This is a genomic window from Methylocapsa acidiphila B2, assembly GCF_000427445.1.
GTDB lineage: Bacteria > Pseudomonadota > Alphaproteobacteria > Rhizobiales > Beijerinckiaceae > Methylocapsa > Methylocapsa acidiphila.
Window position 1 is genome coordinate 3,024,146 of sequence record NZ_KE386496.1, and the last position, 230,686, is coordinate 3,254,831.

General features: G+C 61.3%; 178 protein-coding genes, 3 tRNA genes and 12 pseudogenes (1 of these 193 only partly in view). 85 read left to right on the top strand and 108 right to left on the bottom strand.

Annotated elements, in window-relative coordinates; translation table 11 throughout:
• Nucleotides 1-38 precede the first annotated feature (38 nt).
• Nucleotides 39-383 (top strand): hypothetical protein, encoded by a 345-nt coding sequence (locus METAC_RS0116865; protein WP_026607941.1) that lies wholly within the window; start codon nucleotides 39-41, stop codon nucleotides 381-383.
• 207 nt (nucleotides 384-590) lie between these two features.
• Here METAC_RS0116865 and METAC_RS0116875 read toward each other — a convergent pair whose 3' ends face one another.
• The 6 genes from METAC_RS0116875 to METAC_RS0116905 form a co-directional block, all read right to left on the bottom strand.
• On the bottom strand, nucleotides 591-1,736 hold the full coding sequence (locus tag METAC_RS0116875; RefSeq protein WP_026607942.1) for an alpha/beta fold hydrolase: 1,146 nt from the start codon (nucleotides 1,734-1,736) through the stop codon (nucleotides 591-593).
• 464 nt (nucleotides 1,737-2,200) lie between these two features.
• Entirely contained in the window at nucleotides 2,201-3,202 is a 1,002-nt protein-coding gene (locus METAC_RS0116885) for a hypothetical protein (protein WP_036255688.1), read from the bottom strand.
• A gap of 2 nt (nucleotides 3,203-3,204) precedes the next feature.
• Entirely contained in the window at nucleotides 3,205-4,137 is a 933-nt protein-coding gene (locus METAC_RS0116890; RefSeq protein WP_198017241.1) for a DUF6734 family protein, read from the bottom strand.
• Nucleotides 4,107-4,439, bottom strand: a complete 333-nt coding sequence (locus METAC_RS0116895; protein WP_026607945.1) for a hypothetical protein — start codon at nucleotides 4,437-4,439, stop codon at nucleotides 4,107-4,109. The genes METAC_RS0116890 and METAC_RS0116895 overlap by 31 nt, the downstream gene beginning before the upstream one ends.
• An 86-nt stretch (nucleotides 4,440-4,525) precedes the next feature.
• A complete protein-coding gene (locus METAC_RS0116900; RefSeq protein WP_026607946.1) occupies nucleotides 4,526-5,059 on the bottom strand; it encodes an adenine phosphoribosyltransferase in 534 nt (177 codons plus the stop codon).
• Nucleotides 5,056-5,931 carry an S-methyl-5'-thioadenosine phosphorylase gene (locus METAC_RS0116905; RefSeq protein ID WP_026607947.1) on the bottom strand — a complete coding sequence of 292 codons (876 nt, stop codon included), beginning with the start codon at nucleotides 5,929-5,931 and terminating at the stop codon, nucleotides 5,056-5,058. The genes METAC_RS0116900 and METAC_RS0116905 overlap by 4 nt, the downstream gene beginning before the upstream one ends.
• A gap of 221 nt (nucleotides 5,932-6,152) precedes the next feature.
• Between METAC_RS0116905 and msrP the strand changes: the two genes are divergently transcribed.
• Complete coding sequence (gene msrP / locus METAC_RS0116910) at nucleotides 6,153-7,109, top strand: protein-methionine-sulfoxide reductase catalytic subunit MsrP (protein WP_026607948.1); 957 nt, start codon at nucleotides 6,153-6,155, stop codon at nucleotides 7,107-7,109.
• A gap of 25 nt (nucleotides 7,110-7,134) precedes the next feature.
• Here the strand turns inward: msrP and METAC_RS24155 are convergent, their stop codons facing one another.
• Entirely contained in the window at nucleotides 7,135-7,626 is a 492-nt protein-coding gene (locus tag METAC_RS24155) for a DUF3455 domain-containing protein (protein WP_036255689.1), read from the bottom strand.
• A gap of 189 nt (nucleotides 7,627-7,815) precedes the next feature.
• On the opposite strand from METAC_RS24155, the gene METAC_RS0116920 reads away from it, so the two are divergent.
• Nucleotides 7,816-8,907, top strand: a complete 1,092-nt coding sequence (locus METAC_RS0116920) for an ATP-dependent DNA helicase (RefSeq protein WP_026607949.1) — start codon at nucleotides 7,816-7,818, stop codon at nucleotides 8,905-8,907.
• A 110-nt stretch (nucleotides 8,908-9,017) separates the two neighbouring features.
• A complete protein-coding gene (locus tag METAC_RS0116925) occupies nucleotides 9,018-9,653 on the top strand; it encodes a hypothetical protein (RefSeq protein ID WP_026607950.1) in 636 nt (211 codons plus the stop codon).
• A gap of 11 nt (nucleotides 9,654-9,664) precedes the next feature.
• On the opposite strand, the gene nth is transcribed toward METAC_RS0116925, so the two are convergent.
• Nucleotides 9,665-10,411 carry an endonuclease III gene (nth, locus tag METAC_RS24160; RefSeq protein ID WP_051335644.1) on the bottom strand — a complete coding sequence of 249 codons (747 nt, stop codon included), beginning with the start codon at nucleotides 10,409-10,411 and terminating at the stop codon, nucleotides 9,665-9,667.
• A gap of 47 nt (nucleotides 10,412-10,458) precedes the next feature.
• Here nth and METAC_RS0116935 point away from each other — a divergent pair, with 47 nt between their 5' ends.
• Nucleotides 10,459-10,971, top strand: coding sequence for a DUF2244 domain-containing protein (locus tag METAC_RS0116935; protein ID WP_026607951.1), 513 nt, complete (start codon nucleotides 10,459-10,461; stop codon nucleotides 10,969-10,971).
• 33 nt (nucleotides 10,972-11,004) lie between these two features.
• Here the strand turns inward: METAC_RS0116935 and METAC_RS0116940 are convergent, their stop codons facing one another.
• Together METAC_RS0116940 and METAC_RS24165 are read right to left on the bottom strand one after the other, a co-directional pair.
• The gene (locus METAC_RS0116940; protein ID WP_026607952.1) at nucleotides 11,005-11,928 is read right to left on the bottom strand and encodes a DUF937 domain-containing protein; all 924 of its coding nucleotides are present in this window, start codon (nucleotides 11,926-11,928) and stop codon (nucleotides 11,005-11,007) included.
• Nucleotides 11,929-11,996: 68 nt separating this feature from the next.
• Entirely contained in the window at nucleotides 11,997-13,352 is a 1,356-nt protein-coding gene (locus METAC_RS24165) for an MATE family efflux transporter (protein WP_245257509.1), read from the bottom strand.
• 251 nt (nucleotides 13,353-13,603) lie between these two features.
• Between METAC_RS24165 and METAC_RS0116955 the strand changes: the two genes are divergently transcribed.
• A complete protein-coding gene (locus METAC_RS0116955; protein ID WP_026607953.1) occupies nucleotides 13,604-14,539 on the top strand; it encodes a cation diffusion facilitator family transporter in 936 nt (311 codons plus the stop codon).
• 21 nt (nucleotides 14,540-14,560) lie between these two features.
• Here the strand turns inward: METAC_RS0116955 and METAC_RS0116960 are convergent, their stop codons facing one another.
• The 4 genes from METAC_RS0116960 to METAC_RS0116975 form a co-directional block, all read right to left on the bottom strand.
• Nucleotides 14,561-15,121: an ABC-type transport auxiliary lipoprotein family protein gene (locus METAC_RS0116960; RefSeq protein WP_036256715.1), complete on the bottom strand. Its 561-nt coding sequence runs from the start codon at nucleotides 15,119-15,121 to the stop codon at nucleotides 14,561-14,563.
• 158 nt (nucleotides 15,122-15,279) lie between these two features.
• Entirely contained in the window at nucleotides 15,280-16,353 is a 1,074-nt protein-coding gene (locus METAC_RS0116965; RefSeq protein WP_026607955.1) for an MlaD family protein, read from the bottom strand.
• Between the two features lie 69 nt (nucleotides 16,354-16,422).
• Entirely contained in the window at nucleotides 16,423-17,154 is a 732-nt protein-coding gene (locus METAC_RS0116970) for an ATP-binding cassette domain-containing protein (RefSeq protein WP_051335870.1), read from the bottom strand.
• A gap of 137 nt (nucleotides 17,155-17,291) precedes the next feature.
• The gene (locus METAC_RS0116975; protein ID WP_026607957.1) at nucleotides 17,292-18,431 is read right to left on the bottom strand and encodes an MlaE family lipid ABC transporter permease subunit; all 1,140 of its coding nucleotides are present in this window, start codon (nucleotides 18,429-18,431) and stop codon (nucleotides 17,292-17,294) included.
• 866 nt (nucleotides 18,432-19,297) lie between these two features.
• Between METAC_RS0116975 and METAC_RS0116985 the strand changes: the two genes are divergently transcribed.
• The 8 genes from METAC_RS0116985 (at nucleotide 19,298) to METAC_RS24175 (ending at nucleotide 28,978) form a co-directional block, all read left to right on the top strand.
• A complete protein-coding gene (locus METAC_RS0116985; RefSeq protein ID WP_026607958.1) occupies nucleotides 19,298-20,299 on the top strand; it encodes a hypothetical protein in 1,002 nt (333 codons plus the stop codon).
• A 13-nt stretch (nucleotides 20,300-20,312) separates the two neighbouring features.
• Nucleotides 20,313-20,678 carry a copper homeostasis periplasmic binding protein CopC gene (gene copC / locus METAC_RS0116990; RefSeq protein ID WP_026607959.1) on the top strand — a complete coding sequence of 122 codons (366 nt, stop codon included), beginning with the start codon at nucleotides 20,313-20,315 and terminating at the stop codon, nucleotides 20,676-20,678.
• A gap of 213 nt (nucleotides 20,679-20,891) precedes the next feature.
• Entirely contained in the window at nucleotides 20,892-21,929 is a 1,038-nt protein-coding gene (locus METAC_RS0116995; protein ID WP_026607960.1) for a CopD family protein, read from the top strand.
• Between the two features lie 99 nt (nucleotides 21,930-22,028).
• Nucleotides 22,029-22,727 carry a VIT1/CCC1 transporter family protein gene (locus tag METAC_RS0117000; protein WP_026607961.1) on the top strand — a complete coding sequence of 233 codons (699 nt, stop codon included), beginning with the start codon at nucleotides 22,029-22,031 and terminating at the stop codon, nucleotides 22,725-22,727.
• 42 nt (nucleotides 22,728-22,769) lie between these two features.
• On the top strand, nucleotides 22,770-24,017 hold the full coding sequence (locus tag METAC_RS0117005) for an MgtC/SapB family protein (RefSeq protein WP_051335648.1): 1,248 nt from the start codon (nucleotides 22,770-22,772) through the stop codon (nucleotides 24,015-24,017).
• 137 nt (nucleotides 24,018-24,154) lie between these two features.
• Nucleotides 24,155-25,135 (top strand): N-acetyl-D-Glu racemase DgcA, encoded by a 981-nt coding sequence (dgcA, locus tag METAC_RS0117010; protein ID WP_026607963.1) that lies wholly within the window; start codon nucleotides 24,155-24,157, stop codon nucleotides 25,133-25,135.
• 579 nt (nucleotides 25,136-25,714) lie between these two features.
• A complete protein-coding gene (locus tag METAC_RS0117020; protein ID WP_198017242.1) occupies nucleotides 25,715-28,273 on the top strand; it encodes a glycosyl hydrolase family 28-related protein in 2,559 nt (852 codons plus the stop codon).
• Between the two features lie 231 nt (nucleotides 28,274-28,504).
• Nucleotides 28,505-28,978 (top strand): MarR family winged helix-turn-helix transcriptional regulator, encoded by a 474-nt coding sequence (locus tag METAC_RS24175; RefSeq protein WP_156898257.1) that lies wholly within the window; start codon nucleotides 28,505-28,507, stop codon nucleotides 28,976-28,978.
• A gap of 50 nt (nucleotides 28,979-29,028) precedes the next feature.
• Here the strand turns inward: METAC_RS24175 and hrcA are convergent, their stop codons facing one another.
• The gene (gene hrcA, locus METAC_RS0117030) at nucleotides 29,029-30,129 is read right to left on the bottom strand and encodes a heat-inducible transcriptional repressor HrcA (RefSeq protein ID WP_026607966.1); all 1,101 of its coding nucleotides are present in this window, start codon (nucleotides 30,127-30,129) and stop codon (nucleotides 29,029-29,031) included.
• A gap of 341 nt (nucleotides 30,130-30,470) precedes the next feature.
• Between hrcA and METAC_RS24180 the strand changes: the two genes are divergently transcribed.
• The 5 genes from METAC_RS24180 to METAC_RS0117060 all read left to right on the top strand — a co-directional run bounded on the left by METAC_RS24180 (nucleotide 30,471) and on the right by METAC_RS0117060 (nucleotide 38,724).
• Nucleotides 30,471-33,344 (top strand): DUF6165 family protein, encoded by a 2,874-nt coding sequence (locus tag METAC_RS24180; RefSeq protein ID WP_084143720.1) that lies wholly within the window; start codon nucleotides 30,471-30,473, stop codon nucleotides 33,342-33,344.
• 217 nt (nucleotides 33,345-33,561) lie between these two features.
• Nucleotides 33,562-34,503: a hypothetical protein gene (locus METAC_RS0117045; protein ID WP_026607968.1), complete on the top strand. Its 942-nt coding sequence runs from the start codon at nucleotides 33,562-33,564 to the stop codon at nucleotides 34,501-34,503.
• A gap of 290 nt (nucleotides 34,504-34,793) precedes the next feature.
• Complete coding sequence (locus METAC_RS25330) at nucleotides 34,794-35,507, top strand: hypothetical protein (protein WP_051335649.1); 714 nt, start codon at nucleotides 34,794-34,796, stop codon at nucleotides 35,505-35,507.
• Between the two features lie 96 nt (nucleotides 35,508-35,603).
• Nucleotides 35,604-37,412, top strand: coding sequence for a 3-dehydroquinate synthase (gene aroB, locus METAC_RS25920; protein WP_084143724.1), 1,809 nt, complete (start codon nucleotides 35,604-35,606; stop codon nucleotides 37,410-37,412).
• A 4-nt stretch (nucleotides 37,413-37,416) separates the two neighbouring features.
• Nucleotides 37,417-38,724: an HlyC/CorC family transporter gene (locus tag METAC_RS0117060; RefSeq protein ID WP_026607970.1), complete on the top strand. Its 1,308-nt coding sequence runs from the start codon at nucleotides 37,417-37,419 to the stop codon at nucleotides 38,722-38,724.
• Between the two features lie 34 nt (nucleotides 38,725-38,758).
• On the opposite strand, the gene METAC_RS25335 is transcribed toward METAC_RS0117060, so the two are convergent.
• Nucleotides 38,759-39,430 carry a Rieske (2Fe-2S) protein gene (locus tag METAC_RS25335; protein ID WP_084143726.1) on the bottom strand — a complete coding sequence of 224 codons (672 nt, stop codon included), beginning with the start codon at nucleotides 39,428-39,430 and terminating at the stop codon, nucleotides 38,759-38,761.
• A 192-nt stretch (nucleotides 39,431-39,622) separates the two neighbouring features.
• Nucleotides 39,623-41,401, bottom strand: a complete 1,779-nt coding sequence (locus METAC_RS24195; RefSeq protein ID WP_036256725.1) for a glucan ABC transporter ATP-binding protein/ permease — start codon at nucleotides 41,399-41,401, stop codon at nucleotides 39,623-39,625.
• Nucleotides 41,402-41,620: 219 nt separating this feature from the next.
• On the opposite strand from METAC_RS24195, the gene METAC_RS24200 reads away from it, so the two are divergent.
• From METAC_RS24200 to METAC_RS0117095, 3 genes are all read left to right on the top strand, one after another.
• Nucleotides 41,621-42,688: an RluA family pseudouridine synthase gene (locus METAC_RS24200; RefSeq protein ID WP_245257510.1), complete on the top strand. Its 1,068-nt coding sequence runs from the start codon at nucleotides 41,621-41,623 to the stop codon at nucleotides 42,686-42,688.
• A gap of 447 nt (nucleotides 42,689-43,135) precedes the next feature.
• Complete coding sequence (rpoH, locus tag METAC_RS0117090) at nucleotides 43,136-44,044, top strand: RNA polymerase sigma factor RpoH (protein WP_026607971.1); 909 nt, start codon at nucleotides 43,136-43,138, stop codon at nucleotides 44,042-44,044.
• A 314-nt stretch (nucleotides 44,045-44,358) separates the two neighbouring features.
• Nucleotides 44,359-45,105 carry a YebC/PmpR family DNA-binding transcriptional regulator gene (locus METAC_RS0117095; RefSeq protein ID WP_026607972.1) on the top strand — a complete coding sequence of 249 codons (747 nt, stop codon included), beginning with the start codon at nucleotides 44,359-44,361 and terminating at the stop codon, nucleotides 45,103-45,105.
• A 207-nt stretch (nucleotides 45,106-45,312) separates the two neighbouring features.
• Here the strand turns inward: METAC_RS0117095 and METAC_RS25925 are convergent, their stop codons facing one another.
• From METAC_RS25925 to METAC_RS24210, 8 genes are all read right to left on the bottom strand, one after another.
• Nucleotides 45,313-45,606, bottom strand: a complete 294-nt coding sequence (locus METAC_RS25925) for a con-10 family general stress protein (protein WP_084143728.1) — start codon at nucleotides 45,604-45,606, stop codon at nucleotides 45,313-45,315.
• A gap of 535 nt (nucleotides 45,607-46,141) precedes the next feature.
• Nucleotides 46,142-46,876 carry a 6-phosphogluconolactonase gene (pgl, locus tag METAC_RS0117105; RefSeq protein ID WP_026607974.1) on the bottom strand — a complete coding sequence of 245 codons (735 nt, stop codon included), beginning with the start codon at nucleotides 46,874-46,876 and terminating at the stop codon, nucleotides 46,142-46,144.
• Between the two features lie 138 nt (nucleotides 46,877-47,014).
• The gene (gene gnd, locus METAC_RS0117110) at nucleotides 47,015-47,998 is read right to left on the bottom strand and encodes a phosphogluconate dehydrogenase (NAD(+)-dependent, decarboxylating) (RefSeq protein ID WP_026607975.1); all 984 of its coding nucleotides are present in this window, start codon (nucleotides 47,996-47,998) and stop codon (nucleotides 47,015-47,017) included.
• Between the two features lie 7 nt (nucleotides 47,999-48,005).
• Nucleotides 48,006-50,102 carry a transketolase gene (gene tkt / locus METAC_RS0117115; protein WP_026607976.1) on the bottom strand — a complete coding sequence of 699 codons (2,097 nt, stop codon included), beginning with the start codon at nucleotides 50,100-50,102 and terminating at the stop codon, nucleotides 48,006-48,008.
• A 116-nt stretch (nucleotides 50,103-50,218) separates the two neighbouring features.
• Entirely contained in the window at nucleotides 50,219-51,319 is a 1,101-nt protein-coding gene (locus METAC_RS0117120) for an alkene reductase (RefSeq protein ID WP_026607977.1), read from the bottom strand.
• 197 nt (nucleotides 51,320-51,516) lie between these two features.
• On the bottom strand, nucleotides 51,517-52,395 hold the full coding sequence (locus METAC_RS0117125; protein WP_026607978.1) for a hypothetical protein: 879 nt from the start codon (nucleotides 52,393-52,395) through the stop codon (nucleotides 51,517-51,519).
• A 34-nt stretch (nucleotides 52,396-52,429) separates the two neighbouring features.
• Entirely contained in the window at nucleotides 52,430-52,684 is a 255-nt protein-coding gene (locus tag METAC_RS0117130; protein ID WP_026607979.1) for a DUF2312 domain-containing protein, read from the bottom strand.
• A gap of 173 nt (nucleotides 52,685-52,857) precedes the next feature.
• The gene (locus METAC_RS24210) at nucleotides 52,858-53,682 is read right to left on the bottom strand and encodes an N-formylglutamate amidohydrolase (protein WP_036256728.1); all 825 of its coding nucleotides are present in this window, start codon (nucleotides 53,680-53,682) and stop codon (nucleotides 52,858-52,860) included.
• 218 nt (nucleotides 53,683-53,900) lie between these two features.
• Here METAC_RS24210 and METAC_RS0117140 point away from each other — a divergent pair, with 218 nt between their 5' ends.
• Nucleotides 53,901-54,341 carry a DUF1036 domain-containing protein gene (locus METAC_RS0117140; RefSeq protein ID WP_425338919.1) on the top strand — a complete coding sequence of 147 codons (441 nt, stop codon included), beginning with the start codon at nucleotides 53,901-53,903 and terminating at the stop codon, nucleotides 54,339-54,341.
• Nucleotides 54,342-54,361: 20 nt separating this feature from the next.
• Complete coding sequence (gene pyk / locus METAC_RS0117145) at nucleotides 54,362-55,798, top strand: pyruvate kinase (RefSeq protein ID WP_026607981.1); 1,437 nt, start codon at nucleotides 54,362-54,364, stop codon at nucleotides 55,796-55,798.
• A 55-nt stretch (nucleotides 55,799-55,853) separates the two neighbouring features.
• Here pyk and METAC_RS0117150 read toward each other — a convergent pair whose 3' ends face one another.
• On the bottom strand, nucleotides 55,854-56,648 hold the full coding sequence (locus METAC_RS0117150; protein WP_026607982.1) for an ETX/MTX2 family pore-forming toxin: 795 nt from the start codon (nucleotides 56,646-56,648) through the stop codon (nucleotides 55,854-55,856).
• 420 nt (nucleotides 56,649-57,068) lie between these two features.
• Here METAC_RS0117150 and METAC_RS0117155 point away from each other — a divergent pair, with 420 nt between their 5' ends.
• Together METAC_RS0117155 and METAC_RS25340 are read left to right on the top strand one after the other, a co-directional pair.
• A complete protein-coding gene (locus tag METAC_RS0117155) occupies nucleotides 57,069-58,262 on the top strand; it encodes an amidase (protein ID WP_084143730.1) in 1,194 nt (397 codons plus the stop codon).
• 38 nt (nucleotides 58,263-58,300) lie between these two features.
• Nucleotides 58,301-59,323, top strand: a complete 1,023-nt coding sequence (locus METAC_RS25340) for a hypothetical protein (RefSeq protein WP_051335650.1) — start codon at nucleotides 58,301-58,303, stop codon at nucleotides 59,321-59,323.
• Between the two features lie 46 nt (nucleotides 59,324-59,369).
• On the opposite strand, the gene METAC_RS0117165 is transcribed toward METAC_RS25340, so the two are convergent.
• Nucleotides 59,370-61,550, bottom strand: a complete 2,181-nt coding sequence (locus tag METAC_RS0117165; RefSeq protein WP_026607984.1) for a PBP1A family penicillin-binding protein — start codon at nucleotides 61,548-61,550, stop codon at nucleotides 59,370-59,372.
• 279 nt (nucleotides 61,551-61,829) lie between these two features.
• On the opposite strand from METAC_RS0117165, the gene dnaN reads away from it, so the two are divergent.
• Nucleotides 61,830-62,963, top strand: a complete 1,134-nt coding sequence (dnaN, locus tag METAC_RS0117170; protein ID WP_026607985.1) for a DNA polymerase III subunit beta — start codon at nucleotides 61,830-61,832, stop codon at nucleotides 62,961-62,963.
• A gap of 119 nt (nucleotides 62,964-63,082) precedes the next feature.
• On the opposite strand, the gene METAC_RS0117175 is transcribed toward dnaN, so the two are convergent.
• The 4 genes from METAC_RS0117175 to METAC_RS0117195 all read right to left on the bottom strand — a co-directional run bounded on the left by METAC_RS0117175 (nucleotide 63,083) and on the right by METAC_RS0117195 (nucleotide 68,888).
• Entirely contained in the window at nucleotides 63,083-65,164 is a 2,082-nt protein-coding gene (locus METAC_RS0117175; RefSeq protein ID WP_156898258.1) for an RNA-directed DNA polymerase, read from the bottom strand.
• Between the two features lie 605 nt (nucleotides 65,165-65,769).
• Nucleotides 65,770-67,017, bottom strand: coding sequence for a cupin domain-containing protein (locus tag METAC_RS0117185; protein WP_026607987.1), 1,248 nt, complete (start codon nucleotides 67,015-67,017; stop codon nucleotides 65,770-65,772).
• Nucleotides 67,018-67,444: 427 nt separating this feature from the next.
• Nucleotides 67,445-68,305 carry an alpha/beta fold hydrolase gene (locus METAC_RS0117190; protein WP_026607988.1) on the bottom strand — a complete coding sequence of 287 codons (861 nt, stop codon included), beginning with the start codon at nucleotides 68,303-68,305 and terminating at the stop codon, nucleotides 67,445-67,447.
• Between the two features lie 85 nt (nucleotides 68,306-68,390).
• Nucleotides 68,391-68,888 carry a DUF302 domain-containing protein gene (locus tag METAC_RS0117195; protein ID WP_026607989.1) on the bottom strand — a complete coding sequence of 166 codons (498 nt, stop codon included), beginning with the start codon at nucleotides 68,886-68,888 and terminating at the stop codon, nucleotides 68,391-68,393.
• Nucleotides 68,889-69,011: 123 nt separating this feature from the next.
• Between METAC_RS0117195 and METAC_RS0117200 the strand changes: the two genes are divergently transcribed.
• Nucleotides 69,012-69,449 (top strand): MarR family winged helix-turn-helix transcriptional regulator, encoded by a 438-nt coding sequence (locus tag METAC_RS0117200; protein ID WP_026607990.1) that lies wholly within the window; start codon nucleotides 69,012-69,014, stop codon nucleotides 69,447-69,449.
• 21 nt (nucleotides 69,450-69,470) lie between these two features.
• Here the strand turns inward: METAC_RS0117200 and METAC_RS0117205 are convergent, their stop codons facing one another.
• Both METAC_RS0117205 and METAC_RS26555 read right to left on the bottom strand, forming a co-directional pair.
• Nucleotides 69,471-69,833: a hypothetical protein gene (locus tag METAC_RS0117205; protein WP_026607991.1), complete on the bottom strand. Its 363-nt coding sequence runs from the start codon at nucleotides 69,831-69,833 to the stop codon at nucleotides 69,471-69,473.
• 305 nt (nucleotides 69,834-70,138) lie between these two features.
• On the bottom strand, nucleotides 70,139-70,306 hold the full coding sequence (locus METAC_RS26555) for a hypothetical protein (RefSeq protein ID WP_156898260.1): 168 nt from the start codon (nucleotides 70,304-70,306) through the stop codon (nucleotides 70,139-70,141).
• 293 nt (nucleotides 70,307-70,599) lie between these two features.
• Between METAC_RS26555 and METAC_RS24220 the strand changes: the two genes are divergently transcribed.
• The 13 genes from METAC_RS24220 (at nucleotide 70,600) to METAC_RS0117280 (ending at nucleotide 82,771) form a co-directional block, all read left to right on the top strand.
• Nucleotides 70,600-71,343, top strand: coding sequence for a carboxypeptidase-like regulatory domain-containing protein (locus METAC_RS24220; protein WP_036255693.1), 744 nt, complete (start codon nucleotides 70,600-70,602; stop codon nucleotides 71,341-71,343).
• Nucleotides 71,340-72,530, top strand: a complete 1,191-nt coding sequence (locus METAC_RS0117225) for a phage tail sheath family protein (RefSeq protein ID WP_026607992.1) — start codon at nucleotides 71,340-71,342, stop codon at nucleotides 72,528-72,530. Before METAC_RS24220 ends, METAC_RS0117225 begins: the two co-directional genes overlap by 4 nt.
• Before the next feature lie 23 nt (nucleotides 72,531-72,553).
• Nucleotides 72,554-73,015 carry a phage tail protein gene (locus METAC_RS0117230; RefSeq protein ID WP_026607993.1) on the top strand — a complete coding sequence of 154 codons (462 nt, stop codon included), beginning with the start codon at nucleotides 72,554-72,556 and terminating at the stop codon, nucleotides 73,013-73,015.
• Nucleotides 73,016-73,019: 4 nt separating this feature from the next.
• Nucleotides 73,020-74,042 (top strand): hypothetical protein, encoded by a 1,023-nt coding sequence (locus METAC_RS0117235; RefSeq protein ID WP_026607994.1) that lies wholly within the window; start codon nucleotides 73,020-73,022, stop codon nucleotides 74,040-74,042.
• The gene (locus tag METAC_RS0117240; RefSeq protein WP_026607995.1) at nucleotides 74,042-74,896 is read left to right on the top strand and encodes a CIS tube protein; all 855 of its coding nucleotides are present in this window, start codon (nucleotides 74,042-74,044) and stop codon (nucleotides 74,894-74,896) included. The genes METAC_RS0117235 and METAC_RS0117240 overlap by 1 nt, the downstream gene beginning before the upstream one ends.
• Complete coding sequence (locus METAC_RS0117245) at nucleotides 74,893-76,413, top strand: phage baseplate assembly protein V (RefSeq protein WP_026607996.1); 1,521 nt, start codon at nucleotides 74,893-74,895, stop codon at nucleotides 76,411-76,413. The genes METAC_RS0117240 and METAC_RS0117245 overlap by 4 nt, the downstream gene beginning before the upstream one ends.
• Entirely contained in the window at nucleotides 76,410-76,766 is a 357-nt protein-coding gene (locus METAC_RS0117250) for a hypothetical protein (RefSeq protein ID WP_026607997.1), read from the top strand. Before METAC_RS0117245 ends, METAC_RS0117250 begins: the two co-directional genes overlap by 4 nt.
• 4 nt (nucleotides 76,767-76,770) lie before the next feature.
• Nucleotides 76,771-77,229, top strand: a complete 459-nt coding sequence (locus METAC_RS0117255) for a GPW/gp25 family protein (protein WP_198017243.1) — start codon at nucleotides 76,771-76,773, stop codon at nucleotides 77,227-77,229.
• Entirely contained in the window at nucleotides 77,226-79,859 is a 2,634-nt protein-coding gene (locus tag METAC_RS0117260; RefSeq protein WP_026607999.1) for a baseplate J/gp47 family protein, read from the top strand. The genes METAC_RS0117255 and METAC_RS0117260 overlap by 4 nt, the downstream gene beginning before the upstream one ends.
• Nucleotides 79,856-80,377, top strand: a complete 522-nt coding sequence (locus METAC_RS0117265; RefSeq protein WP_026608000.1) for a phage tail protein — start codon at nucleotides 79,856-79,858, stop codon at nucleotides 80,375-80,377. The genes METAC_RS0117260 and METAC_RS0117265 overlap by 4 nt, the downstream gene beginning before the upstream one ends.
• 44 nt (nucleotides 80,378-80,421) lie before the next feature.
• Nucleotides 80,422-81,231: a hypothetical protein gene (locus tag METAC_RS0117270; RefSeq protein ID WP_026608001.1), complete on the top strand. Its 810-nt coding sequence runs from the start codon at nucleotides 80,422-80,424 to the stop codon at nucleotides 81,229-81,231.
• A gap of 48 nt (nucleotides 81,232-81,279) precedes the next feature.
• Nucleotides 81,280-82,119 carry a hypothetical protein gene (locus tag METAC_RS25345; protein WP_156898261.1) on the top strand — a complete coding sequence of 280 codons (840 nt, stop codon included), beginning with the start codon at nucleotides 81,280-81,282 and terminating at the stop codon, nucleotides 82,117-82,119.
• A 142-nt stretch (nucleotides 82,120-82,261) separates the two neighbouring features.
• On the top strand, nucleotides 82,262-82,771 hold the full coding sequence (locus tag METAC_RS0117280) for a hypothetical protein (RefSeq protein WP_026608002.1): 510 nt from the start codon (nucleotides 82,262-82,264) through the stop codon (nucleotides 82,769-82,771).
• A 21-nt stretch (nucleotides 82,772-82,792) separates the two neighbouring features.
• On the opposite strand, the gene METAC_RS24230 is transcribed toward METAC_RS0117280, so the two are convergent.
• Nucleotides 82,793-83,470: a hypothetical protein gene (locus METAC_RS24230; RefSeq protein WP_051335653.1), complete on the bottom strand. Its 678-nt coding sequence runs from the start codon at nucleotides 83,468-83,470 to the stop codon at nucleotides 82,793-82,795.
• Between the two features lie 328 nt (nucleotides 83,471-83,798).
• Here METAC_RS24230 and METAC_RS0117295 point away from each other — a divergent pair, with 328 nt between their 5' ends.
• Entirely contained in the window at nucleotides 83,799-84,122 is a 324-nt protein-coding gene (locus tag METAC_RS0117295) for a transposase (protein WP_026608004.1), read from the top strand.
• Between the two features lie 147 nt (nucleotides 84,123-84,269).
• Here the strand turns inward: METAC_RS0117295 and METAC_RS0117300 are convergent, their stop codons facing one another.
• Nucleotides 84,270-84,533 (bottom strand): arylsulfotransferase family protein, encoded by a 264-nt coding sequence (locus METAC_RS0117300; protein WP_245257591.1) that lies wholly within the window; start codon nucleotides 84,531-84,533, stop codon nucleotides 84,270-84,272.
• Nucleotides 84,534-84,880: 347 nt separating this feature from the next.
• Between METAC_RS0117300 and METAC_RS0117305 the strand changes: the two genes are divergently transcribed.
• The 3 genes and pseudogenes from METAC_RS0117305 to METAC_RS27160 all read left to right on the top strand — a co-directional run.
• Complete coding sequence (locus tag METAC_RS0117305) at nucleotides 84,881-86,989, top strand: protein-disulfide reductase DsbD family protein (RefSeq protein ID WP_198017244.1); 2,109 nt, start codon at nucleotides 84,881-84,883, stop codon at nucleotides 86,987-86,989.
• Nucleotides 86,990-87,281: 292 nt separating this feature from the next.
• The gene (locus METAC_RS24235; protein WP_245257511.1) at nucleotides 87,282-87,674 is read left to right on the top strand and encodes a thioredoxin domain-containing protein; all 393 of its coding nucleotides are present in this window, start codon (nucleotides 87,282-87,284) and stop codon (nucleotides 87,672-87,674) included.
• 200 nt (nucleotides 87,675-87,874) lie between these two features.
• A pseudogene (locus METAC_RS27160) lies at nucleotides 87,875-88,240 on the top strand (IS3 family transposase); the annotation flags it as partial.
• 13 nt (nucleotides 88,241-88,253) lie between these two features.
• Here the strand turns inward: METAC_RS27160 and METAC_RS0117320 are convergent.
• The 6 genes and pseudogenes from METAC_RS0117320 to METAC_RS27480 all read right to left on the bottom strand — a co-directional run bounded on the left by METAC_RS0117320 (nucleotide 88,254) and on the right by METAC_RS27480 (nucleotide 92,919).
• Nucleotides 88,254-90,068 (bottom strand): SulP family inorganic anion transporter, encoded by a 1,815-nt coding sequence (locus tag METAC_RS0117320; RefSeq protein ID WP_026608007.1) that lies wholly within the window; start codon nucleotides 90,066-90,068, stop codon nucleotides 88,254-88,256.
• 123 nt (nucleotides 90,069-90,191) lie between these two features.
• Entirely contained in the window at nucleotides 90,192-91,235 is a 1,044-nt protein-coding gene (locus tag METAC_RS0117325) for a sulfate ABC transporter substrate-binding protein (protein WP_026608008.1), read from the bottom strand.
• A gap of 178 nt (nucleotides 91,236-91,413) precedes the next feature.
• Nucleotides 91,414-92,111: pseudogene (locus tag METAC_RS24245) on the bottom strand (helix-hairpin-helix domain-containing protein); the annotation flags it as partial.
• Nucleotides 92,112-92,287: 176 nt separating this feature from the next.
• Nucleotides 92,288-92,467, bottom strand: coding sequence for a DUF7713 domain-containing protein (locus METAC_RS27470; protein ID WP_425338936.1), 180 nt, complete (start codon nucleotides 92,465-92,467; stop codon nucleotides 92,288-92,290).
• Nucleotides 92,468-92,470: 3 nt separating this feature from the next.
• Complete coding sequence (locus METAC_RS27475; RefSeq protein WP_026608009.1) at nucleotides 92,471-92,650, bottom strand: DUF7686 domain-containing protein; 180 nt, start codon at nucleotides 92,648-92,650, stop codon at nucleotides 92,471-92,473.
• Entirely contained in the window at nucleotides 92,575-92,919 is a 345-nt protein-coding gene (locus METAC_RS27480) for a DUF7685 domain-containing protein (RefSeq protein WP_425338920.1), read from the bottom strand. The genes METAC_RS27475 and METAC_RS27480 overlap by 76 nt, the downstream gene beginning before the upstream one ends.
• 600 nt (nucleotides 92,920-93,519) lie before the next feature.
• Between METAC_RS27480 and METAC_RS0117345 the strand changes: the two genes are divergently transcribed.
• Nucleotides 93,520-94,398, top strand: coding sequence for an SDR family NAD(P)-dependent oxidoreductase (locus METAC_RS0117345; protein ID WP_051335656.1), 879 nt, complete (start codon nucleotides 93,520-93,522; stop codon nucleotides 94,396-94,398).
• A 158-nt stretch (nucleotides 94,399-94,556) separates the two neighbouring features.
• Here the strand turns inward: METAC_RS0117345 and METAC_RS0117350 are convergent, their stop codons facing one another.
• The 7 genes and pseudogenes from METAC_RS0117350 to METAC_RS0117385 form a co-directional block, all read right to left on the bottom strand.
• Entirely contained in the window at nucleotides 94,557-94,781 is a 225-nt protein-coding gene (locus METAC_RS0117350; RefSeq protein WP_026608011.1) for an alkylphosphonate utilization protein, read from the bottom strand.
• 694 nt (nucleotides 94,782-95,475) lie between these two features.
• A pseudogene (locus tag METAC_RS25935) lies at nucleotides 95,476-96,272 on the bottom strand (transposase); the annotation flags it as partial.
• A 523-nt stretch (nucleotides 96,273-96,795) separates the two neighbouring features.
• On the bottom strand, nucleotides 96,796-97,341 hold the full coding sequence (locus METAC_RS0117365; protein ID WP_026608012.1) for a c-type cytochrome: 546 nt from the start codon (nucleotides 97,339-97,341) through the stop codon (nucleotides 96,796-96,798).
• A complete protein-coding gene (gene soxC / locus METAC_RS0117370) occupies nucleotides 97,328-98,602 on the bottom strand; it encodes a sulfite dehydrogenase (RefSeq protein WP_245257512.1) in 1,275 nt (424 codons plus the stop codon). The genes METAC_RS0117365 and soxC overlap by 14 nt, the downstream gene beginning before the upstream one ends.
• A 267-nt stretch (nucleotides 98,603-98,869) precedes the next feature.
• Nucleotides 98,870-99,456: pseudogene (locus METAC_RS27165) on the bottom strand (hypothetical protein); the annotation flags it as partial.
• A gap of 536 nt (nucleotides 99,457-99,992) precedes the next feature.
• Nucleotides 99,993-100,739, bottom strand: coding sequence for an outer membrane protein (locus METAC_RS0117380; protein WP_026608015.1), 747 nt, complete (start codon nucleotides 100,737-100,739; stop codon nucleotides 99,993-99,995).
• Nucleotides 100,740-100,841: 102 nt separating this feature from the next.
• Nucleotides 100,842-103,424, bottom strand: a complete 2,583-nt coding sequence (locus METAC_RS0117385; RefSeq protein ID WP_198017245.1) for a TonB-dependent receptor — start codon at nucleotides 103,422-103,424, stop codon at nucleotides 100,842-100,844.
• A gap of 491 nt (nucleotides 103,425-103,915) precedes the next feature.
• On the opposite strand from METAC_RS0117385, the gene METAC_RS24265 reads away from it, so the two are divergent.
• The 4 genes and pseudogenes from METAC_RS24265 (at nucleotide 103,916) to METAC_RS24275 (ending at nucleotide 110,233) form a co-directional block, all read left to right on the top strand.
• Complete coding sequence (locus tag METAC_RS24265) at nucleotides 103,916-105,262, top strand: efflux RND transporter periplasmic adaptor subunit (protein ID WP_084143741.1); 1,347 nt, start codon at nucleotides 103,916-103,918, stop codon at nucleotides 105,260-105,262.
• Nucleotides 105,259-108,495 (top strand): efflux RND transporter permease subunit, encoded by a 3,237-nt coding sequence (locus METAC_RS24270; RefSeq protein ID WP_084143743.1) that lies wholly within the window; start codon nucleotides 105,259-105,261, stop codon nucleotides 108,493-108,495. The genes METAC_RS24265 and METAC_RS24270 overlap by 4 nt, the downstream gene beginning before the upstream one ends.
• A gap of 12 nt (nucleotides 108,496-108,507) precedes the next feature.
• A pseudogene (locus tag METAC_RS27170) lies at nucleotides 108,508-108,740 on the top strand (IS21 family transposase); the annotation flags it as partial.
• Nucleotides 108,741-109,203: 463 nt separating this feature from the next.
• Nucleotides 109,204-110,233, top strand: a pseudogene (locus tag METAC_RS24275) (IS110 family RNA-guided transposase).
• Between the two features lie 304 nt (nucleotides 110,234-110,537).
• Here METAC_RS24275 and istB read toward each other — a convergent pair.
• From istB to METAC_RS0117430, 6 genes and pseudogenes are all read right to left on the bottom strand, one after another.
• Nucleotides 110,538-111,029, bottom strand: a pseudogene (istB, locus tag METAC_RS24280) (IS21-like element helper ATPase IstB); the annotation flags it as partial.
• Between the two features lie 394 nt (nucleotides 111,030-111,423).
• Entirely contained in the window at nucleotides 111,424-111,741 is a 318-nt protein-coding gene (locus METAC_RS24285; protein WP_084143747.1) for a type II toxin-antitoxin system TacA family antitoxin, read from the bottom strand.
• A gap of 541 nt (nucleotides 111,742-112,282) precedes the next feature.
• Nucleotides 112,283-113,686 (bottom strand): ABC transporter substrate-binding protein, encoded by a 1,404-nt coding sequence (locus METAC_RS0117415; protein WP_026608017.1) that lies wholly within the window; start codon nucleotides 113,684-113,686, stop codon nucleotides 112,283-112,285.
• 61 nt (nucleotides 113,687-113,747) lie between these two features.
• A complete protein-coding gene (locus tag METAC_RS0117420) occupies nucleotides 113,748-114,611 on the bottom strand; it encodes an ABC transporter permease (protein WP_084143749.1) in 864 nt (287 codons plus the stop codon).
• Nucleotides 114,608-115,405, bottom strand: coding sequence for a Crp/Fnr family transcriptional regulator (locus METAC_RS24290; RefSeq protein WP_084143751.1), 798 nt, complete (start codon nucleotides 115,403-115,405; stop codon nucleotides 114,608-114,610). Before METAC_RS24290 ends, METAC_RS0117420 begins: the two co-directional genes overlap by 4 nt.
• Nucleotides 115,402-116,223 carry an ABC transporter ATP-binding protein gene (locus tag METAC_RS0117430; RefSeq protein WP_051335657.1) on the bottom strand — a complete coding sequence of 274 codons (822 nt, stop codon included), beginning with the start codon at nucleotides 116,221-116,223 and terminating at the stop codon, nucleotides 115,402-115,404. The genes METAC_RS24290 and METAC_RS0117430 overlap by 4 nt, the downstream gene beginning before the upstream one ends.
• A gap of 166 nt (nucleotides 116,224-116,389) precedes the next feature.
• On the opposite strand from METAC_RS0117430, the gene METAC_RS0117435 reads away from it, so the two are divergent.
• The 3 genes from METAC_RS0117435 to METAC_RS0117445 are packed head-to-tail and all read left to right on the top strand — an operon-like array spanning nucleotide 116,390 to nucleotide 119,345.
• Complete coding sequence (locus tag METAC_RS0117435) at nucleotides 116,390-118,126, top strand: fumarate reductase/succinate dehydrogenase flavoprotein subunit (RefSeq protein ID WP_026608020.1); 1,737 nt, start codon at nucleotides 116,390-116,392, stop codon at nucleotides 118,124-118,126.
• A gap of 8 nt (nucleotides 118,127-118,134) precedes the next feature.
• Complete coding sequence (locus METAC_RS0117440; RefSeq protein WP_026608021.1) at nucleotides 118,135-118,368, top strand: 4Fe-4S dicluster domain-containing protein; 234 nt, start codon at nucleotides 118,135-118,137, stop codon at nucleotides 118,366-118,368.
• A gap of 5 nt (nucleotides 118,369-118,373) precedes the next feature.
• Nucleotides 118,374-119,345 carry a HEAT repeat domain-containing protein gene (locus METAC_RS0117445; protein WP_051335872.1) on the top strand — a complete coding sequence of 324 codons (972 nt, stop codon included), beginning with the start codon at nucleotides 118,374-118,376 and terminating at the stop codon, nucleotides 119,343-119,345.
• Nucleotides 119,346-119,361: 16 nt separating this feature from the next.
• Here the strand turns inward: METAC_RS0117445 and METAC_RS0117450 are convergent, their stop codons facing one another.
• The 3 genes from METAC_RS0117450 to METAC_RS24295 all read right to left on the bottom strand — a co-directional run bounded on the left by METAC_RS0117450 (nucleotide 119,362) and on the right by METAC_RS24295 (nucleotide 122,631).
• Entirely contained in the window at nucleotides 119,362-120,732 is a 1,371-nt protein-coding gene (locus tag METAC_RS0117450) for an amidase (RefSeq protein ID WP_026608023.1), read from the bottom strand.
• Between the two features lie 172 nt (nucleotides 120,733-120,904).
• Nucleotides 120,905-121,711: a phosphate/phosphite/phosphonate ABC transporter substrate-binding protein gene (locus tag METAC_RS0117455; protein WP_026608024.1), complete on the bottom strand. Its 807-nt coding sequence runs from the start codon at nucleotides 121,709-121,711 to the stop codon at nucleotides 120,905-120,907.
• Between the two features lie 35 nt (nucleotides 121,712-121,746).
• Nucleotides 121,747-122,631 carry a fatty acid desaturase gene (locus METAC_RS24295; RefSeq protein WP_245257513.1) on the bottom strand — a complete coding sequence of 295 codons (885 nt, stop codon included), beginning with the start codon at nucleotides 122,629-122,631 and terminating at the stop codon, nucleotides 121,747-121,749.
• A gap of 153 nt (nucleotides 122,632-122,784) precedes the next feature.
• On the opposite strand from METAC_RS24295, the gene METAC_RS0117465 reads away from it, so the two are divergent.
• Nucleotides 122,785-123,114: a putative quinol monooxygenase gene (locus METAC_RS0117465; RefSeq protein ID WP_051335658.1), complete on the top strand. Its 330-nt coding sequence runs from the start codon at nucleotides 122,785-122,787 to the stop codon at nucleotides 123,112-123,114.
• A 412-nt stretch (nucleotides 123,115-123,526) separates the two neighbouring features.
• Here the strand turns inward: METAC_RS0117465 and METAC_RS0117475 are convergent, their stop codons facing one another.
• Nucleotides 123,527-124,951: an aryl-sulfate sulfotransferase gene (locus METAC_RS0117475; protein ID WP_245257514.1), complete on the bottom strand. Its 1,425-nt coding sequence runs from the start codon at nucleotides 124,949-124,951 to the stop codon at nucleotides 123,527-123,529.
• 301 nt (nucleotides 124,952-125,252) lie between these two features.
• Here METAC_RS0117475 and METAC_RS24300 point away from each other — a divergent pair, with 301 nt between their 5' ends.
• From METAC_RS24300 to METAC_RS0117510, 6 genes are all read left to right on the top strand, one after another.
• Nucleotides 125,253-125,858, top strand: coding sequence for an ANTAR domain-containing response regulator (locus METAC_RS24300; RefSeq protein WP_051335659.1), 606 nt, complete (start codon nucleotides 125,253-125,255; stop codon nucleotides 125,856-125,858).
• Nucleotides 125,855-127,075: a CmpA/NrtA family ABC transporter substrate-binding protein gene (locus METAC_RS24305; protein ID WP_051335660.1), complete on the top strand. Its 1,221-nt coding sequence runs from the start codon at nucleotides 125,855-125,857 to the stop codon at nucleotides 127,073-127,075. Before METAC_RS24300 ends, METAC_RS24305 begins: the two co-directional genes overlap by 4 nt.
• Nucleotides 127,076-127,430: 355 nt before the next feature.
• Nucleotides 127,431-128,636 (top strand): nitrate/nitrite transporter, encoded by a 1,206-nt coding sequence (locus METAC_RS0117495; protein WP_026608028.1) that lies wholly within the window; start codon nucleotides 127,431-127,433, stop codon nucleotides 128,634-128,636.
• A 13-nt stretch (nucleotides 128,637-128,649) separates the two neighbouring features.
• Nucleotides 128,650-131,112 (top strand): nitrite reductase large subunit NirB, encoded by a 2,463-nt coding sequence (gene nirB / locus METAC_RS0117500; RefSeq protein ID WP_026608029.1) that lies wholly within the window; start codon nucleotides 128,650-128,652, stop codon nucleotides 131,110-131,112.
• 1 nt (nucleotide 131,113) lies between these two features.
• Nucleotides 131,114-131,455 carry a nitrite reductase (NAD(P)H) small subunit gene (locus tag METAC_RS0117505; protein WP_036255696.1) on the top strand — a complete coding sequence of 114 codons (342 nt, stop codon included), beginning with the start codon at nucleotides 131,114-131,116 and terminating at the stop codon, nucleotides 131,453-131,455.
• The gene (locus METAC_RS0117510; RefSeq protein WP_026608031.1) at nucleotides 131,452-134,106 is read left to right on the top strand and encodes a nitrate reductase; all 2,655 of its coding nucleotides are present in this window, start codon (nucleotides 131,452-131,454) and stop codon (nucleotides 134,104-134,106) included. The genes METAC_RS0117505 and METAC_RS0117510 overlap by 4 nt, the downstream gene beginning before the upstream one ends.
• 162 nt (nucleotides 134,107-134,268) lie before the next feature.
• Here the strand turns inward: METAC_RS0117510 and METAC_RS27180 are convergent.
• From METAC_RS27180 to METAC_RS0117525, 3 genes and pseudogenes are all read right to left on the bottom strand, one after another.
• A pseudogene (locus METAC_RS27180) lies at nucleotides 134,269-134,621 on the bottom strand (TrbJ/VirB5 family protein); the annotation flags it as partial.
• 183 nt (nucleotides 134,622-134,804) lie between these two features.
• A pseudogene (locus tag METAC_RS27185) lies at nucleotides 134,805-135,176 on the bottom strand (recombinase family protein); the annotation flags it as partial.
• A 608-nt stretch (nucleotides 135,177-135,784) separates the two neighbouring features.
• Nucleotides 135,785-136,192 (bottom strand): hypothetical protein, encoded by a 408-nt coding sequence (locus METAC_RS0117525; protein ID WP_026608032.1) that lies wholly within the window; start codon nucleotides 136,190-136,192, stop codon nucleotides 135,785-135,787.
• Between the two features lie 781 nt (nucleotides 136,193-136,973).
• Here METAC_RS0117525 and METAC_RS26565 point away from each other — a divergent pair.
• From METAC_RS26565 to METAC_RS0117540, 3 genes are all read left to right on the top strand, one after another.
• Entirely contained in the window at nucleotides 136,974-137,591 is a 618-nt protein-coding gene (locus METAC_RS26565) for a hypothetical protein (RefSeq protein WP_156898264.1), read from the top strand.
• Nucleotides 137,592-137,786: 195 nt separating this feature from the next.
• Nucleotides 137,787-138,005 (top strand): helix-turn-helix transcriptional regulator, encoded by a 219-nt coding sequence (locus tag METAC_RS0117530; protein ID WP_026608033.1) that lies wholly within the window; start codon nucleotides 137,787-137,789, stop codon nucleotides 138,003-138,005.
• Nucleotides 138,006-138,521: 516 nt separating this feature from the next.
• Nucleotides 138,522-139,595: a site-specific integrase gene (locus METAC_RS0117540; protein ID WP_245257515.1), complete on the top strand. Its 1,074-nt coding sequence runs from the start codon at nucleotides 138,522-138,524 to the stop codon at nucleotides 139,593-139,595.
• A 58-nt stretch (nucleotides 139,596-139,653) separates the two neighbouring features.
• Here the strand turns inward: METAC_RS0117540 and METAC_RS0117545 are convergent, their stop codons facing one another.
• The 6 genes from METAC_RS0117545 to METAC_RS0117570 all read right to left on the bottom strand — a co-directional run bounded on the left by METAC_RS0117545 (nucleotide 139,654) and on the right by METAC_RS0117570 (nucleotide 146,714).
• Nucleotides 139,654-142,476 carry a class I SAM-dependent DNA methyltransferase gene (locus METAC_RS0117545; protein WP_026608036.1) on the bottom strand — a complete coding sequence of 941 codons (2,823 nt, stop codon included), beginning with the start codon at nucleotides 142,474-142,476 and terminating at the stop codon, nucleotides 139,654-139,656.
• A gap of 76 nt (nucleotides 142,477-142,552) precedes the next feature.
• Complete coding sequence (locus tag METAC_RS0117550) at nucleotides 142,553-143,053, bottom strand: hypothetical protein (RefSeq protein WP_026608037.1); 501 nt, start codon at nucleotides 143,051-143,053, stop codon at nucleotides 142,553-142,555.
• A gap of 60 nt (nucleotides 143,054-143,113) precedes the next feature.
• Nucleotides 143,114-144,325, bottom strand: a complete 1,212-nt coding sequence (locus METAC_RS0117555; RefSeq protein WP_026608038.1) for a tyrosine-type recombinase/integrase — start codon at nucleotides 144,323-144,325, stop codon at nucleotides 143,114-143,116.
• A gap of 163 nt (nucleotides 144,326-144,488) precedes the next feature.
• A tRNA-Thr gene (locus METAC_RS0117560) sits at nucleotides 144,489-144,564 on the bottom strand.
• Between the two features lie 207 nt (nucleotides 144,565-144,771).
• Nucleotides 144,772-145,431: a nicotinate-nucleotide adenylyltransferase gene (locus tag METAC_RS0117565; protein WP_051335661.1), complete on the bottom strand. Its 660-nt coding sequence runs from the start codon at nucleotides 145,429-145,431 to the stop codon at nucleotides 144,772-144,774.
• Entirely contained in the window at nucleotides 145,428-146,714 is a 1,287-nt protein-coding gene (locus tag METAC_RS0117570) for a glutamate-5-semialdehyde dehydrogenase (RefSeq protein ID WP_026608040.1), read from the bottom strand. The genes METAC_RS0117565 and METAC_RS0117570 overlap by 4 nt, the downstream gene beginning before the upstream one ends.
• A 501-nt stretch (nucleotides 146,715-147,215) precedes the next feature.
• Between METAC_RS0117570 and METAC_RS0117575 the strand changes: the two genes are divergently transcribed.
• A complete protein-coding gene (locus METAC_RS0117575) occupies nucleotides 147,216-149,297 on the top strand; it encodes a prolyl oligopeptidase family serine peptidase (protein WP_026608041.1) in 2,082 nt (693 codons plus the stop codon).
• A 344-nt stretch (nucleotides 149,298-149,641) separates the two neighbouring features.
• Here the strand turns inward: METAC_RS0117575 and METAC_RS27190 are convergent, their stop codons facing one another.
• The 4 genes from METAC_RS27190 to METAC_RS0117595 form a co-directional block, all read right to left on the bottom strand.
• On the bottom strand, nucleotides 149,642-150,355 hold the full coding sequence (locus METAC_RS27190; protein ID WP_084143755.1) for a PUA domain-containing protein: 714 nt from the start codon (nucleotides 150,353-150,355) through the stop codon (nucleotides 149,642-149,644).
• A gap of 107 nt (nucleotides 150,356-150,462) precedes the next feature.
• Nucleotides 150,463-150,876, bottom strand: a complete 414-nt coding sequence (locus tag METAC_RS0117585) for a nuclear transport factor 2 family protein (protein ID WP_026608042.1) — start codon at nucleotides 150,874-150,876, stop codon at nucleotides 150,463-150,465.
• Nucleotides 150,877-150,952: 76 nt separating this feature from the next.
• A complete protein-coding gene (locus METAC_RS0117590) occupies nucleotides 150,953-151,705 on the bottom strand; it encodes an SDR family NAD(P)-dependent oxidoreductase (RefSeq protein ID WP_026608043.1) in 753 nt (250 codons plus the stop codon).
• Between the two features lie 50 nt (nucleotides 151,706-151,755).
• On the bottom strand, nucleotides 151,756-152,490 hold the full coding sequence (locus tag METAC_RS0117595) for an SDR family NAD(P)-dependent oxidoreductase (protein WP_026608044.1): 735 nt from the start codon (nucleotides 152,488-152,490) through the stop codon (nucleotides 151,756-151,758).
• Between the two features lie 228 nt (nucleotides 152,491-152,718).
• On the opposite strand from METAC_RS0117595, the gene METAC_RS0117600 reads away from it, so the two are divergent.
• The gene (locus METAC_RS0117600; RefSeq protein ID WP_026608045.1) at nucleotides 152,719-153,642 is read left to right on the top strand and encodes a LysR family transcriptional regulator; all 924 of its coding nucleotides are present in this window, start codon (nucleotides 152,719-152,721) and stop codon (nucleotides 153,640-153,642) included.
• 127 nt (nucleotides 153,643-153,769) lie between these two features.
• On the opposite strand, the gene proB is transcribed toward METAC_RS0117600, so the two are convergent.
• From proB to rplU, 5 genes are all read right to left on the bottom strand, one after another.
• On the bottom strand, nucleotides 153,770-154,918 hold the full coding sequence (gene proB, locus METAC_RS0117605) for a glutamate 5-kinase (protein WP_026608046.1): 1,149 nt from the start codon (nucleotides 154,916-154,918) through the stop codon (nucleotides 153,770-153,772).
• Between the two features lie 23 nt (nucleotides 154,919-154,941).
• Nucleotides 154,942-155,979, bottom strand: a complete 1,038-nt coding sequence (gene obgE / locus METAC_RS0117610; protein ID WP_026608047.1) for a GTPase ObgE — start codon at nucleotides 155,977-155,979, stop codon at nucleotides 154,942-154,944.
• Between the two features lie 33 nt (nucleotides 155,980-156,012).
• Complete coding sequence (locus tag METAC_RS24330; protein ID WP_084143759.1) at nucleotides 156,013-156,732, bottom strand: GNAT family N-acetyltransferase; 720 nt, start codon at nucleotides 156,730-156,732, stop codon at nucleotides 156,013-156,015.
• A 195-nt stretch (nucleotides 156,733-156,927) separates the two neighbouring features.
• Nucleotides 156,928-157,203 carry a 50S ribosomal protein L27 gene (gene rpmA, locus METAC_RS0117620; RefSeq protein WP_026608048.1) on the bottom strand — a complete coding sequence of 92 codons (276 nt, stop codon included), beginning with the start codon at nucleotides 157,201-157,203 and terminating at the stop codon, nucleotides 156,928-156,930.
• Nucleotides 157,204-157,335: 132 nt separating this feature from the next.
• Nucleotides 157,336-157,650: a 50S ribosomal protein L21 gene (rplU, locus tag METAC_RS0117625; RefSeq protein ID WP_026608049.1), complete on the bottom strand. Its 315-nt coding sequence runs from the start codon at nucleotides 157,648-157,650 to the stop codon at nucleotides 157,336-157,338.
• Nucleotides 157,651-158,223: 573 nt separating this feature from the next.
• Between rplU and METAC_RS0117640 the strand changes: the two genes are divergently transcribed.
• The gene (locus METAC_RS0117640; RefSeq protein ID WP_425338937.1) at nucleotides 158,224-160,248 is read left to right on the top strand and encodes a M23 family metallopeptidase; all 2,025 of its coding nucleotides are present in this window, start codon (nucleotides 158,224-158,226) and stop codon (nucleotides 160,246-160,248) included.
• An 81-nt stretch (nucleotides 160,249-160,329) separates the two neighbouring features.
• On the opposite strand, the gene METAC_RS24335 is transcribed toward METAC_RS0117640, so the two are convergent.
• Together METAC_RS24335 and gluQRS are read right to left on the bottom strand one after the other, a co-directional pair.
• Nucleotides 160,330-161,103 carry a DUF6134 family protein gene (locus METAC_RS24335; RefSeq protein ID WP_051335662.1) on the bottom strand — a complete coding sequence of 258 codons (774 nt, stop codon included), beginning with the start codon at nucleotides 161,101-161,103 and terminating at the stop codon, nucleotides 160,330-160,332.
• 375 nt (nucleotides 161,104-161,478) lie between these two features.
• Entirely contained in the window at nucleotides 161,479-162,372 is an 894-nt protein-coding gene (gene gluQRS, locus METAC_RS0117650) for a tRNA glutamyl-Q(34) synthetase GluQRS (protein ID WP_026608052.1), read from the bottom strand.
• 267 nt (nucleotides 162,373-162,639) lie between these two features.
• Between gluQRS and recJ the strand changes: the two genes are divergently transcribed.
• The 3 genes from recJ (at nucleotide 162,640) to METAC_RS27195 (ending at nucleotide 164,936) form a co-directional block, all read left to right on the top strand.
• The gene (recJ, locus tag METAC_RS0117660) at nucleotides 162,640-164,463 is read left to right on the top strand and encodes a single-stranded-DNA-specific exonuclease RecJ (RefSeq protein ID WP_026608053.1); all 1,824 of its coding nucleotides are present in this window, start codon (nucleotides 162,640-162,642) and stop codon (nucleotides 164,461-164,463) included.
• 139 nt (nucleotides 164,464-164,602) lie between these two features.
• Nucleotides 164,603-164,678 (top strand) — tRNA-Glu (locus tag METAC_RS0117665).
• Between the two features lie 27 nt (nucleotides 164,679-164,705).
• Nucleotides 164,706-164,936, top strand: a complete 231-nt coding sequence (locus METAC_RS27195; protein WP_026608054.1) for a hypothetical protein — start codon at nucleotides 164,706-164,708, stop codon at nucleotides 164,934-164,936.
• A gap of 297 nt (nucleotides 164,937-165,233) precedes the next feature.
• Here METAC_RS27195 and METAC_RS27200 read toward each other — a convergent pair.
• The 5 genes and pseudogenes from METAC_RS27200 to traA form a co-directional block, all read right to left on the bottom strand.
• Nucleotides 165,234-166,283, bottom strand: a pseudogene (locus METAC_RS27200) (recombinase family protein); the annotation flags it as partial.
• Nucleotides 166,284-166,946: 663 nt separating this feature from the next.
• Entirely contained in the window at nucleotides 166,947-170,747 is a 3,801-nt protein-coding gene (locus METAC_RS0117695) for a hypothetical protein (RefSeq protein WP_156898265.1), read from the bottom strand.
• Nucleotides 170,748-170,966: 219 nt separating this feature from the next.
• The gene (locus METAC_RS26570; RefSeq protein WP_156898266.1) at nucleotides 170,967-171,662 is read right to left on the bottom strand and encodes a hypothetical protein; all 696 of its coding nucleotides are present in this window, start codon (nucleotides 171,660-171,662) and stop codon (nucleotides 170,967-170,969) included.
• Nucleotides 171,663-171,988: 326 nt separating this feature from the next.
• Complete coding sequence (locus tag METAC_RS25965; protein WP_084143762.1) at nucleotides 171,989-172,195, bottom strand: helix-turn-helix transcriptional regulator; 207 nt, start codon at nucleotides 172,193-172,195, stop codon at nucleotides 171,989-171,991.
• A gap of 128 nt (nucleotides 172,196-172,323) precedes the next feature.
• On the bottom strand, nucleotides 172,324-175,344 hold the full coding sequence (traA, locus tag METAC_RS0117700) for a Ti-type conjugative transfer relaxase TraA (protein WP_026608058.1): 3,021 nt from the start codon (nucleotides 175,342-175,344) through the stop codon (nucleotides 172,324-172,326).
• Nucleotides 175,345-175,521: 177 nt separating this feature from the next.
• Between traA and METAC_RS0117705 the strand changes: the two genes are divergently transcribed.
• The 4 genes from METAC_RS0117705 to METAC_RS24345 all read left to right on the top strand — a co-directional run bounded on the left by METAC_RS0117705 (nucleotide 175,522) and on the right by METAC_RS24345 (nucleotide 182,787).
• Nucleotides 175,522-175,851, top strand: a complete 330-nt coding sequence (locus METAC_RS0117705; protein ID WP_026608059.1) for a conjugal transfer protein TraD — start codon at nucleotides 175,522-175,524, stop codon at nucleotides 175,849-175,851.
• A gap of 1 nt (nucleotide 175,852) precedes the next feature.
• Nucleotides 175,853-176,089, top strand: coding sequence for a conjugal transfer protein TraD (locus tag METAC_RS0117710; protein WP_026608060.1), 237 nt, complete (start codon nucleotides 175,853-175,855; stop codon nucleotides 176,087-176,089).
• Between the two features lie 833 nt (nucleotides 176,090-176,922).
• Nucleotides 176,923-180,807: an Eco57I restriction-modification methylase domain-containing protein gene (locus METAC_RS0117720; RefSeq protein ID WP_026608062.1), complete on the top strand. Its 3,885-nt coding sequence runs from the start codon at nucleotides 176,923-176,925 to the stop codon at nucleotides 180,805-180,807.
• Between the two features lie 123 nt (nucleotides 180,808-180,930).
• A complete protein-coding gene (locus METAC_RS24345; protein WP_051335663.1) occupies nucleotides 180,931-182,787 on the top strand; it encodes an AIPR family protein in 1,857 nt (618 codons plus the stop codon).
• A 1,036-nt stretch (nucleotides 182,788-183,823) separates the two neighbouring features.
• On the opposite strand, the gene METAC_RS0117735 is transcribed toward METAC_RS24345, so the two are convergent.
• From METAC_RS0117735 to METAC_RS0117775, 7 genes are all read right to left on the bottom strand, one after another.
• Nucleotides 183,824-184,096, bottom strand: coding sequence for a hypothetical protein (locus METAC_RS0117735; RefSeq protein WP_026608063.1), 273 nt, complete (start codon nucleotides 184,094-184,096; stop codon nucleotides 183,824-183,826).
• A 660-nt stretch (nucleotides 184,097-184,756) separates the two neighbouring features.
• Nucleotides 184,757-185,020, bottom strand: coding sequence for a DDE-type integrase/transposase/recombinase (locus METAC_RS27325; protein ID WP_026608065.1), 264 nt, complete (start codon nucleotides 185,018-185,020; stop codon nucleotides 184,757-184,759).
• 126 nt (nucleotides 185,021-185,146) lie between these two features.
• Entirely contained in the window at nucleotides 185,147-185,347 is a 201-nt protein-coding gene (locus METAC_RS26865) for a hypothetical protein (RefSeq protein ID WP_198017248.1), read from the bottom strand.
• 73 nt (nucleotides 185,348-185,420) lie between these two features.
• A complete protein-coding gene (locus tag METAC_RS24355; RefSeq protein ID WP_084143764.1) occupies nucleotides 185,421-186,902 on the bottom strand; it encodes an efflux transporter outer membrane subunit in 1,482 nt (493 codons plus the stop codon).
• Nucleotides 186,902-187,876: an efflux RND transporter periplasmic adaptor subunit gene (locus METAC_RS0117765; protein ID WP_036255700.1), complete on the bottom strand. Its 975-nt coding sequence runs from the start codon at nucleotides 187,874-187,876 to the stop codon at nucleotides 186,902-186,904. Before METAC_RS0117765 ends, METAC_RS24355 begins: the two co-directional genes overlap by 1 nt.
• Nucleotides 187,873-188,607, bottom strand: coding sequence for an ABC transporter ATP-binding protein (locus tag METAC_RS0117770; protein WP_026608067.1), 735 nt, complete (start codon nucleotides 188,605-188,607; stop codon nucleotides 187,873-187,875). Before METAC_RS0117770 ends, METAC_RS0117765 begins: the two co-directional genes overlap by 4 nt.
• Nucleotides 188,604-189,758 (bottom strand): ABC transporter permease, encoded by a 1,155-nt coding sequence (locus METAC_RS0117775; protein ID WP_026608068.1) that lies wholly within the window; start codon nucleotides 189,756-189,758, stop codon nucleotides 188,604-188,606. The genes METAC_RS0117770 and METAC_RS0117775 overlap by 4 nt, the downstream gene beginning before the upstream one ends.
• Nucleotides 189,759-189,932: 174 nt before the next feature.
• Between METAC_RS0117775 and METAC_RS0117780 the strand changes: the two genes are divergently transcribed.
• Nucleotides 189,933-190,631 carry a TetR/AcrR family transcriptional regulator gene (locus METAC_RS0117780; protein WP_026608069.1) on the top strand — a complete coding sequence of 233 codons (699 nt, stop codon included), beginning with the start codon at nucleotides 189,933-189,935 and terminating at the stop codon, nucleotides 190,629-190,631.
• A gap of 354 nt (nucleotides 190,632-190,985) precedes the next feature.
• On the top strand, nucleotides 190,986-191,432 hold the full coding sequence (locus METAC_RS0117790; RefSeq protein WP_156898267.1) for a hypothetical protein: 447 nt from the start codon (nucleotides 190,986-190,988) through the stop codon (nucleotides 191,430-191,432).
• A gap of 22 nt (nucleotides 191,433-191,454) precedes the next feature.
• Here the strand turns inward: METAC_RS0117790 and METAC_RS0117795 are convergent, their stop codons facing one another.
• From METAC_RS0117795 to METAC_RS27210, 8 genes and pseudogenes are all read right to left on the bottom strand, one after another.
• Nucleotides 191,455-192,480, bottom strand: a complete 1,026-nt coding sequence (locus METAC_RS0117795; RefSeq protein ID WP_026608071.1) for a polyprenyl synthetase family protein — start codon at nucleotides 192,478-192,480, stop codon at nucleotides 191,455-191,457.
• A 6-nt stretch (nucleotides 192,481-192,486) separates the two neighbouring features.
• Entirely contained in the window at nucleotides 192,487-194,565 is a 2,079-nt protein-coding gene (locus METAC_RS24365) for a hydroxysqualene dehydroxylase (RefSeq protein ID WP_084143768.1), read from the bottom strand.
• Between the two features lie 11 nt (nucleotides 194,566-194,576).
• On the bottom strand, nucleotides 194,577-195,464 hold the full coding sequence (locus METAC_RS25360; RefSeq protein ID WP_051335665.1) for a DUF3237 domain-containing protein: 888 nt from the start codon (nucleotides 195,462-195,464) through the stop codon (nucleotides 194,577-194,579).
• A gap of 13 nt (nucleotides 195,465-195,477) precedes the next feature.
• The gene (locus tag METAC_RS0117810) at nucleotides 195,478-196,407 is read right to left on the bottom strand and encodes an encapsulin (protein WP_026608072.1); all 930 of its coding nucleotides are present in this window, start codon (nucleotides 196,405-196,407) and stop codon (nucleotides 195,478-195,480) included.
• Entirely contained in the window at nucleotides 196,404-199,631 is a 3,228-nt protein-coding gene (locus METAC_RS24375) for an AAA family ATPase (RefSeq protein WP_084143772.1), read from the bottom strand. Before METAC_RS24375 ends, METAC_RS0117810 begins: the two co-directional genes overlap by 4 nt.
• 1,546 nt (nucleotides 199,632-201,177) lie before the next feature.
• On the bottom strand, nucleotides 201,178-201,339 hold the full coding sequence (locus METAC_RS27485) for a hypothetical protein (protein WP_026608073.1): 162 nt from the start codon (nucleotides 201,337-201,339) through the stop codon (nucleotides 201,178-201,180).
• A 32-nt stretch (nucleotides 201,340-201,371) separates the two neighbouring features.
• A complete protein-coding gene (locus tag METAC_RS27490) occupies nucleotides 201,372-201,638 on the bottom strand; it encodes a DDE-type integrase/transposase/recombinase (protein WP_425338922.1) in 267 nt (88 codons plus the stop codon).
• Between the two features lie 341 nt (nucleotides 201,639-201,979).
• Nucleotides 201,980-202,160, bottom strand: a pseudogene (locus METAC_RS27210) (IS6 family transposase); the annotation flags it as partial.
• 539 nt (nucleotides 202,161-202,699) lie between these two features.
• Here METAC_RS27210 and METAC_RS0117845 point away from each other — a divergent pair.
• Entirely contained in the window at nucleotides 202,700-204,424 is a 1,725-nt protein-coding gene (locus METAC_RS0117845; protein ID WP_026608075.1) for a DEAD/DEAH box helicase, read from the top strand.
• Nucleotides 204,425-204,585: 161 nt separating this feature from the next.
• On the top strand, nucleotides 204,586-204,945 hold the full coding sequence (locus METAC_RS27495) for a hypothetical protein (RefSeq protein ID WP_156898268.1): 360 nt from the start codon (nucleotides 204,586-204,588) through the stop codon (nucleotides 204,943-204,945).
• A gap of 945 nt (nucleotides 204,946-205,890) precedes the next feature.
• Here METAC_RS27495 and METAC_RS0117860 read toward each other — a convergent pair.
• The 3 genes from METAC_RS0117860 to METAC_RS0117875 all read right to left on the bottom strand — a co-directional run bounded on the left by METAC_RS0117860 (nucleotide 205,891) and on the right by METAC_RS0117875 (nucleotide 209,656).
• The gene (locus tag METAC_RS0117860) at nucleotides 205,891-206,796 is read right to left on the bottom strand and encodes a sulfotransferase domain-containing protein (protein WP_084143774.1); all 906 of its coding nucleotides are present in this window, start codon (nucleotides 206,794-206,796) and stop codon (nucleotides 205,891-205,893) included.
• Nucleotides 206,797-207,366: 570 nt separating this feature from the next.
• Nucleotides 207,367-208,497 carry an FMN-dependent L-lactate dehydrogenase LldD gene (lldD, locus tag METAC_RS0117865; protein ID WP_026608078.1) on the bottom strand — a complete coding sequence of 377 codons (1,131 nt, stop codon included), beginning with the start codon at nucleotides 208,495-208,497 and terminating at the stop codon, nucleotides 207,367-207,369.
• Nucleotides 208,498-208,750: 253 nt separating this feature from the next.
• Nucleotides 208,751-209,656, bottom strand: coding sequence for a LysR family transcriptional regulator (locus METAC_RS0117875; RefSeq protein ID WP_026608080.1), 906 nt, complete (start codon nucleotides 209,654-209,656; stop codon nucleotides 208,751-208,753).
• A 138-nt stretch (nucleotides 209,657-209,794) separates the two neighbouring features.
• On the opposite strand from METAC_RS0117875, the gene METAC_RS0117880 reads away from it, so the two are divergent.
• The 4 genes and pseudogenes from METAC_RS0117880 (at nucleotide 209,795) to METAC_RS26580 (ending at nucleotide 216,718) form a co-directional block, all read left to right on the top strand.
• Nucleotides 209,795-210,493: a pirin family protein gene (locus tag METAC_RS0117880; protein ID WP_026608081.1), complete on the top strand. Its 699-nt coding sequence runs from the start codon at nucleotides 209,795-209,797 to the stop codon at nucleotides 210,491-210,493.
• Nucleotides 210,494-210,924: 431 nt separating this feature from the next.
• Nucleotides 210,925-211,755, top strand: a pseudogene (locus tag METAC_RS27500) (two-partner secretion domain-containing protein); the annotation flags it as partial.
• A gap of 42 nt (nucleotides 211,756-211,797) precedes the next feature.
• Nucleotides 211,798-215,760: a beta strand repeat-containing protein gene (locus METAC_RS24380; protein WP_245257517.1), complete on the top strand. Its 3,963-nt coding sequence runs from the start codon at nucleotides 211,798-211,800 to the stop codon at nucleotides 215,758-215,760.
• Between the two features lie 709 nt (nucleotides 215,761-216,469).
• Entirely contained in the window at nucleotides 216,470-216,718 is a 249-nt protein-coding gene (locus METAC_RS26580) for a hypothetical protein (RefSeq protein ID WP_156898269.1), read from the top strand.
• Nucleotides 216,719-216,788: 70 nt separating this feature from the next.
• Here the strand turns inward: METAC_RS26580 and METAC_RS0117900 are convergent, their stop codons facing one another.
• The 4 genes from METAC_RS0117900 to METAC_RS24390 all read right to left on the bottom strand — a co-directional run bounded on the left by METAC_RS0117900 (nucleotide 216,789) and on the right by METAC_RS24390 (nucleotide 220,623).
• Entirely contained in the window at nucleotides 216,789-217,088 is a 300-nt protein-coding gene (locus METAC_RS0117900; RefSeq protein ID WP_245257518.1) for a hypothetical protein, read from the bottom strand.
• Nucleotides 217,089-217,170: 82 nt separating this feature from the next.
• On the bottom strand, nucleotides 217,171-219,327 hold the full coding sequence (locus METAC_RS24385; protein WP_084143778.1) for a multicopper oxidase domain-containing protein: 2,157 nt from the start codon (nucleotides 219,325-219,327) through the stop codon (nucleotides 217,171-217,173).
• A 532-nt stretch (nucleotides 219,328-219,859) separates the two neighbouring features.
• Nucleotides 219,860-219,934 (bottom strand) — tRNA-Val (locus METAC_RS0117915).
• Nucleotides 219,935-220,035: 101 nt separating this feature from the next.
• Entirely contained in the window at nucleotides 220,036-220,623 is a 588-nt protein-coding gene (locus tag METAC_RS24390; RefSeq protein WP_051335669.1) for a mismatch-specific DNA-glycosylase, read from the bottom strand.
• A 125-nt stretch (nucleotides 220,624-220,748) separates the two neighbouring features.
• Here METAC_RS24390 and acpA point away from each other — a divergent pair, with 125 nt between their 5' ends.
• From acpA to METAC_RS24395, 3 genes are all read left to right on the top strand, one after another.
• Nucleotides 220,749-222,314, top strand: coding sequence for an acid phosphatase (acpA, locus tag METAC_RS0117925; RefSeq protein WP_026608085.1), 1,566 nt, complete (start codon nucleotides 220,749-220,751; stop codon nucleotides 222,312-222,314).
• Nucleotides 222,315-222,415: 101 nt separating this feature from the next.
• A complete protein-coding gene (locus METAC_RS0117930; protein WP_026608086.1) occupies nucleotides 222,416-224,344 on the top strand; it encodes a hypothetical protein in 1,929 nt (642 codons plus the stop codon).
• 68 nt (nucleotides 224,345-224,412) lie between these two features.
• Complete coding sequence (locus tag METAC_RS24395) at nucleotides 224,413-226,020, top strand: PEP/pyruvate-binding domain-containing protein (protein WP_036256772.1); 1,608 nt, start codon at nucleotides 224,413-224,415, stop codon at nucleotides 226,018-226,020.
• 226 nt (nucleotides 226,021-226,246) lie between these two features.
• On the opposite strand, the gene METAC_RS24400 is transcribed toward METAC_RS24395, so the two are convergent.
• The 3 genes from METAC_RS24400 to ftsH all read right to left on the bottom strand — a co-directional run bounded on the left by METAC_RS24400 (nucleotide 226,247) and on the right by ftsH (nucleotide 229,072).
• On the bottom strand, nucleotides 226,247-226,657 hold the full coding sequence (locus tag METAC_RS24400; RefSeq protein ID WP_036256773.1) for a Rieske (2Fe-2S) protein: 411 nt from the start codon (nucleotides 226,655-226,657) through the stop codon (nucleotides 226,247-226,249).
• Between the two features lie 89 nt (nucleotides 226,658-226,746).
• Nucleotides 226,747-227,067, bottom strand: a complete 321-nt coding sequence (locus tag METAC_RS24405; RefSeq protein ID WP_156898270.1) for a hypothetical protein — start codon at nucleotides 227,065-227,067, stop codon at nucleotides 226,747-226,749.
• Nucleotides 227,068-227,218: 151 nt separating this feature from the next.
• Nucleotides 227,219-229,072 (bottom strand): ATP-dependent zinc metalloprotease FtsH, encoded by a 1,854-nt coding sequence (ftsH, locus tag METAC_RS0117955; protein ID WP_026608088.1) that lies wholly within the window; start codon nucleotides 229,070-229,072, stop codon nucleotides 227,219-227,221.
• 282 nt (nucleotides 229,073-229,354) lie between these two features.
• Here ftsH and METAC_RS0117965 point away from each other — a divergent pair, with 282 nt between their 5' ends.
• Nucleotides 229,355-230,686, top strand: partial view of a hypothetical protein gene (locus METAC_RS0117965; protein WP_156898271.1) — the 5' portion only. 1,095 nt of this gene lie beyond the right edge of the window; only the first 1,332 of its 2,427 coding nucleotides appear in the window; it begins with the start codon at nucleotides 229,355-229,357; the stop codon falls past the right edge of the window.

A 230,686-nucleotide genomic window follows, 5' to 3' on the forward strand; every position in this document is an offset into this window, starting at 1 on the left:
ATAGCGCGGCGGGGATGGAAAATGCCGAAAGGTGCGCTATGCGTCGTCTGAGCCTCGCCGCCGCAATAATCCTGATCGCCGCGAGCCCCGCGCGCGCCGCCGACAAGCCAACTCGGTTCTGGAACCTCACATCGGCCACCGTGACGGAATTGCGCCTCGCGCCGATGGGAACGACGAAATTTGGCGACAACCTCGTCCTCAATGACAAGGACAAGGAGATCGATCACGACGAGCGGCTCGCCATCCCTGGCGTCGCGGCGGGCGCCTATGACGCGCGAATCGGCTTTCCGAACGGCGCCGTCTGCGCGGTGAAAAACATCGCGATCGAGGCGGGTAAGGTCTTTTCGATCGAGGACAAGGACCTCGCCGACTGCACGAAGTGAGGGCGTGGCTCAATCTTTCGGCGCGCCTTCGGTCGCGGCGTCAATTGTTCGCATTCGTAGGCTACGGCTGGAGCCCCGAGATGGCCCTCAACTGATCGTCATCCCTCTGGAAGAGAAAGGGCCGATGATCAGCCGCGCAAGCGTGCTTCCACCGCAACCTAATCTGAGAGAGTTTGACCTCAGCACGCAATTGGCCTTTCGCCCCGGTCAAGCTCCAGGACATTCGCGCTTGATCCAGGCGGCGATGTCCGGCCAGAAGTTTTTGAGCGTTTTCGAGCCCATGAACAAGCCGATATGGCCGCCGGGAACCAGCTTCTTGACGATTTTCTCCTTTGGCGTCCCAAGCTTTTCCTCCGCGGAGAAAACCTGCGCCGCAGGCGTAATGTCGTCGCTCTCGCCAGCGAGCAGGAACGTCGGACAGATGATGTCTTTCAGCGCGATCTTACGGCCGAGCGCGACGAACTCGCCGTTGCAGAACGCGTTGTCCTGGAACAGAAGCTTGATCGCCTGCAGGTACCAGCGGCCCGGCAGGTCGAGCGGATGCTCGTACCATCTCTCGAATTCCTCGCGTTTCTTGACGAAAATGGGGTCTTCGACATTCTCGTAGAGATCAACATAGGTTTTGAAATATTGCTCTTCCGGATGCATGCTTTTCCAGCCGGCGAGCATAAATTTACCCCGCATCCGGCCGCCGCCTGCGTTGACCAGCCCTTCAAAATAGGCCATCGGCTGCTCCTTGGCGATCTTCTTGACGAAACCTTCCCCCGCGTCGCAGTCGAGCGGCGCGCCCGCGGCTACCAGCGTTGCGACTTTATGCGGGTAGCGCGCCGCAAACATCGCCGCCATCCAGCCGCCCTGGCAGAGCCCGATGAGATTAATCCGGCCGCCGAGGTCATCCACGATGGCGTTGATCTCGGCGAGGTAGATGTCGATGTTGTAGTCCTTCATTTCTTCGGTCGCCGACTTCCAATCGATGCACAGCACGCGCCTTATGCCATTCGCCTGCAGCGTCTCGACAAGGCTCTGGCCCTGGGCGTAATCGGCGATGGTTGAATTATGTCCGGCATAGGGTGGGTCGATGACAGTCGGGATAATGGCGGAGTCGCCGCGCGCGGCCGCATCGGAAAAATCGCGAAGCCACATGGTGTTGAGCTCATAAACGATCTCGTTCGCGGTCGCCCAGACGGGTTTGAGTTCAAATTCCTCTTTTGCTTCTTCTTTTGCAAAATCGAGATTTCTCTGGAACGTGTCGGCCGCTCGCTCGCCAAATTTTGCCCAGGGCGCGAGCAGCCAGAAGAACGGCACGCTGTTCTCGAAATTAGCGCTTCCCTCTGCGGGCGAATCTTTTGTCACGGCTGTCTCCGTTTGTTGAATTGGCGATGGGTCGAGCGTTCAGTCGATGCGCCTGCGGATCGCGCGGATCTTGGCGATCATGACCTCCCCATTTGTCGGCATCACGAAGACCATGATGGACGCTGGAAGCGCGCCGTGCCGCGTGCCGAGGAAAGGAATTTTATGCGCAAGATCTTGGCCCTAGCGGCGTTGGCCGCCGCGCTCGGTCCCGGCGGGGGCGAGGCCTTTGGCGCGAACCAATGCCTAAACGATAAGGACAAGAGCGTCGATCATGACGAGCGCCTGACGATTCTGGGCGCGGGTTCCGGCGCCTATGACGCCAAGATCGGATTTCCTGACGGCAAGGTCTGCAAGGTCAAGGGCGTCGTGATCGAGGCGGGCAAGTGTTTTCGATCGAGGACAAGGATCTCGTCGACTGCAAGAAGTGAGGCGGCGCCGGGCGAAGATCGGGCTTATAGAGACCGTCACCGCGGGATGAGCCGCAGCCAAACCAAATCGTCCTGGCCGGCGACAGGCATGACGCTCACCTCCGCCACTTCGAATTTTGCGCCGACGGCATATTTCGCGCCGGTTTGATTTCTTTTTGGCGCTTCGTAATCCTCGAGCTTCGGCGCGACCAGGGCGTCGCGCGCGCCGCGCTCGGCATAGCCGACGATCCACTGTGGCAACCCGACGCGCGGCGTGACGATGTCGCCAGCTCGGACGGGATAGGGCCTCGCGCTTGCGCCGCTCTGTTCGACGACGTCGATGTCCACGCGCGACCAGCGGCGATGATCCAGCGGATCGAGACTGCCGACCTTGGCCCATCCCTCTGTCGCACGCGGCGTCCGGTCCCATAGCGATACGACGCCAGTCTTCCACTCGGAGGGCAAGTCCTTATAGAGTCCGCCGATCGCACCGGCGACGATCGCGGCCAGAATCACCGCCGCGGTAATGGGGTTATTCTTGAAGCTCTTGATCCAGCGGTCGACGAGCGTGGCGTCCTCCTTGCGGTCGGGCTTCCATGTGGCGGCGCGTTGCGCGAGGCCCAGCGCTTCCGCGATGGCGCCGTCGAGCTCGGCGGGAGAGCGGTCGGGGCCGGTGATCGCCTGCCGCACGCAGCGCTCGAAATCGTCATAAGGCGCGGCCAGCGCGTCGAACCGGTCGAGACGCAGGCGGAGAACGTCGATGGCCTCGCCGAGCAGCCAACGCTTGTCGCAGACGGCCTTGAGATCGGCGTCGACGCTTATGGCGTCGAGATAGACGTCCGGCGGGCCGGGATTGTCGAGACGGGCGGCGCGGGCGCGGCACGCAGTATTGTAGCGCTCGCGAGCCACGCGTCGCCAGACCTCGTCCCCGCCCATGGCGCGCGCCAGGATGCGCGCGTTCGGCGCTTGCATGTCTTTGAGAAGATCCTCGCATCGCCGCGCCTGCTCGACGACGGCGGCGAATGTTTCGTCTATATCGGCGCCCGTCTTGTCGTTCATCTTCACCCTCCCGCTTTCACAATCTCGGGCCTGTCCCCGAACAGGTCCATGCATCGCTCATAGAGCGCGGGATGGGCGGACCTGACCCTCGCCTCGAGCCGCGCGGCGATCGCGCTATCCGCCTTGGCGTCTCCGATCAAATGAGTATAGCCCGCCCGCTCCGCCTCCGCCGGGTCGAAGGCGTGGTCGGAAGACGGAAATAGAAATTCCGGGCGCGTGGAATAGTTTTGATCCGCCTCGAGGCAGGCGGCGAGAAAATATTGCTCGACCAAGATATTATCCCGCACGCCGAGCGTCTCCCATACAGCGGCGTTGCGTGGATGGCGGATGATCTCCGTCGCGAGAGAGGCGTAGCGCCGGAGGAAAGCCACATCCGCGCCGCCGATGATTCCGCAGCAGAGCGCCGAATTGCGCCGCCGTCTCGCATGGAGGCGCCATTCCTCCGGCAGCCATCCGCCGAGCTCCGTCATCGCCCGTATGAAGCCGTCGGCCCGATAAAGCGTCTGATCTTCGAAATCAAAATGCTCGGGGTTCTGCGCGAAGACCGGCGCAGCCTCGAGGCGGGCCGGGAGTGGCTTCCACAGGATGACGTCGGCGTCGAGATGAACGAAAGATTCGGTCTGCGCCGCATAGGCGCTGAGCTTGCCCAAAACCCACCATTGCGGGTCGACGCCCACGCGGTTCAGCATTTCGAGGCTCGTGTCGACATGACGGAAGCCGAGCCCGAGACGATCGACGAGGAGCGTCGCTCCGGCCTCGTCGGCGCAGAGGCAGGTGTCCGCATAATGCCGGCGCGCCTCGCCGAACGAGAGCGCCCAGCTCAGGCAATGGGCGCGCGGGCTGTGCCAATAGCGGTGATAATAGAGGTCGTGAGGGCGCGACCAGAAGGACCAGAGGGCGCGCATCAGATCAGATGGCTCCCGATGCCGGGCCATGGCCCGCGGCCTCCCGAGGAGAGGAAATCGAGGACTTGGAAGGCGGACGGCAGGCGGCGGCGGCGCGGGCCGAACGATAGCTCGAGATCGCGCCAGCCCGGGGGCGCCTCGGCGGCGATGGCGAGGGTCAGATCAAGCCGGCCCCGCGAGGTCCGCACGTCGCGAGTCACAGCGACGCCAAGGCCCGTGATCGCGATGTCGCTCGCTGCCTCGATCCCCGGAGCGAAAAGCGAAAGACGCGTCACGGTTCCCGGTCGCGCCCGGTCGAGGGAGAGAGACGGCGGCCAATCCGGCTCGATCACGATGCTGCTCGCGCCACAAAGGGACGATGTCCCTTGTCGCTCACATCATAAACGCGGTCCGAGCTGGACGAAAGAGATCTTGGCCCTCAATGCCCATCGAAGCTGATCAGCGTCCGCACCGGCACGCCCATGGCCTCGATCTTCTTGGCGCCGCCGAGCGCCGGAAGATCGATCACGAAACAGGCCGCGACCACCTCGGCGCCGATCTTCTTCAACAGGCCCACGGCGCCGGTCGCGGTGCCGCCCGTGGCGATGAGATCGTCGATCAGGATCACTTTTTCTCCCGGCTCGACGGCGTCGTCATGCATCTCCATCTCGTCGATGCCATATTCGAGCGAATAGGCGATCGAGACCTTGGTGTGCGGCAGCTTGCCTTTCTTGCGGATGGGCACGAAGCCGGCCGAGAGCTGATGCGCCACGGCGCCGCCGAGAATGAAGCCGCGCGCTTCCATGCCCGCGACCTTGTCGATCTTGCCGCCCGACCAAGGCTGGACCAATTCGTCGATGGCGCGGCGAAAGGCGCGTGCGTCGCCGAGCAATGTGGTGATGTCCCGAAACATGATGCCGGGCTTTGGATAATCCGGGATCGTGCGGATCGCGCTTTTCAGGTCAAAGGTCACGCGGTTCCGATCCTTTGCATAATGGCCTCCAGCTTTCTCAACAAATCGGGGTCGCGCGCTTCTTTGGCGGTCAGGATGGCGTTGTCGAGGGCGCAATCCGAGCCGACCGGGCAGGGCTCGTGCTCGGCCGGAAAATCACGCAACAAGCGCGCCAGCAGCCGAGCGGCGGCGCCGGCGTTGGCCAGCACGATCTTGATGACAGAGGCGACGTCCACGTCGTCATGGTCAGGGTGCCAGCAGTCGTAATCCGTCACCATCGCGACCGTCGCGTAGGAAATTTCGGCCTCGCGGGCGAGCTTGGCTTCGGGCATGGCGGTCATGCCGATCACGTCATAGCCCGCTGCGCGATAGCTCCGCGATTCGGCCAGCGAGGAAAATTGCGGCCCCTCCATGCAGACATAGGTTCCGCCGGTGAGGCAGGGAATGTCCTCCGCCTGCGCCGCCAGGGCGATCCGCGCCTGCAGAGCCGGCGCGACAGGGTGCGCCATGGAGACATGGGCGACGCAGCCATTGCCGAAGAAGGAGCTTTGGCGCGAGAATGTTCGGTCGACGAATTGGTCGATGAGCACGAAAAGGCCCGGATAGAGCTCCTCCTTGAAGGAGCCGCAGGCCGAGACGGAGACAATATCGGTCACGCCGGCGCGTTTCATCGCGTCTATATTGGCGCGGTAATTGATGCCGGAGGGCGAAAGGACATGGCCGCGGCCATGGCGGGGCAAAAAGACCGCCTCCGTTCCGCCGATGCGGCCGAAGCGCAGCGCGTCGGAAGGCTCTCCCCAAGGGGTCGCGATCCGCTCTTCCCTGACGTCCTCGAGGCCCGGCAGGTCATAAACGCCGGACCCGCCGATTATGCCGACGATCGCTTTTGTCATTTTCTTCGCCGCTCCATGAGCGAAGCAGTTTCAATATTGCCGCGTCCTGCGCAAGGAAAACATTGCTTTCGTCACGGCGGCGGCGGAGTTTTCACTGGGCGCGCCCTCGCGAGGGTGTGATTTCTTCGCCGAGCCGCAGCGCCTTATTCTTCCGCGTCCGTAACAAAAGGCCGCGCCGCTTCGTATCTAGGCACAGGGAGCTCTGCGCAAGGATTAAAGCCATGGTGATTCGCCGTAGCAAGGGTTGGGAGATTCCGGAGCGTCACGCGACGCCCGAGCATGTTTTTTTCGCGCGGCGGACCGTGCTGAAAGGCGTCGCCGCGGCCTCGGCCGTGGGCGTTCTTGGCGCGCTCCCGACTCTGGGCGCGCCCGACTCCTCCGGCGCGTTCTATCCCGCCAAGCGCAACGAGGCCTTTGCGCTCGACCGTCCTGTGACGCCCGAAGCGGTTAATACGCGCTACAATAATTTCTATGAGTTCGGCTCGAGCAAGTCGATCGCGGACGCGGCCGAATCGCTTAAGGTCAGGCCCTGGACGGTCAAGATCGACGGGCGCGTCGGCAAGCCGCAGGAGATCGCCATCGACGATCTTTTGAAGCGCATGCCGCTGGAGGAGCGCCTCTATCGCCATCGCTGCGTCGAGGCCTGGTCGATGGCGGTTCCCTGGACCGGCTTTCCCCTACGCGCGCTCATCGAAGCGGCGGAGCCGCAGGCCGGGGCCAATTATGTGCGGTTCGAGACCTTTCTCGATCGCGCCGTGGCGCCGGGGCAGCGGCAGTTCTGGTATCCTTGGCCCTATGTCGAGGGCCTGACCCTCGCCGAGGCGAGCAACGATCTCGCCTTTCTCGTCACCGGCGCCTATGGCAAGCCGCTGCCGAAGAGCATGGGCGCGCCCTTGCGCCTCGCGACGCCGTGGAAATATGGCTTCAAATCGATCAAGTCGATCACGCGGATTTCCTTGGTCGCGGAGCGGCCGAAGACCTTTTGGGAGCAATTGGGTCCGAGCGAATATGGGTTTTGGGCCAATGTGAACCCGATGGTTCCACATCCGCGTTGGAGCCAGGCCAATGAGGAAGTGCTCGGGACGCATGAGCGCCGCCCGACCGAGCTCTATAACGGCTATGGCGAATTCGTCGCCGGGCTCTATAGCGGCCTCGAAGGCGAGCGGCTCTTCATGTGAGCCGCCGCCCGTCCGTCCGTCCGGCCTACTGCCCGAAGAACTGATAGGTCGCGGAATATCTGATCCGCGCGGCCTCGCCCTTATGGGCGGCGTCGCAGCCGCTCGCGGGCTCGGCGCCGCCTTTGGTGTCGATGCGGCGAATATAGGCCGCGTTGGCGAGACGCCCCGCGCCGTCATGCGTCTTGACCTTGAGCAGCAGCCAGGGAACTGCGCCCTTTTGCGCCGCGGCCTGCTTTGCAATGAGTTCGGCGGTTGCTGAGGAAGAATCCGAAAGCGTCCAGCTCGGCCCCTTGGAATGGGTCCCGATTTGGCGTCCCTCCGCGTCGAACAGATTTGCCGCCGGCTCCTGAAAGACCCAGGCGAAGCCCTGGTCCTTGGCCTCGCAGGCATAGACCTGGATGCCGTCGGCGCCGAGCTCGAACAGGAGCTTCGCGTCCGCGGGCGGCGTCAGCGATTCTTCCGCCATGACGCCGTCGGCGAGGCCGCAAACAGCGAGGGCCAGGATCAAGCGTTTCATGCGTCTGCTCCTTGGGCTTTGTAAGATGCTTCAACTGTGCTTCACGTGAAACACGCCTTCAGATTGGGCGGCGGCGCGACGCTTATTGTCAAGCCCGCGCCGCCGTCTCGCGAAAATGTGACAGGATATGATGACGGAATGGCGATGCCCCGGCGCCGGGCCGCGGGGCTGGGCGGGAAGTCGTGTGAAATGAGCTGGTCGCCGCAGCAGGACGCTGCGCTCGGCGCCGTCGCCGCCTGGTTGAAGCAGGGCGCGCCGCAAGTCTTTCGCCTGTTCGGCTATGCCGGCACCGGCAAGACGACGCTCGCCAAGCAGCTTGCCGAGGACATAGACGGCGAGGTCGCCTTCGCCGCCTATACGGGCAAGGCGGCGCTGGTGCTGCGCTCCAAGGGCTGCAAGGACGCCCGCACGATCCATAGCCTGATCTACAAGCCGCGCGAGACCGAGACGGAGGAGCCCTCCTTCGTGCTGAATGAGGAGAGCGCCGTCGCCAAGGCGAGCCTCGTCATCATCGACGAATGCTCCATGGTCGACGCGAATCTCGGCCGCGATCTTCTCTCTTTCGGCAAGCCCGTGCTGGTGCTCGGCGATCCGGCGCAATTGCCGCCGGTGAAGGGCGGCGGCTTTTTCACCGAGGCCAAGCCCGATGTGATGCTGACAGAGGTGCATCGCCAGGCGGCGGATAATCCGATCATCAAAATGTCCATGCTGGTGCGCGAGGGCGGACGGCTGTCGCTCGGCGCCTATGGCGAGAGCCGCGTCATCGAGCGCCGCGATATTGACGCGGGCGCGGTCACCGGCGCCGATCAGGTGCTTGTGGGCTTGAACCGCACGCGAAAATCCTACAATCGCCGGATGCGCGAGCTTTTCGGCTATGAGGGTGATTTTCCGGAGCCCGGCGATAAGCTCGTCTGCCTTAGGAACGACAAGACCAAGGGCTTGTTGAATGGCGGCATATGGATCGTGAAGACCACCGGAACGACGCGGAAGAAGAAGCTCGCGTTGAATGTGGTCCCGGAAGACGATGCGACCCGCAAGCCCTTGCGCATCGGCGTCCTGCCTGAGTTCTTTTCAGGCGCCGAGGAAGGTCTGACCCCGCAACAACGCCGCGACTCGGATGAATTCGATTACGGCTATGCGCTGACCGTGCATAAGGCGCAAGGCTCGCAATGGAGCTCGGTCGTGTTGTTCGACGAAAGCGGCGCCTTCCGCGAGCATCGCCACCGCTGGCTCTACACGGGGATTACGCGCGCGGCCGAGCGGTTGACGGTTGTGGTGTGATAGGGGGAGAACAACTTTGGATTTTGAACACCGTAGCGGCCCCGCTCTCATTATGAAGCTCGTTATGTTGAGCGCTGTTAGAAAATATGATTTGGCTAGAGTGGGGCGGGATGTATAATATGTATTTGTATTTGCAGTCCTTTTTGATGCATTTGTGGCCCCTCCTGACCGCCGGGAGTTTTTGGGGCTTTGGATCTCTCGCTCATACTTACTGGCCGTGGGCCAAGCGTCAGCTGGATAGAGTGCCGTCATCGATGTATCAGACGCTTACGCTTAACGCGTTTATTTTGGCGTTTTTTTACTCGGGATTTGCTGTCTGGTCTGATGAGCACGAAGCGAGAATCAAATCCGAAGAGGTATTCCAGCGAATCCCAACTCGCATGCTAAAGCCGAGCCAGCGGAGCCGCATGGAACCGCTGTTAAATCTTGATCTGGCGCAATCCTACTCTTTGGAGGTTAACAGCGTGCCGAACTGCGATGAATGCGAGCAGTTTGCCGAGAACATAAGAGAGTTCTTCAATTCAATTCCTGGCTGGAAAGCCAGCGGATCCGTCGCATTTTGCTGTCCACCATTTCCATCAGGGCACGGTTTGTATCTTCTAACAAAAGAAGAGGAAAAGCACTCAGAACTGGCCGAAAAACTTTTCCAAGCATTTGAAGCCGGTGGGGCTCTGCTAACCCGCGAATCAAACCCTGGTGCCAGCAAGGGAACTCTCATGATACTTGTCGCTCGCACTGGCGCGTAATAGCTTATCCCCTACACCCTCTTCTCCGGCCAAGCGCACAAATCCGCGATTGGGCACGCGCCGCATTTCGGCGCGCGGGCCATGCAGATGTAGCGGCCGTGTAGAATCAGCCAATGATGCGCATGCTGCATATAGGCTGCGGGGATGATCTTCTCGAGGCCGAGCTCGACGGCGAGGGGCGTCTTGCCCGGCGCGAGCGGAATGCGGTTCGAGACGCGAAAAATATGCGTGTCCACCGCCATGGTCGGCGCGCCGAAGGCGATGTTCAACACCACATTGGCGGTCTTGCGGCCGACGCCCGGCAGGGTCTCCAAAGCTACGCGGTCTTGCGGCACCTCGCCGCCATAATCCGAGACCAGGCGCTGCGAGAGCAGGATCACATGCTTGGCCTTGGTGCGGAAAAGGCCGATCGTCTTGATCAGCTCGCGCACCTTGTCCTCGCCGAGCGCCAGCATTTTTTGCGGATTGTCGGCGAGCGCGAACAGCGCCGGCGTCGCCTTGTTGACCCCGGCATCCGTCGCCTGCGCCGAAAGCACCACGGCGACGAGAAGGGTGAAGGCGTTTTTATAATGCAGCTCGCCCTTGGGATGCGGGTCGGCGGCCTTGAAACGACGGAAAATCTCGGCCACGCGGGCCGGGTCCGGCGGCTTGGGTTTTTTTGCCCGCGGCTTTGCAGGGCCTTTGACCGAAGCCTTTGCGGCGGCTTGCTTTTCGCCTTTTTTTCCGCGCGTCGCTTTTGCCGTCGTGATTTTGGTCATTTGCGCGTTATAAATTCGATCATCGGCGGGGAGAAGAGCGTCGACCCATGTCTTATGAGGAATCCGGGATTGCGGAGCCTGAAAATCGCAGGCTTTTCGCGGCGCGGCTGCAGCCCTATCGATCGCTCACGCGGCGCAATTTCTATCTGATCATGATGGTGTTTTCAGGCGCGAGCCTATTCTCGAGCCTGCCCTTCATCTTGCTCGGCGCCTGGCCGGTCGCGGGCTTCATGGGGCTCGACGTGGCGATTTTCTATTTCGCCTTTCGCGCCAATTTCAAAGCCGCCCGCGCCTATGAGGACGTGCTCGTCACCCATTACGAGCTTCGGCTTTCCAAGGTCAGCGCGAAGGGGCGGCGCGCCGAATGGCTCTTCAACCCCGCCTGGGTGCGGCTCGAGCGGGAAGAGCACGAGGAATTCGGCACGCAAAGGCTCGCCCTCGTCTCGCGCGGGAAGAGCGTCGAGATCGCGGGTTTTCTGGGGCCGGACCAAAAGGCGGATTTGGCGAGCGCATTGTCGCGGGCGCTCGCCGAGGCGCGGCGCGGCCCGCGTTTTTCCTGATAGACCAGCCGGCCTCGCAGAGCGTCGCCGCGCTCAGTCCGTTTTAGGGTTGAGAATCTCGCCGATTTCCTTTCGGATCTCGGGCTCGACCTCTCGCCTTGGCGCGGGCTCTTCAGGCAGGATGTCCTCGCTCTCGGCCGGATCGATCGCGGAGGCGCGAAACGCCGGGTTGGTCGGCGGCTGCGTCCCCGGCTGCAGCATTTTGGCCAGCGCTTCAAGTGCCGCTTGGACGGAGTTGGCGTCGAGCCCCGGCGAGGAGGATGACGGAGCCGGCGCTGCGGGCGCGCCTCCGGCCCGGCCGACGAGAGCGCCGAGCAAAGTGCCGAGAACGCCGCCGAAGGCTCCCCCCGACGCAGGCGAAGAGCCGGCTTGCGCAGAGCCTCCACGCAGCAATTGACCGAGAATGGACCCGAGCCCGCCCGCGCCGCCGACCGAGGCTGGGGAAGGCGCCTCACCCCGCCCGTCCAGAATGGAGCCCTGGCTGCTTTGGCCCTGGCGGCCGGCGTTGACGATCTGCGAGAAAATCGCGCCGAGACCCTGATTTTGCAGCGCTTTCGTCAAGCCGCTGAAAACGGCCGAAGCGAGAATGGGAAGGATTTGCGCCAGGAGATCGGGCTTGAGCCCGGTCGCGGCGGCGGCGCGCTGGATGGCCTGCGCGTCGATCTGTTCCGAGCCGAAGAGCTGGCGGAGCGCCGCGCCGCCTTTTTCTGCGGCGAAGGCCTGTTCCGCCGCCGGATCGGCGAAGGCCGCCACAGGCTGGCTATGGCTGAAGGATTCGATGACCGGCGCGAGCGCCTCCGGTTCGGCCGCCTTGGCCTTCAGTCCGTCCGCAAGCTCCGGCAGAAGCGCCGCGACGGCGGCGTCCGCCTCTTGCGGCGAGATGTTGAATTGGACCGCGAGATCTTCAATTGCTTGCCCGCCGTGGGCGTCTTGCAGGATCTCATAGAGATTGGGCATGGCTTTTCTCCCTGCCGTCCCGTGTCAGCGGATTGTTGGTCGCTCGTTTAGAGGGAAGGCGCCGGATGCTACGCGCTCTTTGCCGGCTTGGCGAGCTTGGCCGTGACAAAATAGGCCGTGGCCACGGCGCCGGTGCCGAACACGGCCGCTCCTGCGATCAAGCCCAAAAAGCCCCCCTCGGGACCAAAATGCGCGGCGCCGATCGTCACGAAGGGAATGGCGCCGAGAGTCGCCCGACCCCAGTTGAACAAGGTGGAGAGAACCGGAAAGCCGAGATTGTTGAAGGCCGCGTTGGCGACGAAAACCCCTCCGAGGAAAAGCCAAAGAAGGCCGCCATAGGCGCAAAAGAAACGCACCAGGTCGGCGGTCTCGCCCTGCGCGCCGAAAATTTGGACGACGAGCGGGGCGCTGGCGCGCAACAGGGCCGAGACCGCGACGACGTAAACCGCCGAGAAGGCGAAACTGTTGGTGAGCGTCTGGCGTACGCGGGAAAAGAGCCGGGCGCCGAGATTTTGCGCCAGAATCGGGCCGACCGAGCCCGAGAGCGCGAAGACCACGCCGAAGGCGACCGGCGTCACCCGATCGATGATGGCGAAAGCTGCGACGACGGCCTCGCCGAAATGCGAGAAGACCCGCATCGCATAGGCGTTGGCGACCGGCGTCGCCAGATTGGCCAATATGGCCGGTACGGCGATCGTGAGCATGGCCGGCAGATCCAAGATCACGGCCCTGCGATGCGGCCGCCCTACAAGTCCGTGCCGGCGCACCGCCCCGAGAAGCCCGACGGCGACAAGGACGAGACGCGAGATGACCGTGACGATCGCTGCGCCTTCGACCCCGAGGCCGAGGCCGAAAATGAAGATCGGATCGAGACAGGCCGTCACGATCGCGCCGGAAAGGGTGACATACATGGCGCGCCGCGCGTCGCCGACGGCGCGCAAAAGCGCGGCGAGCGACATGCCGAGGCCGAGCAGGATGGTCGCTGGAAGGGTGATCGCGAGAAAAGTCGCGCCGACGTCCAGCGCTTCGCCGCGGGCGCCGAAAAGGGTGAGAATTTCACGGCGAAAGACAATGCCGGCCGCGCCGACCAGAGCCGCGATCACAATGACATGCACAAGGCCCGAGGCGGAGAGCCGTTGCGCGCCCGGCCAGTCGCCGGCCCCGATCGCGCGGGCGACGAGCGCGCCGATCGCGATCGAGAGCCCGATATTGATCGAGACGGCGAAGAACATGACCTGAGTCGCATAGGCGACCGCCGCCGTGAGGTTCGGATCGCCGAGGCGCGACACGTAAATGAGAGAAAGAAGATCCACGATGAAGATGGACATGAGCCCGATCGAGGCCGCCGCCGTCATGACGAGCACGTGGCGCATCGTCGAGCCTTCCGTGAAAATCGGGCGCGTCAGTTTCGAGGCTGAACTCAATGAACTTGATCCCTTCGCGATCGGACGCGGCCGCGGCTCCACGCGCTTCGTACACTCTCGGCGTCTCGAGCGCTTTCCAAACTTCAAGAGCTTGCGTTTTTTCTCGCGGCTCGGATCGCTTTAATCAGATCGGCAAGAACATGCTTTAGAAACGCTATTTTGACGGATGCAAAAAGATTATCCGCGCCCCGGCGCGGAAATGTTAATGAGCGCGGAACCCTGAGTTTGGCGCAATCGACGATGGCGGCGCTATGAACGAGACACACCAGCATGCCCATGCCCATGGCGGCGCCCACGCGCATGTTCACGCCCCGGCGAGCTTCGGGGCGCGCTTCGGCGTCGGGATGGCGCTCAATCTGATCGTCGTCATTCTCGAAGCCGTCTATGGAGTCCTCGGCAATTCGATGGCGCTCATCGCCGACGCCGGCCATAATCTTTCGGATGTGCTCGGCCTCGGCGTCGCTTTCGCCGCGGTCGTGGCGTCGCGGCGCGCGCCCTCGCCGCGCTTCACCTATGGGTTGCGGGCGACCTCTATTCTCGCGGCGCTCTTCAACGCCATGTTCCTGCTCATCGTCACCGGCGCGCTGGGCTATGCCGCGATTGAGCGTTTCTTTGAACCGGAGCCGGTGGCGGGCGGCGCCATGATGGCGGTGGCTGGGATCGGCGTGATCGTCAACGCCGCCACGGCGGCGCTGTTCGCTTCGGGGCGCAAGAACGACCTCAATGTTCGCGGTGCCTTTCTGCATATGGCGGCCGACGCCGGAATCTCGGCGGGCGTCGTCGTCGCCGGCCTCGCCATAACGCTTACCGGATATCATTGGATCGACCCCGCCTTGAGCCTGCTTATCGGCGCGGTCATCATCGCCGGCACCTGGGGTCTGCTGCGCGAGAGCGTCGCCATGTCCCTCGCCGGCGTTCCCGTCGGCATCAGCAGCGCGGAGGTGCGGCGCTTTCTCTTGGCGCAGCCCGGCGTCTCGGGCCTCCACGATCTCCATATTTGGCCGATGAGCACCAGCGAGACCGCGCTCACCGTCCATCTCGTCATGCCGGACGGGCATCCTGGCGACCCGTTCCTGATGCGCGCCGCCGCCGAACTGCACGAGCATTATCGGATCGGACATGTGACCATGCAGATCGAGACCGAGCATGAAACCGCTTGCGCCCTCGCGCCCGACGAAGTGGTGTGAGGCGAGGCGGCTGTCCGCTTCTCAAACCTTGGGCGTAGTCCACGCCAAGATTTGACGTATGACTATGGCGAGAGCCGCGTCGAGAGCGGCGGACACGGTCGCGCCATCCTCCGCCGCGGCCGGCGCGCTCGCTGAAAAATTCCGCTCGAACAGGATTCGACCTTCGCGGTCGAGAATGCGGGCCGAGATTTCGACGACCGCTTCTCCGCGCGGGACGTCGAGCTCGAAGCGGCGGATATCCGCCTGAAGGTTATGGCCAGCCTCGCCGCTTGCGCCTAAAAGATGCGCCTTCTCGAAGCTTTCGGCGAGCCGCGCCTCGACCAGCATGGGCAAGGGCGCCGTCCATTGCGCGCCGGTCAGGTAAGCCAGGGCGTCTTTGCCGGTGCGGACGACGATCCGATTCGAATCGGCCGCCAGCGTCGTCGTCGGCCTCATGACCGCGATCTTGCCGCGCCCCGGTTGCGGCCCCGCCACCGCATTTGGCGCCGCGCCGAGATTGTAGGCGACCATGGAACTGGTCGCGCAAGCGGCGAGGGCGCTTGCGAGGCCTGCAACGGCGAGGATTTTGAGCGGCTGCGTCAAGCAAGCGGCGCGATGACGCGGGGCGCGAAAACGGGCCCAGATGCCGGGCTCCATTCCTGATCATCTCCGAACGGGAGGCCGGCGCGTGGTCGCCGGCGTTCAACCTGCGCGGCCTTGCAAAGGCCGGATCGCTCCGAGGCCTGGCGCGCGCAAGCCCGCTAACGGCTGCCAGTATATTCCGGAATTTGTTGCTTTTTGCCGAAGATGAATTGCTGCGGATTGCTTTCGATGGAGCGGATCGCCTGATTGATCTCTTCGAGCGTCTTGCGTCCGTCGACCGCCAGCGCCTCATATTGACGCAAGCCGGACCCGGTGAAGCGGTTCACATTGGCGGCGATCTCCTTCAGCCGAATGTCGAAATTGTCGGCGACCTTGCGGATCGATTTCGCCGCCTCAGCGATCTCGCCGAACGCGCCTTTCGAGTCGCCGGTGGCGAGAAAGCCGTTGAGATTGGTCAGGACGCCGTCGACCTTGTCCGCTGCGGCGTTGAGCTTGGCCGAGGTCGACGTGACGTTGGAGACGATCGTCTTCACGTCATTGGGGTTGACGGCCTTGACCAGCACGTCGACGTCGGTCGTCAGGGTCTCGAGCTTGACGGTCAAAGGCTTGATCGTCTTTCCGACGTCCGCCATGGCGCTCATGAAATCCTTGATCCCGTCCGAATTGGCGGCGAGCGCGTCGGAGAATTTCTCGACGTTCTTCACCGAGCCGGTGATGGCGGCGGCGCTGTCGTCCATAATCTTATTGGTCTTGCTGAGGAGGTCCGCGGCCTGATCGGAAATCTTGCGGGCGTTTTCGAGAAGGTCCTGGAAGTCCGAGCGATCGGCGACGATCACGCCGGGCTCGCCGCCGGGACCCGCGGCTAGGGGCGGGGATTGCTCGGCGCCGCCGAACAGCGCGACAGAGGCCACGCCGGTCAAGCCGGTCGATTCGAGGCGCGCCTTGGTGTCGGCGCGGACCGGCACGCGCGCGTCGACGTCGACTAGCGCGGAGACATGGCCAGGGTCGGTCGGAGAGAGGTCGATCTTGACCACTTCGCCGATGCGCACGCCATTGAACAGCACTGGCGCGCCGCGTAGAAGGCCCGACACCGATCCGGTGAAGACGACCTTATAGACTTGGCGGCCGCCGCTTCTGTCGCCGCCGGCGAACCAAAAGACGAAGCCGAAGGCCGAGGCGATCACCGCGAGGGTGAAAGCGCCGATCAAGGCGTAATTCGCGCGGGTTTCCATATTTTCCAGAGTCCTATTCGCCGCGCCTGCCCGGTTGGCCCTTGGCGGACCTCCGCGCCTGCCGGCTGGTCAAAGATCCTCCGAGACGCCTCCCCGCGCGACCGAAGGATCGAATTGTCGCGCCCGCTTGCCGTGAAAATAGGCGCGAAGCCACGGATGTTCGGCTGCGACCATGGCCTCGATCGGCCCCGCCGCAATCACTTTTCCCTCCGCGAGCGCGGCGATGCGGTCGCAAATCGAATAGAGGCTATCGAGATCATGCGTGACCATGAAGACGGTCAAGCCCAAAGTCTTCTGCAGCGTGGCGATCAGCTCATCGAAATCCGCAGCGCCGATCGGGTCGAGGCCCGATGTCGGCTCGTCGAGAAAGAGAAGCTCGGGGTCGAGCGCCAGGGCCCTCGCCAGGGCGGCCCGCTTAATCATGCCGCCGGACAATTCTGACGGATATTTGTCGGCGGCGTCAAGATCCAGCCCAACAAGCTTGATCTTGAGCATGGCTAGCTCATCCGCGAGCCGAGGCGACAGGCGCAAATGCTCCCGCATGGGAACTTGAACATTTTGCTTGACCGTCAGGCCGGAAAAAAGAGCGCCTTGCTGGAACATCACGCCGATGCGCCGGTCGATGCTATCATGCCCGCGCGCCGACGCCTGATCGATGTCGGAGCCGAAAATTTCGATCCGCCCGCTCTCCTTGCGGATGAGCCCCAAGATCGTTCGCGTCAAGACGGATTTGCCCGTGCCCGAGCCGCCGACGAAGCCGAGCACCTCTCCCCGGTAGACGTCAAGGTCGAGGCCGCGCATCACGCGCTCTTCGCCGAAGGCGACGACGAGCTCGCGCACCCGGATAACCGCTTCCGTCGTCGGGCGCGCGCGGGCTTGCGCCGAAAGCAGTCCTGGCGCTCGAACGGGCGCGCCGGCCCCGAGGGCGAGCTCTTCGGTCAAAATCGAATTCCAGCGAAGAACATAGCGAAAATGCCGTCCACGACGATCACCATGAAGATGGATTTGACGACCGAGGCCGTGACCCTGCGCCCAAGAGATTCGGCCGAGCCTTCGACAGCGAGGCCCTCGACCGAGGCGATGAGCCCGATGACGAATCCCATGAACGGCGCCTTGATCATGCCGCTCAGGAACGTGTGCAGGCCGATCGCCTCTGGCAAGAGCGCGATGAAGCTCCGCGGCGTGATGCCGCCATAGATCCAGGCTACGACAATGCCGCCGAAGATCGCCGACATGTCGCCGATGAAGGTCAGAAGGGGGACGCTGATCATGAGCGCGAGAATGCGCGGCGCGATCAGCACGTCCATGGGCTGCATGCCCATGACCTTTAAAGCGTCGATCTCCTCGCGCATCTTCATCGAGCCGAGCTCGGCGGTGATCGCCGAACCCGAGCGGCCCGCCGCCATGATGGAGGTCAGCATGACGCCGAGCTCGCGCAGGATGAGAATGCCGACGAGATCGACGACGAGAATGGTTGCGCCGAAGCGCCGCAATTGGAAAAGGCCCTGTTGAGCGACGATCGCGCCGACCAGAAAATTGATCAGGAAAATGATGGGGACGCCGCGGAGCGCGATCGTCTCCATGTGGGAAAAGAGCGAGGCGGGGCGAAATCGGCTCGGCCGCGCGAGACTCTTGCCGATCGAGGCCACGAATTGGCCGAGGCAATCGACGGCGTTGAGGAGATCGTGTCCCGCGCTCGCCACGCTTTGGCCGACGTCGGCGAGAAGATCGACCGCATAGGATTTACGCTTCCGCGGCGGCGCGTTGAGAGCGCGATACCCCGCCTCCTCGAGAAGGATCCCGAACTCTGGTCTGATCGAGGCGAGCTCCGCCGCGACGCCCCTCGCGCTGAGCTGCTGCCGGGTCCGGTCGATCAGCCAGGCGCCCGCCGTGTCTAGCCGCGCGACGCCGCCGAGATCAAGAATGGCGCGGCGGCCCGCGCCTCCCTCAGTCAGAAGCGCCTTGGCGCCGGCTTCGATCTCGGCGGAGGCGTCGAGGGTCCAGTGGCCGGCGAGGCTGAGCCAAATAGCGTCGCCGGCTCGCCGGCTGGAGAATGTCGGACCGTTCAACGAGCCCATCCTGATCAGGTCCTCAAGATCGCCTTCGAGGCGCGGGATGGAGGCTTTTATGTCGACCTTGCGGCGAAGTCGTGGCGCCGGCCAGCGTTCGGAACTGCGCGGTACGCTCGAAAGAGCAGCGATCACGCAAAATTCATTTGGCCGAGCGACTGTTGCGGCGTCGCCACGCCAGACAAGCAAAATGCGTCTCGGCTCCCGCGATTCAGGAAACGTTCTTGAATCGGCCGGGTAAAACTCGCACCCTCAATACGCGAATTGCGGTTTCGTATGGTCGAGCGTAACGCGTTTAAGAGGTGTTTCGAAGTGAATTCGGGCGGAGCGTCTTGCCCTCGACGGTCAAGCTTGCTTGGGCGGAGGCCGGCCTTCAAAGGCTGGCGGAGCCCGGCTCGTCGCTTCTTCGTCCTTCTCTTTTTTCTCGCCCAGGTTTTCTCTCCCGCCTCGCTGGCGCACGCGCGCTTTACCGTGCCTTCGCCTCTTCTCGCCGCACAATCAGACGCCGCGGCGTCTGGCCAGGAGGCGACGAAATCTGCGGTCCCGTGCCCGCGTCATGCCATCCAACGCGGCGGCTCGAATGGCGACAAACCGCCATGCTGCCCGCAAGATGACTGCTCTTGCTCCCTGACAGGATGCCTCGACGCGGCTGCGATTTTACTGCCTCCTGAGATCGCGCAAGCCGCCTATGCTCCGCGCATGTCGGAGGCCTCCGCCTCATGGCAAGTTTCCCGCAACATTCGCCGGCTCACTGAATTCGTCGGGCAGCCACGGGGACCGCCTTCCTCCATCTGACTCGCAAGCGCCCCGATTCCGGCGGCTCAGCCGGCTCCAGCCATCGTGGGCGACGTCAACATTCAGATCGAGGATCCAACATGTCTCGCAGTTCTTCCATCGCCTTCGCAGGCGCGCTCGCCGCCGCCTTTGCGGGCGCCGCTCCAGCTCACGCGCACACCATCGTCGGCAACCGGGTTTTTCCGGCGACGCTCACGATCGACGATCCCGGCGTCAATGACGAATTGGCTCTTCCGGCCTTCACCTATATGGCCGCGGCCAATTATGATGGAACGCTCGGTTCGCTATCTTATACGTTTGGTTGGGAATATTCGAAAACGATCACGGCCGATCTCGGCATTTCAGTGGGTTCCGGGGGGTTCACCTGGCAAAGGAACCCGCAGGCCGCCGGCTGGGCCAATATCGAGACACAGCTGAAATATGTCTTCTACCAGAACGCGGAACATGAATTCATCATTTCCGGCGCGGTCAATTTCGAATGGGGCCATACGGGCAGTGGCCAAAGCTCCTCTCTCCCCTCCGATCCCTACACGACCGTCACCCCGAAGCTCTATATCGGCAAAGGATTCGGCGACGTCGGAGTAGATTGGGCGAAGCCTTTCGCGATTACCGCCGAGGCGGATTATTCCTTCTCGACGCATCCGATCACCGCGACGCTGCAGCAAGATCCGAATACCGGCATCAATTACATCCAATTGGATCAGACGCCGACGGTTCTGACCTATGGCGCGACGCTGCAATATAGCCTGCTCTACATGAATTCCTATGTTCACGAGGTCCCGGAAATCTTCAGGCGGCTCATTCCGGCCTTTGAAGGTGTGTTCAGCACGCCGGTCTCCAATATTGGCCCCTCGGTCGAAGGGCAATGGACCCACACGACCACGGGCGTGGTCGGCCCGTCGCTCTATTATATTGGGAATTATTTCCAGATTGGCGTGATGGCCCAATTCCCGATCAATCAAGCTAGCGGCAAGCATGTCGGCGCCGCCGCCGTCTTGGATTTCTTCCTCGACGACATCGCTCCAGACACGATCGGCAAGCCTCTCTTCGGCCCGCCTCAGGCGCGGCCCGGCAGAATTTAGGAGCTCGGGCGTCATGCGAAAGATTCTGAAAATTCTCGCCGCCGCGACCGCCGCCTGCCTTCTCGCGGCGACCGCCGCCTTCGCCCACGCCTTTCTCGACACAGCTTCGCCCGGCGTCGGCGCGACCGTGCGCGGCTCGCCGAGCGAGCTAAGGCTCAGCTTCAGCCAGAATATCGTCGCGGCTTTTTCGGGGGTCCAAATCTCGACCGCGAGCGGGCAGGCGGTTTCGGCGGGCAAAGCCGTGCTGGTTGCGCCCAATGTCCTCACCGTTCGGCTCGGCCGCGCGTTGAGCCCCGGGGCCTATGTGGTGAGCTGGCACGTCGTCTCGGTCGACACCCATCCGACGTCGGGCACTTATCAGTTCACGGTCGCGCCCTAGCCGTGGGGCTTCGGCCGGCGCGGCGCGCCAGCCGCGGGCATTGGAGCCGAGGCCCTCGAGCCGCCGTCGCGACGACGGTTCGAGGCGCGATCGAACAGATTCGAATATGCCCCGCTGCAAGGCTCCGGTGCTCGTGCAAGTGAGCGGCGCGGGAGCCTTCTCTCGTCATCAAGATCAAGACCCGCCAGCGCAGAACAAGCGCGAGGAGGAGCAATGTCGATCTTTCAGATCCTCGTCCTCGCTGCTGCGGCGGCGGAAGAGGCGCCGTTCCAGGCCGATATGGGGAGCATGCCGCCGGAGTCGGGCGACGGCTTCATCACGATTTTTCATTTCCTCTTCCTAGCGCGCTGGATTCACTTCGCCGCTGTTTTCATTCTTTTTGGCTCGTCCTTCTTTTGGTTCTACATGGGGCATGAGCGCTCGGAATCGGGTCTTGGCGGATTGCCGCGAGCCCTTCGTGCGACGAAGATCCTGCTTTGCGTGGCGGCGCCGATCGCCGCGATCTCGGGCGTTGCCTGGCTCGCCGGCATTCTGGCCAATATGACGAGCGGTTTCAGCAATGTGGTCGATCTCGAGACCTGGCGCCTCTTCTTCTTCGAGACGCAGTTCGGCCCTGTGTCGATCGTGCGCTTGGCGCTGCTCGCCGCAGCCATCGTGGTCGTCGCGTTGCCTTGGCGCAACCGCGCTTGGTTTTCGGCTCTTCTCCATATCGGGGCGTTTCTGTTGATCACCCAGGCCTGGCTCGGCCATGCCGCAGAGGGCGGCGCGGGCCTTTATGGGACCGTGATGATAACTGCCTATTGCGTTCATGCGCTCGCGGCCGCCGCCTGGGTCGGAGGTCTGCCGCCGCTTTTGTTCGCGCTCGTGGAGCAGCGACGCTTCAACCCTCATGACGCGCGCGATTGGACTCTCGACATTCTTTCGCGCTACTCGCTCATGGCCATGGCGGCGGTGCCGTTGATTGTCCTCAGCGGGATCGCGAACGCCGCCTTTCGCGTCGCCGGCGCCTTCGACAAGCTGTTTTATACCGGCTATGGCGACGTGCTCTTTGCGAAGGTTGGGGTCGTCGCCTTGATGCTGGGTCTCGCCGCTTTCAATCGCTTCGTCGCCATGCCGCGCTTGCGCGCCGCTTCGTTGAAAGGGATGGGGCAGATCAACCGGCTGCGCGTCAGCGTGGCTTGCGAGCTGGCTCTGGGAGCGCTCGTCCTTGCCGTCGCCGCCGTGCTCGGGATCACGCCGCCGCCGCAATGAGCAGGCCGCCGGCCACAATTGCTTCATCCTCGGAGAGCATATCAGCGAGGACGCGGGAGCGCGCGGCGCGCTTGCAACGATAAGGACCGAGGGGTCGGCATGCCTTCAACGCCGCACATAGAAAAGCATTTCCTCGCCTCCGAGCTCGTCCGCGACGTCGTGATCGGGATGGCGGACGGCCTCACCGTTCCTTTCGCTCTCGCGGCCGGGCTTTCGGGAGCCGTCGCCTCGACGCGGATCATCACCACCGCCGGCCTCGCCGAGGTCGCCGCGGGGGCGCTGGCGATGGGGCTCGGCGGCTATCTCGCGGCGCGGACGGATCTCGAGCATTACCGGTCGGAATTCCGACGCGAGAAGACGGAGATCCGGGAGCTGCCCGAAACCGAACGGTCGGAGGTGCGCAAGATCCTGCTCGAATTCGGCCTCGACGCCGAGCAAACCGAGACCGTGACCGCCACGCTGACCCGCGACCCTTCGCGGTGGACGAAGTTCATGATGCGCTTCGAACTTGGCCTCGAGGAGCCGGATCCCGGCCGCGCGTTGGCCAGCGCCGTGACGATCGGGACCGCCTATGTGGTCGGAGGCCTTATTCCACTTCTGCCTTATTTCTGGTCCAAGAGCGTTTCTCAGGCGCTTTTGATCTCGATCGCGACGACTTTGAGCGCGCTTTTCGTTTTTGGCGGCGTCAAAGGCCGATTGACCGGCGTGGCGCCATTGCGTAGCGCGCTTCAAACGGCCATCGTCGGCAGCATCGCCGCCGGCGCGGCTTTCGCTCTAGCCCGTCTCGTCGGGGCCTGAGCCGGCGTCCCCGCGCGAGCGGCCGACGCGATGGGAAGGGCCATGTTCAGCGTCGACCCTTTGATTCTCGGTCTCGCCGTGGCGCTAGGCATAGGTCTTTTGATCGGCGCCGAGCGCGAACGGCGGAAGGAGGAAAGGCGGGCTCCGGCCTCCGCCGGCATTCGCACCTTCGCCCTGGCGTCCCTGGCCGGCGCCCTCAGCATCGTGCTCGGCGGCCAGCTTTTATTCGCGGTCACGCTCGGCGGGGCCTTCGCCCTGGCGAGCTTCGCCTATTGGCGCGGCTTCCGGGACGATCCTGGGCTGACGACGGAAATCGCCCTCGTCGTGACCATTCTTCTCGGCGGACTGACGATGTCGCGCCCGGGCCTCGCCGCCGGCGTCGCCGTCGCTGTCGCCATTGTGCTCGCCGCGCGGACCGCCCTGCACCGATTTGTCAGTTCGGTTCTCGGCGAGGACGAGCTCCATGACGCCTTGACCTTCGCCGCTGCGACGCTGATCGTTCTGCCTTTGCTGCCCGATCGTCCAATGGGGCCTTTGGCCGCTCTCAACCCGCATGCGATCTGGATCCTCGTGATCCTGGTCATGGCCATCGGCGCCTTCGGCCATATCGCCGTCCGCCTCCTCGGCCCTCGCTTCGGCTTGCCCCTCGCAGGCTTGGCGTCGGGCTTCATCTCCAGCGTCGCGACGATCGGGGCGATGGGCGCCCGCGCGGCGGAGGCTCCCGCCCTGCTCTGGCCGGCGGCGGCGGGGGCGGTCCTGTCGACGGTCGCGACCGTCGTGCAAATGGCCTTGCTGCTCGCGGTGGCCAATGTCGCGACCTTGATCGCCTTGGCGGTCCCGCTCGCTTGCGCCGGCGCCGCGGCGATCCTTTACGGCGCGACCTTTGCCGTTTGGGCTCTGCGCGGCGAGACAGGCGCGGTGCGAGAGCGGGGCCGCGCCTTCAGTTTGGCGACGGCTCTCACATTCGCCACCATGCTCGCTGCGATCCTCCTCGGGTCGCGCGCCTTGAGCCAATGGTATGGCGAACGGGGCGTGCTGGCAGCCGCCGCGATGGCGGGATTCGCCGACACGCATTCCGCCGCCATTTCGATCGCGGCCCAGGTCGGCGAGGGGCAAATCGCGGCTGGGGACGCGACGCTCCCTATCTTGGTCGCGCTCTCGACGAATTCGATCACCAAGCTTGCAGCGAGCCTGTTCGGTGGCGGCGGCCTGACCTTCGCGCTCCGGGTCGTTCCGGGATTGATCTTGGTGATTTCGGCGGCTTGGGCGGGCTGGTGGTTCGTCCGCTAAGTCCCGCCCTCCGCCGATCCGGACATATTGCGTCGCCGGCTCGATGCGATCGGGCTCCGACCCGTCGGACGGCGCGTTGATCCCTTCACGGCCTTATGCGAAAGCAAGGCCTTCCTCTGGCCGGCGATTCTTGATCCATGCGCAGCCTCACAGTCGCCGTCGAGCGCTTCCCGATCGCCGGGAAATTCGTCATCGCCCGCGGCGCGAAGACCGAGGCTGTCGTGGTCACCGCGACGATCAAGGACAACGGCGTCAGGGGCCGGGGCGAGTGCACGCCCTATGCGCGCTACGACGAAACGGTCGAAAGCGTGACGTCCCAGATCGAATCGATCCGCACGGACATCGAGGCGGGCGCCGATCGGATGCGGCTTCAGACGCTGCTCGCTCCAGGCGCTGCGCGCAATGCGCTCGATTGCGCCTTATGGGACCTCGAGGCCAAGCGTCGGGGCCTTCGCGCGCATGAACTCGTCGGCGCGGCCCCGCCGGCGCCCGTCGTCACGGCCTTCACCCTTTCGGTCGGTTCGCCCGCCGAAATGGCGGCGGCGGCGGCGGCGGCCCGCGAGCGCCCGCTTTTGAAGGTGAAGCTCGCCGGCGAGGGCGACGTCGTGCGTCTCCGTGCGGTCCGCGCCGCAGCGCCGGACGCTGCCTTGATCGTCGACGCCAATGAATCCTGGCCTGCTGCGGATCTCCAGGCAAATCTCGCTGCTTGCGCTGCCGCAGGCGTTATTTTGGTTGAGCAGCCGCTTCCGGCCGGCGCGGACGCCGCGCTGGGCCAAATCGAGCGTATCGTTCCGATTTGCGCCGATGAGAGCGCGCATGACCGTCACGGCCTCGAAATGTTGCGCGAGCGCTACGATGTCATCAATGTCAAGCTCGACAAAGCGGGCGGGCTGACCGAAGCCTTGGCGATGGCGGAGGAGGCGGAAAATCTCGGATTCGCGATTTTCGCCGGCTGCATGGTGGCGAGCTCTCTGGCCATGGCCCCCGCTCTTCTGATCGCAGCCCGGGCCCGTTTCGTCGACCTCGACGGACCGCTTCTCTTGGCGCGCGACCGGCCCGAAGGACTCGTCTACGACGGCTCCATGATTCTCCCGGCGTCGCCCGCGCTCTGGGGGTGAGGCGGCGTTGACGCCTGGCCACAAGGGCCGCCGGGCGCCGGCGGCCCTGAATGCGCTTCGATTTTTCATAAATGTCGCTCGAAGAAAATCGCGCTGCGCAATCCTGCGCGGCTGCGGCTCCTCCAGTTTGGCGCAATGGAATGGCGTCAAGCTTCTGGTCGGCAAAGGCTGCTGTCACGGCCTGCGCGGCTTGGACGAACTGTAAACGCTCTGGTTGAAGTTTTGGCGAAGTATATATCGTCACGTAATTTTTTCACATGTTGAGCATGTTTTCGCCGCCCATTGTCATAGGCGCGCCGTAGATCATTGATTTAAGACGCTACGTACGGTCGAGTTAGAGCTTGGCGCTTTTACGGCGCCATTGTGGCTCGACCCTTATTACAAGTATTATGTGATAATATATATGTAATACAGTCACATAGTGCTCATATTTATAGATAATATGGAGATACCAAGCAATTATTTAAGTATAAACTTCAATAGTTTATAAGTTTACTAATACTAACGCAAACTAAAATAATATTTTATAAAAATTATTAGGCGTTAGTGAAGATAACTATAGGCTCTTGAAGGAAGGTTATGATGCGAATATCAAGCAACTGGTCTTATACCGGTTCAGTGCCGGTGTTTCTACATTTGGCGCAATGGATCGGCCTCATAGCTCCACTCTTGCTTCTCGTTTCGTCCCACGCGGCCTCGGCGACGCCGATCATTTTCAACCAACCCTTCTCGGCCAAACCCGGCGACGTCATCAGCGTCACTGGAACCGGCTTCGGCTCGGCGCCGCAGGTCTTTTTCAAGTCGGTCCACGAATCCAAAACTGCACAGCTTGCAATCTTGCGCGGGCAGAGCACCGTCGCAGTGTTTCAAGTGCCCGCGACCCAATCCATCGACACTTACGAGTTTTGGATCTCAGACGGCGCGACCTCGAGCGCTCACGCCTACATCAATATGCCGCGCGCCATGCAGTTCAGCGGGCCGGACATCGCTCCCGGCCAATATTTTCGGATCTGGGGCCGAAACCTCTATTTGAACGGCGCAACGCCGCGAATCTACTTCATCGACGTTGCGACCAATTCATGGCTCGCGCCCGTCACGCCGGACTTCACCGGACCCAACGACGCCTATCAGCTCTACTTCAAGGCGCCGAACGGCATAGCCGCCGGAAAGACCTATCAGGTCGTGGTGACCAACACCTTTGGCTCGGCGACCGCCGACAGCACGCTTCTCGGCCACGCCGCCGGAACCGACGCCTACGGCGTGGGGCAAGCCTGGGGGAGCGAATTCATCGCCCAGAACGGACCCGGCTACCAGGCCGGCGTCGCCGGAACCAACGAGAACGACCACCACGTTTATGACGTCACCAGCGATCCGTCCCTGAGCGTCCACGCCAAGGGTGACGGCGTCACCGACGCGACTTGGGCGATCCAGCTCGCGATCAACACCGCCGCCTCGCATGGCGGCGGCCTCGTCTACCTTCCGGCCGGGACCTATCGCCTCGCCTCTCCGATTGGGGTTGGGCTCACCTTGAAATCCGGCGTGATGTTGAGAGGCCACAGCGCCGCCGACACCAAGATCGTCTATGGTCCGACGACGCCGCAAGGCTCCTCCTATCAATTCTTCGCCATCTACTGGCCGCCCGGAACCAGCCTCTCCGGGATCGCCGATCTTTCGCTTCAAAATGTCGACAAGACGAGCCAGGTCGTCGTCAGCACCACCGTCAACCATGGCTCGGTGAGCAAGATCGCCCTTTTGCGCGTCAATTGGGATGAAGGCAGCGGCCAGCCCATTTTCATGCAAGGCGACAGGGTCATGATCCGCGATTGCACGATCACCCAATCGCCTAACAATCAGGTCCCCTATTCCGATGGCGCAAGCGGTTTGGGTCCGATCAATTTCGGGCAAGTGAGCAATCTCTCCTTCCTGAACAATACGGTGTCCTGGTTCAGCGGCCAGAATTTGATGGACGATATGACAAATGTCGTGATCGACGGCAACCATTTCACCCGCAACGCCGACCAGATGGTCGCGACGGCGGCGCAGACGAGCTGGCCCTATGTCACCTGGCCCTGGCCCGGAAAGCCGATCGCCGTCGGCGACGTCATCGAGCGGACGCCCGGCCGGCAGATGAGCATCAATTTCGGCAACAGAATCGTCGTCGAGAACAATATTTTCGACACCGCCGGCGCCGTGATGAAATTCAATTGGGACGACGGGGAGACTTTCCTTAGCGAGGGCGGCGGCGCCTCGCCGAGATCGGACGCTGGGACGGCGACCTCGGCGACCTCGCTGACCATCACGGACGACTCGCGTGGCTCGAGCGGCGCCTGGAACTATAATCCGAATTCGGTCGTGAGCGTCGTCAGCGGTGCGGGCGCAGGACAGATCCGAAATATCGTGTCCAACAACAACAACACATTCACGATCGATCGGTCATGGGACGTTATTCCGTCGTCGGGAGATCATTTCGCAATCGACGTGCCCTCGTTGCAAAATGCTCTTATCACCTACAATAACATGAGTGGCAATCGACGTGGGATCGTCCTGTATACGGGCACCTTTCTAAATACGTCCATCATCGAAAACTCGATGACCGACAATGGCGGTGTCCTGCTGCGCCCAGATCAATATGTAATGAATGGGCCCAATGGCGCCCAATTTCATTTCGGCAGAATGCGCAACATAGAAGTGAATCGCAATAAGCTGACAAATTCTTCCGGCCTATTCGACTCCTATATTTTTCTCAATTTCGCGCTCATTTCGCCGACCACGCTTTGGGGCGCCAGCGTAGACGGCATCGAGATGCGCGGCAATTCCATCGCCGGCTTTTCCGGAACCCCGATCGACGACGCGCCCGCGGATGGATATTTCAACTATGTCGCTTACCACAATCCTAATGCCGATTTTGTCGACCAAGGGGTGAATACGATCGTCGGCACTGTCATGCAAAACAATGTCTGCACGAGTTGCTCGCCAAGCTATACTCTGAGCACGGGCGATCTCGATACGGTCATATGGAACGCGACTTCGACGACGACTTCGGCCGTGGCCGCGACCAGCTTATCTCAACTCATAAGTGACAAACCGATCTGGAAAACAGCGATCGGACCATCGGTCGGCACGGTCGTAGGTCCCTGAAGGCGCATGATCAGCGCGCAATCGAGGGCCAATGCAGGCGAAGGCTGATCCTTCGCCTGCATGTTCCGAGCCGACAGCTTTGACGGCGCGTCGCACATGCAAGCAACCGCCGCGCCGTTCGCGCTTTCGTCGAAACGGGCTCGTCGGATTGAACCTTCAAACCGCTTGCGCGATCGAGCAGTTCAATTCTAAATTGCTTGAAATCGAATTGCTTTGCCGAAAGATGGCGCGATGGCCGACGACGACGCCATGCCGAGGCTCGATCAGCAGCTATGCTTCACGATCTATTCGACCATGCATGCGCTCGGCAAGGCCTATGCGCCGCTCCTGGACGGAATCGGCCTCACTTACCCCCAATATTTGGTCATGCTTGTTCTTTGGGAGGCGGACGACCTCACCGTCAAGGACATAGGCGAACGGCTTCATCTCGATTCCGGCACGCTGACCCCGCTTCTTAAGCGGCTCGAGGCCTTGGGCGTTCTTCACCGAGCGCGAGACGCTAAGGACGAGCGCCAAGTGCGCATCGGGCTTACTGAAAAAGGCCATGCGTTGCGGCGGGAGGCGAAGGCTATCCCCAGTCAAATCGCGCGCGCCATGGGCAGGCCGGCGGAGGACCTCAAGAGCTTGCGCAAGGATCTGCGCCGCCTTCGCAACGCCCTGCTCGGCAAGCGCGCGAAATCCGACGCCAAGGCCTCCGGCGACTGAACTTGCGCAATACGGCCGGAGCATTGGGCGAATAAGGAAATGGCGGCGTCCTATCGCCTCTGCAGCAGGCGGCTGACCACTTTCGAGGTGTAATCGACCATTGGGACGATCCGGGCGTAATTCAGTCGGGTCGGGCCGATAACGCCGAGAACCCCGACGATTCGGTGCTGCTCGTCGTGAAACGGCGCGGCGATCATCGAGGAGCCCGACAGAGAGAAAAGCTTGTTCTCCGAGCCGATGAAAATGCGCACGCCTTCGCCGCCTTCGGCTCGGCTCAGGAGGTCGATCACGTCCTTCTTGGTCTCAAGGTCCGCAAAAAGCAGGCGAATGCGTTCGAGATCTTCGATCGCAGTCAGATCCTGAAGCAGATTGGCCTGGCCTCGCACGATGAGTTGCGGCCCGTGGCCGGCGCATTCCGCCCAACTTGCAAGGCCGGCGTCGACGAGGCGGGTGGTCAATTCTCCGAGTTCCGCCTCGGCGGCTTTATGCGCCGTCTCGATCTCCGCTCTGACCTCGCCCAAGGTGCGGCCTCGGATCCGGGCGTTGAGATAATTGCCGGCTTCGATGAGGGCGGAGGGCGGCAGCCAGGCGGGGATCTGAATGATGCGATTTTCGACGGATCCGTCCTCCGCGACAAGAACGGCGAGCGCGCGCTCCGGCTCGATGCGGACGAATTCGATATGTTTCAGGCGCGAATTTTCCTTGGTCGTGACGACTACGCCCGCGCCGCGGGTGAGCCCCGAGAGCATGAACATGGCGTCGCCGAGCACGCCTTCGATCGGCTGTTCCGGGGACGCGGCTTTCACCTGGGCTTCGATCTGCTCGCGCTCTCCTTGGCTGACGTCGCCGAGCTCCAGCAGGGCGTCGACGAAAAAGCGTAGGCCGAGCTCTGTCGGCAAGCGGCCGGCGCTGGTGTGCGGCGCATAGATCAGGCCGAGTTCCTCGAGATCCTGCATCACATTGCGGACAGAGGCCGGCGACAGCGACATGGGCAACAGCTTGGCGACCTGCCGCGATCCGATGGCGTCTCCGCTCGAAAGATAAGAATCGACGATCTGTCGGAATATTTCGCGCGAGCGGTCGTTGAGGATCGTCACGCTGCCGCCGCTAATGCGCGTGGGGTCGCGCAAATGCTCGATAGGAAGGGCCATACGCCTAACATGGCCGCGCCGACGCCTGGATGCAAGCGCCGCGAAGGCCGCCTCGTTCGGCGGATTTTGGCGTGGCGAGGTCCAGCCCAAGAACGTCAGGCCCGGGAAAGCTATTCCCCTTTCTATTCCGCCGAGGCTCCTGTTGGCGCGCCGGAGCTATTCCTCGCGCCTTTTGAGCGTCGTTCGTCCGAGGCGCTGGGGCCAAACGGTCCCGACGCCTTTCAGGCCCAACGGTTCTGTCTGGGGCGTCAAGCGCCATGCGGAGACCGATCGCCGATCCGAGAAAAGCTCGGCGTCGTCGTTTCGCGCGGCGCTTTCTTTCCAAGCGGGCATTCAGTCGAATGAGCATCCAGAAGTCCGAAAAATTCGATCCTGACCACAGTCGCGGAGAGATTCGCAATAAGGCTCTGCTTCAGGTCGCCATTGCCGAAGCCTTTGCCTGTCTCAGCGCCGGCGCGCCGCAAGAAGCTGTGCTACATCTCGAAAAATCGGCTCATCTCGCCGGCATGAGCGACGTCGGCTGCTATGTCTTCGGCCTGATTTATTTCAACGCCGACGATCAGCGCAACGCGCTCGCCTGGTTCGATCGCGCAATCGCTTTGAATCCCGCCAGTTCTGAGGCGCTCGGCGCGCGCGCGATCGTTCTCCAGCGTCTCGGGCAGCCGCTCGACGCCCTCGAGGCCCTGCAAGACATTCTAAAGCTGTGGCCGCAGGATGTGGACGCCTTGTTCAGCATGGGCGTCATCTTGCAGAGCCTCGGACGCATGCGGGAGGCGCTGGCCGCCTACGAGAGCGCATTGTGCTGGCGGCCTAATCATTTTGAGGCGGCGACGAATCGCGGCGCTCTGCTGGAGCGCTTTGGCCGTTTCGAGGAAGCGCTCGCCTGTTTCGAAAAGATCGCATCGCTCAGGCCGGACGACAGTAGGAACCTGTTCAACAAGGGCTCCGTCCTGCAGAAGCTCGGGCGCCACGAGGAAGCGCTCGCCGCCTATGAAGAAGCCGCGAGATGCGGACCGCCCGACGCCGAGACCGAGCTCAATCGCGGCAATGTTTTGCAAAAGCTCGGGCGCCTGGCGGAGGCCCTCGCCTGCTACGATCGTTCGTCGCAATGCCGGCGCGGCTATCCGCAGGCGCTTTACAACAAGGGCATAGCGCTGCAGGGGCTCGGCCGGCTCGATGAGGCGCTCGCCGCCTATGACGCCGCCTTGGCGCTCGATCCCTCCTATTGCGAGGCTTCTTGCAACCGCGGCAATGTTCTCCACGAGCTTGGCCGTCTCGGCGAGGCTCTCGCCGCTTATAATAACGCCTTGAAGATCCGTCCGGCTTTTTTGCCGGCCCTGGCCAATCGGGCCAATATTTTCTTGCAGTCCGGCCGCGCCGAGGAGGCTCTCGCCTCCTGCGACGAGGCTCTGCGGCATGATCCGAAGCACCCGCAGGCGCTCGGGATTCGCGGCGCCGCGCTGCATAAGCTCGGGCGGCTGGAAGAAGCGCTTTCCACGCTGGATCGGACGCTGCAGCTTCATCCCGCCGCCTCCGACGCGCTGCTCAATCGCGGCAATGTGTTGCAGGAGCTCGATCGCCACCAAGAGGCCGTTGCATCCTATGACGAGGCGCTGCGCCTCACGCCGAATTATCCCGAGGCTTTGTCGAGCCTTGGCGTCGCGCTGAAGGAAGTCGGGCGCATCGACGAGGCTCTGGCCCGCTTCGACGAAGCGCTGGAACGCAAGCCCGCCTATGCGGATGCGCGCAACAACCGCGCCGGCGCGTTGCTTCTCAAAGGAAAGTTGGCGGAAGGTTTCGAGGATTTCGAGAGCCGCTGGAGTAGGTCGAACGCGCCGCCGCAAATGCAGATCTCAGGCGCGCCGCGGTGGAATGGAGAAAGCGTCGCGGGCAAGCGCATTCTGGTGTGGGATGAGCAGGGCCTGGGCGATCTCATCCAGTTCTCGCGCTACTTGCCCCTTCTTGTCGAAGCCGGCGCGGAGGTCACGTTGATTTGCCGCCGCAACATGCGTCGCCTCCTCGGCTCGCTGCGTGGCCCGCCGCGAATGATTGACGCCGTCGACCCGAATGAAAAATTCGATTTTCAATGCGCGCTTTTAAGCCTTCCGCGTGGTTTCAAGACGACGCTCGACACGATACCGGCGCGAACGCCTTATTTGACCGCGGAGCCCGAACTGGTCGCGAAATGGGCCGAGCGAATCGGCGGCGACGGCTTTCGCATCGGCATTTGCTGGCATGGCAACGCGTTCATCAATCTGAAAAGAACGATCCCGCCGTCCCATTTCGCTGCTCTCGCGGCAATCGCGGGCGTGCGGCTCATCAGCCTCATGAAAGACCAGAGCCGCATCGAGATCGAGGTGGAGGGCCGGCCTTGTCCGGTCGAATGTCTGGGAGACGGTTTCGACGCAGGGCCAGACGCATTCATCGACTGCGCCGCAGCGATGGCCGCGCTCGACCTCATCGTCACCTCGGACACGGCGATCGTTCACCTTGCAGGCGCCCTGGGGCGGCCGGTTTTCGCCGCCTTGAAGCAGGTCCCGGATTGGCGTTGGCTCCTGGAGCGCGAGGACTGCCCCTGGTATCCGACAATGCGCCTTTTTCGCCAGACGGAGCGCGACCAATGGAAGCCAGTCTTCGACCGCATCGCTGACGGGGTTGCGGCCCAAATTGCGGGCCAAGGCGAGTGCTTGCCGAAATCAGCGGATTCGGCGGAAGCCGCGTCCCGCGAACGGATAGAAAGCGCGCCGCGCCGGCTCGCCCGGATCACGATCCCGGCCGCCATAGGCGAGCTCGTCGATAAAATCACAATTCTGGAGATTAAGGAGACGCGCGTCTCTGACCCTGCAAAGCTCGCGAATATTCGGCATGAACTCCGTCTCTTGAGGAAGCTCAAGAGCGAAGCCGGCTTCGACGGCGCCGATCTCGCCCGTCTCGAAACGGAGCTCAAGGCAGCGAACGCTTTCCTCTGGAACGTCGAGGATGCGTTGAGGCTCTATGAGGCGCGAGCCGAATTTGGCGAGGATTTCGTCTCGCTGGCGCGACAAGTCTACAAATCGAACGACCTGCGCGCAGGCTTGAAGAAAGAAATCAATCTCCTGTTCAATTCCGAGATCGTCGAAGAGAAATCCTATGCCAATCAAGATTTGAGCGCGCTTCGGAAAAGCTTGGCGAACCGAGCCCATCGCCAGCCGGCTCTGGCGGCGGCGCTGAAGTGACTTCGCCCGCCTTAAACATTTTCCGATCTGAGCGAAGTGATCTGATCGACCGGAATAAGCTCATGTTTCGAAGAATGCGCGATTTCCAGTCGACGGAACGAGTCTATTCATTGGAATGACGCTTTAGCGACCTGAAATCGAGACGGGCACGTCGAAGCTTGGCGGCCTGGGCACGCCGATTGCACATTATCCTGCGTGGAGCGTGCCGCGCGGACCGATGTCCCGTGCGCGGCTTCGCCGTTTCCTCTTTCGGGCCGAGTTCATGGGCGCCAATTTGCGACGCGTCGACATTGACGCGATTTTCGCGTCTGAGACGCCGCGGCGGGCCTTTGAGACCATCGAGGCGCAGTTGCTCGGAGAAGAAATTGCCTCCGCCGAGGACGAGGACGCCCGCGGCCGGGTCCTCGAAGCGCTGGAAGCGGCGTTCGCTGAAAAGGTCCTCCTCACGCCGGAATGGCTTGCCGCCGTCTGCGACGCGAGCCCGAATTACCTCCGCCCGCACGGCGCGGCCACGACAAGTTTTGCGATCTCTTCCGCAGAGACGCGCCTCTGCGCCTTGCTGATCGGGGCGTTTCTGCCTTTGGCCCGCGAAGAGCGGGGGGCGCTCCTCGTTTCTGTCATCCCGTCGCTTGCCGACATCTCGCTTCTTTGCGCTTTGCTTTGTCGGATCGATCGCAGCGAATTTGATTTGGATCGCTCGGGCGCCACGCCGGCGATTGGCTTGGAGTCGCAGGGCGCGGGTTCTGAGCGGAGTTTGGCGGCGTCCTTTTTTGCGTCTTACATTGAGGCTGCGCGAAGCGGGCTTTTCGCGCGCATTGCGCGCTTGGCGAATACGGGAGGGATTTGGACGCAATGTGCGCCCTCATCGATTCTCTGGTTCTGGTTTACGTCGGGACAAGAGCAGGAAGCCTATCTCTTCGTGAAGCGGAGCATGCAGGATCCGAGAACCCTCGGCTTTGTGCTGGAATTGGCTTTGGAGAGCGGCGACGCCGGCGATGAAATCGTGGCTGTCCGACGCTGGTCCAAGATCATCGATTTCAACACGCTGGAGATGCGGGCGGTCGAGCTTGTGATGTCGAGCGCCTCCAGGGCGGATAGATCCAGGGCCCGGCGCTTCCTCGACGCTTTCGCCCAAGGCAAGAGCGACCTTTTCAAATAGCGTCTCCGCCTCTCGTCGGCGCTTCGGTCAGCTCCGGCCGCCCCTCTCCAGTCCGCATGATTCGGGGCGTCCTCGACCGGCGGAAAGAGCCGTCCGCGACGCAGCCCGCGCCGCTCGGCTCCATCTCTTGGCGAGACCCGCGACGCGTCGATTCGCTGACCGGTCAGGGTGGATGATGCGATCAATTCTGATCGAATTTTCCAGAATGAGAACCAAAATTAACCAACTGGTGTGAAATGCCAATGACCATGATTCGTTAGCGGCGCGCGCCGATTGGGAGGAGAATCGCCTTGGAGGACCCGAAGCGCGGTCCAGGGGCGGCGGCCGCTTCGCGAGACGCCGAGCGCGGGGCCCGCGACGACCGAGAGAGAAACGAGGCTTCGTCTCTTGCGCGCGCTTTGCGTCGGGCGCGGCTCGATGCGGCGGAGAGATCGCAGGCCGTCGCCGAATTGCGCTATGTGGAATTGGCGCGGCTCGAAATGCTCGAGGACGCGCTGGAGCCTCTCCTCGCCGAAGTCCCACCTCATGTCGACTTGTTCGATGTGGCGATCGCGCCGGGCGCGCATCCGCGTCTGTTCATCGACGTGATCGGCTTTGTCGAGATCGCGCCGGATCGGCGCACCTATCGCCTCGTGCAGGACGCGCGGCATGGCCGCGTCGCCTTGGTGGAGAGCGCGAGCATCGGCGAGATCGTTAATGCGGTCGCCGATTATATGGCCCACCGCTTGATCGAAAGGGAAAAGGCGCTGGTCTCGGACGAAGGCCTCGCGCCGAGCGTTCGGAGGAGGCGGGCGACGCCGGATGTGGCCGCCGTCTCCACCGGCGCCGGGCGGGGCTTGGGGCGATGGCGCCCGTGCCGGGAAGAGGTTGCCCTGTCTCGAACGGTCGCAACGATTCTTTCTTTCCTGATCGAGGTTTTCGGCTCGGCGGCTTTTTTCATGCTGCTCGCGATCGGGGGCTGGTGCGCCTGGAAGGCTCTTGCGGCCTGGATCGCGGCGCGTTGAGCTCTCGACGAGCTCAAAGACGGCGCGCCGAAATGGCGCCTTCCGAGCGACGCGCCCCCATTTAATTCGCACGCGCCGCCATGCTATGATTTGAAAATGAACAATAGCATTGAAACGGCGCCCTTTGGCGAGGCGGAGCCGGCTCGCAATCGTCGGATCGCATCGCTGACGGCGGCGCTCGGGGACCGCTCCATCGTTCTGGTCGGCCTCATGGGCTCGGGCAAGACCTCTACCGGCCGGCGCCTCGCCCACCGTCTCGGGCTCGGCTTCGTCGACGCCGACGCCGAGATCGAGGCCGCGGCCGGAATGTCCATCGCGGATATTTTCGCCCGACACGGCGAGCCTTATTTCCGCGACGGCGAGCGGCGGGTCATGGCGCGGCTTCTCGACTCGGGTCCGCGCGTCATTGCGACTGGCGGCGGCGCTTTCCTCAACGTAGAGACAAGGGCGCGGATTTCCGCGCGAGGCGTCTCGGTCTGGCTCAAAGCGGAGCCGGATGTCCTTTGGCGGCGCGTGCGCAAGCGGTCGCATCGGCCGCTTCTGCAGAGCGACGATCCCGAGAAGACCTTGCGCGCCCTTTTGGAGGAGCGCTATCCCGTCTACGCGCGGGCGGATATCACGGTTGTGTCGCGTGAAGGGCCGCATGAGGCGACGGTCGAGGAAATTATTTCCGGCCTTGAATTCTTCCTCAGATTTTCGCCCGAACCGCCCGTGCTGGCGAGCCTCGAGCCGTCGAACGGCGTTGACGGCTGCGCTCAGGGCGCTGGCGCGGACTGCGAAGAGCTGGAAGGGCCCGCCCGGGTCGAGGTGAATCTCGGCGCCCGGGCCTATGAAATCCTGATTGGCGACGGCCTGCTAGAGGACGCCGGCAGCCGCATCGCGGCGCTCGCCCCGGGCGCGGCCTGCGCGATCGTCACCGACGCGAATGTGGCGCGGCTTCATCTCGCTGACCTTGAAAGATCGCTGGACGCGGCGGGAATTCGGCATTCGAATATCGTGGTCGCCGCCGGCGAAAGCTCGAAATCGCTTGGCGTCTACGCCGAGCTCTGCGACTCCCTGATCGCAGCCAAGCTGGAGCGCGGCGATCTCGTCATCGCCTTCGGGGGCGGCGTTGTCGGCGATCTCGCAGGCTTCGCGGCTGCGACGCTTCGGCGCGGAATGCGCTTCGTTCAGATTCCGACGACGCTTCTGTCTCAGGTCGATTCCTCCGTCGGGGGCAAGACAGGCGTTAATTCCAAGCATGGCAAGAATCTGATTGGCGCCTTCCACCAGCCTTCGCTTGTCCTCGCCGACACCAAAGTGCTCGAAACTTTGCCGCCGCGCGAATTTCGCGCCGGCTACGCCGAGGTGGTCAAATATGGATTGATCGGCGACCGGGCGTTTTTCGGCTGGCTCGAGGCCAATTGGCGGGCCGTGTTCGCCGGCGGCGACGCGCGGGTCCATGCGATCGCCATGAGTTGCAAGGCCAAGGCCGCGATCGTCGGCCGCGATGAGACCGAGCAGGGCGACCGGGCGCTTCTCAATCTCGGCCACACCTTCGGCCACGCGCTCGAGCGCGTGGCGCGCTATGACGGCGGGCGGCTCGTCCATGGCGAAGCCGTGGCCATTGGCATGGCTTTGGCTTACCGCTTTTCTGTGCGGACAGGCCTTTGCGCCCTAGGCGAACAAAAGCGCGTCGAGATGCATTTGAGGGAGGTCGGCTTGCCGACGCGGATCGGCGATATTGCCGGACTCGCAATCCACGCCGGGGAGATCGTCGAGGCGATGCGGCAAGATAAGAAGGTCGAGCGCGGATGCCTGACCTTCATCCTCGCGCGCGGAATCGGCGCGTGCTTCATCGCCAAAAATGTCGAAGCCGACGAGATCCGCGGCTTCCTGCAAGATGAATTGAGCGCGGGACTATAGGGCCATGCCAGGCACGAGCGCCGAGGCCTTCCCGGTCGATCTTTGGTTCGACGGCGTGGTCATCGTTTTATGCGTCGCGCTCGCGGCTTTTTTCGCCGCATCGGAGACGGCGTTCACTGCCGCCTCCCGCGCCCGCATGCACGCTCTGGAGCGAGGCGGTGATCGCCGCGCGGCGTTGGTCAACCGACTTCTCTCGCGGCGCGACCGATTCATCGGTGCGACGCTTCTCGGAAGCACGCTGGTCAATATCGGCTCTTCGGCCTTTGCGACGAGCGTTCTTGAGGCCCTGGTCGGCGCGCGCGGCGCGATCTACGCCACCGGCATCATGACCGTCTTGCTGCTCGTCTTCGCCGAGGTGATGCCGAAGACGGTGGCGATCAATTATCCCGATCGCGTCTCGCTGCTGTTGGCGCGGACCGTGTCGGTTTTCGTCGCCATCTTCGGGCCGATCCTTGTCGCGGTTGAAGCGCTGGTGCGCGGATTTTTGCGCCTCTTCGGCGTCGACACCACCCGCCGGCATCCCTTGCTGTCCGGGCACGAGGAACTGAAAAGCACAGTTGATCTCCTGCATCGCGAAGGCGGCGTCGCCCGCACCGACCGCGACATGTTCGGCGGTCTGCTCGACTTGCGTGAGCTCGAGGTGTCCGACGTGATGGTGCATAGGACCAAAATGGTCACGCTCAACGCCGACCTCGAGCCGCGCGAATTGATCCGCGAGGTCGTCTCCGCGCCCTATTCAAGGCTGCCGATCTGGCGCGGCGAGCCGGACAATATAATCGGCGTTCTGCACGCGAAGGATCTTTTGCGCGCGATCGACGCCTCGGGCGGCGACCTCGCTCATTTCGAGGCCGAAGCCATCGCGCTGAAACCCTGGTTCGTGCCCGACACGACTCCGGTCCAGGATCAGCTGCAAGCTTTCTTGAAGCGCAAGACCCATGTCGCCTTGGTCGTCGATGAATATGGCGTGGTCATGGGTCTCGTCACGCTCGAGGATATTCTCGAGGAAATCGTCGGCGACATTTCAGATGAGCATGACCTCGTCGTCCATGGCGTCCGCATACAGGCCGACGGTTCGGTGATCGTCGAGGGCTCGGTGCCGATCCGCGACCTCAACCGAGTCATGGCTTGGAGCCTGCCCGACGAAGAGGCGACGACGGTCGCGGGCCTGGTCATCCATGAGGCCCGCGCCATTCCCGAGTCGGGCCAGGTGTTCACCTTTCACAAGTTCCGCTTCGAGGTTCTACGCAAGACCAAGAATCGGATCACCTTGTTGCGCATTCTGCCCATCGGGTCGCAGGCGGCGGCGCATTGACGCTTTGCGCCGCGCGCTTCGCGATCGGCTTCGACTACAAGAACTCGCGCTTGGTCGATTGCAGCTTGAAGCCGTCGTTCTCGAGCACCTCGTCGACGTTCGGATCGCCGAGCGCGGGCCCGATTTGCGCCTCCAGATCGATATTCACTCCAGCTAGGACCACATCGTCGTCGCCGTCGACGAAGCAGACGATCTTTTCGAGCCGAGCGCCCTTACAGGGGCCCTCGATGCAAACTCCGGTCTCGGGATCAAATTGCGAGCCGTGCTTGCCGCACATGAGCACTTTCAAATAATTCGGCTCGAAGAAATTGTTCTTCTCCCAGTCGAGCCGCACGTGCTGATGCGGGCATTCATTGACATAGGCGTGATATTCCTTGCCGAACCTGGCGATGAAAATGTCCCAGGGCCTGAGCTTGCCGTCGGTCCAGCGGCGCATGAGCGGGAAGCTCTTGCCCATGCGGTCGCGAATCTCCCGCTTGTTGCAAATGCCGTAAAGCTCGCCGCTCGGAGGGGAGGGCTCGGCGGCGACCGGCGGCGGCGGCTCGATCTTGGGCGGAGGAACTGCGCGCATCACGAATACGCCGCGTATTCCTTTTTCCGCCGCGGCGCGCGCTCCAGCGCAGCCGCCGCGTTCCGGCGCAGTCGAGGCCGCCTCTTCGGTCGTTTGTGCGTTGGCAGCCTCGGTCGAGGCAGTCTGATCTGACATAGGGTCTTTGCTCCTTATCTCAGGACGACAGCATCTCGGGACGACAGCCCGCTGATCGGCGCGTCTTGCGCGACGCGTCCGATCGAGATCGGGGCTGGGTCGCGGAGGGTTTCTTGGCCGGCCGGATTGGCCGGGCTGAAACATCCATGCAATAGCCGCGCCGACGAAATCGTCAAGGGTTCGCGCGTCGGCTCAGGTCGCTTCCTTTGCCGACGCCGACGGGCCGACCATGAACTGCGCTCGGGCGAGATCGGCGAAGCGGCCGTTCTTGGCGATGAGATCGTTGAATGTTCCATTTTCGACGATCTCGCCATGATCGAACACGATGATGCGGTCGGCGGCGCGAATGGTCGCGAGCCGATGCGCGATGACGAAAGTGGTTCGCCCTCTGGTGGCGGTTTCGAGCGCGGCCTGCAATTCGCGCTCGGTGGCCGCGTCGAGCGCCGAGGTCGCCTCGTCGAAAATCAGGATCGGGGGATTTTTCAGAAGCGCGCGGGCGATGGCGATGCGCTGGCGCTCGCCGCCCGACAAAGCCCGGCCGCGCTCGCCGACGATGGTGGCGAGTCCGTCGCTCTGGCGGGCGACGAAGGCTTCGGCCTGCGCCAATTCGAGCGCGGCGCGAATGTCGTCCGCCGACGCGTCCGGGCGGCCAACCCGGAGATTTTCCTCGATCGACCGGGCGAAGAGCATGGGCTCCTGGAAGACGACGCCGATATTGCGCCGCAGAGACGCGAGGGTGAGGTCGCGAATGTCGAACCCGTCGATCAGAACGCGGCCGTGGATCGGATCGAAGACGCGATGCAGAAGCCCGAGCGTCGTCGATTTGCCCGAGCCCGTCGCGCCGACCAGCGCGACGGTTTCTCCCGGTGCGGCCTCGAAACTCACATCCGACACGGCGTGCCGTCTGCCGTCATAGGAGAAGGTCACGTGGTCGAAAGCGACGCGGCCTTGGAGCCGTCCCGGATCGACCGCAAAGGGACTGTCGGCGACCTGGGGCTCGGCATCGAGAACGTCGAAAAAATCCTTCAATTTAGGCGCCTGCATAAACAGGCTGTTGAAAAATCCGACGACCTGCTCGAGCCGCGCGATCAGCATGGTGGCGAAATTCATGAACATGACGATCTCGCCGACCGTGGCGAGGCCATGCAGATTGAGCCAGGTCCCGAGCAGGAAAATGGCGAGCAAGGTCAATGTCGCCGAGGCGCGGGCGCCGACGCCGGCGATCGCCCACCAGGTCAGGACCGGCATTTGCGCCGCAAGCACCAGATCGATGATCCGGCGCAAGGCGTTGGCTTCGAGATCGATGCGCGTGAAGCTCTGGATCACGGGCACATTGCCGAGCGCGTCCGAGGCCTGCTCGGCGAGGGAGCTGTTATAGCGCTCGACGGTCTGCTGGAGCGCCTCGGTGCGGCGCAGGACGAAATTGGTCAGGACGCCGAAGACGGCGACAAGCGCGATCAACAGGACCGCGAGCCGCCAATTCAGGGCGAGAGACAAAGGCAGCAGGATGACCAACGCCGCGAGCGAGGCGCAGTTCTCGCGGAAAAAGGACAGCCAGAGGCCGGACATGCCGCCCGCGCCCTCGAGCATGATCTTGAGCAGGCGGCCGGAATGGACTTGGCTGTGAAAGCTTAAGGGAAGGTGCAGCACATGCTCGAAGTAGAGCGCCGTGACGGCGAGGCGTCGCCGATGCGCCAGGCGATCGGCGTAAAGGGCGACGAGCACGCCGGCCGGGATGGAGAAGAGGGCGAAGCCAGCCCAGGCGGCGAGAAGCGGGGCGAGATCGCCGTAGGTGAGAGGCTGGCCGCCTCCTTGCGCGCCGCTGAGCCGGTCGATGATGCGGCCAAACAGAACAGGCTCGGCGAATTGCGCAGTCGCCAAAGCGAGATTGGCGAGCGCCAGAACAAGCGCCAAGTATTTCTCGCGGCCGAGCAGGCCGAGGACGCGCATATACAGGGAAAGGATCGACATGAAGGGTCCGACGGCGCGCGTGGCGAGGCGCAAGGAAGCGTATATAATTCTTGAACTTATAGCCGGATGGAGGGTCTGAAGCGAGGCCGCGAGCGTTAATCGGGCGAGCTTTGTTGACGAGAGGCGCGAGGCATCCCACAAGCTGCGGCTCTATCGGGCGCGGCCGCCGAGCGTCGGCAAACGTCTCTTGGCAAAACTTCTCGTGATGCAGGACTTGGCATGGTGCAGCCGATGGACGCCGCAACGGAGCACGACCCGACACGCTTCGTTGTCGCGGTGCAGCCCGATCGCGGCGGCGAGCGGCTCGATCGTTTTCTCGCAGCCGAGACGCTGGTGGAGGGGACGGGGTTTTCGCGCACAAGGCTGAAAGCGCTGATCGAGGCGGGCGCGGTCGCGATCGATGGCGGGGTCGTGAAGGACGCGAGCTTCACCCTGCGCGCGGGGCAGATCGTCGCCCTCGACATTCCGCCCGTGATCGACGCCGCCCCTTCGGGCGAGAACATTCCGCTCTCGATCGTCTATGAAGACGCGCATCTCTTGGTCGTGGACAAGCCGGCGGGGCTCGTCGTCCATCCGGCCGCGGGACATCCGGCGGGGACGCTCGTCAATGCGCTGATCGCCCATTGCGGCGCGAGCCTGTCGGGGATCGGGGGGGTGCGCCGCCCGGGCATCGTGCATCGGCTGGATAAGGATACGTCGGGGCTTTTGGTCGTCGCCAAGACGGATGCAGCGCATCAGGGCCTCGCGGCGCTTTTCGCCGACCATGGCAAGAGCTTGGGCCTGGTGCGGGAATATCTCGCCTTTGTTTGGGGCGTCCCCGAGCGGGTCTCGGGCGTGATCGACGCGCCGCTCGGCCGGCACGCCGTCGAGCGCGAAAAGATCGCGATCGTCTCCGCCGCGCGCGGCCGTCGCGCGGTCACGCATTGGCGCCTCGTCGAGAGCTATGGCGGCGAGGCGAGCCTGATCGCCTGCCGGCTCGAAACCGGACGCACGCATCAGATTCGCGTTCATATGGCCCATGCCGGGCATCCTCTGCTCGGCGACCAGACCTACGGGAAGGGCTTCAAGACCAAGGCGTCGCGACTTTCACCCGCCGCGCGCGCGCGCCTTGACGCGCTCGGGCGTCAGGCGCTGCACGCCGCGGCGCTGGGCTTTCCGCATCCCGTCACCGGCGCCTCACTCGAATTTGAGAGCGTCCTCCCGCCGGATCTGCGCGAGCTGCGCGAGGCGCTGGGCCTGGATTCGGCGGCGCGGTCGACTTCCGGGACTCCGACGCGTCGACGCTGATCAATTTGCCGTTTGCATTCATGTCCCAGCAAGCAAACCGCGCGCATCATTCCTGAGACTTGGATTCGGCGCGAGATCCTCTGTCTCCGTCGCGGCATGGAACGCGGCGCTCGTATCGGGGTTGAACTGCGTCAACATGCGAGTTTCAAAGAGATGAAATCTTTGTCATCATTACTTTTATTATGTGATGCGCTTCGGCTGAATCGCTGCGCCGGGAGCGTGCCTCCACCGCGGGAGCGCCGAGCCGGCGCTCTATGCGTAGCGTCGCGCCTATTCAACAAAGCCACGCTCCAGCCTGTGGTAATCTTGCCAATTTGTAATCTGTCCGCCCGGCCCGCTCCTCTTTCGGCCATGGTCGAGGCGCCCTATATTTCTTGATTGCGCGGCTGGCTTTGGAGCAGCCGCGTTAGAGCCCGCCGTTCGGGGGTTCGTTTGGAGGGTCTTGCAATGACTGCTGCGCTGCCGATGATTTCTGGTGAGAGCGGACTTGCGCGCTATTTGAACGAAATCAGACGGTTTCCCATGCTGGAGCCGCAAGAGGAATATATGCTCGCCAAGCGGTGGCGCGAGCATTCCGATCCGGACGCCGCGCATCGGCTCGTTACGTCGCATTTGAGGCTCGTGGCGAAGATCGCCATGGGTTACCGCGGCTATGGCTTGCCGATCAGCGAAGTCGTCTCCGAGGGCAACGTCGGCTTGATGCAGGCCGTTAAGCGCTTCGAGCCGGAGAAGGGATTTCGCCTTGCGACCTACGCCATGTGGTGGATCCGCGCCTCGATTCAAGAATATATTTTGCGCTCCTGGTCGCTCGTGAAGATGGGGACGACCGCGAGCCAGAAGAAGCTTTTCTTCAACTTGCGTAAAGTCAAGAGCCAGATCTCGGCGCTCGAGGATGGCGACTTGCGGCCCGAGCACGTCAAGAAGATCGCGCATCGGCTCGGCGTAACTGAGCAAGACGTCATCGAGATGAACCGGCGCATGTCGGGCGACGCCTCGCTGAACGCGCCTTTGCGCGAGGAGGGCGAGGGCGAATGGCAGGACTGGCTCGTCGACGATTCGTCCAGCCAGGAGCGCCTGCTGGTCGAGCGGGAGGAAAGCGACAATCGCCTCGGCGCGCTGCGCAGCGCGCTTAGCGTGTTGAACGATCGCGAGCGGCGCATTTTCGAGGCCCGACGGCTGGCGGATGATCCAATGACGCTCGAGGCTCTGTCCGACGAGTTCGACATTTCCCGCGAGCGCGTGCGCCAGATCGAGGTCCGCGCCTTTGAAAAGGTCCAGTCCGCCGTGAAAGCGGGCGTGGCGAAAATCGAGGCCCATGGGCGGCCTCAGATCGCCGAGACGGCGGCGGGGGCCTAACGCCTCTGCCGATCGGGTTGATCCATCCATCGAGATCGACCAAGATCTCGCTCGAGCTTTTGAAGCTTAAGGATAGCTTTCCGGCCGCGTGAGCCCCATTCGGTCGAAAAGCTCTTGAGCCGTCGGGCTCCGCCGAGTTTTCGATCTGCCGCGGCGGCGGGTCAGCGGGCGCTGGCCCCCGCCTTTATTTCCTGAAATCGCCAGCCTATATCAGGCAGTCGCAAACGCGCCCGGCCACTGCCGAGAGTGTCCTTGGCAAGGCGCGTCGGCGCGAGTTCTCAGCAAGCGATGGAAAAGGCGAGGGCGGGGCGAGGATGGCGGGACATAGTCAATTCAAGAACATCATGCACAAGAAGGGCAAGCAGGACGCGATCCGCTCCAAGCTCTTCTCCAAACTCGCCAGAGAAATCACCGTCGCCGCGAAAATGGGCCTGCCCGACCCGAACATGAACGCCAGGCTCCGCGCCGCGGTGCTCGCGGCCCGCGCCGAGAATATGCCGAAAGACAATATCGAGCGGGCGATCAAGAAAGCTTCCGGCGCCGACGCCGAAACTTACGATGAAGTGCGCTACGAAGGCTATGCGCCGGGGGGCGTCGCGGTCATCATCGAGGCCTTGACCGACAATCGCAACCGAACCGCGGGCGAGGTGCGCTCCTATTTCACCAAGGCTGGCGGCGCGCTCGCCGAGACGGGCGCTGTCTCCTTCATGTTCGACCATGTGGGCGTCATTGAATTTCCGGCCAAGGTCGCGTCCGAGGATGCAATGCTGGAGGCCGCGATCGAGGCCGGCGCCGACGACGTTCATTCGAGCGAAGAGGGTCACGAGGTCATCACCTCGCTGGAAAATTTGCGCGAGGTGGCGCAAACGCTCGAAGCTAAGTTCGGCGAGCCGCGCAAGGCGAGTCTGATCTGGAAGCCGCAAAATACGATTAACGTCGACGACGAAGCCGGCGAGAAAATACTCCGTCTCGTCGGAGCGCTCGAAGATAATGACGACGTGCAGAACGTCTATGCGAATTTTGAGATTTCGGACGCGTTGATGGCGAAGCTCGGCGGATAGAGATGCTCTTGCGTCGCAAGGAAAGCCGCAGCTCCTTGCTCTAGACAATTAGATTATCGCAGCGTCCCGCCAAAAAACCACGCTGGCCGCGCGCCGCATTGTGCTGGCGCCGGGCAGGCCATGGGTCAAAAGCCGGAAAATATCAACGCAAACGGACGCGGCAGCGTCCAGCCGCCGCGTTTGCCGTCCCGAACTTATCGACCAGCCTCAGCCTTCGCTCGGAGTTTTGCGGGGTCCGCCGTGAGAGGCATGGCCGCCTTTACGGCCAGCTTCCGATGCGAGCGCATGGTTGCGGGAGAAACTGCGTTTGTTCGGATTGACGCTTTGCCCGCCCTTTCGACCCGCCTCGGCGGCCAGGCTCGGGTTTTGCGAAAAGCTGCGCTTTTCGTGCGGGACGCTCTCTCCTCCCTTACGAGCGATAGCGCGCTGCTTTTCTGGGTCCATAGAGGCGAATCCTCGGGTGGAGGTCGTCTTCTTGGGGCTCTCAACAGTTGCGTTCATCGTTTTTCTCTCTTCGAATTGGTGACTTGAATAAATTAATGTTTGGCCGCGCCAAAGGTTTCAAGATTTTCTTCAAGATCGCGTGACCGCAGGGCCAGTTTACGCTTTGCTCCAGCATACGCTTCACTCTAAATGGGCGACCTTTGCAGGAAGGCAATAGCCAAGAATAAGCAACTAAGGATCATTTTTGATCCGCTGGCGCGCAAAATGTGGCGTAAAACTAACAATCCACGATTGTGTTCGATCTCATAAGGCAATGCTAACCTGTAGAATGTCGGATGGATGCTGACGACGGAACGAGATTACAGAAGGTTGACTTCGGCGCCGCACAATATCGAAGCAACTGCGATAATCTACTGAATCGAAGCGCGTTTTGCTGGCGCTCCGCGCGCGCCATTCCGACAAATTTTGCATCGCGGAACTGGGCGAATCCAAGCCGTTCACGCGCGGAGGCGAACGGCGACGCCTGCCTATCTCACCGTATTTAGCTTAGCTGGAACGCAAGCAACGCTTTTTGACATGAATCAAACGGAAATTACGGCGATCGAGTTTTTTCCGTAGCGTCTCGGTCGGCGATGATGCGGATCATTCCCGACGCGGCGAGGCGCGAGGCGGGCAACGCCGGATCGCTTGCGCGGGCTCCGGCGAGCGCCTCCCGTTTTTGCGCTCCCGACACTAGAAACAAGATGGTCCCGCTCGATTCCAGCGCTGGATAGGTGAGCGTGATTCGCGGCTCGGGCTTGGCGCCGATGACCGGGACCGCCCAAGCCTTGCGCTCGTCGAGGACCGGCGATCCTGGAAAAAGCGACGCGATATGGCCGTCGGCGCCGAGGCCGAGCAGCGTCACGTCAAAGAGCGGCCGTCGCGGATCCAGAGTGTCCGCGCCGTAGAAGCTTCGCAAGGTCTGATCATAGAGCGCGGCGGCCGCCTCGGGCGAGCCGGCGTCGGTCGGGATGGGATGGATCTGCCCGTCGGGAATCGGGACGTGACGGATCATGGCCTCCCATGCCATGCGAAAATTGCTGTCCTCATGATCCTTGGGCACGAAGCGCTCGTCGCCCCAGAACAGATGCACCTTTCGCCAATCGACGCGCGCGCGCAAATCCTCTCCGCCGAGCATTTCATAGACCCGCTTCGGCGTCGCGCCGCCCGACAGGCAGATGGCGATGCGGGCGGGCGCGAGCGCGACGCGGGTGGCGAGCCAGATCGCGGCGCGGTCGGCGAGATCTTCGGAATCATCTGCGATATCGAGGGCCGGTTGCGGCGTCATGCTAGGCGCGCTCCGGCAGCTGGCTTCTAAACCCTATGGCGGTGCGTTCGCTCGTCCCGACGCTCATGCTCGTCAGCCTTCCACCGGATCGAGGGTCCGGCGACGCTGTTCAATTTCGGCGCCAGACAGGGCGGCTTCTCAACTCTCCTTCGGCGGCTCGACATGGCCGCCAAATTTGAACCGCATGGCGGAAAGAAGCTTCTCGCCAAACGTGTGGGCCTGTCGCGAGCGGAATCGCGCGAAGAGCGCAGCCGCGAGCACATTGGCGGGGGCGGCTTCCTCGATCGCCGCCTCGATAGTCCAGCGGCCTTCGCCTGAATCCTCGACGGCGCCTTCGAATTTCGTGAGGGCGGCGTCTTCGGCGAGGGCCATGGAGCTGAGATCGAGCAGCCAGGAGGAAATCACGCTGCCGCGCCGCCAGACCTCGGCGATGTCGGCGAGATCGAGCGAAAAGCGCTCCGCCTCGGGCAAATGCGCGCTCGCTCTGCCGCGCAAAATGTCGAATCCTTCCGCATAGGCCTGCATCAGGCCATATTCGATCCCATTATGGATCATCTTGACGAAATGGCCGGCGCCGGCCGGACCGGCGTGAATATAGCCTTGCTCGGCGCGGGGATCGCGCCCCTCCCGCCCCGGCGTGTGGGCAATCGTTCCGGGGCCGGGCGCCAGCGCCTTGAAGATCGGATCGAGCCGCTCGACCTCGGCTTTTGGTCCTCCGATCATCATGCAATAGCCGCGCTCGAGGCCCCAAATCCCGCCGGAGGTGCCAACGTCGAGATAGGCGATAGCTTTAGCGGAGAGCGCCTTGGACCGTCTGACGTCGTCCTTGAAGAAACTATTGCCGCCGTCGATCACGCAATCGCCTTGGGAGAGGAGCCCAGCCAAAGCGTCGACCGTCTCCTCGGTCACGGCGCCGGCCGGAAGCATGAGCCAGATCGCCCGCGGCGGCCTGAGCCTGGCCGCGAGATCGGCTAGCCCAGAGGCGCCGATCATGCCCTCGGAAACGAATTCGGCGACGGTCTTTTCATGCTGGCTGAATACGACGCATTCATGTCCCGCGCGATGAAGCCGGCGGGCCATGTTGCCGCCCATCCGGCCAAGGCCGATCATGCCCAATTGCATTTGAACCTCATCCCTCGGCGCTGGCGCCGGATTGCGCCCCAATTTGCCGTCGCGCTGCTTGGAGCAGATTCTCGACGGTGAAACCGAATTTTTCCAAAAGATCCTTGTATGGGGCCGAGGCGCCAAAGCTTCGCATGGCGATCAACTCTCCGGATGCGCCGATATAGCGGTCCCAGCCGAGCGGCGCCGCCTGTTCGACTCCGACCCGAGCGGCAATATCGGGCGGCAATATTTCGTCGCGATAGGCGCGAGGCTGTTCCTCGAACAACTCCCAGGATGGCATGCTCACGACCCGCGCGGCGACCCCTTCGCGCTTCAGCGCCTCGAAGGCCGCGACGCAGAGCGCAACCTCGCTGCCGGTGCCGATGAGAATGACCTCCGGGCGGCGATCTGCCGAATCGGCCAGGACATAGGCGCCGCGCGCGAGGCCCCGGGCGGGGGCATAGATCGCGCGATCGAGGATCGGGAGCGCCTGTCGGGTGAGGATCAGCGCCGCCGGCCGGTTCTTCAAACCCATGATGACGCGGTAGGCCTCGACGGTCTCATTGGCGTCGGCTGGACGCAAGGTGATGAGGCCCGGAATGGCGCGCAAGCCGGCGAGATGCTCGATGGGCTGATGCGTCGGCCCGTCTTCGCCGACGCCGATCGAATCATGGGTGAAGACATAAAAAACCGGCAGCTCCATCAAGGCCGCGAGGCGAATGGATGGACGCATATAGTCCGAGAAGACCAGGAAGCTCGCGCCGAAGGGACGGAGATTCGAGAGGGCGAGGCCATTGATGACGGCGCCCATGGCGTGCTCGCGCACGCCAAAATGAAAATTGCGGCCGCCTGGGTCGTCGAGCGCCATAGTCCCCGCGCCAGCGAAGGCCAGCTTGGTTTTGGTGGAGGGCGCGAGATCGGCCGACCCGCCGAGCAGCCAAGGATAATTCAGCGCGATGGCGTTCAAGGTCCGGCCGGAAGCCTCGCGCGTCGCCATGCCTTTCGAATCCGGGGCGAAGCTCGGCAACTCGCTGTCCCAGCCTTCCGGCAATTGGCGCCGCAGGATCAAATCGATCTCGCGGCCGCTCTCGTCATGCGCCTGCTGATAAGCGGCGAAAGTCTTTGACCATTCCGCCTGGAGCTCTCGACCGCGCTTCCCGACGCCATTTTGGAAATGGGCGTAGACACCGTTCGGGACGAAGAAGCTCTCGTTCTCTGGCCAGCCATAAGCCCGCTTGGTCAGGCGGACCTCCTCGGCGCCGAGCGCGTCGGAATGGGCCGCCGCCGTGTTTTGCTTATGGGGTGAGCCATAGCCGATGATCGAATGGACGATGATCAGCGTCGGACGGTCGATCGTCGCCTTGAACGCCTCGATCGCCTGGGCGGTCGCCTCTTGGCTATTGGCGTCGACGACATGGTGGACATGCCAGCCATAGGCCTCGAATCTCTTGCCGACATCCTCGCTGAAGGCGAGCGACGTCGCGCCTTCGATGGTGATGTGATTGCTGTCATAGATCCAGCAGAGATTGGCGAGCCCGAGATGGCCGGCGAGCGAGGCGGCTTCGCTCGCGACGCCTTCCATGAGATCGCCGTCGCTGCAAAGCGCGTAAACGTCATAGTCGAAAATCGCTGCGTCCGGCCGGTTGAAGCGGGCGGCGAGCCAGCGCCCCGCGATCGCCATGCCGACGCTATTGCCGCAGCCCTGGCCGAGCGGTCCCGTCGTCACTTCGACTCCGACGGTCAGGCCATGCTCCGGATGGCCGGGCGTGCGGCTGCCGATCTGGCGGAAATTCTCGATGTCGTCCAAGCTGACGGCGGGCCTGCCTTCATCGTCGACGACGCCCGCGAGATGAAGCATCGCATAGAGCAGCATGGAGGCATGGCCGCAGGACAGTACGAACCGGTCGCGGTTCGGCCATGCGGGATGCGCCGGATCGTAGCGCAGGAATCGTTGCCACAGCGTATAGACGACGGGAGCCATGGCCATGGGCGTTCCGGCATGGCCGGAATTGGCTTTTTCGACGGCGTCGATCGCAAGGGTGCGGATCGTATCGACGCAAAGGGCGTCCATCTCGCGCGCGGCTAAATCTGGCTGCGCGGCATGATCCTCGATGCTGGACATGGCCCGCCTCCCTTTGGGCGTCCGACCGGCCCGAAACGCGAAAACCCGGGCCGAGCCCATTCTCGTTTCAGGAACGCCAACGGTCCCGATAAGTTCGCGGCCGCGATCGCGCTTTCCTATTCCGCCGCTTCCTCGAGCGTCGGATAATCCGTGTAGCCCTTCTCGTCGCCGCCATAGAAGGTTTCTGGCTGAGGAGCGGTCAGGGGCGCATTGCGGCGCAATCGCTCGACGAGATCCGGGTTCGAGATGAAGAGCTTGCCGAAGGCGACGAGATCGGCGCGGTTCTCGCGCAAGACCTCGACGGCGAGATCGCGGGTGTAGCCATTATTCGCGATATAGGCGCCGGAGAATGTTTTGCGCAGCGCAGCGAAGTCGAAAGGCGCGATGTCGCGCGGCCCGCCTGTGGCGCCTTCCACGACATGAATAAAGCCGAGACCGCGCGCGCTGAGCTGCTCGACCAGATAGGTGAAGATCTTTTCCGGCGCGCTGTCCAAGGCGTCATTGGCCGGACTCACCGGCGACAGTCGGATGCCGACCCGAGCCTTGTCCCAAACGCCTAGGATGGCGTCGACGACCTCGAGCGCGAAGCGAGCCCGGTTCTCGACCGGCCCGCCATAGGCGTCGGTCCGCCGATTCACGCCGTCCTTCAGGAACTGGTCGATCAAATAGCCGTTCGCGCCATGGATCTCGACGCCGTCGAAGCCGGCGCGCTTGGCGTTTTCCGCCGCCTTGCGGTAATCGGCGACGATTCCGGCGATTTCCTCGAGTTCCAAGGCCCGCGGCTCGGACACGTCGACAAAGCCGCTCTCGATGAAGGTCTTGGTCTTTGCAGCTATGGCGGTGGGCGCAACCGGCGCCGCTCCGCCGGGCTGAAGCGACGTATGGGAAATGCGCCCGACATGCCAAAGCTGGATGAAGATCAGGCCGCCGGCTTCATGGACGGCGTCGGTCACTTTCCGCCAGCCTTCGACCTGGGCCTCGCTATAGACGCCTGGCGTCCAGATATAGCCTTGTCCCTGCTGGGAAATCTGCGACGCCTCGCTGATGATCAGGCCGGCAGAGGCGCGCTGGCGGTAGTAAAGCGCGTTGAGCTCGTTCGGCGCGTCGGTCCCCCGCGTCGCCCGAATGCGGGTCAGGGGCGCCATGACGATCCGGTTCTTCACCTGAAGATCGCCGAGCTTGAAGGGCGAAAAGAGAATGGCGGCGTCCGCAGTCATATGAGGCCTCGTCCAGTTTTCGACAGAGCGCCTCTCCGCTGGCTAGACCTGCGCTCAGGCTGGATACCTAGCTGATGCTGAGGCGTTCGGGAGCGAGATTAACATAGCTAAGCGCGGGCGCGATCGGAGATACGAACAAAAGATGTTGAACGCGCGGGCTTAAAGGGCTGCATAAGACATTAATGTAAACCTTCAAGCTATTTCCAAAATCGAGAGGTCTTCTTCAATTCGTCTAGCATGCGTTGGTATGTTGTCATGCAGACGATCTCAGCCGTCATTTCATGCGTAATGCGGTATATCAGCCCGTAATTAAACAGCGGCGTCCTGACGGCAAAGTAAGTATTTTTGTTAAACAGAAACACTTCCTGCGCAATTTCGCCAATGAACGAACTCCCGAGTAGCTTTTTGCCGCCGTCAGAAACGACCGGTTCTTCTAGAAAGCCGATCCGTTGGTTGGGAATGCGCACGGAGGGGTAAGGTGGCTGAGGGTCCGAAAAATCGACCAGGAGATCGATGGTATCCGGATCGATGCCTGTCACAATCTCGTCGCCCACTTGACGACCGAAGCGAGCGCCGGGACCGTTCACTTGCCGATAATGCATTCCCGGTTTAAAAACCCAGATGCTCACTTGATAGTCGCCATGGTGGCCTATTTCGCGGTGCTCGACGAAAACAAGTCTCTGCTGGCCGTCATTTGCGACATCGCCGTGAAAAAACGCCCCTCCCGACCAATAACCGCTCCCTTGCCCGCGAAACATCGGCACGTATGGCGCGGGGTCGCCGAAGTCTTCAATTTCTTCCTCCGAATGATCGATCCAAGGTGGCCGACTGAAGCCGGTATGATCGAAAAATGAATTGCGCACCTCGCCCAGGTAGATCGCTTTAGGATGCTGTCTGTGCAGACGGTTGACGACAGCCGCGAATGTTCCGCAAAGTTTCGGATCGGCGTCATAGAACAGTTCGATCTTGTCTTTTGTTGGTGTGCTGGCGGCCGCGGCCGGTAAAGAAAGCGGAAGCAGCTCAAGAAGCGCCGCGGCGCAGCGTAGAAGAGTAAGTTTTCCCAGAAAAAACTGCACGGTTCAATTCCAACAAACAGGCTTTTAGCGGGCGTCAGGTCATGTTCAAGGCCGACATATAAAGCTCGAGAATGGCTTCGAGCTCCTTGCGCTCCGAATGGTCCTGCTTTCTGATCTTGATGATCTGGCGCACCGCCTTGACGTCGAAGCCGCGGCCCTTCATCTCGGCATAGACGTCGCGAATATCGTCCGAGATGGCCTTTTTCTCTTCCTCGAGCCTCTCGATTCTTTCGACGAACTGCTGCAGCTCTTGCGCCGCGACGCCGGATTCGGCGATGTCTGCCGTCATGAACGAGCTTCCTTTTTGATCGGCGCCGCGCCCCTCAGGGCTGCGGAAAAAACATTTGCCGCATGCGCGGGTGAGGGCGGATGCGAGGGGAGGCTCGCAATGCGGCCTCTGCGCGCGATCGTCAAGCCTCGCCGTCCGAAATCCCCGTATTCCCCGCTGCGAACGCCCGGCGATTAAAAGCGAGGGGCCCATCCGGTCCGGCTCTTATGATATTCGATGCGATGAAGCTCCGGGCGCCCGAGGATCGGGCGCAAGACCTTCGCCAGCCGGTCGGCGAAAGCGGCGGCGGAGGCCTCGCTAGCGACGAGATCTTGGCGCGTCTCGATCAGGACGCCGGCGAGGCCGCGCCGCGTGACCTCCTCGTCGAACGTGTCCCCTTCGAGGGCGCCGTCGTAGGGCTCATTGTCGCCGACGACGAGCCCGTCCTCTGCGAGCGCCGCGATCAGCGGCGGGGCCAGGCGCGGATCGCTGTCCCAGAGAATGCCGACCTCCCAGGGGCGCGCCTTCGTCCGCCAGAACGGCGTGAACGTGTGGATGGACAAGACGACCGGCGCGGGGCCGAGCGCGAGCATGGCTTCGATCCGCGCGCCGATCGCGGCGCGGTAGGGGCTCCAATAGAGATCGCGCCGCCTTTCGATTTCCGTCTGGCCGATGCGCGCATTGCCCGGAATGAGATTTCCGTCGGAAATGCGCATGACCAATGTCGGATCATCCGCGCCGCGATTGGGATCGATGAGGAGGCGCGAGAAACGGCTGAGGATCGCCGGCGCCTCGAAGAACTCGGCGAGGCGCCTGGTGATCCAGGCTGCGCCTATGTCATAGGCGATATGGCGTTCGAGCTGGCTCGGCGGCAGGCCGAGCGCACCATAACACGCTGGAATCGCATTGGTCGCGTGGTCGCAGATCAGCAGGACGCCGGCGTCTAGCCGTCCGTCGATCTGCTCGACCGTATCGTGCGGGGGCTCTGGACGTGGCGAAGCCGCCGGGGGTCTCTCCAAGATTTGCTCCGGGATTGCGGTCGAGGCGAGGGCGAACGGTCGGGAAAACGACAAATTGGATGGATAGACTATTTTCTCGGCGCGCGAAAATTCGACTTCGGCGCGGCGCGGAAGTTTCGCTTGCGCATTGACGCGAGAGACGGCAATCGTGCGCGCGCCGGGGCGGCGTTGGGGCGTCGAGGCGGCGGATTTTCGGGAAGTGACGGGCGAGCGCGATCTTGACGGCGATAAGACGAGCCTTTATCCCGCCCATCATCGCCCTCGCCGCCCTATTTGCCGCGACGGTCTCGGCGCGCGCGGACTTTCGCCTCTGCAACAATTCGACCGGCCGGGCCAGCGTCGCGCTCGCCTATACGGATGGCGAGACCTGGGTCAGCGAAGGCTGGTGGAACCTGAAGGCAGGCGCCTGCGAAGTGCTGGTGCGCGGCCCCCTGGCCGCCGAATTCTATTACGTCTACGCGATGGACGAGCGCGGCGGCGAATGGAAGGGAAAAGCCTTCATGTGCACGCGCGATCGTGAATTCCGCATTCTCGGGCGAGAGGATTGCTTCGTGCGCGGATTCGACCGGACCGGGTTCTTCGAGGTCGACACCGGCAAGGAAGCGAAGAATTGGACGGTTCAACTGACCGATTCCGGGCAAAATCGACCAACCCCTTGAGTTCAGGCAACGAGGCTTCAATGCGGCGTCTGCGTCGATGCAAGATCATAGCGACCCTGGGGCCGGCCTCGGCCAATCCGGGCATGCTTTCCACCCTGTTCCATGCTGGCGCGGATGTGTTTCGCATCAACATGAGCCATGCGACTCACGACCAGATGCGCGAGCAGGTCCGAATGATTCGCGCGCTCGAGGCCGAATGCGGCCGCGCAATCGGCATTTTGCTTGATATTCAGGGTCCGAAGCTGCGCATCGGCGCGTTTCGCGATCGCGTGGTCCGGCTCGCGAAGGGCGCGCGCTTCACCCTCGACAGCAATCCCGAGCCCGGCGACGAGAGCCGGGTCTATCTGCCGCATCCGGAAATTTTGCGCGCACTCGAGCCCGGCCATACGCTGCTCGTGGACGACGGCAAGGTGCGCCTCCATGTGATCGCCTCGACGCCGGACAGCGCGGTGGCGATCGTCGATGTGGCGGGCGAGATCTCCAACCGCAAAGGGGTGAGCCTGCCCGACACGGAGATCCCGGTTTCGGCCATCACCGACAAGGACCGCGCCGATCTCGAGGCAGGCCTCGAGGCTGGCGTTGACTGGGTCGCGGTCTCCTTCGTGCAGCGGCCGGAGGATGTGCTCGAGGTCAAGAAGCTCACGCGCGGCCGGGCGCTGGTGATGTCCAAGATCGAGAAGCCGCAGGCGATCTCGCGGCTCGACGAGATCGTCGAGATTTCCGACGGGCTGATGGTCGCGCGCGGCGATCTCGGCGTCGAGATGCCGCTCGAGAAAGTGCCTGGCCTGCAAAAGCGCATCAACCGCACCTGCCGTCGGCTCGGCAAGCCGGTCGTGGTCGCGACGCAAATGCTCGAATCCATGATCTCCGCGCCGGTGCCGACCCGCGCCGAAGTGTCGGACGTGGCGACGGCCGTGTTCGAAGGCGCGGACGCCGTCATGCTCTCGGCCGAGAGCGCCGCCGGCCAATATCCGGCTGAGGCCGTCTCGACCATGAGCAAGATCGCCGTGGAGGTGGAGCAGGACCCTTATTTCCGCGGCATCATCAATGCGCAGCGCGCCGTCGTTCCCGAGGCGACCGGCGCCGACGCCATAGCCGTGGCGGCGCGCAATGTGGCCGAGACGCTGGATCTGAAGGCCATCGTCGCCTGGACCTCCTCGGGCTCGACGGCGTTCCGCATCGCGCGGGAGCGGCCGCTCGCGCCCATTCTCGCGCTGACGCCGAACCGCGAGACGGCGGGGCGGCTCGCGATCAGCTGGGGCGTGCATGCGGTCGTCACCAAGGACGCGCATGACATCGACGACATGGCGGAGCGGGCCGAGGAATTCGCGGCGCGGGAAGGCTTCGCCAAGGCCGGCGACCGGATCATCATCGTCGCCGGCGTCCCCTTTGGCACGCCGGGCGCGACCAATATGGTCCGCATCGCCTTCCTCAACGGGAAGGCGGGGGCGGGTTAAAAGGCCCAGCGCCGACTTTTCTTCGCCTGCGCGGAGCCGCGCCGCTTTCGATTTTCTAAAGAACCGGGACGCTCGCCGGCGTCTCCTTGATGAAAATCTTGGCCGCTTCGGAGCCGGTGAGCGTTCCCGAGAGCGTCAGACTGCGCTCATCGTCCGACATCATTGCGACGATTGGAACGCCCCAGCTCGTATAACCCTGATCCCCCTTGAGCTTGACTTCGACGAGGATGTCGCCGTCGAGGACCTTCACATGACAGGTGAAGGGCGCGTCGAGCTTGGCGATCTGAATGAAGCCCGTGACCTTAACGGCGGTGTTAGGCTTCACCGTGACCTTTTCGGAAAAGCTCCATCTCGACGTCTCGGTGGTCGTAAAGCTCTGCTCGGCCGAGAAGCTGACCTCAGCGTTGATCTCAACATTGGATTCGCCGATGAGGGGCAGCTTGGCCTTCAGGCCGACCTTTGTGCCGATCTTCAGACCTTCGGTGAACTTGAAGCTCTGGCCGTCCTGGCGGGAATATTCATAGGCAAAGGTCGCTTCCAGCGGATCGTCCGGCGAGGCGTTCACATAAGTCTCCTCATGCGCCACTAGATCTTTGAAGGTCGGAGTCGCATTGCCATAGGCGAAATCCGAGATCAGCAGGCCATAGCTTCTTTGATAGAATTCGGTTGATTGCGTCTCGACCGCAGCGATGAGCTGTGCGTCTCGAATCTTGCCGATAGAGGTCAGATAATCGGTAATGCGATCGACCAGTGCGGCCTGGTCTATAGTCTGGAATTTGGCATGCAGCGCGGCGTTGATGTCGAGCTCGCCGCCAAGGGTCAGATTTTCTTTCGTAACCTGGATGTTCATTTTTCGATCTCCTATGTTGTCGCTTGCCGGCGAGATTGCCGTAAGGCGCGATCAGGAGATAGCTGTCTGCCTGCGGGCCGAAGGTGGGATTTCCCACGTTGCGAGGCTCTACTGTCGCCCGCTTTGACCTATTGTTTGTCGCTCGCGAAAGCGCCCCGCTCGGCCTCTGCAAAAGAAGCAACAATCGGGGCGTCTTACTCTGCGGCCAATTAACTACTCTCTTTCCTGCGAACGCGTGGAGGATTTTACGAGGGTTGCTTATGCGCAACCATCAACACGTTCTCGGATACTGCGCTCATCGGTGCGGGCTGCCAATATCGCCTTTTTTCAACGACGGGAGCGGATCGGATTGACGACGGGCGTTATAAAGCGTTGAGATGCGGCTTAACCTCGGGCTTTGCATATCGTGAGGGCGGACCTATGCGAACATCAGTTGATGGGTCCGAGATCTCCGCCGATTTTGGCGCCTTCGTCGACCAATCCCCATGCGCGCGCGATCCGACGGGGCGCGGGGCGTTGAGCGGGCTGACTTTCGCGGTCAAGGATTTCATCGACGTCGCCGGCTGTCGCACCGGCGGCGGAAGTCCGGACTGGCTCGCGAGCCATGCGGCGGCGGCGGTATCGGCGCCGGCCGTGGAGGCGTTGCTTGGCGCCGGCGCGCAGCTGATCGGCAAGACCAATATGGACGAGCTCGCCTTCAGTCTCGAAGGCGCGAACGCGCATTACGGCACGCCCGTCAATCCGGCTTGCCCGGACCGGCTTCCGGGCGGTTCGTCGAGCGGTTCCGCTGTCGCGGTCGCCGCCGGCCTCGTGGATTTTGCGTTGGGGACCGATACGGGCGGATCGGTGCGGACGCCAGCGAGCTTCACCGGAATTTTCGGATTTCGTCCGACCCATGGGCGCGTCTCCACCGTCGGCGTCGCGCCTTTTGCGCCGAGCTATGACACGATCGGCTGGCTCGCCCGCGATCCTGGTTGCCTGTCGCGCGTCGGCCGCGTCTTGTTGCTGGGTTCCGGCGACGCCGCGCCGATCAACCGATTGGTGCAGGCGCGCGACGCCTTCGCGTTCGCGGATCCCGCCGCCGCCACGGTGTTGCGCGCACGGGCGCGCGCCTGGGGCGCCGTCGATGAGGTCACGGTGTTCGACGGCGCCGAGGCTGAATGGTTTGAATGTTATCGAGTGCTTCAGGGCGCAGAAATTTGGCGATGCCTGGGGCCGTGGATCACCGCCAATCGGCCAAGATTCGGCGAGGAGATCGCGCCGCGCTTCGCCGACGCCGCCACGATCGGCGAGCCTGACGTGACGCGCTATCGCGCCTTCCGGCAAAACATCGCCGCGCGGCTGAGGGCGATGATTCCGCCTGGAACGGGCCTCGTGATCCCAACGACGCTCGGCGCGGCGTTGCCGTTGAAGACGTCGCCGGAAGCCATCGGCAGCTTCTACAAATCTGCATTGCCGCTCAACGCGATCGCCGGACACCCGGGCCTTCCGCAGGTTGCGATTCCAATTCTCCAACAAAACGCCTGTCCTCTGGGCCTGTCGATCGTCGGCGCGGCGTCGTCCGATGAAGCATTGCTGGATCTCGCGATTTCCTTGCATAAATCGGAAACATGACCGGCGAGCTCCCTCACAGTTCTCTTGGAGTCTGTTCAATGGCGGTTGATCTCGAAGTCGCTGCGCTTCACCCAAACGTTCCCGAGAATGTCAGTCTTGCGATCCTCGGCGCTATGGCTGCCGTGGCGGAGTCCGGACCGGCGCCTGCGCGTTCCGAGGACATCGAGATGATCAGGAGCGCCTGGAGATTTATCTTCGGCGAGACCTCCGAGCTAAATTGGACCGCTCTCTCGCGGGTCGAACCAAAATCGCTCGCATCATCTGTGGCGGATGCGGGCTTGCGCGAGGATGCGCTCAAGTTTCTAACCGTGATGACCTGTATCGATGACGTTCCCGGGCCGGCCAAGGTCGACTCGGTGCGCCGATACGCCGCCGCGCTCAATGTCGATGCTGCTTATCTGAACCTACTTAGTCTCGCCTCGGACGGGCATATGGACGACGCGCTCGCCGAGATGACGCGTCTCAACATGGACAGCATCACCAATGGTAAATGGCCGGGCGGGGACGCCAACGCCTGGCTGCTGCCCTACGCAGGGCAAGCCGCCGATCCTGTTCTGGCGTCGCGCTTCCACGCGCTATCGAAATATCCCTTGAGCAGCTTCGGGCGCGCGTTCCACCATCAATTCACTTCGAACGGCTATGAGTTTCCCGGCGAGGCGAAAGCGCTCAACGCCGGCTTTTCGGTGCCGCACGACAGCGCCCATGTCATCAGCGGCTATGACACCACGCCGCGCGGCGAAATCCTGGTTTCGGTGTTCACCTCGACCATGCACAAGCGTTTGCCGATGGGAGCTCATGTCCTTCCTGTGATTTTCATCTGGCATCTACATATTCAAATCAATGCCGTGGCGGGAAAAGCCGCGACCCCCATGGATCCGCAGAATTTCTGGTGCGCCTGGGCTGCGGGAGCTGCCAGCAAAGCCGATAGTTTCGCGCCGGAGTGGGATTTCTGGGCTCTGGCGGAGCGACCGCTGGCCGAGGTTCGAAAGATTTTTGGCGTGCCGACGGAGGGCCTCGAAGCATGGGCCGATGCGCAGGGCCTCGGGCCGGCGACGCCTTAACGCGACGCCTCAGGCGCACGCCGGCGACAACGCGGACGGCGGCGGCCTACCCCCCAAACAGCGCATCGAAAAAATTGCGCTCTCTCGGCTGCGCCTGTCGCGGCCGCTGCGGCTCCCCGGCATTTGGGATCAAGCCCGGCGGCACGAGACCATTGCTTCGGCTGCTGGCCTCGGCCGCCCTAGGCTCAGCCTGCGGGGCGCGGGCGATGGGCGCGGGTCCGTCGGCGAAAGGCCCGCCGGATGGCCGCGGCGGATTGATCGCCGCCGTCGGCCCCGCGGGATCGAACCCGGCCGGGGCGCCGCCCCCCTGCCATATCCCGCCCGGCAGCGGCTGCGGCGGCGCGCCTTGATGGGCGACGCGCATGAAGCGCGACCAGATCTCGACCGGCAGGCTGCCGCCGGAGGTCTTCTTCGTCGGCGAATTGTCGTCATTGCCGAGCCAGACGCCTGTCACGAGATGGCTTGTGTAGCCGATGAACCAGGCGTCGCGAAAATCCTGGCTTGTGCCGGTCTTGCCGGCCGCCTGCCAGCCGGGCAAATCCGCCTTGCGCGCGGTGCCGGTCAGCACAACCTCCTGCATCATGGCGTTCATCATCGCCACATAGGTCGGGTCGATCACGCGGCCATTGCTCGCGCCCTTGCGTTGATACAGAAGCTTGCCGCCGCTGGTCTTCACCTTGGCGATGATCTGCGCCTGCACGCCAATGCCGCCATTGGCGAAAGGCGCATAGGCGGTGACGAGCTCGAGCGGGGAGACCTCGCTGGTGCCGAGCGCGATCGAGGCGTTGGGCGAAAGCTCAGAGACGATGCCGAGCCGATGCGCGGTCTTGACGACCGTCTTCGCCCCGACCTCGAGGCCGAGCCGCACCGCGACCGTGTTCAAGGATTGCGACAGGGCCTTGGTCAGCGTGACGGGCCCCCAATATTCATGCCCGTAATTTTCTGGTTGCCAGCCCTTGACGTTGAGCGGAGCGTCCTCGCGCACCGAGGCCGGCGTCAGGCCCTTTTCGAGCGCCGCGAGATAGACGAAAGGCTTGAAGGCGGAGCCCGGCTGGCGCTTGGCCTGAACCGCTCGGTCGAACTGGCTGTCGGCGTAATTGCGGCCGCCGACCAGCGCCTTGATCGAGCCGTCCGGCTCCATCGCGACGAGCGCGCCTTGCTCGACGCCGAATTTGGTCCCCTTTTGATCGAGCTCGTCCGCGAGCGCCTTTTCCGCGGCGGCCTGCAGCCCGGCGTTGAGCGTCGTCGCGACGACTATGTCTTCGTCGATCGCCCCGATCGCATCGTCGAGCTCGTCCATCACAAAATCGGCGGCGTAATTGACCGAGCCCGCGCCTTGCTCGCGGACCGCCTGCGCTGGATGGCCAAGCGCGACCATGCCCATGGCGTCGGTGATGAAGCCTTCCTGAACCATGGCCGCGATCACCTGCGATGCGCGCTCGGTCGCGCCCGCAGGGTTGTGGTTCGGCGCGAGCTTGGTCGGCGCCTTCATGAGCCCGGCCAGAACGGCGGCCTCGGCCAAGGTGACGTTGCGGGCGCCATGGCCAAAATATTTCCGCGCCGCCGCCTCGACCCCATAGGCGCCGGAGCCGAAATAGACTCGGTTCAAATAAAGCTCGAGGATCTGGTTCTTCGAATATTGATGCTCGAGCCAGAGCGCCAGGATTGCTTCCTGAATCTTGCGTGAAAAGGTCCGCTCCTGGGTCAGGAAGAGATTTTTGGCGAGCTGCTGCGTCAAGGTCGAGCCGCCTTGCACCGCGCCGCCGCCGGTCAGGTTGCGCGCCGCCGCGCGCAGAATGCCCAGCGGATCGACGCCAAAATGCGAGTAGAAGCGGCGATCCTCGATCGCGACGAAGGCTTTAGGCAAATAGGGCGGCAGCTCGGCGAGCCGCACGGCCGCGCCGCCGGTGTCGCCGCGATTAGCGAGCAGAGCGCCGTCGTCGGCGAGAATGGCGATATTGGGCGGGCGCTTGGGGACCGCGAGCTGATCGATGGGCGGGAGCTTGGAGGCGTAGACCGCGATGACGATCGCGCCGGCGAGAAAGGCCCAAACCGAGAGCGTGGCCGTCCAATAGAGCGCAGCGCCGAAAAAGGAGCCGCCGCGCTTTCGCTGCCGTCCCCGCGGCTTGGCGGGGCGGCGCGGCTTGTTCTCGTCGCTGGCGCCGCGGCCCTTTTCGGCTGGGCCGAAGGTCGGTTCGCGGCGCTCGGCCGTCCTGCGCTGTGCCATGCTCGTCGCGCCGCCGTGCCGCTGATGCCTCTCGCCCGTCGCTGCCGGGACCGTGCATCGATCCTAATCGGGGCGGTTTAAGGGCGGGTAAAAATCATTAAAAGTCGAATGGACGCAAGCCCGCCGCCAGGAATTTCGGTTGGAGATGATGGGGAAATCGCGCGCAGAATGATGCGACGGCTTGCGGTTTGCGCGCGGCCGCGCCAAAGTCTCGCCCCGCCCAGGCCGGCGCGCTCACTCGCCCGCGGCGGATCGAACCGAAACGGATTGGACCGCCCGATGAAAGTCACTCTCGAACGCGCCGCCCTGCTGAAGTCGCTGGGCCATGTGCATCGCGTCGTGGAGCGCCGCAACACGATTCCCATTCTGTCCAATGTCCTGCTTCGGGCGGAAGGCCAGGCCCTGCTCCTAAAGGCGACGGATCTCGACCTCGAAGTGACCGAGCGGCTCGCGGCCGACGTCAGCCAGAAGGGCGCGACCACCCTGCCGGCGCATATTCTCTACGACATCGTCCGCAAGCTGCCCGACGGCGCGCAGGTGACCTTGGAGGCCGGCGGCGAGAGCGGCCAGCTGCAATTGCGCTCGGGGCGCTCGCGCTTCATGCTCCAATCCCTGCCCGACAGCGATTTCCCTGACCTCGCCGCCGGCGAGTTCGGCCATGCGTTCAGCCTCGCCGCGGCCGATCTCAAGCGGCTGATCGACAAGACGCAATTCGCGATCTCCAATGAGGAGACGCGCTATTATCTCAACGGCATTTTCCTGCACGCGATCGAGGCCGAGGGGCATTCGATGCTGCGCGCCGTCGCGACCGACGGCCATCGCCTCGCCAGGGTCGAGACGCCGGCGCCGGCGGGCGCGGCCGGGATGCCCGGAATCATCGTGCCGCGCAAGGCTGTGGCGGAAGTGCAGAAGCTCGTCGAGGATCCGAACCAGGACGTGCGGGTCGAGATCTCGCCGACCAAGATCCGCTTCACCTTCGGCCAGGAGGATCATTCGGAGATCGTCCTCACCTCGAAACTGATCGACGGCACGTTTCCCGACTATATGCGGGTCATCCCCTCGGGCAATGACAAGCGCCTCGTCGTCGAACGGGCGCCTTTCGCCGCCGCGGTGGACCGCGTATCCACAATCTCTTCCGAACGCGGCCGCGCGGTGAAGCTCGCCGTGGCCGAGGGCAAGCTCACCCTTTCGGTGACCAATCCCGATTCCGGCTCGGCGGTCGAGGAGCTCGACGTCGATTATGACTCCGCGCCGATGGATATAGGCTTCAACGCCCGCTATCTGCTCGACATCACCGAGCAGCTCGACAGCGACACGGCGTTGTTCAAGCTGGCTGATCCAGGCTCACCGACTCTGGTGCAGGATCGAGACGGCGCCGCCGCGCTCTATGTGTTGATGCCCATGCGGGTGTAGGGGGGGCGATCGACGACGGTGCCAACAATTAGCGCCGCCGCTCACCTTCGGTGCGGGACCGAGATTGAAATAATTTAGGCTTCGGATCGAGCGACAATCATCTAAATCGGAAACGAGAGCTAAACCACAATATGCTCGAGCTCGTCGAATGCCGCTACCAGTGCGGGGCGCAGCTTGTGAAAATCTCGATGTTTCAGACGGCGTGTTCCTGCAGCCGACTTAGCTGAACGGGGATGAGCGGTGAACGATTCTAGCCGCAGGCTGTGAAGATCCTCGAATGCTTTCATTGTCTTTGGCAAGAGCGACACAAGTGTAGGATGCTTAAGTGCAACGCCGTATTTCGGGTAGATCTTTCCGGGGCAAATTCTCCGAAAGACTACTTCAGTTGTTTTATCATAAAAACTGTCAAGACGGGTCATAAACGCGTCAATATCTGTCTCCTGAGTTTGTTTTATGAATATAGCCATTTGTTCTGCATGTTTGTGATCAGTACCAAATAACGTGATCCAGTTGTAATCTGTTTCCGGCCTTTTCAAGACGTAGGCAATAACGGAATTTATCATGCTTGGTGGTTTGCCGACGGATCTGATGAGCTTGAAAGTCTTCAGAATCATTTTGGCCGACTCAAATATGTCGTGATGAGGCTTATCCAACAGGATAGCTTCTTCGGCTAGTCTCGCAGCGGCGCACCGCGTAATCTCGCTTTCCTGAATCCGCATCGATTTATTCAAAAAATCCCGATAGCTTGGAGTCCCGAATTGGTCCGCGGTGAGTTCCCGGAGGATGCATTTTCTGACCCACCAATCAGTCTCACTATCGCGCAGCGTCTCCATTTCGCGAAATGTGATCGCCTTTGTCTGGATGGCCCACGCGATCAGCGCCTCTTTATAGGTCGGCTGAAGAGGAAGCTGACTTCTCGCGGGCCGCAATAGCCGTTGGGCGGCAAAATGCCCGAGCACAGCTGAGTCGGTGCTAGACATGCGGCCGAGGCAGGCGCGCAGAATGTCGCCGGTGACCGAATGGTATAGCTCTGGCTCCTTAAGGTATGTCGTTATCTCCGCGGCCAACCGAGTCGGTATGACTTTGTACCTTGAAAAATATGAGGAGATTGCGCCACTGTATTCTGGGTGTCGTTTAATAACCTTAAGAAGCCTTTCACTCAACCTGTAGTTAGGCCTAGCTTGTGCAATTAAGTATTTGAAGCGAGTGGACAGGAGCGGGTCTACGCGGGATCTGCGGGTTATTTCAAGAAGCCGCGAAGCCAGTTTTTTCTGATTCACAACGGGCCGTATCGACGGTTCTGGAGGTCGACTGACAGACTTGATTTCGTCATTTGGATTGGTGATGCGCCGGATATTAATTTTGGAGGTTTGCGGGAACAAACCGACTTCTTTCGACGAGAGGTCAAGAGCGATCAGCTTTCTCCGCAGCACATCCTCCGATTTGGCGAATATTTTTATATCGTCGACATACCGGATGTAGCGTGTGTTGCTGCCTCTTTCGCCAGCCTTGTCTATGTGCTGCAGAACTACTTCCGAAAGCATGCCAGAGGACAGAGGACCTTGAGGGATACCGTGTTCATGATAGATTGCTCCCCGTCCAGTGCTCCACGTGGATGAGGTCCATTGTCGTAGGCATTGCATCAATATTTTAATAGCATCTTCGTCAAGGCCGACGTCTTTGAGAAAATGTTTCAAGACGTGGTGATCGATTGAGTCGTAAAATGCAGCCAGATCGAAGTTTGCAACATATGTAAATCTATTCGAGTGTAACTCACGAATAGTTCGGGCCATAAGTCGATAACTATCCTGCCATTTAAAATAAAAGAATACAGAAGACTTACCCGCATACAAATGAGCAAACACGCGTTTTCTATATCTATGTTTTGTCTTATGTTTTAGTAAGTCTGAAATAATGTTTACGCATGCCTGATAGACAATTTGATCTTCAATCGTCAACAAAGTCAGTGGCCTCAACGTTCCTGATGGCTTTGGCACCATAACCTTTGAGGCGTGGTTCGGAATGTAACGATTAGAGAGACCATCTTTGCGCAGTTGCCGGAGCATAGTGTCAGACGAAAGAGCAAAGGCAGCATAAGAGTCTCTAAAGAGTGCCTTGTACCTAGCGTCTGGATTAGACAGTATCCAGCGGTAAGCTCGACGAAGATTTCCTAATTCAAATATCTTTTCGAGAGTACTCAACGATGCGTATCCTGGAGCAGGCTGAGCAACTCTTTTACATATGATGGGCCGCCTGCAACAAGCAAAATTTGGTTGGATCGTGACCAAATATAGGCATCAAGGCGCGGCATAGCGGGTGATATGGACAGGGTCAAAGAGCGACTAATCGCGCTAAGCAGGCTCCGACGTCTATCAAGCTGCGGTTGACGCTTCCGCCACGCGAGCATTGAAGTGCATGCCTCAAAAACCGCAGCATCCGCCCGGAGCCCCAATGCCTAAAATCAAAGGAAATCAAATCGCGCCCGGCGCGGTCATCGCCCGAGCCATCATTCACACAATGCCCAAAAGTAACGCTAGCGCCTAATCAATGTGCTGACCGGAGCGTCTTGGACGCCACCTGCCGCCAAGCTTCAAGGAAGGCGTCGCCTAGCCCATAATCCTCCGGCATGCCAAGCAGTAGGTTGATAAAATTGTCAACTGCGTATCGCTTAGCGTCATCAGAATTCAACGCAATGAGGTACACCGCGATCACATGCTCGATCTCTCCGACGCCATGCGGCTTATCACTGGAGCTTGTGCGATTGGCCGACCGACGGCAAGGGCGCTGATCTCGCCGCGTGCGGCCATCAGGCCGGCTGAATGCCGACCTTATCCTTTGGAAACCGCGCCAGGACTGCGGGGTCTATGTTGAGATGTTGCGCGACGAGATCGGGCGGCGTGTGGGTCAGCCAGTTTGACAGATCCACCTCCTGATATTCAGGCGCCTTGAAGATCACCAGAACCTGCAGGTCTTCCGTGCCCGTGTTCAGGATGTAATGGCCTTGGTTCCTTGGCACGACGCCGACGTCGCCGGGGCGGAAATCGAAGGTCGTCGCCCTCGGCCCGGCGTCGAAAACCGTCATGCGCCCCTGGCCTTTGATCCAGTACTGCCATTCGTCCGCATTGGGATGCCAATGCAGCCGCCGAAGCGCGCCCGGCTTGATGGTCTCGAGCGCCGCCGCGATCGTGGTCGACGCCTTGAAATTATGGCTGTCGGCCAGATAGATCGTGCCGGACTCGTTCTGCTTCACCGGCGTGGTGGCCGTGAGGGAGAAGGTGAAGGGCTGCTGCGCCTTTCCGCCCGCGCCCACGGCGGCTTGGGCCGCCGCAAGCGGGCCGGGCTCCTTGCCTTGGAAGATCCAAAGATCGTGCAGCGGAATGTTCTTGAAGGTTTCGACCGGAACCCCGAAATTTTGGGCGAGAATCTCCGGCGGGGTATGCGCGATCCAGTCCGTCAACAGCAGCGTGCTGAATTCGGACTGATGGGCGTCGTCGAACACGAGGAGGAATTCGGCTCCCTCCGGGCCGAGTCCTTGCAGCGCGTGCGGGCAGCCGGCGGGAAAGAACCAGAGGTCGCCGGGACCGACGTCCTGTATGTTGGCGTTGCCATTTTGGTCGAGCAGGGTCGTTCTGCACCGTCCCTTGGTGACGATGCCCCATTCATTGGCGAGATGCCAATGCAGCTCGCGGATGCCGCCGGGGCCAAGGCGCATGTCCACCCCGGAGACGTCCTTAGAGGCCGGAAACTCCGTGATCGTGACCTGCCGTCCCCATCCGCCCGCCTGGATGCGCTTCGGCATGATGTTGAATGAGGACCACAGCATCGGCATGGTGCCGACGTCTGTGGGAGGCGGGCTTTGAAAGGCTGGAAGCTCTCTGGCGAGCGCCGGATTTTGCGGGCCAGGATCGGAAATTGCGGCGGGCGAAGAGTTTATGGCGCCCTGCGGCGGCTCGTCCGGATTGCCGAACGCCGCGGCCCGGGCTTCCTCGAAGGAGAGGGCAGCGCCGCCGACCGCGCTCAAGGCCAATATTGCGCGGCGTGAGAAATCATCCATCGCTTAATCTCCTTCGGTGCGGAGCAATCGGCAAAATTTCGATTTTCCTCATCCTTGAACAGGCGAGCGGGCGCGCCGCGAGGAAGAGAAATGTTAGGCGAAACAAAATCGATGATCGCGGGGAGTCTATGAGGAGGACATGAAAATTGTCTTACATTTGCGGCCGCGGGAAAATTTGCCGCCGCCGCGGAGCTCCGTCCGTCCATTCTTTTTGGAAGTCAGCAAGGCGTCGCCGGCGGTTGTACGGCTGCGGCGCAAACACACGGTCAACCGGCGCGGTGGGCGACGGTCGCCTCTCCATCCTCGGCGCTGTCGCCAACGGCGGGCGATCCCGAAGAATCTGCAAGCGCAAGAGGGAGTTCCGCATCAGCCTGAACCGCCTGGACCGGTCGCGTCGAGGGCCTGACCCGAGCCGATGCGTCCTTGGCTAGGCATCCAAAAAGGCGCGGGCTTGGCTCACGAAGAGCCCGTGGTGTTGGAAGAGGGCGCCGTGGCCGGAATCAGGATACAGGCTAAGATAAGCGTTGCTCATAGCGCCGAACATCCCAAGGGCGTTGGCCGCGGGCAGCATGGTGTCGTGGCTGCCGCTTGCCACGAGGGCAGGCTGGGCGATCGCGCGCAGCATGGCGTGCTCGGGGTCGGGCGTTGCGCACCAGGTGATCAGAGCCTTGGCCTGGGGGTCGGTCACGTCACTGCCGTTGTTGACATCCCGATCTTCCTTACGGGCGTTCACCCGATTGAGAAACGCTCTGCCGGCGGCCTGGCTAGCCGCCGATTGGGTGAAGAACAGCGGCAACCGCGGATCCGGCGCTTCGGTATGGGAGAAAGCCTCCTTGAGGACGGCTAGCAAGTGCTCTTCTCCGCCCCGCGGCGCCGTGCCGACGAGGATCAGCTTGCGGACCAGCGGGCCGTGTTCGGCCGCGATCTGCTGGGCGACGCAGCCGCCGAGGGAATATCCCAGCAGATCGACATTGGAGAAGCCGAGAAGGTCGAGAAAGGCGACGGCGTCGCGAGCCATGGCCGCGACATTGTCCGGCGTTTTACCCGTGGAACGGCCGACGCCAGCGTTGTCGAACGCAATCACGGGACGATCCACGGCGAGGGCGTTCACGACGGCGGGATCCCAGGCGTCGATGTTCCCCGAGAAATGCTGCAGCAGAACCAGCGGCGTTCCGGTCGATGGGCCGAGCCGGCGATAGGCGAAGCGGACCCCGTCGCCGTCGACGTAACGGGTGGGCGCGGCTTCCAGCGTTTCGCGCCGGGATGTCCCTGCGTCGAGGTCGGTCATGTCATCCTCCAGGTGCTCAGAGAATTGGAAGTGTCGAATACATCCGGCCCGTTCTGGCCGTGTCCAAGCTGGTCCCGCGTCGATCTCAGGCGACCGCGCCTGTTGCGAGCTCCGCCAAGGCGCGGAGCTTGGCGTCGAGTTTGAGAGCTGCGGCGGAGACGTCTTCGTTGTGGAGCCGGCTCATCAGAGATGACGGCAGATCATAGGCCAGACGAACCTCGCCAGTCGTCGTTTGGAAGATCACGACTCTTATCGGAACGTTGAGGCCGACGCCGGGATCATGTGTGATCATGGTCTGAGCCACCAGCGGATTGCCAATGACATACGAACGGATTTTGGCTTCAGCGCCTATCTTCGCCATCCAGGCGCCGTGATCGTTCGTCAGGAAGCGCATGAAGCCGCTTCGGCCCTCGTAACCCCCGATGCGGGTCTCGAAGTCGCCCCGACTCGCGGCCGCAGCGACTTCCCGCGGGAGCGCGCCGTCCTCGACCGTCCCGAGCTCAGCCTCGAAGGCGGCGACGACGCTCTCGAAGGAACGCTGGCTGACATGCTCATAGTGCTGAACGGTGAAGCTATCGATCATTGCCGCCTCGCAGCGCATTCGCCGTGCCCGCCCGACATCTCATCGACCTTCAGGACAGGCTCAACTTGACATAGCCGCATATGCAGGTATATTAGCTCCTATAATGAGCTTGTCAAGATTGCCATGACTCTCGCCCCTCCTGAGTTCTGCACCTGCTTGGCGCTACGCCAGGCGGCCCGTCACGTGAGCCAGTTCTACGATCAGCATCTGGCTCCCTCAGGACTGCGGATAACGCAGTTCTCGATTCTCGCTAAGTTGAAGGCGAGGGGACCGTTGACCATCAATAGCCTTGCCGAGGCGTTAGTGATGGACCCGACGACCCTCGGCCGAAACATTCTTCCCCTGCAGCGAGACGGACTCATCGCCGTTGTTCGAGGGGTGGGCGACCGCCGGAGCAAAGAACTGCGCCTGACCGACATCGGGCTGGAGCGACTCAATGAGGCCTGGAAATATTGGGCTGCGGCCCAGGCAGGGTTCGACGCCGCCTTTGGCAGCCGTCAGGATTCGGAATTGCGAACGCTGATGCGAACCGTTGCGTCGACCGAGCTTGTGGCTGAGTGACGATCGAAAGCATCCGCGCATCTACCTTGCCGACTCCGCCAGGCGAAGCGCGTTAATGTCATTGTTGAAACTCGCCCAATCCACAATGGATGGATCGGCGGAAAGCGCGATCGGATCAGTCGCTGCCAGGCCGACGGCAGTGAGGTGGTCAGCTGGCGCGGACACGCCCGAGCCACTCTGTGTGGGCGCTTTTGCGCCGGCGAAAGTCAGATAGCTCCCGCCGACATCGAGCTGCGCCGGCGTCTGCGTCCTGTTGCCGCCCGGTTGGCTGTAGCCGTCGAGTTGCGGAGCGCCGAAGTTGGTCGTTCCAGTTGGATTGACCCGAATGGTCCCTGCAAGGCGGAGGCACCCTTGCTGCTGACTCACGCCAGAGGAGCTGCGCATCCAAAGTAGCTTGGATAGCCAAAGGTCAACGTAGTTTGCGCATATCGGAGACTTGGGTCACCATATATGCCGCCATAGGGATCGCTGAGTCGCAGATTCTCTTGAAAGGCATTTGCACCAACAGCGCCCGAGGTTAAAGCTTTTAGAAGTTAAAACCACTTTGCATCGAAGCTGTATTACGTGTTGAATTGCATGATCGGCGAGAGCAAATATTCGATCACGCGGCGATCTCCGGTTTTGATCTCGGCCGAGACGCGCATGCCGAGTTGGATCGCCTCCTTCAAGTCATCGGCGAGAATCCAGGCCTACGACAGGCTGATCTTCGCGAGATAGGAGAGGTCCTGCGCCTGCGCGCCGCGGCCGTTAGCCGTCGCGGCTTGCAGCGGCGCGAGCGCGGCGGCGAGCCCCGCCCGGCTCCGTGGGCCTCGCCGCCGCGCCTCTTGCCACGCGAAGCAGCCGGCAAAGCCTTGCATAGGTGGGCAGATCGGTCGGAGAGTTGAGGACGGACATGTCATCGGTTCGGTCGAGGCGAGAGTCTACGATTGGGCCGAGTCCGGTCTCCTTCGCCGGCTCATAGGCGCGAACAAGCCAGGTTGTTCGGTCGAGAAGGCAGGTCCCGTTTCGCCAACCGACAGGAGATTGCGCCGACGCCTCCGAGACTATATCCTGACCTTGACAATGGCCTCGCGAGACGTCGTTGATTGCTGCGCCGAGCGCGTCCTGCGCCCCGACGTCCAGGTGTTCGATCCTCGCTCGGGGGAAGGCTGTGGCGCAAACAGTCGGCGATCTGACGGCGGCATTTCTCGAATGGTTGGGGACGCGCGCGGCGTCGACGACGGTGCGGCTGGTCGCGCCCTCGGCCGGGCCTCTTCCCGAAGGCGCGGGCGTCCTTCTCCACCGCGTCAGCCCTCGTGGCGCCGAACGAAGATGCGGCGAAGCGCAGGCCATCGAGGTTTCGCTTCTGATCGTCGTGAACCATGCCGACGCCCTCGAGGCGGCGACCATCGCCGGCGAACTGGCCTTTGGCTTGTCCGACGAAATCTGGATCGACGCGGAGGGCGTCGCGCGTCATTTCATCATTGCGCAAGGCGATGATGCGGACACGGCGCGTCGCGCTCTCGGCCTCCCGGCGTGCCTCGCCACGCTCATTCGCCTCCCGCTGGTCCGCGAACGCCCGCGGCGCGCGGTCAAGCCGGTGCTCGAACCTCTCAGGGTCGAAATGGTCGAGTTCGGCGCAATGGAAGGCGCGATCATGGGCGAAGTTTCTGGCGTCGATCCACGGCCGGTCATGGACGCGCGCGTCGAAGCCGAGGCCTATGGCCGAGAGGCGCGAACTGATCGGAACGGCCGCTTCCGGTTGACGGGAGTGCCGGCGCAGGGGACAGTCGCGTTGACGGTCACGGCCAAAGGGCGATCGCGCTCTTTTTCCGTCAAAGAAAGATCCGGCGTCCTCTTGCGCCTGCCGATAAACGGGGCCGACGAAGAGCCAGTTGAGGGGAGGTCGAAATGAGCCTGAGCTACTCGTATCCCGGCATCTACATCGATGAGAAGGATACCGGCGCGCGCCCGATCCAGGGCGTGACGACGACGACCGCCGCCTTCATCGGCCTCGCGCCCAAGGCCGACGCCAACCGGCTGAAGGTCAAGCCGGTCAACAGTTTCGGCGAATTCTGCGACGTCTTCGGCGCAACATCCGAGACTCCCAATATCCTCGCCAACGCAGTCTACGGGTTTTTCGCGAATGGCGGGTCCCGCTGCTATGTGGTGAATCTCGGCGACGACGGTCCGATCGATCCGGCGCTCGAGCTCATCGAGCCGCTCGACGAGGTCGCGATGGTGGCGGCGCCGGGGCGATCGGATATTGCGTCGACGTCTACGTTGCTGGCCTATTGCGAAAGAGTCGGGGATCGTTTCGCGATCCTCGACGCGCCGGGGCCCGATAAGGTCGATCTCGATGCGCTGGTGCGGGTCGGGCAGGAGAAAGGTTCCGCGACGGCGGTAGGGGACGCGCCGGCGGGGGAAGCTCCGGGCCTCCGGCCGCCGATCTCCCAGCGCGGCTTCGGCGCTCAATATTTTCCCTGGCTGCTCGGCCGCGACGCTCTGAACCCGAGCCGCAGGGACCCGATCCGGATGCCGCCCTCCGGCCATGTCGCCGGCATCTATGCCCGGACCGACACGCAGCGGGGGGTCTTCAAGGCGCCGGCGAACGAGATCGTCCGAGGTGCGACGGGGCTCGCCCAAAGCCTGACGAATTCGGAGCAAGGCAAGCTCAATCAAGCCGGAATCAATTGCATCCGCTATTTCTCGACGCAGGGCATCCTCGTCTGGGGCGCGCGCACGCTCGCGCCGCAAGGCTCCAACTGGACCTATGTGAATGTGCGCCGTCTCGTCCTTTTCATCGAGCAATCGATCTATCGCTCGACCGGATGGGTTGTGTTCGAGCCGAACGACAGGCCCCTGTGGAAGTCGCTTCGGCGCGACGTCTCGGCCTTTCTCACGCTTTTATGGCGGAGAGGCGCGCTCATGGGCGCGACGGCGGAGCAGGCCTTCTTCGTGAAATGCGACGAGGAGACCAACCGGCCCGAAAATGTCGATCGCGGGATCGTCACGACGGTCATCGGCATAGCTCCGGTGAAGCCCGCCGAATTCGTGGTATTCGAAATCGGCCAGATGGCGGGGCCTGGAGCCGGGCAATGAAACGTCGGACCGGAGATTGAGCGATGGCAGACGAGCAAGCGAAAGGCGCCGCGGCGACGGCGGCTGTGGATCCCTACCGCAATTTCAATTTTCGGCTGGACATCGGCGGGGTCGCCGAGGCCGCCTTTTTCTCGGTGCAGGGCATCGCGATGCGGGTGCATCCGATCCGATTTCGCGAGGCCGGCAATGCGCAGATCGTGCGGTCTCTGCCCGGACCCGTCGAATATGCCGAAGTGACGCTCCGCCATGGCGTCACGCGCTCCACCGGCATGTGGCAATGGATCAGTTCGATCGCCAAGGGCCGGATCGAGCGGCGCAATGTCTCGATCCTGTTGCTTGAAACCGATGGCTCCACGGAAGCGATCCGCTGGAACCTCATTAACGCCTGGCCCTGCGAATGGCATGGGCCTTCTCTCGACGGGCTCGGACGGGAGATCGCCATCGCGGAACTCAAGCTTGCCTACGACGAGTTGCAGCGCGAGTAGCGGCATGTCTGCCTGGCTGATCTTCGTTCGCGCCCCGATCGCCGCCGTCGTGCGGTGGATGCGGCGTCTGCTCGGCCGCGGCGACGCGGCGAGCGCTGCCCGCGCCTCCGGGGAAATTCCGAACGCCGTCATCGAACGGCTCCGCGAGCGCTATCCCGACGCCCCCCTCCCTTGGCTCGAGATCGTCGCCCGAAATGCGCCGCGCGAAAAGGAGGAAAAGGCGGGCTTCGAAACCGACAAAGGACAGCGCGGAGATTTTTCCGCGGCGTCCGCAGCAAAGGCGCCTTTTAAACATGCGCGGGTGGTCGCCGACAGATCCGCATCAAAACAAGATTTCGGCGTGACGGACCATGCGAACCTTGGGCCGACGCATCGCGGGACGTCGCCTCGCTTCGTCCTTAAATCAATTGAACGCCTCGAACCGCGTCGACCGTTCGAGAGGTTGAGGGCGTCGGCAAGCAGCGCCGCCGAGCGGGCAGGAGAGCCGTCGGACGCGGCCCACGGCTGGGACTCCACGCGGCGCGCTCACTCTGCCGCTTCTAGGCCGATGCCGGTTGATCAACCGCGCCGCGGCGTCGACGACCGCCCCTCCGCATTGTTTGACGCCGGCGCGGCTGTCGGCCCTCCGCATGGGACCATCGGAGGATCTCGCTTCGCGCAGGAGAGCGCCCCGCGCGCGAGTTCCGGAGCGATTGGGGTGCGTGAACTCCATTGGTCGCCGGGGTTGGGGCGCGCGGCTGAGGCGGCGGCGCCGTCCCCATTGAGGAGCGCCCGGCCTCGAGCCCCGGTCTCGGATATGCCTCCTCTATCGCCCGTGGATGCGGCGCGAGGGGACAAGCCGCCGGAGCCGAAACGAGGGATCTTGGAACGCGCGCGCGGCTATGAGTCCGCCGCCAGCTTGTGGTCGGATCGGCCGAGCGGCGATCTTTGGCCGGCGCTTGCCGAGGAACCCGCCGAGACGGCCGCTGCTCCCCACTCGGATCATGACCGCGGGCGGCGGCTGGCGCGCATCCAAGAGGCCTTGTGATGCAGCGGGTTTTGTTCCTCATTGAGCAGACCGGCGAGCGGATCTCGGCGCTGCTCAACCCGGAGCGGCTCGAATTTACACGACGAAGCGGGTTTCGCGCCGCGTCGCACGCGACCGGCGCGATCACCGGCGTCGGCCTTTCCGATGATCTCGTCATTGCGACCGGCGGCGGGGCGACGGAACTGACGCTCGACCTTTTGTTCGACGTCGATCTGACCGAAGCCTCCATCGGAGAGGGCGTAGGCGCGTCTGCCGCGCTCGACGGGTTTGCGGTTGATTCCAACGGGCAGGGGCTTGGTCTTCAGGCGACCGAGGACATCGGGCGTCCGGTCGATGTGCGCGAGCTGACCCGCCCGTTTTGGAACCTTTCGGAGAACTCTTTCGCGCAGGGCCGGCGCGGCGCGCCCCCTCAGGTGCGGTTCATCTGGGGGCGCTCCTGGAACGTGCCGGGCGTCATCGTCGCGATCGCGGAGCGTTTCGAACGATTCGACGAGGAAGGTCGGCCGCGCCGATCACTCCTGCGAATGCGGCTTCGACGCGTCGCCGAGCTCGACGTGGACACCGGCAAGGGCGTCGGAACTGGCTTGCCGAGCCCGAGCACTAGCGTCACTCCTTTTTTTGAGCCGCCGACGGCTCCAAGCCCAGAACTTCTCGAGGCGGCGGATCGCATCGAGATTTCGACCGATGAAAATGGGCTTCCCAATCTCCGGCTCGATCAGCTCGCCGCCGAGGTCTATGGGGATCCATCGTTATGGCGCTATGTCGCCGCCTTCAATGGAATTGAGGATCCTCTGCATCTCACCGGCGGAATGGCGATCGCCGTCCCACAGATCGGCGGAAAGGCCTCGACTTGACCGCGGTTTCGCTGACCAGGCTCCGTCCGGAGGTGTCGCTTGCGGGCGCGCCGCTCGAGCCGACGCTGCATCGCCTTGTCGCCTCGATCGTCATTCGGCAGATCTTCGGCGCGCCGGCCCTGGCGGAAATCGCGATTGAAGCTCCCTTTGAAGGACTGGAAAATCGATTGGCCGCCGGAGTGGAACTCATGGTGTCGGTAGGCCCGGGACCTGCGATGTTCGCGGGCCGGATCACTGGCCTCGAGCATGAGTTCGGCGCCGACGGACGGCGAGTCCTGCGGGTGCGGGCCCATGACGCCCTTCACGGCTTGCGCGTGAGGCGGCGTTTTCGCGTGGTCGAGGAAGCCTCGGCGGCGAGTCTCTGGTCAGAAGCGGCGGTGGAGCTCGGCCTCGATTTCGACGCGGTGGAGACCGGACCGACTCGAAGGATCGTCCAGGCTGGGACGAGCGACCTCGCCTGCCTTGTCGCCGCGGGCCTCGAGGAGGGCCTGCATCCGACGATCAGGGAGGGAGTCTTGCGCCTTGTCTCTCTCGCCGGCTTCGGCGAGCCGATCGATCTCGGCTGGGGCGAGGCCTTGCTCGCGGCGCGCATCGACGAGGCGGGCGAGCGGGCGGCGCGTTCGAGCCGGGCGGAAGGATGGGACCCTTTTTCGGCGAAGGCATATTCCGCATCCGCCGCGCTTTCGCGGCAGGACCAAGAGGTCGAGCTTCGCAGCTTCGGGCTCGGGGCGCTCAACGCCGACGAGGGCGCGCTTTTTGGCGTCAATCGCGTCGCGAGGTCCGAGGCGCAGATTGCGGCGGACGCCCAGCAGGCGTTCGATTGCAATGCCGCCGCGGAGACTGTGGTCACGGGAACCGCCTGGGGCGACCCCGCGCTCGGGCCAGGAGTCCGCGTCACGCTGAGCGGGCTCGCGCCGAAAGAGGCCTTGACCGTCGTCCTTGCCCGAACGACTCATAGTTTCGACGTCGCGACCGGTTATACGACCGAGTTCTCGACCGAACCGCCGCCGCGGAGAGCGCGTGCGGAGACGCCGATCGTCACTCTCGGCCAGGTCGTCGATATCCGGGACCCGGATGGCGGCGCCCGCTGCAAAGTGAAGCTTCCGGCCTTCGGCGACGCGACGGTCGGTTATCTTAGCGTTTTGATCGCCGGCGCGGGTCCAGGAAAGGGCGCAGCCGCGCTTCCCGACGTTGGGGACGAGGTCGTCGCGCTCTTTCCGACCGGGGATCTCGCCGAAGGCCTGATCCTTGGCGGCCTTTATGGCGGGGCTCGCCTTCCGCGTGGCGTGACCACGCAGGATCCCCGCGCGGTCGTCCTGGCCTCAGGCGGAGACCAGCGGCTCGTGCTGGGCGGACGCCAGAAGACATTATCGCTTTCGACCAGTCGCGGCGATACGCTCGCCCTCGGCGGGGCGCAGGGGCAGCTTCTGGTCGCCGGCGACCTGACTATCTCGGCGGTCGGCGGAACGATCACGATCAAGGCGAACAAAATCAAATTCGAACGGGGCAACGCATGACCTATGTCGCGATCGAGACGGCGCAGTGCCATTGTACGCATGGCGGCACGATGCGGATGGAGCATTCGCAGGACTGGGTCACGATCGACCGGACGCCCATCCTCGTGAAGGGCGATCTCGATCATCGCCCCGTCGTTGGTTGCAGCGCCGGAGCGGAGCCGGTCGGCGTGGTGCGTTGCCGAACCATCGCCACGGTTGACGACAAGCCCAGCCATTCCGAGTTTCTGACGATCGACGGCAAGGGCGTCGTGCTTTCGAGCGCCAATGGCGCGACCGATTATAGCAGCGTCAATCTATCTCCATGGTCCATGGCGTCGCCGGGCCAGGACTGGGTCGAGATCGTGGAGGGATGAGGCGATGGCCGCGTCGGGATGGGCGTTCATGGGGCTGTCGCGTTTCGTCGCTCCGGATCTGGGGGGTGTTCCCGACCGCGGTCCAGCGCTCGCGCCGACAGGATCGATCGCGCTTGTCTCGGGCGACGACAATGTGCGCCAGTCGATCCTCATTCTTCTTTCCACGCGCCCGGGCGAACGGGTGATGAGGCCGAACTTTGGTTGCGCCATCCACCGTCTGGTCTTCAGCCCCAATGACCCGACGACGGCGGGGCTCGCCATTCATTATGTCCGCCAGGCCTTGCTGCGCTTCGAGCCCAGGATCGACATCTTGCGGCTCGACGCGGGTCCGACGTCCGGCTCCGCTGATCGAGCCGACGATGCGGGCGTCACGCTGTTCATCACCCTGGACTATTTGGTTCGCGCGACCAGGCGGGCGGAACGGCTCGGGTTCGAGCTCGATTTGAGCGGCGAACGGCCATGACGATCAAGCTTCCAAATCTCGACGACCGCAGCTTCGCCGACCTCTTGGGCGAGGCTATCGCTCTCATCGACGAGCGCTGTCCGCAGTGGAATGATCGGACGCCTTCCGATCCGGGCATGACGTTGGTCGAGGTCTTCGCCTATCTCACCGAGATCCTGATCTACCGCGTGAACCGGATGCCCGAGAAGGCGCATTTCGCTCTTCTCGACCTGCTCGGCGTCGCTCCGCTGGCTCCTGCGCCGGCCGAAGCGACTGTGACCTTCAGCCGCGCTCAAGTCGACCGTGACGCAGCGCCTTTGACGATTCCGGCTGGAACCCTCGTGACCGACCGAGCGGGGACGCTGACGTTTTGCACGCTGGAGGATGCGATTTTGCCCGGTTGGGCGATCCCGGAGCGGCCAGCGCCAAGCGTCGATGCGAAGGCGCTCAATGCGGAAAAGGTCGTGGGAGAACTGATTGGGCGAGGCGGCGGCGAGCCAGGCCAGTCCTTCCTCGTTCAACGCGGCCCCATCCTGCGGCGGCCATCCGAACCGAATTCTCTTATTGTGGGCGTCGAAGTGCGCGACGGCGATCCGCCCGCGGGCGCCGAGCTTCGCAGTTTCGCCGGGAAGACATTCGCCACATGGCGCGAGGTGAACGCCCTCGCCGGCTATGGCCCTTCGGATCCCGTATATGTGGTCGATCGGGCGAAAGGCATGATCGTCTTTGGCTCGAGCGACGCGGCGAGCGACGGCGCCCGCAGCGCCGGCGCGGCGCCGGGCGCTGGACTCGAGATTCGCGCCTGGTATCTTCGCGGCGGTGGCCGGCAAGGAAATGTCGCGCCGGGGACGCTGACCGTGCTCAAGACGCCGATCCGCGGGGTCGAAGCGACCAATCGCGCGCGTGCGTCAGGCGGCGAGGATATGGAGCCAATCGAGCGCGCGCTCGCGCGGGGGCGGGAGGCCGTGCGTGTGCTGCGCGCCGCTGTGACCGCCCGCGACTTCGAGAATGTCGCCTGCGAAACTCCTGGGATCGCGCGGGCGCGGGCATATGCGCAGCGCGACGTCTGGCGGGCCTTTGGTCGTCCGGGCGTCGTCGACGTTCTGGTCGTGCCGCGCATTGATCCGGCCGTCGCGGCGCAGGGCGTCGACTCCGCCACGCTCTCCGCGCATCAGACGAGCGAGCTTCTGGCCAATGTGCGCGACCTCGTCCGCCGCCGCCGCCCGGTCGGCGTGGACGCGCGCGTGGATTGGGTTCGCTGCCGGCCGGTCGATATTTCGGCGCGGGTCGTGCTGTCCGCCATCGAGGACCGCGACCTCGTCTCGGCGCGTCTCGCGGGCCGGTTGTATAAACTTCTCGCTCCGGATGGAGATTGGCCATTCGGGCGGCCCTTGCGGGCGTCCGATGTCTACGAGGCCTTTCTTGCGGAGCCAGGGGTTCGCTACGCCGAAAATCTCACCTTCCACATCGCCGACGCGCCGTCCTCCGACATCAAGGACATTCATCGCGACCAATGCCAGGAGACGACATTCTATGCCGCCGGCCGGGCCCTTTACCGTAGCCTCGATGGCGGCGACAGCTGGGCGCCTATCCTGGAGCGGGAGGGCGAGGTCTTCCTCGGCGTGCGGACCGCCGCCATTCTGCCAGGCTTCGTCGCCGCCTTTTCGCGCCGGCTCAACGGCGAGCAGACCAATTATGTCGTCTATGTCTCGGAAGACGGCGGCGAGAGCTGGATCGACCGGAGGGGACCGAGCGACGCCGCCCCGGAGGACCGGATTCTGCGCCGGGTCTTCGGATTCGAAATCAGGGACGTCGCCTGGACCGAAGGCTTGGGCGGCGCGCCTGTGCTCGCCATCGCCGGCAGAGCCGCGTTGCAGCAGATCCGCTTCAGCGAGCGCGTCATGACCGAGATCGTGGCGGTCCGCGGCGCCACCGAGGAGGCCCAAAGGGACGACCAGCGCGGCTTCGAGGCGGTTGCTTCGATCCGGCATGTTTCAGGCCTGCGCTTCGTCGCGGTCGCGGCGCGCGAGCGACTCGGAGTCTTTGTCGCCAGCGGCGTCGGTCCGTTCAGCCTGCTGCCTGGAACGACCGGCAAGAACATCCGGGTTCTCGCTTTCCAGCAGCAGGGGAATGAAACTTTCCTTTGGGCTGGGCTGTCGGCCGACAAAGGCGAGCCGGGCAAGGGCGCGATGCGCATTGGGATGCGCGTCGACGGCAGCTATGATCCGACTGGGTGGGAAACTTTTGACGCCAATTGGTCGAGCGGCTCCTGCGAGGCTCTCGACTTTTGGGGCGATTTCGTCGCCGCTGGCTCAAACCGGGGCGGAATTTTGCTGTGGCGGATCGGCAAGTCGCAAAAATGGAGCGATCCGCCGGCGCTCTCCTGCGGCCTGCCGCTCGTGGATGAACGCCGGAGCCTGGCGCCGGCGTTCGGGGTTGGCGTCGGCCCCGGAGCTGACGCTGATAGGCCTACAATCCTCTTCGGCGGGGATGGGGGCGCCTTCAGAAGCGAGGATCTCGGCCGCACCTACAAGCCCAATGGCCGCACCGACTTCGAGGATCGGGCGCCGCTTCCGCTCAACTGGCTCTTCTGCAGCGGCAAGATTGAGCTCGACGTCGCCGTCGAATCCGCTGGGGAGACTGGAGGATGAGAGCGGCTGAAATCGCGCGGCTTCTGCCCGAGATTTATCAGGATGCGCTCGACGCCAGTCCCGCGCTCTGCACGATCCTGGATATTATGGAGCGCCTGCACGCGCCGGACGAGAGGGTCGTCGCCAACATTGACGCGTATTTCGACCCTCGCCGAGCGCCTGACGCCTTCGTCGAAATGATGGCGCGTTGGCTCGCCCTCGGACCATATCTGGAGCGAGATCCTCTCGGCCAGCGGCGCGCGGCCGTCGGCCCTGCAGCCTTGCGCGATCTCGTGGCTGTCGCGGCGGAACTCGCGCGTTATCGCGGCACGGCCGACGCGATGATCGCTTTTCTCGAGCGCGCCACTGGCGTGACCGGCTTCACCATCGAGGAAAACCCGCCGGATTCGGCCGGTCGTCCCCAGCCGTTCCATATCCGGGTGGGCGTCCCGCCGGCAGCGGCCGCGAAAAGGGATCTTGTCAGCCGCATCGTCGCGGGCGAAAGGCCTGCCTGGGTCACATTTGAACTGTGCCCGTAGATCGAATTCCGATCGACGGACGAAATGCTTGAGCCGAGTGAGCAATGCAGAGTTTTCAGATCACTGATCCATCGTCAACCGCCGCTTTGGCCGACGTCGGAGAGGCGGGGCGTCGCGTGGGGGGCGGCTCGATCACTTTTGTCGTCGAGAATCTGACCAACGCGAACCGGACCGCATCGCTCTCTATCCTGCCGGAGGTCGAGGCCGATCTTCCTTTGTTCAAATTGGTCGAGGCGGCTCCGACGACGCCCTCCATGCGGAGCGTCGACCTGGCGCCGCGCCAGGTTCTGAATGTCATCGTCGCGATCAAGGCTCCCCTCGGTCCCGAGCCGCGGCGGGTTATCTTTCGGCTGCGCGCTGCGCTGGAAAGCGATCCAGACAATGACGCTGTTGACAGCCGGCCTGTCGCCATTGAAATCAACAGGGCTTCTGCGGCCGAACCGCCGCCGCCAAAAAAGCCGTTTCCGTGGCTAGCGCTCGCCGCCGGAGCGCTGTTGTTGATAGCAGTTGGCGGTCTCGCGGCCTATGTCCTGAAATCTCGACCAAAGCCGCCGCAGACGATGAGCTTCGATGAGTTCATCGCCTTTGCGCAAGCCCAGCATGACGCCTTCATCTCGATTCGCGGCAAATTGGACTTCAATGCTTGCAACGGCTCGCAATCCGTCGCCCGGGATCCGACGCGCGCCGATCTTTACGTCATAACTTATGGCGTCAAGATTGATCCTCCCTGCTTGCCGTTCACGCCAGAAGAGATGAACATGTTCGACAAGCGGAAAGTCGTACAAAAGCGGATGGAAAAAATCGTGGCTGCGGCCGATCATGTCAAAATCGACGGAATCGAGCCTACGGAGTAATGAGCGCGATGCGGCCGGTTGCTGCTCAGCGCGACAGAGGGGATGAAAATGGCCAGCTTCCAAATCAGCGATCCGTCGACGAAGCTTATCCTTACAGATGCGATGGAATCCGGCCGGCCGGTCTCGAAGGGAACGGTCACCTTCGTCGTCGAAAATTTGACGGGAATGAACCGCACGGCGAGCCTCCAGGTCCAGCCGCAGGACCCTATGGAGATCGCCCTCTATCAGATCGCCGGGAGCGCGCCGACGAATCCTTCGATCCGCAGCGTGGATTTTGGTCCTCGCGAGGTTCAGAACGTCGAAGTGACGATCACGGCGACGCGCGGCTCCGCGGCGAAATCCGCTTCGTTCCGTCTCAGGGCCGCGCTCGAGGACGATCCCGACAATGACGCCATCGACAGCCGCCCGATCGCTTTCGACATCCCGGCCGCGCCGCCGTCGCCGCCGCCCGCAAAGGCGCCGTTCCCGTGGTGGGCGGTGGGCGTCGCAGTCGCGCTCGTCGCCGTGATCGGCGGCGGCGCATGGTACGCCTTGCGCGGGCATTCCACGCCGACGCCTCCGCCTCATCCCAATCCACCGCAAATAGCGGGGACATGGATCAATCTCGATCCAAATACGCGGAGCATCCCGCAACTTACTGTCGCGAATAACCAATTGCATGTTTGGGGTGCCTGCCATCCTACGAACTGCGATTGGGGGGTGACCAATCTGAATTCAGGACCAACGGCTGGCGTTTATACGGCCAGCTACAATCAAGGCTTTTCAATTAAAAATGTAACCCTGAGCCTTAATGCAGCCGGTCAACTCACCGTTACGACGGCGACGCATTTTACGGACAATAGCGGTAGACCGGATTACAGTTCCAGCGATCGATTTAGAGCTCAGTAGAGCGCTACTTCTCCGGCTCTCTCGATCGCAATGTCTGCTAGGGGCGCAGAATGCTGGAGCATTCGAGCGGTTGGCGTTTAGAATTAAGTTCGCTAGGCGCCAAGTAAGTCCCATTGTCGCCTTTAGGCTATGAGTTACACCTATGCGTCCGCTTGTGATTATTCTCATCGTCCTGGGCGCGCTGTCGATCCTCATGCTGATCGGCGGGGAGTTTGCTGCCCCGTCCACCGATCTCCGCTCGTCTTGGCGCGACAGGATCGAGACAGACGGTCCGCCAAGCTGGACCTCGGTTCTGGGCTTTCTGCTGTCGCCCTTCAGTCCCAAGGTCGCGTTCGAGCCGTCGCGCAACCGATGCGCGGCGCCGGACGATAAATTCGCGCCGGCGGCTGGGACGCGCTACCGCGTCGCCCATGCGCGGTTGGCGGGAGGCGAGGGCGCGAAAATTATTTTCAACGGCCGGGAGGCGCGCATGGACCATAAGAATTGGCCGCTCGTCCTTTGCCTCAAAAGCCCGTCCTCGGCTTTGCCCGCGCCGGGCGATTGCGAGAATGCGTCTCCGCAACCGAAAGCTTCGCTCGCCATTGGTCCAAAGGGCGGCTGCGTATCGGTTCAGCCCTTCGGCAATCCGCCTGGCGTCGTGTCCTGGGAGTGATGACGGCGGTAAGCCCGCCGCTTAGGCCGGGACAAGCCCGCGCAAGAAGCGCACAAGCGAGAAGACGCCGCCTATCAGAAGAAGGACCATCCAGATCGTTGCGACGATCCCGAAGATGATCGCGGCGATCGCGTCGACGATCGAGACGAGCGGATTTGGGACGAATCCGTGGAGAAAGCTCAAGCCGAAGGTGAAAGCCAGCGACGTCGCCGTTAGCACGACGAGTCCCTTGTTGCTGAAGATCGTCGGAGCGGCGAGGATGATCATGACCACTCCCGCGATCTTGATCGTCATGATCATGCCTAGGATCGTGCGGCTGGCGTCCGTGTCGAAGATTCCGTAGAGCGCCATGTAGACGATCGTGCCGAATGGGACGGCCAGAAACAACGCAATCATCACGTTCAGCAGAGCGATCGCCGCCGTCACCAAGGCGATCCCGAACACGATCCCGAGGAGCGATGTGATCAGGGCGGCGAGCCATTGCAACCGCCCGCTAATGGCGCCGAGCCCGACGACCTCGAGGCCCAGCATCACATAACTGTAGATCACGAGAATGTCGAAGAAACAGAGGGCGGCAAGCCCGAGCCCCGGCCGCGCGTCGCCTTGCGCGACGCCGAGAGCCAAGGCTGACCCGCCGCTGACCGAGGCGCCAATGATCAGACAAAATATGCCGAGAAGAAGAAGCGGTGTCTTGATCATGTCCCGGAACCTGTGGGGGCCGCAGCCTCGCGGAGCCAATGAGCGGGCGACTAGCCCGCATGCGTTTGCAAATGAGGCAAACGGATCATGTTCGTGATTTGATGTCGACGCAATCCAAAATCACAAATACGAGCGATGTCGCCGCTCTGGCGCCAAAGCAGGCCCGACGGCTCTGGCGGTTCTTATCAGTTCCCGCGGCCTCTATCTGGCTACGCGACGATAATCGAGGCCTGGGCGAGATTTGACGTCGTGACGCAGCGTCGGGCCGGGCCATGAATTCAATGCAAGCTGATTTCGAGCAAGCTTCCTGCCGGCTAAAGCTGCGGCGATGGCTGCCGAACTGGCGAAGTATGCCGACCGGCTCGTCGGCGGCGCCGACAGCTTTGTAGTCATCGACGACATGCGCCTGCCCAGGAAGCGGACGCATTCGGTCGGCGTCACGTCGCAATATGCGTCGATGCTCGGCAAACGGGCCAACAGCCAGACGTTGGTTTCGCTGACGTTGGCGCGCCATGAGGCGCCGGTCGCAGTGGGGCTGCGGCTGTTCCTGCCGGAGAGGTGGACGAGCAATCCGAAGCGCATGGACAAGGCCGGCTTCCTGAAGCGTCTCAGAAGGCGCTCACCAAGCCGGAGATTGCGCTTGAGGGATTGATCACCTGATCGGGCAAGGCGTGCGTGTCGGCCTCGTTCTCGCGCCAACGCCCAACAATCGTTCGATCCCGTTGCTTGGGTCGCTCACGCGGCGGTCTGACGATGGCTCGGTCGGGCGCCCCATCTTTGGCGCGGCCCGACCCAATGCTCAGGGCGCTGGGTTGCCGCTAGTGCCATCCGGAAAGGCGCCGAAATACGGACTGACATATTCCCAAACGATGGCGCCCTTGGGCGTGACTTGAAAGAAACGTCCATTGTAGCCTTCGTCGATCAGCGTATTTCCGTTGGGAAGCCGCCGCGCGCTGCTGATGAAGCTCGATCTGAAGGTCCAGCCCGGCTGTCCCGAGCTTTCTCCGGTATATTCCCAAACGATCTCTTGCTTGATCGGATCGATCTCCAAGACCAAGTGCAAAGGGACAGCCCGATCGCGGAAGGATGTTTTCGGCGGCTAACGCAAAGGCACTACGATTGAAGACGAGGATTTTTTGCCTGTCCTGCGGCTCCGACTCATGGGGGCGGAGAACCGAATGAACCTAATCGGCTTACGAACAAGAAAGACGTTTCGCAACTTCGGACGTTTTCCGCGCCTCGGAGCGGGGTTCGCTTGACATGGCTAATTTCCTTCTATTTTTGTAGGTTATTAGAATGCCCTTCAATACGGGTCCGGGTGGGCTCGCCACTTTTGAGGCATGCTGTATTGTCGACGGTGGGGCCAATGCTATTCCGGTCCATAAGCTATCGAAATGTAAGAGGCGCTGCGTGTTGAAAGCCTTAATTGTTTTGACGTTTGGCCTGTTGTGGCTCGCCGGAGCCGAAGCGCGTGAAAGCAGGCCCGTCACGACCTCTCACGCCATCGTCTCCCTTGTCAGCAACGTCGACAATTTTGAACCGGGCAAACCTTTCCGGATTGGACTGCGGTTCCAGATGGCGAAAGGGTGGCATATCTATTGGCTCAATCCCGGCGACGCCGGCGAACCGCCGCGTCTCGAACTCAGCATGCCCTCCGGGGCCGCCGCCTCAGAAATCGACTGGCCTGCGCCCTTTCGCGTCCCCGAAGGGCCAGTGATGACCTATTCCTATATTGACGCGGTCACTTTGCCCGTCACAGTGACTCCGCCGGCGTCTGCAGCGTCCTTTGCAATCGAAGCCAAGGCGACGTGGCTGATTTGCGAGAAAATCTGCGTTCTCGAGCAGGGCGGCCTCCTGCTCGAGATGCCAAGCGGCGCGCCGAGTCCATCGAGGGAGGCCAGTTACTTCGCCGCCGCGGATCAAAGGATTCCACGCCTTTCCCCTTATTCCGCTCAGTTGTCGCCCAATGCGACGCTAGTCATTTCAGGAGCCGATATCTCTCCGAGTTCTATTAAGGCCGTAAGCTTTTTCCCAAGTAAATGGGGCAGCATCGACGACGCGGCGCCGCAACGCCTCAGCGTTGACCACGGAAGTTTTGCGCTTGCTTTCAAGCCAGCTCAAAGTTTTGATCCCTTCTCCCCGCTGTCTGGCGTATTACGCATCGAAGATGTAGACAGCGCCGAGCGATTTTTCTCCATCGTAGCTACACCAGCGGAAATGGTGGGGACCTCAAACGATCAAAATCTCGCACTTGCTTCAATCGCAAAAAGTGATGCGTCGACCAATTCTCAAGCAAGCGCCGACATCGGCGTTGCGACCATGCTGTTCTTTGCGTTTCTGGGCGGCCTCTTTCTTAATCTCATGCCATGTGTCTTCCCTATTCTTGCGATTAAGGCTCTTTCGATCGTGAAGCTTTCCGGTCATGAGCGCGGACTCGTGCGCCGACAAGCCGCCGCCTATACGGGTGGCGTGCTGCTTTCGTTTGTGGGACTCGGGACGCTTTTGCTTTTGCTCAAAGCGGCAGGCGCCGCCGCCGGCTGGGGTTTCCAATTTCAGTCGCCAATGTTTGTCGCCGCAATGGCCTTTTTGTTTTTGCTCCTCGGCCTCAATCTCTCGGGCGTTTTTGAGCTTGGCGGTCGATTTGTTGGAATAGGCGACAGGCTCGCCGGCCAAGGCGGAGTCGTCGGCAGTTTTTTCGCAGGCTTTCTTGCAGTGCTTGTAGCGACGCCCTGCACCGCGCCTTTCATGGGAACTGCGATCGCGGCATCCCTTGCCATGTCTCCTATCGCAACGATCGGAGTCTTGCTTGCGGTTGGGCTCGGCTTGGCGACGCCCTATCTGCTGCTTGCCCTTGTTCCCAGCCTTGCCTCTCTATTGCCGAGGCCCGGAGCGTGGATGACGATTTTCAAGCAAGCGCTTGCTTTCCCAATGTATGCCAGTGCGGCGTGGCTCGTTTGGGTTCTCAGTCAACAGGCGGGCCCGGATGGCGTCGCAGCGACGATGACGGGCCTTGTGCTTGTTGGTCTGGCCGCGTGGGCGATCGGCTTAACGCAACGCGAGCCTGAGCGCATTTGGTGGTCTGAGCGCGCAATCGTCGGACTCGCCGCGCTCGGCGCCGGCGTCATTCTCTACAGCCTTGGAGAGGCGCCTCTCGCCCCCATTGCGGCCGACAGGGTCGAGCAAGCTTATTCGCCCGCAAGGCTTGCAGCCTTGCGGGCGAATGGACAAGCTGTTTTCGTCAACTTGACCGCCGCCTGGTGCATCACCTGCAAAATCAACGAACGGGTCGCTTTGACGTCCGATGCAGTCAAGGCGGCATTCGCCGCGCGTAATATCGCCTATCTCAAGGGAGATTGGACGCGCGCAGACCTCTCCATTTCCGAATTGCTGCAGGAGCACGGCCGCGACGGCGTGCCCCTCTATCTATTCTATCCGACTCGGGGACGAGGGCCGATTGTTCTGCCTCAGCTTTTGACGGCGGGCGTCGTGCTCGACGAACTCGATCGCGCCGGAAGCTAAAGGAGCCGGAGCGCCGGGACATGTAAAATGCACGATTGGCGTAATAGGAGACGACGATGCCCCGTTTGCTTTCGCATTCTATGATATTGGCTTTGGCTCTTGCCACATCGAGCGCCGGCATTATGCCGAGCGTTGCGGACGCGCTCCACATTGGGCAACCCGCGCCGGATTTCATCGGCACAGACAGCTACGGAAAAACGCTCCACTTGAGTGATTTGAAGGGCAAAGCCGTTGTGTCGAATGGACCAATGATGGCTGCCCCTATGTCAAGAAATGGTATTCGAGCGGCGCCATGCAGAAGTTGCAGCGGGATGCGGCCGCCTCCGGCGTCGTGTGGCTGACGATCGTGAGTTCGGCACAGGGAGAGCAAGGCTTCGTCGACAGAGCGCAAGCCAATGCAGACACTGTAAGCCGGAACGCGGCGCCCGCCCATGTGTTGCTGGATCCTGCGGGCACAATCGGACGCCTCTATAGCGCCGAGACGACGCCGCATATTTTTGTTATCAACCAGGATGGCGCGCTCGCCTATATGGGGGGGGCCGACAGCATCGCCTCAACTCGCGTCGGGGATATCGACAGAGCAGAACCCTATGCTCATGACGCTATAGAAGCTGTCGCAGCTGGCAAGCCCGCTCCTCATCCGATCACGCGTCCATACGGCTGCTCAGTCAAATATTCGAGCTAAGGGATTTCGCGCTGATCTCCCTCTTCGCGTATGCCATGGGGACAATGCCGTCGAATCGATCTAAAAGAGAGAGATAAGGCCGCATGCGAGGCGCTATGACCTGTGCGTGATGGCGAGCGGGCGGAAGCAAACGATGGTCTGCCCACTTAACGTGATCCATCTCTATTATTTGGCCTGGGGCCACTTTTGATGATGGAGAGATGGCAAGGAAGCGGCAAAAGCCCGAAGAGATCGTCGCGAACCCGCCGCAGGCGGTTGTCCCGGCGGCGCTGGGCAAGTTTTATTGCCGAGGTGGTGACGATCGACGTATTTTCGCTGGCGGGTGGCGTACGGCGGGATGAAGAGCGATTAAGCCAACGGCTCAAAGAGTTGGAGTTAGAGAACGCTTGCCTGCGACGGGCGGTGTCAGACCTGACCCTGGACAAGCTGTCCTTTGTCGAGGCCGCGCGATGAAACCTTTAAGCCCCGCCCGTCGCCGCGACTGCGTGGAAAAAGTCAGGGCCGCACTGAAAGTGTTGGAGCGGCAAGCCTGTGCGGCCCTGGGTCAGCCTCGATCCCCTCGGCGGTTTTTCAACAGGATCAAACTAGATAGTATGCAACCTTGGCCGCGCTGACGTCATCCCAATTATCAGGCTTCCCAGCCGCTTTTGCGTCGATAGCCGCGAGGGCATAGGCTCGCCGGATCGCTTTAAGCGTTGCCGAGTAATCCTCGGCTTCTTCCGTAAAAATGAACTCCGGCGGATGCTGTTCTATAATGCCAATTTGCGTGAAGGCGGCGAATAGAGATGGGCGCACACCCGCGAGCAACACCGCCAGCCCCCGGCGGCGCGCGTCGTTCAAAAAAATATCCAGCACCTCAAGAGCCACAGCATCCGGATTGCGCACCCTTTTGAGACGCAAAACAATGTATTTTATGTTCCGAGATCTCGCCTCCTGGCCGATCCGCACGAGATAGCGTTCGAAATCCGGAGCGGCCCCAAAGAAGAGCTCGCCTTCGAAGTCATAAATCAGGACGCCGCGACTCTCGGGATCCGCGGGAACGCGCTCCCGCACGACCCGCTCAGGAGTAACGATAAGTTCAGTTGCCTTTAGTTTCGCTGCGCGAGTCACATACCATGCAATCGAAACCGCCGAGCCGATGAGAATGGCGAATTCAATGTTGATTGCAATAGCAGAGATTGCGGTGGCAAGCAGCAATACGGCGTCATATAACGACCCGCGCAGAATATAGCGGAGGCGTTCGATATCGAACAAGCGCACCGCGGCGACGATAAGCAGCCCAGCAAGCAACGCCTTGGGGACATAGGAGGCCAGGGGAGCAAAAAGCATGACCGTCACGGCGACGACGGCGGCAGTGAAGACGCCAGAAAAACGTGTGACCGCGCCCGCCTGGTAGTTGATGGCGGTTCTCGAAAGTGAACCCGCGCCCGGCATGCAGCGGAAAAATCCACCGACGAGATTGCCGAGGCCCTCCGCTAGAATTTGCCGATTATAGTCAAGCCGCTGGCCGGACTTGACCGCTATGGCTTTGGCGATCGCTAAAGCCTCAAGTAGGCCGAGAATCGCAATTGCGGCGGCGCTGGAGGTGAAATCTAACGCCCATTCGAGTTTTACCTCGGGAATGTGCAACTTTGGTAAGCTGGAGGGAACGGTTTCGATCATCGAGATGGCGGATTTGTCGCCGGCGGCGTTATTGGACCAGCCAAGAAAATAGGCGACCAAAGTCAATGCTACAAAAACAAACAATGTATCTAGCTGAGGCAGTTTGAATCGCCGCACCAAATGCCGCGACAAAATCGCCAGAACGATCGCGCCGCCGCTGATCGCCACGGCCTTGAGGTTGAACGGCGCTTCCTGCGTCAAGGTCAGATAGAGCCGATAGAGCACATGCTGATGACCTGTCCCCTGAGATTTAATCCCGAACGCGTTTGCGACTTGCCCAATGATCGTAAGCGTCGCCGCACCTACAATGAAGCCGGTGACCACGGATTCGGAAATGTAGCGGGTAAGGTCACCGAGCTTCGTCACCGCGATCGCGATCTGGACGATCCCGATCATGATCGCGAGCAGGAACATCGCTTCGAAGGAATCGAGTCTCGCTTCCGGCTCGAAAATGGCTAGGGCGCTGAACACTACGAGAGAGACTGCCCCCGTTGGGCCGTTGACAAGATGCCGAGACGAGCCAAAAACACCAGCGACCGCCGTGAATACAATTGCAGTATAGAGGCCGAAGCGCGGGTCAACGCCAGCGAGTAGTGCGTATGCCATGCTTTGCGGCAGCGAGAGCGCGGCTACGGTCACTCCCGCAAGGAAATCCTTGCGAATTGTCCGGAGCGCGTGGGCGCTGAGCCAGTTCGCGTCCGAGGCGGGTTTCGAGATGTCCGCTTCTGTCACTTACGATCCTTGAATGCCGCTAGTGCTATCACTGCGGAGACTGCTGTTCATCTTGGAATATTGCGCCGAAGTGAGAGCGCGGCGCCCTGTCGATCAAACCAGCGTCGCTTCATTCCGACGCCTCTAATCTGTTCGAAGCTCAGTGCGAGGCTTCGGGGTGTAAACTGCATCGATGATTCCATTGTCGGCAAAAAATCGTCGCTGTGCGTCGGTCCAATCGTGGGCTATGGCGGTGATGGAAAACAAATCAATTTTGCCAAAGTGTTTAGATTGCTTCTTGAGGATTTCCGCATTGAACGGCCTATAGCCCTCGCGAGCGATAATCTCTTGTCCTTCGTCGGCGAAGAGAAATTCCAGGTAGGCCCGCGCTAACGTCGAGCTTTCATGTTTGTCTACATTTGCGTCGACCCAGGCGACGGTTGGTTCGGCAAGAATACTGACAGGCGGGTAGACGACCTCAAGTTGTCCGGCGGATTCGTTAGCTTCACGCAAGGCTTCATTTTCCCACGCAAGATGAACGTCCCCTTTCTTTTCGACGGAGAAAGCGATGCCTGCTGCTCGGGCCGCCGGATCGAGGAACGGTGCATGTGCATAAAGGGATTTCAGAAAATCGTGGGCTTCACTCTCATTGCCGCCGCGCGTGATGACGGCCCCCCACGCGGCAAGTGCGGCGAGCTTGCCGTTGCCGGATGTCTTGGGGTCCGGTACGATGACGTCGATTCCGTCCTTTAGGAGATCGGGCCAATCGTAAATGGCATGAGGATTTCCGCGTCGCACCACAAAGACGATGGTCGAAGTGTAGGGCCGGGATTGGTTGGGCAAGCGCTGTTCCCAACCATCTGGTATCAACCCTTTGTTATGCAGTGCTTCGACGTCCGAGGGCAGGCCAAGCGTGACGACGTCTGCTTTCAGCTCGCCGGAGGCGACGAGCTTCGCCTGATAGGACGAGCCTGCATGTGACTGCTTGATCGCGACGCTCGATCCGGCTTCTTTCTCGTATTTTTCGGCAAAACGCGGATTAATGCTTTGATAGAGCTCGCGTGTTGGATCATATGAAGCGTTTAGGATTTGGTGCGCGGCGTGCCCCTCTCTGTTTTTCACGACAAGCAAGGCAACCGCCACCACGACAGCAGCCATAGCGCCGACATTAATCCATGAGACGCGCATCAGCCCCTTAAGCTCCACAGAGAGAACCGACGCGCCACTCGCCCCGCAACGCCGCAGATTTCGAGACCGTCCACGATCCTAAAAGTCCATTAATCGTATAGACTTTATCGAACTTTCAGGGTGTGTCAACGAGACGGTCTCTAGCGTACAAAAAAAGTAACAACCCTTGCGCTGACCTCAGCTTGATCGCGAACTCAACGAGCATCTCGATGGGAAGCCCGCAATGACCCCCGTCAGTCGCCCCTGCAGGGCGAAGGAGATCCCAACCCGAACCCGCTGCGGCGCTTCGCGGGTCATGCCCATCGTCATGGCGATCGCATCGGCGGTCCGAAAGCCGATCCCCTTAATGGCGCGCGCGAGCCTATAAGGGGCCTCAGTCATGACCTGAATGGCGTCATGGCCATAGGTCCTGAAGATGCGGACCGCCCGCGACGTGCTGACGCCATGGGAATGCAGGAAAGCCATGATGTCGCGGACCGCCTTCTGCTGGGCCCAGCCCGCGGCGATTTTCCCGGCGCGGAATTCGCCGATGCCGGGAACCTCCCTCAGCTTTTCGGGACTGGCTTCGATAATTTCGAGGGCCGCATCGCCGAAGGCCCCGACGATCCTTTGGGCGAGCGGGGGGCCGAAGCCGCGAACCATGCCGGAGCCGAGATATCTCTCGATGCCTTCGGCCGTCGTCGTTGGAGTCGTCTTAAGGAGATCGGCCTTGAACTGAAGGCCGTGCGTGCGATCGGTGAGCCTGACGCCGACGGCATGGATGAATTCGCCAGCCGAGATCGAAGCCGCATGGCCGACGACGGCGACGAGATCACGCCGCCCGCGCGCCTTCACCTTCAGGACCGCAAAGCCATTCTCCTCATTGTGAAACGTCACCCGCTCGACGGAGCGGCGGGGACGGCCGGTTTCAAGACTTCATTCCTTTTGCTGTAAGCGTACCGGCACGCTACACAAACGACGCGTTCAGCGCGCTTTCAAAAGGGCCGCGATCCCGAAAATGAGGCCTCCCACCCGGGCGTCAATTTCGGCCTCGATGCGAGCGGCGCGGAAGGTCAAACCTCTTCGCTCTTGTCGGGCATCTCCACCTTGAACTGGAACCCCTCGTAACCTGCCAATATTCGGCCAAAGTCCCCCCAGCCGATCTCGCGGCCATCGATGACGAAAAGCGGCGCGCGACCATCGGACGCTTCGTCCCATTCGATCAGGCCTCGCAGGATCAGAGGATCGGCGATCCGCTATCCGAACTCGCCTTCCTCGATATGCTTGAGAGCGAGGGCGCGCCGTATTTGTTCGATCAACCGGCCGACCAACGCGGTCAAATCATCGTCCGGATCCGCAGTTATCTGGAATTGATAACCCGACGGAGACCCGTCGCGAAGCTCGAAGGCGTCCAAAGCCGTGATCGGTCCATACAAATGATGCGAAAGTGGAATTCGTGGGAATTTCCCACGCTGTCCATCAGCGCAACCTGTTGGAACTCGACATGCTCGAATTTGCCCAAACCACTTAAATTGGCCCCCTCGGCGTTGAAGCAGCGGCTGCACAACTGCTTATAGCCTCTTACCATCGAACCGAAGTCGACGATATCGTGGACCGCCGTTGGCGGCATCCTTCGCGCTGAATTTGCTGCATCGAAGTGGAACCTATGACCGTCGAGACTTCGAGAATGCGGAACAGCAACCATAAGTTGTCCTGTGCGGAGGACCAAATGTCGCGCCGCGGGGCATCGAGATGCCGGGTGAAGAGAGGCAATGCGTCCCGGTCTTTGTGGACGGCTTTGGTAGGAACGTTTCTATCTGCGCCGATTCGTGCGAAACTTGCTACCTTCGTGCGCTCTAACAATCTCGAGGGCCGACATGACGACCGGAAAGAAAGTTGCGTCGGACGCCGCGAAGATGTTTCGCGATTCGAAAGCTACGAAGAAGGAAAAGGAGCTGCGGGCTCTGACTTGGCGCGAGCCAAGCCCAAGACAAAAAGCGCAGGCAAGGGCAAGAAGTGGTCTTTTGAACCTGACTTGCGGGTTAGTTTCTGCTCCAAAAGACGGCGGGGAATGGCTCGTCACGTGCTCGAATAGAGACCGCCATTGCCGTCTTTTCGCGCCGCCGCGGGGGTCCTTGACGAACTGGGCAGATCAACGAACGGCGTTGGTAGTTCGCCCTCACGACCGCTTTTTCGAACGCTTCCCTTTCGGACACTGCGCATGGCGCCTCGATCACCGGCGTGCGGGCGTAGACGCTTAGTTTTGTGAGCTGACGCAGCGCATTGTTGCTCACATTTCTCATTGATGCGCCAATGCCGGTTTACTCGCCTCACGCTGAAGGTCTCCGATATCGGCCCTGTTCTCATCACCGGCTGTTCGAGCGGCGTCGGCCATGCCGTCGCAAGGGCGTTTCGCGCTGCGGACTTCGAAACATTCGCCACCGCGCGGGATCTCGGCGCGCTGGAAGAGCTGCGCGCTATTGACTGCCAGACTCTCGCTCTCGACGTGACGGATGAAGGTTCCCGACGTGCCGCGGTCGAAGCAGTTGAGAGGCAGTTCGGCGCGGTCGGCATTCTCGTGAACAATGCGGGCTACGGCCAGTACGGCCCGATCGAAGAAATATCTCTCGACGACATGCGCCGCCAGTTCGAGACTAATGTGTTCGGCGGGGTGCGTCTTTCGCAGCTCGTCTTGCCCGCGATGCGGCGCGCCGGCAAGGGCCGGATCGTCAATGTGAGTTCAGTCGCGGGGCGCGTCAGCGTCATGGGCGGCGGCGCCTATCACGCAACCAAATTCGCCCTCGAGGCCATCGCCGACGCGCTGCGCCCCGAAGTCAAACCCTTCGGCATTGAAGTCGTAAGCGTGCTTCCGGGGCCGATCGCGACCCATTTTGAGGCGACGCTCCTGAAAACCATCCCGGACGCCGACGCCCATAGCCCGTACGCGCCCTTCAAGAAAGGCCTTGCGCGCCGGATGCACGCATTCCTCGCGCCGGGCGGCTTCGGCGTGATGACTGCCGACCATGTCGCAAGAGTCGTTTTCAAGGCCGGCACGACGTCGCGTCCACGCACGCGCTACAGCGTAGGCTTCATCGCCAAATTCGGCCCGTTTGGCCGCGCACTCGCGCCAGATCGCCTGGTGGACGCCATGACCCGTTCCGTCATCTCGAACAGCGCAGGCTGACGTCTTTCGCTATGGCGCGCCAGCGTTCTCAATCTAGGCTGTGCGGCTGGGGCAGCGGCGGAAGCGGGTTCGAGGCGAACCGCTTCTCGAACCACGCGTTTGCCACCTCTAGCCCGGCAAGCTTCTTCGCAATTTCGCCGGGCGGAGACCGCTGAGGACTATGCCTTTTTCAGGAATTCAGTTCTAAGCACGAGCCCCTTCACCTGCTTGGTGCTGCACTCGATTTCGTCGGGATTACCTGTGAGGCGAATATTCTTGATCAAAGCGCCGCGCTTCAGCGTCTCGGATGTGCCTTTCACCTTCAAATCCTTGACCAGCGTCACGGAGTCCCCGTCCGCAAGCTTTGTACCGTTGCTGTCCTTCACGATAATCTCGTCTGTCACATCGTTCCCTTTCTGACGCCCGCGTGGGCCATGCCTGTCGCTGCCTTGACGATCTCCAGAGAAAGAGGCTCGGCGATCCTTGGTCCCCGCTTCTTCCGATGATACGGGATGCTGCCGGCGTTAGCCAAGGCGCATGGAAATTCGTGAGTGCGTGATGTATCGGCCAAGCGGCAATAGAGCCGCCTTGTATTTTGACAATTTGATCTGACCGAGCGCAGGCATGACTGGAGGATTAAACCGGTGGTAGCCAAGAAATCGGCTGCTGGAAAGAAGGAGTCGCAAAGAGGGAAAATTACGGAAGCCTAAAAGGCGCATCCGTCAAACCTCTGCGGTCTTGCCCTTTTCATTTCGCCGCATGTCCAGCGGAAAATCGAGGCAAGCTTTTTTTCAGAAGATGGTCTGGGATCGCTGAGTCGAATTACGGCCGGTCTGCGCGGCGACAGTTTCACTGCGACGCAGTCATTAGCTCAAGCAAATGACCGTCTGGCGTCCTGAAATAAGCGCCCCGGCCGCCATTCCAAATCGTTGAGCTTGCCATCGTCGAGGCTCCACGGAGCGCTACCATAGGCCAATCCAGCCTCCTGGAAACGATCCAGAATGGCGTCGAACTCGGTGTTTGTCCGTCGTCAGAGTTTTTGAGACAGAAGGCGGCGTGATTTAACGGAGCACGCGGCTCATCTTGAGATAGAGTTTATTATGCGGCTTGCTTTTGGTGCATCAAGCGGCGATTTTGGATTGTGGCTCGTTTGATCCTTTCTCGTTCGAGCAGGATGGTTTGGGCGCGTTTGAAATAGACATCGGCCGGCGTGAGATTTCCCAGGCTTTCGTGATAGCGCCGATGGTTGTAGTGCTCGACGAACTTGTCGATTTTCGCTTCGAGATCGCCGGGCAGATAATAGTTCTGGGCAGGATGCGGTTCTTGAGCGTCTGACGCTAGCGCTCGATCTCGCCCGGTGTCTGCGGATGGCAGGGAGCGCCGCGCACGTGACCCATATTGCGTTTGTCCAGCCAGTCAGCTAGGTCGGCCGAGATATAGGACGGGCCATTGTCCGACAGCAATCGGGGGCGATGAACGATTTTGGCGTGATCGAGCCCGGAGGCTTGCTGCGCCAGGTCCAGCGTTTCCGTGACGTCCCCGACCTTCATCGTCGTGCAGAGCTTCCCGGCGATGATGTAGCGCGAGAAGTCGTGCAAAATCGTGCTGAGGCAGAACCAACCCAAGCCGATTATTTTGAAATAGGTGAAGTCGGTCCGCCAGAGCTGGTTTAGCACCGTGGTCTTGTCCTTGAACTCATCCGCGGCTTTCATGACGATGTAGGCTGGACTGGCGATCAGATCATGCGCCTTGAGCAAGCGATAAACTGAGGCCTCTGGGACGAAATAGCTTTTCGTATCGGCGAAACGCGCCGCCAGCTCCCGCGGCGACAGCTCCGGCTCATCCAGAGCCAGTTGCACGATCTGGTCCCGAACATTGTCAGGAAAGCGGCTCCAGTTCGGACGAACATACGCCAGGTGCTCGGCCGTACCCTCGATCGTCTTGGTGATGATGAGGACATTCCGCAGGTGGCCGCCGCTCCACAGCTCCTGCTTGATTTCCCCTTCCAGTAACCCTTTCGCCAAGGGCTACTCCCGCTATCCGCTACCACGTCAGCGTCCTCTGGCATCGGCAGCTCTCGCGCCGGAGCCAGCGCGGACGGGTGTCGTCGGAGCGGATGGCGAAGCTGGCCGACGAATTTCTCCCCAAGCCGAGAATCCTTCATCCCTGGACGAGCGTTCACTTCTCCGCCAGACACCCGAGGTACGAGCCGTATGCGGGAATTCTGCTCGTACGCATCTGTCCGGGGGGCGCTCGGAAATGAGCGTTCCTACCGGGAACGCTGACCTTTTCTTTGTTTCGTTTGCGCCCTCGGCGCGACAGTTGACCCCTGCTGCGGTGTAACCCAAGCTTTTTTCCGGCCCGAGCACGAAGGCCAAAATCTGCAAAAGGCTTGAAATCCGTCCGAAGTGCTCGCTCTCATTGGCCGCGGGCAAAGGGGACAAAACCCTCTCGATTGGGCATTTTGATCCGCGGCAGGCTCTGCGCGTCGATGATCTCGCCGTCGGAAATGATCCCGTTGATTTTCAAAAGATAGGCGACGACCGCATAGACTTCGTCGTGGGTGAGCGATTTCGGCTCATTGATCGGCATTGCCCGCCGCACATAGTCGAAGATCGTTGTCGCATAGGGCCAGTAGCTTCCGACCGTCTTGACAGCCGGTTGATCGGAGGCGAGGGTTTCCCGCCCGCCAGCGAGCCGATCATTGGGCTTGCCGGCGCCTTTCTCCCCATGGCAGCCGACGCATTTTGCCAGATAGACGGCTTCGCCTGTCTCGGCTGTCCCGCGCCCCGGCGGCAAGCCTTTTCCATCCGGTCCAATGCTGACGTCCCAGGCTGCAACGTCCTCGGTCGTCGCAGTACGGCCGAGAGCGGGATGAGCGACGCGCGTCCCGCCCGCCGCCATTGCAAGGCCGCCGAACGCGAGGATCGCGAGCGTAATGGCGACGAGGCTACGCATAGACATGGCTCACCTTGCCGTCCCCGCTGACGCCCCAGCTCGCGATGGCGTTGAAATGATAGATCGCTCGGGACCCTCGGCGGGTGATGAGCGCATCCCGAGTCGGCTGTCTGTAGCCCGTTTCATCGGTGACGCGGCTTTGCAGGATCGCCGGCCCGCCGCTCCATTGCCAGGCCATGCGAAAGCGCGTCAGGGCCATGGGCAACACTGGTTCCTGAAGGACCGCCTCACCCCAACTTTGGCCGCCATCAGCGGAAACCTCGACCTTGCTGACTTTTCCATAGCCGGACCAAGCGAGACCGGAGATTTCATAAAACCCAGTCTCTTTCAGATCGAGGCCGGGGGAAGGCCGAGTGATCACCGATTTCGCCTCAACCGGAAAAACGAATTGAAGCGCCTTCCCGTCCGGCGTCAGCAAGGTGTATTTCGAAGTTTCATCCCTGGTCATGGTCGGTTCTTCGGTGAGCTTGATGCGCCGCAGCCATTTCACTTGCATATTGCCTTCATAGCCGGGAAGCAGCAGCCGCATTGGGTAGCCGTTCGAGGGCCGGAGCCGCTCTCCATTCTGGTAAAGCGCGATCAAGCTGTCCTCCATAGCTTTCGCGAGCGGCGCGCTGCGGCTCATGCCGGATGCATCCGCGCCTTCCGCCAGAATCCATTTTGCTTTGGGATCGATTCCGGCTTCGTCGAGCAGAATCGATAATCGAACCCCGGTCCATTCGGCGCAAGAAAGAAGCCCGTGCAAACCCTGCGCATCGAGATCCGCAGGCTCCTTTTGATAGAGCGCGCCGCTGTTGCCGCCGCATTCGACAAAGGCGATCTGCGATTCCATCGGATAGCGTGAGAGCGTCTCGGGCGAAAAGACGAGCGGCCGCTCGACGAGGCCATGTATCAAAAGCCGGTGCGCATCTGGATCGATGTCCGGCACGCCATTGTGACTGCGCTCGTAATGCAGGCCGTTGGGCGTGATCGCACCGTTCAATCGATGCAAAGGCGTGCGGGCGGAGCCGGTCCCTCCGGTGTTTGGCGCGCTCACAAAAGTGCGGACAACTTTTGCTTCGAAGCGCGAGGGCCGGCCATAGCCTTCGAAAGGCGCGCCTGGAGTCGTCATCCACGGTTCAATGTTCAGTTCGCCAGCCTTGGCCAGGAGAGGCAAGGCCGCCGACGCCCCGGCGAGTCCTACTGCGAGGAGATGACGACGATCGAGAAGGCCATTACCCGCGACCAGATGCGTGTCTAGGGATGGCTTGCGTGTCTGACGGCCCACGAGAAACCTCTTTTGCATCCGAACTTTCACAAGTTTCGTTCGAGATGGCCCCAGCGACGGTTCGCTTGATTGACCCCACGAGAAGCGGCGCACGGCCTGAGTGGGCGCACACAAGCTTAAGACCTCCGGGCGCCCAGAGCTTGAAACCTACAATTTCTATCTATAATACCTAATATTGGGCATATTCAAGCGGTCCTCCAGCGAATACCGGGTTTGGATCGTCAGTTCGTTCTCCATTCCGGATAAAGGTCACCCACCGTCGAAGGTTTAACCGCGGCCAATGCGGTTTAGCACTACTTTGGCAGAATCAATTCGAGCGATGTCGGATGCGCATTCGGCAGTGCGGACATGTTCAAAGATTTTCATGCGCGTGTACGACAAGACTTTGATTACGACTCGGCGGACCTCCGGTAGAGTCGGCTGCGGCGGCCCCGATGAGATTCTTTTTTCCCGCTGCACTGTTTTCAGGCGATAATGTTGGAGAAAGGCGTAGGCGATCATCGTCATCAGCGCGTGCCTGTGCAGCCCTTTCCTTGATCGTCCCTCGAAGCGATCGAGGCAGGGGTTCCTGCTTCATCTGCTGATGGCCCTGTTCGCAGACCCAGCGCGCCTTGATGGCGGCGACGAGCTTTTTCAGGCCCGCGGCCGCTGGCAGATTGGAAAGATAGTATTTGCGCTCGCCGGATGAGCGCCATTCGCAGATCAGACCACGCCTCCTCGCCCAGCAAGTGCTGCCGGCCCCTTTTCGACAATGGGCCTTTGACGCCGCGCCGCCAGCTGATCTTCTCCCATTTGGCCGAAGCCAGAATCGTCTCGGTGGCGGCGGAGAGTTGGCCGGGAATGGGAGTCGGCCGCGTTTCGACAAAGGGTGGATCAGCGAGCCGTCGGCGGCCGTCGCCAACAGCGTAGCCAACCCGAACCGTCGAAAATTTGTCGTAGCCATTATTGCCGACATAGCTGTTCCCGAAATGAGAGAAAGCACCCCCCCGGTCGCGTAAAACAAGGCCAAGCGATTCCAGGCGACGCCAATCCGGCCGCGCACGGAACCCTCGATGCACTGGCGTATCGTTTGCGCGATTCCTTCATCTATAGTCGACCGATTGTAGCCCGCGCCGTCGACGTCTCCTTCAATGCCGAACACAAATTGGATGATTTGCTCGCTATAGCGGATATGCGCGCCTCCGACCACTCGAGTTGCGTCGAAGATCGGATCGGAGAGCAGGAAGCCCCAGGTCGTCGTCAAGAAAATGATTCGTATAGGAGGTCCACCATTGGTAGCCGCCCATTGTGATCGTTTGTCTGGCCGCCGGTGTGGCATTGCCCGGCCCCGCCGATGGGCGGGACCCTACCGATGATGGCTCCTTATAAGTAGAAGCTTGGGCCTATTGGCCTAATATTTCGCGACGACAGAGGCCGGAGCCACAAGGTCGAATTTGTAGCTGAAGCCCGCCTGTATCTGGTTTTCCGTGAAGCGGCGATTCACAAAGGCTCCGGGCGCGGCCGCAGCGCTGAGGACCGTCGGGTGGAACGTCTGTCCGCTGAAGTCCGAATAGCGATATTCGACGCGAGCTGACCAGTTGGAGGTTCTGGCGTATTCGAGACCACCGCCGAGCGTCCAGCCGACGCGCGTATTTGACTTCCCATCATAGCTGAAAGGCGACGCAAGGGAGGCGTTTATGCTAGCGAAAGCGGCGCCGCCGGTGGCGTAGAGGAGCCAGCGTTCAGAGCCCACGACGCCGAGACGCCCCCGGATCGAGCCCTGGACACGCGAACTCTGCGAATAGTAGACGGGCAAAAGCCCGACATTGGTCGAAAGCGATCTGTTGAGGTTCAGGCCGTCGACAGAGCCTTCGAGGCCGACGACGAACTGTTTGATTTGCAGATTGTAGCCGATATGCGCGCCGCCGATGACGCCGTGACTCTCATAGCCATAGCTGGCGTAATGGGGGCCGTAACCGATCGAGCCGTTATTGTTGCCCTGACCCCAGCCGATCTGGCCGCCAACATAAACGCCGGTCCAGGTGAATTGCGGAGGGACATAGCCCGGCGGCGGCGCAGGCGACGGAAGGTCGGCCGCAAGCGCCGAACTCGCCGTCATGGCGGCGCTGACCGTGGCGAGAAGCAGGCGACGAATCATAAGGTATCTCCTTTCAGGGGGGCTGTTTCCATTTATTGCTGCGGAATGGCGCGAGAAAATGCGGCCTAACGATGCGAATCCGCCTGCGCATCAGGACCTTTGTCAGAGGGTGACGAACAGTGTTCCGCCAAACGTGCGGGGCCCCATCGTCGAAATGCCGACGGTTGTCGGCGCCGTGGCCGAGCCCGCGGCATAGGAGGTGTAGGGCCGCGCGTTGAAAATGTTCTTCGTCCAGAAGGTCAGGCTGTATTTCTTGTCGTCCGTGCGCACCCCGCCGCCGAAGTTCACGATCGTATACGCCTGCTGCCAATACTGGTCGTATGCGAGCGGGCTCGTGAGCCGCGTCTTGGAGTACCAGTCGAAATCGCCGTAAGAGAACCAGGAGAGCGGCGCCGACCGCAGCTCGGGTCCAAGGTAGCTTGCCCAGTCGCCCAGTTGATTCAGCGTCAATCCGAGCGGGTGCTCATATGTGACGCCGCCAGCAACGCTCCACGGTGGAATGCCCTCGACGCGGGTGTTGGAGCGCGACGCCGTTGAACTGGTTGACTGTGCATAATCGGCCGGCGCCGGCGCATCCGGGTAAGTGATGTAGAAAAATCCGTTGTAGGCGCCCGTGACGTGGAAAGCGAGATGGTCTATGGGTTCCCAGCGATTGACGAACTCGACGCCCTGCAGCCGAACATGCGGCACATTGCCGAGATAGCTCTGGAGGACCTGCGTGCCGCCAATCTGGAGCACATTCGTGGCGGTAGTCTGGTAATTATAGATGTCGTTCCAGTAGAAATTGACATTGGAAATGAGCCTCATGTCGGGCGTGGACGCCTTGAAGCCGATTTCATAATCCAACGACGTCTCCGGCTTCGTGAACATCGGCGCCCAACTGACAATGCTGGTGCGGGTCGAGTTGAAGACCGGGGTGTCCTGCGTGTTCACGGAAGGCGATTTGTCGCCATAACCGAAAAGCGCGTAGACTTGAAGATTGTCATTGAACTTGTATTGCGGATTAACAATGCCGACGACGCCGTTGTGATAGTTGGTGAAGCCGCCCGAATCGACGTTGCCATAATAGCCGACGGCCCTCATCGCGGTAGCCTGCTGCGCGCAGGTGTATTTCGTGCCGGTAACGCATTGGGCAATATAGGTCGATGAGCCGTAACGTATCTCATAGCCGTCGCGCAGACCTGTGGTGACGGCCAGATGCTCGTCGAAATGCCACGTTCCCTGGGCATAGGCCGCAATCTGGAAGTCCTTCGCTTTGGTCCACCATTTGTCTATTGCGCCGGCGAGCAACGCCGGCTGGTTGTAAAAAGCAGCAGTGTCCGCGCCTGCGGTGGCGTGGTGCATCTTGTCCCAGAGATTCTCGTAGAAGGAGTAAAGGCCGACCGTCCATTCGAATTGCTTGTCCTTTGGCGAGGACAGGCGGAACTCCTGCGAGATCTGGCCGCCATAGGTGTCCATGTTGCCGGTGCCGAAGCCGTATTGAAGATTTTGGTTGTCGGAGAAGTCATGGTTCTGCCAACTGCCATAGCCGCCGGCCGTAATCGAAGTGAAGGTGTTCTCGCCCCACTGAATATTGGCCTCGTTCGACAACTGGTAGATCTGCAGGGGATCGCGTCCATTGCGCGCGAGATAGGGCGCATAGGGGTTTGTCGTCAGCACCGGCCTGTTGAGCCTCGACGCGACCCGCTGAAAGAATGTCTGCCCCGTGTACGGCTGGCCATTGTTGTAATTGAGGGTCGTGTCGCCGATCGTGCCGGTCAGATAGCCGTCGTGCTCATTCGCGCCCGTGAAGGTGAAAATGAGGCGGTCCGTAACGCCCTCGCCCACCGCAAGCAACTGGATTCTGGCGCCGCCGCGATTAGTGTCGAGAGTGGTGCCGCCGGCGGACCCGTAATTATGAATCCAGCCGTCGCCGTGGTCGGCGTAAATGGTGACGCGATAAGCGAGGACGCCGTCGATCAGCGGCCCGGTCGAGATGATCTTGTCGGTGAAGGTGTTGTAGCTGGAGAAGCTCGTCTCTAAGGTCGTCAACTGAGTGAAAGAGGGCGGGGCGGTGTGAAGGCGGATGGCGCCGACATTGGTGTTCTTGCCTCCATTGGTGCCCGTGGGTCCGAGCTGGATCTCGAAAGCGCTCAGGTCGACGACGTCGCCGAAAGTGAAGCCGGCAAAACCCCAGTAAACATTATCGACGAAATAGCCCGTGGACGAGGCGGAGCCCGTGCCGCCGGAGGCGCCGGTGCCAATGCCGCGGATGGCCATGCGCGACTGGCGAGGCGTGGTGGTGTTCGGCCTGTAGCTGGGCACGAGCTGCGACAGTTCGTTCAGCGTCTTGATCTGCTGCTCCTGGATCGTGGCGCCGGTGACCACGTCGCCCGAGCGCGGGCGTTTCGTCATCACCTCGTCCATCAGCTTCTCGCCGGGACTCTGGTCGTTGCCCATTGCGTCGTCGGTCACCACAACATCCGCGACCGAACCTTCGATCGCCGGCGCATCTTGGGCGCGCGCTTGATATGTTGGGAAGCCGAATGCGACGCCCATCGCGTAAGGCGCCAATGAAGCGCCCGAAAACAACCATCTTCTGAATTGTTTAGACTTTCCGGCCATAGCCCTCTTACCCCTGCTTTTTTGTTTTCTTGATTTCACGCCGCGCCGGGCCTCGCACGGCCCGGATGGGAGCGCGCGCAAGCCTCGCCATAATCCTAGTAAGTTTATCTAGTCCATAAAATAACTAGATAATATATGCAGCTAAGAAAAGGAAAGTCGGAGAGTCAATAGGGCTGGCTGGAAAGGGCGGCGGCACTTACCGAACGCTAAGACACTAATATATTGAGTTATAATGGTTTTCTCATTTCGATCGTCGAATGCCTTGGCCGACATCGGCGTAAAAATGGCCGTACGTGGTAATTTTGTCACATGATAAGTCGAACGGCAGCGTCAAAATTCAGCTTATTTGCCCAGCTACGCGCCGCTTAGATCGCCAGTTTCGCTTCGAACGCGGACGCGCTAGATGGATGCAATTGACATAAATACGATAGAATTAATATATTAATGCCGACGGCGGCAAATGACGCTCGATGGGTCATATCGGAGCCGGCGCAACGAACGTAGCGAGGGGGATTGGCGCAGATCAGGCGCGACCCTCCCTCCGCATACGCGAGGCATAAAGAAGCTTGGCCATGAACAAAATCGCCGGGACAAGGCTCTCCCCAAGCTGGATTGCGAGTTTGAAGTCACGATTGATTTTGCTTTGTCAAAGCAAACTCAACGCGCTTGGGATTTACCCAGATGCCGGCAAAGCTGCGGCCCTGTGCCTAGCCGCAGTCTTGGCCGCGGGAGCCGGCGGCTACTGGGCGGGACATTATGGCTTCGGGCCGCCTGGAGCCTCGAAGTCGTCCGAGAACGCGAGCGCAGCGGACTCGTCGAAAGCGGCTGGCAATGGCGAAAGGCGCATACGTTTTTACCGCAATCCCATGGGCCTTCCAGATACCTCAACGACGCCCAAGAAAGACTCGATGGGAATGGATTACATTCCCGTCTTCGACAACGAGGACGACGACGGGTCCATCATCAAGCTCTCGCCCGGCAAGCTGCAGCGCAGTGGGGTGCGCTCCGAAATCGTCGCCAAACATGTGCTCTCCCGCCCTTTGCGCGCGCCTGGCTCGGTCCAACTCGACGAACGTCGTGTCTCGCTGGTGTCCACAAGATCCGACTCTTTCATCGAACAAATCGAAAATGTCACGACTGGAGATCGAGTCCGCAAGGGGCAGGCGCTGATGCGCCTTCACTCTCCGGAAATTCTGGCCGCATCGACGCAGTTTATCTCAAACATCGGGTCGGAGAGCGCCAGGCGCCGTCTCGAAAATCTGAATGTTCCGGCGGAAGCGATCTCCGAGATGGAGCGCTTGCACAAGGTTGCCTATTCGCTCAGCTGGATCGCGCCACGCGACGGAATTGTGCTCGAACGCAAAGCTGTGGAGGGCATGAAGGCCGCTGCCGGCGATGCACTTTTCCGCATCGCGGATATTTCGACCATTTGGGTCATCGCCGACGTTCCCGAGCATGAATTGAATTTGGTCAGGATCGGCGCCGCGGCTCAGATTCGAGTCCGGGGCCTGCCGGATCGGGCCTTCGGCGGGCGCGTCGGCCTCATCTATCCGCAGGTCAACAGTGCGACGCGCAGCGCGCGCGTCCGCGTCGAAATCGCCAATCCGGATGGGCTTCTGCTGCCGGACATGTACGCTGAAGTCGAGATCGCCACAGGACGGCCGGTGCCGGTGGTCGCAGCGCCCGACAGCGCCGTGATCGACACTGGCCTGCGCCAGATCGTCATCCTCGACAAGGGCGAGGGCCGCTTCGAGCCGAGGGAAGTAAAGGTTGGAATGCGTGGCGCGGGGCTAACCGAGATTCGGGAAGGCTTGGAGAGCGGAGAGAAAGTCGTCATCGCGGCGAACTTCCTGATCGACGCGGAAAGCAATCTCAAGGCCGCACTCAGCGGCATGAGGGCCGCGGACGCCGCACCATGATTGCGATGCTCATCCGCTGGTCCGCCCGCAACCTTGTCCTGATCTTTGTTGGGACGGCTTTCGCCATCGCGGCCGGTCTTTATGCGCTGCGCAATCTTCCGCTCGACGCCATTCCGGACCTGTCGGACCTTCAAGTCATCGTCTACACGACCTATCCAGGTCAGGCGCCGCAAGTGGTCGACGACCAGGTGACCTTTCCATTGACCAACGCCATGTTAACCGTGCCCCGCTCCAAGGTGGTCCGCGGCTTTTCGTTCTTCGGCGCATCTTTCGTCTATGTCATTTTCGAAGATGGCGTGGACCCTTATTGGGCGCGTAGTCGCGTGCTTGAATATTTGAACGCGGCTACGCAACGCCTGCCATCCGGCGTCACTCCAAGCCTCGGGCCGGACGCTACCGGCGTTGGATGGGTCTACCAATACGCCCTCATGGCGAAGGACATGACCTTGGCGGAACTGAGGTCGCTGCAGGACTGGGTTCTGCGCTACGAGGCGTCCAAGGCCGAAGGCGTGGCGGAGGTCGCAAGCGTCGGCGGCTTCGTCAAGCAATACAACATTGTGGTCGATCCGCTTCGACTTCGCGCTCAGGGGATCTCGCTGCAGAGGCTCCGCGATGCGGTGCGCGCTAGCAACATGGATGTCGGCGGCCGCACGGTCGAACTATCCGAATTCGAATTCATGATTCGCGGCCGAGGTTATTTGAAAAGCAGCGCGGACATAGAGGATATCGTCCTGAAAGCCGATCGAGGGGCCCCTTTGCGCCTCAAGGATGTCGCGCGCGTGGAAATCGGGCCGGATGAGCGGCGGGGAATCACGGAACTCAATGGCGAGGGCGAGGTCGTAGGCGGCATCGCGATGCAACGGTTCGGCGCCAATGCGCTCACCGTCATCGAGAACGTCAAAGTGCGTCTCGCAGCAATCGCGGCCAGCCTGCCGAAAGGCGCCGAGATCGTTCCGGTTTATGATCGCTCCCGCCTCATCGGGGCGGCGATCGAAACGCTCCGCAGCGCGCTCGTCGAGGAAAGCCTGATCGTTGCTTTGGTTTGCGTCGTCTTTCTGCTCCATCTGCGCAGCGCGCTCGTCGCGATCTTCATGCTGCCGGTCGGCATCCTGCTCGCCTTCACGGCCATGCGGTCGATCGGCCTCGGCTCCAATATCATGAGCCTCGGCGGCATCGCCATCGCGGTTGGCGCGATGATCGACGCCGCTATTGTCATGATCGAGAATGCGCACAAGCATCTCGAACGGGCGCCAAAAGACAAGCGGCGCGTCGACATCCTGGTCCAAGCCTCGGTTGAAGTCGGTCCGGCCTTGTTCTTTAGCCTTCTCGTCATCACCGTCTCCTTCCTGCCGATCTTCACGCTTGAATCACAGGAAGGCCGGCTCTTCGGTCCGCTCGCCTTCACTAAGACTTTCGCGATGGCTGCCGCGGCGCTGCTTTCGGTCACGCTGGTTCCCGCGCTCATGGTCGTCTTCGTGCGCGGAGAGATCATTCCGGAGCGCAAGAACCCGATCAACCAGTTGCTGATCGCAATCTACCGCCCTGTCATTCGAGGCGTGTTGAGAGTGAAGGGCCTCACCATCGTCGCGGCGCTGGTCATCATCGGCGCAAGCCTATGGCCGGCGAGCCGACTCGGTAGCGAGTTCATGCCGAGCCTCGACGAAGGCACGCTCATGTATATGCCGACGACATTGCCGGGGCTCTCCATCACAAAGGCGGCGGATCTGCTCCAAATGCAGGACAGGATCATCAAATCCTTTCCTGAAGTAGAATCGGTCTATGGCAAGGCCGGCCGAGCGCTAACGGCGACCGACCCGGCGCCGACCGAAATGTTCGAGACGATCATCAATCTAAAGCCCAAGGCCGCATGGCGGACTGGCGTCACGATCGAGAGTCTCAAGGGGGAGATGGACAGAGCCCTGCAATTCCCAGGGATCTCGAACGCCTGGACCATGCCGATTCGGGCTCGCATCGACATGCTCTCCACCGGCATCCGCACGCCGGTCGGGGTCAAGATATTCGGCGCCGATCTCGTTCAGATAGAAAAGATCGCGCGCGAGGTCGAGGCCGTCTTGAAACGAGTTCCGGGCACGGCAAGCGCCTACGCCGAGCGGGTGGGCGGCGGCTATTTCCTCGACATTTCGCCTGACCGTCAGGCGCTCGGCCGCTATGGCCTCACCGTCGGCGACGTACAGGATGTTGTGGCCACCGCCCTCGGCGGCGAGGCTGTCGCCACAACCGTGGAAGGCCGCGAAAGATATAGCGTCAATATCCGCTATCCGCGCGAGTTGCGCGGCACCCCGCAAGCAATCGCCGATGAGATCGATGTTCCCCTGCCGGATGGGGGAACCGTGCCGCTCGGCGAAGTCGCCAGCGTCAAGCTCGCCCGAGGCGCGACTTCGATCCGCACCGAAAACGGTCAGCTCGCCGTCTATATCTTTATCGACATCAAGGATCGCGATCTCGGCGGCTATGTCGCCGAGGCCCAAGACGCGGTGGCGAAATCAATCGAACTGCCAACAGGCTATTCCATTGGCTGGAGCGGGCAGTTCGAATATTTGCAGCGGGCGGAGGCGCGACTAAAGATCGTCGTCCCGGTGACATTGCTCATCATCTTCCTGCTGCTCTATCTCAACTTCCGGACGCTTGCCGAGACGCTCACTGTGATGCTCTCACTGCCTTTCGCTTTAGTTGGCGGAATCTGGCTCATGTGGCAGCAGGGCTTCAACATGTCGGTCGCGGTGGGGGTCGGGTTTATCGCGCTTGCGGGCGTCGCGGCGGAGACCGGCGTCGTGATGTTGATCTATCTTAATCAGGCCATGAAGGAGCTCAAAACCTCACGGTTGGCGGCCGGACGGCCTTTCACCCAAACCGACGTCACGGAGGCGATCATGCTCGGCGCGGTCGAGCGGGTGCGCCCGAAATTGATGACTGTGGTCGCGATCATGGCGGGCCTCGTCCCTATCCTTTGGAGCACGGGCGCGGGCTCGGAGGTCATGCAAAGAATTGCCGTTCCCATGATCGGCGGCATGATATCCTCAACCATACTGACTCTCGTCGTCATTCCCGCCATCTTCGGCCTGATCGAGGGCTGGCGGCTTTCCAACAGCGCTGCAGCGGCGCCGGGCCGCGCCGAACTGAAGGGCATTGCCGCCCGCACGCGACGAAGTCCGGCGTTTCCCTCCGCAAAGAGTTCCAGCCCATTGCAGCTGTTGGGGAAGGGAAAGCAGTAGAAGGCTGTCTCGATCCGGGGGATCAAGTGGTGGACGGGTTTGTCATGAAATGCGATCCGCAAATACCTGCGGTCAGACAGGGTGGAGCCAAAGATCAAGGTTCCCGATCGGCCAAGCAAATTGGACCCATTTGCCGAGAAGCTGGCAGGTTGCCTACAGCAGGAAGCAGGCAAGTCGCGCAAGCAGAAAAGGACACGAGGCGTCTGCATGCCGACCTTGTCGCGCTGGGCTATGACGGCTCCTATGGTGAAGGTTTTCGGATGCTTTCAGGCGTACGAAAACCGCCCAAGCACGAACCCGCGGGCCTACGGCAACGGTCTATGGGGATTTCGGGTTTTGCCTGCGGGCGATGACGGCTCCGCCGGGGCGGCGACGGCGCGGACGAGGACGCGGCGAGTGATATGAGACTTTGCGCCAGGCGGTCGTTTGATTGTGAGTTGGCGGCCTGCGAGGTTCAAGTCTTTTGTCATGGAGTTGGCGAAGGGCGTGCAGATGGCGGTCGCCGGAACAAGGGACGTTGCGGCGCGAGGTAAGCGTAGGCCGTGGGGCGGCGCGCGCGGCTGCATCCAGCGTTCAAAGTGACGATTTTCGCTTCGAACTGACCCGGGATTTTCGTTGAGAAGTGATGGAGTGGATGCCCCCTCCCGCCGGCATCGTGATGTGCCAAAGTGATGTTCGCAGGAACGTCACTCAGAGGAGGAAGCATCCATGAAGGAAGTTAGCATCGTTGGGCTGGACCTTGCAAAACGGGTTTTCCAAGCCCGCGGAGCCCGTGCCGACGGCAGCGTGGCGTTCCGCAGGAAGCTTATCACGTGGTCAAGTCCTGGCCTTCTTCAGGGGGCTGCCCACGTCCGTTGTCGCAATGGAAGCTTGTGCGACCGCACATTATTGGGCGCGGGCGATCGGCAAGCTCGACAATGAAGTTCGTTTGTTGCCGCCAGCTTATGTAAAGCCTTTCGTCAAACGGCAGAAGAATGATTCGGCAGACGCCGAAGCCATCGTCGAAGCTGCGAGCCAGCCCTCAATGCGGTTCGTCGCGCCCAAGACCGAAGGCCAGCAGGCTCACTCGATGATCTTTCGGACGCGCGATCTTTTCGTCCGCCAGAGAACTCAACTCATCAATGCCGTTCGCGCGCATTTAGCGGAGCATGGGTTCATTGCACCGCAAGGAATTACGAACCTTGCCGCACTGACAGCGATCATCGAAGATACCAATATCGGTCTCGAACTCATCGTCGTTGAAACCGCGCGGCTTTATCTTGAGCAGATCGACATGCTCTCCTCTCGTATCGCCAGTTTGGAAAAGACGCTTAAGTCGGAAGCTAAACGCTCGGAGAGCACAGCCCGGCTGATGTCTATGCCTGGCATGGGGCCGATCACTGCCATGGCAATCGAGGCGTTCGCGCCGAGCATGACGGTATTCCGAAAAGGACGCGATTTTGCAGCGTGGCTTGGCCTGGTACCCAGGCAGTATTCGAGTGGCGGCAAGCAGGTGCTCGGACGAACCTCGAAGATGGGCCAGCGCGACATCCGGGGGCTTCTGATCATCGGCGCCATGACGGTGATCCGTTGGGCCTGCCGCAAGGCGCCGGCCGAGACCTCATGGCTGGCGCGGATGTTAACGCGTAAGTCGCGCATGCTCGTTGCCATTGCCCTCGCCAACAAAATGGCGCGCTCGATCTGGGCGATGATGACGAAGAACGAAGATTACAGAGATTCCGGTCTGGCTGCCGCATAATCAAAACCAGCAGCAGAGACCGGAACGGCGGTGTGTGAGGAGGTCATCGAAGGGTAAGGACAAAGATCGGTGAGAGTGGATCTGGAAATGCATCCGGCTCAAAGAGCCTTGAGCCCGCAGAAGTGATTTGCACCAGGTCCGGGTAGCTCCATACCGGCCAGCGGTCTAAATCGAGCCGCAAGAAAAGGCCTGATACATGACCGCACCCGATCACACGTTCGAGCCATTCGAAGAAAGCCTTGCATGAACCGGGGCATCCATACATGACCCGGGTGGATGTTGTGTCCCGCGTTGCGGGCGAGGGTCAAGCGGCGGATTTTTCCTTTCGTGTTTTGGGAGCTGCGGCGCTTGCTTTGAACCGGTAGCTGTCGTTGCCTGTCTCAAGGATATGGCAATGGTGGGTCAGCCGGTCCAGCAGCGCGGTGGTCATCTTGGCGTCGCCGAACACCCTGGCCCACTCGCTGAAGCTGAGATTGGTGGTGATGACGACGCTGGCGCGCTCGTAAAGTTTGGTGAGCAGGTGGAACAGGAGGGCGCCGCCTGATGGGCTGAACGGCAGATAGCCGAGCTCGTCGAGGATGATGAGGTCGAGACGCAGCAGGCGTTCGGCCAACTGGCCTGCCTTGTTCATGGCTTTTTCCTGCTCGAGCGCATTGACGAGGTCGACCGTGGCGAAGAAGCGGACCTTTTTGCGGTGATGTTCGGCGGCCTGGACGCCAAGGGCGGTGGCTATGTGAGTTTTGCCGGTTCCAGGCCCGCCAATCAGCACGACATTGTCGGCGCTCCCCATAAACTCGCCGGACGACCAGCGCGCGTCCACCGATAAGGCTCGCGGCAGTCACGGAACGAAGGAGCGCATGCTTCAACAGACCACCGCCAACTCCTTTGCCAGCCCAACTCTGGTCAGTCGCCAGTTGGCCCAGGAGCAAGCAGGGAACGGGGTCTGGCGGTTGGCCGGCGGATTGAACGTGGCAGGACGGATGGTGTGACGGACGTCGGAGCGACGCCGTAATAGCCGACGACTTGATGGTTCTCATCGACGACAAGCACCGCCGTGAACCCCTTCCGCTGGTTCGATAGCGCGCGGGTCTTCAGCCAGTTGTCGAGGGCGGGCTTGCCACAAGAGAATGCGGAAACATCATGTGTCTCCGTTATCGGCTCGGGCGCTGAAAGGGCCAAGGCGTCCGCGCTTACTTTCTCGAACCGGCTTCTTCCCAAGGCGCTGGCCGCTTAATGATCTCCACAACCTCAGGCACTGGCATGGCCGGCCCGGAAAGCGCCGCCATGAACGCGTCGAAATCGCCGTGGGTCATGCGGATGGGGGTGTTTTCCATCAGCACTTCTTCGGCGGCCGGGACCGCGGCCTCACGGACGAAATCCGTCCGTGACCGCCCACGAAGACTCACGGCGCCTTCGGTGTGGGCGGCCGTCTCTTGATATCCATTGATGTCGGTCTTATAGCGGGCAAGCGGATTCACTGGAAGTAGGGGATATCCAATTCGCGCCATGAGCTGGTACAGGTTTCCTTGAATCTGTTGCCACGCGCCCGTTCACGGCGAGGTCGATCAAGCGACCAGCGTAAGGGAGCCTTCCGTCGTCGGCATTTCCAATACGGCCTTCTACGATCAGGCTCGATCGAGCGGTGGGCAACCGTTTCCGCGAGCGCCCAAAATTGTGTCGTCGATGCGTCGCCGGCCGTGGCTCGACGATCGTGGCGGAGACGCGGTCGTCCGGCCGGCTCCACTTTGTTTTGCTGAAGTTTCGCCTGGTGGATCCGGAGATGCGACGACCGTTCCCTTGGGGCTACGGATAGGGCTTTGCCGGGATCGTCGGGCCGCCGGCAAATCGCGCAGCTCTTTCTTTAGTGCGAAGAGGTCGCGCGCGTTTTTCGACAATCTTCCTGGGGTATCGGCGTCATGCCAGGTTTGATAAGTGACGGGGCCCGCTGCCGCGCCGAAACCTTGAATTGCCGACAACGGCGAGAGCGACGACTGGAGGCGACGTCGCTCTCGCGTCAAGGGGGGCGAGGAAGGGCGATCGCGCTTCGCGTCAATGCGAAAGCGTCGTTTTCGCCGCCTCGAAATCCTTCACGACGCCGCCATTCTTCTTGGCGAAGTCTTCCGCGTCGCCCTTCAGCAGAAAGGCGTCGATCTGGCCCGAGCGTGTCGCGACGAACCAGGCCTGGCCGGCGAGGAGCTTATTCCCCGTCAGGCGATCCTGAGCATAGACCGCGCGCGGCGCCTTGCCTTGTTTTTCGAGAGCGGAGAGCGCCTTGAACGCCGCCTCCGGCGACGCGTAGCGCCTCACTTTCGGCTCATCCTTTAACCAGATCTCGGCGACGCGGCTCACATCCTTGATGGGCTTGCCCGTCGACGCGTCCGTCGCGACGAGCGGCAAAGGGGAATAGTCCACCAGGCGCGCCTCGTAGTCGAGTCCCGAGGCCTTGAAGGCGGCGCGAATGAATTTGTCGTCGATGAAGGCGTCAAGGTCGAGATCGGTGTCCGCGCGCTTGAGCAGCTTCAGCGTCTCGACCGAAGTTGCGACGTCCTTGCGATATTCCGGCTTCCAGGTCATGTCGCGGGTTTGCAGGCCGAGCGGTCCATGGAAGAGATAGTTGACCGAAGCCTCGACGCCCGCGACCTTGGCGATGAGCTCGCTGTATTTCTCGGCGTCTGCCTTCAGGAGACTGTCGGCTTCGATCGCGGCGCGCAGAAAAGCGACGACGACCTCGGGATATTTCTCGGCGTAATCGGCGTCTACCAGAACGCCATGAAAGGTCGGGACATTGGCTTGCGAGCCGTCGAAAATTTTGCGGGCGAAGCCGCGGGCGGGGAAAAGCTCGGCGAAGGGAACGAAATCGGCGTGCGCGTCGACCTGCGCGCTTTGAAGCGCGGAGCCCGCGACTTCCGGCGCCTGGGAGATGATCTTCACGTCATTCTCGGGATCCCAGCCGAGCGTCCCAACGGCGCGGAGCAGCATGCCATGCGCGGTCGAAGCGAAAGGCACGGAGATCGTCTTGCCCTTCAGATCCGCGAGGGATTGCGCTTTCGACGCGATCGGCACGACGACCCCGTTGCCGCTTCCTCTCACGCTGCCCGACAGGACGCTGATGAACAGGCTGCGTCGGCCCGCTTTCTTGAAGGCGACGCCGTTCAAGGAGCCGGGGAAGTCCGCCATCACGCCGAAATCGAGCTTCCCCGCGACCATCTCGTTTGTAATCGGCGCGCCGCTCGTGAAATTCTTCCACTGCACGTCATAGGTCGCGTCTTTATATTTCCCGTCGCGCGGAAGATATTTCGTCAACAAGTTGAGTTCGCGGATGAGGAGTCCGCCTGCGGCGCAATTGATGGTCGTGTCCTGCGTGCCGACGCCGACCCGTATCGTTTCGGCTTGCGCCGTCGCCGAGAGGAGAAACGCTCCGAGAAGCGAGCAGAGAAATTGGCGTGCGCGCATGTCTGTCCCATTGCTTTCGTTGAAGACTTCATGGTTGGGGCCGGTTGACCCAGGCCAAACGTCAATTCGGCGCTTGCCACGGCGTCAAGGCCCGGCCGATCTGGCGGACGGCCGCGCTGCTCGACATTCCGAGCACGCCGATGACCAACATGCCGACGACAATATCGGCGTAGTTTTGCAGCGTGTAGGCTTCCCATGTGTAGTAGCCGACGCCGAACTGGCCGGAGATCATTTCGGCCGTCACGAGGCAGAACCACGACGTTCCCATGCCGATGGCGAGGCCGGTGAGGATGCTCGGCGCGGCGCCGGGAATGACGACCTCGAACAAGATGTCGCGATCCTTCGCGCCGAGGCTTCTGGCGGAGGCGATCAACCGGCTGTCGATCCCAGCGACGCCGAGAATTGCGTTGAGCAGGATCGGAAAAAGCGCCCCGATGAAGGTGATGAACACCATCGAGGCTTCCGCCGAGGGAAACATCAATATGGCGAGCGGGATCCAGGCGACCGCGGGGATCGGGCGCAGCAATTCGAGCGGCGGCATGAGCAGATCCTCGGCGAGGCGCGCCCGCGCGATGGCGAGACCCAGGGCGACGCCGACCACAGCGGCGAGCGCGTAGCCGAGGAAGACCCGCGCAAGGCTGCTTCCAAGATGCGGGAGGAGCTTTCCCGAGCCCGCGAGCGTGACAAAGGAGCTGAAGACGTCCGCTGGCGAGGGGACGTTGGCGAAGGTCACGAAGCCCAGATGCAAGCGGGTCGACGACGCATATTGCCAGGCCGCCGTGAAGACCAGGAGAGAGGCGAGTCGCAACAGCCAACGTCCCGCCAGTTTCTTGAGAGAGGGCGTGGCGGCTCCCGCCGCGGCGGCTCGAAGCGGGGCCGCCCAGGCGCCCGCCCGCTGGAGCCGCGGGAATCGGGCGAGGCTCATGGCGACCTCACGCGCATGGATTCATCGCGCCTCCGCGCCGGAGCCGCGCCGCCGATCTCGTCGACATGGCCGGCGAAACGGCGAAGCCTGGACTCGTCGAGGATGACGAGGCGGGTCCGGCGGATTCCGATCGCGCCCTCGCTCTCCAACCGCTCGAGAGTCGTCGTGATCCACTGGCGAGTCGCGCCGACGAGCTTCGCCATATCGTCATGGGTGAGCGTGCGAGCGATCGAGACGCCGGCTTTCGTGCGTCGCCCGTCGCGCTCTGCCATGAGCAGCAGCATTTGCGCAAGGCGCTCGGAGGCCGAGCGCGTGCCGAGCATGTGGATCATCGCCGAATAGCATTTGCCCTTGTGCTCGAGAGCCTCGACGAGGCCGATCGCGAGATTCGGGATCGTCGACATCAGGCGGCGCAACTCGCGGCCGCGCACATGGAGGACCTGGGTCGCGCGCATGGCCCGTCCCGACCATATGTGGCGGCCGCCGCCAAAAATGACCGGTCCGCCGACAAAATTGCCCGGAGACCAATAGGCGAGCGTGATCTCGCGTCCGGAAGGACCGATGTAGTAGGTCCGCACTTCGCCCGAGCGAATGATGAACATCCCCTGATGCGGATCGCCCTGACGAAAAACGTCCTGTCCGGCGGAGAAGGACAGAACGGAAGAGGCGTTGAGCAGCAGCCTGAGTTCGTCGGGCGCGAGGTTCGCCAAGAGGTCTGGAGCGCCCGCCTCGCGCTCGTCCTCGCGCAAGAAGAGCGAGGACGAGCGCGTTTCCTGGCCGTCGCGGGAACTCATGCGAATTGTCCTCCCTGTCGCTCGAAGGCGCGCCGGCTCTCCTGGCGGATGAGGCGAAGACATTGTTTCTTGGCGTCGGCGAAGGCGGGATCCGCGAAAGAATCCTCCGGGCGCGGTCGCGGCAGGGCCACGGCGAGGTCGAGCAGAACGCGCCCCGGAGCGGCGCTGAACAGGATCACCCGGTCGGCGAGCAGCAGCGCTTCGTCCACGTCATGCGTCACGAAGAGAATCGAGCCGCCTATTTCGTCCCATAGCCGCAGCAGGGTTTCCTGCATGAAGCCGCGCGTTTGCGCGTCGAGCGCGCCGAAAGGCTCATCCATCAGGAGCACGCCCGGGCGATTGATCAAGGCCCGGGCGATTCCGACCCGCTGCTGCATGCCACCCGAAAGCGTCGCTGGATATTTGTCCGCGACGCCGCCGAGCCCGACAAGCTCGAGATGCTCGCGCGCCGCCCGACGCGCCTCCGCGCGCGCCGCGCCCTTCATGCGCGGTCCGAAGGCGACATTTTCAAGCACGGTTTTCCAGGGAAAAAGCGAGTATTGCTGAAACACCATGCCTCGGTCCGCGCCAGGGCCTAGCACCGGTTCGCCGTCGACGGTGACCGAGCCCTCGGGCGTCCGCACGAAACCCGCCACGGCGTTCAAGGCGGTCGACTTGCCGCAGCCCGAGGGGCCGAGCAGGCAAACGAACTCTCCGGGCTCGACCGTCAGATGGAGCCGCTCCAGCGCCGCATGACCGTCATAGCTCACCGAAAGGTCACGAATTTCCACGCGCCCGCGGGCGGACGGCCTCGCGCGTCGCATGGCCTGAATATCCATGTGGCCCCTCTTTAAAATCCTCGGATCATTCAGTCAGCCCATTACTTCTATAGACTAAAATTTCAAATGGAGGCAATTTATTGCCAGACATGCGCGTCGTCGCGGCGGATTGTCGGCGATCTGGCTGGCGGCCTCCCGCTGGCGGCAAGCAAAAGTGACAGCGCGAATGGCCAATCTCGACGACGACGCCAGCTTTTTCGAGGCCGACATTCTCGTCATCGGCGGCGGCACGGCCGGCCCGCTCGCCGCCTTTAAGGCGAAGGCCGCCAATCCGGCGCTCAGGGTCGTGCTGTTGGAAAAAGCCAATGTGAAGCGCTCCGGCGCCATCGCCGTCGGCATGGACGGGCTGAACAACGCCGTCGTGCCGGGTTTCGCGACGCCTGAGCAATATGTCCGCGAGATCACGATCGCCAATGACGGCATTGTTTACCAACAAGCCATCCTCGCCTATGCGCGGCGCTCCTTCGACATGATCCGCGAGCTCGACGATTGGGGCGTCAAGTTCCAAAAGGACGAGAACGGCGATTATGACGTGAAGAAGGTCCATCATCTTGGAACCTACGTCTTGCCCATGCCCGAGGGCGGGACGATCAAGAAGGCGCTCTACAGGCAGCTCCGCAAGGCGCAGGTCCTGATCTCTAATCGCTTCATGGCGACGCGCCTGCTGACGAGCTGGGACGGGCGGGCGGCGGGCGCGATCGCCGTCAACAGCCGCACGGCGGAGCTTCTCGTCATTCGCGCCAAGGCCGTGATCCTCGCGGCGGGCGCGGCCGGGCGGCTCGGGCTTCCAGCTTCGGGCTATCTATGGGGAACCTACGAAAACCCCACCAATTCGGGCGACGGCTACGCGATGGCGCTTCACGCGGGCGCCGAGCTCACAAATCTCGAATGCTTCCAGATCAACCCGCTGATCAAGGACTATAACGGGCCGGCCTGCGCCTATGTCGGCGGCCCTTTCGGCGCCTACACGGCGAATAGCGACGGCGCGCGCTTCATCGAATGCGACTATTGGTCGGGCCAGATGATGCTCGAATTCTACAAGGAGCTCGAGGGCGGCAAGGGGCCGGTGTTCTTGAAGCTCGATCATCTCGCCCCCGAGACGGTGACGGAAGTCGAGAATATTCTCCATCGCGTGGAGCGGCCGTCGCGCGGCCTTTTCCATCAGGGGCGCGGCGCCGATTATCGGAAAGACATGGTCGAGATGCATATCTCGGAAATCGGCTTCTGCTCGGGCCATAGCGCATCGGGCGTTTGGGTCGACGAACATGCGCAAACGACGGTTCCCGGCCTCTACGCCGCCGGCGACATGGCGAGCGTGCCGCACAACTACATGCTCGGCGCCTTTGTGAACGGCGCCATCGCGGGCGAGCATGCGGCCCAATTCGTCGAAGAGGTCCCGCTCGCCGATTACGATCAAGGCCAGGTCGAGGCGGAGCGCGCGCGCGTGACGGCGCCTTTGCGCAACGAGACGGGGTTGCCGCCCAATCAGGTCGAATATAAGATTCGCCGCTTCGTGAACGATTATTTGCAGCCGCCGAAGGTCACGCGCAAATATGAGATCGCACGGAAGCGCTTCGCCGAGATCAGGGCCGATCTGCCGCGTCTGGCCGCGCGCGACCCGCATGAATTGATGCGGGCGCTCGAGGTCCACTCCATTCTCGATTGCGCCGAGATGGCCGCCGCCGCCTCGCTCTATCGCACGGAGAGCCGATGGGGGCTCTATCACTACCGCCTTGATTATCCCGAAACCGACGATCGCGACTGGTTCTGCCATGTCCAGTTGACGAGCGACGGGAAGGGGGGATTCGTCCTTCGCAAACGCCCTGTCGATCCCTATGTCGTTCCCGTCAAGACGACGGAGCGCGACGCCTATCACCGCCTGCGCATTCCCACGCCAGCCTGAGAGTCGCCATGTCCTTCGCGGAAAACCCCTCCGAATTCCCGGTCACGATCGACGCGGAAAAGTGCATCGCCGACAAGGGCTGCACCGTATGCGTCGACGTTTGTCCGCTCGACGTGCTGCGCATCAATCCAGAGACCGGCAAGGCGCATATGCGTTATGATGAATGTTGGTACTGCCTGCCTTGCGCCCTCGACTGCCCGACCAAGGCCGTCACGGTCGCTATTCCCTATTTGTTGAGATGATCGCCATGGCTGGGCAGGGTATTTTCGAAACGCTCTCGGCCGATCTCGCGGAGATCGAAACGCGCCTTGCGAGCGCGGACCCCGCGGAGCGCCGCGTCGCGATCATCGAACTTGCCGAAAGCGCGGAGGCAGCCGCCCAGCCGATGCTGATCCGGGCGCTTGCGGACCCGGACGCCGATGTGCGCCGCGAGGCCGCCTCCGGGCTCGATCAATTTGATGGATTGGAGACGGCGACCGCTCTCGCGGGCGCCTTGCTCGACCCGGACGCGGACGTCGCCGCCGCCGCCGCTTCGAGCCTCGCCGAGCTGAAATCACCGGGCGCCGCGCCGCCGCTTTTGACTCTCATCGTCCACGAGCGAGCTGAGGTCCGCGCGGCGGCCTGGCGCGGCTTGCGCGGCCTGAAGGTGAAGCCGGCGCTCGCGCCGGCGATCGAGGCGCTGAAGGACGTCGATCCGCGCGTTCGCCGCGAAGCGGTCGGCGTCCTCGCCTATCTGAAAAACGAGGCCGCGCTCCCCGCGTTGATCGAGGCCGCGCGCGACCAGGACAGCGACGTGCGCCGCGCGGCGATCTCGGCCCTGGCCTTCGCTCCCGGGGCGGTCGCCGCGGAGGCTGCGCGCGGCGGTCTCGCCGATGAGCATTGGCAGGTCCGCGAAGCCGCCGCCGCCCTTTCGGGGAAGATCAGCATCGCTGACGCGGCGCCATCGCTCATGCTCGCGCTCGATGACGCGTTTTGGCAGGTGCGCGGAAAGGCGGCGCTCGCCCTTGGAAAGCTGGCTTCCGTCGAGGCTATTCCAGCGCTCGGGGCGCTGCTGTCGCATTCCGTCAGCAATCTGCGCAAGGACGCCGCGACCGCGCTCGGCGACATCCGCCATCCGGACGCCTTGCCTTTTCTCGACGCGGTCGCCGACGACGCCGATCCCGACGTTCGCAAGATCGCGCGCTGGTCCGCTCATCTCATTCGCTCGTCCGCCGGGTGACGGCGCCGATCCGGGCCTATAGATCGCGCAGCGAGTCGAGGCGGCGCAAGGGGAAGGGTTGCGCCCTCTCGAAGGCCGCGGACGCGCGCAGCACCGCAGCGTCGCCATATTGCGGACCGACGAGCTGAAGCGCGATGGGCAGTCCGTTCGCGTCGAAGCCTATGGGAATTGACGCGGCGGGCTGCTGGGTGATGTTGAACGGAAAGGCGAATGGCGTCTGCGGCGTGGTTCCGACGCGCGGGGTGAGGGAGGCCTGCACGGGCGAGGCCAAAAGATCGTATTTTTGATGGAAGCGCCGCATCAAGATTCCAAGTTCGAGGCGGCGCTCATTCGCCTCGACGACTTGATTCAACGTTTGCCGCTCGAGAAGCTCGACCCTTTCCCTGATGCCGGGATCAATCAGGGCCAGCCCCGCCTCGCCAATGTCCTTCCGCAGGCGAATTGCGCGCTCGGAATTGATTGCGTCGATGATCTCCGCGGGGTCCTGAAAGCCGGGATCGACCTCTTCGACGATCGCCCCTAGATCCGCCAGGCGCGCTACAGCGCGATCGACCACGGAGACGATCGTCGGATCGACGATGAGATAGCCGAAGTTTCGGCTGTAGGCGATGCGCAGGCCTTTGACGCCTGATTCGAGATTCACCGTCCAATCTGCGCCGTCGCTCGGCAGGCTTGTCCAATCGCGCGCGTCGGGCTTTGCGATCGCATTGAGCAGCAGCGCCGCATCGCTCACCGTCCGCGAGATCGGACCGATATGGAACAGGCTCCCATTGTGGGGGTAGCCCGCCACGCGGCCGAATGTCGGCTTGAAGCCGAAAACGCCGTTGGTCGCCGCGGGGTTGCGGATGGAGCCGCCGCCATCCGTCCCGACCTGGAGAATTCCGAGGCCGAGAGCGGCCGCGACCGCCGCGCCGCCGCTGCTGCCGCCGCTGGCATATTGGCGGTCCCAGGCGTTGGGCGTCACGCCGCCGAGGCGGGTCTCGGTCAGGCCCTTCAGGCCGAATTCAGCGGTTTGAGTCTTGCCCAGAATGATCGCCCCACCTTCGCGCAAGCGCGCGGCGGGGGGCGAGTCCTCCGCCTGGATACTGTCCGCGCTCGCGAGGCTCCCCTTGCGCGTCGAAAACCCCTTGACGTTCAGGAGATCCTTGAAGCCCGTGGGCGCGCCGTCGAGGGGGCCGAGCGGCTCACCGCGCGTCCAGCGCGTTTCCGAGGCTCGCGCCTGAGCCAGCGCCGTTTCGGCGTCGATGGCGCGATAGGCGTTGAAATGCGGCTGCAGCAGCTGGATTCTCTCTAAGACCGCCTTGACGACCTCGACGGGCGAGAATGCTTTCTTGCGATAGCCGGTCGTGAGTTCGAATGCGCCTAGCTGCGTCAGGTCAAAAGTCATGTCAAGATCCGAGGCAATGCCGAAAATTTTTGTGCAGTTTTACTATAGATTTTATATACTATATGTCAATTCCCTGCCCCGCCTCGACCTGGCGCGGGGCCGAGCCATGAGGCCAGCGATCACGCTCGTCGGCATTCAGGCCAATCGAGGCTGGCGAACGCGGACAATTCCATCAACATAACTCCGGGTAGCCTATTTCGGCCGCCTCGCGCTCGATTCGCAGAAGCGATTGGTAGTCCTCGTCTTTCGCCGAGGCGAAACCTGCGATCAGCAGAGACTTTCGAATCGGCTCGAGTTCTGGATCGCTCGCCACTTCCTCGAGAATCTCGTATAGCAAGCGCAAAACTTCCGCGTTCGTTTCCCTGGCGGTAATGAATGGCGGAGCCGGCGCAAGCGCCGATTGACCGATCGTCTTGACCCGAACCGTGAGGTCGGTCCGTAGCTGCTTCAGGTGAGCGAAAGTCACGCAATCGATCGAGGCCAGATCGACAAGCCCTTCCGCGACGGCCTCGACGCTGGCCAAATGAGATCCGGTGACTTCGATCGAGCTGAAAAAGGCTTGCTTTCGCGCGATCGGCGCAATCGCCGCCCGTAAAAGATTCATGCCGGTGTTGCTGTCGAATCCATTGATCGCGCAGGCGCGGCCGCGCAGATCGGCCAGCGTCGCGAACGAGGCCCGGGCGTTGACGATGAAAAAGCTGCGATGTTGCGGCCCCAGGCAACCTTCGGCAGCGTATATCGGCGTCGCTATGGCGCGCGCCCTATTCCTCAAATGTTTCGCAAACGGATAGCCGCAAGCCTGTCCCAATAGAAGGCGCGGATGCCGCCAGATCATCTGATAGTCCGGCGACCTTGTTAGCTCGTTCGGAACACCGTCTATGCCCGCATCTTGCAGTCGCGTTCGGACCGCCCGCCAAAATCGGTCGGTCTCAGGTTCGATTGCAACAAACTCGTACATGGGCAAAGCGGCGATGCGCATGGACGACTCCGATCGGCCTTCTGCCGCTCCCCACTTCAAGGCGAGAACGGATGAATTGGATCGCGGCGCCACATGAACGCATAGCGCCTGGCGACTTCAAAATAGCCATTATACACAAGTCCGCCGTTCTTTTGCAGAATCAGGACGCGATGATCGCGATACCAACCCGGAATGCGGTACCAGGGCAAAGCTGGATGATCGTGGTGAACGACATGAAGATTGTTGAACAGAAAAAGCGCGCCGAGCAGCCTTGCGTTTTCAACGATGGCGGTTCGCTCGGCGATTTTATTCGCTACGCGGTGCTCGGCGAAAGACCGAAGCAGCGACAACGCGTTCGCCGGATATACGATTGCGAAGAGATAGAGCCAAATACTCATACGGCAGACGGCGACGATCCAGAAAAAAGTCACTGTGCATGCGAGCAGGTGAGGAAACCACACCTCGACCGAGCGCCTTGGGTGCGATCGCGCCGCCCTCAACTCTCCTATGAACAAACCCATGGGAACCCATATGGGGCCGAGCGCCAGGCGCCCCACGAGGGTCGACTGCGCGCGAACGGCGAAACGGGCGAGAGGCCCTAAGCGAGACCAGTCCTCGCATGTCCAATATCGAGATTCCGGATCCTGGCGGGGATCCGTTAATGCGTCGTCCTTGTGATGAGCGAGATGAGTTGAATGATAAACGTCATACGGCAGCCAAAAGGCCAGCGGGGCGAAGCCGAGCGCCCGGTTGACGCCTCGCCAGGGAGTCGGATGACCATGAAGAAGCTCATGTTGCAGCGACGAATGCCAGGCGACCAGCCATGCGCCCATCGGCGCCAGCAGCCAAACAGGAAGCTGCGACTGAAAATACGTCGCCGCCAGCCAACCGCCATAGATCACGGCCGCGAGCCCGATCGTCGGCCATTCGATAATGGGCAACCTTTGCTCCAAAATATATTTATTATTTCCATAGAATAACTATATTATAAGCCTCGGGTCAACGTGGAATGTCGCTGACGCTTCAAATGGAGGATCGTCTTAAAACGCCGTGAATTTCTCGCCGGCATCGGAGCCGTCGCCTCTTCGCCGTCCTTGGCGGCGCATGCCGAGGCCGAAGGAAAAGTCGCTACCGCGCTTTATGTCGTCATTGAAGCCAAGCCCGACGAGGGGGAGGAGGTTGCCGAGTTCCTGCGCCAGAGCAAGGCCTTGGTCGACGCGGAGCCCGGCGCAACGGCCTGGTTCAGCATTCAGTTCGGCCCGACGACATTTGCCATCTTCGGCGCCTTTCCAGACGAAGCCGGCCGCCAGGCGCACCTATCCGGCAAGGTGCCGGCCTCCTTGTTCGCGAAGGCCGGTTATTTGCTCGCCGCGCCGCCGACGATTCATAAGGCGGACGTTCTAGCGTCCAAGCTGCCGGGCTGATGTGGACCTCGCCAAGCGACGTCCTCCGGATCGAGGGCTTCGCAAGGCGACTGATAGCTTTGTCAGACCGGAGATACGACATCATTCCGGACGTCGAAGGCTCGAGCGCCGTCACCGACGCGGGACCGCCGAAAATTCCAGGCGCGCCTTGGCCGACGTCGTGGAGCAAATTAGAATGATATTTGAAGCGTTCGTTTGTGCGCGGACTGGAGTGGAAGCCGGAAATCGATTGTCCTCCCGTATCGGATTGTTTGCACTGAAACTGAAATGGCTCCGTCGGCGTCGGCTCGCCTGAGTCGCCCACGCGAAGCGACAGCGGCGCTAGGACAGGCGCGAGCCAAAAGCCGCTTCTTCTGGATGCTACATTTGAGATAGGACGGCGCGGGCGGGCGTTTGGTCGTTGCGCGGCGGATCATGGCGCTGAGGTAATCTTGAATTCGGTGAGTGCCGGAGGAATGACTGGCTTTTCTGAATGCGGCGTTCCCTCTGGCGCCCAATCATAGGGCACGGGTTGAGCGCGGTAGACCCAATTGCTTTGGTTGCCGCCAGTTCCATCCGGAAAGGCGCCGAAATACGGACTGACATATTCCCAAACGATGGCGCCCTTGGGCGTGACTTGAAAGAAACGCCCGTTGTAGCCTTCGTCGATCAGCGTATTTCCGTTGGGAAGCCGCCGCGCGCTGCTGATGAAGCTCGATCTGAAGGTCCAGCCCGGCTGTCCCGAGCTTTCTCCGGTATATTCCCAAACGATCTCTTGCTTGATCGGATCGATCTCCAAGACCCGGGAGCCGCCGATCACCGACAATGTCGCCGGCGGGTAGCCGCCCTCGCCCTGGTTGTCGAAGAGGAGCAGATTGCCCGCGCCCGGCAGGCCCTCCGGAATCAAATGTGCGTCATGTTGGCCGGAGATCTGGTCGACTGGGCGGGGAACGGTCTTCTTGCCGATCGTAAGTTCGTCCACGCGCGGATAATGTGGTCCCAGCGTCCAAACAACCTTGCCGGTCTTCTTGTCGACGATGGCCGTGAAGTTGGCGTTGCGGGAGTCGATGAGAACATTGTCAGGATCGAACCGCTTGTCGCCAGCGGCGAACCAGCGATTGGGGCCGAGGACGCTAAGGTTATTGACGTGGAGATAATCGGCGGTTTTCGCGTTGCGAACGAGATCCAGTTCAGCCGGCGAGAATCCAAATTCCGTGAGATGGTCCGAGGCGATCCACGTCCAGGCAATTTCGCCGTTAGGCTTGATTTCATAGACCACGTCATCGAGAATTTGGGGTTGCGAGAAGCCCGCGACGGGATGAAGCAGATTCGCGAGGATCAAGGTATTGCCATTGGGGAGCCGTCGCCAATCGTGATGTTGCTGCGCCGCGCCGCCCGGAGCCTGATCGCCGCCCCATTCCCAAACTGTTTTTCCGTTCCAATCGATTTCGCCGATCGTCTTTGAGATGTCGAGATTGGCGCGGCCGGGCACGGCGCCGATTCCTTTGGCGTCAATCGTCGACAAGGTGACGAGGAGATGGCCCCTCGCGCCGCCGACGAGGGCGGGATCGAGAGCAAGACTCGGAAATCCAGGATATTTCCACGCGCGCGCGACGACGCCATTGAGATCGATCAGACGGGTGATTTTGTCCGCCCCAGAGAAAATAACAAAGCTGTTGTACGCCTGCGTCGGATCGTAGCGCGTCACCCCGGTTGGATAGACGCTCGGCTCCGCGGTGGCCTGATTGGGGGGAGCAACGAGCAGAAGGTGTGATAGGAGGAGGAACGCAGCCTTCTTCATGGCCGCGCGCGCGCGGCGTGTTTCGCTGTAGCCTTGACCTGCAATGGCGTCAGTCATAGTGGTGCGCCCCTTACTTCACTTGCAACGAATGGCCGCGATCGTCTTCATTATATATAGAAGATGGAATTAATAGAAATATTCGCTGGCGTCTTCCCCTTGTCAAGCTCTCACGCAATCTTGATTGCGTCATCGTCGTGCTCGGAGGCAAGGCCAAGGGTGCGGGCCCATTGGCGGCAAGATATTTTTCGATGGCTCGCGCCTGCGCCTTCCGATTGAGGGCGAAAGATTTTTCCCCGTCCCGTCATTCCGTGAGTTCGGGAATTGTCGTGTTTTTGGGTCTGAAATATGATGGCGATTGATGGCTCTCAAGATATTGCTCATCGATACGGACCCCGAACGCGCATGCGCGCTTGAGGAAAAGCTTTCCGAATCCGGCTTTGCCGAAATCCTGCGCGCGTCCGACGATTTGAACCTCGTGGAGACCGTGGAGCGCGCGAAGCCGGATCTGATCATCATCGACATGGCGCTGCCTGATCGTGACGCGCTGGAGGATATCCGCGCTGTGTCCGCCGCCCATCCGATCGTCATGTTCGCCGGCGGAGACGATCCCGCTTTCGCCGAGGAGGCGATCGCGGCCGGCGTCTGCTCCTACAATCTCTCAGGGGTCGCGCTGCAGGACGTGAAGCCGATCATGGCTTCGGCCATCGCCCTGTTTCGCCGATACAGGCGCGTCGAGGAGGAGCTTACCGCCGCGCGGGCGATGCTGGAGGAGCGCCGCCTTGTCGAGCGCGCCAAGGCGATCCTCATGCAAGGCCGCAAGATGACGGAGCCGGAGGCCTATCGCTGGCTTCAGAAGAAGGCGATGAATGAAAATCGCAAGCTCGCGCATATCGTGGCGGAGTTCGTGGAACGGCACGACTCCGATGTGACGGCGGGGACGCCGGCAGGGAGACAACAGCCATGACCGATGTGGCCTCGTTCTCGGCGGCGCGCGGGTCGCGCGCGCCCAGGATGCGCATTGGCCTGCTGCGCCTCACGGATAGCGCGCCGGTCATCGCCGCACATGAGTTCGGATTCTTCGCCGATGAGGGTCTCGAAGCGGACCTGATGCTGGAGCCTTCCTGGGCCAATATCGCCGACAAACTCGCCTTTGGCTTTCTCGACGCCGCCGTAATCGTGCCGCCTCTCGCCTTCGCTGTCCAACTCGGCCTCCGCGGCGCGGCGCAACCGCTCATCATCCCCTATGCCGTCAGCGCAAGCGGCAACACGGTCACGCTCGGCCGTTCCCTCGCGCAGGAGACCCATGAGCGCGCCAACAGCGAAAGCATCTCGATCGTCGCGGCGCTGGCGGCCTGCTTGCGGGCGCGGCGTGCGACGCTCGGTGTCGTCCATGCCTATTCCACGCATAATCTCTTGCTGCGGTATTGGCTCGCCACGGCGGGACTCGAGGCGGAACGCGACTTCAAGCTCGCCGTCGTCCCGCCGGCCAGCGCGGTCGAGGCTCTGGCCTCTGGGCAAATTGTCGGATTTTGCGCGGGGGCGCCGTGGGGCGACGTCGCACGGCGCGCCGGGATTGGCGCGACGATCGCCACCTCGCGCGATATTTGGCGCCATGCGCCAGAAAAGGCGCTCGCCATTCGCGCGCGTTGGGCGGAGGAACGGCCAGAAGCGCTTGCTGGCGCGATCCGCGCCTTGCTTCGCGCCGCGAAATTCTGCGACAGTCCAGAAAACGCTTCTTACACCGCCGCTCTGCTGTCGCGACGAAGATATCTGGACGTCGATCCGCACGCCATACTCGCCGGCCTGCCTGGCGGAACAGCGCCCGATAAGGGGTGCATTTTCTATCGGGGCGCGGCGACCTTCCCCTGGCGTTCCCACGGGCTTTGGTTTCTGAGCGAGACGCGGCGCTGGGGATTGATCGACGAGAGCGTCGACCTGCGCGCGCTGGCCGAGCGCGTCTATCGTCCCGATCTTTATCGAACGGCAGTCATGCAACTCGGCGAAGCGGCGCCCCTCGCGGACTGGAAACGCGAAGGCGTCTATGACGACGCCTGGCAGGTCGAAGCGACGCCCGCGCCCATCGAAATGCCAGCCGACAGCTTTTGCGACGGCGCCGTTTTCGATCCGGCCGCGGTTCCTGACGCGATCGCGCCTACGAAAAACGCGCTGCACAACCTTTGATCGGATTTGTGCAGTGTTTAAGCACGACCCGTGGCCGCCGCGCGAAACGGCCCTTTTGGAATGGCGGGTCTTTTCAGGCGGGGGCAGGATCGAACGGCGCCAGAAAAAAGCACGATAAAACAAGGGCGGCGCCATTCTCGGCTGGAGGAAGTCTTCCCCTCCGCCTAGTTGCGCAAAGTTTTTGGCGCCGACCTTGCTTTAAATTGATGCATCGGCGCGCGAATTCAAACCCGCCGATCGAAAGTCGCGCAATGGCGGGCGACAGTCGCAGCAATTCGTTTTTCAGCGAGCTAATGGCGGTTCGCATCCGGATGGGATCCGGCAGCGCTAGGCGCTGAAGCTGCGAGCCATAACTATGAAAAGCGCGTTTCTGAAGTCGGGACATCTCCCCACTCTCGTCGCCTGTTTCCTCTATTTCGATGTGAGTTTCGCGGTCTGGGTTCTGCTCGGCCCGCTGGCCGTGTTTATCGCCCAAGACTTGCATCTCGACCCCGGCCAGAAGGGCCTAATGGTCGCGACGCCGGTTCTGGCGGGGGCTCTGCTGCGGATCGTCAACGGAATTTTGGTTGGCCAATGGAATGCGCGGCGGACCGGTCTCGTCATGCAGCTTGTCGTGATCGCGGGCCTGCTCGCCGCATGGCGGCTCGGGCTGCACGGCTTCCCACAGGTTCTCGCGCTGGGCCTCGCGCTCGGCGTCGCCGGCGCCTCTTTCGCCATCGCTTTGCCGATGGTGTCCTACTGGTATCCACCTCAGCAACAGGGAATTGCGCTCGGGCTCACAGGCGCCGGCAATTCCGGGACGGTGTTCGCCTCGCTGTTCGCGCCGGCGCTCGCTGTCGCTTTCGGCTGGCGCAACGTGCTCGGCCTCGCCGCGTTGCCGCTCCTCGCGGTTTTCATTTTCTTCCTCTTTGCCGCCAAAGACAGTCCCAAATCGCCGCCGCGCAAAACCCTGGTCGATTATGCGCGCCTGCTGCGCAAGTCTGATGCGTGGTGGCTGATGTTCTTCTATAGCGTCAGTTTCGGCGGATTCGTCGGTCTCGCGTCCTTCCTGCCGATCTACTTCCACGACCAGCACCAGCTTTCCGCGGTGACAGCGGGCTATTTCACGGCCGGTTGCGTCTTTGCAGGCTCGTTCGCGCGGCCCTTCGGCGGCGCGCTCGCCGATCGCGTCGGCGGCACGCGCGCGCTTTCGGTGATTTATGCCGTCGTCGCGGTCACTTTATTCACGGTGGCTAAAGGCGCGCTGCCCGCCTTTGCCGTGCTCGCAACCGTCGTCGTCGCGATGACGGCGCTCGGCATGGGAAATGGAGCGGTGTTCCAGCTCGTGCCTCAGCGCTTCGGACGCGATGTCGGCCTGATGACTGGATTGGTCGGCATGACCGGCGGCGTAGGCGGCTTCTATCTCGCCGCGAGTCTTGGCTACGCCAAACAGTTTAGCGGCAGCTATGACGTCGGCTTTGGCGTGTTCGCGGTTCTGGCCATAGCGGCGTGGGGCGGCGTCGCTGCGGTGCGCCTTCGCTGGCGGGAGGACGCCGCGATGCTCGCCGGCGTCCGCGTTTAAGGAGGGCGTCGACATGAACATGATCTCAGATCCCCGCGAACGACTCGTCGTCATCGGCAACGGAATGGCCGGGATGCGCACGGTCGAGGAGCTGCTGAAGCGCGAGTCCGGGCGACGGTACCAGATCACCGTGTTCGGAGCCGAGCCGCACGTCAACTACAACCGCATCATGCTGTCGAGCGTCCTCGCAGGCGACAAGACCGTCGATGAGATCGTCATCAATTCACGCGAATGGTATGACGACAACGGCATACGCCTTTTTGCCGGCGACGCGGTCGCCGCGATTGACCGGAATGCGAAAACAGTCACCGCCGTGAGCGGCCTCTGCGTTCCCTACGATCGCTTGTTGATCGCCACCGGCTCGCGTCCGCTGGCCCCGGCGATTCCGGGCCTCGGCTTGCCCGGCGTCTGCGCATTCCGCGATCTCGCCGATGTCGACAAAATGCTGGCGGCCGCGCGCGTGCATAAGCGCGCGGTCGTGATCGGCGGCGGGCTGCTCGGCCTTGAAGCAGCCTGGGGCCTCAAGCAGCGCGGCATGTCGGTGGCGGTTGTTCATCTGATGCCGACGCTGATGGAGCGTCAGCTCGACGCTGCCGCCGGGCAGCTCCTGCAACGCGATCTCGACCGCCGAGGCATCTCGTTCTTCACCGACGGCCAGACCGAAGAGATCATGGGCGTCGCGCGCGCCGAAGGCGTGCAGCTCGCGGACGGCCGCGTCATTCCCGCCGATCTGGTTGTCCTCGCCATTGGCATCCGGCCCAACATCGATCTGGCGCGCGCGGCGGGACTCGAGGTCAATCGCGGCGTCGCCGTCTACGACGATATGCGCACCAGCGACCCGGACATCTTCGCGGTGGGCGAATGCGTCGAGCATCGCGGCGAGGTGTTCGGCCTGGTCGCGCCTCTGTGGGAACAGGCGAAGGTCTGCGCGGCGCAGCTCGGCGGCGACGAGACCGCGGCGTTCGCGAGCCAGGCGCTTTCGACCAGCCTCAAGATCACCGGCGTCGATGTTTTCTCCGCCGGCGCGCTGATGGCCGCCGACGAGAACGACGACGAGATCACGCTGCGCGACGACTCCCGAGGTCTCTACAAGAAGATCGTGTTGCGCGACGGCAAGCTGGTCGGCGCCGTGCTCTACGGCGACGTCGCCGACGGGCAATGGTATCTGCAGCTGATGCGCGACAACGTGGATGTGGCGGAATTGCGCGAGCGTCTCGTATTCGGCCGCGCCGTCGCCGAGGCTGTAAGCGCCAAACCTATTGGCCCAGATTTCGCCGCCATGCCGGATGACGCGCAGATCTGCGGCTGCAATGGAGTCTCCAAGGGCGCTATCGTCGGCGCCATACGGGGAAAAAATCTGGCCTCTCTGGAGGACGTGCGCGCCCACACCAAAGCCTCCGCCTCCTGCGGCCAATGCACTGGCCTCGTCGAGCGCCTGCTCGGCTTTGCCGCGGGTGCCGCCGCCAAACCGGCCAAAAAGACGCTGTGCGATTGCGCGGACGCCGGCCATGACGAAATTCGCCATGCGATCGTCGCGCAAAAGCTCAAGACGATGCAGGCGGTGCGCGAAGCGTTCGGCTGGAAAAAAAGCGAGGGTTGCCACAAATGCCGGCCCGCGCTCAACTATTATCTCCTCTGCGCCTGGCCCGACGAATATAAGGACGATTCGCGCTCGCGCTTCGTCAATGAGCGCGTGCACGCCAACATTCAGAAGGATGGCACCTTCTCGGTAGTGCCGCGCATGTGGGGCGGGCTCACGACGCCGGCCGAACTGCACGCCATCGCCTCGGTTGCGGAGAAATTCAACATACCGACCGTTAAGGTGACGGGCGGCCAGCGCATTGACTTGCTCGGCGTCAAGAAGGACGACCTGCCCGCCGTCTGGAGCGATCTCAACAAGGCGGGCCTAGTCTCCGGCCATGCCTACGCCAAGGGCCTACGGACGGTGAAGACTTGCGTCGGCAGCGAATGGTGCCGGTTTGGCACGCAGGACTCGACGGGTCTCGGCGTCAAGCTCGAGAAGATGTGCTGGGGGTCGTGGACGCCGCACAAGGTCAAGCTCGCGGTTTCGGGCTGTCCGCGCAATTGCGCCGAGGCGACGATCAAGGATCTCGGAATCGTTTGCGTCGAGGCGGGCTACGATATCGTGGTCGGCGGCAATGGCGGCGTCGAGGTGCGGGTCTCGGACTCCTTAGCGCGCGTCGCGACGGAAGAGGAAGTGCTGGAATATGCCGGCGCCTTTCTCCAGCTTTATCGTGAGGAGGCGCATTATTTCGAGCGCACGGCGCCCTGGATCGCGCGCGTCGGAATCGCCTATGTGAAGCGACGTCTCGTCGAGGACGGCGAGGGCCGGTGCGGTCTTCATGCGCGCTTCCTGCATTCCCAGACCTTCGTGCAGCACGATCCCTGGGCCGATCGGGCGAAGGGCGCCGACGCGCATGAATTCGCGCCGCTCCTAGCGCTCGCGGAGGCGTGACATGGATCTTGTCTGGAAGAACATCGGTGCGCTAAGCAACATCCCGGCGCAGGGAGCGCGGCGACTCTGCATCGGCAAAAGTGGACCGCCGATCGCCGTTTTCCGAACCGGCGAGGACCGTGTCTTTGCGCTTATCGACGAATGTCCGCACCGGCGTGGGCCGCTCTCGGAAGGCATTGTTTCCGGAACGACTGTCGCCTGTCCCCTCCACAATTGGGTGATCGATCTGACGTCGGGCCTCGCCCTTGGGCTGGACGAGGGCGGCACGCCAATTCTGCCGATTCGGATCGTGGCTGGCGAGGTGCATGTCGGCTTGTCGCTCGCGGCCGGTGAGTCGGCGTGACGACGCTCCAGACCACCTGCCCATATTGCGGCGTCGGATGCGGCGTTGTGGTGGAGAACGGCGCGCTCGGGGGCGATCGCGGCCATCCGGCGAATTTCGGGCGGTTATGCTCGAAAGGCGCGGCGCTCGAGCATACGCTTGCGCTGCCCGATCGACTCACCGTGCCGTTGATGCGTGGCCGGGAGGCGAGCTGGGACGAGTCGCTCGACTTCATCGCGGCGGAGTTCACGCGCATCCGCGAAACGCATGGGCCGGATGCGATCGCCTTTTATGTCTCCGGCCAGTTCCTCACCGAGGATTACTATGTCGCCAACAAGCTGATGAAGGGCTTCATCGGCTCGGCCAATATCGACACCAATTCACGCCTTTGCATGGCGTCGTCGGTCGCAGGCCATGTGCGCGCTTTCGGGGAAGACATTGTGCCCGGCTGTTACGAGGATCTCGAGGAAGCCGATCTTGTCCTCCAGGTCGGCGCCAACATGGCCTGGTGCCATCCGGTGCTCTACCAACGCCTGATGGTTGCGCGGGACATGCGCGGGACGAAGATCGTCAATATCGATCCGCGCCGCACCGTCACCGCCGAAACTGCCGATTTGCATTTGCCGCTTGCTCCGGGGACGGACGTGCTGCTGTTCAACGGGCTTCTAACTCATCTCGCCGAAGTGGGCGCGCTGGACCACGATTGGCTCGCAGCACATGTCTCTGGCTTCGACGAGGCGCTTGATGCGGCGCGGCGCTCGGTGCCGTCGATTGCGTTTGTAGCGGCGGCGGCGGATCTCGCGGCCGAGGATGTGCGCGCCTTTTACGATCTCTTCGCTCGGACCGAGCGGGTGGTGACGCTCTATTCGCAGGGCGTCAATCAATCCGTGAGCGGCGCCGATAAAGTCAACGCGATCCTCAACTGCCATCTCGCCGCCGGCCGCATTGGGCGCGCCGGCATGGGGCCATTCTCGTTGACCGGACAACCCAACGCGATGGGGGGGCGCGAAGTCGGCGGTCTCGCCAACCAGCTCGCAGCGCATATGGCCTTCGCGCCCGCGGACGTCGACCGCGTGCGCCGGTTCTGGAGCGCGCCGAACATTGCAAGCAGACCCGGCCATAAAGCCGTGGACATGTTCGAAGCCGTTGCGGACGGCCGTGTCAAGGCGATCTGGATCGCCGCGACCAATCCTGCCGACAGCATGCCGCGCGCCGGACGCGTGCGCGAGGCGCTGGCGAAATGTCCCCTCGTGATCGTCTCCGACGCTTGGCCGACCGACACAACCGCGCTCGCCCACCTCGTTCTCCCCGCCGCGGCATGGGCCGAAAAAGATGGAACCGTGACAAATTCGGAGCGGCGCATCTCGCGCCAGCGCGCCTTCCGCGCCGCGCCGGGCGCGGCGCGCCCCGATTGGTGGATGTTTGCGCAAGTGGCGCGCCGCATGGGCTGGGAGAGAGAATTTTCCTATGCGAGCGCCGCCGACATCTTCCGCGAGCACGCCGCGCTCTCGAGTTTCGAAAACGAGGGTGCCCGCGTCTTCGACATCGGCGCGCTCGCCACGCTCGACGCCGCCGCCTATGACGCGCTTGCCCCCGTGCAATGGCCTTGTCAGAAACTTGGCGGCGGAAGGTCGGGCCCGCGCCTCTTCGGACAAGGCGGCTTCCCCACGCCTGATCGCCGCGCGCGCATGATTCCGATTGTGGTTAGGTCGGAGGGCAGGCCGGCTGACAATCTACTTACGCTCAACACGGGCCGCATACGCGACCAGTGGCACACGATGACGAGAACTGGCCGCGTGCCGCATTTGATGACGCATATCGCCGGCCCGCGCCTTGCGCTGCATCCGCGCGACGCCGCAGCGCGTGGGATCGAAGATGGCGGGCTTGCGCGGATCGCCAGTCCACATGGAACCGCGGTGCTGCGCGTGACGATCGACGCCGCGATGCGCACGGGCGACGTATTCGCTCCGATGCACTGGACGGACCAATTCTCGTCCGCCGGCCCCATCGATCGACTGGCGCACGCCGTGATCGATCCGGTCTCCGGTCAGCCGGACCTTAAGGGGACCAGGGTTCAGGTCGTAGCCGTTGCTGAAAGCTGGCGCGGCCTGCTGTTGCGCCGCTCCGCTGGCGATCTTGCATTCGGCGAGAACGTGCATTGGTCCAAGGCCCCGATCGCTACCGGCTTCGCCTTTGAGCTATCCGGCCATGCGCCTCTTGCGGAGCTCGTTGTTTCCGAACAGGCTCTGCGGCGACTTCTTCGGGCGCCGGCCGAGGCCGAGCTCGTCTCCTATTCGGACCCGAAGAGATCTGTGTTCCGCTATGCAGCGCTGTTGGACCGTCGTTTGGAGGCTTGTGTGTTCTTTGCGACGCCACGCGCGACTTTCGCGGAGGCCGATCGGGCGGCGCAAATGCTGGGCCGGATTCTCGAGCCAACCGCCCGGCTTTCACTGCTGGCCGGCGTCGAAGCGTGCGTCGCGCATGTCGACAAGATCGTCTGCTCCTGTTTCTCGGTTGGCGAGTCAGCCATTCGCGCCGCGATCCGTGCCGGAAAGTTCATATCCGCCGCCGAGATCGGCGCCGCGCTTCGCGCGGGAACCAATTGTGGATCCTGCGTCCCCGAACTGAAGAAGTTGCTGACGGAATCCGCCCAGCTTCACGAGGCAGCATGAGGGCGCCGTCAAGCTAACATGCGCTAGGTACATAATGCCTGACATGTGGCAGGAGAGGAATAAGGCCCCCGCATTTGGAGTGATTTGCTTTGGTGCTGGTGAGCCGCCGGGCGCACAGCCGATATTAAAAGAATCGTCTGGGAGCAGCCGATACGCGCGCCATCATTGGTGAAGCATCGTGATCGTGGCGGACTGGTAGCCGGCGCCGGGCGTCAGGAAGCGGCGAAGCTGCTCCTTGGACTGGTCCTGGGCGCGCCCTTGCGCGGCGACGGCGGCCGTGAGGTCGGCGAGCTGCTGCGCCTGAAGGGCGAGGATCTGATTGCCCGCCTGGGTCGCTTGAAGCGCGCCGGTCGCCGACTGGCTCGACGTCACCAGGTTCGACATCTGGGTGCGATTTGTATCGAGATTGCCGACGACGCCCGCCTGCACCCGCATCGCATCCTGCAGAGCCGCGACGGAATTCTGCCAGCGCTGCTGGCGTTGGCGATCAGCGCCTGATTGGACTGGCCGGCGTTGTTGAGTTCGGCGGCGATGGCGTTCGCAGAGGCTTTGCCTTGAAGGCGGATGTTGGCGATGATCGGGGCAACCTTGGAGGCGAATGCGTCGGCTTTCTCTCGCACGGACGCCGCCGCTTCCGCGTTCCCCCTGCCCGCCAAATGCGCCGCTCCATTAGGGTTGCCTAGTCGCGTCCCTCGGGCCTTCGCAATGGCGAGCGCCGCCTTGGTCCGGGCGGAGATGGCCTTCCGCTCTTGCTCGGCGACCAACGCCAAGATGCCGATGGTTAGACTGTTAGCCGTGGGATTGTCGCAAGCGATGAACTCAACCCCGGCCCGCTCAAGGCCAATCAGGAAATGCGCATCGCGGGAGAGGCGGTCAAGCTTGGCGATCGACAAGACGGCGGCATAGGCGCGAGCCTCGGCGATGGCCTTCGCCAAGGCGGGACGGTCATTGCGTTTGCCGCTCTCAACTTCGACATGCTCGCTCAACAAGGAGTCCCTGGAGGCCGGCCAAGGCCAGCGGAGGCCGAAGTCTTCATGGCTATGGGGTTGTCGCCAACCACCTCCACTCATGAAGGCCAGTCTTTGAGGGAAGCCGAAGAGGCCATCGGCGAGGGATGACACCTCCCATTGCCGCAATGGATAAATCGCCGAGGGGAGGCCTAAGCGGAACTGGCCTATAAGGCGATCTTTCTCGGCTCCTTGAAGGCCAACCTCTCAAGCGGCCCATTGTGGTGGTGGGGGAGGTGGCGACCTCCATCGTCTCAAAGGCCTAAGCCACCAACGCAAAGACCCTAAGGCTATGGGCGGTTCACCACCAACCCTCCCTCCTTTAAGGCCAACCCACTAGGCAATCTCATTTTGAACTGACAAGGCAGCCTTTAAGACTAACCTTAGAGATAGAACCCCCTTGGCCTGTTCGTAAACACTTTCTGTTAGAGATGAACCTTGGGGGCCTCCAGTTATCTGAGACTTTTGATCTGCCTCGCAGTCGCTTACCTCCAATTCTAAGCCCCGTGCTAGTTATTGCGTCTTGCCTCTGAGACCGTGGGAGTGCGCAACTCCCCTGATAGAGGCCGACCATAGAGGCTTTCCTTGCGGCTTCCCCGTTTATGCAGAGTTTTGATTCCGGCCCTCTAGGAGACCGCAGGACGGCCATCAAGCCGCCTGTGATGGGTACCCTAGCGGGAGGCCTCGGCGCGGTCATCCTTCGCGGCTCTCGCGGCCTTGACGTAGGTGTTCGCAGTGCGGGGCTCCACGATAAGATTATGGCGGCAAAGGTTGAGCGGGTTCTCGTCCAAGTATGTGACTTGCTCCTTGTGGCGCTTATGGATGCGGAGAACGAACCAAGCGGCTTGTTTGTTGTTACTCCGCTTCCCACTCCTCCAGTTAAAGCGAACGTATTTGTTTCCGCTCTTTCCATCTGAATTGAGCGACCAGTTCAGCGTTGTTCCATAAGCCTTGATGCGCTCAAAGTCGTCGGCATAGAGGAAGCACGTCTCTCCGCTCGCCACGGTGACTTCGACAATCTTCCGCTTGAAGGTGAACTCGCGCTCTATTGGCGCAGAGGGCGGACGCTTAGGCTCCATAGGCCTTCTCCCACATGATCTCGACAGGACCGGCCCCAACAAAGAGGGTCTTCGCGATGTTGCTTGCGGGGCGATAGCTCCAGAACCACCCGTCCGCGCGGCTTTTCCAGCAACCGCACCAAGCACTTGACAAGCCGGAAATACATTTGAAATCAGCATATTGCGAAAGTGCCCCAGACGCGATGTGCCCCAAGACCCGCCGTTAATGTGCCCCAACGGGGCCTTGACCGGCCGCCTCCTTTCCGGCCTCCTAAGACTACGCCTTGACGGCTATCGAAAGCCGTCATCCCCTCAAAGGCGCGCCTCATTGGAGACCATCGCTCATGTTGAAAATCGAAATTAGGTTGAAACCGCCAGAGCTTGAAATCGAGTGCGGACGCCGCACGCTCCGCATCGGGCCAGACTCCGGTTGCAGGAACCATATTATCAAATTAAGCCATTGATATTATGTATAAAATTAAAATACTAAAAAGTTTATACCAACAAATATACCAACAAAATTTCGTGCTTAACGATGCACTTCCACCCTTCAAAGAGCACCGAGCGCGCCGCGAGCCAGCTTGAGGATGAATCCGCCCGCGTGCCGAATACATGGGCATGGGCCGACGAGGCGCGTCAAAGGGCGAACCGCGCTCCTGTTGACGTTTAGGCCGGGCAATCAAGCGGTCTCTAACGAGCACCCATAGTTTTGGCTTGTTTGCGCGGTGCCGGGGAGAGCATATTCGCGCCATTGAGGACCAAGCACGAATCACTCGATAGTGGAGCACTCGAAGAGTTCGAAATGGACGGTTTGGACTATTGGCGTCTATGCGATGAACTTAGCGTAATTCAAGCAGCATTATTGATTGCTGGTTGCGAACCTACGAGTGATGCTCAATATAGAGCTGAAAAGTTCACTGATAAAAAGCCCACAGGTTACGAGGCGGCACTGACTGCGATTTCAAATGCCCTCAGACGCGGCGCGATCACCGGGAAATGTATTCCACTTTATGAATATGACATGAATAGCAACATCTGCGGAGAAGTTGCGCACTCTGTCGATATTTATACATCTCGGATCGAAGTCGATTCGCTTCGAGCATGGCTAAGCAAACGGGGCTTAAAGACAGGATTTTTCTTTCCAGAGCTAACGTTTTCGCAGGAATATCTTAATCCTAAACATCCGCGATATGCACCAAAACTTGCTGCTGCGATTTTTGCTTGGTTGGCGACCGACGGTGAATGCGCCACCAAGGGCAAGTCGCCGAAGCAAGCACTCACAAAATGGCTTCGCGAAAATGCACGTGAGTTCGGATTGACAGACGATGACGGCAAGCCAAATGAAACCGGGATTGAGGAAGCTGCCAAGGTCGCAAACTGGCAATTAACAGGTGGAGCGCCCAAGACACCCGTTGGATAACCAACCTACTAATTAAGCTATTGTGATTATTGTATTTTCGCAATCGACTCCTGTTAAACCGAGACTTCGTTCCAGCCAAACCTTCCCCTCCTAACTCAGATTTTCGGCGCGGGTTTTCGTAATCCGTACAGCTATTGCTTGTGGATCGGACGGCCGAGGATCGCTTCACCTCACCTTGGACCGGAGCGATCCAAAATGCACAGACTGCCCGAAGTCGGCTACCTTCGCCTTTCCCAAATCATCGGCGATCCAAACCAACAGCCGCCGATCCCGGCCATTATTCCCGTCGGCAAATCGACTTGGTGGCAAGGCGTTCGCGACGGTCGCTTTCCTAAGCCGATTAAGATCGGGGCGCGGGCAACGGCCTGGCGCGTCGAAGATATCCGCGCCCTTATCGACCGCCTGGGGCGCTAAACAGTGGCGAATCGCCGGCATAGCTCGCGGCACGTCAAACGGCTGCGCACCTACAATGTTCGCGAAGCCGCTAAGGCGACCGGCTCGACGCCCGGAACCGTGCGCCATTGGCACAAGAGCGGCCTCGAAGGCGTCGCTGGCGTCTATCCCCTCATTTTTCGGGGCGTCGACATCATCGCTTTTCTGAAGCGTCGCGACGATGACCGCAAGCGGCCTTGCGGGCCGGGCCGTATGTATTGCTTTCGCTGCAAGGTGCCAAAAAGGCCCGCTTTTGGTGAAGTCGAATTTTGGCCGGACGGGCCAAAGCTCGGAACCCTCAGGGGGCTTTGCCCGGATTGCGCCGCAACCATGAACAAGCGCGCCTCCCTAGCCAAGCTTCTAGCAGCGACGGGCGATTTGACGGTTTCAATGCGATGCGCGGAGTCGCGCCTAATAGGGACGCCCAAACCCAGTTCTAATTCGCACTCCGAGAGGGGCTGAAAACCCATGCGAAAGTATTGCCCAGAAAACGAGCGCGTGAAACGCGACTACGCCTTCTTTCTGGAGGCTGCAAACGGCAAGCAATGCGCTACGGTCGATGCGGCTTTACGAGCCATCGAACGCTTCGAATTGTCGACCAATCTGAAGCCGTTCCGCAAGTTCCATGTCGAACAGGCCCGCTCTTTCCGAGCCCGGCTCGGAGAAGAAACCGGCGCTAGCGGAAGACCCCTGAGCGCGGCGACGATCGCTTCAACGCTCAAGCACCTGCGGAACTTTTTCCTTTGGCTTTCGCGCGAGCCGGGCTTTCGGTCGGCGCTCAACGCCAATGACGCCAACTATTTCACGCCGTCCGAACAGGATTTGCGCGTCGCCACGGCGCGACGGGAAAAGCCTGTTCCGACGCTTGAGGAAATCAAGCACGTCCTGGCGCTCTTGCCCGCCGAGACGGCAATCACGCAGCGCAATCGGGCGCTGATCGCCTTTGCGATCCTCACCGGAGCGCGCGACGGCGCCCTGGCCTCGTTCCGCTTGAAGCATGTGGACATGAAGGCGCAAACCGTCTTTCAGGACGCGCGAGAGGTGCGCACAAAAAGCCGCAAGACCTTCACTTCCACATTCTTTCCGGTCGGGCCGGAGCCTGTCGCCATCGTCGCGGATTACATCGCCATGCTAAAAGGCGAACTCGGCTTCGGGCTGGACGATCCGCTGTTTCCGTCGACGCAAATGGGACGTGGCGCGGACAGGGGATTTGTCGCGGAAGGTCTGTCGCGGGAGCCATGGAGCGGCGCGGAACCGATACGGCAGATTTTCCGCGCGGCTTTCGAGCGTGCGGGCCTGCCATATGCGAACCCGCATTCCTTTCGCAAGACCCTCGCCCTTCATGCAGATTCGCTCAATCTCACGCGGGAAGAGGAAAAGGCCTATTCACAAAATTTCGGCCATGAAAGCGTCTGGACGACGCGCGAGAGCTACGGAACCTTGCCCGCGCATCGGCAGACCGAAATCATGCGCGCGCTCGCAAAGCCGCGCCGTGATATCTTCCCACCCGGATTGAATATCGAGGCCCTCAAGGCCTTTGTGCGGAGCGTCGAGACGATAGACGGCGCCTAGCGGAGTGGATCATAGCGCGCGCTCGAATTTTCTTCGCCAGAGGTTAAAAGTAAAGTTATTATCGCCTTTGCGTCCTTCGACCTTTTGGCATTGCAGTGAGGGGCGCGACAAGTTTTTCATACAGGCTGAACAAATGTTCGACGCGCTCGCGGTCGCTGGCGAAGGGCGTGGGGCGATAGAGCTTATCCACCGCCGCGTCGAGAGCGCGATGCGCCTTGCGAAGATCGGCAGGCATAACGTCGGGGTCATAGAGATCGGCGAGCGTTGCGGCCGGATGCGCCCCCCGCGCATCTAGAACGGCTTGCGCAAGAAGGGAGAGGTTCTTCTTCTGCGACTCGCTCAACGGCGGCCACGGAAAGGGATTGTAATTGATTCCTGGCGAGTATCGATAGTCGTTTTTTATCCTTCCCCCAACATAGGCTGCCCACGCTACATGCATTTTTGAAGTTATTAGCGCGAAATGATAAAGCTGCACATCTGTTGCAACGAGCAGTTGATTGCTCGGCACGGCAGGGGGCGTCAGCCAAGCAACAGGGATATACTCACGTCTGCCTGAGCTCGCTTCCGGAATACATAGAAATGGCGTGGTTGGTAAAACTGTTACGTGAAACTCAGTGGGTGTATTGGCTAATGAAAGCGACAGGTCGCTCGCTTCCTTATTCTCTTTTTCAGGGTTGCGACGTGGCGGCAATTGTCCAAGCCGATATCGGCGAACTTTTTCGACCAGTTCCATCACATTTGGCATCGCGCGCAGAGTTTGAGGTGGCACGTTTTGAAGCGCTAAAATCCAACGGTCTCTGCCGTTGATTAGTTCGTCCGATCCAAAGAAGGGGCGCAGGAGAGCGCCCGCTCTAGGTTCTAAGGCAAGAAAGTCCTGTCGCTCGGCGCTGTCGAAAATAAAATAGCCGCCATCCACTGGCTTTGAGCCAACGCGAATAGCCGGAAGATAAGCAGGTGGCGCGCGCCTTCGTGCCACGACCAGATGCCGATTCATAAGCCCAGAGGCGTCGAAGAGATACGGCGATAGTGCGGAATGACGGCTTTCGACCGGATCGCCATTGATGTCGTCGTATGAAAACAGCCGTTTGTCTTTTGGCTCATCTCCCCGCTTAGTTAGACCAATCACTACGACGTGTACATGGGCAACACCGCGCGCGTCTGAACCCCACGCGAATGTGCGATGCGCGAAAGCAATCTCAACCTTCCAACGGCTAAACAGCGCGGGCCATAGCTGTGCAACTTGCTCACCTTGTGTAATCGAGTTGGTGGCAACGAAACCGATACGTGCGCGGCCGTCCTGGGCGTATTCACCCGCTTTCAAGAACCACGCGGCGACATAATCCAGGCGACTACCTGTCGCGCCGAGGTTACGCATCAATGACTTAGTTTGCGCTTGTTTCGCTTTGTCTCGCATGACAAAGCCACTGAACGGCGGGTTCCCTAGCACGTAGGTACAGTCTTCGGGTGCGAGAACGCATCGCCAATCAATTTCCAGCGCGTCGGAATGATGGATATGCGGTGAGGCCTTGAGCGGAATTCGCGCATAGACTTCGCCAAATTCGAGGCTTAGCCGATTGTTCATAATGTGATCCATCATCCACAACGCCGTCTCGGCGATGCGCACGGGAAATTCCGCAATCTCGATTCCGTAAAATTGATTCACGTCGATTAGCGAGAGGCTGGTCACGTCCAGAACGCGCTTGTCCTTAGGAAAAATCTCTCTCAGTAATTCGATTTCGAGCGTGCGCAATTCGCGATAGGCAATAATCAAGAAGTTTCCACAACCGCAAGCCGGATCAAAGAATTTCAGCGTGCTAAGTTTGTCATGAAACGCTTTCAGCGCTTTGGCACGGCCGGTATCGCGGCGCGCCTTCAGCCGCTCGAATTCGGCGCGAAGATCGTCCAGGAACAAGGGTTGAATGACCTTCATGATGTTCTTTTCGGTCGTGTAATGCGCGCCGGACGCTCGCCGCTCCCCGGCGTTCATGACCGATTGAAACAGCGAACCGAAGATGGCCGGCGAAATGGCGTCCCAATTGAACGCGCAGGCTTCGAGGAAGATCGCGCGCATTTCCGCATCGAATGCAGGAATCGGCAAACGTTCGGCAAAGAGCTCGCCATTCACGTATGGGAAAGCGGCGAGGTCTTCGTCTAGTTTCTTTTGGCGGCGCGATTCCAGCGTGTTGAGAACGTCGAACAATTCGTTCAGCAAGCGGCCTATGTCCGAACCATCCTCGGCGGTGCGTTGCAAAATCAAATCGTGAAAAATGCCGCGTGGCTCGAAAATGCCCGTGCTATCCGCAAAGAGGCAAAAAACCAAGCGTACTAGGAGCCGTTCAAGATCGTGACCAACGTAACCGGACGCCTTCAGCGCATCGTGCAAGCGCCCCATGAGTTCGGAGGCTTCGATATTAACCGGGTCTTGATCCTTGAACGTGCGCTTTTGCACGCCGAGTATGAAACCGAAGTGTTCGACCTTGCGGGGTAGCTCGGCGAGTGTGAAGGGCTCCCTCGTTCCTTCGTCGAGGTCGTGAAGCTCGAACGTCTGAAAATCAGATAGGAGGATGTAACGGGGAAGCTCGGCGTCCTTCAGGCCAGGGAAGTAATCGAACGCCTGTTTCTTGGCTCGCGCCAGCGAGCGGCCCGCGCTCTTTTGTTCTACAAGCAAAACGCCTTTCCAGAAAAGATCGATAAAGCCGCGCTTTTCGCCGAGCAACTTGACGGGCTCTTCGAAGCTTGCGACCTTGCGCCGCTTGACACCGAACACCTCGAAAAACTCGTTATAGAAGCTTTGCGTCTCCCCTTTTTCATATTTGGCACTTGCCCATTCTTCGGCGAAGCGCGCGGCGCGGGCGCGAATTTCGTTCCAGGACAACCGCATGAGGGAGTCGACTCAGGTTGAAGGTGAGTGGCGAGCCTACCAGTTCGGGCAAAGCTGCAACAGTTAGCGCGCTCGATTATCCCTTGTCTTTCGGATCGCGGTGCTGCGGCATTGGAACGCGAGCGCTAAAACCCCAAGTATCCGCTAATTCTACGCGTTTGTTGATCGGATCGGGCGGAACCACAACCTTACCCTTATGTCGCGGGTCCGGCTTGAGTGGCGTTCGCACGATCGGCTTGCTTCCGCCGCCGTCAATCCTCATTACTCGGGTAGCGGATTTTCCGGCGCGGACCGTCAGCGCCTCGGCGTCGGCGCTCAATTCCAATTCCGTTTCCGGCGGCCAGGTGGCCACAAGCTTTTGCAGCAAAATGCCTTCCACCTGAACGGGGCTTGGCCAATCGCCGCAGGCGGGAACAGCTTTGGCGAATACGTCGTTTTTGGCTTCAATCACTGAAAATGCCCCGGACACGAAGTCTTGTTCAAGCGACACAGGAACGGGCTTCGGGCGCTTCTTTAGTGGGTGGGGCCTGGCCGGCTTAAGAGCGTCCGCCAAATCGCCGGCTTTGACTTTAATCATGGCTCTCTCGCACGTTAACTTCACGTAACGCAATGTTCGGGCGTTACGGGCGCAATCAAGTCACGCCCGCAAGGGAATGACAACCCCGCCGCGCCGCATTTCCTCGCACCTCTCAGCCCACCACGCCATCATGCGGATACGCTCTTCCCAAAAGTCGGCGCGGGCATAGGCGCGGCGAACGCTATCGTTATCGACATGCGCCAGTTGGCGTTCGATGGCGTCGGCGTTCCAGAGGCCGCTTTCATTCAGGATCGAAGACGCCGCCGAGCGGAATCCGTGGCCGGTCATTTCATTCTTTTCGAAACCGAGCCGGCGCAAAGCCGCGTTGATCGTGTTTTCTGACATGCAACGCGCCGCCGAGCGGACAGAGGGGAAAAGAAATTTCCCGTGGCCAGTTATCGTTTGAAGCTCCCTCAAGATGGCGATGGCGCGCGGCGCGAGCGGCACGCGATGGGGGCGCTTCATCTTCATTTTTTCGCCCGGTATCGACCAGACGCCCGCGTCCAGATCGAATTCCGACCATTCCGCCGCGCGAAGCTCGCCGGGGCGGACGAAGGTCAGGGCGAGCAGTTCGAGCGCCGCCCGCGTTTCCGGCGCGCCCTCATAGGTCGCGATGGCGCGGAGAAGGCCGCCGAACGCCTTTGTCTCGACGATGGCGGCGCGATGCTGAACCGTCGGCGCGGTCAAGGCCCCCTTCAATGCGCCGGTCGGATCGGATTCGGCCCGGCCGGTCGCGACCGCGAAACGGAAAACCTCGCCGATGGTCGCTCGCAGCCGCTTCGCAGTTTCATGCCGTCCGCGCGCTTCGACGCTTCGGAGAACCGCTAGGACTTCAGGGGCGGTTATCTCCGCAATCGGGCGCCCGCCTATGGCAGGGCGGGCGAGGCTTAAAAGCCATTCGAGCTTTGTCAAAGTGGTTTCTGCCTTCGCCTCGCGCCTTTTCTTTTCCAAAAGTTCGCGGGCAATGGCGTCGAATGTATTGGCGGATGCAGCGGCATTCGCGGCCTTGGCCAGCTTTTTGACGAGCGACGGGTCATGACCATCGGCCAAAAGGCGCTTGGCCTCTTCCCGCGCGTCGCGGGCTTCGCGAAGCCCGGTCGCTGGATAGACGCCGATGGCGAGCAATTTCTGCCCGCCGGCAAAACGATAAGCAAGACGCCAGCGCTTCGCGCCGTCCGGCATGATCCAGAGTTGCAGTCCGCCGCCGTCCGAAAGCTTGACGAGGCGAGCCTCGGGCTTGGCCGCCCGGATTTCCATGTCGGTGAGTGGCATGTTGGTACCTGATTCGTTGGTATCGACGCTGTACCAACGAATATACCAACGATTTTGGCGGATACCAACGCGCGCCAATGGACGTCATCGGACGGTCGCTAAGGAGTTATCTCTTGTTTTTCAGTAAGTTATGGATGTTCTTGGACGTTGCCGGACGTTGATTTGGTGCCGGTTGCAGGAGTCGAACCCGCGACCTACTGATTACAAATCAGTTGCTCTACCAACTGAGCTAAACCGGCATTGGTTCTTGGCCGTCGCGCTGGTTTCGGCGCGTCGGCAAGCCCGGACAGGCTTGGACCCTCTGTCCCTCTTCGCCAAGGCCGAACCTTGACGCTGGCGGCCCCTTATACTTTTTCCCGCCGCTCCTGAAAAGAGTGGCGCCGAATGATCCGTTGCGCGACCATGCGGTGAACGCCTTTGCATTTTAGCGGATCTTCTCCCGCCGCTTATGGCGCCGCCTCGCCTTTCTGCGCACGCGCGCCCAATCGGCCTTCGGCCCGCAGCGCCGTCGAGGAGAGGGGCGAGCGCGGCCCGTGGAGAAAGACGAAGGCCGGCGGCGGGGCGGTCGCGAGGCTCGCAGCCTGCGTCTCGTCGATCCGATAGGGGGCGAGCGCGAGCCCCGCTCGGGAGGCCGGCGCCCGCAGCGTCGAGCCTGGACGATCGATGACGCAAATCGGAACGAGATCGATAATGTCGCGCCAGCGCTTCCACAGTGGGAAGCCGGTGAGATTGTCAGCGCCCATCAGCCAGATGAAATGGACGCCGGGACATCGTCGCTTCAGATAGGAAATCGTGACGAAGCTGTAAGGCGCGCCGAGGCCCGCCTCTAGCGCCGTGACCACGATGCGGGGATGGGCCGCGAGCTTGCGCGCTGCCTCGACCCGCTTGGCGAGCGGGGCGAGCTCTCGCGCGTCCTTCAGCGGATTGCCGGGGCTGACCAGCCACCAGATGCGATCGAGCCGCAGCCGCCGCAACGCCAGCAGGCTCGCCGCACGGTGTCCCTCGTGCGGCGGATTAAAGCTGCCGCCGAAAAGCCCGACGCGAAGCCCCGGGGCATGCGGCGGCGGCTTGGCGGAGAAAGCGCGCGCAACGATCCGCGAAGTCACGGACGAATTTGCCCGGCGCCGCGCACGCGATATTTGAAAGATGTGAGCTGCTCGAGCCCGACGGGTCCCCGCGCATGCATGCGCCCGGTCGCGATGCCGATCTCGGCGCCGAAGCCAAACTCGCCGCCATCGGCGAATTGCGTCGAGGCGTTATGGATCACGATGGCGGAATCGACCTCCGTCAAAAAACGTTCGGCGGCGGCCTGGTTTTCGGTCACGATGCAATCGGTGTGGTGAGAGCCATAGGTCTCGATATGGGCGATCGCCTGGTCCAGCCCGTCGACGATGCGCACGGATATGATCGCGTCGAGATATTCGGTCGACCAATCGGCTTCGCTGGCCGGCGCGACCCTCGGATCGACGGCTTGGGTCTCAAGATCGCCGCGCAGAGCGCAGCCGGCGTCGAGCAGCATGGCCGCGAGCGGGCCGAGATGGGTCGCGGCGCAAGCGCGGTCGACGAGCAGGGTCTCGGCGGCACCGCATACGCCGGTGCGCCGAAGCTTGGCGTTGAGGAGAATGCGTTTCGCCTTCTCGAGATCCGCGTCGCGATCGACATAGACATGCACGATCCCCTCGAGATGAGCGAAGACCGGGACGCGCGCCTCGGCCTGGACGCGGGCGACGAGGCTTTTGCCGCCGCGCGGAACGATCACGTCGAGATTGCCATCGAGGCCCGCGAGCATGGCGCCGACGGCGGCGCGGTCGGTCGTCGGAGGGCGGAGAATCGCCGCCTCGGGCAGGCCCGCCTCGGCGAGGCCGGCGACGAGGCATTCATGAATTTTTAGCGAGGACTGGAAGCTGTCCGAGCCGCCGCGCAGGATCACAGAATTGCCGGCCTTGAGGCAGAGCGCGCCGGCGTCGGCGGTCACTGCCGGACGGCTCTCGTAGATCACGCCGATCACGCCGAGCGGGGTCGCGACGCGCTCGATGACGAGGCCGTTCGGACGCTCGAAACGCGCCAGAATGCGCCCGATCGGGTCGGGCAGGGCGGCGACGGCCTCGAGGCCCCTGGCCATGGCTTCGATTTGCTTGGCGTCGAGGCGCAGCCGGTCGAGAAAAGCGCTCGGCGCGCCCTCCGCCGCGGCGACGTCGCGCGCATTGGCGGCGAGGATTTCGTCCGCATGGGCGCGGATCGCCGCGGCGGCGGCGTGGAGAGCGCGGTTCTTGGCCTCGGTCGAGGCCAGCGACATCGCATGGGCGGCCGCGCGCGCCTCGCGGCCGAGCTCGGCCATGATCGCGGGGACGTCGGGTCCCGCGGGTTCGATGCGTTTCAGATTTTCCATGCGCGCCGCTTCAGCAATGGGGCAATGACCGCGTCCCGGCCAAAAGGGTCATTCGGCCGACGGACAGAAGCTCGGAGTGTCGGGACCTTGAAGGGCCGCAGCATGTCAGAAGCGAAAATGAGGCGCAACTTTTTGGGGAGGGGGCGCGCCGCGGCGCCGGTTGGGTTCCGGCGTTAGTCGCCTTCTGAGATAATAGAATTCGCACCCTTGGAGCTATCTGGGCCGAAGCCAGAACGGCGGCTGTCGGGCGATCGGCGCCAAAGCGGACTTTCAAGGGGCCGGGTCGTAGGCCACTCTCCTTCGTTCGCCCCTTCGGAAGGTCCATTGAATTTCCGTCAGCCTACCTCTTTTCCGGGACCTGTTGTCATCGTCGAGGATCTGTTCTGGGCTTCACAAGTCACGCAAAATATCATATACTCTATAGAGTAATTTATGTATTCTTGATCTCGTAGAAATTGTCTGGACGTTGCCGTCGCATTTGACCTGATCGAGGAGTCTGCTGTGTCAATCGTTGATTCCAGACCGACTGTCGAAGCGCCGGACGATGACCCGCATCTTTGGCTCGAGGAGACCGAAAGCGCTCAAGCGCTGGCTTGGGTCGAGGCGCAGAATGCCGCGACGATACAAAGGTTTGGGGATAGCCGCTTCGCAGCCGACCGAGATGCGCTCAAACTCATTTTCGACCGGCCGGACAATATCCCGTTTCCGAATCGGCGAGGCGAAAAGCTTTTTAATCCTTGGCAAGACGCCGAACATCCGCGCGGCCTATGGCGGACCACATCGTTCGAGAGCTTTCGAAGCGAGTCTCCCGTATGGGACATTCTCATCGATCTGGACGAACTCGCGGCCAAGGAAGGCGAAGATTGGGTTTGGCGCGGCGGGGTGTCGCTGCCGGGAACACATGATCGGGCCATTGTTCACCTGTCGCGCGGCGGCAAGGACGCGGTTGTCCTACGCGAGTTCGATCTGATAGCTCGCGAATTCGTGGCGGATGGGTTCAATCTGCCTGAAGCCAGGAGCCAAATTGTCTGGCTTGATCGCGACACCTTGCTGCTCATATCGCCGCTTGGGCCCGGTATGGCGACTAATACAGGCCTTCCACGCACAGTGCGCCTCTGGCGGCGTGGGACTGATCCGCTTGCGGCCCCGGTGATTTTCGAGACACGAAAAGACTATTTGGGGATTTGGGCAGGAGTCGATCGGAGCGCCCCGGAGGAGCGGATCTGGTTTATTGAAAAGCCGGGTTTTCTCGATGCCCACTTTTGGATCGGCGATCGGACTGGCGCCGAAATCAGGATTGATATTCCTCCAGACGCGGGAGCGGACGAGTTCCGCGGATGGCTCGTGGTGAAGCTCCGGTCGGCCTGGACTATTGGCGAGGAGACCTTTGAGCCCGATAGCGTTATCGGCATCTCCTTCGCCGCATTTCTGGCGGGCGATCGCCATTTCACAAAATTATTTGAGCCAGAAAAACGGCGCGCTTTACAGGGGTTTTTTTGGTCGGGCGATCGGCTGGTGCTGACGATTTTAGATAATCTCAAGCCTGTCTTTGAAGTGCTTACCCCGAATGAAGGCGCTTGGACGCGCGAGACACTCACAGGCTTGCCCGAGATCGGCTCTGCCCATGTCTGGCCGTTTGATGCCGAGAAGTATGAATCCAACGGAGATTTCCTTGCCATCGCTCAGGACCCGCTGACGCCGCCGTCATTGTTCTTTATCGAGCCAAAGGCGTCGGCTGTTTTGTTGAAGCAAGCACCGCAAGCTTTCAATCCGGCGGGGCTTGTCGTCACAAGGCATGAGGCGGTCTCAACCGATGGAGTCCGCATCCCCTATGTGCAAGCCGGGCCGCCTGGGGAAACCGGAAATGCGCCGGTCATTCTTTATGGTTATGGCGGGTTCGGAATCTCCGTGTCCCCTTTCTACAATCCAGCGCTCGGAAAGCTTTGGTTGGAGTGTGGCGGCACCACCGTCCTTGCACATTTGCGCGGAGGCGGCGAGTTCGGGACAGACTGGCACGATGCTGGACGGCGCGAAGGCAAACGGCTTTCGCATGATGATTTCGCCGCGGTCGCCGCCGATCTTGTAGAGCGTGGCGTAACGCAGCCTGGCCGCATCGCAGCTGAGGGTGGATCGAACGGCGGACTACTCATCGCGAATATGCTGACGCGCTATCCCGAGCGCTTCGGAGCGCTGCTTTGCGCCGTGCCAGTAATCGATATGCGCCGCAGCAAGAAGCTTCTCGTGGGCAATATCGGGATTGACGAGTATGGCGACCCCGACATACCGGAGCACTGGGAGTTTTTGTCGGAGATTTCAGCCTATCATGTTGCCGCTCCGGGCAAGCATTATCCGCCGATCCTGCTCACAACAAGCCGTAAGGACGATCGCGTTCATCCCGCACATGCGCGAAAGATGGCGGCTAAGCTACAAGCCATGGGATATGAAGCTTATTTCTATGAGCCTGCCACCGGAGGCCACAGCGCCGGCAAAGACCATAACGACCAGGCGGCTTTCCTCGCGCTAGGTTATGCCTTCCTTCGCGCATCCATTGGTTGGGAAATGGATAATTTCAGTCCGAGGTGACCCTCGGTCCCGCTCTCGATAGAAGTCAGATGATGGTCGTTCCTTACCGCCATGAGGCGGGTCTCTCAGGTCAAGAAGATACGGCTTCAGCGAGTGTGGATTTACGCCCCCTGCGATCCGTATAAGTGCGACCGGCGACATTCGTCGAAACCATTCGGTGAGTGCCTGCCTCGGGGAAGGTCCGCTTACCCACCCATAATAGTCAAAAGGCCCTGCGGATTGAACGGCTGCTTTGGATGGGTGGCTACGATCGGCGCAGCGACCAATTTGGGCACGAACCGGACCTTGGTTAGCACCTGCCGGACCTCACCTTTGCGCCGAAATGAAGCTCCGCCGGACGAGCCTCAATCCCCGGCGACCGCCATATCGTCGCGATGGATGAGCGTGGCGCGGCCGGGCTCGCCTAGAAGGCTCTCGATGTCCTGCGAATTGCGTCCGGCGATCAGCACCGCCTCGCTCGCGTCATAGGCGACGAGGCTGCGGCCGATCTCGCCCCCTTGGGCGTTGCGAATGATGACGCAATCGCCGCGGGCGAAATTGCCCTCGATGCGGGTGACGCCCGCGGGGAGCAGGCTCTTGCCGCCCATGATCGCCCGCGCGGCGCCGGAGTCGCCCGTGCCCGCCCCGGCGGCGGCGGCGTGATCGACGATGACGTATGACCCACCGGGCTTCAGCCGCTTGTAGACGGCTCGATTGAAGTCGGCCGCCGTAGCGCCCCTGGCCTGCATCAGCGCGGTGTGGAGATCGTGATAGAACAGGTGCAGCCACAGGACATCCGCCGGTTGCGTGGCCTTCGGCATCGCTACCAGGTCCGCTGAGACGACTTCGACGTTTTCCCGGCCCGGCTCCTTCGCAAGCGTCCGCATGCGGCCGAGCGGATCGTTGTTGAAGTGGGCGACTTCGGCCGGCACGAAGCTGTAGACCCGTCCTTCTGGACCCACGACTTCGGAGAACAGACGGGTCCACTCGCCTTCCCCTGGGTAGACGTCGATGACGGTGGAGCCTGCTTTGACTCGTGCGAACCTGATCAACTCGGATATTTTGGATTGGTCGTACATCGGAATCTCCCTTACGGTTGGGCAATCGACGAGCGCCCGGCGCGCGAGGCGGCGATCCACGGCTCATTCAACTTCGACATCGAACCGACGGCCGTAGTCGGCCAGCGCTACGCCGGCCTGGACGCGTCCATCTGCGAGGCCCGGGCCAGTGCTTGCGTATCGACGTACTCCCGGATGTTGGTCAGTCTGCCGTCGCGGACCGTGATGGCGAAGATCCAGTCGTCCTCGAACGTCTTGTTCGTAGCTTTGATCTTTCCCCTCGCGAAGCCGACTACCAGGACCCGGTCTCCTTGCGCTACAAACTCCCGAGGTTCCGTGGACGTTTCTATCGACTTGGATGCCGTCTCAAGCAAATCCGTCAGCCCGGCGTGTCCGTGCCGCGTTCCGGCCAGCGGCCAGTCTTCGCCCGGAACGATCCACTCGATGTCTTCGGCGGCCAGCGCGAGCAGAGCCTCCCTATCGCCGCGGCCGATCGCGGCGAAGAAGTCCTTCACGGTCTGGATGTTCTTCTCAATGCTCATGGGAATTTCTCCATTTCGCAAGGATGGGATCGCGCTCGTAACTTATGATCTTTCTCCGATATCGTAGAACGCCGGGTCAGACCTGCGCCATGCCTCCATCGACCGCCAGATCCACGCCGGTGATGTAAGAACTTTCATCGGAGGCGAGGAAGGTGACGGCAGCCGCAATTTCCTCTGGCTTTCCCCTGCGACCCATTGGGATCTGTGACGCAAACTGGGCGGCCGCTTGCTCGGCTTGCTCAGGGGTAAGGCCTGTCGTTGTCTCTAAGGCGGGGGTCTCGATCGGCCCGGGGCTCATCGCATTCACGCGGATTTTGCGGTCTTTCAGCTCCAGTGTCCAAGCGCGCGCAAAGTTGCGCACGGCAGCCTTACTCGCGGCGTAAGTGCTAAACCCTGGAAGCCCCAACACATTCGACACTGAAGAGTTCAGGATAATCGAACCGCCGTCTTTGAAGAGAGGAAGGGCCTTCTGCACCGTAAAGAACAGACCCTTCACGTTGACATCGAAGGTCTGGTCAAAATGGGCCTCAGTAGCGACCGCGAGCGGTGCGATTGTCCCTGCGCCCGCGTTCGCGAAGAGAATGTCGATATGACCATGTTTCTCTTTCACGACGGCATAGAGGTGGTCCAGATCTTCCAAGCGCGACACGTCGCCGACGACCGTCGTAACGTTTCTCGTGATGAAGGCTGCAGCCTCCTTCAGCTCTTTCTCTCTTCGCCCGGTGATCACGACGTGCGCACCTTCTTCCACGAAGCGCTTGGCTGTGGCTAACCCGATCCCGCTGCTTCCGCCCGTGATGACTGCGATTTTACCTTCGAGTGCTTTCATAATCTTTTGTCTTTCGCTGTGTGTGAGCTAGGCACGGAACCGTGCCGAGGTCAGAGTTGCGCCAGGCCGCCGTCGACGGCGACCTCGCTGGCGGTCATGAAACTGCTGTCCGGCGACGCGAGAAAGGCAGCCACGGCCCCGATCTCTGCCGGATCGGCCATGCGCTGGAGCGGAGTCATCGCGCCGTAGGCCTTCTGGCCCTCCTCGCCCAGCGCCTCCTTCGCGAGCTCGGTCGCCGTCGCCCCAGGCGACAGAACGTTCACACGGATGCCGGCGCCCTTCAGGTCCTCCGCCCAGGTCCGCGCGAGGTTGCGCACCGCCGCCTTGCTCGCGCTGTAGGCGGTGAATGCCGGGGCGCCCGCGGAGCCGGCGCTCGATCCGGTCAGGATGATCGAACCGCCTTCTCCCATCAGCGGGAGCGCCTTCTGGACCGTGAAGATCGTACCCTTCACATTGGTGTCGAAGGTTTCGTCAATGTGCGCGGCGGTGATCTTGCCGAGCGCAAGCTGGCTTCCTAGCCCGGCATTGGCGAAGACGATGTCGAGGCTTCCGCGCTCGGCCTTAATCGCCGCGTAGAGTTGGTCGAGGTCGGCCTCATTCGAGACCGAGCCCTTCACCGCGCGGGCATTGGGCCCGAGCTCGGCCAGAGCCGCGTCGAGCGCTCCCTGCCGGCGGCCGAATATGAAGACAAAGGCCCCCTCCTCGATGAATCGCTTTGCCGAGGCGAGGCCGATGCCGGTGGCGCCGCCCGTGATGACGGCGGTCTTTCCATTCAATCTGGTCATGTCGTGCAGTCCTTGTTTCACCGTCTCGGGTCTTTGACTGTGCGAAGAGGTCCCCGGACAGCCTCAACATGGGTTCGCCGGAGTGAGGTGATGAGTGCGGAATCGCGCACATCAGCGGTGCGAAAACGATCCAGTTAGACGATTGAACGCCACGGCGTTCGCGCGCGCCGCGGCTGAGCGTGCTAGAATGAGCTTCGGAAGACGCAGCTTGCGGCGCGGGAATGCACCATGATCGATTGGGATGACGTTCGCTACTTTCTTGCAGCCGCCCGCGGAGGCTCAGTGCGGGCTGCCGCCGGCCGCCTGGGCGTGAACCACTCGACCGTGCTGCGACGCATCGCCCAGCTCGAGGAACGCCTCGGGGCGCAGATGTTCGAAAAACTGCCTTCGGGCTACCGCTTGACGGCCGCGGGCGAGGAGGTCCTCGAGCTCGCTACCCAGATGGAAACGTCATCGCACCAGCTGGAGACGCGCGTCTTCGGGCGCGACCAAAGCGTGCGCGGGCTTCTGCGGGTGACGTTGACACCGATCCTCGCGACACACCTGCTCATCCCGGACTTCGCCGAGTTCGCGCGTCTGTATCCAGAGATCGAGATGGAAATTTTATCGTCCGGCGAGCTGGCAAACCTGACCAACCGCGAGGCCGACGTCGCGATCCGCGTCGTCTACGACCGCAAAACTCTGCCGCTCAATCTTCACGGCCTGAAGGGACCGGAGCTGTTCGGCGGCGTCTACATATCCCGCGATCGACTCGCCGGGTGGCGTGCGGGCGCGCCTGATCCCATCCGGTGGATCATCATAAGCATGCACGGCATTCCGGAGTGGGCCAGCGAGGGTGAGGTTCGCACCACGGGGGTTCCGTTCAGGACCACGGACGCCGCTGCGGAAATCGTTGCTGTACGGCAAGGGCTCGGGATCACGACGCTGCCGTGCTTCGTCGGAGATGCGGACCCCCTGCTGGTGAGAGTGCCGGGCGCCGATCTTCACATGTACGGAACGCTCTGGCTTCTCACGCAGGGGGAGACACGCAAGACGAAGCGCGTGCGGCTCTTCACGGAGTTCGTATCCCGCAGGCTCGTCGCCTACGCGCCGCTTCTCGCGGGGCTGTCCGTATCGCGCGAGGCGACGGTGCAGCCGTCGCCGGCCAGATGACCGAATGGCGGCTTTTAGGAGCAAAGAAACTTTGGCACGAATGACCGAATGTGGCGCAAAGCGGTCGGCGATGAAGGGCCGCCGCACTTCACCTCCGCGCCAAACGAAAGCTCCGCCGGCATAAACCTCAATCCCCCGCCACGGCCATATCGTCGCGATGGATCAGGGTGGCGCGGCCGGGCTCTCCTAAGAGGCTCTCGATATCCTGCGAATTGCGGCCGGCGATAAGCACCGCCTCGCTCGCGTCATAGGCGACGAGGCCGCGGCCGATCTCGCCGCCCTGGGCGTTGCGAATGATGACGCAATCGCCGCGGGCGAAATTGCCCTCGATCCGGGTGACGCCGGCGGGCAGCAGGCTCTTGCCGCTGACGATCGCCCGCGCGGCGCCGGCGTCGACATGAAGGACGCCGCGCGGCTCGAGTGAGCCCGCGATCCATTTCTTGCGCGCCGTGACCGGATTGGAGCCGGTCAGAAACCAGGTGCAAGGACCGGCGTCGATGCGCGCCACCGGATGCTCGACGCGGCCGTCGGCGATCAGCATATGGGCGCCGCCGGTGGTGGCGATTTTCGCCGCCTCGATCTTGGTCCTCATGCCGCCGCGCGACAGAAGCGAGGCGGCGCCGCCGGCCATGGCCTCGATCTCGGCGGTCACGCGCGGCACGATCGGGATCAGCGCGGCCTCGGGATCTTCCGAAGGCGGCGCGGTGTAGAGCCCGGCGACGTCGGACAGCAGGATCAAGAGATCGGCGCTCGCCATGGTCGCGACGCGGGCGGCGAGGCGGTCATTGTCGCCATAGCGGATCTCTGAGGTCGCGACCGTGTCGTTCTCGTTGATGACGGGCACCGCGCGGAGATCGAGCAGGCGGCCGATCGTCGCCCTTGCGTTGAGATAGCGGCGGCGCTCCTCGGTGTCGCCGAAGGTGACGAGGATCTGCCCCGCCGTGATGTTCAGATCGGCCAGAACCTCGGCCCAGATCCGCGCGAGGGCGATCTGGCCGACGGCGGCGGCGGCTTGACTGTCCTCGAGCTTCAGGCCGCCGTCCGGCAGCTTCAAGACGGTGCGGCCGAGCGCAATCGAGCCAGAGGACACGACGAGGACGTCGGCGCCTTGCTTGTGAAGGGCGGCGATGTCCTGCGCAAGGGAGACGAGCCATGCCCGCTTGACGCAGCCCTGGGCGCGATCGACCAGAAGGGAAGAGCCGACCTTGATGACGACCCGGCGAAAATTCTCGAGACGCGGCGGCGCGCTCCCGCCCGGGGTTGCAGCAGGCTCGATGAACGCGGAGCTCGTGGCGCCGTTCACGGACGCCATTCCGCCGCGAGGCTCGCCTCGCTTTTTTGGGCCTCTTTCGCCTCGTCGATGACCGCGAGCAGGGCGCGCAAAGTCTCGCGCATATTCGCGCCCGTCGCCGCTGACAGACGCAAGGGCGTGCGCTTGGCGGCGCGTTTCAGACGCAGGACTTGCGCCTTGAGCGTCTCGGGATCTACGCTATCGATCTTGGACAGAGCCACGATCTCCGGCTTGTCCGCGAGGCCCGCGCCATAGGATTCGAGCTCGCGGCGCACGGTTTTATAGGCCTTGCCGGCATGTTCGGTTCCGGCGTCGACGAGATGCAGGAGCACGCGGCACCGTTCGACATGGCCGAGAAACCGATCGCCGAGGCCGTGGCCTTCATGCGCGCCTTCGATGAGGCCAGGAATGTCGGCAAGGACGAATTCGCGGCCGTCGCAGGCGACCACGCCGAGTTGGGGATGCAAGGTGGTGAACGGATAGTCGGCGACCTTCGGCCGCGCGGCGCTGACCGTCGCCAGGAAAGTCGATTTGCCGGCGTTTGGGAGGCCGACGAGCCCGGCGTCGGCGATGAGCTTGAGCCGCAGCAGGATGGTGCGCTCCTCGCCCGGCTGGCCGGGATTGGCCCGGCGCGGCGCCTGGTTGGTCGAGGTCTTGAAATGGGTGTTGCCGAACCCGCCATTGCCGCCGCGGGCGAGTCGGATTCGCTGTCCGACAGTCGTCAGATCGGCGAGAAGAAGATCTCCCTCCTCGTCGAAGATCTGGGTCCCGGCCGGAACCTTTAGGACGGCGTCGGCGCCTTTGCCGCCGGCGCGGTTCTTCCCCATGCCATGGCCGCCGGTGCGGGCCTTGAAATGTTGCTGGTAGCGATAGTCGATCAGCGTGTTCAGGCCCTCGACGCATTCGACGATGACGTCGCCGCCGCGGCCGCCGTCGCCGCCGTCGGGGCCGCCGAATTCGATGAATTTCTCGCGCCGAAAGGACAAGCATCCGGCCCCGCCGTCGCCGGAGCGGATATAGACCCTGGCCTGATCAAGAAATTTCATGGCGCTTCTTCACGTTTTGGGCAGCGGTCGAGTTCAAGCTTCGGGGCGCCGCTGTGGCCCGGCTGCAGCGATCAGCTTTTCGGTCTCACGAATCTGTTGAACCATCGGCCGTTTCGGGCGGCTCCAAACCCGTCCGTCCCAGGCCTCGCCGCTCGAATGGGCCGAAATTTCGGCCGGAGCCTTCGCTCGGGCCTCGGCGAAAGCCTTGCGATCGAGTTGGAAACGATCGCAAGGGTGCAGGCCGCCGCGAGCCGGAAGCAGGTCGAAGCCCGTATCGACATAGGCAAATCCGCATTTTTCGAGGACCCGGCGCGAGGCCGGATTGATCGTCCGCGAATTGGCCCTGACGCGCTCCGCGTTGGTGAGGCTGAAAACCGCCTCGACGAGCGCCTGCACCGCTTCGGTGGCGTAGCCCTTGCCGCGCGCATGCGGCGCGACAACATAGCCGAGCTCGACCTCCTGATTTTCGGCCAAGGTCGCGCTCGCGACGCCGATCGCGGGTCGGAGGCCGCCTTTTTGAACCATGATCAGGACGAGCGCTTTTCCGTTCGCATTGTCGCTGCGCGCCTTCAAGATGAACCGCTCCGCCTCTCCCGGCGGATAAGGGTGCGGCAGGGCGGCGGTCATCCGCGCGGTTTCCGCGAGGCTGGCGAATTCGGCGATGGCCTCCGCGTCGCTGGCGCGCGGCCACCGCAGCCAAAGCCGCTTGGTCTCGAGACGGAAGATATCGTCAGACGTCAAATCCGGAAACATGCTTGGCTCCAGTCGGGGATCCTGTTCGAATCCTACGCCAAGAAAAGAGCGGCGGTATGGCTAGCCCACCTCCCTTGCGAACCCTCGCGAGTCTACCGGACTTTTTCCCTTGTATTTTAGGAGCAATTCCTGTCGGAAAAGCCAGTCCGCCGGGTCCGTAGGATCAGGCGGAGGGCAATTTCGAGCGCTCTGCCTTTATTCCGCTGCCTCAGCTTGCGGCGCGGGAATGACCGAGACGTAAGCTCGCCCGTTCCCCTTGGTCTTAAATTCTACCTTGCCTTCGATCAAAGCAAATAACGTGTGATCGGTCCCGATCCCGACATTCGCGCCGGGATGCCATTTGGTCCCGCGCTGGCGCACAATAATATTGCCGCCGATGACCGATTCGCCGCCGAATTTCTTGACGCCGAGCCGCCGGCCGTCGGAGTCGCGACCATTGCGGGACGAACCGCCTGCCTTTTTATGCGCCATAGGACTGGCTCCAAATTGTTCAAAGTGAAACGCGCTTGCGCGTTGAATAATCGCCTGAGGCGAGATCTGGGCAAGTTGCGGGCCGAGGCGCGCCGCTCCTGGCGGCCCCTCTTCCGCGCGGGCCGGTCAGCCTCAGCCGACGAGGACCTCGGTGATCTTGACCAGAGTCAAATCCTGCCGATGACCCCGCTTACGCTTCGAGTTTTGCCGCCGGCGCTTCTTGAAGGAAATCGCCTTCGGACCGCGCGTCTGCCTGACGATCTCGCCGGCGACTCGGGCGCCCTCGACGAAAGGCGCGCCGAAAGACGGCTCGCCGTCTCCCGCGAGCATCAGCACCTTGTCGAAGGTGACCTTATCGCCTGGCTCGCCTTCGAGCGTCATCACGGTTATCGTGTCCTCGGCGGCGACGCTATATTGCTTGCCGCCGGTCTTGATGACTGCGAACATTGTAATCCCTTAGGCTCCCAGGGGCTTCGTCGACGGCGCGGCGAAGTCCATAGGCGGCCCCTCAAAGCCGAGCTTGCGTTTATGCAAGCTCGCGCAACCAAAATTCCCACCCGCGATTCGGAATGCCGATGATCGAGAGGGCGCGATCCGCGCGGCGCAAACGAAAAGACGCGGCCATGACGCCGCGTCGAGTAGTTAAGTTCGTATGAAATCCATCGCTCTTTGTCAACCGATCCGCGCGCCGTTGCGGTCGGAGGAGTCGAGGCGACGCGCCATGCGCCGCAATTGAGCCATTTTCAACGGGTCATTTCCTCGGCTAGTGGAGGATCTCAGGCTGCGCGCAAACCCACCCCTTGAAATGCTGTGCGCCGAGCCGGCTTGGACCGGCCGTCCGCTTTTTATGACATTTCATAGGATTTTTGAAATATTAAGCCATATGCGCAGAATTCATGAGATTGCATCGGGCGTCGGCGGCGGTGGGGGAACCGTCGTCGCTGCGCAGGCCATGCTCAAGCCCAGGCTTTCTGCGCGGAAGCTGGACGCGGCATGCGGGACTGAAAACACGCCATGACAATGGAATCGCACTGGCGTGATCGTGAGCACGGCATGGGACCGTGGTCCGCCCGATTCATGGGCGTCGTCGATCTTGGCCATGACCCCGGCATCGAGGCCGAGGGTGCGCTCCACGCGGCTTTTGAGGGACGACGGGTTTCTTTGCGCTGGTTCGTCGGCACGGTCTTGACCGGCTTGTCGGGCGCGGCGCTGATTGCCGCGGCGATCTACGCCGCCCTGGGAAGCCAGCCTTATTTCGCCGAGCCGCCAGTTCTATCCCAGCGCAAGGAAATCAATATTGATTTCGGCGTCAATCCGCGCAAGGCCGACAGGCTCGTCAAGGCGGTCGACATTGTGGCGGCGAAGCAGAGCTTTCGCGCCCCCACGGCGATCCGGCAGGGCGACAAGGAAGTCATGAAGGTTCATTCCTTCACCCGCGTCGAGACGACCTTGGTTTTGGCGAGCGTCGGCTTTGCCGAAGACGTCCCGCCCTATAATCCTTTGAAGGTGCTGGCCGACGCGCGCAACCCGATCGACGTCGCGCCGGAGCCGGTGCAGGACGACGCCGAGGTTTCATGGTCGACGCGCGATCTCGCCTCGGACAAGCCGTCGCCGCTCATCGCCCTGACGATCGACGAGGTGCGCGCTCAGGTCGCCGAGCAGATCAAGAACGCCTCGACCATCGGCGCAAAGCCGATCGCCCTGCCGCCGCAACTGCTCCTGATGCGGACGAGCCGGACGAATTTTCCGGGCGTTCTCGCCTACGCCAATCCGTCGGACCCGGTCGTGACGACCCCGTTCTCGTCGATCGAAGTTCGCATGGTCCCGGAGAATGTGACCAATGTCGAGCGTTCGGCGCAAGCGCCGCAACCGACCCAGATGGAAGAACGCCTCATCGTCATCCGTCACGGCGAGACGCTCGAGGAGGCGCTGGCCGCGGCGGGCGTCGCAAAGGATCGCATTGGGGCCGTCATAGCCGCCTTCGGCCTCAAGCGCGGCGAGGCGGCGGTGGCGGAAGGCCGTCGGGTCAAGCTGCTTTTCGCGGATCTCGACGGTTCTGGCTCCAAGATGACCCTGGCCCGCCTGTCGATCTATTCCGACGAGACGCTGGAGACCAATATCGCCATCAACGACCTCGGCGATTATGTGCGGGTGACGGCCCCGCAGCGTCCGGCTAAAAAGCCGGTTCCGAATGCGGACGACGATGACGACGGCGACGGCATGCGGCTCTATGATTCGCTCTATGAGACTGCGCTGAAGCAGGAGATTCCCCGCCCGATCATCGACGATCTCGTTCGCGTCTTCGCCAATGACGTCGATTTTCAGCGGCCGGTGACCGGCGGCGATTCCTTCGAAGCGTTCTATGACGAAAGCGAAGAGGGCGACGCACGCAACCAGCTTCTCTACGCCGCGATTACCGCGCGCAACGAGACCTATCGCTATTACCGTTTCCAGACGCCCGACGACGGCGTCGTGGATTATTACGACGCCAATGGCCGTTCGACGCGCAAATTCCTCGTGCGCACGCCGATCGTCTCGGCGCGCTTCACCTCTGGATTCGGCATGCGCTTCCATCCGATTCTTGGATATTCGCGGCCGCATACCGGGGTCGACTGGGCGGCGCCGATCGGCACGCCGATCTTCGCGGCGGGCAATGGCGTCATCACCAAGGCGGGCTGGGATTCCGGCTATGGCCGGCGGGTCGAGATCCAGCACGCGAACGGCTATATCACGACCTATAATCACATGTCCGGCTTCGCCCGCGGCGCGAGCGAAGGGGCGCATGTGCGGCAAGGGCAGGTCATCGGCTATCTAGGCCAGACCGGCCTCGCCACCGGCCCGCATCTCCATTATGAAATCATGGTCAACGGGCATTTCGTCGACCCGATGCGGGTCAAGCTGGCCCGGACGCGCGAGTTCGACGGCCGCATGCTCGGCAATTTCAAGCGCGAGCGCGACCGCATCGACGGCTTGCTCGCCAAGGCGCCGTCCGCCGCCGACCGTGTTGTCGCCGACCGGCAGGCCAGTGATCGACAGGTCAAGTGAACGATAGGCCAAGCGACTGGCGGGCTGCTCGCCGCCAGTCGCCAAGGGACTCGCTCAGCTAAGACGCCGAATGCGAGCGAGTCAACGCAGGTCCGAGACGATGGTGGAATTGTCGGAGCCGAGCAATTGCATCCGCACGAGAAGTTCGCCTTCATACCAGACGTCGCGGTCGAAGACGCCGGGGGTCTTGTCGGAAATTCGATAATGATGCGTCTGCCGCTTGACGCCGCGAACGAGCATCGGCTCCTCGCCGAGGTCCTTGACCTTGATCGATAGGCGCTTGCCGCTGTCCGGCTGAAACAGGTCGGTGCGGGAGACTACATCCTTGTTCCACAGGCTCGCCGGCGCGATCCCCTTGGCGACTTCGCCTTTCTTGCCGTCGATCGTCATGATCAACTTGTCCGGCGCCGCCGCCGGCGCGACCTCGATCACATGCTTGGTTCCATTGTCGTCGGTCTGCGACTTGTAGCCGACGAGCTGGCCGCCTTTCCAAGTCTCGGTCGCGGCATGCTCATAGCGATAGGCCTCGATGAACATCACTTTGACCGAGATGCTGGTTCCGACCTTCACTGTCGTCACGTCGCCCTGATGCGCGACGTCGATCGTCGTCGTTCCGATCTTGCCGCCCTCGCGATCGATTTCAAAGATTTCGTGAAGCTTGCTCGGCGCCGCCGGCGTATCGACAAGCTTGTTTGGAGCTTGAGGAACATCGATTCGCGGCAGCGCCTCTGTCTTGGCCGGCGTATTGACGCGCGGGGCCTGTTCGGCGCGCAAGGCGGCAGGCGCAAATCCAGCCGCCGCCAAGCTCGCGAGAGCTGTGCATGACAAAGTAATGACTTGGAAGCGAAATTTCATTTTTGTCACCGTAAGTGCCCCGAGAATTCAATTCGCGTGGAAACGCGCCCGATTCGCGCATTTTCGAGTCACGACGACCAGAGATTAAATCAATCCAAGGTCATGAATATGTTCGACGTCCAGAGCATAGCGCGAGCTGCGGGCGAAAGGCCTGTTTTCACTCGTCCTCGTTTTGCGCCAGATCGACGAGTTGGAGCGTGTTCCCATGAGACATTGGATATATCCGATGTCTCAATATCGAAAAAGCGGATCAACTTTTTCGGAACAGGCTCTTGCGGCCTGGCGGCGCGAATCTCCGCTCCCAAACCGCCTAGAGCTTATCCTATTTCAGGCAGTCGTGGACCCCGCCGCGCGCTGGACTTCACAACGGAGTGATCACATCGCCGACGTGAGAATAGGCGGCGGCGCCAGGCGCTCGCGGACGGCGGACGGCGAGAGTCCCTCCTGGCGCAGCGCCCGCAGCGATTTGGCTCTCAGACTTTTCGAGAGTTTTTGCCCGGCCGCATCACGCAGCAAGGCGTGATGATGATAGGAGGGCGGGGGAAGGTCGAGCAAAGCCTGCAGCAGCCGATGTAGGCTCGTCGCCGCGTAGAGATCCTCGCCGCGCACCACGTCGGTCACGCCTTGAAGCGCATCGTCCAGCACGACGGAGATATGATAGCTCGTCTGAATATCCTTGCGAGACAGGACCGCGTCGCCCCAAAGTCCGGGCTCGGCCGCGACGTCCCACCCTTCCGAGTTTGCGCCATATTCGCGCCAGCTCAGTCTCGCTCCGAACCTGGCAAGCGCCGCCTGCATGTCGATTCGCTGCGTTGCCGCCTGGCCGGCGGCCAATCGCCTACGCCTTTCTTCTGGAGGAATCAGCTTGCATGCGCCCGGATAGTGAGGCGTGCCGTCGGGATCGCGGGGCCAATTGGGCCTTGCCGCCGCAGCCGTCAAGATCTCGCCGCGCGTGCAGAAGCAGGGGTAGGTCAGGCCGAGCCGTTCGAGCCTTGCGAGGGCCGCAGCATAATCCGCGAAATGCTCGGATTGGCGGCGCACCGGCTCTTCCCAGGTCAGGCCAAGCCAGTCTAAATCCTCAAGAATGGCGCGCTCGAATTCGGGTCGGCAGCGCTCCACGTCGATGTCCTCGATGCGCAGCAGAAAACGGCCTCCGGCCGCGCGCGCCATGTCGAAATTCAGCAGAGCCGAATAGGCGTGGCCGAGATGAAGATGGCCGTTCGACGAAGGCGCGAAGCGGAAAACCTGGTTGCCGAGAGGCCGGGTCATGCTTGGGCTCTTTGAGCTAGCTTCGCGCCGCGATCGAACATAACCGCAGCGAAACAGTTTGCGATAGCAGAAATGGGCCTCATTTCCTCTTGGGGCAAATGAAATTGCAGTCAAATTCCGGCCAGACCCGAACGGGTGAGATCCGGGCTCAATTCATTGTGACGATTGGAGTTCGTCCAATTTGCCTCCACCAGCGCATTCGCTCGCGCGCCGGCGCGTGGCGAGGCCAGCCTCGCCTTCCTCGACGCCCGGGTCTAGGCTCGACGCATGAGCGAATCACTTTTGGCGCCTTCGCCTCGGGCCTTTCTCGGCGTCGAACGCTCGGCTCTCGGACGGCCCTGGCGAGATAGGCTCGACGCGGTGGGCCAGGCGAGGGCGCTGGCCATCGCCCAATTGCTCGGAGCCGACGATCTGCTCGCCCGCGTTCTCGCTGGACGCGGCGTCGGTCCTGAGGCGGCCGAGCAATTTCTCGATCCGACTTTGCGCAGCTTGCTGCCCGATCCGTCGTCCTTGCTCGATATGGAAGCGGCGGCGGCTCGGATCGCCGACGCCGTAGAGCGTGGCGATCGAATTGCGATTTTTGGCGACTATGACGTCGACGGCGCCGCCGCGTCGGCTCTCCTTGCCGATTATTTCGCAAAGGTCGGAGCGCCTTGCCTCATTCACATTCCTGACCGGATCTTCGAGGGCTATGGGCCCAATGTCGAGGCAGTGCGAAATCTCGCCGCGGGCGGCGCGAAGCTCCTGATCACCGTAGATTGCGGCACGACGAGCCATGGGCCCTTGGCCGAGGCTCGCCGGCTCGGCCTCGACCCGATCGTCCTCGACCATCACCAGGCGCCGGAAATCCTGCCCGAGGCGATCCTCGTCAATCCCAATCGGATGGACGATCTCTCCGGTCTTGGCCAGATGTGCGCCGCGGGCGTCGTCTTCATGACCCTCATCGCGGTCAACCGCGTCCTGCGCGCGCGCGGCTTCTTTGGATCCGAGCGAGGGCAGCCGGACCTGCTCGCGGGGCTCGATCTCGTGGCGTTGGCGACGATTGCGGACGTCGCGCCGCTGACCGGCCTCAACCGGGCCTTTGTCGCCAAGGGGCTTTCGCTCATGCGGGCGCGGGCGCGGCCGGGTCTGAAGGCCTTGTTCGACGTCGCCGGCGCCGACGGGCCGCCGCGGCCCTACCATCTCGGCTTTTTGATCGGGCCGCGCATCAATGCGGGCGGAAGAATCGGTGACGCCGCCCTCGGCGCGCGGCTGTTGAGCCTCGACGATCCGGTCGAGGCGCGGCGCATCGCGGAAGAGCTCGACCGGCTTAATCGCGAGCGCCAGGAGATGGAGCGCGCGACGCTCGCGGAGGCCGAAGGCGAGGCGCTGGCGAGCATAGGCCTCGACGATCGCGGATCCGTGATCGTCGCCGCGGCCGAGGGATGGCATCCGGGCATTGTCGGCCTCGTGGCGTCCCGCCTCAAGGAGAAGTTCCGGCGGCCGGCTTTCGCCGTCGCCCTCGGCGCCGATGGAATGGGGACGGGGTCCGGTCGCTCCATCGCAGGGGTCGATCTCGGACGCGTCGTGCGCGCTGGGGTCGAGGCCGGGATCCTTGTCAAGGGCGGGGGGCACGCCATGGCGGCCGGCGTCACGGTCGCGCGCGATCGGCTCGACGATTTCCGGCGGTTTCTGGAAGAAAGGCTCGCCTCGGAGGTCGAGGCGCGCCGCGCCGGAGAGGCTTTGCTGATCGATGCGGCGCTGACGGCCGCCGCAGCCCGCCCGGAGCTCATGGCGGCCTTGGAGCGCGCTGGTCCCTTTGGCGCGGGCAATGCGGAGCCTGTCTTCGCCTTGCCGGCGCATCGGCTCGTCGATGTTGCGGATGTCGGCACCGGCCATGTGCGCTTCAGGGCGCAGTCTGGCGATGGCGCAAGGATCGACGGGATCGCCTTCCGCGTCGCCGGCGAGCCGCTGGGGCGGGCGCTTCACGCCGGCCGCGGCGCGCTGATCCATCTCGCCGGAACGCTCGCGCTCGATCATTGGGGCGGACGGGATCGCGTTCAGCTCCGATTGCTCGATGTCGCGCCCGCCGGCGGCGCGCGGAGGGCGTAGCGTTTCCCGCGCCCCACGGCGTCCGACCGCATAGGAGCGTTTTGGCTCGGAACAGCAACTTGCCAGCCTCGTCGCCGCCCTTTATATGTCCGCCGGCTGAGGTCTTCTCGCCGCCCGCGAGCCAGCTCTCGCGAGTTCCGCGCCCATCGTCTAGCGGTCTAGGACGTCGCCCTTTCACGGCGAAAACAGGGGTTCGATTCCCCTTGGGCGCGCCAATTACGAACAAAACTGCGAACACCTGAATGCATAGCCTGGTCGGCGAGGACGGCGCTCTCCAGGACCGTCTTCGAGCCATGGATGCGGATGACGCGATCATCGACCTCCACAGCCTCGATCAGCGATCGCAAATAGGCTTTGCGGAAGGGGATTTCTCCAGTCGTTATGTTCTCGCGCATGAGCGAGCCGAACCGGGCGATCTTGTCTGCATCCAATCGAACCGCCGGTCCGTGGCTCTTGATCCGGTCGAGGGCTGATGCGGCCTTGTCACGGTCAGTCTTGAACTTAGCGATTTGCTCCTTCAACAGCTCGTCGAAGTCGGTCATTCCCTCGGCGACGAGCTTATAAAGCCGACGAAGTTTGTCCTCGGCAGTGCCGACTTCACGTCGAAGAGCTTCGATTCGCGCCTGAACCTCGGCATCCGTCTTGAGGCGCCGGTCCGCGACGGATTGGAGAAGGGCTTCCAATCGATCTGGAACGAGGATGCGGTCAGCGACATGCTCGGTCACGAGCCGGTCGAGCTTGTCCATCGGGATCGAGCGGCCCTTGCAGGCGGTCTCCCCGATGCGCATGGCGGAGGAGCATGTGTAATACCGATAGATATTACCGCTCTTCGACGTTCCTGTGCGGAGCGTCATCGCGCCGCCGCAGGAAGCGCAATGGGCAAGCCCCGTGAGGAGGATTGGCCCGGTGACGGCACGTGGCGGATTAACGTGCGGGTTCTTGGCCTGGAGTGTCCTTTGCACCTTGTCGAATGTCTTCCGATCAATGATCGCCGGAACGCTAATGGGGATGATCTCGTTCTGCGGCTTTGCCTGCCGCGTCTTTGAATTGCGCTTGTTGAAGCTCCAGGCGCCGACATAGACCGGGTTCGTCAAAATGCCGTGGACTGGACCAATGCCGAAACGGCCGCCAAGGCGGGTCCGATAGCCCTTGGCATTGAGGTGCTTTGTTACCTCCTTAACGCCCATAGGACCGCTTTGTCCGTCACCGTGGGCATAGAGCTCGAACATGAGTCGGACAATCTCGGCTTCGACGGGATCGATGATGATTCTCTTCTTGGTGCGATGGCCGCGTTTCTCGACCTCTTCGAGGGTAAAGCCGAGCGGCAGGCGGGAGCCATTATAGAAGCCCTGGCGGGCATTCTCCTTCATGGCGCGGAGGACATGCTTGGCGTTTTCCCGCGATTGGTACTCGTCGAAGAGTGCAATGACTTGCCGCATCATGACTTGGGAAGGATCATCTCCGAGTTCCTGGGTGATGGAGATAAGCCGCACGCCGTGCTTGGCGAGCTTGCGGATGTACATCTCAAGGCCAAAGGCATCCCGAAAGAAGCGGCTGAAACTATGGACGACGATGACGTCGAAGGGACGATCGTCATCGCAGGCACGCTCGATCATCCGCTGGAATTCAGGCCGACTATCGTCCATCGCTGACGCGCCAGGCTCGACATATTCGCCGGCAACGGACCAGCCTTGGCGCTCGCAATAGGCAGCGGTTTGGAGGCGCTGATCGGGGATCGAGAGATCGACCTCGGCCTGCCGGGTCGTTGAAACGCGGAGATAGAGGGCGGCTCGGCTAGCAATGGGCAGAGTGACGTTCATCGCCGGGGACCTCTCTTAAGTTCGGCATCGGGATCACATGGACCGACACTGCGTCGTCACTTTAGAAGGTCGTTGAGGACCTTCCGCAAGAAAGCCTCTATCACTTCGACTTCATCAGAGGTGATAGGAACGATCTCCGGCCAATCGTCGATGACGCCCCAGGCCTCCGAATCATGCCCTTGCATGTCATCCGGTGCAAGCAGTTCTGGGGACCTCCCAGATGGTTGCGGACAATAATTTGATTCTTCCGGCCGCGACGTGGCGAAAGCCTCGGCAGGCGACATCGCCTCTTCGCGAGACTTTAAGCTTTTCGTCTCTTTTGGATGAAAGGCGCGCGGTCGGAGCATGTCCGCAGGATCGCGCCAATCTCTCTCAACACGAATAGCCCAATTTTACGCCACAGTACGATGCCGCAAAGGAACGTAATAGGTCGCCGAGAAGCGTAAAAATACTTGCCTTGTGCAGGCGGGGAAAGATGCGGCGTTATCTGGAGCAGATTAACCGATGTCTATTTAACGTTCGAGCACGCAACTGTCATCCTGCACAATGACGACTGGACGCGGCCCGCGTAGTTTTTGCCCCCGGCGGACCGCCCGAACCCGCAGCGCCTCATTCATCAGAGCCCGCTTCGAATCGATCGTCGGCGGAAGCGCCAAAACTCACCTAGAGACTGTCGAGTTCGGAGAAAAGATGCAAGGTAACGCGGGATTCCATTCGTTTCCATGCAAACTTCATTGGTACCGGATTTTTAAATACGAGATGTCCCTCAATTTGTGGTGTGTTACTAAAGCCAAGATATTTCGCAACTTCCAACGGATGCGCCGAAATGATCTCTATGCGCCGCAAATGGCGTAACAAGTGATCTGGCTTGCTATCGGAGCCCAATTCTCCTCGAAAATCGCCGAGTTGTTCTGCGATTTCGCCATCCGTTTTGCGATGCTGGACGTCCTTGCATTCGATTAGGAGGACTCGGTTTGTATCGTCGCGCCATGCCAGAACATCGACATCCCCGTAATCCTGTTCAAATCCTTTCTGCAAAAGCTTGGTGACGCGTACCTCCGGTTCTGCCTTCCAGCCGAGGTCTTTCAGCCGTTCCGCGACGGCTATGCTGAACTCGCGACCCATGCGCTTTCGTGATTCACCTGCCCAACGTTTCATCTTTGGCTTCAATTGTCGTAGCGGATAATCGCCGCGATGATAATTCCCGATCATATAAACTACCGCATCGCGTACGATGCCCGGCGCTACAATGATCGCAGGATCTTGTTCTTCATCAAGTTCGATCAGTGGCATTCGCAAGACCGAAAGTCGTCGTCGGAACCGCCATGGAAATCGATCTCGTTCCTCATATCCGTCGGGAACGCTGCGCCACTGCGGTCGACCTTTGAACGTCAGGGCATCAATAAGTGTGGCTGCAGCGTCCGGCTCGATCAAATGTTCTTGTTCTATCGCGTCAAGCAGCTCGCCTTTTTTTAGCGTAAAAATAGCTCGGCGGCGTTTTATGCCAATGTTTTCCACCGCGTCGACAAATGTTCTTATAGCGTGAAAACTGGCTCCGAACTGTTCCTCCAGTGCTTCGTTGAATTCGATTCCAAAGGCATTCGCATCAGTGCTTTTAATTTCCGGCTCGTCCAAATTTTTGGCGTAGTTCTTGATGTTATCCGCTACTGTCAAATCGATTCCAAGCCGGCCGTACGGACTTATGATTTCGTTATGAAACGCCACGTTGGCGTGAATGTCGCCCAAAGGCGTGATACGAAGCCGGGGCTCCATAGCATCCCAATGAATGGCGTCAGACCAACCTCCAAAAGCGGGAATCAACAAGACTTTGGCCATCAAGCGCGACACATCCCGTCGACCTGGCTCCTGACCCCCCGTCATAGGGCACTCACAAATTGCGAATTCAACGAGGAGTCGAGAAGCCTGAAATACCGCATTAAGCTCGGCTTCATGCTCCGCAATGGTTTGAAGAGCTGCTTCTCTGTCGCTGTGAAGGGCAAGGACGGCACCGGCAGTACGTCGCCAATTGTCACGTTCGTTGACAGCACTTTCATGATTCATTAGCGCGAACATGATGACAGATCGTCGGTCAAGTTGCCGTAGATCCTCACATAGTTCATTTTCCAGCATTTGGACTATGTCGCTCAGATAAGCGGTGCAGTTCGCCTTGCCGCGAATATCCCCACCGAGCTTGCGATCACGCACACACCATCCCAAACCAAGTTTGATAAGCGCTGCATCGTCGGCGTCCACCGTGACCGGAGAGATCCACACGGAATCACGTACGAAATCCCTGAATCGTCGAGCCATAAATGCATGGCTCTGACGGGCGCTGGTATTCGGTGCGATTCTTTGAACAACCGCCTCTTGCTCAGTTTTCGACAAGGTGCGGCCTGCAAGCTGTGCAAATCCTTCAATGCTGCGCGTGATCAGCGCCCGTTCCGCGATGTTCTCCGGATGACGAATTGCGTCCTCAAAAGCCGGCCCAATAACCAAATCGAGGATCGAGCTGCCAGAATGCGCTTCCACGCTTATGGCGGCTATGGCTTCGTCAAATGCCATGAATTCATTTTTACCCTCGGCTTTTCGATCTCCCATCTTGCCTTCAAATGTTACGCGCCAAAGTAACGGCTCTAAAGGAAGCTCTGGTAAGACATCTTCCAAAATAGGAACCATCCTGCACAGCCAAGTCTTCAGCATTTGCGCGCGTTCAAAAGCCCAATATCCCGCAATTTCCGGAGCCGTATGGAGTTCAACCCACCAAGGCCGCGTTGAAGATTCATAGACGCAACTCGGCCACTGTTCTCCGATACAGTCTTCCTCAGCCACATAGAAGGGCGTATTGCGGTCTTCTTCGAAGAGCGATTTTCCTTCTTTTTGAACCTTGACCCACGAGCCTTCGATGTCCCGGATACTGTGAACGTCCGACTGTAGAGCAGCTTCGTGCCGCACACTCCTCAAGGCGTTCTGCTCAATCATAATGAAGGTAGAGCGGTCATCCTCGCCATCTGCGAAATCCTCGGGTAAATCTCCATGTGGAACGAGATGACCACCAAGTGATCTGGCCCAACCGATCAGATTCAGAAGGCCGTTGACGTTTTGTAACGTCACACCGAGCTGTTCGAGACGAGCTTGCGCCTCAAGAAGGCGCCAAAGGGATATGGCTGTGAAATCGCGAAGCGAACTAAGCGTCAGCAAATCGGACGCGCTGATGAATTCGAGCTGCCAATTCCTGCGTTCTTTTTCGGATGTGAAATCAATTATGGCCCTGCCAATTCCGCATCCCACTAGCACAGTGAGACACTCTCGGAAGCCCGGCATTTTGTGCGCGCCTACATAGGCGTTGTCTATGCAGACATCGACTTGCTCGGCTAGCTTGACATTATTCTTTGCCGGATAGGCGCCGAGCAATCCGTTATTTTCGAAATCTTCCAGAGTGTCGACGAAGAAAACTAAATTGATATAAAGGCCGTGGTCTGCTTGCATCATGACGCTGGCAAGAAATCCGCTATCTGTTCTTTGAAATTCGACAGGAGCTCCAGAAGGCAAGCCGAGCAGCGACGTATTAGAGAAAAGGTTTGCGTAGGCGATAGCCATCGCCCCCGCGAACATTTCTCGAAGGTTGTACGCCTCCATCTCTTCAACGACGTAGCGGCGAATAGCAGCGCTCACCGCCGTCGGAAGCATCAGAAACACGTCTCCATTACGGTATGCGACCGGGTTTCTTTCTAAACTGGAATGACCGATCTCTTCTTCGGCGAGATCGAAGCGCGTCGACGGGTTAAACCCAAACTCACTCAAGAGGCTTAGTGATAAACCTAACGCTTTTAAATCTGCTTCGCTAAATTTGACGGCTCGACGTAACGAACTCAAAGCGCTTAGAGTCTTCCGGCTCAGCGTGTCTTGAGGTATTTGATTTCCGAGTTCGTAACGTCGGAGTTTGGTGCGTTCGCATACGATATCGGAGAGCGATAGCAGCGCATATACGGTGTTTCGTATCTGATCAAAGTGGCCGTCTGCGGGTAACAGCTCAAGCGCATCTACGGTGCGTTGAAGATAAAATCCGGCAGACTCCCAAACTCCCTCAATAATTCGAAAATTGCCACGTGGGGTGCTGATCAACGAAACAAATACATCCTCTGCGGGGTCTTCATGGCGTCCAGTCGTACCTTTCCCCAATTCGGTAAAAAGGGATGAAACAATTTTGTCGGTCGGCTTTCGGCTGCCGCGGCCCAAGGCAAGGGAAATATACACAAGAGCTTCAAGGCGGATGCAATTGCTCTGCAATTCCGGGACCGTCAACAGTCCTGAGAAGGCTGTAGCCAGGCGCAATGGGTCGTATTCATTTAGCGTTGAAAAGAGTTGCTGATGCTCATTTATGATCGCCTTCAGCGGCACCTTGCCAAACCCCAATGATGGGAGAATTGAAAAAATATCTTCGGGATTAAATGCTGAGTCATTCATTGCCATCTCCGTTAGAAAGGGAGCATCCGCTCCCAATTCGCCTTAACCTGCATGGCAGGCCACGGCCGGACCGGCGACCGGCGGTCAAGGCCGTGAGCCATCGGGGGCGCGAAGCGCCCGCCTTGACGGCCGGGAGAAGGTCCGGCTCACTGCCCCAGCAGGTACAACGGCTCAGCAGATGCTGGACATGGAGTTGTAATGCGCTCAATTGGTTACAGGCTAAGGGGGAGGCGGAAGCGCCGCCAGCAGATCAAGCTTTTTCCAACGAGAATACTGTTCTAGCATTTCATCAGCCCTTGCCAAAACGGGCACTCCGTTAGGATGGCTTTTTGCCCAACCCACAACGTGATCCCAAATTCGGCCTGTATGACCAAGGCAATCTGACAACATCAATTGGGCGACTGCTTTGTCGTCATTGAGCAGGGCCCAAGAGCCAGGCACTGGGTGACCACCTAACTCGCAGTGATACCCGTAATCTACGCTGCGGAAATGGTCACCTGCAGCCGCTCGGATTTTCGCTGGAGCAAAAAAGTTTCTTCGTTCGTCACGCGAACTGCGAAGCCAACGCGCTGCTTCCTCGTCTTTAGCTTCGAACGCCCATGCCAGATATTCTACCTCGACCAACTGACGGATAAGAGCAGAGCCAGCGTAGTGGCGACCATCTGTAATAAGATCGGCACTTGCGGAAGTAAGTTGGCTACCAATTTTCAATAGCATGGAAACGGCGACAGTAGCATCGTTGCCGTGCCCGAAAGGCGATAGGCTGTCACGTCGGTCTGTTCCAATGAGGTGCCCGACTACATGAAGTTCTGTTCCGACTTTTTGGAATACGGTCGAGGTAAAATGCGCAAGACCAATGCGTATTTCGACCAGATCAGCTCTTAGAGCTGCTTTTCGGATATCTTCCTTGTTCATTAGATTTCCAGGTGATGAACGAACTAGCACGATAGACAGATTGCTCCATTCACAATAAACCTGCAAAACGTTGAAATCGGCCTTTGCGGAAGCATCCGAAAATCCGGACTGATTAAGTCCGCAACAGAGGTTTTCGCCAACGATCCTCTTTTACAGCCCCTAACCGAAGCGTTCTTTTTCTCTCGAGGCTCCATTCGATGCCGACGTCGTCGCCGCGGACTTCCGAGATAGCCTAGAGCGTCTCAGGCTGCTCCGGTGCTGTCGGTGGCTTGGTGCGCTGGGGACAGGCCACGATGCCCACTCATCATCATCCACGTCGCCATCGGTCATCTAAGCTCCCCTCTCGGACGCCATGCCACGGGATCGGCGATCCAGCGATTGATGTCGGATTCCCTCCAGCCAGCGCCGTTGACGCTGATCCTAATCTGGGGCGGGAACGTGCCCTCGGCGATCTTGCGGTAGATGGTGGACCGGGACAGGCCGGTCCGGGCGAGAACGGTTTTCAGACGGATGATACGGTCGGGTTCGGGCATGGCTGCGCTGCTTCCCGCTGGTTGTTTCTGACGGCTTCTGGGACAGACAGACCAAGTGCTTTTGGACGCGCAAGAGGGTTTTTCGCATCGTCGTAGCGGGGCGTAGAGGCGGCGAAAAATAGGCGGGGTCAAAGTCCAAGGCCCCGACCTCTGCCGAGACCGAGGCCGTAATGGAAGTCGAGTTCGAGGCCAAGACGCCGCTCCAATTCCATCTGGAGACCAAGCTCTCTCTTGCGATTGGCGAGGAGCGATTCCATCTGCGGATCGCGTTCGAGGCTCTTCGCCATGTCGCCCATGGCTGATCGTGTCACTCTGTAGCTGGACATGTCACCCGCCTCATACTGGCGCTGGCTGGCCTGATTGAGCTTCTGCCAGCGTTCCACAAAGCGGTCGGCGCGCTTGGCAGGGTCGATGCGGAGTTCGGTTTCAAGCTGGAGCGCGCGAATGGCGCGGTTGGGGCTGGCCGTGGCCGCCTCATGGACAAGGTTCGGGTCTTTGACATAGGCCGCCTCTGCATCGCGCCAGCCGTAGGGGCGTACCGCCTCGAAGGCTTCCCGCGCGTCGTTCAGTTCGCGCATCTGCTCGGGGCTGCCCTTACCATCTGCATCTCCGGTGGCGAGAATCGCATCCACGGCACGGGCATGGCGGATGAGCGCCCTTGTGCGGGCATTGCGCAGGGCCTCCGCTGTGTCCCTGGCAACCTCTCTCGCAGGCGACGCAGATTCGTGCCGCGTGCCCATTCCGGCGCTTTCCCTTTCCGGTTGCTGCACCGCCTCCGGGGCGTATGCGGCGTCTCCGCGGTCGCGCAACCCGTCGAGCAGACCCTCGATCCGGTCGCGCACCTTCTCCGGCACGATCCTGCGCACGATCTCGGCGACCCGCGCGCGGAAGGTGATCCCGCGCCGCTCGGCATAGGTCTGCGCCGGGTCAAGCTGTTCATAATCCGAGGCCATGTCCTTGGCGCGTTGTCGCGACAGGGTCTTCACCAGTCTGTCCGGACCGGCGAAGTCGTCACGCCCATAATGCAGCTCCATGCCGTCGCGATGCCGCGACAGGGCGACATAGCTGCCATGGGCGTCCAGGCCTGGCGTCACTAGCAAATGGGCGCGGTCGACGGTCATGCCCTGCGCTTTGTGGATGGTCGCCGCATAGCCATGGTCGATGCGGTCGTAATCCTTGAGGTCGAAGGGGATGGCGCGTCCGTCATCGGTCCGCACGGACATGGATCGTGCGGTAACCTGCTCGATCGTTCCGAGCGTGCCGTTCTTGACTCCAAGACCGCGCTCATTCTGAAGGAACATGATGCGGTCGCCGCTGGCGAAGTTGCGCGTGCCGCGTTCGACCGTGAGACGCACGTCATGGCCCAAATCGCCGGCGGCCCGCATCCGTTCACGTGCGGCTTCGTTGAGGGCATGAACCTCGGCATTGGTGTGGGTCAGGATGATGCGGCTCTTGTCTGCCGCCGCCTGCCGGTCGCGGTCCCAGCGCTCGATCAGATTGTTCCGCGCGTCCTTCCGTGTCTGGGCGGCATGGACCATGCCGCGACTGTCATAGGCATGGATCGCATCGCTGGTTCGGCCCGTCGCCAGATCGCGCGTGGCGTCGCGCTGCCAGTCTTCCCGCTGACGTCGCACTTCGCCGATCTCGGCGCCACCATGACGCTCGTAGATCGAGCGGAAGGCCGCTCCTGCCTCGATGGATTGCAATTGTTGCGGATCGCCGACAAGCACCACCTTGGCCCCGGCATCTGCAGCGTGAGACAGCACGCGCTCCAATTGCCGCGTGCCGACCATGCCCGCCTCGTCGATCACCAGAACATTGCGCGCCGAGAGCCCGTCGCGGCCCTGTCCCCAGCCATGTTCCAGGCTGGCAATGGTTCGCGACGCGATGCCGGATCCGCTTTCGAGATTTTCAGCGGCGATACCGGAGAGGGCGACGCCGCGGACCTCGTAGCCCGCCGCTTCCCAGGCTTCGCGCGCCACGCCCAGCATCGCGCTCTTCCCCGTTCCGGCATGGCCGACCACCAGGCCCAGATCGCGTCCGTCCGTGATATGCGCCAGTGCGTCGGCCTGCTCAGCTGAAAGGACAAGACCGCGCGCCTCGGCTTGGGCTAGGGCCGCCAGCCTGTCGGCGTGCTCCACCTCATGGCGTTCCCGCTCGGCCATGAGTTCGGCGGCGCGGTGCAGGCGCTGTTCAGCCTCAATCATCGCGCCGGTTGTGAACCGATCCTCGCTCTGTCCGTCCTTGCCCAGCTCAACCAGATCGGGTGCGCCCCGCATCGCGCCCATCACGGCATTGAACTGCTCGACGCCATCGCTGTGCCGGTTTGCGAACTTCGCCATGTCGCGGCGCGTGAAGGTGGATTGCTGATGCGTGATGGCATCCAATGCGATGGAAGGATCGGCGATGATCCTCTCGCCATTGCCGCGCGCGATCTCGCGGTGCATTTTCGCGCGTTCGGCTTCAAGCCCCTGATTGTCGATGCCACGATCTTCTATACGCTTTGCGTACGCGCCGATCTGGCTTTGCGGCTCCAGCGCGATGCCCTGCGCCTCAAAGCTGCGATGATCGATCTGCGCATCTATGTCGAGGGCTGCCAGGCGTTCATTGGCAAGCTCCGCCCAGCGCTCCCGCCAGCGCTCGACCATCTCGGTGCGGTTCCACTCCCGCACCTTGGGGCCGAAGCCCTTCTCGTCCCCGTTTACCTCTACTTGGCGCATGGTCAGCATGACATGGGCATGAGGCTTCGGCATGCCGTCTTCGCCGATGTCCCAATGCACATTGAGATCGGCGATCATGCCCCGGTCCACGAATTCGGACTGCACGAAGTCGCGGGCGAGTTCGATGCCTTGGCGCTCGCTCATCTCGCGCGGAATGGCGAATTCGACCTCGCGGGCAAGCTGCGCGTCTTTCCTGACCTCGACGGCTTCGACATCGTTCCAGAGCCGTTCGCGATCGCTCCACGCCTCGGGTGCATTCTCCGGCAGCATGATCTCGGAATGGACGACGCCGCGCTTGGCCGAGAAGTCGTGACTGCGCTCGATCCGCTCGTCGCGCAGCCGCGAGGCCGAGCGGTAGGCGGCGGATGCTACGGCGCTGGAGCCGGACTTGCGGCCAATGACCTTGACGTGAAGATGATAGATCGCCATCGCGACCAGATCATTGCCACGGCAAAAGCTACGTCGGAACGACGTATAAGCGCGCCCTCGAAATGAATTTCTCGGGACTGCTCCCGCCGTTCCAGCCCGTCCCGGCAACCTTACAGCATTCAGGCCAGCGCTCAACTATCATCCTTGCATCGACACAACTTGCGGAAAGATATGACCATGGTTCGCAAACCGCGGGACTTCGATGCCGAACTGAAGGCGCTCGAAGATAAGACACGAGACCTCAGAAAGAGTAAGGTGCAACACCTGGGCGAACTGGTGATCGCAACAGGCGCCGACGCCCTCAGTGCCGAGGAACTGGCCGGCGCATTGATCGGGCTGACTGAGACTGCGGATACAGCGAAGAAGGAGGCTTGGGCGAAACGCGGGGCCGTATTCTTTCAGGGCCGGTCGCGGCGAACTGCATCGGCGTCTGACCGCAACACGAGCTACGCTCCTGCACAATCGGTCAGCGCGCAACCGTCATCTGGCGGTACGGGCGCGACGTGACATGCGCACCTGGCAGGTCGAACGCCGCAAGCGCACGCGGCATCTGATCGAACTCGGCGGCCTCGTCGTCAAGGCGGGAATCGTGGACCTCACCGGCGATGACCGAGCCATGATCTACGGCGCGCTGCTCTGGATAGCTGACAAGCTCAAAAGCGATCAGGCTGAACATGCGCGGGAATTATGGACAAAGAAAGGGAAGCAAGCGTTCGAAAATGAGCGAACCATCAATAGTGCCTAACGCCAGGGCCCGCTCAACGTGTACCGCGGTTATTGAAAGCAGACGCGCACCAACCCAGGGCCGCTTGACACCGGGCCATTCAGCAAACATTGCAGGCGAACTTCTGGCCTCCGTCTCTCTGCGTCGAAGGGCGCTGAATCAGTCGATCGCGTCTTCAATTCATTTGGTCAGCGCTAGGACGGTACATGGCAACGGATTGTGCGTTTAAGGAATGCAGCGAGCTGCCAAAGCTCAGTCCGGCTCGGGGGTGGTGGAGAGGTCCGGATGCCGTGCTGTCATAGGCTTTGTCGGCGAGCAGCTTGCGGGCTGGCTTGGCCTGATGGATCAGGGGTTCAGCAGGCGGACAATCATGTGCCTCTGCGTTGCTCGGACGGATACACCGCTCCCTCATATGATTCCGCACCGGGCTGGGGCCGCGGCATAGGCCGGCTCGCCGAGCGGCTGATCAAATGGCGCCCAGCGAAAGACGATCGTCTGGGGAGCTGCGGCCCCAAAGGAGTCGAGCGCCCGGCGCCCTACTAAAACTGGTGCCGGAGGGGATTCGACGGTCCGGGAAAGTGCGCTGTTTAGAGAGGATTTGCATTAGGGCATAGTGGACGTCACTATCGGAGAAATGCGGACAGGCAGGTCCAAGCCTTGCGGCCTTTGCCAAACGTGGCCCTGGCGGTGTTTGGTTTTGCGGCGTACGTGAGTTAACGGGCCTCTGGTTTAAACAAATGGATTAAGCAGCAAGGCTCGCGAATGATTCGGCGATTCCACAAGCGTGTTTCCTGCTGGTCTACGCAGGGAAATGGGCACCGTGAGCAAAGCGAATATAGGCCGGCGGGGCACTAATGACTGCGACTTACCAAACTCTCTTATCTGACTCATATTTACGTGCGGTTTTTGACAAGGAGTTTCAGGCGTTTCAGGGAAGCGCGGCTGAAAAAGCACTCATTGACAGGTTGAACAAATGGTCAAAGAAGGCCTTTCAAAAAGAGACCTCTTCGGAAGCGGCTTTCATTAGCGTGTTTTTTGAGGACACCTGGGGCTATTCGCCCAGCGGGAAAACCCACGCCGCAGATGGTTTCACTTGCTATCCGAGATTTCCGGTTGCGGGAGCTGGCGCAGGCGGAGCGATCGGCCAAGCCGACGCAGCCCTTGGCGTTTTTGGTAGTGACGATGTTCCGCCCACGCCGCAGGTCATGTGCGAATTCAAAGACGTTCGCTCCAATCTGGACGGCCCGCAGAAGCGAAAGGGTAACAATCGCTCCCCGGTGAAGCAGTGCGCCGACTATCTGCGCGAGGCAATGAAGCCCTTCTTTGGCAACGAAGCGATCCAACCCACATGGGGCATCGTAACTGACATGAACGAGTTTCGCCTTTATTGGCGAAACACGATGCCAAGCCAATATCAACGTTTCATTCTCACTAAGAAGACAACCGACGAAGGAATTTCGCTGCTGGCTGAAGGTGAAGCCCCTAGCTTTCAGCGCTTTCTGTTCATCAAACTTCTGCACGCAGACAGTCTTCTGACAAAAGGTGGGCCATCAAGCCTTCTGAAACTGCTCAAATTTCAGAGACGTAGAGAGAAGGAGATCGAGACATCGTTTTATTTGGAATACCGGGCCTATCGAGAGCGCCTGGTCGATTTGTTGATTAAGTACAATCCAAAGTTTTCTGGCACAAAGGGCCGATTGGTTCGTCTCGCTCAAAAATTCATAGATCGCTGTATTTTTGTTATGTTTTGTGAGGATATGGGCGAGCAATTGAGTTTTCCGCCTAACGCTTTGAGTGATTACCTAAGCGAATTAAGTAAGAGCAGCACCTTTGAACCCGACGAGCAGGATGCGTGGAACAAACTCAAGGAATTGTTCCATGCCATGGATGCGGGTAAAAGGTTTCGGTCACGAGCGATCAATCGCTTCAACGGTGGTTTGTTCGCGACTGATCCTGAGTTAGACAACCTCATTATTCCAAATGAAGTTTTTTGCGCCAAGCTTCAAGGGGAGAGCGAGACCCTTCTCAAGGCTCATCCCCTGACATTATTGTATTTCGCGGGAACTTACAATTTTGGCACAGCGGGCAAAGAGGGGCAGGCCATTACGCTCTACACTCTTGGCCGGATCTTTGAGCAATCGATAACCGAATTAGAGGTGCTCGAGGCAGAAAAGGAAGGGCGTGAATCTCTCACGAAAGTCACTAAACGTAAGCGTGATGGGGTTTATTACACCCCCGAATGGGTGGTCGAGCGAGTTGTTGCAGAAACTCTCGGACCCCGACTTGATGAAATCCGAGCGGAGGTTGGGTGGAGTTTTGAGATTGAAAGCGATGAAATCGCAATTGCAAAGCAGACTGCGAAATCTCCATCCGAACGCAGCGAGGTCTTTAAGAGGCACGTCCAGGGTGTCCGACTCTTTCTTGAGCGTTTGGATTCCTTCACCGTTCTCGATCCGGCTTGCGGGTCTGGGGCATTTCTGATCCATACGCTCGAATATCTTTTGCGGGAGCGGCGCCGGGCACAGCGCGAGCTGGCGCTAGTGACGGGTGGAAAGCGAGAAGAACTATTTGAGTTCAAAGCCGATGATGAAATCCGTCAAATTCTTTCAAAAAATATCTTTGGCGTAGATATAAACGCTGCATCTGTCGAGATTGCTCGGCTTGCATTGTGGCTTCACACGGCTAAATCGGACCAGCCTCTTTCTAATTTGGATACCAATATTGTGGAAGGAAACTCCCTCGTTGGAACCGAAGTTTATGAATTCAAGAAAGATCTTCTTTCGGCAACTGAAGCAAAAAAAGAAGCGATAAATCCATTCGACTACGAAAAGCGTTTCCGAAGCATTTTTAAGTCAAACAGGCCGGGGGGACCGGGTTTCGATTGTGTCGTTGGCAATCCACCATATGTGAAGCTTCAAAACTTCAAAAAGGTTTATCCCGAGACTGCGGACTTCCTTCGCAACGCCCGAGGCCATGGCGACGTACCCCGATATCAAAGCTGCCAGACTGGCAATTACGATCTCTACCTCCCGTTCATCGAACGTGGGCTAGAGCTTCTTAACTCGCGTGGTCGACTCGGCTTTATTGCACCTAGCCTCTGGCGTTATAACGAATATGGCGAGGGACTCCGAAAACTGCTCCACGCGGGGGGGCATCTGGACAGGTGGATCGATTTTGGGTCTTTCCAGGTCTTCGATGAAGCCATTATTTATACCGCTTTGCAATTCTATACCAAAAGTAAGAATCAGCGAGTGCGTTTCGCTCTTGCACCTACTGGAGAAATCAGCCGCATTCACGACTGGGACGACCCGAATTGGTTTGTCACGTATAAGGAGCTTCCCAAGGAAGACACCTGGATTTTGGTGTCCCGTCCTGAACGGGCCGTCATCGACAAACTCGGCAAATCGTGCCGTCGGCTCGACGAGATTTCCCAACAAATTTTTCAAGGGCTCATCACAAGCGCTGACCCCATCTATCACTTCGAGCGTGTAGGAAAGAATCGCTACCTATATCAGCCGCCTAAGTCAGAAGGCGCGAGGACAAAGCCTCCAGCGGAAGAAATCGAAATTGAGGATGCAATTATGCATCCCTTGGTCTCCGGCCGAGAAGCAAACAGATATCAAGTTCCTAAGACGACGACGTTTATTCTATTTCCATATAGCGTCAGTCCCGGTCAGACATCTTTGCTCTCGAAGGATGTCATGATTAGAAACTACCCGAAAGCGTGGAAACACCTTAAGGGGTTGGAAAAAAAGCTACGTGCCCGAGAAAGCAACGGCTTTGATGATGACACCTGGTGGCGCTTCGGACGCCACCAAGGCATCGATAAGCAGGAAGAACCAAAACTTATTGTTGCGCAGACTGTAAAGCGCCTTTCGGTTTGTCCCGATCACAAAGGAAAATTTTATCTGAACAACGTCCGCGTGAATGGAGTTTTGCTTAAGAGGCCTGCAGACTTTTGGTTTCTTCTCGGCATTTTGAATTCGGAAATTGCCAACTGGGTTTTCCAACGCATCGCCAAACCGAAAGAGGGCGGCTACTTCGAAGCCAACAAACAATTCATCGCTCCCCTTCCGATTCCCAAGGCGTCGACGGCCGAGGCCGAAAAGGTCACGCTACTCGCAGAGAAATTGACGAAGCTCCACACGGCGCGGCGGGACACTTTGGCGAATCTAGAACGCCGATTTGACGTTTGTGAAACACAGGAAAGGTCCGCAGAGTGGCTATGGCCTTCGGTTCGCAGCTTGGATGCTTGGAGAGCAAAAGCCCCGAGTGGGCTTTCCACTCGTCAGACGACTAGTTGGGCGAAGGAACAACAAGTGAAGCAAGTTGAAACCAAAATTGATGAGCTACAGGACCGTTTGCGCCCGGGCGCACGCTTGGAAGTAAAGTTGGTGAAAGGTGAGCTGCGAGTCCAGGACGACGAAACAATTGTGCTTGATGGGGTTTTCGTAGATGCCGACGAAGCCAGTCAGATTCTTATCGCTTGGCGAAATTACCTTAACCTCAATCCGCTGCCGGATAACCCTAGCGCGGCGGCATTAGCTACCAACCTGCGCTGTATAAGAATCACTGACAATGCCGCTTTAGCAAGGCAAATCGCCGACCTGGACTGTGAACTAACTAACATCGAAAAAGAGATTGTTTCTTCCGAGGCTAGCCTGAATAAGCTAGCTAATCGGCTCTATGGGCTGTCGGTGTCTGAAGTTTCGCTCGTTTATGACCAGGGGTCGGTCTGATATTTTAGTCTTTGCTGAAGAGGTTTAGGCTGCTCGTTAGGCGGCAGATTATTTTGATTTCCTAAGGCCGGACGAAGACAGTCAGGCCAGCGAAAACCGACTGTTAAAAATTGGGGGCTTTTTATGATTCTATTTGAGGAATTTGAAGAGCAATGGCTTGAGGAAATTCGAGCCGATAACCCCAGTACGACTCAATTAGGCAACCGATTCGCGCAAAAAATCCTTCGGGACTGGCACGAGATCGACGAGGCCACGGCTGAGATTATTCTGTGCGACGGCGCGGGCGATGGCGGGATTGATGCTGCCGTCTTCGTAAAAGCCGATCCGGCGGAGGGTATCGAAGGCTCCACCTGGATTCTCGTTCAAAGCAAATATGGGACGGCACTAAGTGGCCCAAATACAATTACGCTAGAAGCGCAAAAGCTGTTTGCTACGCTTGAGGGTAAGAGGGCATCGTTATCGTCGTTATCGAATGAACTGGTGGGGCGATTGAAAACCTTCCTATCGAACATGGGCGACAGAGATAAACTGGAATACGTTGTGGCCACGAGCCGAAAGCTTGATGATCAGGAACACGAGTATCTGAACAACGTCCGCGTCCTGGGCCGGAATAAATTCGGCGATTGCTTCGATACAGATTCGGTTTCTGTTGAGACTATCTATAACAAGGTTCGTGAAGAGGAAGAGAAAGTCGTTGGCCCTCAGCTTTCGGTCAAGCTTACTACCTCAGTAACCGCTTCGACAAAAGAGCTTCATATCGGTGCAACGACGTTGCCGAATGTTTTTGCGTTTATGCAGGAATACAAAAGCAAGTCCGGCGATCTGGACATGTTATATGAAAAAAATGTTCGTAAGTTTCTGGGCAACAAACGCAAGGTCAACAAAGGCATTGAGAAGACAATCGAGACAAACCCTGAGCGGTTCGGGCTTTACAACAATGGCATCACCATTGTCGCCGAGCAGCTCTCGCACAGCACCGGCGGCGAACTTAGTCTCGTAAATCCCTTCATCGTCAATGGTTGTCAGACCACACGCTCGATCTGGTCTGTCTTACAGCGAAAGCTGAATGCAGGCGGCTCTGCGCCGACCGAAAAACAAAAGGAATGGGAAGAGCGACTTAAGCTAGGCGTGGTCGTTACTAAAATCGTTTTGGTAGGTGCGGGCGGCGAAGCGCTGCTGACGGAGACGACGCGCTACACCAACATGCAAAATGCGGTCGGTGAGAAGGACTTTATTGCACTAGAAGAAGATTTTCGAACATGGGTGCCTGCGTTCAATAACCGCTTTGGCGTGTTTCTAGAGATCCAACGTGGGGCGTGGGAAGCGCGCCGTGCCTTCCAGAAGCAAAATCCCACGGTGACACCCTTGTATTCGGAGTCTGCAAACGCGTTCGACCTGCTCAAAGCGTATGCCGCTGGCTGGCTGGTCGAGCCCGGTATCGCCTTCGGGAAAAACCCGCCATTTGCGCCCGGCGGATCGCTCTTCAACAAAATCGTAAACGAGCCAAGTTTCGGAACAGACTCATTGTACGCGGCGTACCAGCTGCAACGCCTTGCGGGCGGATATGGTTTCGGGCGTGGAGCGCAAAAGCAATCCCGAGGCCAAACCCGCTATTTGTTTATGATGGTGGTGATCGATATCGTGAAAGATTGCCTGCTCTATCTGGGTAAAAACCGTACGAACATTGATCTTGTGAAAGCAGTCCAATCCCTTGCCGATTCAGATTTGCTTCGGCATGTCGGGGATGCAGCGATCCAGGTGATCGATGATTATATGACGAGCGGCGCAGAAGACTCTATTTATTTGGAGCCTGAGTTTCAAAAAACCAATGATCTGAATGCTTTCCTAAAGTCAGAAAAGCTCGGAAAGAGCGATGAGTTCTCGCCAAACCTCCGAACCCAGCTTTCCATGGCAAAGAAAATCTTCCGCAAAGGAGAGCAAGCAATAGCTATCAATAAGGCTCTTAACGAAGCGATATGAAATAAACGGTCGGCCGTTGCAGAGCTTTCTTGAGAAAAAAATCGAGATGCCGAAGTTTGGCTAGTGAGTCAGTTTGAATTTACGAATCGAACACCGCGAAGTCGTGACAACTTTTTCCACTTACACAGAGCGGGCGCGGGAAAAGAACAGAAATTTGGCGGCGGCAAGGCGGTCAGGGAGATGGCGATTTACGGACTTTCCGTGTCATCCAGTGCTCGAAAGGCGAGTCTAGCACTGGCGCGGCAGCATACCGTTCGGGCGTTCGGGTAACTGGGTAGATCCAACTTTCGAGAGGGTGCGGCCGAAAAGTTATGAGTCCGCCTCTGCCAGCTTTATCGCAAGCCTCCTTGCAGACGTTATTGATGACGCCAAAATAAATACATAAAATTAGATCGTTATTTCAATAATATAGGTGTTCGCAGTTTTATCCTGAGGGGCGCGCCAATGAAATGAATAATTTAGAGATAATATTTCTGCACGCTCCGGTCGTATGCCGACTCTTCCCCGATAAGGCGTCGCCAAACTTGCTCGAACTCCCGTGCGCGCCAGATAGGCATGTTCAGGCGTGTCCCGCCGAACTGCCCACTTTACGCAAGCCGATATTGCTCGCGCCTTTCGCGCCGCCCAGGGCGCCGTCACCGGTTGGAGCGTCGAAATCAATCCGGACGGGACGATTCGGCTGGTGCGGGGAAGATCGGGGCAAGCGAATGCCCGTTTCAAAGGTCGCGCTGGAAAAGGAAGTTGTGCATTGGCGACCGCCGCGTCGCGCCCGCGCCTTCGTTGACGGCGCCAGCGCTCGATCGAACTTGAGGGAGCGTTGTTTTCGCCGAAATGGTTTGCAAACATTCCAAGCGAACGATTGGAAACCCAACTATTTGAACCTTGGCCATTCTGCCAAGAGGATCACAAGCTAAGTTTTCGCTGGTTTCCCCAACGCCTGAAATAAGCGCGGGCGAACCCTTGTCGAACGATCAGAAACTGCCCGAAAGATTGCCGCCCTAGAGGCAAAGATCCATCCGATTATTATTGAGACGCCTCAGCCATTCATCTGGTTGCGCATAGATTGGTGCAGAGCGTCGATGGCGTCTTCGAAAGATTCGAATTTTGTGCCGAGATCGCCGCCTCGGTAGCCTCCTTCCCCGTCGGGGAGCAGGACGACATAGGACCAATTCTCGTCAACCGCGTCGAAGATCAAAACGCCTAGAATTGCGGCGAGCCGAAACCAGCCGCGCTCGTGGGCCCATGGAAAGGACCCGCGGGAGACGTGGTGCTGGTCGAATTCATCGCGAGTAATCGCTTCGATGCTCATCGCTGTTGCCCGTAAATGATAGGTTCAAGCCATGTGTTGGCGCTTTACCCAATTTTTCAGCTGGCCTGAGTTCGTCAAGCTGCATCGCCTGTCCCAGCCGCGCGCAATCTGCGCCCGCGGTACAATATCACGCTGACAACTACGGTCGAGACGATCCGGTCGACAGACGTTGGCGCAGAGCTCGTGCCGATGCGATCTGGCGGAAGAAGACAATCAAGGAGCTTCCTCTGACCTTCTATGCGCACGCGGAGACCGTCGTGACAATGCTGATGTGAGGCTCCGCGTTCAAGAGAGCTTGCCCGACGAATTTGGACAATAGGATAAGCAGAGTTTCTGCCCGATCGCGGCCAAAATGACTGTCCCAATAGGAGCGATGATGAGCAAACGACGACGCCGGCCTTCAAGGCGGGCTCTAGCGCAAACTTTCTGAATCAATGCAACGAATTGATAGGGAGCGTGAGTCGGCTCATGCAGCGGGAACTACATTCCAGATTTCGGGCGCGGCTTTGCCTTTGATGAGAGGCTTGACGAGTTTGAATTGACCTTTTCTGATCCGACGCATCAGTTCGATGTCAGCTATGGTGATGGAGGCGCTCCGAAAGCGCTTCAATCCAAGCACTGGACCCAATCTAAGTTTAATCGATTGACGGTCCTGCTTGATCAGACTGTTGAGATATTTCGAGGACCTGATTTTGGTTCGTTTGCCGCGATGATGTTCGCCAAGGATTTCCCGGGCCGCCCGATGCGAAGCCTGACAGCATCAAGCGTGATGGCGTACGGCAGCTGCCCCTGGCTCTTGAACGCCCGACGAAAAAACGCCCTAGCGGCTGCGAGATCCCGCCTGGCGCGAAAGAGGAAATCCTCCGTCTTTCCTTGCTTATCGACAGCGCGATAGAGGTAGGTCCAGCAGCCTTTGATCTTCACATAGGTCTCGTCGATGCGCCACGAGTCTCCGGCCCGGCAGGCGAAGCGGTTCCAGCGCTTTCGAATTCCGGAACATAGCGCCGGATCCAGCGCATGATCGTCGTATGAGCCAGGAACATTCCCCGCTCAGCCATCATTGCCCACGAGATCTCGAAAGCTAAGCTTAAACCGAAGATGCCACCGGACGCAGAGGATGATGACCTCGCGGCCGAAATGGCGGCCCTTGAACAGATCATCCAGCGCGGCATAGCCATTCGCTTGCTCCAAAGGCCAGTTCGCGGCGAATATGACCCGCTTCAGCCGTGTGCGCCAGAGTCCTCGCTGCATGAACCGACTCACGCTCTCGACATTTCGTCGCGTCGCTTCCAAAAGTTAGCGCCACAACCCTGCAAAGCTCAACTCATTGCTCGGGACCAGGAGGGAGGGAGGCGAGCGGAGTTCCGGCGTTGCTCCGGCGTTCCCCCCAGCCGCCGCCAAGGGCTTTGAATAGCGCGATGGCGCTCCTGTCCAGGCTGACTTGGCTTTGCACCAGCGTGTCTTGCGCGCTGGCCAGAGAACGCTGCGCCGTGACCACATTGACATAGTCGCCACGCCCGGCGCGGTAGACCACCATCGCGAGCGATGCGGAGTCTGCATAGGCCGCGACGGTGCGACGCAGCGCGGCCTCGTGGGCGCGCTCACGGTCGAGATCCGTCAAGGCCTTTTCTACCTCCTCAACCGCAGCGTTCACTTTTCCGCGCCAGGAGGCGATCAACTCTTCGCGCACCGCCGCCCGCTCCCGCACCACCGCGGCCCGCCGGCCGGCGTCGAAGATGGGCATGTCCACAGTCGGCCCGAGCGACCAGACGTTCGAGCTGAGCTTGGTGACGCCGCTGAGGCGGCTAGAGTTCAGACCAACGGAACCGGCCAGGGATACGGCGGGCAGTCGGTCGGCTTCCGCGACGCCGATATTCGCCGTGGCTGCGGCGATCCGGCGTTCGGCGGCGCGAATGTCCGGCCGCCGCGCCAACACCGTCACCGGCGGCTCCGGATTCACGCCCCCTGCCAAGGACGGCACGGGGCGCACCGGCGCGAGCCGGGTTCGCACCGCAGCCGGGGTCTGCCCGATGAGAACGGCCAGGCGCAGCTCCACTTCGCGGGCGCCCTGCTCCAGCGGCGGAATTGTCGCGCGGGCGCTTTCCAGTTCAGCCTGCGCCTGCACGGCGTCCAGCCCCGTGCCTGTGCCTGCCTGGGCCTTGGCCCGCGCCAGGGCCAGGCTGTCCTCACGCAGGGCGACGGTTTGCCGGGCCAGCGCAACCCGCGCCTGATAGCCGCGCAGCTGCACGTAGTAGCTGGCCACATCGCCCTGCGTACTCAGCAAGGTGTCCGCCAAGTCCGCCACGTCCGCGTCCGCCGAGGCTATGGCGCGCTCAAGGTCGCGCCGCTTGCCGCCGAAGATGTCCAGCTCCCAGCTCGCGTCAAACCCGACGGCGAAGCTGTTGCTAGCGACGTAGCTGCTGCCGAGCGAGTTATCCGTGCCGGTGGTGGCGCCCGCGAAGGTGCGGGATCGCGTGGCGCTCGCAGAGGCGTCGACGCTCGGGTAAAGCGCCGCATTGGTTTGCGTGGTGGTTTCGCGCGCCTGCCGTAGTCGCGCCACCGCCTGGGCCACATCCGTGTTGCCCGCCCCCGCTTCCTCGATCAATTCGTCGAGCGCCGGATCCTTGAAGCGACGCCACCAGTTCACGAGCGACTTCCGGCGTTCCGCCTGGTCCTGCGGCGAAGACCAGGCGGCAGCGACGGCCGGAGTCGGCGCGATGTGGTCGGGGCCAACGGTGCATCCGGATAGGACCGCCCCCAGGCCGAGCAGAAGCATGCAGGCGCCCCAGGACAGCACGGCGCGCATCAAGGCGTTCCCGTGCTGGCGGCCTTCAGCGTCAGGGGCTCCGCTTCGATGAACACGTCCAGGATTTGCCCGACAAAAAGTGGGAGGTCCTCCGCTTCGACCTCCATGACGACCTGGAGGACGCGAGTATCGACGCGCTCGCTGCTGCTGCCGGTAAGCGAGCTCTTCGGCACGACATAGGGTTCAATTCGGACAAAGCGCAGAGGGGAGAACAGGCCGGCGTTGCCTCGCAGGTAGGCCCGACCGGGCTTGCCCGGCCGCACGCGCCAGGCATCGTTTTCGTCAATCTCCACCCGCACCTGCAGCTTGCCTTGCCGGCCGAGCACGACCAATGCAGTGCTCAGCGCCGCAGCCGAGGCGTACTCGCCAACGCGTACATTCACTTGCAGGACGGTAGCGTCGAAGGGCGCCCGTACGATCAGGCGGTCCAGCGTCGCCTCGGCCTGCGCGAGTTGCGCCTCGGCCGACCCGACGCTCGCCTGGGCCGTGGCGAGCTTGGCCTCGTATAGCCGGACAGCTAGGCGGCGCTTGGATAGATCTTCGGCGCTGATGGCCCGCCGGTCGGTCACCGCCTCGGCGAAGCGGAGTTGGGCGCGATAATCGTCAAGCTGCGCCGCCGCCTCCGTGACCTGGGCCCGCGCCGAAACGAGCTCGGCTCGACGCTGATCGCGCGCGCTTCGTTCGGTGCGGTCGTCGAGGCGGAACAACGGCGCATCCTTGGGGACGCGCTGGCCCGCCGTCACTGCCACCTCCGTCACCACGCCGGAGGAGAATGCGGCGATGCCGATGGTGCGGCCCGGCGTCTCCGTCAGGCCGCTGCCGCTGACATAGGATGTGAAGGGCGATGCGCCCGGCTCGCTTACTGGCTGCGCGGGAGGCGCTGCACGCCCCGTGCCGATCACGACGGCGCCGGCCAGGAACAGGCCCACCACGGCCAGGCCGGGCAGAATAAGAGTTTTGACAATTCGGATCATTGGTCGTGCCTTGCAGCCTCGGCCGGGGTGGAAATACGCACCACACGACCGTCATCCATCTCCGCGATGCGGTCGGCGTAGTCGTAGATGCGATGGTCATGGGTGACGACCACCAGGGTGGAGCCCTTCTCGCGCGCCAGTTGGCGGAGCAGGCGCATGACCTCCTCGCCGTTTTTGTGGTCAAGCGCGCTGGTGGGCTCGTCGCAAACAATAAGGCGCGGGGCATGAACGATGGCGCGGGCGATGGCGACGCGCTGCTGCTGGCCGCCCGAGAGCCGCGAGGGAGATTCGTCCGCCTTGTCCGCCAGGCCCACGGAGGCGAGCACCGCCTCCGCGTCCCGCCGCGCTGCGGCCCAGCTGCGACCGTTCAGCAGCAGCGGCACGGACACGTTCTCGGCGACGCTCAGCGTGGGGATCAGGTTATAGGCTTGGAACACGAAGCCTATGTTGGCGCGGCGGAAGTCGGCGGCCTGGCCCTTGTCCATGGCTTCCTGGTCCTCGCCTAGCACGCTGCATTCGCCGCCGTCCCGGCGCAACAGCCCGGCGATGACTGTGAGCAAAGTGGTTTTGCCGCAGCCGGATGGACCGACCAGGAACAGCACCTCGCCTTCCCGGGCGTCTAGGTCGATGCCACGGAGCACGGGAACGGGCCCGGCGCTCGACGCGAAGGAGCGCGTCACGCCGACGCAGCGCAGGGCTGTGGCCGAGGAAGCGGCGGCGGAGGCGCTCACTTGAACACCACCGCTGGGTCCGTGCGCAGGACGCGCAGCAGCCCCATCGTGCCCGCCACCACGCCCACTAAAACCACGATACTCCCCACCGCAGCCAAAAGCGGCCAGGTGAGCGTGAGGGAGATCTCGCTGTTGGCCAGGACGAATCGGAGCAGGGCGGCGCCCGCGCCGATGCCCAACCCGAACCCGATCAGGGTGACCCCGGCGGCCTGGAGCGTGACCATGCCTACCATGGTGGCGTCGCGCGTGCCCATGGCGCGGAGCACGGCGAAATAGCGCTGATTGTCGAGCATGAAGTCGTAGAATGTCATGCCGGCGATGCCGCCTCCGATGACGAAGGCCATCACCGCGGACAGTCCGACATTCATGATCACGCCGGTGTTCTGTATGAAATAGGCCAGCGAGCTGCTGGAGAATTCCTCGCCGGTATAGGCGCGCAGCCCTGTGCTTTGGCGAATAAGGGTCTGTACGCTGACCACGTCGGCGCCGGGCTGCAGGCGCACCAGTATGTAGGACAGCAGCTTGCGCTCATTGGGCAGGATCGTCTTGGCCCGGTTATATGTTGTGTAGACCACAGGCTGGGACTGGAAGTTGCGCTGGCCGCGATAGACTCCGACCACGGTCGCCCGGTGGTCGTTCAGCTCGAAGGTGGCGCCTACGCCGGCCGCTTGTTGCTGCCCATTTGCGTCGCGCCGCGCCAACTTGTCACGCGCCGCATCCTCGTCGATCAGCACTGCGTCGGCGTTGCGCAGGTCAGCCAGGCGGCCTGACAGCATCGAAGCCGGCCCACCGATCAGGGTGGCGTCATCCAGGCCGATGAGCTGGCAGTTCTGGGACGTGCCGTCGGGCAGCCGGGCCTTGATGGAGCCTTTGTAGAGCGGCACCGCCCAGGCGACGCCAGGGACGCTCCTGACCCGGTAAACCTGCGTATCCGTCAGCGCCTTGATGTCGTCCACGTTCTGCACGCGTGCGTCAACCACCCATAGGTCGACGCCGCCGATGCTGTCGATGAAGCTCGTCGTGCTGGACAGGATGCCCAGCAGGGTCGCCCCCTGCTGCGTGATCAGCAGGGTGGTGAATGCCAGGGAGAACAGGATGCCGAGGTATTTGGCGGTATCGCCGACCAACATCTTCCAGGACACACGCAGCATCGGAACTCTTTTTGACGTTCAACCGAACTGCGAAGCAGCGCGACCATTTGTCTGAGCGTCGGGGGTTCGAAGCCCGGCGCTGGCGGCTTAGGCATCCATAATAGCGAATTGAAATTTTAATTTCAATTCCATATTTTAATTGAGCCGTTTGCCCGTCCTGCTATTAGGGACCCCATGCTGATCACCCACTCTGGCCGACGCACCGACGGCCGCCAAACCGCCGAAGCCGTGTTGCAGGCGGCTGGGCACGTCTTTGCCGTGAAGGGATTCGATCGAGCCACCAGCAAAGAGATTTGCGCCATGGCGGAGGCGAACAGCGCCGCCGTCAACTACCATTTCGGCGGCTTTGACGCCCTTTACGACGCCGTTCTGCTACGCGCCCATGAACGGGTCCTGAGCTCGGAGGATTTGGCGGCGATCGCGGCAAGCGACGTGGCGCCGGCCGACAAGATCAAGCGGATCATCGCGCTTCACCTGGACGCCCTGCTCGGCTTAGGCTCGCACGCGTGGGAGCTTCGCGTTGTCAGCAGGGAGCTTGTCTCGCCGTCACCAGCCATGCTGCGCCTCCATGCGCAGCAGATGAAGCCGCGCATATCGACGATCGACGTCATCGTCGCCGAGATCATGGGCGTGCCGGTTGACGATCCAGTCGTTCGTCAGGCCGCATTTTGCACCATGACCCCAAGCCTCATGCTGCTGATTGGATCGCCCGGGATGGTTCATACCATCACCAGTTCCGGCCGGGCGGATGCTGCTGATCTTTCCGCGTTGGTGGAGGCTCTGGCCGCTTATGCCCTTGCCGGCATTAAAGCTCTCGGCGCCCTGGCCCAGTCTGCCGGCCGGAGCAAAAAGGGTGAGGACACACATACTTAGCCGCCACCTGTGAGACTAGGCTCTAGGTCATGATCTCATAAAGGGGATTTCCGAATCGGCGGGAGGATGATTCCACCTTCGGATCGTGGACCGCTATAGAAATCTCGGCGAGCGTTTATTCAACAAAATCGAACACTACAGAGGCGTAGCAACGCGCTATGATAAGCGCGCCGACAATTTCCTCGTCGGCGTGCAGCTCGCCTCGATCCGAGTTTGGATGCGCCTTAATGAGTCGATGGCCTAGAGCCCATTGACGATGTCGTTCGATTCGGTAACATTCACGCATCAGTCAGGCGTGAGGCTCTAATCCATGCGCGTCTCCAGGCCCTGCTAACCGGTTTAGGGAACTTGAAATTGCCCTATTTCGTGCGTTTGCCCTATGAGTCCATGAACCTGCCGGATGTGATGGCGCCTCCCTTTGACGAGATCGACATTGTTGATCTCGCGAAGGACGTCTTGATTTTTGAAACAAGCGGCAGCGCGCAACGCGGCTTCCGCATCCGTGACAACCTTGCCCCCGGCGACGTCGGCGAAATGGTTTTGAGTCTAACCTCCGAAAGGGAAACCCCGCCCATAACGATTAGCTTGAGGCCGAGCGACCTCGTAGCCGGGGGCTCGCGCATTCCCGCCAATTCGATTCGAATCCACCCATCGACGGTGACCGTTTCGAGTGGCATTCCCACGGACGTTACGGTGAAGGTGATGGCGCCGCCCGACGCGCGACCCGGCGTCTACGCCGGGACCATTTCGGCGACCGGCGACGAAACCTTCTCTGTGCCCTTCCAGGCGGAAGTTCGCTGACCCTGCTCGTTACGAACAGCTCTCAGGCGTCCCGCCCGGTTACGAAATCGAGACAATAGGCGATAAAGTCACGGTCGACGCCAGAGGCGCTGGCAAAGGCCGCAGGAAAGACGGCTCGGGCTCCCTCGACCAATTTTGCCGCCGCCTTGCCCGCATAGCCGACGCAGTCATGCCGCTCCATTGCATTAAAAACCCATGCAACCTCCGCTTCCTTGCGCGCGTTTCGGGGCGTGGCGAGAAAGCGTGAAAGTCGCCCTCGCTCGGTAGGATCGACGACGGCTGCCAGCCGGGAGAGCATCAGGGTCCTCTTGCCTTCATAGATGTCGCCGAAAATCTCCTTGCCGTAACGATCGTGCGAGCCGACCAGGTTGAGTACGTCGTCCTGAATTTGAAAGGCGGCGCCGAGATAGAAGCCGAATGCGTTGAAAGCGTCGAGATTCGGCTCGTGCGGGCGTGCAATTAGGGAACCGATGCGGCAGGGATGCATGAAGCTGTACCAGCAGGTCTTCTTCAGAGTCATCCGCAGATAGTCTTCAGGTCTGATTGATAGTTCGTTGTCCCGAATCCAGCCGAGCTCCATCGCCTGTCCTTCGAGCGACTCCGAAACCAAATGATCGAACTCGTCGAACACCCGCCAAGCGGTCTCCGGGCCAAGGCGTGAGAAGTTGCTGCGCAATAAGCGAAAGGCGTTCGCCAGCATCGAGTCTCCGATATTGATGGCGAGTGGGGCGCCCAGTTGAGCATGGAGGCAAGGAATGCCTCGCCGACTTTCGCTCTGGTCCTGAATATCGTCGTGGATCAGAAAGGCGTTGTGGAGAAGTTCAAGCGCAGCCGCAGATGTCAGAGCGTCCTCAAGTCTGCCGCCGAACGCTCGGCACGAGGCGATGAGAAGCGCCGGACGAATTCCCTTGCCAGACCTCGCGCAGAACTCGCGCATTGGCTGGTAGAGATACGCCCGCGGCTCGCCGTCGGGCAGACGTTCGAGCAGCGTTGCGCGAGCCAAGCCGCCGTATTCGCCAAGTCGCTCGAGAAACGCCTTCCTGTCCATCGCCGGTCAGGCTTTCTGCGTGATTCGGATGCGCGACTGCGCCCGAGTGGCGTCTGCGCTGGTCGTATTTAAGACCGTCGCCATGTCCGGCGACGACGCGCCCGCGAGCCATGGCTCCGCAGTCACCGCGGCCTTCGAGACCGCGTCCATGAGTGGTTTCGGCGCGCCGAAATCGGTGACAGTGTCAATTGGGTCGCGAAGCACGCCTGCCGGTAGACCGATCATGGACAGCGCCTGAGCTGCAATGGGGTGGGACAGCGGCGCACTCGCGGCGAGGAGCGCTTCGACAAACGGCGTCACGGCGGCCAGCGGCCCGGCGCCGCCCGCCGTGACGCCGGTCGTCGCTTGGCCAATCGCGAGCGCCGCCTCAGCCGCCTTGGCAAAGCGGTCGTCCCAGGGCAGACCGGACTGATAGCGAGCCCGATCATAGGCGCGGAACGGCGCGAGCGCCTCTGGCTCGTGCAGATTCCACAGTTGGCACTGCGGGCGGTCGGAGCCGCTTCGCTCTAGAATTGCGTTGACGGCGCGCCGGGCCGCCTCGTTAGCACCCTCCATCGTCGCAAGATCGGTGAATGTTCGGACGTAATCGGACGCAAGAAAAAAATTAGGGATCGCGGTCGCCGCCTCAGGCCTCAGACGCCAAGTGTTCTTGTTGTTGACCAGCAACGGCTCGCCGTCCGATCTCCGGCTGGGATCAGACGGATCGTCCCCGATGTCCGGATCGAGGAACCAGAAGTGCAGATCCTCATCGCGGAGCACTTCGGCGTCGCCAACATTCAGGCTGCGCTTCAGCTGAAGCCATGTCTCGTCTGCGATCTCTTGGCGCGTGCACTCGACCGCCGCCTTGCCATTAAATCCAGGCGTATCCCACTGCGAGATGTCGACGGAAAGCACCCCTCGCGTTTTGCCGTCGCCCCAGTCGGCAAAGTCGATGGTATTCCAGAACTGCCGTTGGGAGACGGCGGTCAATGCCCAGGGACTGTCGATGAAGATGATGTGGCCGTGAATGATCGGCGCGTCGTGCAACAAGTAAAACTGGATGCCGTTCATCCACTCCACGCTGTTCGACAGCGGCCCCAGGTTCGCGAGCGAGGGGTCGATCGCCTTCATCGCCGGCGTGACGAGGGGCGCCATGCGCTCGACGGGCAGGGCGCCAATGAACCAGTCGGCGGACGCGTGCCGCGTTTTGCCGGCGGTTTGCACCGTTGCGCCGGTAATCCGGCCGCCGCCAACCTGAATCTCCATCACTTCAGAGTCGAGATGATAGACTAGGCCCATGGTTTTCAGATATGCGAGCCATGGGAGGATCCAGACCTGATTGGTCGGCCCGTTCAGCAGTCGGTCCGATGCGACTCCAGGCGTCAGGATGCCGAAGAGCAGCTGTACAAAGATGTCGCCGATCGTCTTGACGCTCGCCGACCTCGCCTTTGCGGCGACGAGCGAACGCGTGATGCCTATCGCCAGCAGCTTCTGGTAGGCGGCTGAGCGGCTCTCGGCTCCAACGAAATCCCACCAGTCCATTTTTTCGTATTCGTCAAAACGCCGATCTTCGCACGAGGTGATGATCCGCCAAACGCAACCGGAAAAATGCTCGATCTCGGCGTAAGGGATCTCGTTGTGCGGCGAAATGCTCCACAAGAACGTCTTCAGCGTTGTCGCGAGTTCGTAGGCGTTTGCGGGAAAGCGCGAGGGCAGTTCGATCCCAGCCTTGTCGTAGCGCGCGACGAGTACTTGCGTCGTCTCCACGAGACTGTCGAAGACCGTCCCGCTTCCTGACGGAATGCGAGACAGGGTGTCGGTGATGTGGCGGTAGAAGTTCGGGAAAAAGCGAAAACCGTGCTCCCCCGGCACAAACTGCTGATAATTCCCCTTGGGCAAAGCCGCCTCGCGCCCTTCTAGCGCTGCGACGCATCCGTTCTTAGAGCCGTGATTGCCGAGCCCTTCGCGGACGGGAATGCTTCGGGCCTTACCGCCCGGGATTTTCAGCTTCTCGAAGATCTCGACCACGAATCCCCGCTCGAGCAGTTCGTGCGCCGCACTGAGGCCGGCGACCCCGCCTCCGAGAATGACGACCTTCTGTGGCACGACGTCCTCCCTCAGGTCTGGCGAGCCGGTGCGGACGGGAACTCGTACAGGTCGTATTCGACGAGATACCGCTCAAGGTTGACCTCCCCCACGCTGAAGCACTGAAGGCGATTGAGCCAACAGTATCTAGGCTCCGACGTGAGGTAGCGTGGCGCGAAACGAAGCGGCGCGCGTTTCGGTCCGCTGCCGGCCGCCAGCATCCGGTAGCCGTCGTGACCGAAATCGACGACGCCGCTGTATTCGGTGAGAATGATCCCGCCATCGACGGGTTTGATGAGGGCGTGAATTTCCGCTATCCCCACGCCGTCGGGGCGGATGCGCATCCAGTCGCCGCCCCGGTGCAAGATTTCGCCGGAGACGCCGGGTCCGTGTACGGAGCCGCCGCCACGCAGCATGAAGGTTAAGCGGAGGCCGTCCGGCGTCTCGCCAACCGGATATTCGTCGCGTTCTACGGGGGCTGTAACCCGGAACAAAAATTTCGGCTCGAACGGAAACCGGGCCGGGTGGGAAGGAACGATTCGCGAGGCTTCGGTTGCAAAACGCTCGGTCGCCGTCGCCGCGGGAGCCCCCAGCTGTCTCAACTGCGTCAGTGCGACGCCGCCCCGTCGGGGATCGGCCTCACGGCCCGAGCAGGATAGGACGGGCACGAACGACACAAGCGCATCGTCCGGCTGTGGCGGCAGGACGACGGCAAACTGCTCTTCCCCATCGGATCGAGCGGCTAACTGCGTACGATACCCACGCGCTATGCGCGGCGCGCCGCCGTTCACCGTATAGACGACATTCACCACATTGGCGGGATGGACGGGACGCGCCGCGACGAGAATGTGTCGCGCGTTCGCGGCCAGATCCGGCGTGTCCCAACGCAGTGAAAGCCCTTTCTCGGCGTATTCGGCCATAATGAAGTCGGGCCTAACTCTGTTTGATCTGGATAAGGGCGACCGCCAAGGCATCCTTCACCCGAAGCACGAAGCGCTGCGATACCCGAAAAACATGATCGCCGTCTTCCGTCGCTTGCAAATATCGAACTGAAATATCGTGCGCCACGACAATTTCGACAGGATTGCCCTGGAGCGAAACGACGATGCCCCTGCCGCTATCCTTTGGCGGAATACCAGCATCTTGCTTTTTGTTTTCGGCCGCATCCTGCCTTGGGTAATTATTCAGCGTACTCGAGCGTAGGAGCGGGCCGTTCAGTACCGGCGGAATGCTGTCGGCAGGCAGAACCATCGAGTCGGGGATCGGCGTGTAGACCGATGTATACAGCGTATCCGAAAGAACACACGCATATGGTTTATAATATCCGTTGGTCTCGAGAAGATTGATGGCGTTAACCACAGCCGTGAAGGTCGCGGCGCCAAGCATACCCACTGGCTCAATCGGTATTGGGTTATTTGCATTGCACGCTGCGCTAACAAGGCCTACGTAATTGTCCTCACCGCCAACCTTATAGATCGGCGGGATACCCTCTGCGCCTTGGACGAACTTATCCTTTTCGCCGGCAAAGATGATCGCGTCTTCGAGCCGAGCAATAATCTGCGCCGCGCGCTCGAACATAATCCTCGCGGCCTCCATTTCCGGATCTGCAAGCATATGGTTCTTGACGAAGACATTCACTGAGACATTGGCGAGCCGGATTGTTGACTCGTCGTCAACGACCAGTCGCTTAAGGTCCTCGTCATACGAAAGTTTGTTGACTGTCGTGGTGGTCGCTCCGGCCGGCAACGGTCCGTAGAGCGGCAGGAACGACGCCGCCACGCGGGCGCGCAGGGCTTCGTCATGGACAATTTGGCGGATCCTGCTCCACTGGCCGTCCGTCAATGGGGAGCCGAAATCACTCATGCCTCTAGCTTCCTTCTGAAATATTCGTCGCCGCCCGCTGGCTGCGCGCCAGTTGAGAGGGTGCGCAACGTTTCCTCGGCCCGACCGATCAAAGGCACAGCGCCTTGGGCCTTGGCGATGTTGCGCGCCGTTCTCGCGTCTTTCTCGGCCCGTTCGAGATCGTGGAGTTCACCGAACGCGATAGCGCGAACACGGTATAGTTCTGGCAAATAGTTGCGCTCGCTACGGCGTTCTGAATCCTCGATGGCGTCTGAAAGACGACGCGCGGCATGAGCCGGATCGCCGCACTCGATCAGCAATTCGCCCAGCGCGGGCTCGAACTGACTCATCACGATCGATGAATCGGTCGCCCTGAATTGCTTCATGTTCTCGATAATACGCAGGATGGCGCCTTGGCGGTCGCCATCCTGCGCCTCCACCAGGGCTAGACAAATCCGCGCCGAGGGCTCCCAGAAGCGAAAGCCCTCGGCTGCGGAGATGTGAACCGCCCGCTCGGCGATCGGCGCCAGTCGCGCCCACTGGCGGGAGAACACCAGAAAATAAGACGAAACGCACAGGCAGTGGACTAGCGCCGGCGGATGCTGCAGCTCCTCGGCCATGGCGTGCGCTTTTGCCATCGACGCATCGGCTTCAGCATCGCTTCCTAGCAACCAGTGAACGTTCGAAAGTAAGGTCGGCAATGCCAAACCTGGAGAGAGCTGGAATGCGAGCAGCGCCTGCCGATCTGCATCCGGCTCATAGCGCGCGATTCCGATCTCCGCCGCCGACAGCGCCTCACGATACTCGCCCCGTGAGTAGTGACTATAGGTGAGCGCATGCGCCGACACGAGTTCGAGAACGGTGCTTTTCGTCTCTACCGCCATAGTCGCAACAGCGCGGGCAGTTTCCAGCGCGGGGTCCATTTCGCCGCGGATGAAGTAGTTTGTCCACAAGCCCCATGTCGCGCCGCACAGAGCCTCTCCATCGGAAATCTTCTTTGCCAGATCGATCGCGCGACGGCAGGCGATTTCGACGTCCCTGGCCGCCCAGCCATATATGGCTGAAGTCGCCGGAGCCAGCGCCATATGGAGTCGAAGCTCCATTTTCGCGCGCTCGGCGTTGTCCGGGAGAAGAGCCAGTTGCTCCAGCGCCGCACGCAGATAGGCGACAGCAGGAATGTTTGCGGCTCTGTCGAGAGCGTGGCGTCCTGCGGCAAGCCAGTGCGACGTTGCCGGCACCGGGAGGCCTCCCCTCGAGCAATGGTGCGCGATGACTTCAGGCTCGACGCCTGCGAAAGCCGGTTCGTTGGCCAGCATCGCTTCCGCGACGGCGCGATGGAGTTCCCTCCGTCTCTTTCTGAGCAGCGACTCGTATGCGGCGTCCTGGACCAGTGCGTGGTGGAATCTGATCACTCGGACGCCGCTTAGCGCGTCCTCCCGCGCAAGACCTGAATTGAATAAGCGGCGCAAGGCTCCCTCGATATCGGCGTGATCAGGAGCGATTGCGCGCAGCATGGCGTCGCTGAATTCGTGGCCAATGACGCTACCTATTTGCGCAATTTCCCTGGCGTCGCCGAGTTGGTCGAGGCGGGCCATCAACGAATCTTGAAGTGTCGCCGGGATCGTAAGCGCTGGAAACGATTCCGAAGCGTTGTTGAGGCTCGGCACGGTGTCCAGCACGGTCTTGGCCAGCTCTTCGACAAACAAGGGCACGCCGCCGGCCTTCTTGAGGATCATGCGCACGATTGACGCCGGCAGGGCGCGCTCACCTAGGACCGCGGCCAGGAGGCAGGCGCCGGCTGTGGCGTTGAGTGGTTCGAGGCTGATCGTCTTGGCCGGTCCCGCGATCACATCAGGAGGCACAAAATTGGGCCGGTGCGTCACGAGCAGGAGCATCGGCAGCCGAGGCATTCGGTCGACGATTGTCGTCAGGAAGTCGAGAGTCGCGGCGTCCGCCCAGTGTGCGTCTTCCAGCAAGATGAGGACCGGAGCGCTGTGCGTCATTCCTTCAAGCCAGCGTCCGAGAGCGTCATACATGCGCCGCGCACGCGTCGCCGCGTCGAGGCCGTCGTGCGCATCGTTCTCGAAACCAAGGAGATCGGCGAAAAGCGATTGGTCGGCCGGGCCCAGCGTCGGACAATCCGCGACCAGCGAGTCGACTCCGGCCCGACGCGCCTCAGTGGAAAACGTTCGCGAAAAGCCGGACCTGATCTCAATATCCCTGACGATCGGATGGAGCGCGCGATTGGCCAAATGGGCCGCGCAATTCCATCTGACGATCTGCACAGATTTGTTCCGGAGCTGCTCGATGAACGCAAGAACAAGCCGGGACTTTCCGATTCCGGCCTCGCCGCGGACCATGACAATTTGACCGTCGCCGGACTGCGCGACGGACCATCTCTCGACGAGCGCGCCAAGTTCCATCTCGCGCCCGACAAATGGCTGGAGCTTAGAACTCGCACGGGCGTCGAACCGGTTCTGCGCAGCGCTTTCTCCTACCAAGCGATAAGTCGTCACTGCTTCCGGAAAGCCTTTTAGGACGATTTCGCCCCGCGGCTCGTAGTCGAATAGCCCACCACTGAGATTTCGCGTCGCTTCCGAAATGATGATCTCACCTGGCCTTGCGATCCCTTGCAGACGCGACGCGAGGTGGAGCGCATCGCCGACAATCGTCTGTTCGCGCCCGTTCGTGGATTCGCCGACGTCGCCCACCACCACCATCCCCGTCGCGATGCCGACGCGAACACTCAGCGCCTCCCCATCAGGCGTATGCAATTGTCCGATCTTCGCGACGATTTCCAAAGCTGCGCGCGCTGCGCATTGTGCATTGTCCTCGCGGGCTCTGGGATAGCCGAAATAGGCAAGCACGCCGTCGCCACGATAAGCGGAAACGTACCCAGCCCCCCGCGTGATGATGCCGGCGCAGCTGTCCTGAAATGAGCAGATCAACTCGCTGAAGTCCTCGGGATCGAGGCGAAGCGCCAGGGGCGTGGAGCCGACCAGATCGCAGAACATCGAGGTCAGCTGCCGGCGCTCTCCTGCCGCTGGCGATCTCGGCTTTCTAAGCCGGGCCTTGGCCTCCGATCTAGCCCGCAAGAATCTTTTTCGTTGTCCGAGGGTTAGGCCAAGTTCGCAGAGGTCGGCTTCTGACAACTCGTGGAGTGTGCGCTCGTCGACGTCGTGGGCTGCTAGCAGCTCGTGGAACTCTCCGAGCCTGAGTCGGTCGAGAGCCGCCCGAAGAGTCATGCGCAATTGTCCATGACCACCTACCCAAAACCGTAAGAGCGTAACCGACCATCAGGCAGGTGTTTGTCCAGGAAAGATAACGTGGAGGTTCCGATAGCACACAACCTGCCTTCGCGGCAATGTAGTTGCAAGCCGGAAATAGCCGCAATTTGTGAATTTGCATGGTACTAGATATTATCAGGACAAGAGTTCTTTCTTGCTGTTTGGCGAATGGCTCCTTCCAAGCTGATATTGTTTCGCAGAATAAGGCGCCGCTGCAACGGTATTGTCACATTAAGTGAAACGGAGCGAGAGGCGGGGTAAGCATGAGTTATGTCCAACCAGCCAAGAATTATTGACGCCATCAGTTCCGTTAGAGATGATCAGCTATTTGGTCTGGCTCTATTTCCGCTTTCCTGCCACGCTACGTTTAATCGCGATACACCATAAATAAGTTATTTAAATGTATTTAATATTTTATTTAATTTGAGATGCTTGGCTTAATAGTAAATACAATTCTAGACGACAACATACGTACATTCTATATTTGTATAGAAAGCATAAGACTATTGTAAGATCTGTAACTTTTTTTTGAATCATAGTCGTCATAATGGTCTTCTTTGTCCTACAATTTCTGCAATTATGAGACGCAAACGAACGTTTATCTCATAATTAAGTGAAACAATTCGCAAAATTTGTCAGAACCTCATGATTAAGCGCAGCGCGACACCATTCTCGTCTCGGTCGGCCAAGATTCACATAATTGACGTCATCTATGAAACCAATTCGGTGCTCCGACTCAATTTATTATCAATTCAACCCATCCAAAATGGGAAATCTCGCCTTTGGCGTCAACGCGACAGCCAGCTTCGATCCTCGAAATCCTCGGTAGCCGGCCGCTATTCAACGCTTACGGATTTACGGCGCCGCCATCGGCGATCAGTTGACGGCGGCCTGGCCGACCTTATCGATATCAGCCCTGACTTTGGTCAAGCCGCCGTACGGGCCGATGTGAGCGACACCTGCACAGGATGCGTAACCCCGAGGAAATCTAGGCCGGTTCCGGTCGCGTCAAACGCATAGCGCAAGCTGCCTGTTGATCGGATGCTCGCCTTTATCATCAGGGTGTTTGCGGCGCCTTAAACCGGGCCTACGTATACGTAAATTCCATCGGCCTCCTTCCGGAATGATCCAGCAGGAATCACGCCAATGAAAGGGCCGACCTGAACGTCAACTGTCTCAGAGTCAGGATGAAGGCCTCGGTGGTCTTTGGTGACAAACTCCGAGTGAAGGCTAAACGAATCTTTTAGCCAGCTGCCCGACAATTGCAGCGTTAGCCCCGCGACAGTAAAGGCGTGGAAGGGGGGACCAATCGGCGGCGGAGGAACGACGGCGACGCCATAGGGCGCATGCCCCACGGGAACCGTGTCAACACTGTGTTCGTGGTCGTGTCAATCACCGACACGCTGCTGCCGCAACCGAATCCTGAGTTCGTGACATAAACGTGTTGGCTGTGGTGCGAATTCCACGAACGGATGCGAAATTGGGGGCTCTGGCGTTCTTAGGATCAGGCGGCAAGCACCGCAGTCCAGATCTCTGGCACTGTTTTGTCAGTCGTTCTGAGTTTGCTCAATGCGAATTGAGCTTTCCTGATCCGATGCATGAGCTCGATGCCGGCGATCGTGATCGACGCGCTTCGAAATCGCTTGAACCCGAGCATAGGACCCAAACGAAGCTTGATGGATCGGTGGTCCTGTTCAATTAAATTATTGAGGCACCTTTGATGAGCGCACCTTGGTCCGCCCGCCTCGCCGATGTTCGCACAGAAATTCCCTGGCTGCCCTGTGCGACGCCTGATAGCCGTCGAGCGTGATCTTTTGTAGCAGCCCGGGCCTGGCTTTTGAACGCCCAGGGGAAAAACGCTTTGGCGGCCGCGACGTCTCGATTGGCGCGCAGCAGGAAATCGACGGCTTTTCCGTCGCTATCAACGGCACGATAGAGGTAGGTCCAGCGGCCCTTGATCTTCACATAGGTTTCATCGACCCGCCATGACCGGCCCGCTTTGCGGGCAAACCGGTTCCACCGCTTTTCGAATTCAGGAACGAAGCTCTGGACTCATCGCATGATTGTCGTATGGGCCAGATCAATCCCTCGCTTGGCCATCATTTCCACGAGATCGCGAAAGCTGAGCGTGAGCCGTAGATAGCAGCGAACGCAGAGAACGACTATTTCCTGGTCGAAATGCCGGCCCTCGAAAAGTTCATCAATGCACAACATCACGGGTTTTTCCGACGTCGAGGTGGCGGCGATTATGCCCTGCCTCAACCGTTTGCACCAGAACCCGAAGCGGTTCCAGCGCTTTCGAATTCCGGAGCATAGCGCTGGATCCTGCGCATGATCGTCGTATGCGCCGGAGACATTCCCCGCTCAGCCATCATTTCCACGAGATCTCGAAAGCTAATCTTGAATCGAGGATGCAGCCGGATGCAGAGAGATGATGATCTCCCGCTCGAAATGGCGGTCCTTGAAAAAATCATCTATGCGCGGCATAGCGATTCGCTTGCTCCAAAGGCCAGTTTGCGGCGAATATGACCCGTTTCAGCGGAGTGCGCCAGAGTCGTTATGACGATCACCATCAGGATCGGCACTATACTGAGCTTCCTTTTTCGACCGATGGCTCTGAAGCTGACAGTATACCCCCCCAACGTTTCTTTCACTCTCAAAAAAGAGGAATTCGCCTCTCTTCGCGCGCTCTTAAAATCCACAATTGTGCCGAATACCATTGATAACGCCGGCTATTCTTGCCCAATCTCACAATTTCCCTGCGTCGCATTTTGTCGCGAGGCACTTTGCAAAAGTTTGGCGTATTTTCAGGGTCTTATGAGTCCAAGGCGCCGCGGCAAGCATGCAAAGTGAAGCAAACCCTGATTAAGCGCAACGCGGCGGCCGCCACCTGGATGGCGCCGCAACGCTAACCCGCGTAAGGTTCGTTCGCGTCCGTGGACGGAGATCGTTCGTTCGCGGCTTTTGTCGTCGCCGGCGAACGTCCCGCTTTCCGGCGCCTCTCACCCAATCGGGCAAAATCATCAGTGACCTTCCTTGAAACCAGCCCCGCGCTGGCTCGCGCGCTCGCCGAGCGCGATTACAATGACCCGACGCCCGTTCAATCCGCTGTCTCGAGCAAGGCGGCGGAAAACCGGGATCTCCTTGTTTCGGCTCAGACCGGTTCCGGCAAGACGGTGGCCTATGGCCTCGCCATCGCTTCGACGATTCTCGGCGCCGCCGAGACAATAGGCGATGCCGCCGCGCCGCTTGCGCTCGTTATTGCGCCGACGCGGGAACTCGCGCTTCAGGTCGAGCGCGAACTCCGCTGGCTTTACCAGCATGCCGGCGCGCGGATCATGTCATGCGTCGGCGGCATGGACTCCCGGATTGAGCGCCGCCGGCTCTCGGAAGGCGCGCATATCGTCGTCGGCACTCCGGGGCGCCTGCGCGATCACATCGAGCGCGGCGGATTGAATATCGCCGGGCTCGCGGCCGTCGTTCTCGACGAAGCCGACGAGATGCTGGACCTCGGGTTTCGTGAGGATCTGGAATTTATTCTGAAGGCGACGCCCGCAGGCAGGCGGACCTTGATGTTCTCCGCCACGATGCCGAAAGCCATCGCGGCCCTGGCCAAACGCTATCAACGGGACGCCATGCGAATCGACGTCGCGGGTGGCGAACGTGGTCACGCGGACATCGAATATCGCGCGATTCGCGTGGCCCCGATGGAAGCCGAGCGCGCGGTCGTCAACGTCCTGCGTTTCGTCGAGGCGCAGACCGCGATCGTGTTTTGCAACACGCGCGAATCGGTCCGTCATTTGCACGCGACCTTGCTCGAACGCGGCTTCTCGGCGGTGCTGTTGTCAGGAGAGCTGAGCCAACATGAACGCAACCAAACTATGCAGGCGCTGCGCGACGGAAGGGCGCGGGTCTGCGTGGCGACCGATGTGGCCGCGCGCGGCATCGACCTGCCCGATCTCGGGCTCGTCATCCACGCGGAGCTTCCACACGACGCTGAGGCGCTGCAGCATCGCAGCGGGCGCACCGGCCGTGCCGGCCGCAAGGGGGTGAGCGCGCTCCTGGTTCCGATCTCGCGCCGGGCGCGCGCCGAGCGATTATTGAGCGAGGCTGGAGTCCTCGCTTTTTGGAGCGGACCGCCCTCGGCGGAGGACATCCGCAAGCTCGATCAGGAGCGCTTGTTGCGCGACCCGATGCTCGCCGAGTCGCCTGCCGAAGAGGATATCGAGATGGCGCGGCTGTTGCTCGCCGAGCGTACGCCCGAGCAACTCGGCGCGGCCTTGGTCAAAATTTACCGATCGCGGTTTCCGGCGGTGGAGGAGGTCGTCGATCCTGGAAATGGCCCAGAGCGTCGGGAGGCGCGCGGATCTCGGAGCTTGCCGGAGGCAAAGAGTCCCAAGGCGCCGAGGGCGAAGGCGGCCTTTCCGGCCGGCGTGGCGTGGTTCCGGCTCGACATCGGTCGCAAAAAGAACGCCGATCCGAAGTGGCTATTGCCGATGCTCTGCCGCAAGGGAAACATCACTAAGCAAAACATCGGTGTGATCCGGATATTTGAGCACGAAACCAAATTCGAAGTCGCGGAGTCGGTCGCCGCGCAGTTTGCCGTCAATATGCAGCGTCCGGGCGGCGACAACATCCTCGTAGAGCGCCTGAGCGATGGTTTCGAGGGCAAGACCTTCGAAGCGCCGGCGAAAGGCTCCAAGCCGAAACGCCACGGGAAAGCGGAGCGCAACAGCCGGTCGAGAACCTGAGCGGAGGTATGATTGCATGGTCGTCGGGCTGGAACTGCGCGTCAATCGCCGTTTCGGCGCGGCTCGGCCTCGTCCCTATCGTCGCGTTTCTTGAAACCGGGATGGGGCCAGGGGCGCGGCCGCGCGCTGTTTATGCCGCGGCCCGCGCCGGATAACAGGTAGTGTCCGCTTCTATCTTCCCATCGCATCAGATCGGATTGGACGCCACGCTAACGAAGGACCATGGTCATCGGATCGTGAACTTCGCACTGCGTTATTTCGCCATGCGCATCAACCTTCCACTAGGCTTCGAGCAGTCTTTTTTCCTGGGCATTCGACATTGCCTCCCGGATCTGGAGGGACCATCGATCAAACTTCGATTGGGTCGAGTGCTTGGATTGAAGCGCTTTCGGAGCGCCTCAATCACCATAGCTGGCATCGAACTGATGCATCGGATCAGAAAAAGTCAATTCGAACTCGGCCATCTTCCCCTCAAAGGCAACGCCGCGCCCGAAATTCGGAATGCAGCTCTCGCTGCATGAGCCGACTAACGCTCTCCATCAATGCTTTGTGTTGATTCCGACAGTTTGCGCTAGAGCCGTGAAAACGACCCCTCAAACAGAATACCTATTCCATGAAAAATCACAGCCGGCGCAAGACTCGCTTTCGGCTGGCGGGCTCCGTCTCTACCGGGGGCTTCGAGCTTTCTGGGTTGCGATGAAAGGTTTCAGATCATATCCGTCCTCCCTTCCGCGGTCGTCGAGCTGCTCGCGGGTGACGACCGGAATCGACTACGGAATCTTGACGATTGGCGTGTCTGTCTTGGTGGCCGCGCTCGCGCTATGCGCGACATAGCCCTCGATTCCTTTTGAGATCCGCTTCCGTCGCCCCCGCCGTTTCTACCTTCCACATCGATCGGCTGCCGCAAGCTGATTTGCGGCATTGATCTCCCCCATGGTGCTGCCCTCTTTTAGAGCACTGACAGCACCGTCGGTTGCCCCCAATGTAGATGTAAATTTAGAAAGGCTGCTCATTCGTTCCCCCGAAAACTAATCGCGTGCATAAGATGTAGTAGGTGCCATAGAGCGCGGTCGCCGATATAGATATTAAAATTAGAGAGAAAGCGTATAACAGCGGACTATTTATATGAATTCGTCTAATATTGATCCACAGTTTTGGATATCGCCACGCCAGCCATCCCACACCGAACACAAACGGAAGTGCATCAAGCATGCATATTATTAAAGAAACTGGGAGCTTGTTTCCATGACTATGATTCTCGATAGGTAGAACTAGTGCGCATATAGGTATTGTCAATATGAATAGACACGACAGGATGTCGACACATATTTTGATTGGTGTGCTTCTGTTCATGCTGTCTTCGTCTCTTGACCTTCAAAAGTAAATATGCCCTATCGCCTCGGCTGCTGTGCAAAGTTTCGGATCCAACGCAATGAAGCGCAGCGCCGCATTGCTTCACCCTATCCTCAGTCCCCGCAATCCTCACCCAAATAGCCAAGCCTCATCATCATTGGCGCATGAGCCTCCACGACCGCCTTGACCTGCTTTGCCGACAAGGCCGCTTTCCATTGGCCAGCCCTGCCCGACCGGAAAAACCTGCCCGCGGTTTGCGGCCGCTCGATAAAGCCATGCGCCGCTTCCTGGCGCGCCAGTTCCGCAAAGGACGAGTTTTCAATCGCGCGCCGCAATCGGTCCGTCGTGGCCTTCAACCGGAGAAACGACGCCAGACGGCCAAAGGTCCTCTCGGGCTCCGCCAGCATGTCTTCATAGCGCAAGACCAGCACCGGCCGATGCGGCACAGACATCCAGCTTGCGACGTGAAACCTCCACGAGCCCATGAATTCATGGACGCGCCGTTCCGCGCCTACGCTGCTCGCCGCGGAGTCAGCCATATAGTCGATGATTTGATCAACCGGCAAAGCCGAGTGATGCGCATAAGAAACCGCTATGTCGAGGGGATTTCGGACGATGTGAACCGCCGCCAAAGTCACATCGAAATTGATCGTCGGATGTCCCTCGACCAGAGCCACCGCATTATGGGTTTTGATGAAGATGGGTCCGTCGCGCCCTTGGACCAAATCGGCCCGGACCAGGGAGCGCACGGCGGCGATCTCGGCTGGCGAAGCGAAATGCGCGGGTTTGCCCAAGCGATGCGCAAAGGTCCGGGCCAATCCCTCGCGGCTGGTCATTTGGTCGAGCGCGTTGATGCTTTGCGCATCTTCGACGTCGCCGCGCAGTTCACGCGTCAGATTATGGATGAAGACGCGAACCCAGGTATTGCCGGATTTGGGGTAAGACGCGATCGAGATCGCCTTTTGCCGCGCAAGCGAGGGGAGAGGCTGCTGCGATCCGCCGCCGTGTCCAGCCGGCAGGCTGCACGTTGGGCAGTCGTGTCGCCGACTCGGCTGCCGGACGGCTGCGACAAATTACGCCGATGGGAGTGAGATGTTTTGTATCCATGTCAGGCCGATTCGCCTCGCGTCTTTAGGAGCGCGAGAACTTCGGCCGTGGTCCGCATGGGTAATGTGTCTAAGGAATGGATGGCTTGACAGGCACCGGCGCCGCACGCCCCGCGCGATGCGGAATTGCCTGATCCTTCAATATGGCCGCGGCTCCCCATGGCGGCGACACGCTCATAATAACTTTTTCGCAAGAGTGCGCCAACATCAGTCATTGGAATTCTGATTGCTTTGAGTAAAATGAACAAAAATATATTGGATACAATCATAGCAAGCTTGAGCGTGTCAAACGGAATTCTGCTCCGGGCAGCGATGTATCGAATACCGCAAGGGGCACGGCTGACGCCGTCACGTTAACGCGACTGCGTCTCTCGGCTGCTCCAGCGAAACCACGCATTCCGTCCCCGAAGTCACAATGGCCCGAAAGCAACGCCTCAAGTGTGGCGTCGTCTCATTGGAGAAGCCTTCGAATGTGTGCCTCCGCTAGGCAAGGACGGTCTTGTTGATTTGAGAGACGGAAGGGACGCCGATCAATGTCATAGCGATGCGTATCTCGTTGGCGAAGATGTCGAGCACATTTTCAACTCCGGCCTGTCCGTTCGCCGCGAGAGCGAAGGCGGGAACGCGTCCGAGCATGACGCCTTTCGCTCCCAACGCCAGCATGCGCACCACATCGAGGCCGGACCGAACGCCCGAATCGGCGAGGACGACGAGATCGCTTCCGACTGCATCGACAATTGGCGGTAGGGCCTTGGCCGTCGACAGCGCGCCGTCGAGCTGCCGCCCGCCGTGATTCGAGACGACGATTCCATTTGCCCCAAACCTAATCGCATCGCGGGCGTCCTCAGAATCCAGAATGCCCTTGATGATCATGGGGCCTTTCCAGAAATCGCGGATCCATTCGAGATCCGCCCAGCAAATGGAGGGGTCAAAATTCTTGCCAATCCAACCCATGTAATCGCTCAGCGCGATCGCCTCGCCGAAATAGCTCGATACATTGCCGAGATCGTGCGGACGTCCCCTTAGTCCGACATCGAAGGCCCAGGCGGGTTTCGTTATGGCTTGCAGAATGCGCCGCTGGGCGGCGAAGGGCCCGGACATGCCGGAATGGGCGTCCCTGTAGCGCGCTCCGGGCACAGCCATATCGACTGTAAAAACAAGATTTTTCACGCCAGCAGCCTCGGCGCGCTCCAGTACGTTTCGCATAAACCCACGATCTTTGAGCACGTAAAGCTGGAACCAAATTGGGCGTGGGCATTGGGACGCCACTTCTTCAAGCGAACAGACCGAAACTGTCGATAGGACAAAAGGAACGCCCTTTTTTGCGGCGGCTTTAGCCACCTGCACCTCGCCGCGACGGGCGAGCATGCCGGCGAGCCCGACGGGTCCGAGGATCAAGGGAAGCGCTGAGGGTTGACCGAACCATTCAGTCGCGAGGCTCAGGTCGGAAACATTCTTCAGCACGCGTTGTCTCAGGATCACCTCCGCCAAATCGGCCATATTGGCTTTCAGCGTTTGCTCCGCATTGGCTCCGCCATCGATGTAATCGAAAAGAAAGCTGGGCAGCCCACGTCGCGCGGCTTCGCGATAATCTGAAGCAGACGAGACGATCATGTGGGCCTCCGGGAAATGGCTTCGTCAAGGTGATTGGATGTCAGGCATGGATCTGCGCGGATGCGCGACGGCGAGAAATTCGGCGATGGTTCATTATTCGTCGGCAATCTTCTGTCTCGGTCTTGAAGAGCGATCGGCAGCGCACGCGCGGCGACGATCATCTGTTGGCGCCCCGGATGATCAATATCGAGACAAGGCCGACCCGCTGCCAGCGGGCAGGCGAGTGCGGCATCGCCCGACGGCGGTTGGGTTGTCATTCCGCCTTCCCAGACAAGGCCATAGTCAGGAACGCGATCAGAGCCTCGACGCGGGCGGGGCGGGGTCCGCCGGGAGGCGTCACCAGATGTAGCGAGCCGTCGCGCATCGACCAGTCGCGCATCACCGCCTCCAGCGCGCCGTCCGCCAGCGCCTCGGCGACGACGAAATCCGGCTGCACCGCAATCCCCAAGCCGGCGAGGAGGGCCGGCATCAGTCCGTCGGCGTTGTTCGCCCGCATCGGCCCGGCCGGCCGCACGGAGGTTTCGTCCCCCGATGCATCGAAGAACCGCCAGACGTCGGGAGTCGGCAGGTAGGCGTAGCCGAGGCAGTCGTGATCTACGAGATGTGCTGGATGAGTTGGCCGCCCTTTGCGCTTGAAATAGCTCGGCGCGCCGACCACCAGCCGGCGCACGGGGCAGAGGCTGCGCGCGCGCAGCGAGGAGTCCGGAAGGATTCCGATGCGCAGAGCCGCGTCGAAGCCCTCGCCTATCAGGTCCACCATGGCGTCGCTCAGGTGCAGATCGATCGTGACTTCGGGGTAGCGCGCCAGGAACTCGGGCAGGACCGGCGCTACCTTCCTCAAGCCGAACGACATTGGCGCGGCCAGCCGCACCAGGCCGCGCGGCGTCGCCGACTGGGCCAGCGCATCCGCCTCGACGGCTTCGGCTTCGGCTACGATTGCCGAAGCGCGCTGGGCGAGGCGGCGACCAAGTTCGGTCAGCGCCAGTCGGCGCGAAGTCCGATTGAACAGCCGCGCGCCCAGCCGATGTTCGAGCCGGCCCACGACTTTTGAAACGGTCGCCTTTGACAGAGACAGCTCGTCAGCAGCGCCGGCGAAGGAGCGCGCTTCAGCGACCTTGGCGAATATGGCGAGGCCTTCGAGATCCGGGAGCTTTGTCACATCAATATCTGAAACAATAAGTTTCCATAGTTTCTATTTCTAATCGCTAAGGTCGTCCATAGCTATGTTTTCGAAGACGCCAACCGCTTGGGTGGGCCGGGAGAGAACCGGTCCGGCGGATAGGCGAAGGATCAGAGGATGATTGATCGCAGAGCTTTTTCCACGCTTGGCCAGGCCGACCATGGTTGGCTCAAGGCCAGGCATCACTTCTCGTTCGGAGACTATTACGACCCGGCGCGGTTGGGGCATGGCGCGCTGCGCGTCTGGAATGACGACGAGATCGCGCCCAATTCCGGCTTTCCTCCCCATCCCCATGCCGACATGGAGATCATCACCTATGTCCGCGAGGGCGCCATCACCCACAAGGATAGCTTGGGAAACGAAGGCCGCACACCAGCAGGCGACGTCCAGGTGATGAGCGCCGGAACCGGCATTCGTCATGCCGAATACAATCTTGAGCCGGCGACAACTCGGATCTTTCAGATCTGGATCCACCCGGATCATGCAGGAGGTCCGCCCATTTGGAGCGCCAAGCCCTTTCCGAAGGCCGACCGCTCCGGCCGCCTTATCGTCTTGGCCAGTGGGATCGAGGGCGACGCCGACGCTCTGCCGATCCGCGCTAAGGCGCGGGTGCTTGGCGCCACCTTGAAGGCGGGCCAATCGGTCGATTACGTCCTAGGCTCGGAGCGCCGCGCCTATCTTGTCCCCGCGCAGGGCGCTGTCGATGTTAATGGCGTGCGGATCGGAACTCGCGACGGCGCAGCCGTCTCTCGCGAGGCCGTCTTGACCATCACGGCCATTGACGACGCCGAGATCGTGCTGGTCGACGCCGCCTGATTGCGGCCAAAAGCTCGAAGGACTCGCAGGCCTTGGTGCGCCTCCGGCCTCGTCAGCGCGGAGGCCAGGCGCTCCGACCCGGCCTGTATGCTGCGGAGGGAGGAGGCCAGATCAAATCGCGCGATGCCAACCTCCATGATCAGAAGGTTGAATCACGCCAAGGGCGATTCGGGAATCGCCCTCATGAGATCATGACATAGGCCAGCTTCGTCGCGCTGGTCCCGAGCGCCGTCGACTTCGTCGGCGCCAATATGGGTTCGAAGGAACCGGCGCCGCTGTGGCTAATGCGCCACAGCGTCATGCTATCACTCGCAAGGAGGCGCTGGCGCGTCTTTTCCCATTGACGCGGATCATGCCCTAACGGATGCTGCTATATCATAAAATATATAGTAGTGCGCTCGCTAGCGGCGCGCTATTCGAGGCCCGCAGCCATGCCCATAGTCCCTGTTTCCGAAAATTTCATCGCTAAAAAAAAGCATAGCTCAGACCGAGCCGCGGCAGGGGCCTCGGCAGATCCACCCGGTTTGCGGCATTCTCGCTGGCGCGGCCTCCCGGGCTCATTCGCCACCACGACCGCTGTAGCCGCTTTGCTGGCGCTGCAGGATGCGGCGCTCGCTGGACCAACTGGAGGAACCGTCGTCGAGGGCTCGGCCAATATCTCGCAGTCTGGAAGCACGACCAACATCAACCAGTCCAGCAGCAAGGCCATCATCAACTGGCAGGGCTTCTCCATCGGGTCCCAGGAGACAGTCAACTTCAACCAGCCGAGCAGTTCGTCGGTGACGCTCAACCGCGTCATCGGCAATGAGCAAAGCATCATCTCCGGCGCGCTCAACGCCAATGGTCAGGTCTTCATCATCAATTCGGCGGGCGTCCTCTTCACCAAGGATTCGCAGGTCAATGTCGGCGGACTCGTCGCCTCAACGCTCGACATTTCCAACAAGAATTTCATGGCCGGAAACTACGTATTCTCTGGCTCCTCCTCGGCCTCCGTGGTCAATATGGGCACGATCCACGCAGCCGACGGCGGCTATGTCGCGCTGCTCGGCCAAACGGTCTCCAACCAGGGCCTGATCACGGCCACGCTGGGAACCGTCGCGATGGCCTCAGGCAATAAGATCACCCTCAATTTCAACGGAGATTCCCTTGTCGACGTGACCATTGACGAAGGGACGCTGAACGCGTTGGTCGAGAACAAGGGCGCGATTAAGGCCGACGGCGGCCGCGTCGTCCTGACGGCCAAGGCGGCCGACGCAGTGCTCTCGGCGCAGGTCAACAATAGCGGCGTCATCCAGGCGCAGACCATGGCGGCGCTCAAAGGCGGCTCCGGCGCATCGGCGACAGCGCATGTGGGATCGATCAAGCTTCTGGCTTCTGGCGGAACTGTGAAAGTCGCCGGCAAGCTCGACGCCTCGGCGCCGAAGGGCGGAAATGGCGGCAAGATCGAGACCAGCGGCAATCGGGTGACGATCGCCGACGACGCCGTCATCACCACCAAATCGGCAAGTGGCGAGAATGGCACTTGGCTGATCGACCCGACCGACTTCACAATCGCTGCCGGGAGCGCCGCGCAAACCGCGAGCGGCATCGGGGCCAGCACATTGGACAGCAATCTTGCCAATGGAAATGTGACCATTACTACGGACAGCGCCGGCTCTGGGGCAGGCAACATTGATGTCAACGCGGCGGTGACATGGTCTAGTTCGAATACGCTGACGCTCAATGCTATCAATAACGTCAATGTCAATGCGACCATCACCGGCACAAATGGCGGCCTTTCACTCAACGGAGCGAGCATCAATGTCAATGCACCATCGTCACTTAATGCCAATACGGTTTCTTTGACTGCGAGCACACTTAATATCAATGCAGCGCAAAGCTGGGTCACGCTGCCTGTGTTCAGTGTCTATGAGGAACTGAATATTAATGCTCCAGTGAGTTGGTCGTCCGCCACGCCTCAGTCCTTAAACACGAGCGGTTACGGCGTCATAAACGTCAATGCTACCGTAACCGGAACCGCCGCGAACTCGGCGCTGACGGTGCGAGCAGGAACCGACCTCAACGTCAACGCCGACTCTGCCTTTGTTGTCAACACGCTCACGGCGACGGCGGCCAACAGCATCAATATAAACTCGACGCAAAATTGGGCGTCGGCAGGCTCGTGGTCGTTTTCGAGCACCGTCATCAATGTCGACGGTACGGTGGCTTGGTCAGGAAAAGCGCCCTTGGCCTTGACCGCTACAAAGGCCATAAACATCAACGGCGCACTGACCGGAAGTGGCGCGGCCACGCTCCAAGCGGGAACCGACATCGACTTCGAAGGCTCTTCCGCCATCACCATCAACACGCTCACCGCGACCGCCGCCAATAATATCAATATTGATGGAGCGGAAAGCTGGGCGACCGCCGGCTCATGGACATTCTCGGCCAGCAATATCAACGTCAACGGCGCAGTGAACATGTCGGCGGGCGACATAGCTCTAAACGCCTCGAACAATATCAATATAAATTCGCACCTGAACTGGTCCTCCGGCACTTTGACGCTCAATGCCGGCGCCAATATCTTCGTCAACAATGTGATGACCGCGACGGGATCTGGAAGTCTTGTCGCCACCTATGGCTCAGGCGCAAACGCCGATGGCAGCCCTAATGGGCTTTATATGAGCCTCGACACCTCCGGCTCCTACACGGGTAGGATCGATTTTGCGAGCAACGGGCGCGTGAATCTGCAGGGCCAGAACTATACTGTCATCAATTCGGTGAAGGATCTTGATGCGGTCCAGAAAAATCCAACTTTGAATTACGTGCTTGGCGCCAGTCTCGTCAATCTGACTCTTGCTGACGTAAAACCCTTCGGATTTTCGTCCGTAAACCAACTCACCGGGAATTTTAACGGCTTTGGTCATACGCTGACTCTCGCGCCGCTTTCGAGCATATCGATTAGCTCGCCACTTTCGATCGCCTCGCTTAAAAACACCAACCTTGTACTGACATCGGCAAGCGACATCAACATAGATGCGCCTGTGAGCTCGGGAGCTGGCCTCCTGACATTTAAGGCTGCGGACAATATCAACCTTAACGCATCGGTCACGGACCTTGGCGACAATACCGGCTCGTTCGCCTTCATCGCTGGCAACAATGTAACGGTCAGCCAATCTCTCGGCGTGACGGGCGCGAATATTTTCATTAATGCACCGGTCAATTGGTCGGCTAACACCCTCACATTGGCCGCGGCCGACAACATTTTCGTCAATGCCGTTATGACAGCGAGCGGGACCGCGAGCCTTGACGCCAGTTATGGCTCGGGCGCCAATGCCGACGGCAGCCCCATGGGGCTTTATACGGAAGTTGGCGCCGACGCAAATGGCGTCGGAAACGGCACGTTTACCGGGAAGATAAACTTCGACAGCACCGGCACCCTGACGCTGAACAATCAGCGCTACACGCTCATCAAGAGCTGGGATCAATTGACGGCCATCAGCGGCGTCGCCGGCTATTATGCGTTGGCCAATGATCTGACTGCCCCGAGCACGGCTTTGAGCGGCGCGGCGATTGCTGAGCTGGGCCAGACTCAGAAAATTAGATTCAAAACCGTCGTAACGCCCGCCACTCTCGACGGGCTCGGTCATACGATATCCAATCTGACCATCAACGACACCGCCGGAAACGGTGGGAACGCGCTGATCGGCCAAGTAGATGCGGGCGGAGCTGTCCGCAACATCGGGGTCGTCAATGTCAATATTACTGATAGTTTAGGAGGTGGGATTGATGGCGGACTGGTCGCCAACAACTCTGGCACGATCACCAATGATTTTGCGACTGGCACAATAACGGGCGGCGACGGCGCGGGCTTTCTCGGCGGATTGATAGGGTTCAATCAAGCCCGTCTGTTAAACGGTGTTTATACCGGCGACATCAGCAACTCTTATGCAGAGGTCACGGTCAATGCGTCTGGCGACAACGACGGTGGTCTGGTCGGCTGGAATCAAGGCGGCAACATCAGCAATTCCTACGCCACTGGTGCGGTAACCGGGAGTAGTTCCGTTGGTGGGCTGGTAGGCGCAAATACATATTACGTCAGCGGAAATGCGACGCCCGGCCGAGGCAATATCAGCAATTCCTTCGCCACAGGCAATGTGACGAGCAGCGCTAATGCGACGAACACCAGCGGAGGTGGCATTGGCGGCTTGGTGGGATGGAATGTAGGCGGCGATATCAGCAATTCCTATGCGGCTGGCAATGTAATTGGCAATTACTACGTCGGCGGATTGATTGGGTCCAACAACGGCCCGGGAAACGGTGGCGTCTTGACCGGGAGCGTCACGAACAGCTATGCTACAGGCAATGTATCGACCAATGACAATACGGGGAGCGAGGTCGGCGGCCTGATTGGATCGAATAACCAGGGCAATATTAGCAACTCCTACGCGACCGGCAATGTAACCGCAGGCAACAATGTTGGCGGACTAGTCGGAGAAAATGACGGCTCCAGTTTCTATGGCGCGCCGACCATCGGCAACATCACCAACTCCAAGGCAAGCGGAAATGTGACGGCGACCAATGGCGGAACTGCCGGCGGACTGGTCGGCTCGAGCTACACCGGCGCTATAAGCAATTCCTCCGCCTCCGGAAATGTGTCAGGTACGGGTTCATACGTCGGCGGATTGGTCGGCAGAGCATCAAGTAGCGACATTAGCAATTCCAGCGCCACGGGATCTGTGACACAACCGAGCGGCGCCGAAGGGCTTACCGGCAGTGGCGATACAGGCACAAACAACACCTATGTCGATGGACCGGCGGCGGCGCGGACGGCGGCTGCGGCGGCCGCGGCTCAACAGCTCGCGCAGGAGGCGCGGACCGCGACGGCGGCGGCCAATGTGATTTCGACCACCAATGTGGAAATGACGGCCCAGACGCCGCCGAGCGGCGCGCAATCGACCGCCGGCAAGGAGAAAGTCGCCGCCATCGCCGGCCCCAAGATCGACGACAGCCTGACGATCAAGGAGAGCGGGTCCTCCTCCGCGGCCGGCGCGGGGCATGCGAGCCGGGGCGGCGATGCGGGCGCGAAATCGAGCGATCGGGACGAGTCCGAGGAGGAGGACGCGCCGCGCCCCCGCCGGAGTCACGTCGCCCAGACGGCTCGAAAGCCCGCCGCCAAGCCTCGCGGGGCGGGCTATGGCGCGGCGATCCGCCATATCGAGATTGACGGTCAACGCTTCAACCTCGAGGACGACTCCGCGAAAAAGAACGAGACGCCAAGCCAGTGAGGTCTCCACGCGGCTCTCACGCTCAATGGACTGTAGCATTGAAGGTCGGCACATTCATCGCCTGCTGCGGCGCGTTTCACGCAGCCTTGGTCGCGGCGCCGCAAGCCGTCGTGCTAGTCGCTACTCTTGTTTGGCCCTTCTGCGAAGGAGAGGCGCCTAAATTGGTTGTCGCACAAAGGGATTTTATTGGCGCATCGCGTTTGAGGACGCGAACAAGCTGGTTCGCGTGAGGAAGCCCGGGCAAGACCGACGATCTGCGCCGCGCGATCTCTGATAGGATGTGGCTATCCATCGCCTCGGCGTAGCACTGGAGGGAAATTTCCGGATTCCTCAGAAACGGGTTTTCAAAACCTGTGACGCAGGTTCAGGGCGGCGATGCAAAAAGAAACGTCCGCCGCCGGGAGGAAGCAACGGACGCCGCTGTCGCGGGAAGTATGGGTTCGACACGCTGAGAATACCAATTAACTGATATTACTAATAACAAAAAATGTCAAATATCATCGATTCTCCGCTGTCGCTCGGCGCGAAGCCGAGCGCAGGCTCGGATCTTTTCCATCGAAGCAAAGAGTCGGGTTTGGGTGCGCATTTTTCCACAACAAATCCGAACGCCTTGACTTCGCGTGCATCCGCGCACGGCCTTTCTTGGCCTTTGGCGCCACCTTTCTCACGTGCCGCGGCCGACCGCCGCGACAAGAGAGGGAGAACGAAAATGAATGCGAGCAAGACGACGCTTTTGACGATGGGCGCGATGTTTGCGATCGCCGCGACTTCGATTGAAGCTTCGGCGCGGATCTATGAGGGGAACGCGGAGGCGCGTCCGTCGGCCGCAGATTCGCTCTTTTGGCAAACGCTTCCAATTCTTAGCGGAGAGCGCGCCTCGATTTCATCGCCGCAGGAGGCGGCGATTCGTGTGGCGATCAATCCGCAGCCGCTTCCGCCGCGGGGCGACGAGGAATGATTTTTGAGGGCCGCCCATTAAGGCGGCCCTGCCTTGCTTGGCGGGGCAGGCGGATTCGAACCAGCGTCTTTCAGCGCTTGCACAGGCCGCTTTTGAGCGCAAAGCCGCCGCCGGCCCGCGCAACAGCGACGACGTCGAAATAAAGGCGCTGGGAAGGGTCGTCCTTGGACAGAAACATCACCTGACACAAAAACTGTCCGTTGGACGGCGGCTCGCAACTCGCCTCCATCACTTGCAGGCCCGGATCGTGCTGACTATTGCCCGAGGCGGCCTCCCGCTCATAGGCCGCCTGAATTGTCGGCGCGCTCGGCGAGAGCCCGCAAAGCAATCCGGTCAGCGCGCAAATCGCCATGGCGATGGAACTTGTCACTTGGTCCTCTTGCTCGTGGTCGCGGAGCGCCGCTTGCTCTGGCGACGCGACGCCGACCCTCTACGTCTGGACCGTTCTAGCTTCAATACGGCGACGGAACGACCTGGATCTTCGCCATCATCCCTCCGTCCTCATGCTCCAGAATGTGGCAGTGATAGACGAATTCGCCGAGCTGCGAGAAGGGAATGTCGACGACGACCGGCGTCGACGAGCATTGTCCGCCGCGCCATTGCTCGATCGTGCAATAGCCGTTCTGCGAGTTGGCGACATCTTGGATATTGGGGCTCGCGACGGGGAGGGGGACATTGTCTTCCATGACGCCCGCGCCAATCGCCGGATTGAGCTTGGGGGCGAGCAGCGAGCCCGAGGCGGCCGAAGGTTGCACCAAGCGGAACTTGGTCTGGTGAATATGAAAATTGTGATTCTCGGTGGCCAGATTGACAAGCTCCCATGTCTCATGGACCGGCGTTTGGCCGGGCCCGAGCGGTAGGCAGACGGCGTTTCTTGACGGATCAAAGGCGCTGACCGGAACCTGCGTTCCGGGGATGACTGCGCCATGCTCATCGACCTCTTCATAACCCAGGCCGAAACTGTCCGAGTCATTGTAATCGACAAGCCCGAAAAAGATTCGACGACGATGGCCGGACGCCAGCGGCTTGCAGAGCAGGGGGAGCGGCGCCGCCTTCGCGTATGGAACAGGGGCGGAGAAAATTCCGCCGGTTTGGTTGGCGGCGAGCGCGTCGCCGAGAATGGACAGGCCGAGGTTGGTCAAGGCGCGAGGCTTCGCCTGAGCGAATTGCACCTTGGCGAGATCAATCGCGGGCCAGGAATCGCCGGCGGGGCCGGTGGTGATCCCGATCGTCTTTAAAGTTGCGGATGCGCCTGTGGGAGATGAAGCCGGACGGAGCTTTGGATCGCGATAGGTCACCCATAATTCGACGCGCGAGCTCGGCATCATAGTGAATTCGCTGACGCAAATGAAGGCCGAGCGCAAGGCGACGGGGAGGCGTTGAGGACATTCCGCCAATTTGAACCGTCCGCCGCCGAGCTGGACGACGGTTCCTAGGGCCGTCGCCGGCGGCACGTCGATGCTGACGCCGTCGACGGAGACAAGCTGCATGACCATTGGTCTCTGGGTCCAGTCGTCGGTCAGCTGCAAATCGTAGGAGACGCTGCCCGACGCATTTGTCAGGCGCCAGAGCTCGCCGTCCGGATTTGTCACGCGCAGAGTCGGAAAGACTTGCCCGCTGACGGTGAAAAACCAGCGCCCGCCGACATAATTATTGCCTCCGTCGTCGCTTCCGTCCAATCCCGGGCAAGACCCTTGGCGCTGTTCCGAGGCGCTCGCGGGATATTGAGCGCAGAAGTCCGGATCTTCCTGGTTCAGCACCTCGCCCTCGGCGACGTCCGCCGGTCCATTGTCGAACCCGATCTGGCCCGCCGCAAGCACTTGCATGTCCTTGAGGATCAAGTGCCGAACTTGGGTCCCCGGAAAGCCCGATGCGACGGCGTCGCCTGCCGCGTAATCGCCAGCCTGGCCGATCGAGATGATTCCGGCCATGCCGCTTGAGATCTGATTGAGCGAAAGGCCGTGGACGTGTGGATGGAACCAAAATGCGCCCGACGGATGATTGGCTGGTATGGCGATCTGATAGTCGACGTAATCCTTCACGATCGAGCCATGTTGATGGGTGGTCTGTGGAATCGGCGTTCCATTGGCCGAATTATAGACCTGCACGAAAACATCGTCGCCGAAGGTCGGATTGGCGAGCGTCGGCGCCCGCGCCTCGACGATCAACCCATGGGTGTGAAGATTGGTGAGATTGAGGGGAAGATTCGCCTCGCCCGGATCGGCCGCATGAGTGACCTTGCTCGGATCGAGCTTGGGGAGCTGGTTCACGAGCCGGATCTTCAGGACGTCGCCTTTTTGCAGGGCGAGGCGGACGCCGCCATATTCCGCCACAGTGCTCGAATCCGCGGGGCATTGGTTGCCGATCGCCTTTGCGCGTTGGCAGATTTCGTAAATCCATCCTGTCGGATGAACGGGGGCTCCGCCGCCCGGCGGCGTGAGTGAAAGGGCGGGAATAGGCCGCGCCTTGGCGATCATCAGGAGATCGAGAACCCCGTTGGCGCTGGCGAAGACTGGCGGCTCGACAAAAGCATCGGCAGCCGCGGGATCGGTTAGGGCGGCCAAGATCGCCCCGCAGGCGGAGATTGCCGCCAGCCTTTTGAAATTCATTGATCATCTCCAAAATCTCGGCGATCCGCGGCGTCGTTCCTTAGGGGAGACGGGATCTTGCCTGGGCGCACGGACAGAAATTGAAAGAATAGAGATGGTCAAGATGTAATAAGAATATTTTCTTTATACCAATTATAAACAACGATGTATTATTATGAAATAACTAGATAGTTGCGGTGATAAGGCGGCCTATATAATATAGGTCCTTCGCTCCATTTGTCATATGATGAACTCGGGTTGCATAAAAAAGGTCCGAGAGATCGCTGGCATTGGCGGCGAGGGGGCCAAGGCGGTCCAAGAAAGGCGGTTTCGATCACGGGGGAGCCGCCGCGCTCAGCTCGAAGCAAATTGAAGGGGGCTTTCGCCAAACCGGACAAAGCGGAGAACTTCAGCATATCTCGGCGGACAGGATCGCGCCCGTTTCCGAAATTTTCCCGGATTCAACGCGCATGTCCGCATGCTGCCTGGTTCGAGGCAGGCGAATCGGATTTTCCGCGGTTTGGAAGGCTTACAAGGAGATCGACGGCTTGAATGGTGGGCGCGACAGGGATTGAACCTGTGACCCCTCCCGTGTGAAGGGAGTGCTCTCCCGCTGAGCTACGCGCCCGTCGCTCGATCGAGCGGATCGTCGTTCGCCGACGAAGCCGGATCTTTATGGAGGCCGCGCGAGCGAAGTCAAGCGCAATTCCGGTGCGCTTTCGCCCTTGATCAGGCGTCCGTGTCAGGCAAGCATGCCACGAGCCGATCGTACCAGAGGGTCTGATCCGCCGGGGTGAAATGGGCGTTGGCCGGGCTTGGATTGGGCGCGAGAAAGAGCCTTGTCCGCCCAATCCGCGTCTCCTGCAGGCCGAGGCCGGGATCAGATCTTGCGCCGTACAGGGTGCGATGGACCTGACGATAGGCCATGATCCCGTGAAAGCAGGCGATGCGAGGTTGATGACGCTCGAGCTTCGCGACGAGCGCGGCGACGCCCGCCGCGAATTCGGCTGGCGCGAGATCGCCGGCTCGGGCCGTCGCGCGTTTCACGGCGTCCGTGAAGCCGAAGCCATGCGCGAGAAGCATCTGATCATGCGCCGGCAGTAAAAGTTCGGCGCCGATCGCGTCGCGCGCCCTGCGGCTCAGGACGGAGCGCGAGAAGGCTGGCCAAAACCGGTTCGTCTTGCGTGCGAAATAATGCCCTTGCGCGGCGGAATAGGTCGATGGATTGATGCCGACGAAAAGCACGTCGAGCCCGTCCTGAACAAGATCCGGAAGACTCACAGTCGCATCCGTCACAGCGGGCTTTGGCGTCCGCATAGGTTTCTCCCTAATCGACCGGCGTGGGCGCCCGCGCGTCAAGAAACTGTAACAGGAAACGACGATCAATCTCCGCGAGGCGCTGAGGCGCCGCCGCCGCATTCGCGGAGCCATCGGGGGAGCAAATGAAAAATAGGCAAGTGCTGCGCCGGGCGGTCATTGCCCTGGGCGCCGTTGCGTGTTCGCTTGCAGGCGCAAAGGCGGCCGAAGATGGGCCGGCCTCGTCGAGCGGGCTCGAGAAGATCGAGACCATTGTCGTCATCTACGCGGAAAACCGCAGTTTCGACAATCTCTACGGCCATTTCCCCGGCGCCAACGGCCTTGCCAATGTGACGCCGGAAATGGCGCGGCAAACCGATCGAGATGGATCCGTCCTGAAGGAATTGCCGCCGATCTGGGGTGGGCTCACGCCGCCGAATTTCTCTCCGGCGGTCGGCCAGGCCGCAACCGAGCATCTGCCAAACGGCTTTTTCGCGATCGACGATTCCAAAGGGTTGAACACGCCCCTCAGCACGCCGACCAGGGATCTTTGGCATCTTTTTTATCAAAACCAGATGCAAATCAACGGCGGCAAAAACGACCGCTTCGTCGCCTATGGCAATGCCGGCGCCCTACCCATGGGTTATTACGACGGCTCGAAACTGCCGCTCTGGGAGGTCGCGAAGAAATATGTTCTCGCCGATAATTTCTTCATGGCGGCGTTCGGCGGCTCCTTCGTCAATCATTTCTACTTGATCTGCTCTTGCGAGCCCCGATATCCGAGCGCTGACAAAAGCCCGGCCAAAGGGCTGATCGCCGCCGTCGAGAGTGACGGCGTCACCTTGAAGCTCGCGCCGGACTCGCCCAAATCGGCCCTCGATGGTCCGCCCATATTCGTCAACAACGGGACGATCACCCCGGGGCCGGATTTCTACGCCGTGAATACGATGCAGCCGCCGTATCAGCCGAGCGGCGTCAAGCCGGCGTCTGGCGGCGATCCCGCCTATGCTAATCCAGGCGCCGAGACGCGCCTGCCGCCGCAGCAGGATACGACGATCGGAGATCTCCTGCATGACAAAAAGATCGACTGGGCCTGGTACGCGGGCGCCTGGGGCGCGGCCCTCGACGGCAAGCCGATCAACCCGTCGCCGAATTTTCAATTTCACCACCAGCCGTTCAATTATTTCGCCGCCTATGCGCCAGGCACGGAAAAACGCGCCAAGCACTTGCTAGATGGCGGGATCAACGGCGACCTGTTCATTCAGGCGATCGACGCCGGGACGCTGCCCGCCGTGACCTTCTATAAGCCGCAGGGAAGCCTCAACGAGCATCCGGGCTACGCTGAGGTCCTTGCCGGCGACAGGCATATTGCCGAGATCGTTGAACATCTCGAAAAGAGCCCTCAATGGGCGCACATGTTCGTCCTGATCACCTATGACGAAAATGGCGGGTTTTGGGATCATGTCGCGCCGCCCAAGGCGGATCGATGGGGACCCGGCAACCGCATCCCAGCGATCATCGTTTCGCCTTACGCCAAGAAGGGCTTCGTCGACCACACGCTTTACGACACGACCTCGGCGCTGCGGCTGATCACGCGGCGTTTCAATCTCCCGGTTCTCGACGGGCTGAAGGAGCGGGACGCGGCCCTGGAAGCGGCGGGCGGTCAGAAGCTCGGCGACATGACCGGCGCGCTCGATCTGGCGGCACCTTGAGATAGAACAACATCTTCCATCGCTGCCTGCGCGATAAGGAAGCGATCCGCGGGCCGCCTATCCAGAAGGCGGCCTCGTCTCATCCAACGCGGAGCTTCGGCATGAAGGCCCAAATCATCGAGCAACTCGGGCAGAGCGAGATCCTCCTGCCGTCGCTCGTGGCGGAAGGGCTTGCGGCGAATAATCGGGTCAAGGTGCGGATGAGCGCCTTGCAGGCCGCGGCCCAGCATGCGCGCGAGCCGACGCAGGCGCCGATCGATCTTTCGGCGGAATGCGAGGCTGCAGGCCTCGGCCTGGCGGCGATCAAGTCGGTCGTCGGCGGCGCGCGCCTCGGAGCGAATGGCCGGATCGCCATCCCGGAGCTCGCCAAGCTGATGGAGGGCGTCAGCGACGACGTGAAAATCATGATCCGGGCCGTCGAGATCGGCGCGCCGTCCGACGGTCAGGCTGCCATGGAGCGGCTCGCGTTGATCGAGGCCTCGGGCGCGCTGGCGCCGACCGAAGACGTCGAGCCGGCCGCCATCGCCAGGCTGACCGGCGTCTCCGCGACCGGCGGCGACAGTCTTCATCGCCTCGTCATGGACCTGCACAAGGCCCTGAACCGGCTCGCGGCGGACTGCGCCGAGGAAATCCTGGCGGGCGCCCATGTCCATGGCCTGCGCGACGAGGACAGGCCCGCCGTGGAGGCCTTCATGCGCGGCCTCGCGCGCACAGAACCCTTGAAATTCGGCCATCCCGGCCTCGCGACCACGGCGGCGCGCGCGGGCGCGCGCCTGATTATCCAGAATGACATTGGAACGACCGACGCCCATGTGCTCGTGCTGTCGATCGAAGGAACTTCGGTCACTGTGACCCATACGGATGTTCATTTCATTCGCGCCAAGTTTTTCACCAGGCTTTTCGACAAATTTCCCGTGGTGTGGAGCGGCCTCGAGGCCAAGAAGGCGGAGGGCGCCGCGGCCGACGGCGCCTTCTATCTCGTGACCGGTCGGCTCGAGGGCGAAAGCGTCGAGGAGCGCGACAGGTTTCTGGAGGCGATCGGCGCCGCGCTGGTCTTTTTGATCGACTGGAACAAGGCGCGGAAGGTCTTGCGGCTATGGGTTGGAAAGGCGGACGCGATCGGCATTCTCGATTGGGCCGCGCGAAATTCGATCGGCCATCGGGCCTTTCTCGAATTGGGCGGCGCCGAACTCGTCGCCTCGGCGGTGCGCCACGCGATCCCGACGCGCATCGGCTTCGGAGAGCGGCTCGATTCCTCGCTCGGCCGCGATTCGGCGGTGGATTTCCTGCGCACGGTTCTTCGGGTCTCGACCGAAGCCTTGCTCGAGGGGCGATCGGTGCGGCTGGTCAGGGACAGCATCGAAGCCGATCTCGTCCGCAGGCTCGAGCGGGTCGAGAGCATGCTGCTCGCGATTGTCGTTCGTCAGTGCGGGCTCGCGCGCGAAATCGCGGCGGCGCTCGTGGCCAATATCGCCGAGCGGCGATCGGGACGGCCGGTCAATGGGGCGGCCATGGCGGCCTTCGCGCGCCGCGTCGAGGAAAAGGCCGACCGCATCGCGATCGAGGCGCGTAACGAGGTTTCGCGTTTCGGCGCCGACGCGAATATCGAGGAGCTCGTCAATGGCGTCGAGGCGGCGATCGACGAATTGGAGCAGGCCGCTTTCATCGCCTCGCTCATGCCGGCCGGCGTCGAAGCGGCGCTGTTGCGGCCGCTCTCCGAGCTTTGCGCCGCCGCCGTCGCGGGCGCTGAAGCGGCGGCTTCCGGCGTCGCCGCTGCGGCCGAGGCGCCGGAAGGCCGGCGCGCCGATTCGGAGGATGCGCTCGCCGCCGTCGCCCGGCTGATCGACGTCGAGCATGCGGCAGACGCGTCGGAGCGGAGCGTGACCGCGCTGGTCCTCTCCGGCGGGCTCGACCTCACGACCGCCCTCTCCGTTCTCGAGCTGGCGCGGGCGATCGAGCGGGCGACCGATCGGCTGGCCGGGTTCGGGCACCGTCTGCGTCAGCACGTTCTCGCCGATCTCGCGGCGTGAAAAAGCTGATCTGGCGCGCGCCCGACGAATGACCTGTCGCGAAGGAATGAATTAGGAAGGGCAGCATGATGCAGATCGTCCGCATTGGCGATGGGTCGACCGAACGCCATACCGCCGATCATATCGGCGCAAAGGCCGCCAACCTCGCGGGCATGGCTTCGCTCGGCCTGCCCGTGCCCCCGGCCTTCGTTCTGCCGGTCAAGCTCTGCGCGGCGGTCATCGAAGGAGACCCTCACGCCGAGCGCCATTTGATCGATGGTCTGCGCGAGGGCGTCGCTTTTCTGGAAGGCGTCACCGGCAAGCGGTTCGGCGATCGGCGCGCGCCGCTTCTCGTGTCGGTGCGCTCCGGCGCCGCCCGATCCATGCCCGGCATGCTCGACACCGTGCTCGATGTCGGCTGCAGCCTGGCGGCGGTTCGTGGCCTCATTCGCCAGACGGGCAATCCGAGATTCGCCTGGGATTGCCGCAGGCGCTTCCTCGAAGGCTATTCCAGCGTCGCGCTTGGGCTCGATCCGGCGCCTTTCTCGGCGGAGCTGACGCGGATCATCAGCGCCGAAGGGGCCGAGAACGATCGCCAGCTCGATTGCGAGGCGCTCGAACGCCTCGCCATGGCCTATCATGATCTCGTCGAGGACGATTGTCCTTCCGAGGATCCCGAGGCGCAGCTGCTCGGCGCCGCCCGCGCGGTCTATCGCTCCTGGATGAGCGAGCGCGCTTGCGCCTATCGGCGCATGGAAAATCTCGAGCATCTGCGCGGGACGGCGGTGGCGGTTCAGGCCATGGTCTTCGGCAACAGAGGCTTGACGTCGGGAGCGGGGGTCGCCTTCTCGCGCGATCCGTCCAATGGGGCCGTCGAGCCGGTGATCGACATATTGTTCGACGCCCAGGGCGAGGATGTCGTGTCCGGCCGCGTCACGCCTTTGACAGAGGCGGCGCTCGTCGACGCGCTGCCCGCGGTCGCCGTGGATCTTCGCGACATTCTCGCGCGCCTCGAACGCGAATATGAGGACGTTCAGGACATCGAGTTCACCATTGAGAACGGCAAGTTATGGATTCTTCAAACCCGCGCGGCGAAGCGCACGCCACGCGCCGCCCTGCGGATCGCCGTCGATCTCGTCCATGAGGGCTTGATCACGCCGCATGAGGCCTTGCGCCGCCTCAAGTGCGTAAATATCGACTCTATCGTCAACGCCAGCCTCGATGGGGCCGGCAAGCCGATTGCGCGCGGCGTCGCGGCGTCTTCCGGCATTGCGGTGGGGCGCGCGGCTTTCGATACGGCCGGGGCCGAACGGCTGGCCGGAGCGGGAGACGCCGTGATCCTTATGCGGCCGACCATGACGACGGACGATGTCGCGGGTTTCGCCGTCGCCGCCGGAATCCTGACGGCTGTGGGCGGACGCACCGCTCACGCCGCGCTTGTGGCGCGGCAGATGGGCAAGCCTTGCATCGTCGGCTGCGCCATCAATTTCGACGCCTCGGCCCGGAAAGCCCAAATCGGCGCCGCGGTCATCCAGGAGGGAGACTGGCTTTCAATCGACGGAGACGCCGGCGCGGTCTATCTCGGCCGCGGCAAGATCGTCGAGCAACGTCCCGACGACGAACTGGCCGAATTCGCGCGCTGGCGCAGCGGCGCGCATCATCGCGCGCCCCGATCCGAACCCGCTTCTAACTGTTGAGCCGGATCGAGTTGGCGGAGGCCGTTTGAAAATTCTCGAATGCTTCAAAAGCTCTCATGGCGAGCGGCTGTCTTGCTCGTCAAATCTTGATGCTCGGCTATCGCGGCGATCAGGTCTTTAAATTGTTCAAACTCGGCCAGGGCCGACTTTGAAAGGGTTGTCTCCGCCACAAGCGCGTCAGCGCAGCGGAACGACAAGCGTCCCGCTCGCGCCGCAAAGAGCCGGCTCAAATATAATCGACCGAGGCGACCTGGAACGTGTGGGCTGCGCCGTCCTCGCGAATTGCGACATAGGTCCCGATGGCGAATTGGTCACTCTCGAGATGAAGCGCGTTTTCGTCTTCCGCTTGCGGCGGATTGGCGTAATGAAACGACCAGCGGCCATGCTTGTGTTGGAGACGGCCGATCTCGTCGACCTCACCCTCGCGGAAGCGCACCACCCGGCAAAGGTCGCGATGCGCTCGCCACGTCTCGACGTCGATCCGCGCTTCCTTATCCAGCGGTATGACGAGGATGTAGCCATCGCGGGCGTTGCCGCCCGGATGGCCTTTCTCGCGCGCGAGCTCGAGCCGGATGCGGCGAAAATTATGCGGATAGTCTTTGCGCTCCGTCGGCGGACGCGCAGGGGCGTGGGTCAAGACGCATTCTCCTTTTAGAGCGCGTTCCGATTGGATGGAATCATCCAATCGATAAGAACTCGCTCCAGATCAATAAGTTGGAACATGCTTTAGGCGGCCTGCTTGGTGCAGGCCGCGCGGACCTCCTCCATGATCCGGCCGGTTTCGACGCCATAATCGTCGGTCGCCGTCCGCATGAATTGCGATTGCGCCTCCATGAATTCCGGAACATTGGCGCAATGATTGACGCGCGAAAGATAGTCGGCTTGCGCCAGGAGCCGCCTCGCCGTGAAGCGCAAGGTTTCGCCGGCCACCGCCAGGGGCAGACGCAGAAAAGCGTCATTCCACCACGCAGTGAGGCTCGCGGCGGGAAGCGGCGGCTCCATCCGGGCGAAGCCGAGGCCGTGCTCTGTCGAACTCGCATTGGTCATCGCCATTCTCCTTCGGGTTTGTTGACCGTTTCGCCCACCAAAACCGAAGCAAATTGCTTTGATAAGCGCCTTGATTTGGATCAGTTTGCCGGGTGCGGAATCGATATGCGCGTGGAGGGGGCGTTTGGCTGCGCGCGTGAGCCGAGGGCGCTCATGCGGAACGCGCGTGGGGCAGTTGCGGCGCCTGCTTCGGCGGTGTTTTTTGGATCGGCGGAAAATCCTCGGCGGTGATCGCCTCTTTCTCCAGCAGAAGCTCGGCGCCCTTGTCGAGATCGGCGCGGCGCCGCTTGAGAATGTCGCGCGCCTCGATGAAAGCCTCGCTCACGATGTCTCGCACGCTGACGTCGATCTCGCGCAGCGTCGCTTCCGAAGCCGCCGGCTTGTCGCGTGATTGCGCCTGATCGAGGAAAAATTGGGGTGACGCCCGGTAGGTGCGCTGTCCGACCGTTTGCGCCATGCCGTAGAGCGTTGTCATCTCAAGGGCGATGTCGGTCGCACGCTGGAGATCGTCGGCGGCGCCGGTCGAGATGTCGCCGTCGAACAACAGCGACTCGGCGGCGCGTCCGCCGAGCAGAACGGTGATGCGGTGGCGCAATTCGCTTGCGGCGAGGACGAAGCGATCCTCGGTCGGGCGCTGGATCGTGTAGCCGAGCGCGCCGACGCCGCGCGGGATGATCGAGACCTTCAGCACCGGGTCGACGTCAGGCAGGGTGGCGGCGACAAGCGCATGGCCCATCTCGTGATAGGCGACGCGCCGCCGCTCCGGCGCAGACAGGATTCGACTCTTCTTCTCGATCCCCGCGATGACGCGCTCGATCGCGGCGGTGAAATCCGCCGCCGTCGTCGCCGCGCTTTTGCGGCGCGTCGCGATGACCGCGGCCTCGTTGACGAGATTGGCGAGATCGGCGCCGGTGAAGCCAGTGGTCATGCCCGCGATCTGATCGAGATCGACCGCCGGGTCGAGGACGATCTTCCGCGCGTGAACTTTCAGGATCTCCGAACGCCCGATCCGGTCCGGGCGGTCGACCAGCACTTGCCGATCGAAACGGCCGGCGCGGAGCAGCGCCGGGTCGAGAATCTCGGGCCGGTTCGTCGCCGCGAGCAGGATGACTCCGATCGAAGGATCGAAGCCGTCGAGCTCGGCGAGAAGCTGGTTGAGCGTCTGCTCTTTTTCATCGACGCCGCCGATCCCGCCGACCGAACGCGACCGCCCGAGCGCGTCGAGTTCGTCGATGAAGATGATGCAAGGCGCCGCCTTGCGCGCCTGCTCGAAGAGGTCGCGGACGCGGGCGGCGCCGACGCCGACGAACATTTCGACGAATTCCGAGCCCGAGATCGAGAAGAAGGCGACGCCGGCCTCGCCGGCGACGGCGCGCGCGAGCAGCGTCTTGCCGGTGCCCGGCGGGCCGACGAGGAGAATGCCTTTCGGGGCGCGGGCGCCCAGCCGGCCGAAGGATTTCGGGTCTCTAAGGAAGGAGACGACTTCCTGGAGCTCGAACTTGGCCTCGTCGACGCCGGCCACGTCCTTGAACGTGACCTTGGTGTCGGTTTCGACATAGACTTTTGCATGCGACTTGCCGATCGTCATCAAGCCGCCCAACCCCTGTTTCTCGGCGAAGCCGCGAAACAGAAACACCCAGAGCAAATAGAAGAGCAGCGCCGGGATGATCCAGGCGAAGATCCAGCTCAAGACGCCGGAGGAGGGCGCGCCAGTGACCTTTATTCCTTCAGCGGACAGCTTGTCGGCGAGCGTGGGATCGACCCGGGCCGTGACGAATTTGCTGACGCCGGTGGATTTCGGCGTCTTGAGCTCGCCTTGGATCATGTCCGATCCGATCACTACTTCGGACACTTGCTTGTCGGCGACGAGCTTTTCAAACTCGCTGTAAGGGATCGTCTCAGTCTGCTGATAAGTGCTCCAGGCCTGCTGAAGCAGCAGGACGCCGAGAACGGCGGCGATGAAATACCAAATCGCCCAGGTCTGCTTGCGACTATCGAACGCCATGACGCCCTCGCCTCCAATGCCCCTCGCAATGTCCTTCGATCGGCGCGCCGAAGCCGCCGGGCGAGCGCTCTTTACCTAGATGCGGAGCGGCTTTCGCAGGCTGATCTGGATCAAGCTCCAGCCGCTAGATTTGGAGCCGGCGGGCGGAACATCAAGGAGTTATGATGACTCTGCTCGACGCACGGCCTCGAAACTCGGAGGCGGCGCCGCTTTCGGCCAAAATTGGCCCTTATGACGGGCGCTGATCTCGAAATGGCGCTCTCGATCCCGCGAGAAATCCTCATGCAGCCTAAAACCCTACGCTTACGCCTCACCCGTCTTGCGCGATCAGCAGCGCCGCCCACCCGCAGGGGGTTCGGTCCGCCTCCCGTGGCCTTTGCTTTGGGCGCCTTATTCGCGGCCGCGGTGTTTTGTCTCGGAGGAGCAAGATGCGCCTTCGCCGCGCCCGAGGCGGCCGCGCCAGGCGCGGACGTCTATGTTGCGCCGAACGGCAATGACGCATGGACGGGCGAGTCGCCTAACCCGAACGGTAAGAAAGGGCCTGTGGCGACGCTCCACCGCGCGAAGGAGATCATCGCAGAGAAGCTCGCCGCCGAGGGCGGACGCGCGCGTGATTGGACCGTGATGTTTCGCGGCGGGACCTATGCGCTCGCCGCAAAAGAAATATTCGCCTCGGCCGATTCCGCCGGCCCCGGCCATGTCGTGAGTTATGCGTCTTATCCGGGAGAATCGGCGGTGATCAGCGCCGGCCGGGTTCTCAAAGGTTTCGCCCTCGATCCTGCGACCGGTTTTTGGACGCTCCGCATTCCCGAGGTCGCGGCCGGCTCATGGTATTTCGGCGAGATTTGGGTCAATGGCAAGCGCGCGAAATGGCCGATCAGGCCGCTTCCCGGCCACGACCGCTTTCACGTCGCGGCGCAGGTGGAAAGTTCCGGCTCGGCGGCGGCCGACCTGCTGAAGCCGGCGGACCATGGCGATCGGATGACCATCGTCGCGCATTCCGCAGCTGCGCGTCCAACCAACACGGATCGCTTCGGTTTCAATACGGGCGAGATCAACGCGCGCTGGACGAATTTGACCGACGTCATGATTCGCATGGCGCTGCCGGCGCCCGCCGACAATCTTCTCCACATCAAATCGGTCGACGAAGCCAACCACATTGTGGCCTTGACGGCGCATGCGCTGGGCGATTCCATGCCTGCCGGACAATCCTGGCGAAGGGAGAATGTCTACGAAGATCTCGGAACCGAGTCGCAAGTCGGAGAAATGTATCTCGACCGTAAGTCCGGCGTCTTGACATATGTTCCGCGCCCGGGCGAAACGCCGTCGAGCGCGACGGTCGTCGCACCCTATGCGGCGGAATTGATCCTGATCTCGAACGCGCGGCAATTTGGAACGCCCGGAAATCTCGTCGGCCGGATTTCTTTTTCGAATATCTCCTTCGCCCACACCAATTCCCCGATGTTGAGCACCGGTTATGTTGGGGCGGTCACCAATTGCTTTGAGAATCCCTTGGCGGCGATCACGGTTGTCGGCGGGACAGGCGTCACGCTCGACCATGTGACGCTGACGCATCTTGGCGAGGCGGCGGTCATGTTCGGCCCGGGCTCGGGC

Bases quoted from the DNA above. Each gene is read 5' to 3' on its own strand.
- copC (WP_026607959.1), top strand. From the start codon at position 20,313: ATGCGAAAGATTCTGAAAATTCTCGCCGCCGCGACCGCCGCCTGCCTT.
- METAC_RS0117705 (WP_026608059.1), top strand. From the start codon at position 175,522: ATGGTTCGCAAACCGCGGGACTTCGATGCCGAACTGAAGGCGCTCGAA.
- METAC_RS0116985 (WP_026607958.1), top strand. From the start codon at position 19,298: ATGTCTCGCAGTTCTTCCATCGCCTTCGCAGGCGCGCTCGCCGCCGCC.
- aroB (WP_084143724.1), top strand. From the start codon at position 35,604: ATGAACAATAGCATTGAAACGGCGCCCTTTGGCGAGGCGGAGCCGGCT.
- METAC_RS0117450 (WP_026608023.1), bottom strand. From the start codon at position 120,732: ATGACTTTTGACCTGACGCAGCTAGGCGCATTCGAACTCACGACCGGC.
- METAC_RS0116935 (WP_026607951.1), top strand. From the start codon at position 10,459: ATGTCTTATGAGGAATCCGGGATTGCGGAGCCTGAAAATCGCAGGCTT.
- METAC_RS0117930 (WP_026608086.1), top strand. From the start codon at position 222,416: ATGAAGGCCCAAATCATCGAGCAACTCGGGCAGAGCGAGATCCTCCTG.
- METAC_RS0117000 (WP_026607961.1), top strand. From the start codon at position 22,029: ATGCCTTCAACGCCGCACATAGAAAAGCATTTCCTCGCCTCCGAGCTC.
- METAC_RS0117545 (WP_026608036.1), bottom strand. From the start codon at position 142,476: ATGCGGTTGTCCTGGAACGAAATTCGCGCCCGCGCCGCGCGCTTCGCC.
- METAC_RS25345 (WP_156898261.1), top strand. From the start codon at position 81,280: ATGGCCAGCTTCCAAATCAGCGATCCGTCGACGAAGCTTATCCTTACA.
- METAC_RS0117590 (WP_026608043.1), bottom strand. From the start codon at position 151,705: ATGAAAGCACTCGAAGGTAAAATCGCAGTCATCACGGGCGGAAGCAGC.
- METAC_RS24355 (WP_084143764.1), bottom strand. From the start codon at position 186,902: ATGCGCGCCGTGCTGTCCTGGGGCGCCTGCATGCTTCTGCTCGGCCTG.
- METAC_RS24200 (WP_245257510.1), top strand. From the start codon at position 41,621: ATGGTGCAGCCGATGGACGCCGCAACGGAGCACGACCCGACACGCTTC.
- METAC_RS24390 (WP_051335669.1), bottom strand. From the start codon at position 220,623: ATGCGGACGCCAAAGCCCGCTGTGACGGATGCGACTGTGAGTCTTCCG.
- METAC_RS0117525 (WP_026608032.1), bottom strand. From the start codon at position 136,192: ATGGAGCCTAAGCGTCCGCCCTCTGCGCCAATAGAGCGCGAGTTCACC.
- obgE (WP_026608047.1), bottom strand. From the start codon at position 155,979: ATGAAATTTCTTGATCAGGCCAGGGTCTATATCCGCTCCGGCGACGGC.
- METAC_RS0117475 (WP_245257514.1), bottom strand. From the start codon at position 124,951: ATGACTGACGCCATTGCAGGTCAAGGCTACAGCGAAACACGCCGCGCG.
- traA (WP_026608058.1), bottom strand. From the start codon at position 175,344: ATGGCGATCTATCATCTTCACGTCAAGGTCATTGGCCGCAAGTCCGGC.
- METAC_RS0117505 (WP_036255696.1), top strand. From the start codon at position 131,114: ATGGATCTTGTCTGGAAGAACATCGGTGCGCTAAGCAACATCCCGGCG.
- METAC_RS26555 (WP_156898260.1), bottom strand. From the start codon at position 70,306: ATGCAAGGCTTTGCCGGCTGCTTCGCGTGGCAAGAGGCGCGGCGGCGA.
- recJ (WP_026608053.1), top strand. From the start codon at position 162,640: ATGAGCGAATCACTTTTGGCGCCTTCGCCTCGGGCCTTTCTCGGCGTC.
- METAC_RS0117495 (WP_026608028.1), top strand. From the start codon at position 127,431: ATGAAAAGCGCGTTTCTGAAGTCGGGACATCTCCCCACTCTCGTCGCC.
- METAC_RS0117200 (WP_026607990.1), top strand. From the start codon at position 69,012: ATGACTCTCGCCCCTCCTGAGTTCTGCACCTGCTTGGCGCTACGCCAG.
- METAC_RS24330 (WP_084143759.1), bottom strand. From the start codon at position 156,732: ATGTTTCCGGATTTGACGTCTGACGATATCTTCCGTCTCGAGACCAAG.
- METAC_RS24175 (WP_156898257.1), top strand. From the start codon at position 28,505: ATGGCCGACGACGACGCCATGCCGAGGCTCGATCAGCAGCTATGCTTC.
- METAC_RS0117255 (WP_198017243.1), top strand. From the start codon at position 76,771: ATGGCCGCGTCGGGATGGGCGTTCATGGGGCTGTCGCGTTTCGTCGCT.
- METAC_RS24230 (WP_051335653.1), bottom strand. From the start codon at position 83,470: ATGATCAAGACACCGCTTCTTCTTCTCGGCATATTTTGTCTGATCATT.
- METAC_RS24405 (WP_156898270.1), bottom strand. From the start codon at position 227,067: ATGACCAATGCGAGTTCGACAGAGCACGGCCTCGGCTTCGCCCGGATG.
- nth (WP_051335644.1), bottom strand. From the start codon at position 10,411: ATGACCAAAATCACGACGGCAAAAGCGACGCGCGGAAAAAAAGGCGAA.
- METAC_RS26865 (WP_198017248.1), bottom strand. From the start codon at position 185,347: ATGCAGCGAGGACTCTGGCGCACACGGCTGAAGCGGGTCATATTCGCC.
- METAC_RS0117095 (WP_026607972.1), top strand. From the start codon at position 44,359: ATGGCGGGACATAGTCAATTCAAGAACATCATGCACAAGAAGGGCAAG.
- METAC_RS0117235 (WP_026607994.1), top strand. From the start codon at position 73,020: ATGTCTGCCTGGCTGATCTTCGTTCGCGCCCCGATCGCCGCCGTCGTG.
- METAC_RS24300 (WP_051335659.1), top strand. From the start codon at position 125,253: ATGGCTCTCAAGATATTGCTCATCGATACGGACCCCGAACGCGCATGC.
- METAC_RS0117780 (WP_026608069.1), top strand. From the start codon at position 189,933: ATGCTGATCACCCACTCTGGCCGACGCACCGACGGCCGCCAAACCGCC.
- dgcA (WP_026607963.1), top strand. From the start codon at position 24,155: ATGCGCAGCCTCACAGTCGCCGTCGAGCGCTTCCCGATCGCCGGGAAA.
- pyk (WP_026607981.1), top strand. From the start codon at position 54,362: ATGCGGCGTCTGCGTCGATGCAAGATCATAGCGACCCTGGGGCCGGCC.
- METAC_RS0117735 (WP_026608063.1), bottom strand. From the start codon at position 184,096: ATGAGCATCGAAGCGATTACTCGCGATGAATTCGACCAGCACCACGTC.
- msrP (WP_026607948.1), top strand. From the start codon at position 6,153: ATGGTGATTCGCCGTAGCAAGGGTTGGGAGATTCCGGAGCGTCACGCG.
- METAC_RS0117585 (WP_026608042.1), bottom strand. From the start codon at position 150,876: ATGAGCATTGAGAAGAACATCCAGACCGTGAAGGACTTCTTCGCCGCG.
- rplU (WP_026608049.1), bottom strand. From the start codon at position 157,650: ATGTTCGCAGTCATCAAGACCGGCGGCAAGCAATATAGCGTCGCCGCC.
- METAC_RS25925 (WP_084143728.1), bottom strand. From the start codon at position 45,606: ATGAACGCAACTGTTGAGAGCCCCAAGAAGACGACCTCCACCCGAGGA.
- METAC_RS0117695 (WP_156898265.1), bottom strand. From the start codon at position 170,747: ATGAATGACTCAGCATTTAATCCCGAAGATATTTTTTCAATTCTCCCA.
- METAC_RS0117195 (WP_026607989.1), bottom strand. From the start codon at position 68,888: ATGATCGATAGCTTCACCGTTCAGCACTATGAGCATGTCAGCCAGCGT.
- METAC_RS0117810 (WP_026608072.1), bottom strand. From the start codon at position 196,407: ATGAGTGATTTCGGCTCCCCATTGACGGACGGCCAGTGGAGCAGGATC.
- METAC_RS24395 (WP_036256772.1), top strand. From the start codon at position 224,413: ATGCAGATCGTCCGCATTGGCGATGGGTCGACCGAACGCCATACCGCC.
- gnd (WP_026607975.1), bottom strand. From the start codon at position 47,998: ATGCAATTGGGCATGATCGGCCTTGGCCGGATGGGCGGCAACATGGCC.
- hrcA (WP_026607966.1), bottom strand. From the start codon at position 30,129: ATGGCCCTTCCTATCGAGCATTTGCGCGACCCCACGCGCATTAGCGGC.
- METAC_RS0117250 (WP_026607997.1), top strand. From the start codon at position 76,410: ATGACCTATGTCGCGATCGAGACGGCGCAGTGCCATTGTACGCATGGC.
- METAC_RS0117240 (WP_026607995.1), top strand. From the start codon at position 74,042: ATGCAGCGGGTTTTGTTCCTCATTGAGCAGACCGGCGAGCGGATCTCG.
- METAC_RS24155 (WP_036255689.1), bottom strand. From the start codon at position 7,626: ATGAAACGCTTGATCCTGGCCCTCGCTGTTTGCGGCCTCGCCGACGGC.
- METAC_RS0116920 (WP_026607949.1), top strand. From the start codon at position 7,816: ATGAGCTGGTCGCCGCAGCAGGACGCTGCGCTCGGCGCCGTCGCCGCC.
- METAC_RS0117205 (WP_026607991.1), bottom strand. From the start codon at position 69,833: ATGCGCAGCTCCTCTGGCGTGAGTCAGCAGCAAGGGTGCCTCCGCCTT.
- METAC_RS0117775 (WP_026608068.1), bottom strand. From the start codon at position 189,758: ATGCTGCGTGTGTCCTGGAAGATGTTGGTCGGCGATACCGCCAAATAC.
- METAC_RS24335 (WP_051335662.1), bottom strand. From the start codon at position 161,103: ATGAAATTTCGCTTCCAAGTCATTACTTTGTCATGCACAGCTCTCGCG.
- METAC_RS24180 (WP_084143720.1), top strand. From the start codon at position 30,471: ATGAGCATCCAGAAGTCCGAAAAATTCGATCCTGACCACAGTCGCGGA.
- METAC_RS26570 (WP_156898266.1), bottom strand. From the start codon at position 171,662: ATGAACAAGGAAGATATCCGAAAAGCAGCTCTAAGAGCTGATCTGGTC.
- METAC_RS0117060 (WP_026607970.1), top strand. From the start codon at position 37,417: ATGCCAGGCACGAGCGCCGAGGCCTTCCCGGTCGATCTTTGGTTCGAC.
- METAC_RS24265 (WP_084143741.1), top strand. From the start codon at position 103,916: ATGAACAAAATCGCCGGGACAAGGCTCTCCCCAAGCTGGATTGCGAGT.
- METAC_RS24305 (WP_051335660.1), top strand. From the start codon at position 125,855: ATGACCGATGTGGCCTCGTTCTCGGCGGCGCGCGGGTCGCGCGCGCCC.
- METAC_RS0117415 (WP_026608017.1), bottom strand. From the start codon at position 113,686: ATGCGCGCACGCCAATTTCTCTGCTCGCTTCTCGGAGCGTTTCTCCTC.
- METAC_RS0117555 (WP_026608038.1), bottom strand. From the start codon at position 144,325: ATGCCACTCACCGACATGGAAATCCGGGCGGCCAAGCCCGAGGCTCGC.
- METAC_RS27195 (WP_026608054.1), top strand. From the start codon at position 164,706: ATGCATAGCCTGGTCGGCGAGGACGGCGCTCTCCAGGACCGTCTTCGA.
- METAC_RS27480 (WP_425338920.1), bottom strand. From the start codon at position 92,919: ATGGTTGCTGTTCCGCATTCTCGAAGTCTCGACGGTCATAGGTTCCAC.
- METAC_RS24235 (WP_245257511.1), top strand. From the start codon at position 87,282: ATGCAGAAGTTGCAGCGGGATGCGGCCGCCTCCGGCGTCGTGTGGCTG.
- METAC_RS24195 (WP_036256725.1), bottom strand. From the start codon at position 41,401: ATGTCGATCCTTTCCCTGTATATGCGCGTCCTCGGCCTGCTCGGCCGC.
- METAC_RS0117720 (WP_026608062.1), top strand. From the start codon at position 176,923: ATGACTGCGACTTACCAAACTCTCTTATCTGACTCATATTTACGTGCG.
- METAC_RS0116975 (WP_026607957.1), bottom strand. From the start codon at position 18,431: ATGGGCTCGTTGAACGGTCCGACATTCTCCAGCCGGCGAGCCGGCGAC.
- METAC_RS26565 (WP_156898264.1), top strand. From the start codon at position 136,974: ATGGACGGTTTGGACTATTGGCGTCTATGCGATGAACTTAGCGTAATT.
- METAC_RS0117530 (WP_026608033.1), top strand. From the start codon at position 137,787: ATGCACAGACTGCCCGAAGTCGGCTACCTTCGCCTTTCCCAAATCATC.
- METAC_RS25965 (WP_084143762.1), bottom strand. From the start codon at position 172,195: ATGCCCGAACCCGACCGTATCATCCGTCTGAAAACCGTTCTCGCCCGG.
- METAC_RS25340 (WP_051335650.1), top strand. From the start codon at position 58,301: ATGGCGGTTGATCTCGAAGTCGCTGCGCTTCACCCAAACGTTCCCGAG.
- METAC_RS0117005 (WP_051335648.1), top strand. From the start codon at position 22,770: ATGTTCAGCGTCGACCCTTTGATTCTCGGTCTCGCCGTGGCGCTAGGC.
- lldD (WP_026608078.1), bottom strand. From the start codon at position 208,497: ATGATCGTCTCGTCTGCTTCAGATTATCGCGAAGCCGCGCGACGTGGG.
- METAC_RS0117120 (WP_026607977.1), bottom strand. From the start codon at position 51,319: ATGACTGCGGACGCCGCCATTCTCTTTTCGCCCTTCAAGCTCGGCGAT.
- METAC_RS0117440 (WP_026608021.1), top strand. From the start codon at position 118,135: ATGTCCTTCGCGGAAAACCCCTCCGAATTCCCGGTCACGATCGACGCG.
- tkt (WP_026607976.1), bottom strand. From the start codon at position 50,102: ATGTCCAGCATCGAGGATCATGCCGCGCAGCCAGATTTAGCCGCGCGC.
- METAC_RS0117270 (WP_026608001.1), top strand. From the start codon at position 80,422: ATGCAGAGTTTTCAGATCACTGATCCATCGTCAACCGCCGCTTTGGCC.
- METAC_RS0116995 (WP_026607960.1), top strand. From the start codon at position 20,892: ATGTCGATCTTTCAGATCCTCGTCCTCGCTGCTGCGGCGGCGGAAGAG.
- METAC_RS0117150 (WP_026607982.1), bottom strand. From the start codon at position 56,648: ATGAACATCCAGGTTACGAAAGAAAATCTGACCCTTGGCGGCGAGCTC.
- gluQRS (WP_026608052.1), bottom strand. From the start codon at position 162,372: ATGACCCGGCCTCTCGGCAACCAGGTTTTCCGCTTCGCGCCTTCGTCG.
- METAC_RS27190 (WP_084143755.1), bottom strand. From the start codon at position 150,355: ATGTACGACCAATCCAAAATATCCGAGTTGATCAGGTTCGCACGAGTC.
- METAC_RS0117325 (WP_026608008.1), bottom strand. From the start codon at position 91,235: ATGCGCGTCTCATGGATTAATGTCGGCGCTATGGCTGCTGTCGTGGTG.
- METAC_RS26580 (WP_156898269.1), top strand. From the start codon at position 216,470: ATGAATGCGAGCAAGACGACGCTTTTGACGATGGGCGCGATGTTTGCG.
- METAC_RS24385 (WP_084143778.1), bottom strand. From the start codon at position 219,327: ATGAATTTCAAAAGGCTGGCGGCAATCTCCGCCTGCGGGGCGATCTTG.
- METAC_RS0117550 (WP_026608037.1), bottom strand. From the start codon at position 143,053: ATGATTAAAGTCAAAGCCGGCGATTTGGCGGACGCTCTTAAGCCGGCC.
- METAC_RS24380 (WP_245257517.1), top strand. From the start codon at position 211,798: ATGGCGGCGCTCAAAGGCGGCTCCGGCGCATCGGCGACAGCGCATGTG.
- METAC_RS0116905 (WP_026607947.1), bottom strand. From the start codon at position 5,931: ATGACAAAAGCGATCGTCGGCATAATCGGCGGGTCCGGCGTTTATGAC.
- dnaN (WP_026607985.1), top strand. From the start codon at position 61,830: ATGAAAGTCACTCTCGAACGCGCCGCCCTGCTGAAGTCGCTGGGCCAT.
- METAC_RS0116940 (WP_026607952.1), bottom strand. From the start codon at position 11,928: ATGCCCAATCTCTATGAGATCCTGCAAGACGCCCACGGCGGGCAAGCA.
- ftsH (WP_026608088.1), bottom strand. From the start codon at position 229,072: ATGGCGTTCGATAGTCGCAAGCAGACCTGGGCGATTTGGTATTTCATC.
- METAC_RS0116925 (WP_026607950.1), top strand. From the start codon at position 9,018: ATGTATAATATGTATTTGTATTTGCAGTCCTTTTTGATGCATTTGTGG.
- METAC_RS0117640 (WP_425338937.1), top strand. From the start codon at position 158,224: ATGGAATCGCACTGGCGTGATCGTGAGCACGGCATGGGACCGTGGTCC.
- METAC_RS0117295 (WP_026608004.1), top strand. From the start codon at position 83,799: ATGGCTGCCGAACTGGCGAAGTATGCCGACCGGCTCGTCGGCGGCGCC.
- METAC_RS0117595 (WP_026608044.1), bottom strand. From the start codon at position 152,490: ATGACCAGATTGAATGGAAAGACCGCCGTCATCACGGGCGGCGCCACC.
- METAC_RS0117265 (WP_026608000.1), top strand. From the start codon at position 79,856: ATGAGAGCGGCTGAAATCGCGCGGCTTCTGCCCGAGATTTATCAGGAT.
- acpA (WP_026608085.1), top strand. From the start codon at position 220,749: ATGAAAAATAGGCAAGTGCTGCGCCGGGCGGTCATTGCCCTGGGCGCC.
- METAC_RS24270 (WP_084143743.1), top strand. From the start codon at position 105,259: ATGATTGCGATGCTCATCCGCTGGTCCGCCCGCAACCTTGTCCTGATC.
- METAC_RS0117710 (WP_026608060.1), top strand. From the start codon at position 175,853: ATGCGCACCTGGCAGGTCGAACGCCGCAAGCGCACGCGGCATCTGATC.
- METAC_RS24345 (WP_051335663.1), top strand. From the start codon at position 180,931: ATGATTCTATTTGAGGAATTTGAAGAGCAATGGCTTGAGGAAATTCGA.
- METAC_RS0117345 (WP_051335656.1), top strand. From the start codon at position 93,520: ATGCGCCAATGCCGGTTTACTCGCCTCACGCTGAAGGTCTCCGATATC.
- METAC_RS0116955 (WP_026607953.1), top strand. From the start codon at position 13,604: ATGAACGAGACACACCAGCATGCCCATGCCCATGGCGGCGCCCACGCG.
- METAC_RS25335 (WP_084143726.1), bottom strand. From the start codon at position 39,430: ATGTCAGATCAGACTGCCTCGACCGAGGCTGCCAACGCACAAACGACC.
- METAC_RS0117260 (WP_026607999.1), top strand. From the start codon at position 77,226: ATGACGATCAAGCTTCCAAATCTCGACGACCGCAGCTTCGCCGACCTC.
- METAC_RS0116965 (WP_026607955.1), bottom strand. From the start codon at position 16,353: ATGGAAACCCGCGCGAATTACGCCTTGATCGGCGCTTTCACCCTCGCG.
- METAC_RS0116970 (WP_051335870.1), bottom strand. From the start codon at position 17,154: ATGCGCGGCCTCGACCTTGACGTCTACCGGGGAGAGGTGCTCGGCTTC.
- METAC_RS0117880 (WP_026608081.1), top strand. From the start codon at position 209,795: ATGATTGATCGCAGAGCTTTTTCCACGCTTGGCCAGGCCGACCATGGT.
- METAC_RS0117420 (WP_084143749.1), bottom strand. From the start codon at position 114,611: ATGAGCCTCGCCCGATTCCCGCGGCTCCAGCGGGCGGGCGCCTGGGCG.
- METAC_RS0116865 (WP_026607941.1), top strand. From the start codon at position 39: ATGCGTCGTCTGAGCCTCGCCGCCGCAATAATCCTGATCGCCGCGAGC.
- METAC_RS0117365 (WP_026608012.1), bottom strand. From the start codon at position 97,341: ATGTCTATGCGTAGCCTCGTCGCCATTACGCTCGCGATCCTCGCGTTC.
- rpoH (WP_026607971.1), top strand. From the start codon at position 43,136: ATGACTGCTGCGCTGCCGATGATTTCTGGTGAGAGCGGACTTGCGCGC.
- METAC_RS24290 (WP_084143751.1), bottom strand. From the start codon at position 115,405: ATGAGTTCCCGCGACGGCCAGGAAACGCGCTCGTCCTCGCTCTTCTTG.
- METAC_RS0117020 (WP_198017242.1), top strand. From the start codon at position 25,715: ATGATGCGAATATCAAGCAACTGGTCTTATACCGGTTCAGTGCCGGTG.
- METAC_RS0117155 (WP_084143730.1), top strand. From the start codon at position 57,069: ATGCGAACATCAGTTGATGGGTCCGAGATCTCCGCCGATTTTGGCGCC.
- METAC_RS0117190 (WP_026607988.1), bottom strand. From the start codon at position 68,305: ATGACCGACCTCGACGCAGGGACATCCCGGCGCGAAACGCTGGAAGCC.
- METAC_RS0117225 (WP_026607992.1), top strand. From the start codon at position 71,340: ATGAGCCTGAGCTACTCGTATCCCGGCATCTACATCGATGAGAAGGAT.
- METAC_RS0117165 (WP_026607984.1), bottom strand. From the start codon at position 61,550: ATGGCACAGCGCAGGACGGCCGAGCGCCGCGAACCGACCTTCGGCCCA.
- METAC_RS0117280 (WP_026608002.1), top strand. From the start codon at position 82,262: ATGCGTCCGCTTGTGATTATTCTCATCGTCCTGGGCGCGCTGTCGATC.
- METAC_RS0117795 (WP_026608071.1), bottom strand. From the start codon at position 192,480: ATGGACAGGAAGGCGTTTCTCGAGCGACTTGGCGAATACGGCGGCTTG.
- pgl (WP_026607974.1), bottom strand. From the start codon at position 46,876: ATGACGCCGCAACCGGCCCTCGATATCGCAGATGATTCCGAAGATCTC.
- METAC_RS0116890 (WP_198017241.1), bottom strand. From the start codon at position 4,137: ATGGCCCGGCATCGGGAGCCATCTGATCTGATGCGCGCCCTCTGGTCC.
- rpmA (WP_026608048.1), bottom strand. From the start codon at position 157,203: ATGGCGCATAAAAAGGCAGGCGGTTCGTCCCGCAATGGTCGCGACTCC.
- METAC_RS0117765 (WP_036255700.1), bottom strand. From the start codon at position 187,876: ATGATCCGAATTGTCAAAACTCTTATTCTGCCCGGCCTGGCCGTGGTG.
- nirB (WP_026608029.1), top strand. From the start codon at position 128,650: ATGAACATGATCTCAGATCCCCGCGAACGACTCGTCGTCATCGGCAAC.
- METAC_RS0117045 (WP_026607968.1), top strand. From the start codon at position 33,562: ATGTCCCGTGCGCGGCTTCGCCGTTTCCTCTTTCGGGCCGAGTTCATG.
- METAC_RS25360 (WP_051335665.1), bottom strand. From the start codon at position 195,464: ATGGCCGAATACGCCGAGAAAGGGCTTTCACTGCGTTGGGACACGCCG.
- METAC_RS0117430 (WP_051335657.1), bottom strand. From the start codon at position 116,223: ATGGATATTCAGGCCATGCGACGCGCGAGGCCGTCCGCCCGCGGGCGC.
- METAC_RS24285 (WP_084143747.1), bottom strand. From the start codon at position 111,741: ATGGCGCGAATTGGATATCCCCTACTTCCAGTGAATCCGCTTGCCCGC.
- METAC_RS0117230 (WP_026607993.1), top strand. From the start codon at position 72,554: ATGGCAGACGAGCAAGCGAAAGGCGCCGCGGCGACGGCGGCTGTGGAT.
- METAC_RS0117435 (WP_026608020.1), top strand. From the start codon at position 116,390: ATGGCCAATCTCGACGACGACGCCAGCTTTTTCGAGGCCGACATTCTC.
- METAC_RS0116885 (WP_036255688.1), bottom strand. From the start codon at position 3,202: ATGAACGACAAGACGGGCGCCGATATAGACGAAACATTCGCCGCCGTC.
- METAC_RS0117455 (WP_026608024.1), bottom strand. From the start codon at position 121,711: ATGCGCATCGCCGCTTTGCCCATGTACGAGTTTGTTGCAATCGAACCT.
- METAC_RS0117380 (WP_026608015.1), bottom strand. From the start codon at position 100,739: ATGATTCGTCGCCTGCTTCTCGCCACGGTCAGCGCCGCCATGACGGCG.
- METAC_RS0117445 (WP_051335872.1), top strand. From the start codon at position 118,374: ATGGCTGGGCAGGGTATTTTCGAAACGCTCTCGGCCGATCTCGCGGAG.
- METAC_RS24375 (WP_084143772.1), bottom strand. From the start codon at position 199,631: ATGACTCTTCGGGCGGCTCTCGACCGACTCAGGCTCGGAGAGTTCCAC.
- METAC_RS0117185 (WP_026607987.1), bottom strand. From the start codon at position 67,017: ATGGATGATTTCTCACGCCGCGCAATATTGGCCTTGAGCGCGGTCGGC.
- METAC_RS0117130 (WP_026607979.1), bottom strand. From the start codon at position 52,684: ATGACGGCAGACATCGCCGAATCCGGCGTCGCGGCGCAAGAGCTGCAG.
- METAC_RS0117600 (WP_026608045.1), top strand. From the start codon at position 152,719: ATGATCGATTGGGATGACGTTCGCTACTTTCTTGCAGCCGCCCGCGGA.
- METAC_RS0117570 (WP_026608040.1), bottom strand. From the start codon at position 146,714: ATGGAAAATCTGAAACGCATCGAACCCGCGGGACCCGACGTCCCCGCG.